This window comes from Natronorubrum thiooxidans (assembly GCF_900156475.1).
Taxonomy (GTDB): domain Archaea; phylum Halobacteriota; class Halobacteria; order Halobacteriales; family Natrialbaceae; genus Natronorubrum; species Natronorubrum thiooxidans.
The window spans coordinates 1-225,515 of record NZ_FTNR01000005.1 but is presented as its reverse complement, the minus strand read 5'-3'; the positions used below and the strand labels follow the sequence as shown (position 1 = coordinate 225,515).

The 225,515-nt window shown below is 63.0% G+C and carries 218 protein-coding genes, 2 tRNA genes and 3 pseudogenes (1 of these 223 running past the window's edge); 91 read left to right on the top strand and 132 right to left on the bottom strand.

Annotation, left to right across the window (positions count from 1 at the left end):
• Positions 1 to 511, top strand: the 3' end of a protein-coding gene (locus tag BW940_RS09220; protein ID WP_076608904.1) for an oxidoreductase. It extends 818 nt beyond the left edge of the window; only the last 511 of its 1,329 coding nucleotides appear in the window; its start codon lies off the left edge, out of view; it ends in the stop codon at positions 509 to 511.
• A gap of 195 nt (positions 512 to 706) precedes the next feature.
• Here the strand turns inward: BW940_RS09220 and BW940_RS09215 are convergent.
• Both BW940_RS09215 and BW940_RS09210 read right to left on the bottom strand, forming a co-directional pair.
• A tRNA-Gln gene (locus BW940_RS09215) sits at positions 707 to 779 on the bottom strand.
• Positions 780 to 880: 101 nt separating this feature from the next.
• Entirely contained in the window at positions 881 to 1,438 is a 558-nt protein-coding gene (locus tag BW940_RS09210; protein ID WP_235847788.1) for a homing endonuclease associated repeat-containing protein, read from the bottom strand.
• Positions 1,439 to 1,550: 112 nt separating this feature from the next.
• On the opposite strand from BW940_RS09210, the gene BW940_RS09205 reads away from it, so the two are divergent.
• Positions 1,551 to 2,141, top strand: coding sequence for an IMP cyclohydrolase (locus BW940_RS09205; RefSeq protein ID WP_076608903.1), 591 nt, complete (start codon positions 1,551 to 1,553; stop codon positions 2,139 to 2,141).
• A gap of 23 nt (positions 2,142 to 2,164) precedes the next feature.
• Here BW940_RS09205 and BW940_RS09200 read toward each other — a convergent pair.
• Together BW940_RS09200 and BW940_RS09195 are read right to left on the bottom strand one after the other, a co-directional pair.
• Positions 2,165 to 2,869, bottom strand: a pseudogene (locus BW940_RS09200) (DUF4352 domain-containing protein); the annotation flags it as partial.
• Complete coding sequence (locus tag BW940_RS09195; protein WP_076608901.1) at positions 2,860 to 3,159, bottom strand: hypothetical protein; 300 nt, start codon at positions 3,157 to 3,159, stop codon at positions 2,860 to 2,862. The pseudogene BW940_RS09200 and the gene BW940_RS09195, both read right to left, overlap by 10 nt.
• Positions 3,160 to 3,377: 218 nt before the next feature.
• Between BW940_RS09195 and BW940_RS09190 the strand changes: the two genes are divergently transcribed.
• Both BW940_RS09190 and cysE read left to right on the top strand, forming a co-directional pair.
• Positions 3,378 to 4,046, top strand: coding sequence for a metallophosphoesterase family protein (locus tag BW940_RS09190; protein WP_076608900.1), 669 nt, complete (start codon positions 3,378 to 3,380; stop codon positions 4,044 to 4,046).
• Positions 4,047 to 4,257: 211 nt separating this feature from the next.
• A complete protein-coding gene (gene cysE / locus BW940_RS09185) occupies positions 4,258 to 4,767 on the top strand; it encodes a serine O-acetyltransferase (RefSeq protein WP_076608899.1) in 510 nt (169 codons plus the stop codon).
• Between the two features lie 27 nt (positions 4,768 to 4,794).
• Here the strand turns inward: cysE and BW940_RS09180 are convergent, their stop codons facing one another.
• From BW940_RS09180 to BW940_RS22660, 5 genes are all read right to left on the bottom strand, one after another.
• A complete protein-coding gene (locus BW940_RS09180; RefSeq protein ID WP_076608898.1) occupies positions 4,795 to 5,166 on the bottom strand; it encodes a hypothetical protein in 372 nt (123 codons plus the stop codon).
• Between the two features lie 516 nt (positions 5,167 to 5,682).
• Positions 5,683 to 7,083 carry a phosphoglucomutase/phosphomannomutase family protein gene (locus BW940_RS09175; protein WP_076608897.1) on the bottom strand — a complete coding sequence of 467 codons (1,401 nt, stop codon included), beginning with the start codon at positions 7,081 to 7,083 and terminating at the stop codon, positions 5,683 to 5,685.
• A 77-nt stretch (positions 7,084 to 7,160) separates the two neighbouring features.
• A complete protein-coding gene (locus tag BW940_RS09170) occupies positions 7,161 to 8,156 on the bottom strand; it encodes a hypothetical protein (protein ID WP_076608896.1) in 996 nt (331 codons plus the stop codon).
• 175 nt (positions 8,157 to 8,331) lie between these two features.
• Positions 8,332 to 8,580 (bottom strand): GIY-YIG nuclease family protein, encoded by a 249-nt coding sequence (locus BW940_RS09165; RefSeq protein WP_076608950.1) that lies wholly within the window; start codon positions 8,578 to 8,580, stop codon positions 8,332 to 8,334.
• Between the two features lie 152 nt (positions 8,581 to 8,732).
• The gene (locus tag BW940_RS22660) at positions 8,733 to 8,882 is read right to left on the bottom strand and encodes a DUF7563 family protein (RefSeq protein WP_169331112.1); all 150 of its coding nucleotides are present in this window, start codon (positions 8,880 to 8,882) and stop codon (positions 8,733 to 8,735) included.
• A gap of 482 nt (positions 8,883 to 9,364) precedes the next feature.
• Between BW940_RS22660 and BW940_RS09160 the strand changes: the two genes are divergently transcribed.
• A complete protein-coding gene (locus BW940_RS09160; protein WP_005578700.1) occupies positions 9,365 to 9,532 on the top strand; it encodes a DUF1931 family protein in 168 nt (55 codons plus the stop codon).
• An 81-nt stretch (positions 9,533 to 9,613) separates the two neighbouring features.
• On the opposite strand, the gene fni is transcribed toward BW940_RS09160, so the two are convergent.
• Entirely contained in the window at positions 9,614 to 10,675 is a 1,062-nt protein-coding gene (gene fni / locus BW940_RS09155; protein WP_076608895.1) for a type 2 isopentenyl-diphosphate Delta-isomerase, read from the bottom strand.
• A gap of 123 nt (positions 10,676 to 10,798) precedes the next feature.
• On the opposite strand from fni, the gene BW940_RS09150 reads away from it, so the two are divergent.
• Positions 10,799 to 11,224, top strand: a complete 426-nt coding sequence (locus BW940_RS09150) for a hypothetical protein (protein ID WP_076608894.1) — start codon at positions 10,799 to 10,801, stop codon at positions 11,222 to 11,224.
• A 204-nt stretch (positions 11,225 to 11,428) separates the two neighbouring features.
• On the opposite strand, the gene rpiA is transcribed toward BW940_RS09150, so the two are convergent.
• On the bottom strand, positions 11,429 to 12,136 hold the full coding sequence (gene rpiA / locus BW940_RS09145) for a ribose-5-phosphate isomerase RpiA (RefSeq protein ID WP_076608893.1): 708 nt from the start codon (positions 12,134 to 12,136) through the stop codon (positions 11,429 to 11,431).
• Positions 12,137 to 12,298: 162 nt separating this feature from the next.
• On the opposite strand from rpiA, the gene BW940_RS09140 reads away from it, so the two are divergent.
• On the top strand, positions 12,299 to 13,063 hold the full coding sequence (locus BW940_RS09140) for an ABC transporter ATP-binding protein (RefSeq protein WP_076608892.1): 765 nt from the start codon (positions 12,299 to 12,301) through the stop codon (positions 13,061 to 13,063).
• The gene (locus BW940_RS09135; protein WP_076608891.1) at positions 13,063 to 14,388 is read left to right on the top strand and encodes an ABC transporter permease; all 1,326 of its coding nucleotides are present in this window, start codon (positions 13,063 to 13,065) and stop codon (positions 14,386 to 14,388) included. Before BW940_RS09140 ends, BW940_RS09135 begins: the two co-directional genes overlap by 1 nt.
• Positions 14,389 to 14,445: 57 nt before the next feature.
• On the opposite strand, the gene BW940_RS09130 is transcribed toward BW940_RS09135, so the two are convergent.
• Entirely contained in the window at positions 14,446 to 15,045 is a 600-nt protein-coding gene (locus BW940_RS09130; protein ID WP_076608890.1) for a DUF5518 domain-containing protein, read from the bottom strand.
• A gap of 85 nt (positions 15,046 to 15,130) precedes the next feature.
• Entirely contained in the window at positions 15,131 to 16,267 is a 1,137-nt protein-coding gene (locus tag BW940_RS09125; RefSeq protein ID WP_076608889.1) for an AI-2E family transporter, read from the bottom strand.
• An 89-nt stretch (positions 16,268 to 16,356) separates the two neighbouring features.
• Here BW940_RS09125 and BW940_RS09120 point away from each other — a divergent pair, with 89 nt between their 5' ends.
• Positions 16,357 to 17,505 (top strand): thiamine ABC transporter substrate-binding protein, encoded by a 1,149-nt coding sequence (locus BW940_RS09120; protein ID WP_076608888.1) that lies wholly within the window; start codon positions 16,357 to 16,359, stop codon positions 17,503 to 17,505.
• A gap of 158 nt (positions 17,506 to 17,663) precedes the next feature.
• The gene (locus tag BW940_RS09115; protein WP_076608887.1) at positions 17,664 to 17,972 is read left to right on the top strand and encodes a DUF7521 family protein; all 309 of its coding nucleotides are present in this window, start codon (positions 17,664 to 17,666) and stop codon (positions 17,970 to 17,972) included.
• 31 nt (positions 17,973 to 18,003) lie between these two features.
• On the opposite strand, the gene BW940_RS09110 is transcribed toward BW940_RS09115, so the two are convergent.
• Positions 18,004 to 20,385, bottom strand: a complete 2,382-nt coding sequence (locus BW940_RS09110; protein WP_076608886.1) for an ATP-dependent DNA helicase — start codon at positions 20,383 to 20,385, stop codon at positions 18,004 to 18,006.
• Between the two features lie 185 nt (positions 20,386 to 20,570).
• Between BW940_RS09110 and BW940_RS09105 the strand changes: the two genes are divergently transcribed.
• Positions 20,571 to 20,810 carry a DUF7127 family protein gene (locus BW940_RS09105; RefSeq protein ID WP_076608885.1) on the top strand — a complete coding sequence of 80 codons (240 nt, stop codon included), beginning with the start codon at positions 20,571 to 20,573 and terminating at the stop codon, positions 20,808 to 20,810.
• A 70-nt stretch (positions 20,811 to 20,880) separates the two neighbouring features.
• Entirely contained in the window at positions 20,881 to 21,474 is a 594-nt protein-coding gene (locus BW940_RS09100; RefSeq protein ID WP_076608884.1) for a DUF1684 domain-containing protein, read from the top strand.
• A gap of 100 nt (positions 21,475 to 21,574) precedes the next feature.
• On the opposite strand, the gene BW940_RS09095 is transcribed toward BW940_RS09100, so the two are convergent.
• A complete protein-coding gene (locus BW940_RS09095; RefSeq protein WP_076608883.1) occupies positions 21,575 to 22,255 on the bottom strand; it encodes a class I SAM-dependent methyltransferase in 681 nt (226 codons plus the stop codon).
• Between the two features lie 385 nt (positions 22,256 to 22,640).
• Here BW940_RS09095 and BW940_RS09090 point away from each other — a divergent pair, with 385 nt between their 5' ends.
• The 3 genes from BW940_RS09090 to BW940_RS09080 all read left to right on the top strand — a co-directional run bounded on the left by BW940_RS09090 (position 22,641) and on the right by BW940_RS09080 (position 26,362).
• Entirely contained in the window at positions 22,641 to 23,831 is a 1,191-nt protein-coding gene (locus tag BW940_RS09090) for an extracellular solute-binding protein (RefSeq protein WP_076608949.1), read from the top strand.
• A 310-nt stretch (positions 23,832 to 24,141) separates the two neighbouring features.
• Entirely contained in the window at positions 24,142 to 25,680 is a 1,539-nt protein-coding gene (locus BW940_RS09085; RefSeq protein WP_394329399.1) for an ABC transporter permease, read from the top strand.
• Positions 25,681 to 25,783: 103 nt separating this feature from the next.
• Complete coding sequence (locus tag BW940_RS09080) at positions 25,784 to 26,362, top strand: DUF7090 family protein (protein WP_076608881.1); 579 nt, start codon at positions 25,784 to 25,786, stop codon at positions 26,360 to 26,362.
• Between the two features lie 227 nt (positions 26,363 to 26,589).
• Here BW940_RS09080 and BW940_RS09075 read toward each other — a convergent pair whose 3' ends face one another.
• The 4 genes from BW940_RS09075 to BW940_RS09060 form a co-directional block, all read right to left on the bottom strand.
• On the bottom strand, positions 26,590 to 27,372 hold the full coding sequence (locus tag BW940_RS09075) for a DUF7089 family protein (protein ID WP_076608880.1): 783 nt from the start codon (positions 27,370 to 27,372) through the stop codon (positions 26,590 to 26,592).
• Between the two features lie 366 nt (positions 27,373 to 27,738).
• Positions 27,739 to 28,719, bottom strand: a complete 981-nt coding sequence (locus BW940_RS09070; protein ID WP_076608879.1) for an OapC/ArvC family zinc-ribbon domain-containing protein — start codon at positions 28,717 to 28,719, stop codon at positions 27,739 to 27,741.
• Positions 28,719 to 29,120 carry a DUF2073 domain-containing protein gene (locus tag BW940_RS09065; protein ID WP_076608878.1) on the bottom strand — a complete coding sequence of 134 codons (402 nt, stop codon included), beginning with the start codon at positions 29,118 to 29,120 and terminating at the stop codon, positions 28,719 to 28,721. The genes BW940_RS09070 and BW940_RS09065 overlap by 1 nt, the downstream gene beginning before the upstream one ends.
• A gap of 6 nt (positions 29,121 to 29,126) precedes the next feature.
• Entirely contained in the window at positions 29,127 to 29,765 is a 639-nt protein-coding gene (locus BW940_RS09060; protein ID WP_076608877.1) for an Era-like GTP-binding protein, read from the bottom strand.
• 1,051 nt (positions 29,766 to 30,816) lie between these two features.
• On the opposite strand from BW940_RS09060, the gene BW940_RS09055 reads away from it, so the two are divergent.
• Both BW940_RS09055 and BW940_RS09050 read left to right on the top strand, forming a co-directional pair.
• Positions 30,817 to 32,379, top strand: coding sequence for a Cdc6/Cdc18 family protein (locus BW940_RS09055; RefSeq protein ID WP_076608876.1), 1,563 nt, complete (start codon positions 30,817 to 30,819; stop codon positions 32,377 to 32,379).
• Positions 32,380 to 32,445: 66 nt separating this feature from the next.
• Positions 32,446 to 32,889, top strand: coding sequence for a hypothetical protein (locus tag BW940_RS09050; protein WP_076608875.1), 444 nt, complete (start codon positions 32,446 to 32,448; stop codon positions 32,887 to 32,889).
• A gap of 129 nt (positions 32,890 to 33,018) precedes the next feature.
• Here the strand turns inward: BW940_RS09050 and BW940_RS09045 are convergent, their stop codons facing one another.
• On the bottom strand, positions 33,019 to 34,035 hold the full coding sequence (locus BW940_RS09045) for a S24/S26 family peptidase (protein WP_076608874.1): 1,017 nt from the start codon (positions 34,033 to 34,035) through the stop codon (positions 33,019 to 33,021).
• Positions 34,036 to 34,185: 150 nt separating this feature from the next.
• Between BW940_RS09045 and BW940_RS09040 the strand changes: the two genes are divergently transcribed.
• Positions 34,186 to 35,754, top strand: coding sequence for a DNA-directed DNA polymerase II small subunit (locus BW940_RS09040; RefSeq protein WP_076608948.1), 1,569 nt, complete (start codon positions 34,186 to 34,188; stop codon positions 35,752 to 35,754).
• 138 nt (positions 35,755 to 35,892) lie between these two features.
• Positions 35,893 to 36,798: an amidohydrolase family protein gene (locus tag BW940_RS09035; RefSeq protein ID WP_076608873.1), complete on the top strand. Its 906-nt coding sequence runs from the start codon at positions 35,893 to 35,895 to the stop codon at positions 36,796 to 36,798.
• A gap of 24 nt (positions 36,799 to 36,822) precedes the next feature.
• Here BW940_RS09035 and BW940_RS09030 read toward each other — a convergent pair whose 3' ends face one another.
• The 15 genes from BW940_RS09030 to BW940_RS08960 all read right to left on the bottom strand — a co-directional run bounded on the left by BW940_RS09030 (position 36,823) and on the right by BW940_RS08960 (position 53,494).
• A complete protein-coding gene (locus BW940_RS09030; RefSeq protein ID WP_076608872.1) occupies positions 36,823 to 37,209 on the bottom strand; it encodes a hotdog family protein in 387 nt (128 codons plus the stop codon).
• Between the two features lies 1 nt (position 37,210).
• Positions 37,211 to 37,939 (bottom strand): ABC transporter ATP-binding protein, encoded by a 729-nt coding sequence (locus BW940_RS09025; protein ID WP_076608871.1) that lies wholly within the window; start codon positions 37,937 to 37,939, stop codon positions 37,211 to 37,213.
• Between the two features lies 1 nt (position 37,940).
• The gene (locus BW940_RS09020; RefSeq protein WP_084776743.1) at positions 37,941 to 38,699 is read right to left on the bottom strand and encodes an ABC transporter ATP-binding protein; all 759 of its coding nucleotides are present in this window, start codon (positions 38,697 to 38,699) and stop codon (positions 37,941 to 37,943) included.
• Positions 38,696 to 39,724: a branched-chain amino acid ABC transporter permease gene (locus tag BW940_RS09015; RefSeq protein WP_076608870.1), complete on the bottom strand. Its 1,029-nt coding sequence runs from the start codon at positions 39,722 to 39,724 to the stop codon at positions 38,696 to 38,698. The genes BW940_RS09020 and BW940_RS09015 overlap by 4 nt, the downstream gene beginning before the upstream one ends.
• Positions 39,721 to 40,647: a branched-chain amino acid ABC transporter permease gene (locus tag BW940_RS09010; protein WP_076608869.1), complete on the bottom strand. Its 927-nt coding sequence runs from the start codon at positions 40,645 to 40,647 to the stop codon at positions 39,721 to 39,723. Before BW940_RS09010 ends, BW940_RS09015 begins: the two co-directional genes overlap by 4 nt.
• A 13-nt stretch (positions 40,648 to 40,660) precedes the next feature.
• On the bottom strand, positions 40,661 to 42,007 hold the full coding sequence (locus BW940_RS09005; protein WP_235847786.1) for an ABC transporter substrate-binding protein: 1,347 nt from the start codon (positions 42,005 to 42,007) through the stop codon (positions 40,661 to 40,663).
• A 243-nt stretch (positions 42,008 to 42,250) separates the two neighbouring features.
• On the bottom strand, positions 42,251 to 42,718 hold the full coding sequence (locus tag BW940_RS09000; protein ID WP_076608868.1) for a MaoC family dehydratase: 468 nt from the start codon (positions 42,716 to 42,718) through the stop codon (positions 42,251 to 42,253).
• Between the two features lie 38 nt (positions 42,719 to 42,756).
• Positions 42,757 to 44,550 carry an acyl-CoA carboxylase subunit beta gene (locus BW940_RS08995; RefSeq protein WP_076608867.1) on the bottom strand — a complete coding sequence of 598 codons (1,794 nt, stop codon included), beginning with the start codon at positions 44,548 to 44,550 and terminating at the stop codon, positions 42,757 to 42,759.
• A 2-nt stretch (positions 44,551 to 44,552) separates the two neighbouring features.
• On the bottom strand, positions 44,553 to 46,340 hold the full coding sequence (locus BW940_RS08990) for an acetyl-CoA carboxylase biotin carboxylase subunit (RefSeq protein WP_076608866.1): 1,788 nt from the start codon (positions 46,338 to 46,340) through the stop codon (positions 44,553 to 44,555).
• 2 nt (positions 46,341 to 46,342) lie between these two features.
• Positions 46,343 to 47,560 carry an acyl-CoA dehydrogenase family protein gene (locus tag BW940_RS08985; protein ID WP_076608945.1) on the bottom strand — a complete coding sequence of 406 codons (1,218 nt, stop codon included), beginning with the start codon at positions 47,558 to 47,560 and terminating at the stop codon, positions 46,343 to 46,345.
• 88 nt (positions 47,561 to 47,648) lie between these two features.
• Positions 47,649 to 49,331 (bottom strand): acyl-CoA synthetase, encoded by a 1,683-nt coding sequence (locus BW940_RS08980; RefSeq protein WP_076608865.1) that lies wholly within the window; start codon positions 49,329 to 49,331, stop codon positions 47,649 to 47,651.
• 156 nt (positions 49,332 to 49,487) lie between these two features.
• Complete coding sequence (locus tag BW940_RS08975) at positions 49,488 to 50,879, bottom strand: UbiD family decarboxylase (RefSeq protein ID WP_076608864.1); 1,392 nt, start codon at positions 50,877 to 50,879, stop codon at positions 49,488 to 49,490.
• Positions 50,876 to 52,384 (bottom strand): UbiD family decarboxylase, encoded by a 1,509-nt coding sequence (locus BW940_RS08970; protein ID WP_076608863.1) that lies wholly within the window; start codon positions 52,382 to 52,384, stop codon positions 50,876 to 50,878. Before BW940_RS08970 ends, BW940_RS08975 begins: the two co-directional genes overlap by 4 nt.
• Positions 52,385 to 52,867 carry a ubiD operon protein gene (locus BW940_RS08965; RefSeq protein ID WP_076608944.1) on the bottom strand — a complete coding sequence of 161 codons (483 nt, stop codon included), beginning with the start codon at positions 52,865 to 52,867 and terminating at the stop codon, positions 52,385 to 52,387.
• Positions 52,868 to 53,056: 189 nt separating this feature from the next.
• Entirely contained in the window at positions 53,057 to 53,494 is a 438-nt protein-coding gene (locus BW940_RS08960) for a hypothetical protein (protein ID WP_076608862.1), read from the bottom strand.
• 146 nt (positions 53,495 to 53,640) lie between these two features.
• Here BW940_RS08960 and BW940_RS08955 point away from each other — a divergent pair, with 146 nt between their 5' ends.
• The 3 genes from BW940_RS08955 (at position 53,641) to BW940_RS08945 (ending at position 57,019) form a co-directional block, all read left to right on the top strand.
• A complete protein-coding gene (locus BW940_RS08955; protein WP_076608861.1) occupies positions 53,641 to 54,819 on the top strand; it encodes an aspartate kinase in 1,179 nt (392 codons plus the stop codon).
• A gap of 164 nt (positions 54,820 to 54,983) precedes the next feature.
• Positions 54,984 to 55,544, top strand: coding sequence for a hypothetical protein (locus tag BW940_RS08950; RefSeq protein ID WP_076608860.1), 561 nt, complete (start codon positions 54,984 to 54,986; stop codon positions 55,542 to 55,544).
• A gap of 128 nt (positions 55,545 to 55,672) precedes the next feature.
• Complete coding sequence (locus BW940_RS08945; RefSeq protein WP_076608859.1) at positions 55,673 to 57,019, top strand: tryptophanase; 1,347 nt, start codon at positions 55,673 to 55,675, stop codon at positions 57,017 to 57,019.
• A 31-nt stretch (positions 57,020 to 57,050) separates the two neighbouring features.
• Here the strand turns inward: BW940_RS08945 and BW940_RS08940 are convergent, their stop codons facing one another.
• The 4 genes from BW940_RS08940 to BW940_RS08925 all read right to left on the bottom strand — a co-directional run bounded on the left by BW940_RS08940 (position 57,051) and on the right by BW940_RS08925 (position 59,421).
• Positions 57,051 to 57,410, bottom strand: coding sequence for a hypothetical protein (locus BW940_RS08940; protein WP_076608858.1), 360 nt, complete (start codon positions 57,408 to 57,410; stop codon positions 57,051 to 57,053).
• A gap of 67 nt (positions 57,411 to 57,477) precedes the next feature.
• Positions 57,478 to 57,891, bottom strand: a complete 414-nt coding sequence (locus BW940_RS08935) for a GNAT family N-acetyltransferase (protein WP_076608857.1) — start codon at positions 57,889 to 57,891, stop codon at positions 57,478 to 57,480.
• A gap of 61 nt (positions 57,892 to 57,952) precedes the next feature.
• Positions 57,953 to 58,192, bottom strand: a complete 240-nt coding sequence (gene samp2 / locus BW940_RS08930) for a ubiquitin-like small modifier protein SAMP2 (protein WP_076608856.1) — start codon at positions 58,190 to 58,192, stop codon at positions 57,953 to 57,955.
• Positions 58,193 to 58,344: 152 nt separating this feature from the next.
• The gene (locus BW940_RS08925; protein ID WP_076608855.1) at positions 58,345 to 59,421 is read right to left on the bottom strand and encodes a polymer-forming cytoskeletal protein; all 1,077 of its coding nucleotides are present in this window, start codon (positions 59,419 to 59,421) and stop codon (positions 58,345 to 58,347) included.
• A gap of 186 nt (positions 59,422 to 59,607) precedes the next feature.
• Between BW940_RS08925 and BW940_RS08920 the strand changes: the two genes are divergently transcribed.
• A complete protein-coding gene (locus tag BW940_RS08920) occupies positions 59,608 to 62,697 on the top strand; it encodes a replication factor C small subunit (RefSeq protein ID WP_076608854.1) in 3,090 nt (1,029 codons plus the stop codon).
• Between the two features lie 27 nt (positions 62,698 to 62,724).
• Here BW940_RS08920 and BW940_RS08915 read toward each other — a convergent pair whose 3' ends face one another.
• Positions 62,725 to 63,966 (bottom strand): ATP-binding protein, encoded by a 1,242-nt coding sequence (locus BW940_RS08915; protein WP_076608853.1) that lies wholly within the window; start codon positions 63,964 to 63,966, stop codon positions 62,725 to 62,727.
• A gap of 214 nt (positions 63,967 to 64,180) precedes the next feature.
• Between BW940_RS08915 and alaS the strand changes: the two genes are divergently transcribed.
• On the top strand, positions 64,181 to 66,952 hold the full coding sequence (gene alaS / locus BW940_RS08910) for an alanine--tRNA ligase (RefSeq protein WP_076608852.1): 2,772 nt from the start codon (positions 64,181 to 64,183) through the stop codon (positions 66,950 to 66,952).
• Positions 66,953 to 67,012: 60 nt separating this feature from the next.
• Complete coding sequence (locus tag BW940_RS08905; RefSeq protein ID WP_076608851.1) at positions 67,013 to 67,786, top strand: alpha/beta fold hydrolase; 774 nt, start codon at positions 67,013 to 67,015, stop codon at positions 67,784 to 67,786.
• A gap of 11 nt (positions 67,787 to 67,797) precedes the next feature.
• Here BW940_RS08905 and BW940_RS08900 read toward each other — a convergent pair whose 3' ends face one another.
• Positions 67,798 to 68,955, bottom strand: coding sequence for an MFS transporter (locus BW940_RS08900; protein ID WP_076608850.1), 1,158 nt, complete (start codon positions 68,953 to 68,955; stop codon positions 67,798 to 67,800).
• A 161-nt stretch (positions 68,956 to 69,116) separates the two neighbouring features.
• Here BW940_RS08900 and BW940_RS08895 point away from each other — a divergent pair, with 161 nt between their 5' ends.
• Positions 69,117 to 70,385: a class I adenylate-forming enzyme family protein gene (locus BW940_RS08895; protein ID WP_173834874.1), complete on the top strand. Its 1,269-nt coding sequence runs from the start codon at positions 69,117 to 69,119 to the stop codon at positions 70,383 to 70,385.
• Positions 70,386 to 70,492: 107 nt separating this feature from the next.
• Complete coding sequence (locus BW940_RS08890; RefSeq protein ID WP_076608849.1) at positions 70,493 to 71,227, top strand: type 1 glutamine amidotransferase; 735 nt, start codon at positions 70,493 to 70,495, stop codon at positions 71,225 to 71,227.
• 121 nt (positions 71,228 to 71,348) lie between these two features.
• Here BW940_RS08890 and BW940_RS08885 read toward each other — a convergent pair whose 3' ends face one another.
• A complete protein-coding gene (locus tag BW940_RS08885; protein ID WP_076608848.1) occupies positions 71,349 to 73,547 on the bottom strand; it encodes a (Fe-S)-binding protein in 2,199 nt (732 codons plus the stop codon).
• Between the two features lie 182 nt (positions 73,548 to 73,729).
• Between BW940_RS08885 and BW940_RS08880 the strand changes: the two genes are divergently transcribed.
• Together BW940_RS08880 and BW940_RS08875 are read left to right on the top strand one after the other, a co-directional pair.
• Positions 73,730 to 74,326, top strand: coding sequence for a conditioned medium-induced protein 4 (locus BW940_RS08880; RefSeq protein ID WP_076608847.1), 597 nt, complete (start codon positions 73,730 to 73,732; stop codon positions 74,324 to 74,326).
• Between the two features lie 123 nt (positions 74,327 to 74,449).
• Complete coding sequence (locus tag BW940_RS08875; RefSeq protein ID WP_076608846.1) at positions 74,450 to 75,136, top strand: hypothetical protein; 687 nt, start codon at positions 74,450 to 74,452, stop codon at positions 75,134 to 75,136.
• A gap of 5 nt (positions 75,137 to 75,141) precedes the next feature.
• Here BW940_RS08875 and BW940_RS08870 read toward each other — a convergent pair whose 3' ends face one another.
• The 3 genes from BW940_RS08870 to BW940_RS08860 are packed head-to-tail and all read right to left on the bottom strand — an operon-like array spanning position 75,142 to position 76,621.
• Positions 75,142 to 75,726, bottom strand: coding sequence for an L-threonylcarbamoyladenylate synthase (locus BW940_RS08870; RefSeq protein ID WP_076608845.1), 585 nt, complete (start codon positions 75,724 to 75,726; stop codon positions 75,142 to 75,144).
• 56 nt (positions 75,727 to 75,782) lie between these two features.
• Entirely contained in the window at positions 75,783 to 76,292 is a 510-nt protein-coding gene (locus tag BW940_RS08865; RefSeq protein ID WP_076608844.1) for a redoxin domain-containing protein, read from the bottom strand.
• On the bottom strand, positions 76,292 to 76,621 hold the full coding sequence (locus BW940_RS08860) for a glutaredoxin family protein (protein ID WP_076608843.1): 330 nt from the start codon (positions 76,619 to 76,621) through the stop codon (positions 76,292 to 76,294). The genes BW940_RS08865 and BW940_RS08860 overlap by 1 nt, the downstream gene beginning before the upstream one ends.
• Positions 76,622 to 76,722: 101 nt before the next feature.
• On the opposite strand from BW940_RS08860, the gene BW940_RS08855 reads away from it, so the two are divergent.
• Positions 76,723 to 78,144 carry a hemolysin family protein gene (locus BW940_RS08855; RefSeq protein ID WP_076608842.1) on the top strand — a complete coding sequence of 474 codons (1,422 nt, stop codon included), beginning with the start codon at positions 76,723 to 76,725 and terminating at the stop codon, positions 78,142 to 78,144.
• A 6-nt stretch (positions 78,145 to 78,150) separates the two neighbouring features.
• On the opposite strand, the gene BW940_RS08850 is transcribed toward BW940_RS08855, so the two are convergent.
• The 3 genes from BW940_RS08850 to BW940_RS08840 form a co-directional block, all read right to left on the bottom strand.
• Positions 78,151 to 78,597, bottom strand: coding sequence for an acyl-CoA thioesterase (locus BW940_RS08850; protein ID WP_076608841.1), 447 nt, complete (start codon positions 78,595 to 78,597; stop codon positions 78,151 to 78,153).
• 84 nt (positions 78,598 to 78,681) lie between these two features.
• Complete coding sequence (locus BW940_RS08845) at positions 78,682 to 79,686, bottom strand: AAA family ATPase (protein ID WP_076608840.1); 1,005 nt, start codon at positions 79,684 to 79,686, stop codon at positions 78,682 to 78,684.
• Positions 79,687 to 79,826: 140 nt separating this feature from the next.
• Positions 79,827 to 80,948, bottom strand: a complete 1,122-nt coding sequence (locus tag BW940_RS08840) for a DUF7282 domain-containing protein (protein ID WP_076608942.1) — start codon at positions 80,946 to 80,948, stop codon at positions 79,827 to 79,829.
• Positions 80,949 to 81,155: 207 nt separating this feature from the next.
• On the opposite strand from BW940_RS08840, the gene BW940_RS08835 reads away from it, so the two are divergent.
• The 3 genes from BW940_RS08835 to BW940_RS08825 all read left to right on the top strand — a co-directional run bounded on the left by BW940_RS08835 (position 81,156) and on the right by BW940_RS08825 (position 83,617).
• The gene (locus tag BW940_RS08835) at positions 81,156 to 81,365 is read left to right on the top strand and encodes a YgaP family membrane protein (protein WP_076608839.1); all 210 of its coding nucleotides are present in this window, start codon (positions 81,156 to 81,158) and stop codon (positions 81,363 to 81,365) included.
• Positions 81,366 to 81,442: 77 nt separating this feature from the next.
• Positions 81,443 to 82,369 carry a ribonuclease Z gene (gene rnz, locus BW940_RS08830; protein WP_076608838.1) on the top strand — a complete coding sequence of 309 codons (927 nt, stop codon included), beginning with the start codon at positions 81,443 to 81,445 and terminating at the stop codon, positions 82,367 to 82,369.
• A gap of 135 nt (positions 82,370 to 82,504) precedes the next feature.
• A complete protein-coding gene (locus BW940_RS08825; protein WP_076608837.1) occupies positions 82,505 to 83,617 on the top strand; it encodes a pyridoxal-phosphate-dependent aminotransferase family protein in 1,113 nt (370 codons plus the stop codon).
• A 41-nt stretch (positions 83,618 to 83,658) separates the two neighbouring features.
• Here the strand turns inward: BW940_RS08825 and BW940_RS08820 are convergent, their stop codons facing one another.
• Both BW940_RS08820 and BW940_RS21480 read right to left on the bottom strand, forming a co-directional pair.
• Complete coding sequence (locus BW940_RS08820; protein ID WP_076608836.1) at positions 83,659 to 85,176, bottom strand: methyl-accepting chemotaxis protein; 1,518 nt, start codon at positions 85,174 to 85,176, stop codon at positions 83,659 to 83,661.
• Positions 85,177 to 85,516: 340 nt separating this feature from the next.
• Positions 85,517 to 85,675, bottom strand: coding sequence for a hypothetical protein (locus BW940_RS21480; protein WP_159440161.1), 159 nt, complete (start codon positions 85,673 to 85,675; stop codon positions 85,517 to 85,519).
• A gap of 187 nt (positions 85,676 to 85,862) precedes the next feature.
• Here BW940_RS21480 and BW940_RS08815 point away from each other — a divergent pair, with 187 nt between their 5' ends.
• Positions 85,863 to 87,836 (top strand): DUF460 domain-containing protein, encoded by a 1,974-nt coding sequence (locus tag BW940_RS08815; protein WP_076608835.1) that lies wholly within the window; start codon positions 85,863 to 85,865, stop codon positions 87,834 to 87,836.
• Between the two features lie 36 nt (positions 87,837 to 87,872).
• On the opposite strand, the gene BW940_RS08810 is transcribed toward BW940_RS08815, so the two are convergent.
• A complete protein-coding gene (locus tag BW940_RS08810; RefSeq protein WP_076608834.1) occupies positions 87,873 to 88,052 on the bottom strand; it encodes a DUF7470 family protein in 180 nt (59 codons plus the stop codon).
• A 123-nt stretch (positions 88,053 to 88,175) separates the two neighbouring features.
• On the opposite strand from BW940_RS08810, the gene eif1A reads away from it, so the two are divergent.
• Complete coding sequence (gene eif1A, locus BW940_RS08805; protein WP_008161630.1) at positions 88,176 to 88,466, top strand: translation initiation factor eIF-1A; 291 nt, start codon at positions 88,176 to 88,178, stop codon at positions 88,464 to 88,466.
• Between the two features lie 150 nt (positions 88,467 to 88,616).
• Here eif1A and BW940_RS08800 read toward each other — a convergent pair whose 3' ends face one another.
• The 5 genes from BW940_RS08800 to BW940_RS08780 form a co-directional block, all read right to left on the bottom strand.
• On the bottom strand, positions 88,617 to 88,988 hold the full coding sequence (locus BW940_RS08800) for a plastocyanin/azurin family copper-binding protein (protein ID WP_235847785.1): 372 nt from the start codon (positions 88,986 to 88,988) through the stop codon (positions 88,617 to 88,619).
• Positions 88,989 to 89,416: 428 nt separating this feature from the next.
• A complete protein-coding gene (locus BW940_RS21790) occupies positions 89,417 to 90,076 on the bottom strand; it encodes a plastocyanin/azurin family copper-binding protein (RefSeq protein WP_076608832.1) in 660 nt (219 codons plus the stop codon).
• A gap of 478 nt (positions 90,077 to 90,554) precedes the next feature.
• Entirely contained in the window at positions 90,555 to 91,550 is a 996-nt protein-coding gene (locus BW940_RS08790) for an acetamidase/formamidase family protein (protein WP_076608831.1), read from the bottom strand.
• A gap of 61 nt (positions 91,551 to 91,611) precedes the next feature.
• Positions 91,612 to 93,402, bottom strand: coding sequence for a glycine--tRNA ligase (glyS, locus tag BW940_RS08785; RefSeq protein ID WP_076608830.1), 1,791 nt, complete (start codon positions 93,400 to 93,402; stop codon positions 91,612 to 91,614).
• The gene (locus BW940_RS08780; protein WP_076608829.1) at positions 93,395 to 94,246 is read right to left on the bottom strand and encodes a CBS domain-containing protein; all 852 of its coding nucleotides are present in this window, start codon (positions 94,244 to 94,246) and stop codon (positions 93,395 to 93,397) included. Before BW940_RS08780 ends, glyS begins: the two co-directional genes overlap by 8 nt.
• Positions 94,247 to 94,378: 132 nt before the next feature.
• Between BW940_RS08780 and BW940_RS21785 the strand changes: the two genes are divergently transcribed.
• The 3 genes from BW940_RS21785 (at position 94,379) to BW940_RS08770 (ending at position 95,870) form a co-directional block, all read left to right on the top strand.
• Positions 94,379 to 94,537 (top strand): DUF7556 family protein, encoded by a 159-nt coding sequence (locus BW940_RS21785; RefSeq protein WP_173834873.1) that lies wholly within the window; start codon positions 94,379 to 94,381, stop codon positions 94,535 to 94,537.
• A 142-nt stretch (positions 94,538 to 94,679) separates the two neighbouring features.
• Positions 94,680 to 95,210 (top strand): hypothetical protein, encoded by a 531-nt coding sequence (locus tag BW940_RS08775; protein WP_076608828.1) that lies wholly within the window; start codon positions 94,680 to 94,682, stop codon positions 95,208 to 95,210.
• Positions 95,211 to 95,363: 153 nt separating this feature from the next.
• Positions 95,364 to 95,870: a hypothetical protein gene (locus BW940_RS08770; protein WP_076608827.1), complete on the top strand. Its 507-nt coding sequence runs from the start codon at positions 95,364 to 95,366 to the stop codon at positions 95,868 to 95,870.
• A 68-nt stretch (positions 95,871 to 95,938) separates the two neighbouring features.
• On the opposite strand, the gene BW940_RS21780 is transcribed toward BW940_RS08770, so the two are convergent.
• The 6 genes from BW940_RS21780 to BW940_RS08745 form a co-directional block, all read right to left on the bottom strand.
• On the bottom strand, positions 95,939 to 96,097 hold the full coding sequence (locus BW940_RS21780) for a hypothetical protein (protein WP_173834872.1): 159 nt from the start codon (positions 96,095 to 96,097) through the stop codon (positions 95,939 to 95,941).
• 217 nt (positions 96,098 to 96,314) lie between these two features.
• Positions 96,315 to 97,655 carry an ABC transporter ATP-binding protein gene (locus BW940_RS08765; RefSeq protein WP_076608826.1) on the bottom strand — a complete coding sequence of 447 codons (1,341 nt, stop codon included), beginning with the start codon at positions 97,653 to 97,655 and terminating at the stop codon, positions 96,315 to 96,317.
• Positions 97,642 to 98,808: an ABC transporter ATP-binding protein gene (locus tag BW940_RS08760; RefSeq protein WP_076608825.1), complete on the bottom strand. Its 1,167-nt coding sequence runs from the start codon at positions 98,806 to 98,808 to the stop codon at positions 97,642 to 97,644. The genes BW940_RS08765 and BW940_RS08760 overlap by 14 nt, the downstream gene beginning before the upstream one ends.
• A gap of 2 nt (positions 98,809 to 98,810) precedes the next feature.
• Entirely contained in the window at positions 98,811 to 99,842 is a 1,032-nt protein-coding gene (locus BW940_RS08755; RefSeq protein ID WP_076608824.1) for an ABC transporter permease, read from the bottom strand.
• Positions 99,843 to 99,844: 2 nt separating this feature from the next.
• Positions 99,845 to 100,846, bottom strand: coding sequence for an ABC transporter permease (locus tag BW940_RS08750; RefSeq protein ID WP_076608823.1), 1,002 nt, complete (start codon positions 100,844 to 100,846; stop codon positions 99,845 to 99,847).
• Positions 100,847 to 100,960: 114 nt separating this feature from the next.
• A complete protein-coding gene (locus BW940_RS08745; protein WP_143823879.1) occupies positions 100,961 to 102,544 on the bottom strand; it encodes an ABC transporter substrate-binding protein in 1,584 nt (527 codons plus the stop codon).
• Between the two features lie 266 nt (positions 102,545 to 102,810).
• Here BW940_RS08745 and BW940_RS08740 point away from each other — a divergent pair, with 266 nt between their 5' ends.
• Positions 102,811 to 103,230 carry a PPC domain-containing DNA-binding protein gene (locus BW940_RS08740; protein WP_076608821.1) on the top strand — a complete coding sequence of 140 codons (420 nt, stop codon included), beginning with the start codon at positions 102,811 to 102,813 and terminating at the stop codon, positions 103,228 to 103,230.
• A 1-nt stretch (position 103,231) separates the two neighbouring features.
• The gene (locus BW940_RS08735; protein WP_076608820.1) at positions 103,232 to 106,861 is read left to right on the top strand and encodes a DNA polymerase II large subunit; all 3,630 of its coding nucleotides are present in this window, start codon (positions 103,232 to 103,234) and stop codon (positions 106,859 to 106,861) included.
• 18 nt (positions 106,862 to 106,879) lie between these two features.
• On the opposite strand, the gene BW940_RS08730 is transcribed toward BW940_RS08735, so the two are convergent.
• On the bottom strand, positions 106,880 to 107,788 hold the full coding sequence (locus BW940_RS08730) for an alpha/beta fold hydrolase (RefSeq protein ID WP_076608819.1): 909 nt from the start codon (positions 107,786 to 107,788) through the stop codon (positions 106,880 to 106,882).
• Positions 107,789 to 108,205: 417 nt separating this feature from the next.
• On the opposite strand from BW940_RS08730, the gene BW940_RS08725 reads away from it, so the two are divergent.
• On the top strand, positions 108,206 to 109,105 hold the full coding sequence (locus BW940_RS08725; RefSeq protein WP_076608818.1) for a ketopantoate reductase family protein: 900 nt from the start codon (positions 108,206 to 108,208) through the stop codon (positions 109,103 to 109,105).
• A gap of 77 nt (positions 109,106 to 109,182) precedes the next feature.
• Here the strand turns inward: BW940_RS08725 and BW940_RS08720 are convergent, their stop codons facing one another.
• Complete coding sequence (locus tag BW940_RS08720) at positions 109,183 to 109,545, bottom strand: NifU family protein (RefSeq protein ID WP_076608817.1); 363 nt, start codon at positions 109,543 to 109,545, stop codon at positions 109,183 to 109,185.
• 86 nt (positions 109,546 to 109,631) lie between these two features.
• On the bottom strand, positions 109,632 to 109,982 hold the full coding sequence (locus BW940_RS08715) for a DUF5783 family protein (protein WP_076608816.1): 351 nt from the start codon (positions 109,980 to 109,982) through the stop codon (positions 109,632 to 109,634).
• Positions 109,983 to 110,145: 163 nt separating this feature from the next.
• Between BW940_RS08715 and BW940_RS08710 the strand changes: the two genes are divergently transcribed.
• Positions 110,146 to 110,535 (top strand): hypothetical protein, encoded by a 390-nt coding sequence (locus BW940_RS08710; protein ID WP_173834871.1) that lies wholly within the window; start codon positions 110,146 to 110,148, stop codon positions 110,533 to 110,535.
• Positions 110,536 to 110,740: 205 nt separating this feature from the next.
• Positions 110,741 to 111,496 carry a PHP-associated domain-containing protein gene (locus BW940_RS08705; RefSeq protein ID WP_076608815.1) on the top strand — a complete coding sequence of 252 codons (756 nt, stop codon included), beginning with the start codon at positions 110,741 to 110,743 and terminating at the stop codon, positions 111,494 to 111,496.
• Between the two features lie 5 nt (positions 111,497 to 111,501).
• Here BW940_RS08705 and BW940_RS08700 read toward each other — a convergent pair whose 3' ends face one another.
• The 5 genes from BW940_RS08700 to hemC form a co-directional block, all read right to left on the bottom strand.
• The gene (locus tag BW940_RS08700) at positions 111,502 to 112,998 is read right to left on the bottom strand and encodes a DHHA1 domain-containing protein (RefSeq protein ID WP_076608814.1); all 1,497 of its coding nucleotides are present in this window, start codon (positions 112,996 to 112,998) and stop codon (positions 111,502 to 111,504) included.
• A 49-nt stretch (positions 112,999 to 113,047) separates the two neighbouring features.
• Entirely contained in the window at positions 113,048 to 113,407 is a 360-nt protein-coding gene (locus BW940_RS08695) for a hypothetical protein (protein ID WP_076608813.1), read from the bottom strand.
• Between the two features lie 116 nt (positions 113,408 to 113,523).
• Positions 113,524 to 114,258, bottom strand: a complete 735-nt coding sequence (locus tag BW940_RS08690; RefSeq protein ID WP_076608812.1) for a uroporphyrinogen-III synthase — start codon at positions 114,256 to 114,258, stop codon at positions 113,524 to 113,526.
• Complete coding sequence (cobA, locus tag BW940_RS08685; RefSeq protein WP_076608811.1) at positions 114,255 to 115,091, bottom strand: uroporphyrinogen-III C-methyltransferase; 837 nt, start codon at positions 115,089 to 115,091, stop codon at positions 114,255 to 114,257. The genes BW940_RS08690 and cobA overlap by 4 nt, the downstream gene beginning before the upstream one ends.
• Positions 115,092 to 116,216 (bottom strand): hydroxymethylbilane synthase, encoded by a 1,125-nt coding sequence (gene hemC / locus BW940_RS08680; protein WP_076608810.1) that lies wholly within the window; start codon positions 116,214 to 116,216, stop codon positions 115,092 to 115,094. It abuts the gene before it with no gap.
• A gap of 136 nt (positions 116,217 to 116,352) precedes the next feature.
• Here hemC and BW940_RS08675 point away from each other — a divergent pair, with 136 nt between their 5' ends.
• The 4 genes from BW940_RS08675 to BW940_RS08660 all read left to right on the top strand — a co-directional run bounded on the left by BW940_RS08675 (position 116,353) and on the right by BW940_RS08660 (position 118,678).
• Positions 116,353 to 116,718 carry a group I truncated hemoglobin gene (locus BW940_RS08675; RefSeq protein ID WP_076608809.1) on the top strand — a complete coding sequence of 122 codons (366 nt, stop codon included), beginning with the start codon at positions 116,353 to 116,355 and terminating at the stop codon, positions 116,716 to 116,718.
• Between the two features lie 97 nt (positions 116,719 to 116,815).
• Entirely contained in the window at positions 116,816 to 117,628 is an 813-nt protein-coding gene (pheA, locus tag BW940_RS08670) for a prephenate dehydratase (RefSeq protein WP_076608808.1), read from the top strand.
• Positions 117,629 to 117,729: 101 nt separating this feature from the next.
• Positions 117,730 to 118,188, top strand: a complete 459-nt coding sequence (locus BW940_RS08665; protein WP_076608807.1) for a peroxiredoxin — start codon at positions 117,730 to 117,732, stop codon at positions 118,186 to 118,188.
• 70 nt (positions 118,189 to 118,258) lie between these two features.
• Positions 118,259 to 118,678 (top strand): Hsp20/alpha crystallin family protein, encoded by a 420-nt coding sequence (locus tag BW940_RS08660; protein WP_076608806.1) that lies wholly within the window; start codon positions 118,259 to 118,261, stop codon positions 118,676 to 118,678.
• A 65-nt stretch (positions 118,679 to 118,743) separates the two neighbouring features.
• Here the strand turns inward: BW940_RS08660 and BW940_RS08655 are convergent, their stop codons facing one another.
• Positions 118,744 to 119,166 carry a DUF7522 family protein gene (locus BW940_RS08655; RefSeq protein ID WP_076608805.1) on the bottom strand — a complete coding sequence of 141 codons (423 nt, stop codon included), beginning with the start codon at positions 119,164 to 119,166 and terminating at the stop codon, positions 118,744 to 118,746.
• 229 nt (positions 119,167 to 119,395) lie between these two features.
• On the opposite strand from BW940_RS08655, the gene leuS reads away from it, so the two are divergent.
• Entirely contained in the window at positions 119,396 to 122,029 is a 2,634-nt protein-coding gene (gene leuS, locus BW940_RS08650; protein ID WP_076608804.1) for a leucine--tRNA ligase, read from the top strand.
• Positions 122,030 to 122,122: 93 nt separating this feature from the next.
• Positions 122,123 to 122,941, top strand: a complete 819-nt coding sequence (locus tag BW940_RS08645; RefSeq protein ID WP_076608803.1) for a YqjF family protein — start codon at positions 122,123 to 122,125, stop codon at positions 122,939 to 122,941.
• A gap of 37 nt (positions 122,942 to 122,978) precedes the next feature.
• Here BW940_RS08645 and BW940_RS08640 read toward each other — a convergent pair whose 3' ends face one another.
• The 7 genes from BW940_RS08640 to rio1 form a co-directional block, all read right to left on the bottom strand.
• Positions 122,979 to 123,977, bottom strand: a complete 999-nt coding sequence (locus BW940_RS08640; RefSeq protein ID WP_076608802.1) for an ornithine cyclodeaminase family protein — start codon at positions 123,975 to 123,977, stop codon at positions 122,979 to 122,981.
• Between the two features lie 208 nt (positions 123,978 to 124,185).
• Positions 124,186 to 125,847, bottom strand: a complete 1,662-nt coding sequence (gene thsA, locus BW940_RS08635) for a thermosome subunit alpha (protein ID WP_076608940.1) — start codon at positions 125,845 to 125,847, stop codon at positions 124,186 to 124,188.
• A 216-nt stretch (positions 125,848 to 126,063) separates the two neighbouring features.
• The gene (locus BW940_RS08630) at positions 126,064 to 127,314 is read right to left on the bottom strand and encodes an MFS transporter (RefSeq protein WP_076608801.1); all 1,251 of its coding nucleotides are present in this window, start codon (positions 127,312 to 127,314) and stop codon (positions 126,064 to 126,066) included.
• 95 nt (positions 127,315 to 127,409) lie between these two features.
• A complete protein-coding gene (locus BW940_RS08625) occupies positions 127,410 to 128,837 on the bottom strand; it encodes a short-chain fatty acid transporter (RefSeq protein ID WP_076608800.1) in 1,428 nt (475 codons plus the stop codon).
• Between the two features lie 254 nt (positions 128,838 to 129,091).
• The gene (locus BW940_RS08620; RefSeq protein WP_076608799.1) at positions 129,092 to 129,649 is read right to left on the bottom strand and encodes a KH domain-containing protein; all 558 of its coding nucleotides are present in this window, start codon (positions 129,647 to 129,649) and stop codon (positions 129,092 to 129,094) included.
• Between the two features lie 98 nt (positions 129,650 to 129,747).
• Positions 129,748 to 130,251, bottom strand: coding sequence for a metallophosphoesterase (locus BW940_RS08615; protein WP_076608798.1), 504 nt, complete (start codon positions 130,249 to 130,251; stop codon positions 129,748 to 129,750).
• A gap of 81 nt (positions 130,252 to 130,332) precedes the next feature.
• Positions 130,333 to 131,202: a serine/threonine-protein kinase Rio1 gene (rio1, locus tag BW940_RS08610; protein WP_076608797.1), complete on the bottom strand. Its 870-nt coding sequence runs from the start codon at positions 131,200 to 131,202 to the stop codon at positions 130,333 to 130,335.
• A 134-nt stretch (positions 131,203 to 131,336) separates the two neighbouring features.
• Between rio1 and BW940_RS08605 the strand changes: the two are divergent.
• The 4 genes and pseudogenes from BW940_RS08605 to ligA form a co-directional block, all read left to right on the top strand.
• A pseudogene (locus BW940_RS08605) lies at positions 131,337 to 131,510 on the top strand (selenium-binding protein SBP56-related protein); the annotation flags it as partial.
• A gap of 6 nt (positions 131,511 to 131,516) precedes the next feature.
• Positions 131,517 to 131,894, top strand: a complete 378-nt coding sequence (locus tag BW940_RS08600) for a 2Fe-2S iron-sulfur cluster-binding protein (RefSeq protein ID WP_076608796.1) — start codon at positions 131,517 to 131,519, stop codon at positions 131,892 to 131,894.
• An 85-nt stretch (positions 131,895 to 131,979) separates the two neighbouring features.
• On the top strand, positions 131,980 to 132,360 hold the full coding sequence (locus tag BW940_RS08595) for a 2Fe-2S iron-sulfur cluster-binding protein (RefSeq protein ID WP_076608795.1): 381 nt from the start codon (positions 131,980 to 131,982) through the stop codon (positions 132,358 to 132,360).
• Positions 132,361 to 132,426: 66 nt separating this feature from the next.
• Positions 132,427 to 134,511 carry an NAD-dependent DNA ligase LigA gene (ligA, locus tag BW940_RS08590; RefSeq protein WP_076608794.1) on the top strand — a complete coding sequence of 695 codons (2,085 nt, stop codon included), beginning with the start codon at positions 132,427 to 132,429 and terminating at the stop codon, positions 134,509 to 134,511.
• A gap of 257 nt (positions 134,512 to 134,768) precedes the next feature.
• On the opposite strand, the gene BW940_RS08580 is transcribed toward ligA, so the two are convergent.
• The 4 genes from BW940_RS08580 to BW940_RS08565 all read right to left on the bottom strand — a co-directional run bounded on the left by BW940_RS08580 (position 134,769) and on the right by BW940_RS08565 (position 138,149).
• Positions 134,769 to 135,770, bottom strand: coding sequence for an ArsA family ATPase (locus tag BW940_RS08580; RefSeq protein WP_076608792.1), 1,002 nt, complete (start codon positions 135,768 to 135,770; stop codon positions 134,769 to 134,771).
• A 124-nt stretch (positions 135,771 to 135,894) separates the two neighbouring features.
• Positions 135,895 to 136,869 (bottom strand): ABC transporter permease, encoded by a 975-nt coding sequence (locus BW940_RS08575; RefSeq protein ID WP_076608791.1) that lies wholly within the window; start codon positions 136,867 to 136,869, stop codon positions 135,895 to 135,897.
• The gene (locus BW940_RS08570) at positions 136,866 to 137,798 is read right to left on the bottom strand and encodes an ABC transporter ATP-binding protein (protein ID WP_076608790.1); all 933 of its coding nucleotides are present in this window, start codon (positions 137,796 to 137,798) and stop codon (positions 136,866 to 136,868) included. The genes BW940_RS08575 and BW940_RS08570 overlap by 4 nt, the downstream gene beginning before the upstream one ends.
• 81 nt (positions 137,799 to 137,879) lie before the next feature.
• Positions 137,880 to 138,149 (bottom strand): hypothetical protein, encoded by a 270-nt coding sequence (locus BW940_RS08565; RefSeq protein WP_076608789.1) that lies wholly within the window; start codon positions 138,147 to 138,149, stop codon positions 137,880 to 137,882.
• A gap of 29 nt (positions 138,150 to 138,178) precedes the next feature.
• Here BW940_RS08565 and BW940_RS08560 point away from each other — a divergent pair, with 29 nt between their 5' ends.
• The 5 genes from BW940_RS08560 to BW940_RS08540 all read left to right on the top strand — a co-directional run bounded on the left by BW940_RS08560 (position 138,179) and on the right by BW940_RS08540 (position 142,150).
• A complete protein-coding gene (locus BW940_RS08560; RefSeq protein WP_235847784.1) occupies positions 138,179 to 138,877 on the top strand; it encodes a hypothetical protein in 699 nt (232 codons plus the stop codon).
• Between the two features lie 26 nt (positions 138,878 to 138,903).
• Complete coding sequence (locus BW940_RS08555) at positions 138,904 to 140,691, top strand: excinuclease ABC subunit C (RefSeq protein WP_076608788.1); 1,788 nt, start codon at positions 138,904 to 138,906, stop codon at positions 140,689 to 140,691.
• 53 nt (positions 140,692 to 140,744) lie between these two features.
• The gene (locus BW940_RS08550; RefSeq protein ID WP_076608787.1) at positions 140,745 to 141,041 is read left to right on the top strand and encodes an SUI1 family translation initiation factor; all 297 of its coding nucleotides are present in this window, start codon (positions 140,745 to 140,747) and stop codon (positions 141,039 to 141,041) included.
• Positions 141,042 to 141,119: 78 nt separating this feature from the next.
• Positions 141,120 to 141,596, top strand: a complete 477-nt coding sequence (locus tag BW940_RS08545; RefSeq protein ID WP_076608786.1) for a GNAT family N-acetyltransferase — start codon at positions 141,120 to 141,122, stop codon at positions 141,594 to 141,596.
• A gap of 71 nt (positions 141,597 to 141,667) precedes the next feature.
• Positions 141,668 to 142,150 carry a GNAT family N-acetyltransferase gene (locus tag BW940_RS08540; RefSeq protein ID WP_076608785.1) on the top strand — a complete coding sequence of 161 codons (483 nt, stop codon included), beginning with the start codon at positions 141,668 to 141,670 and terminating at the stop codon, positions 142,148 to 142,150.
• 18 nt (positions 142,151 to 142,168) lie between these two features.
• Here BW940_RS08540 and BW940_RS08535 read toward each other — a convergent pair whose 3' ends face one another.
• The 4 genes from BW940_RS08535 to BW940_RS08520 all read right to left on the bottom strand — a co-directional run bounded on the left by BW940_RS08535 (position 142,169) and on the right by BW940_RS08520 (position 146,945).
• Positions 142,169 to 143,380 (bottom strand): outer membrane protein assembly factor BamB family protein, encoded by a 1,212-nt coding sequence (locus BW940_RS08535; RefSeq protein WP_076608784.1) that lies wholly within the window; start codon positions 143,378 to 143,380, stop codon positions 142,169 to 142,171.
• 157 nt (positions 143,381 to 143,537) lie between these two features.
• Positions 143,538 to 143,957 (bottom strand): hypothetical protein, encoded by a 420-nt coding sequence (locus tag BW940_RS08530; RefSeq protein ID WP_076608783.1) that lies wholly within the window; start codon positions 143,955 to 143,957, stop codon positions 143,538 to 143,540.
• A gap of 90 nt (positions 143,958 to 144,047) precedes the next feature.
• Positions 144,048 to 146,102, bottom strand: a complete 2,055-nt coding sequence (gene uvrB / locus BW940_RS08525; RefSeq protein WP_076608782.1) for an excinuclease ABC subunit UvrB — start codon at positions 146,100 to 146,102, stop codon at positions 144,048 to 144,050.
• Positions 146,103 to 146,219: 117 nt separating this feature from the next.
• Positions 146,220 to 146,945, bottom strand: a complete 726-nt coding sequence (locus tag BW940_RS08520; protein WP_076608781.1) for a DUF4397 domain-containing protein — start codon at positions 146,943 to 146,945, stop codon at positions 146,220 to 146,222.
• Between the two features lie 328 nt (positions 146,946 to 147,273).
• Between BW940_RS08520 and BW940_RS08515 the strand changes: the two genes are divergently transcribed.
• Together BW940_RS08515 and BW940_RS08510 are read left to right on the top strand one after the other, a co-directional pair.
• On the top strand, positions 147,274 to 147,540 hold the full coding sequence (locus tag BW940_RS08515) for a DUF7553 family protein (protein ID WP_076608780.1): 267 nt from the start codon (positions 147,274 to 147,276) through the stop codon (positions 147,538 to 147,540).
• A gap of 278 nt (positions 147,541 to 147,818) precedes the next feature.
• Positions 147,819 to 148,322, top strand: a complete 504-nt coding sequence (locus BW940_RS08510; protein WP_076608779.1) for a twin-arginine translocation signal domain-containing protein — start codon at positions 147,819 to 147,821, stop codon at positions 148,320 to 148,322.
• Positions 148,323 to 148,337: 15 nt separating this feature from the next.
• Here the strand turns inward: BW940_RS08510 and BW940_RS08505 are convergent, their stop codons facing one another.
• A complete protein-coding gene (locus BW940_RS08505) occupies positions 148,338 to 149,468 on the bottom strand; it encodes an ORC1-type DNA replication protein (RefSeq protein WP_076608778.1) in 1,131 nt (376 codons plus the stop codon).
• A gap of 136 nt (positions 149,469 to 149,604) precedes the next feature.
• Between BW940_RS08505 and BW940_RS08500 the strand changes: the two genes are divergently transcribed.
• Entirely contained in the window at positions 149,605 to 149,925 is a 321-nt protein-coding gene (locus tag BW940_RS08500; RefSeq protein WP_173834870.1) for a hypothetical protein, read from the top strand.
• A gap of 125 nt (positions 149,926 to 150,050) precedes the next feature.
• Here the strand turns inward: BW940_RS08500 and BW940_RS08495 are convergent, their stop codons facing one another.
• On the bottom strand, positions 150,051 to 150,218 hold the full coding sequence (locus BW940_RS08495) for a DUF1059 domain-containing protein (RefSeq protein WP_076608777.1): 168 nt from the start codon (positions 150,216 to 150,218) through the stop codon (positions 150,051 to 150,053).
• A 66-nt stretch (positions 150,219 to 150,284) separates the two neighbouring features.
• Positions 150,285 to 152,321 (bottom strand): MutS-related protein, encoded by a 2,037-nt coding sequence (locus BW940_RS08490; protein WP_076608776.1) that lies wholly within the window; start codon positions 152,319 to 152,321, stop codon positions 150,285 to 150,287.
• A 172-nt stretch (positions 152,322 to 152,493) separates the two neighbouring features.
• Between BW940_RS08490 and BW940_RS08485 the strand changes: the two genes are divergently transcribed.
• Positions 152,494 to 152,724 (top strand): hypothetical protein, encoded by a 231-nt coding sequence (locus tag BW940_RS08485; RefSeq protein WP_076608775.1) that lies wholly within the window; start codon positions 152,494 to 152,496, stop codon positions 152,722 to 152,724.
• Positions 152,725 to 152,854: 130 nt separating this feature from the next.
• Here the strand turns inward: BW940_RS08485 and BW940_RS08480 are convergent, their stop codons facing one another.
• Positions 152,855 to 153,163, bottom strand: coding sequence for a non-histone chromosomal MC1 family protein (locus BW940_RS08480; RefSeq protein ID WP_076608774.1), 309 nt, complete (start codon positions 153,161 to 153,163; stop codon positions 152,855 to 152,857).
• A gap of 235 nt (positions 153,164 to 153,398) precedes the next feature.
• On the opposite strand from BW940_RS08480, the gene BW940_RS08475 reads away from it, so the two are divergent.
• Positions 153,399 to 153,596, top strand: a complete 198-nt coding sequence (locus BW940_RS08475; RefSeq protein ID WP_076608773.1) for a hypothetical protein — start codon at positions 153,399 to 153,401, stop codon at positions 153,594 to 153,596.
• Positions 153,597 to 153,860: 264 nt separating this feature from the next.
• Here BW940_RS08475 and pheT read toward each other — a convergent pair whose 3' ends face one another.
• Entirely contained in the window at positions 153,861 to 155,576 is a 1,716-nt protein-coding gene (gene pheT, locus BW940_RS08470; protein WP_076608772.1) for a phenylalanine--tRNA ligase subunit beta, read from the bottom strand.
• Positions 155,576 to 157,102: a phenylalanine--tRNA ligase subunit alpha gene (gene pheS, locus BW940_RS08465; RefSeq protein ID WP_076608771.1), complete on the bottom strand. Its 1,527-nt coding sequence runs from the start codon at positions 157,100 to 157,102 to the stop codon at positions 155,576 to 155,578. The genes pheT and pheS overlap by 1 nt, the downstream gene beginning before the upstream one ends.
• Positions 157,103 to 157,421: 319 nt before the next feature.
• Between pheS and BW940_RS08460 the strand changes: the two genes are divergently transcribed.
• The gene (locus tag BW940_RS08460) at positions 157,422 to 158,057 is read left to right on the top strand and encodes a class I SAM-dependent methyltransferase (protein ID WP_076608770.1); all 636 of its coding nucleotides are present in this window, start codon (positions 157,422 to 157,424) and stop codon (positions 158,055 to 158,057) included.
• Positions 158,058 to 158,063: 6 nt separating this feature from the next.
• Here the strand turns inward: BW940_RS08460 and BW940_RS08455 are convergent, their stop codons facing one another.
• On the bottom strand, positions 158,064 to 159,176 hold the full coding sequence (locus BW940_RS08455; RefSeq protein WP_076608769.1) for an RNA methyltransferase: 1,113 nt from the start codon (positions 159,174 to 159,176) through the stop codon (positions 158,064 to 158,066).
• 187 nt (positions 159,177 to 159,363) lie between these two features.
• Here BW940_RS08455 and BW940_RS08450 point away from each other — a divergent pair, with 187 nt between their 5' ends.
• Together BW940_RS08450 and BW940_RS08445 are read left to right on the top strand one after the other, a co-directional pair.
• Entirely contained in the window at positions 159,364 to 159,924 is a 561-nt protein-coding gene (locus tag BW940_RS08450) for a TATA-box-binding protein (RefSeq protein WP_008161254.1), read from the top strand.
• Positions 159,925 to 160,121: 197 nt separating this feature from the next.
• Positions 160,122 to 160,517, top strand: coding sequence for a DUF7344 domain-containing protein (locus BW940_RS08445; RefSeq protein WP_076608768.1), 396 nt, complete (start codon positions 160,122 to 160,124; stop codon positions 160,515 to 160,517).
• Positions 160,518 to 160,530: 13 nt separating this feature from the next.
• On the opposite strand, the gene hisG is transcribed toward BW940_RS08445, so the two are convergent.
• Complete coding sequence (gene hisG, locus BW940_RS08440; RefSeq protein ID WP_076608767.1) at positions 160,531 to 161,397, bottom strand: ATP phosphoribosyltransferase; 867 nt, start codon at positions 161,395 to 161,397, stop codon at positions 160,531 to 160,533.
• A gap of 224 nt (positions 161,398 to 161,621) precedes the next feature.
• Here hisG and BW940_RS08435 point away from each other — a divergent pair, with 224 nt between their 5' ends.
• Positions 161,622 to 161,840 (top strand): hypothetical protein, encoded by a 219-nt coding sequence (locus BW940_RS08435; protein ID WP_076608766.1) that lies wholly within the window; start codon positions 161,622 to 161,624, stop codon positions 161,838 to 161,840.
• A gap of 140 nt (positions 161,841 to 161,980) precedes the next feature.
• Positions 161,981 to 164,614: a heavy metal translocating P-type ATPase gene (locus BW940_RS08430; protein WP_076608765.1), complete on the top strand. Its 2,634-nt coding sequence runs from the start codon at positions 161,981 to 161,983 to the stop codon at positions 164,612 to 164,614.
• Positions 164,615 to 164,647: 33 nt separating this feature from the next.
• On the opposite strand, the gene BW940_RS08425 is transcribed toward BW940_RS08430, so the two are convergent.
• Together BW940_RS08425 and BW940_RS08420 are read right to left on the bottom strand one after the other, a co-directional pair.
• Positions 164,648 to 165,613: a stage II sporulation protein M gene (locus BW940_RS08425; RefSeq protein ID WP_076608764.1), complete on the bottom strand. Its 966-nt coding sequence runs from the start codon at positions 165,611 to 165,613 to the stop codon at positions 164,648 to 164,650.
• 145 nt (positions 165,614 to 165,758) lie between these two features.
• Entirely contained in the window at positions 165,759 to 166,172 is a 414-nt protein-coding gene (locus tag BW940_RS08420) for a DUF6069 family protein (RefSeq protein ID WP_076608763.1), read from the bottom strand.
• Positions 166,173 to 166,422: 250 nt separating this feature from the next.
• On the opposite strand from BW940_RS08420, the gene BW940_RS08415 reads away from it, so the two are divergent.
• The 3 genes from BW940_RS08415 (at position 166,423) to BW940_RS08405 (ending at position 170,438) form a co-directional block, all read left to right on the top strand.
• Positions 166,423 to 167,721, top strand: a complete 1,299-nt coding sequence (locus BW940_RS08415; RefSeq protein WP_076608762.1) for an amidohydrolase — start codon at positions 166,423 to 166,425, stop codon at positions 167,719 to 167,721.
• Between the two features lie 253 nt (positions 167,722 to 167,974).
• Complete coding sequence (locus BW940_RS21475; RefSeq protein ID WP_076608761.1) at positions 167,975 to 168,868, top strand: hypothetical protein; 894 nt, start codon at positions 167,975 to 167,977, stop codon at positions 168,866 to 168,868.
• A 280-nt stretch (positions 168,869 to 169,148) separates the two neighbouring features.
• A complete protein-coding gene (locus tag BW940_RS08405) occupies positions 169,149 to 170,438 on the top strand; it encodes an adenosylhomocysteinase (RefSeq protein WP_076608760.1) in 1,290 nt (429 codons plus the stop codon).
• A 45-nt stretch (positions 170,439 to 170,483) separates the two neighbouring features.
• Here the strand turns inward: BW940_RS08405 and BW940_RS08400 are convergent, their stop codons facing one another.
• Together BW940_RS08400 and BW940_RS08395 are read right to left on the bottom strand one after the other, a co-directional pair.
• On the bottom strand, positions 170,484 to 171,239 hold the full coding sequence (locus BW940_RS08400; RefSeq protein ID WP_076608759.1) for a PAS domain-containing protein: 756 nt from the start codon (positions 171,237 to 171,239) through the stop codon (positions 170,484 to 170,486).
• A gap of 93 nt (positions 171,240 to 171,332) precedes the next feature.
• On the bottom strand, positions 171,333 to 171,590 hold the full coding sequence (locus tag BW940_RS08395) for a HalOD1 output domain-containing protein (protein WP_076608758.1): 258 nt from the start codon (positions 171,588 to 171,590) through the stop codon (positions 171,333 to 171,335).
• Between the two features lie 389 nt (positions 171,591 to 171,979).
• Here BW940_RS08395 and BW940_RS08390 point away from each other — a divergent pair, with 389 nt between their 5' ends.
• The 3 genes from BW940_RS08390 (at position 171,980) to hjc (ending at position 178,669) form a co-directional block, all read left to right on the top strand.
• Positions 171,980 to 177,091, top strand: coding sequence for a PAS domain S-box protein (locus BW940_RS08390; RefSeq protein ID WP_076608757.1), 5,112 nt, complete (start codon positions 171,980 to 171,982; stop codon positions 177,089 to 177,091).
• Between the two features lie 101 nt (positions 177,092 to 177,192).
• Positions 177,193 to 178,005: a CPBP family intramembrane glutamic endopeptidase gene (locus tag BW940_RS08385; RefSeq protein WP_076608756.1), complete on the top strand. Its 813-nt coding sequence runs from the start codon at positions 177,193 to 177,195 to the stop codon at positions 178,003 to 178,005.
• 142 nt (positions 178,006 to 178,147) lie between these two features.
• Positions 178,148 to 178,669 carry a Holliday junction resolvase Hjc gene (hjc, locus tag BW940_RS08380; protein ID WP_076608755.1) on the top strand — a complete coding sequence of 174 codons (522 nt, stop codon included), beginning with the start codon at positions 178,148 to 178,150 and terminating at the stop codon, positions 178,667 to 178,669.
• Between the two features lie 40 nt (positions 178,670 to 178,709).
• Here hjc and BW940_RS08375 read toward each other — a convergent pair whose 3' ends face one another.
• Positions 178,710 to 178,916: a zinc ribbon domain-containing protein gene (locus tag BW940_RS08375; RefSeq protein WP_006066060.1), complete on the bottom strand. Its 207-nt coding sequence runs from the start codon at positions 178,914 to 178,916 to the stop codon at positions 178,710 to 178,712.
• 61 nt (positions 178,917 to 178,977) lie between these two features.
• On the opposite strand from BW940_RS08375, the gene BW940_RS08370 reads away from it, so the two are divergent.
• Positions 178,978 to 179,253: a hypothetical protein gene (locus BW940_RS08370; RefSeq protein WP_235847783.1), complete on the top strand. Its 276-nt coding sequence runs from the start codon at positions 178,978 to 178,980 to the stop codon at positions 179,251 to 179,253.
• Between the two features lie 44 nt (positions 179,254 to 179,297).
• On the opposite strand, the gene BW940_RS08365 is transcribed toward BW940_RS08370, so the two are convergent.
• Entirely contained in the window at positions 179,298 to 181,112 is a 1,815-nt protein-coding gene (locus BW940_RS08365; protein ID WP_076608754.1) for an acyl-CoA dehydrogenase family protein, read from the bottom strand.
• Between the two features lie 94 nt (positions 181,113 to 181,206).
• Entirely contained in the window at positions 181,207 to 181,848 is a 642-nt protein-coding gene (locus tag BW940_RS08360) for an SWIM zinc finger family protein (protein WP_076608937.1), read from the bottom strand.
• A gap of 313 nt (positions 181,849 to 182,161) precedes the next feature.
• Here BW940_RS08360 and BW940_RS08355 point away from each other — a divergent pair, with 313 nt between their 5' ends.
• Positions 182,162 to 182,425 (top strand): DUF7472 family protein, encoded by a 264-nt coding sequence (locus BW940_RS08355; protein WP_076608753.1) that lies wholly within the window; start codon positions 182,162 to 182,164, stop codon positions 182,423 to 182,425.
• A gap of 104 nt (positions 182,426 to 182,529) precedes the next feature.
• Here BW940_RS08355 and priL read toward each other — a convergent pair whose 3' ends face one another.
• Positions 182,530 to 183,612, bottom strand: coding sequence for a DNA primase regulatory subunit PriL (gene priL / locus BW940_RS08350; protein WP_076608752.1), 1,083 nt, complete (start codon positions 183,610 to 183,612; stop codon positions 182,530 to 182,532).
• Between the two features lie 95 nt (positions 183,613 to 183,707).
• Here priL and BW940_RS08345 point away from each other — a divergent pair, with 95 nt between their 5' ends.
• Positions 183,708 to 184,574: an alpha/beta fold hydrolase gene (locus BW940_RS08345; protein WP_076608751.1), complete on the top strand. Its 867-nt coding sequence runs from the start codon at positions 183,708 to 183,710 to the stop codon at positions 184,572 to 184,574.
• Positions 184,575 to 184,597: 23 nt separating this feature from the next.
• Here the strand turns inward: BW940_RS08345 and BW940_RS08340 are convergent, their stop codons facing one another.
• Together BW940_RS08340 and BW940_RS08335 are read right to left on the bottom strand one after the other, a co-directional pair.
• On the bottom strand, positions 184,598 to 184,930 hold the full coding sequence (locus BW940_RS08340) for a HalOD1 output domain-containing protein (protein WP_076608750.1): 333 nt from the start codon (positions 184,928 to 184,930) through the stop codon (positions 184,598 to 184,600).
• A gap of 191 nt (positions 184,931 to 185,121) precedes the next feature.
• Positions 185,122 to 185,865, bottom strand: a complete 744-nt coding sequence (locus BW940_RS08335; RefSeq protein ID WP_076608936.1) for a DNA polymerase sliding clamp — start codon at positions 185,863 to 185,865, stop codon at positions 185,122 to 185,124.
• A 241-nt stretch (positions 185,866 to 186,106) separates the two neighbouring features.
• On the opposite strand from BW940_RS08335, the gene BW940_RS08330 reads away from it, so the two are divergent.
• A complete protein-coding gene (locus BW940_RS08330) occupies positions 186,107 to 186,892 on the top strand; it encodes a 23S rRNA (uridine(2552)-2'-O)-methyltransferase (RefSeq protein ID WP_076608749.1) in 786 nt (261 codons plus the stop codon).
• Positions 186,893 to 187,128: 236 nt separating this feature from the next.
• Here the strand turns inward: BW940_RS08330 and BW940_RS08325 are convergent, their stop codons facing one another.
• The 3 genes from BW940_RS08325 to BW940_RS08315 all read right to left on the bottom strand — a co-directional run bounded on the left by BW940_RS08325 (position 187,129) and on the right by BW940_RS08315 (position 190,116).
• On the bottom strand, positions 187,129 to 187,398 hold the full coding sequence (locus tag BW940_RS08325; protein ID WP_076608748.1) for a hypothetical protein: 270 nt from the start codon (positions 187,396 to 187,398) through the stop codon (positions 187,129 to 187,131).
• A gap of 62 nt (positions 187,399 to 187,460) precedes the next feature.
• Positions 187,461 to 187,637, bottom strand: coding sequence for a ribbon-helix-helix domain-containing protein (locus BW940_RS08320; RefSeq protein ID WP_076608747.1), 177 nt, complete (start codon positions 187,635 to 187,637; stop codon positions 187,461 to 187,463).
• Between the two features lie 124 nt (positions 187,638 to 187,761).
• A complete protein-coding gene (locus BW940_RS08315) occupies positions 187,762 to 190,116 on the bottom strand; it encodes a twin-arginine translocase subunit TatC (protein ID WP_076608746.1) in 2,355 nt (784 codons plus the stop codon).
• A gap of 141 nt (positions 190,117 to 190,257) precedes the next feature.
• Between BW940_RS08315 and tatC the strand changes: the two genes are divergently transcribed.
• The gene (gene tatC / locus BW940_RS08310; protein WP_076608745.1) at positions 190,258 to 191,208 is read left to right on the top strand and encodes a twin-arginine translocase subunit TatC; all 951 of its coding nucleotides are present in this window, start codon (positions 190,258 to 190,260) and stop codon (positions 191,206 to 191,208) included.
• Positions 191,209 to 191,408: 200 nt separating this feature from the next.
• On the opposite strand, the gene BW940_RS21775 is transcribed toward tatC, so the two are convergent.
• Entirely contained in the window at positions 191,409 to 191,546 is a 138-nt protein-coding gene (locus tag BW940_RS21775) for a hypothetical protein (RefSeq protein ID WP_173834869.1), read from the bottom strand.
• A gap of 221 nt (positions 191,547 to 191,767) precedes the next feature.
• Entirely contained in the window at positions 191,768 to 192,124 is a 357-nt protein-coding gene (locus tag BW940_RS08305) for a hypothetical protein (RefSeq protein WP_076608744.1), read from the bottom strand.
• A 307-nt stretch (positions 192,125 to 192,431) separates the two neighbouring features.
• On the opposite strand from BW940_RS08305, the gene BW940_RS08300 reads away from it, so the two are divergent.
• Positions 192,432 to 193,001: a DUF6789 family protein gene (locus BW940_RS08300; RefSeq protein WP_076608743.1), complete on the top strand. Its 570-nt coding sequence runs from the start codon at positions 192,432 to 192,434 to the stop codon at positions 192,999 to 193,001.
• 137 nt (positions 193,002 to 193,138) lie between these two features.
• Positions 193,139 to 194,008 (top strand): ABC transporter permease, encoded by an 870-nt coding sequence (locus BW940_RS08295; RefSeq protein ID WP_076608742.1) that lies wholly within the window; start codon positions 193,139 to 193,141, stop codon positions 194,006 to 194,008.
• Positions 194,009 to 194,041: 33 nt separating this feature from the next.
• Here BW940_RS08295 and BW940_RS08290 read toward each other — a convergent pair.
• From BW940_RS08290 to BW940_RS08250, 9 genes and pseudogenes are all read right to left on the bottom strand, one after another.
• Positions 194,042 to 195,139 (bottom strand): annotated as a pseudogene (locus tag BW940_RS08290) (glutamate-cysteine ligase family protein).
• Positions 195,140 to 195,455: 316 nt separating this feature from the next.
• A complete protein-coding gene (locus BW940_RS08285; protein WP_076608741.1) occupies positions 195,456 to 196,121 on the bottom strand; it encodes a hypothetical protein in 666 nt (221 codons plus the stop codon).
• A gap of 111 nt (positions 196,122 to 196,232) precedes the next feature.
• Positions 196,233 to 197,579, bottom strand: a complete 1,347-nt coding sequence (gene hemL / locus BW940_RS08280) for a glutamate-1-semialdehyde 2,1-aminomutase (RefSeq protein ID WP_076608740.1) — start codon at positions 197,577 to 197,579, stop codon at positions 196,233 to 196,235.
• A 138-nt stretch (positions 197,580 to 197,717) separates the two neighbouring features.
• The gene (locus tag BW940_RS08275; RefSeq protein ID WP_076608739.1) at positions 197,718 to 199,370 is read right to left on the bottom strand and encodes an ammonium transporter; all 1,653 of its coding nucleotides are present in this window, start codon (positions 199,368 to 199,370) and stop codon (positions 197,718 to 197,720) included.
• Positions 199,371 to 199,834: 464 nt separating this feature from the next.
• Positions 199,835 to 200,863 carry a porphobilinogen synthase gene (hemB, locus tag BW940_RS08270; protein WP_076608738.1) on the bottom strand — a complete coding sequence of 343 codons (1,029 nt, stop codon included), beginning with the start codon at positions 200,861 to 200,863 and terminating at the stop codon, positions 199,835 to 199,837.
• Between the two features lie 58 nt (positions 200,864 to 200,921).
• The gene (locus BW940_RS08265) at positions 200,922 to 202,031 is read right to left on the bottom strand and encodes an SDR family oxidoreductase (protein ID WP_076608737.1); all 1,110 of its coding nucleotides are present in this window, start codon (positions 202,029 to 202,031) and stop codon (positions 200,922 to 200,924) included.
• The gene (locus BW940_RS08260; protein ID WP_076608736.1) at positions 202,028 to 203,638 is read right to left on the bottom strand and encodes a succinic semialdehyde dehydrogenase; all 1,611 of its coding nucleotides are present in this window, start codon (positions 203,636 to 203,638) and stop codon (positions 202,028 to 202,030) included. The genes BW940_RS08265 and BW940_RS08260 overlap by 4 nt, the downstream gene beginning before the upstream one ends.
• An 80-nt stretch (positions 203,639 to 203,718) precedes the next feature.
• The gene (locus BW940_RS08255; protein ID WP_076608735.1) at positions 203,719 to 204,735 is read right to left on the bottom strand and encodes an asparaginase; all 1,017 of its coding nucleotides are present in this window, start codon (positions 204,733 to 204,735) and stop codon (positions 203,719 to 203,721) included.
• 223 nt (positions 204,736 to 204,958) lie between these two features.
• Complete coding sequence (locus BW940_RS08250; protein WP_076608734.1) at positions 204,959 to 205,534, bottom strand: PH domain-containing protein; 576 nt, start codon at positions 205,532 to 205,534, stop codon at positions 204,959 to 204,961.
• 201 nt (positions 205,535 to 205,735) lie between these two features.
• Here BW940_RS08250 and BW940_RS08245 point away from each other — a divergent pair, with 201 nt between their 5' ends.
• Together BW940_RS08245 and BW940_RS08240 are read left to right on the top strand one after the other, a co-directional pair.
• Entirely contained in the window at positions 205,736 to 206,908 is a 1,173-nt protein-coding gene (locus BW940_RS08245; RefSeq protein ID WP_076608733.1) for an MFS transporter, read from the top strand.
• Between the two features lie 123 nt (positions 206,909 to 207,031).
• Positions 207,032 to 207,355 carry a 4Fe-4S dicluster domain-containing protein gene (locus tag BW940_RS08240; protein ID WP_076608732.1) on the top strand — a complete coding sequence of 108 codons (324 nt, stop codon included), beginning with the start codon at positions 207,032 to 207,034 and terminating at the stop codon, positions 207,353 to 207,355.
• 55 nt (positions 207,356 to 207,410) lie between these two features.
• Here BW940_RS08240 and BW940_RS21770 read toward each other — a convergent pair whose 3' ends face one another.
• Complete coding sequence (locus BW940_RS21770; RefSeq protein ID WP_173834868.1) at positions 207,411 to 207,575, bottom strand: DUF6757 family protein; 165 nt, start codon at positions 207,573 to 207,575, stop codon at positions 207,411 to 207,413.
• Positions 207,576 to 207,631: 56 nt separating this feature from the next.
• Positions 207,632 to 208,429, bottom strand: a complete 798-nt coding sequence (locus tag BW940_RS08235) for a PHP domain-containing protein (RefSeq protein ID WP_076608731.1) — start codon at positions 208,427 to 208,429, stop codon at positions 207,632 to 207,634.
• A gap of 161 nt (positions 208,430 to 208,590) precedes the next feature.
• On the opposite strand from BW940_RS08235, the gene BW940_RS08230 reads away from it, so the two are divergent.
• The gene (locus BW940_RS08230; protein ID WP_076608730.1) at positions 208,591 to 208,878 is read left to right on the top strand and encodes a DUF5789 family protein; all 288 of its coding nucleotides are present in this window, start codon (positions 208,591 to 208,593) and stop codon (positions 208,876 to 208,878) included.
• Between the two features lie 178 nt (positions 208,879 to 209,056).
• Here BW940_RS08230 and BW940_RS08225 read toward each other — a convergent pair whose 3' ends face one another.
• The 3 genes from BW940_RS08225 to BW940_RS08215 form a co-directional block, all read right to left on the bottom strand.
• Positions 209,057 to 209,380: an ASCH domain-containing protein gene (locus BW940_RS08225; RefSeq protein WP_076608729.1), complete on the bottom strand. Its 324-nt coding sequence runs from the start codon at positions 209,378 to 209,380 to the stop codon at positions 209,057 to 209,059.
• 60 nt (positions 209,381 to 209,440) lie between these two features.
• Positions 209,441 to 210,502 carry a zinc-dependent alcohol dehydrogenase family protein gene (locus BW940_RS08220; protein WP_076608728.1) on the bottom strand — a complete coding sequence of 354 codons (1,062 nt, stop codon included), beginning with the start codon at positions 210,500 to 210,502 and terminating at the stop codon, positions 209,441 to 209,443.
• A gap of 96 nt (positions 210,503 to 210,598) precedes the next feature.
• Positions 210,599 to 211,606, bottom strand: coding sequence for a DUF5784 family protein (locus BW940_RS08215; protein ID WP_076608727.1), 1,008 nt, complete (start codon positions 211,604 to 211,606; stop codon positions 210,599 to 210,601).
• 102 nt (positions 211,607 to 211,708) lie between these two features.
• Here BW940_RS08215 and BW940_RS21765 point away from each other — a divergent pair, with 102 nt between their 5' ends.
• On the top strand, positions 211,709 to 211,882 hold the full coding sequence (locus BW940_RS21765) for a DUF5786 family protein (protein ID WP_173834867.1): 174 nt from the start codon (positions 211,709 to 211,711) through the stop codon (positions 211,880 to 211,882).
• Between the two features lie 25 nt (positions 211,883 to 211,907).
• Here the strand turns inward: BW940_RS21765 and BW940_RS08210 are convergent, their stop codons facing one another.
• From BW940_RS08210 to BW940_RS08200, 3 genes are read right to left on the bottom strand one after another with little or no spacing between them, the layout of a single operon-like run.
• Positions 211,908 to 212,594: a DUF7530 family protein gene (locus BW940_RS08210; protein ID WP_076608726.1), complete on the bottom strand. Its 687-nt coding sequence runs from the start codon at positions 212,592 to 212,594 to the stop codon at positions 211,908 to 211,910.
• Entirely contained in the window at positions 212,591 to 213,535 is a 945-nt protein-coding gene (locus BW940_RS08205; protein WP_076608725.1) for an NAD(P)H-binding protein, read from the bottom strand. Before BW940_RS08205 ends, BW940_RS08210 begins: the two co-directional genes overlap by 4 nt.
• Before the next feature lie 57 nt (positions 213,536 to 213,592).
• Entirely contained in the window at positions 213,593 to 214,519 is a 927-nt protein-coding gene (locus BW940_RS08200) for a YkgJ family cysteine cluster protein (protein ID WP_076608724.1), read from the bottom strand.
• A gap of 79 nt (positions 214,520 to 214,598) precedes the next feature.
• Here BW940_RS08200 and BW940_RS08195 point away from each other — a divergent pair, with 79 nt between their 5' ends.
• Positions 214,599 to 214,844, top strand: coding sequence for a DUF7561 family protein (locus BW940_RS08195; RefSeq protein ID WP_076608723.1), 246 nt, complete (start codon positions 214,599 to 214,601; stop codon positions 214,842 to 214,844).
• 135 nt (positions 214,845 to 214,979) lie between these two features.
• On the opposite strand, the gene BW940_RS08190 is transcribed toward BW940_RS08195, so the two are convergent.
• Positions 214,980 to 215,067, bottom strand: a tRNA-Asp gene (locus BW940_RS08190).
• 159 nt (positions 215,068 to 215,226) lie between these two features.
• Here BW940_RS08190 and BW940_RS08185 point away from each other — a divergent pair.
• Complete coding sequence (locus tag BW940_RS08185) at positions 215,227 to 217,041, top strand: helicase C-terminal domain-containing protein (protein WP_076608722.1); 1,815 nt, start codon at positions 215,227 to 215,229, stop codon at positions 217,039 to 217,041.
• A gap of 258 nt (positions 217,042 to 217,299) precedes the next feature.
• On the opposite strand, the gene BW940_RS08180 is transcribed toward BW940_RS08185, so the two are convergent.
• Entirely contained in the window at positions 217,300 to 218,475 is a 1,176-nt protein-coding gene (locus tag BW940_RS08180; protein WP_076608721.1) for a class I SAM-dependent methyltransferase, read from the bottom strand.
• Positions 218,468 to 219,607, bottom strand: coding sequence for a 60S ribosomal export protein NMD3 (locus BW940_RS08175; protein WP_076608720.1), 1,140 nt, complete (start codon positions 219,605 to 219,607; stop codon positions 218,468 to 218,470). The genes BW940_RS08180 and BW940_RS08175 overlap by 8 nt, the downstream gene beginning before the upstream one ends.
• Before the next feature lie 284 nt (positions 219,608 to 219,891).
• Here BW940_RS08175 and htpX point away from each other — a divergent pair, with 284 nt between their 5' ends.
• The 4 genes from htpX (at position 219,892) to radA (ending at position 224,129) form a co-directional block, all read left to right on the top strand.
• Positions 219,892 to 220,782, top strand: coding sequence for a zinc metalloprotease HtpX (gene htpX / locus BW940_RS08170; RefSeq protein WP_076608719.1), 891 nt, complete (start codon positions 219,892 to 219,894; stop codon positions 220,780 to 220,782).
• Between the two features lie 24 nt (positions 220,783 to 220,806).
• Entirely contained in the window at positions 220,807 to 221,412 is a 606-nt protein-coding gene (gene pspAB, locus BW940_RS08165) for a PspA-associated protein PspAB (protein WP_076608718.1), read from the top strand.
• A gap of 357 nt (positions 221,413 to 221,769) precedes the next feature.
• A complete protein-coding gene (locus BW940_RS08160) occupies positions 221,770 to 222,960 on the top strand; it encodes an outer membrane protein assembly factor BamB family protein (protein ID WP_076608717.1) in 1,191 nt (396 codons plus the stop codon).
• A gap of 137 nt (positions 222,961 to 223,097) precedes the next feature.
• Positions 223,098 to 224,129 carry a DNA repair and recombination protein RadA gene (gene radA, locus BW940_RS08155; RefSeq protein WP_076608716.1) on the top strand — a complete coding sequence of 344 codons (1,032 nt, stop codon included), beginning with the start codon at positions 223,098 to 223,100 and terminating at the stop codon, positions 224,127 to 224,129.
• 27 nt (positions 224,130 to 224,156) lie between these two features.
• Here radA and BW940_RS08150 read toward each other — a convergent pair whose 3' ends face one another.
• The 3 genes from BW940_RS08150 to BW940_RS22080 all read right to left on the bottom strand — a co-directional run bounded on the left by BW940_RS08150 (position 224,157) and on the right by BW940_RS22080 (position 225,334).
• Positions 224,157 to 224,423 carry a HalOD1 output domain-containing protein gene (locus BW940_RS08150; protein ID WP_076608715.1) on the bottom strand — a complete coding sequence of 89 codons (267 nt, stop codon included), beginning with the start codon at positions 224,421 to 224,423 and terminating at the stop codon, positions 224,157 to 224,159.
• Between the two features lie 56 nt (positions 224,424 to 224,479).
• Entirely contained in the window at positions 224,480 to 224,899 is a 420-nt protein-coding gene (gene sufU, locus BW940_RS08145) for a Fe-S cluster assembly sulfur transfer protein SufU (RefSeq protein WP_076608714.1), read from the bottom strand.
• A 201-nt stretch (positions 224,900 to 225,100) separates the two neighbouring features.
• The gene (locus tag BW940_RS22080) at positions 225,101 to 225,334 is read right to left on the bottom strand and encodes a hypothetical protein (protein WP_076608713.1); all 234 of its coding nucleotides are present in this window, start codon (positions 225,332 to 225,334) and stop codon (positions 225,101 to 225,103) included.
• Positions 225,335 to 225,515: the final 181 nt, after the last annotated feature.

Below are 225,515 nucleotides of genomic sequence, written 5' to 3'. Positions count from 1 at the left end.
CCAGACGTCGGTCGTCTGGGACATGAGCATCGTTCGCGGAGCATACCCCGAACGGGCCTGGGGGAACGAAGGGTTGTACGACGAGTACGACGCGGCGTTTGGCGGCACAACACGTCGGAAACTCGTCGCCGCCGCAAACCGCGTCCAGTCGCTGCAGTACGACTTCGACCCCGCGTGGAACGAGGACTTCTGCCGGCGCGTCCGCGAGCAGGTGTCGATCCCGGTGCTCGCCGAGGGTGGGATTCGCGAGCGCAGCCGGATGGATCGACTGCTCGGAGACGGCAGCGAGGAGCCGGCCTGCGACATGGTCGGAATGGCTCGTCCGTTCTACGCTGAACCCCGCCTCGGCGCGCGACTCCTCAAGGACGCTCCCGACAACGCCCGCGTGCTCTGTGAAAGCTGTAACAACTGCACCGTCCCACAGGTGACCGGCGCACCGGGGATGTGTCGGACACCAACTGTGTTGCAGAGGCGTGGTGACCTCGAGCGCGAAGGTGTTTACGAACGGTAGCAACGATAAAAGCAAGGTGTTCTCGAGCGCGGGTTTGCTGTTAGTGACTCACTGCTTGTCGAGTATTTGATGATTGATTCTACTCGAGTGCTCAGTCTATTCTCTGTGATCCACTCGGTCGAGAGACCCCCTCGTTTCCACTGGAAAAGCGAAGACGGGGAGAGGATTATTCTCGAGTTGAAAGTTTGGAAGAAGTAGTCCATCCTGGATTCGAACCAGGGTCGAAGCCCCCAGAAGGCTTCAGGATTGGCCGCTACCCCAATGGACTGATGTGTTTTCGTCGGCTTCGTTTCCGACGACGTACCTATCTGTAGGAGGTATCCATATTAGAGTGTTACGAACTCGACTGTGATTGCGAACGAATGGCGATCAGTCGAGCGGTGGGTTGTAGTGTTCTTTTCGATGGCAGTTCGCACAGAGAACGATGCACTTCTCAATCTCAGCCTTGATTCGATCTCTGGAGTACCCAAAGGAAATCATCTTTCCGACAGCCATCTCTTTCTCGTCTTCATTCACATGGTGAAAGTCGAGACATGCAGGGTCCTGTTCTGCACATCGGGTGCAGCCACCACGCGTTCGCTGAAGTTCATTTGCCCACGCCCGATGTGCGTTCTGGCGTTGGAGCGACCGCTCAGTATTCCAGTCGGCGTGTTTGTAGTGCCATCGCTGATCCTGAGAGAGGTTCTCCCATTCCATTCCGTCCGGCAGTTCAATATTCGCAGGCTTCGACGCAGTGCGTGTTCCCGTCGACGGTTCCGTTTCGAAGCCGGCTTTCGTTTTCGCAACGTTCCAGCCACCGACAACCCGTAAGATGGTCGACGCCGATGGCGTCAGCCCCATCTCCTCGTACTGTGCTTTCGTCGGCGACTCGCCGAGTCGCTTTGCAGCCTCGAGCAACGACTCGAGACACTCCCGTTCGGACGTCACACGGCCGTTGGCCGCCTCATCGGATATAAATCCTCGCCTCGGCCAGCGGCAGAATAGCGACGATGATGCACAAATCGACACACATTTTCGTCGTGCCTGTACACATTCGCGTATGTACGTTGGACGATTTGTCGTCGTCGGCCCCGAGGTCGGCGCCTACCGCGTCTCGTCACGCTCGTTCCCGAACCGCGAGATCACCGCTCGAGAGGACGCGCTCACCGTCGGTCCTACCGACGACGCGCCGGAGACGGACAACCCCTACGTCTCCTACAACTGCCTACGCGTCGTCGACACCCCAACGGGCGAGACAGCCGCATTCGGTAACGGCTCGCACGTCGATCCGATCGCGGAGAAACTCGAGCTGGGCTACCCCGCCCGGGACGCGCTCGCCGAGAGCCTGCTGGCGCTGGATTACGAGAAGGACGACTACGACACGCCACGGATTGCGGCGACGATGAGCGACGACGGCGAGGCCATGATCGGCACGGTTCGCAAGGACGCGCTGCTCGTCGAGACCGTCGAGGAGCCGACGCTGGTCGCGACCTACGAGAAGAACGCGCCCGAATCGTTCGCCTTCGAGGCCGACAGCGCCGATGCCGCCGCAAGCGAGGCGTTCGATCTCGAGTTCGAACACGCCGTCTGTGCGGCCGGCATCGCCCGAACCGACGACGGCTTCGAGACGGCACTCGAGAACGGCGACTGATCAATTGTCACCGATCGGGACCGTTACGCCGTAGACTCCCAGACAGCGGTCGCGTACGGAGTTAACTGCAGTTCGAAGTGACGGCTCTCTGCCGAGTCCCCCTCGAACGCGAGTTCCACTCGGGAGCGTTCGCCCCGCTCGAGCGGAACGGGCTCGAACGGATCGTCGCCGTCCAGTCGCTCGACCGGTTCATCGGCAGCCACCAGCGCCAGTCTGTGGTGAATCGGGTCCTCGATCGTCGATGGACCGAGGTTCTCGACGTCCAGTGTTACCGCCGTCCGGCCGTCGTCACCACGGTCCGTTTCGATGGCAGTCACGGTCAGTTCGTATCGCGTCCGCTGATCCCGGACCTCGAGGACGTCACCGACGGCAAGACCGTCGATGCGCTTGCCAGGCTGTGTGACGGCTTCCGGAGCGAGTTCCCATTCGGCCGTCGATGAGAGTAACGCTCCCGTCAGGTCACGGGCTTCCCAGGTCGTCGTCAGTCGATCCGGCGCGTCCACGTCAGGGATATCGAACGCGAGCGTCCGGACGATCCGTTCACCGGGCTCCAGCGACGAAAGCTGGTCGTACTCATTGCCGACGCCCGTGTTCATGAGGTGCCGATAGCGCTCTCCATCCACCTCAACGGTGACGTCGCCCGGGACGTCGACCGTCTCGTCACCAGTGTTCGACACCTCAACGAGCACCGTCAGAACCAGTTCGTTGTCGGGCGTCTTTACACCGGCCGGCCGTTCGCTTCGTCGACGATCACGCTCGAAAACGACGCCTCGAACGGGGTAAACGAAATCTCCGCGTCACCAGGATCGGTGTAAAAGACGATGCCTTCGCCGAGTTCGCTCGGTCCGTCTTCGAACTCCGGTGGCGTTTCCGCCGACTCTCCGTTGGCCGAGTCGGCGTCGTCGCCCGTCGCGTCTCCGCCGGCCGGTTCGGAATCGTCGTCGTCACTCCCGAGACAGCCTGCGGTTGCAGTCACCACTGCAAGTCCCGTATACGACAGATACTGTCGCCGATTCATCAGTTACAGTTCAAATGAATATAACTTAATAATTTTTATCATGATTAGATCTGACTGGGCTGGTTCCACATGAGGGCGAACGATCCGGGCCGATCGCCACGTACGGGTCGGCGATCGGCGGGACGTGACGACAGCAGTCCGTATGATGAATCGACTGGTGACCGTGCAGGGACACGGTTCGCTAACCTACAAACCGCTCGAGCGCATTAGCCACGCCCATGCAGATCGGACTCATCTCGGACGTCCACGGGAATCGGGTCGCGCTCGAGGCCGTCCTCGAGGACATGCCCGCCGTCGACGACCTCCTCTGTGCGGGCGACGTCGTCGGCTACAATCCCTGGCCGACCGACTGCATCGAGGAACTCCGACGGCGGGACGTGCCGACGGTGATGGGCAACCACGACGCCGCGGTCGTCGAGGGCACGCCGGCTGGGTTCAATCGGATGGCTCGAGCGGGCGTCGAACACGCCAGCGAACAACTCGACGACGACCAGCTCGCGTGGCTCGAGTCGCTCCCGACGGAACGGCGCGCCTGCGACGGTCGGATCAAACTCGTTCACGGGCATCCAGACGATCCAAAGCGATACACCCGCTACACCCGGCCGTCTGAGTTCTCGCCGCGGCTGCTCGAGGACGAAGACGTGCTGGTGCTCGGCCACACCCACATCCAGGGTGTTGAACAGTACGCCGAGGGTATCGTCGTCAATCCGGGCAGCGTCGGCCAGCCGCGGGACGGCGACCCACGGGCGGGCTACGCCGTGGTCGACCTCGAGGCGATGACCGTCGATACCTATCGTGTCGAATACGATGTCGAGACAGTCCAGAACGCCGTCACGGACGCGGGGCTGCCGGACCGGATCGGCCAGCGCCTGGCCCGCGGGAAGTGAGGGCTGGCGACGAGGCGTGGAGACCGAGAAACGAATCTTTTTACACGGACTGCGCTGCTAGGTCCGTTCATGATATCCACCGGCCACACCGCGTGTACCGACAGCAAGCGACCGCGTCACGCTGTGTCCCGGTGTTGTCGCCCGCCGACTCGGCCGGCGGCACGATCCAACCAGTATCGCCTCACGATCCTCGACTCGAGCCAACAGACAGATGTTCGGACGCATTCGTGAGGACGCCCGGACGATGTGTGAGCGTGACCCCGCCGCGACGGGGTGTCTCGAGGTCGTCCTCGCCTATCCCGGCTTACACGCCGTCTGGGCCCACCTAGGCATTCACTGGCTCTGGAATCGGGGCTTTCGGCTCCTCGCACGGCTGCTCTCACACGTCGTCCGCACGCTTACGGGCGTCGAAATCCACCCCGGCGCGACGGTCGGGCGGCGAGTGACGATCGATCACGGCATGGGCGTCGTCATCGGCGAGACGGCCGAGATCGGCGACGACGTCCACATGTATCACGGCGTCACGCTTGGCGGTGACACAAACGAACCAGTTAAGCGGCATCCGACGGTCGAAAGCGGTGCCCAACTCGGGGCGAACGCGACGCTATTAGGTGATATTACGATTGGCGAAGACGCTGCCGTCGGGGCTGGCTCAGTCGTTACCCAGGACGTCGAACCAGGCGCGACGGTCGTCGGCGTCCCGGCGGAGCGCGTCAACTAACACGCAGGCGGAGTGAGACGTGCCAGATTACTGTTGATCGGTGTCGACCGTGCCATCCGTGCCCGCTGGCGAGCCTTCTGCCGGCACACCCTTGCCCGTCGTGACGCTCTCGGCGGACTGTTCGGCGTCTGACTTCGTTGCCTCCGGCTTGGGATCGGACATATAGCCGAGCTCGAGCCAGAGTTTCGCCGTACAGTCGAACGCTTCCTCGTCGAGTTCGGTCTCGTCTTCTCGCTGATCGAGATAGCCGTTACAGCGGCCGTGTGTGACGACGTTCATCAGTGTCGCCGCGGAGCCACACTCCGGACAGTCGATGTAGTAGTTGCCGTCGTCGGTTTGATGCCACGAATCGGGCTCGAGTTCCGTATACGCGGCGTCCTCGCGGGAGTGTTCGCTCATGGCTCTAGCCAACGGGTCAACGGTGGTAAAAAGGGGCCCGGAGCACGCAACCCGACGTCGACTGGAACCGACTGCCGACGGTTTCGGCCCGAAACTCGAGAACGAGTCACCAGTCGAATAAAAGTTTCAGCCCGACGATCCACACCCCACCGATGACGGCACCGCCGGCGATCGCAGCGATCGCCTGGTTCGAAAGCCCAAGCACCGAGAGAATCGGGTCTAACACGAGGATACCGGCAAAAAGACGGCCAGCGCGACAACGACGACAGCAGCAGGGATAAGCTAGCCAAGAACCACCAGGACAAACGAAAACACGAGCGAGCCGCTCTTCCAGAGCACGGCGAGGAGCACGATCACGGCTATTTGAATCGGTCCTCGTGTTGACTCGGCTGGGTCGTCATCGGATACTGTAACCCGGTCGTCAGCCACAGGCGGCTGTCAGTGTTCTAACATAGAAGCGCTTACGATTTGAAAGGTTACTCGAGCGAACGCGCTACGTCCCGCCGACGAGCCGCCTCACACTAGCGGCTCGAGCAACGTCTCGCCGGCCTCGAGCAACGCTCCGACGCGTTCCTCGTCTGCAGCTTCCGCGTAGACTCGTAACACAGGTTCGGTCCCGCTGGGGCGGATCAACAGCCACGAGCCGTCGGCGAGCTGGAGCTTGAAGCCGTCGGCGGTGTTGACGCCCTCGACGTCGGTTCCGGCGACGGTCTCGGGCATTTCGTCCTCGAGGTCCGAAAGCACCCGAGCCTTCTCGTGGTCCGGACAGGCTACGCTGAGTTTGTCCTGGATGACGGTTCCGTGTTCGTCGAGCAAGCGATCCACGCGCTCGTCGAGGGGTTCCTCAGCGTGCATCACGGCCGCGAGCACTGCCATGAGGACGCCGTCTTTTTCGCGGACGTGGCCGCGGACGGTGAAGCCGCCGGATTCCTCGCCGCCGACGAGCGCGTCGCCCTCGGCCATCGCTTGTGCGACCCATTTGAACCCGACTGGGACTTCGTGGACCGACTCGCCGTGGGCCTCGGCGATGCGGTCGATGAGGTAGGTCGTCGAGACCGTGCGGACGACCGCCCCCGAATCGGCCTCGAGCAGGTAGTCGTAGAGGGCGGCGAAAAACAGGTTCTCGTCGAGATAGCCCCGCTCGGGCGTGACGATGGCGATGCGGTCGGCGTCGCCGTCGTTTGCGATTCCAAGCGTCGGCGCGGTCCCGTCGGCGGTGACGATGTCGATCAGCGCCTCGAGATTCTCGGAGGCGGGTTCGGGTGCCCCGCCGCCGAAGGTCGGGTCTCGCTCACAGCGCAGACACTCGAGGGAGACACCCACGCGCTCGAGGATGGCGTCAGTCGTTCCGCGACCGCTGCCGTGCATGGCGTCGTAGGCGACGGTCAGTCCCGCGTCCGAGAGGTTGGCACTGCCAGTGATCCCCTCGACTAACTCGAGGGCGGCGTCAGCGTGTGGCGTCGTCAGGTCGACTTCCCGGACGGAGCCGTGTTGGGCTTCGGGGAGCGCCTCGGGTTCGGCGAGACGATCCGCGATGGCGTCTGTCACCTCGGGCAGCGCCGGCGCGCCGTCGGCGGGAATGAACTTCACGCCGTTGTACTCCGGTGGGTTGTGCGAAGCCGTGATCGCAACCCCCCCCGCCAGTTCGCGCTCGACGATAGCGTGGGCGACCAGCGGTGTCGGCCGGTCGCGGTCCGGCACGATGACGTCGAAGCCGTTGGCACACAGCGTTCGAGCCAACTCCTCGGCGAAGCCGCGCGAGGTCTCGCGCGCGTCGTAGCCGACGACGACCGTCCCCTCGAGTCCCTCGTCCTGTAGATACGTCGCGACGGCCTGGCCGACCATCCGAACCCGCGGCGTCGTAAACTCCTCGAGTGTCGCCCGCCAGCCATCGGTACCGAAGCTGATCGTCTCCATACGTGTGGGTCTCCGTCACCGACGAAAAAGGCGGCGTTGTCTACAACAGCTGACAGTACTCGCGTCGACCCCTCGTCTCAAACGTCGACGGTGTCGAGTCGCTGCTCGAAGAGCCGTTCGCCCGTCTCATCGCAGGTCACAGCAACCACGTCGTGTGCACTGCAGCAGGATTCGACGACTTCCTCACCCATGCTGACCGTGCCGCCGGTTGGACACGTCTCGAGGAACATTCGGAGGCTATTGCAGATCCGGCCGTTCGTCTCGGAGTCGTGGTCGTCCCAGGCGGGTGTCCATGTCTCGAGGACGCGACTGGCGGCGACGTCGGCGAGCAACGCGGCACGGGACGGCCAGCGCCCGGCTACGCCGGCGTCGGATCGGAGTACGTGGGCGTCGCCGCGGGTCTCGAGGTCGAACGCCTCGGGGTCGGCATCGAACCCGAACGCGTCGATGACGGCCTCGGCGTCGAGGCCCGAGTCGTCCAGCGTCTCGATCCGCTCGAACCAGGCGCGCTCGAACTCGTCGGTGAGACAGAGGTCGTCTTTGTCGGCACAGGGCTCGAGGATCTCGTGTTCGAGGAAGTACGTCTCGAGGTCGACAACCGAGTCCTCGACAGCAGAATCGGCAGCGTCCGCGGCCGTTACGTTCGTCTCGGTGTCGCCGGTCTCGTCGGTAGCATCCCTCGCTGGCGCGACCGCCGACTCATCGTCGGCACTGCGGACCGCATCCTCATCGTTGTCCGCCGATGGGGGCTGGGTCACCTCGTTCGCGGGGTCGGTCGTGCCAGCACCGAACCCGCTCGCGAGGTCAGGTTCCGGCTCCTTGCCGAACCAGCGGAGGACCTCTGGCGGGAGATATCGCTTGGTGAGCGTCGGCGTTCCGGGGACGAGATAGCCGCGCAGATAGATCAGGCCGATCGACAGCCCGACCGCGAGCAGCCCACCGAGGCGTGATCGGCGTGCAACGAGTGACCCGACTACGGCCGCGATGAGCAGGTTCAGTACCGTACACGGCCCACACCGGTTTTCGCCGGTGTACGCCGGCCGTTTGAGATCGTCGACGATGTCGATATCCATATGATACCAAGAAACGAGGTGAAAGAGTATCTGCTTTGTGGACTGGTTACTGAAACAAGACGATCACTGTCGCGTCCCACCGGGAGTACAGATGTATACGGTCTGCGGTCCCCATTTTCGGGGCGACCGCAAGCCGTCCTGCGGTCGCGCCGAGACAGTGGGACAGCAGCCCGTCTCACTCGAGGCCGACGAGTCGCTCTTTCTCGCGGCGCGTCAGTTGCTTGATTTCGTACTCGCGGGACATCGCGGTCGATTTCGATTCGAACCGCTCGGTGTATTTGAGTTCGACCGGCGTCCGTCCGCGAGTGTACTTTGCCCCGTCGCCGGCGTTGTGTTCGCGAACCCGTCGCTCGAGGTCGGACGTATACCCGGTATACAACGAGCCGTCGGCACACTCGAGCACGTAGACAACGTGTTCTGACATCGACTGGCGAACGTACGCCGTCGACGGATTTCGTCCCTCCGGTTCGACGAGAATAGGCATCAGTACGGGACCCGGTATCGCATCTCTGGAAAACGAGACGGAAACGCAACGCAATGGGGGCACGTGGTAATCGGTGGCTGTTCTTGAGTGGATCAGGCGCCGCGAGCGCGCTCTTTCGCGGCTTCTGCAATCCCTGCGTTGGCCGAGCAGCTGACACACGCGCGAATTTCTCCGTTCTGGTCGGCGAAGACACGTGCAAAGCGCTCGGAAACGTGCGCGCCGCAGTGGTCACACTTGGGCATTGGGCAGTGGTCACACCGGCTGGGGCCGGTACTACACGCTACCCGGTGAATAGGTAAATAACCTTCTCCAAACAATGTTTGGATTTTCGATCTACCAATAATATTTTCCGGAACTCACACACGTGTTTCCGAGACAGCTGATTCCAATCGCTCGCTCGACCACTATTGCCTAGCAGTCGGCGACGAATCCCGTATCGGGGACCGTCTCCGCGAACCTCACCTCGAGGAGTTCGTGCGGACACGCCTTTGGGAACGAGTATCTCGATTCCGTCGGTCCGTGTGAAAGGGCACACGACGGACAGACACCGCGCGCGAGCGGGGTTCCGCCCACAGACAGCACTCGAACGCAGATCCTCGGTTCATCAAACATATACTTTCCGGTGGTGAGTGCCGTCGAAACAGGCGGGTCAACCGCTGCAGCCCCCGTATTCCCGAGAGTAACCACAATATTTATATTGGGGAACGCGGAACGCGTATATCGTATGGCAGATCTTATCGTCAAAGCCGCCGTGAAGGAAGCGCTCGATGACAAAAACGTCGCTTCGGACTTCTACGAAGCACTCGACGAGGAAGTCGATGAGCTGCTCGAGGACGCTGCACGACGTGCAGAAGCAAACGACCGGAAGACGGTCCAGCCCCGCGACCTGTAAGGTACGCGACTCGAGTATTTTTTATTGACGCTACGGTAGACAGCCGCTGGCTCGGCTGTCGTCGAAAACGGAAGCGGGCAGCTACTGCTGTCGACCGTCGAGGTACTCTTTTGTTCGGCCGAGGACCACGTGGTCGGCTGACTGTAACTCCTCGACCGACGCCGAGCCGGTGACGAACATCGCCGTTCGGAGTTCGAGTTCGAGCGTCTCGAGTAAGTCGACAACAGCCTCGGTTCCCTGGCCGGCTGGACTGAGAAACGGCTTTGCGAGGCCGCCAGCGCGGGCTCCGAGGGCGATTGCTTTGGCGATATCTAGCCCCGACCGGACGCCGCCGCTGGCGATGACACAGTCGTGGACGGACGCAGCCTCACGCGTGCTGACCGCCGTCGGGACGCCCCAGGCGCGAAAGCACTGGCCGATCGCTTCCTGCCGGTCAGCGCCGACGGCGGCCGCCCGGTAGGACTCGATGCCGGACCACGTCGTGCCACCCTGTCCGGCGACGTCGATCGCATCGACGCTGGCGTCGGCGAGTCGCATCGCCGTCTCCCGCGAGATGCCGCTGCCCGTCTCCTTGACGACAATCGGAACAGAGAGGTCGGCAGCGACCCGCTCGATTTCGGCGAGACAGCCACGCGCGTCGACGTCGCCTTCGGGCTGGACAGCCTCCTGTAAGAAGTTCAGATGGATGGCCATCGCGTCGGCATCGATCATCTCGACGGCCCGCTCGACGTCGTCAACGTCGTACTCGAGCAACTGCGCCGCGCCGACGTTGCCATACAGGAGCGCATCGGGGGCGACATCTCTGACGACCGTGTAGGACTCGAGGAGGTCCTCGTCGTCGAGTTCGAGGCCAGCGCGCTGGCTGCCGACGCCCATGGCGACGTTCATTTGCTGGGCGGCTTGGGCGAGGTTGCGATTGATTTTCGTCGTGTTCGGGTGGCCGCCGGTCATGCTCTCGATGACGATGGGGGCCGCTAGCTCGTGGCCGAACAGCGTCGTCGACGTATCGATCTCGTCGCGATGGACCTCCGGGAGCGCCTCGTGAACGAGCTCGATATCGGCGAACCCCGTTCCCGAGGTTTCGACGTCCTCTTCTTCGATAATGCGGATATGATCGTCTTTTCTGTCGGATGTCTCGGGCATCGAATCGTCTCCACCGGAAACTAGCGTGAGGGCGTTGAAAAGGTGTTCATCGACGCCTGTCGAGCATCGCCGTCTCACCCACCACGAGTGGAGCTTTTTCACGGATGCCGATGTACAGTGGGTATGTTACGTAGACTACTGATCGCGTTCGGGATCGCCGAGATCGCGAAACCGCAACCGGTGATCGACGCCTGTGAGCGAATCGCCCTCGAGAACGCCGAGGACGCCCAAATCCGACCGTGGGCGCTATGGGGTGCCCGACTCGAGGGAGCGCTCTTCGTCTGGCTGCTCGCCCGTCGAAAGTCGGAGTGGACACCCACGTGCGTGCTGCTCGCTGCCGCCGGTGTCGTGCTCGTGTTCGTCCCACAGCCGATCATCAACCAGAGCCAGCGGCTGGTATATGCGAACCACGACGAACTGCAGTCGAAACCGTGGGTGAAACCTGCTGCCCGACTGCTCGGCGTGGTGTATCTTGTCGTCGTCGCACTCTCGAAGACGGGCACTGAGCCCGACGACAGCGCGGACGCCGCCGGCGACGGGGCCGCGTGATCCGCGCGCTGGCGATCAGCATCGGACTGCTCGAGGCCGTCTTCCCGAGGCAGCTCATCGACGCTGGCGAACGGCTCGCGTTCGACACCCCCGAGACGGGGCGGCTCCGGCCCTGGACCGTTCCGATGGCTCGCCTCGAGGGCTCCTGTTCAGCCGAGACGACGAGCTATACACAGCGCAGCGACCGTCAGAACAGTAACGCGGTCAGTACTCTCGCACGTCGACGCCGTCGGCCGTCCCGATGTAGGTCGCGTCGGCCAGCCCGACGAACAGCCCGTGTTCGACGACGCCTGGCACACTCGAGAGCTGCGTCGCGAGCGTCTCCGGCTCGTTGATCAGGCCGAACGCACAGTCGATCACGAGATTTCCGTTATCCGTGACGACCGGCCCGTCTTTGTGTTCGGCGTCGCGAAGCGTCGGCTCGCCGCCAAGGTCACGGAGTCGGTCAGCGACGACAGTGTGTGCGTCGGGGATGACCTCGACCGGGACCGCCCGCTCGAGCGTTGGTGTAAGCTTCGAGGGGTCGGCGACGATGACGAACCGGTCGGCCGCCGCATCGACCAGTTTTTCGCGCGTGTGTGCAGCACCGCCACCCTTGATGAGCGCGCCGTAGCCGCTCGCATCCGGGTCGTCAGCGACCTGATCCGCGCCGTCGATCGCGAGGTCGACGCCGTCGACCGCATCGAGTGTCGTCAACGGAATTCCGGCCTCGAGCGCCCGTCGACGGGACTGAAACGAGGTCGGAATCCCCTCTACCTCGAGGCCGTCGTCGACGGCCCGTCCGATCGCGTCGATCGCGTAGGCGGCCGTCGAGCCGGTTCCGAGGCCGACGACGAACCCGTCCTCGACCGCCTCGGCTGCGCGTTCGCCGGCACGTCGTTTCGCCGCGTTTGATCCGCCTGCCGTCTTCATGCGTTGTACGGCGCACGGGGACGGGAAAAACGTTGCAATCTCGTGGCCCGTCGAGCAGGTGAGCAAACGACGGTCTCGAGCGGGCAGTTCGGGCAGACCGTACAGCGAACTGACCGCTCGTTTGGCTCGAGGTTTTTTCCCCAGGGCTGTATACGAGTCAGTATGGCAACACCCGCATCCGAGGGGGAATCCAGCACCGGCACGGCGGTCGCCCTCGAGAACGTTCGCAAAACCTACCAGCTCGGCGAGCCCGTCCACGCTCTGGATGGCGTCAGCCTCGAGATCCCGAGAGGATCGTATACGGCGATCATGGGCCCGAGCGGTTCGGGGAAATCGACGCTAATGAACCTCGTGGGCTGTCTCGATACGCCAACCGAGGGTACCGTCGTCGTCGACGACCAGGACGTGGCCGCCCTCGACAGCCGGGAGCGAACCACGCTTCGGGGGACGACGGTAGGCTTCGTCTTCCAGACGTTCAACCTCATGCCCAGACTGACTGCCCTCGAGAACGTCGCTCTCCCGCAGTTGTTCCAGGACGTCAGTCGGACCGAACGACACGACCGGGCCCGGGAACTGCTCGAGCGGGTCGGACTCGCCGACCGCGAAGATCACCTGCCGAACGAGCTGTCGGGCGGCCAGCGCCAGCGGGTCGCCCTCGCGCGCGCATTGGTCAACGATCCGGCGATCGTGCTTGCCGACGAGCCCTCTGGAAACCTGGATACGGAGACCGAAGCCGACATCCTCGATCTGTTCGCGGAGTTTCACGACGCCGGGACGACGATGGTCGTCGTCACCCACGAACGCCACGTCGCGGAACGCGCCGACCGGATCGTCCACCTGCTCGACGGCAAGATCGAGCGAATCGAAACGCTCGACGACGCGGGTGACGGCACCCCGAGCCCCGCCGGCAGCGAGGCGAGTTCCTGATGCGGCCCGGAGAGAGTCTGCGCCTCTCGTGGCGGTCGATCCGTGGGCACAAACTGCGCTCGTCGCTGACGACGCTGGGGATCATCATCGGCATCGCGGCGGTGATCACGTTCGTCACGCTGGGCGCGAGCCTGCAGGCGGGCGTCATCGGCGACATCAGCCCCGACGACCAGCGCAACAGCTACGGCTGGGCCGCCGAACCGGGAACCGAAGGCGGCCCACTCGCCGGCGCCCAACCCGTATTCAGTCAGAACGACCTCGAGACGCTGGACGACGACGAGGACATCGAGGCGGCCTACGGCTATATGCCGCTGTCGACGCAGGCGCTCGTCTACGAGGGGGAGATCACACCCCAGAGCGATGCTCTGGTCGCAGCCGGGCCGCCCTATATCAGGGAGAACACCCTCGAGGAGGGCCGCCAGTTCGAACAGGGTGAACGCGAGGCGGTTATCAACCCGGCCGTGGCTGGGCAGTTCGAGGAGGACGTTAGCGTCGGCGACGAACTGACGATTGCCTTGCAGGGTGGCCAACAGACGACCGTCACCGTCGTCGGGATCACCGACACCTCCGAAGGATTGAGTCCGTTCGAAGGGTTCGAGCCTTCGCCACGCGTCTACGTGCCGACGGACCCGTTCTACACCGAGGATGCCGCCGGCGCGTTCCCGGGTGCGATCGGCGACGGCGGCCCCGGTGGCGATGGCAGCGGTGACGACGCGAACACCACCGACACGGCCGGGATGAGCGACGGTGCGCTCTTCCTAGCGATCGTTGTCGAAGCCGAATCGGCCGACGAAGCGGCGGTCGATCGCGCCCAGGAGAGCGCGATTGCGTATCTCGAGAGCGACGAATCAGATGCAAGTGAACTGCTGGGTGATGACCTCGAGATAACGCTTCAGACGAGCGCGGAACTCCTCCAACAGCTCCAGGACGTTCTCGACCTGTTGCAGAACTTCATCGTCGGGATTGCGGCGATCTCGCTCGTGGTGGGCTCGATCGGTATCGCGAACATTATGCTCGTCTCCGTGACCGAACGGACCCGCGAGATCGGGATCATGAAAGCCATCGGCGCACAGAACCGGGAAATTCTGGGGCTGTTCCTTGCCGAAGCGGTGATCCTCGGTGTGGTCGGCGCGATCCTCGGGACGGTACTGGGTCTCGTCGCCGGCTATCTGGGTGCGTGGTACATCGATCTACCGCTGGTCTACCCCTACGAGTACGTTGCGTTGGCAGTTGCAGTCGGGATCCTCGTCGGGATCGCCTCCGGGCTGTACCCGGCCTGGAAAGCGGCGCGGACGGACCCGATCGACGCGCTCCGATACGAGTAAGACGGTCTCCCGTCACTGGTTGCCGGCGCACCCGCAGACAGGTTGCGATCGGATACACTACCGTCGGTCCCGCTCGTTTTCGCGGTCGGATCGACTCGAGTCACCCGTCTCGAACGAATCGTCCGTCTCGAGGGAATCAGTTCCACGGTCGCGATCCGTGTCGGCCGTCCGACGATCGGATCGACTCGAGCGATCAGTACTGGCACTTGGCGGCCGCGTGGGTTCGATCGAGCCCGTCCGCGCCGGCGACGGCGAGCGGCCGATCGTCTCGAGGGTGTCGGCGTGTTGCTCGGGGTACTCCCGGGCGAGATACGCGCCGAGATAGCCGCCGAGTAGCGACAGGCCGACGGTGTAGACGAACAGGATCGAGACGAACACGAGGATGGCAAACGCCGCGACGACGAACCCCTCGACTGGGGCCGCAGCGACCCCCATCCCGAAGCCGAGGATCCCGATCCCGACGAGCGCGAGGCCGGCGAACGGCAGGAACATGATCGCACCCGCGATCGCGCCGGCGATCGAGCCTTCGCGGACGTCCGGTCCCTCGAGGAAGCCGGCGACGACGCCGCCGAGAATGGTCGAGAGCGGGATAAACGAGAGCACGACGCTGACGACGGCACCGATGATCGCGTTGACGAGCGTTCTGGCGGTCGGCATACTCGAATACACAAGCGCCACGGCGAAAAGCGACGGGGGAAACGGCGACCGGCCGCCGGTGGTGTCACAGGAATCGACAGCTCGGTCAATCGTCGGCCGCGTGCGACCCCGACTCCTCCGATGGGAGGTCCTCGGGCGTCGTCATCGTGGTCTCAGTGCCGCGGGAGCCGGGTGGCCCCTCCGGGTCGGCCTCGACGAGCTCGCTGAAGGTGGCGTCGCCGTTAACCTCGTCGGCGAGGATGTCGACGGCCTCGACGAAGACGGCGACGATCAGCGGGCCGACGACGATCCCGATCGCGCCGAGCGTAAACAGGCCGCCGGTAAAGCCGACGAAGTAGAGGCTCCCGGGCAGGCCGGCGGAGCGACGGGCGAGGCGTGGTCGGACGCCGACGTCGGGGAACCAGGCGACGAGCCCGACCCCGAGAACGCCGACGAGAATGGCCGCGGCGAGCTCGCCGACGGCAACGTGATAGATCGCGATGGGGAGGATCAGCAGGCTCGGGCCAATGATCGGCACGAACTGCAAGATCGCCGCGACGATCGCAAGGGTAAAGGCTGCCTCGTAGCCGAGCAGCCAGAACAGCGGGTAGCCGATGAGCAGTGTCGCGACCGACGTCGCAAGCTGGAGGACGTAGATCGCATACAGCGTTTCGCGAGCCCGTTTCGCGAGCGCGTAGACGACGTCGCGGTACTCGTGTGGGATCGGCGCGATCGCGGCTCGACCGGCCGCATCACCCTTGAGCAGGATCGCAAACAACAGGATAACGAAGAGTGCGAACTTGATCGCAAGCACTGGCAGCGCCGACGCGAACGAGACGGCGGCGCTGCTGAGCACGTCGAGTGCGGGTGCCTGAACTTCGGCAACGTCGACCGTATACGTCATCTCGAAGGCCGTGATCGGGACCTCTCGAGGGAGGTCCTCGATGATGGCCATCAGCTGATCGACGCGGAAGTACAGTGTGATGAGGATCGGGGAGAAGACGGCGACGGCGCTGGCAAAACCGATCAGCGTCGCGGCAGCTGCTGCGACCCACTCCGAGAGACCGCGTCTGACAAGCCAGCCCTGTACCGGCAGCAAGACGTAGGCGACCGTCAGCGCGAACAGAATCGTGCCGAGGACCTCGAGCAAGATCGCCCCGGTAACGAGGCCGAGAAGCGCGACGACACCCCCGAGTACGTATCGACGGGTTCGATCGGCGGTCGCGTTCGGCGTCGCTGTCACACCCGTGGGTCACACTGCGACGGTAAAACCTTTCTGTCCAGCAGAAGGTTGGGAACGAGTCTTACGTCTCGACGACATATACTCGATGAATGAAGCGTCGGACGGTCGTTCGGGCGATCGGAGCCACAGGCACGAGCGCAGTAGCTGGCTTCGCTGGCTGTCTCACCCGAAACGGCGATGACGAGCCACCGGACGGCCCCGAAAACGGCGACCCGGAGCCTGACGAGCCCGAGTACGATGGCACGCTCCGAATCGCCACCTACCGATCGATGGTCACGGGCCCGAACCCGGCCGGCCCGTGGCTCGAGGAGTCATTTCTGGAAGCGTATCCCGACGCCGAACTCGAGTGGATCGTCCCGACCGAGGGTGTCGAACACTACGTTCGACGCGGCGAGTACGCCGCCGAGATCGATGTCGACATCCTCCTCGGGTTCACCGTGGGCGATCTCGCACGAATCGACGACAGGGTCGGGGAGGGTGGGCTGCTCCGCGAGCTCAACCGCGATCGGATCGACGGCTCCGAGCGCATCCGCGACGAACTCGCGTTGGGTGATCCACACGGGCGTGGGCTGGCCTACGACACGGGCTACGTCAGCCTCGTCTACGACGAGGACGAACTCGAGGGACCAGAGACGTTCGACGACCTGCTCGATCCCGCGTACGCAGAGACGCTGTTGGCCCAGCATCCGGGCCACTCGATGCCGGGACAGGCGTTCTTGCTGTGGACAATCGAGGCGATGGGCGAAGCGGACGCGTTCGACTACTGGGCAGACCTCGTGGGAAACGGCGTCGAGGTACGCAACTCCTGGAGCGACACCTACTACGACGCGTATCTGGACGAACACCGGCCGCTGGTCGTCTCCTACTCGAGCGATCCCATCTTTGCCGCGGTCGACGACCGCGATTCGGCCCGCCATCAGGTCGCGTTTCCGAACGAGGAGGGGTACGCGCTTCCCGAGGGAATGGGCATCTTCGACGCGGCGACCGAACCCGATCTCGCCTACGCGTTCCTCGAGTTCGTCCTCTCGAGTGAGATCCAGTCCGAACTCGCCCGCCGGAACGTTCAGTTCCCAGCTATCGAGGACGAGAGCGTCGCCCCCCGTCCACTGTTCGAAGAGACAGCACGTCGACCACCGGAGCCGATCTCGACGAGCTATACCGAACTCCGCGGAGCGCTCGAAGCATGGCTCACGGACTGGGTGGATCGATTCGAGACGGACGACGTCGAGACTCGATAGTGTCGGTTTCGACATCGGTCAGTGTTCTCTCGAACTGGGAACAGACAGCGTCACTCAAGTGAGAGAACTGCGGAATAGCCGATAGCCAAACAGGAATTCGAGTGTCGACCAGTTGCCGTCCGAGCGGGACGCGGGCGGCGTCTCGACTCGACGAAGCCATGAACGAATACACACTCCTCATTGCAGTTGCCAACACTGCAACGCTGCTCACCGGCGGTGCCGTTGCGCTGCTCGCCTACCGGGCCTTTCGACGGACTGGCTCGACAGCCCTGCGTGCGGTCGCAGCCGGTTTCGGGTTCATCGTCATCGGATCGCTGGGTGGCGCAATCGCCCACCTCTTCGAGGGGAGCGTCGCCCTCGGCGTGACGATCCAGAGTGCGTTCACCGCCGGCGGGTTCACGATCTTGCTGTACTCGCTGTACGTCGAGACGACGGCACCGACGGTGACGGTTCGCCGCTCCGACTGATTAGCGCCCTCGCCTCGAGAGCCAGGTGCGATTACGACTCGAAGTCGAGTCGAGACCGGAACTGCTCGAGGCCCATCCCGAGCATGTCCGGACTCACCGTCTGGAACTCGCCGTCATCGGGAAGATACGGCCGCACGGAATCCCAGCTCTCGCGGGCGTACCGCTCGTCCAACAGGACGCGGACGCCGACGTCGTCCGGCGAGCGGATGACGCGACCGATCGCCTGTCGGGCCTTGCGCACTGCAGGGATCGTCAGCGCGTACGCAAAGCCGTCCCCGAACGCGTCGTCGTAGGCCCGTCGAACGGCTTTGGTCCGGGGACTCGAGGTGTTGACGATCGGGACGCCACAGACGACGGCCGCAGAGAGCCGGTCGCCGCTGTAGTCGACACCTTCGGTCAGCGTCCCCCGGAGACTCGTGACGAGCACTTTGCCCTCGCCCGCGAAGAACTCGTGTTTGAGCGACTGGGTCGTCTCGTCGTCGCTCGCCGCATCGAGCAAGACGGGTTTCTCGAGGCGGGCCTCGAGCCGCCCGGCGATCCACTCGGCCTCGGCGTAGCTCGGCATCCCAACGAGGACGTTCCCCGGGAGCCGGCCGATTTTCGTGATCGCGTCCGTGTAGGCCGTTCTGGTCTGCGTGTCCTCGTCCGGCCGGCCGCGATTGTCATACGTAAATTTCGGGACCGAAACCGCGAAGCTCTCGCGGTTTTCTTTGGGGAAGTGCAGTCCGTAGCGTCGCTCGACGACGGGTCTGTCTTCCTCGCGTGCGAGGTACTCCAGGCCCGTCACCTCCGTGAAGGCGTCCACCGGCTCCAAGGTCGCGCTCATGAGGATCCCGCCGCCAAAGGTCGCGAGGCGGTCGCCGATCGCGTCGCTCGGCACGCAGTTATGCAGGGCGAGACTCGCACTGTAGGCCCGCCGCCACGAGTCGGCGGGTTCGGTTTCGTCCCAGGTGCGCTCGAGTTCGATCTCGCGGAAGTAGTCAACGTGGTCCCGTCGGTACCACTCCCCGAGGATGCGACCCACAGCGGGCGCAGCACGGGTTCGGTCTTCTTCTTCGGCCTCGTTTAAAATCCGTTCGACGACGGCCCCGACGGATTCGGCGCGGACCCACTCGGCGTCGCTGTGGTCCGCTTTGCGCGCCCACGCGGTGAGTTCGTCTTCGGCTGGCTCAGCTGGGTCCCGAAGCGGAATTTCTGCATCGGAAAGCTCGTGGAGATTCGACCGCCACCCCCTGTGGTTCCGGTCGAGATAGGTAGTGACCCGGCGATCGAGTTCCTCCCGGAGGTCCCGAACGAACTCGAGGGTGCGATTCAGTTCCTCGAAAGTAACGTCGCTGTCGTCCAGTTCCGCGCGCACGAGGTCGGCGTCGGCCGTCTTCGAGCCGCCCTCGGCGTGTCGCCCCTCGCGTTCGAATTTGATCGGCTGGATGACCCTCGAGAGTTCGGTCTCGGCGTCACGCAGGGTCGTGTCGGCGACCCCGTCGCTGACGAGGTCGCGCACGCGTGGCTCTAACATATGAGCCTCGTCGCAGACGACGAACGTCGAGTCATCGAGCAGTGCGCCGGTAAACGAGCCGGTCGTCCGCGGGTCGAACGCGTGGTAGTAGTTCCCGAGGACGACTTCGGCGTGACCGAGGACGGCCCCCATAATCGAGTGGGGACAGCTCCCGTGGGCCACCGAGCGCGCGACGAGATCCTCGGGCGTGATCATCCCGGCCTCGGTGAAATCGTACGGGACGGCCTCGCCCGTGTCTCCATCGCTGCCTTCCTCGGGGAGATCCTCGAGGTACTGGGCGTAGAACGGGCAGTACTCGGTTTCGGCACCGACGGGGCCGCCATCTGAATAGGTCGGCATTTCCGGCGGATAGGCGGCCGTCTCGTCGGCGGTCTCGAGAAATCGCCCGGTTGGACCGGATCGGCCGCTATCAGCGAGGCCGGTCTGTTGCTGGCGCGCGCTCGCGGCGAGGCTTGCAGCGGTCGTCTCGCCGCCCTCGCCGGTGAGATCACGGGTTCGGTCCCGCAGCGTCTCACAGCGGTCGTAGACGTTGCCGTCATCGATCCCACCCGCCCCTTCGCGGTTGTACGGACAGACGTCGGCTTTCCCGACGAGCGTGAGCCCCGAAACGGGGTCCCAGTCGTCGGGGAGGTTCTCGTTGATCGTCTCGAGGTCGGCTTCGAACTGGCGCAGTTGCTGTTTGACGCTTGTGAGCACGAATACGCGCTCGTAGTCGGTGTCCGGATCGCGCACGAGATCGATCCCTGCAGTGAGCGCGATCATCGTCTTCCCGGTGCCACAGGCTCCCTCGACGACGGTGTAGCCACCGTCTCGAGCAGTGTCGATCGTGGTCTCGATACCGTCGACCTGCTCGTCGTAGGGCTGATCGTGGCCGAAAATCGAACGCCAGTCCGTCATGCTTCCCGTACTCATCGTCGGTCCCGCATAGCGTTGACGAACTGTGTTGGCCGCGCCATCGAGTATAAACCTTCGTCGGTGCCGGCTCGAACTCACGCTCGGCGGAATCGCGACAGCCGATCGTCGGTACCGACGGGAGCGTGTGTAGGGGTGTCACTTTAATTCGGTGAGCCCCTAAGACAGGTATGAAAGTCCCCAAACCCCTCCAGAACGTCGATAACGGCGGTGCAGTCGTCCGAACCCTCGAGTACGAGGACGGCAGCGTCATTGCAGTCGATTTCGGCCACGCAGGTGAGGACCTCACGGTCGACGTCGTCGGCTCGACCGCGATTATCGTCACCGACGACGAGCAGTTCGAGTTCGAACTGCCGCCGGAAGCGAGCGATATCTCGGTCCACAATGGCGTCCTGACGATCGAGGAATAGCGACAGCGCGGGCTCGAGTCCCGCTCGAGCGAAACACAACCCATTCCCCTGCTGCGCCGGTAGGTCCGGTATGAGCGATTCCACCGATACTAACGGCGACGTCGATGTCGATCGCTGGCGCGACGAACTCGAGTCGAAACGCGACGAGAAAGACGAGTTCTTTGCCGAGCATCCACAGTCACCGATCCCACCCGAGGAACGGGACGCGTTCGACGGCCTCGACTACTTCGCGCCGGATCCGACCTACCGCGTGAGCGCGACCGCAACGGTCCACGACGATCCCGAGGTCGTCCTGATGGAGACGACCGCAGGCCGAGAGATGCGCTATCTCCGGGTCGCGACTCTGGAGTTTGACTTAGAGCGCGAGGAGGAGGACCTCGAGGACGGCACCTTCGAACTCGCGGCCTACCAGCTCGAGAGCCCGAACGAGGAGCCGCTGTTCGTCCCGTTCCGCGACAAGACGACCGGCCAGCAAAGCTACGAGGGCGGTCGCTACATGGAACTGTCGCCGGATCGAGACCTCACAGATGGCGACGAGCTCGTCGTCGACTTCAACCTCGCGTACTCGCCGTTCTGTGCCTACAGCGAGACGTTCGACTGTCCGCTCCCACCGGAAGAAAACTGGCTCGAGGTGACGATTCCGGCGGGCGAACGGTTCGCATAGAGGGTGGCTTCCACTCGAGCGTGTGTCTAAAAACCCACCGACGGAACGATGACTCGAGTCGAAGTGAAGGGGTTGTAATCGACAGTGTCTCGAGTCGAAATCAGGGGGAGACGCCGACGGTCAACAGGGTTCCGAACTCGCGGTAGCGTTCGACCATCGCCTCCCGTGAGTCCCAGTCGTCGGTCGGGAACGCATCTGCATCGGGGATCGTGATTTCGCGGTCCGGCACGTGGTCCTGTTCGGCGACGTAGAGACCGGCGTCGCGGAACGCCGCGCGGTACTGGTCGCGATCCCAGCGGGTCATCTCGATCGAGATATTGTCCTGCCACTCGTGGGAGTGGACGTTCTCCTCGTAATAGTTGACTGCACAGTAGAACGTCCCACCGGGGCTGAGGATTCGAGCGATCTCCTCGAGCGTCTGATGGGGATCGGCGGCGTAGTAAAACGCCTCCATCGACCAGACGTGATCGATGGAGTCGTCGGCAAACGGCAGCGAATCGAAGTCACCGACGACGAATCCGACCTGTGAGTCGTCGGTATAGTCGGCGGCATTTCTGGCCATCTCGGGCGAGCCATCCAACCCGTAGATTCGGCCCGCATCCTTGGTGTCTCGGAGGGCACGGCCGGCGTAGCCGCTCCCACAGCCGAGATCGAGGACGGTATCACCGTCTTCGACCGGCATGCGTGCGAGCGCGTGTTTAGCGGTGTGCCAGTGGCGGTCTTCCATCCCTCGATCCCGGCCGCTTTCGGCCCACTCGTCGAACTCGTCGCGGACGCTCATGTACGGGGAATCAGTCCCGGGAGCCAAAACCGATTCGACTCGTGTTTCGATCGGTCAGGGACACGTGCGAGACCACGCTGTACTGTGGCAGGCTCGAGCATCACACTGTGGTGGTAACAGTCGCCAAGTTCGTAGTGTCCGAGCCTGTCGGCAAAGTCGACGACAGACGAACGAGTCGACGATCCATACGTTTCGACGGTTTGGATAGTTCCGATACACTCTTTAGGTTGGCCTAAAAAGAAGGGGTTGGAGAGGTTTAGGTTGGCCGAAATCCGTGGGCATCGGATTCGGACCGCGAAGACAGCAACCGCTACACCGTCTCCTCATCTCTCCTCGCGGGAACATCGGAAGGTATTTGTATTTTAGGCTGGCCTAAAACTAGATGATGAAAGAACCCAACCGCAATTCGACGCGACAGACGGCGATCGATCGACGACGGTTCCTCGCGGCCTCGGGCGTTTCTGTGGCCGGTCTTACGGGTATTGCCGGTTGTCTCGGAAACGGTGACGATGACGGCGACGATGGAAACGGTGGGAGCGGCGGCGGAGCCGTCGCCGACGCCGATCCAATCGAAACTCCGGTCGATTCGACTGCGATCAACTGGGACGATCTCGGCGATCTCGAAGGAGAGATCAACGTCTACTCCGGTCGAAAGCGCTCACAGATCGACCTCGTCTTCAAGATGCTCGAAGAGGAGTATGATGGACTCACGATCAACCGCAGCTACGACGACAACGACGCACAGGTCAACCAACTGATCCAAGAAGGTGACGCCACGCCGGCAGACGTGTTCTACTCGCAGGACCCTGGGGCCCTGGGCGCAGTTCACGACGAGGGGCTGGTCCAACAGCTTCCGAGCGACGTCGTCGACGCCGTTCCCGAGAGCTACCGCGAGCCGGACGGATTCTGGACCGGCGTGAGCGGCCGCGTGCGCTCGATCCAGTACAACAGCGAACGGTGGGATGGCGACGCCGATGACTTCCCGACCGACATCTTCGAGTATGCAACCGACCCGCAGTTCGAGGGAATCATTTCGACGCGACCCAACTCCGGGACGTTCCGTGGATTCATTCAGGCGATGGTCGAACTCGAGGGAGAAGAAACAACCCGTCAATGGATCCGCGATTTCATGGACCAGGATCCCCAGCTTTTCTCGAGCGGTGGCGACCAGGCCGCAGCCGTCAATCGAGGCGGTGACGACGATCCGATCGTGGCGCTCGGCAACAGCTACTACGCCGCACGGATCGTCAACGAGGACTCCAGCGCGCCGCTCCGGATCACGTTCACCGAGGACGACGCCGGCTGTCTGTTCAGCGTCGCCGGCGTGGCCGTCACGAACAACGTCGACGATCCCGAACTCATCGCGGAGTTCACCCGTCACCTCGTCGCTGCCGAAGGACAGGAGTTCATGATGGAAACCAATGGCGAGTACCCCGTCGTCGACGGCGTCGAGTACGTTGGTCCGCTGCCGGATCTCGACGAACTCAACCCGCCGCAGTTCAATCTTAGCAGCTTCGACATGGAACTGCAGGCGGCCCGCGAACTCCTGGAAGAAGAAGGGATGCTCCCACTCTAACGACGAACAGCCCCACAACGCCGAGAGTGTCTGTCCCCGTCGCAGGACGGTCCGCTGCGACAGCCGTCACCCACTTTTTACTGTCCCGTCGTTATGATCGAGCGCTCTCAAACATCGATCGCTTCGATAGCGACCACGCGTTGACGGATGTGAAATCAAGCGTTTCAAGAGACCTGAGCCCGGATCAAACGATAACCGAAGACTGCTCGCCCGGTAAACGGAATATGCAATGAAATCTATCAAAGACGCCGTCGACATGTCACAGCACTCCGAAAGGATCACCGAGCGGTTCGAGCGGGTCGATCCGTGGATGATCGGATTGGCCGTCGTGAGTTCGATCCTCGCGTTCCTCGTCGTCTCCCCGATGTTCTGGCTGGTTTGGCAGGCGTCGACGGTCGATCCCCTGCGTGCATACGAGCTCATCGTCTCCTCGCAAACCGCCAGGATTACGGCGAACAGCATCGGGTTGATGCTGTTCGTCACGCTGTTTTCGATCCTGCTCGGCGTTCCACTCGCCGTCCTGACGACCCGAACCGACTTACCGTACCCACGGTTCTGGACGATCGTAGCCGCGCTTCCGCTCGTCATCCCGAGCTATATCGGGGCGATCGCGTTCGTCTCCATGTTCGGATCGGGAGGAGAGATCGACTCACTGTTCGGCGTCACACTCCCGCGAGTCGACGGACTACGAGGCGCGGTGTTCATTATCACGTTGTATACGTACCCGTACGTGTTTTTGACGACGCGAGCGGCACTCCTCTCGATGGACAGTTCGATTGTCGACGCCGCACGCACGCTCAACGCCGGCTGGTTCGAGGCGTTCCGGCGCGTCACGCTTCCCCAGATCAGGCCGGGAATCGCCGCCGGAGCGTTGCTCGCGGGACTCTATGCGATATCGGATTTCGGGACGCCAGCGTTCATGCAGGCAAGCGTCTTTACCAGCACAATATACTGGGAATTCAGCGGGTTTGGCGTCGAATACGCCGCATTGCTCGCGTTACAGTTGATAGCGATTGCCGCCGTCGTCCTCGTCATCGAAGCTGGTATCGGACGTGATGAAGACGTAAGCGGCGGTACCAGCAGCGGCACAACGATACGGCTCGGGTACTGGAAGTGGCCGGCTATGGGGTTCATCTCGACGATCGGTATCGTCACGCTGGTCGTTCCGGTCGCGATCTTCACCAACTGGTTGTTCCGAAGTGAGGGCGACCCGATTCCGTCACTCGAGTTTCAGTGGGAGTTCGCGTACAATTCGGTCCGTCTCGCCCTGTTGGCTGCACTCGTTGCGTGTGCGTTTGCCCTGCCGATCGCCTACTACTCCGGCCGGACGAACTCCCTGATTTCGCGGGTACTGGAACGAGCGACCTACATCGGGTTCGCCGTTCCGGGCGTCGTCATCGGCCTCGCACTGGTGTTTCTTGGAACCAGAACATTGCCCTCGTTCTACCGACAAGGAGTCTGGTTGCTCGTGTTCGCGTACGTCGTACGCTTCCTTCCGCAGGCGGTCGGCACCATCCGGTCGTCCGTCTTGCAGGTCGACGATAAGACGATTGAAGCGGCTCGTACCCTCAATGCCGGCCGATTCGAGGTGTTTCGCCGCGTTACATTACCGTTGATCGTACCGGGCGTAATCGTCGGCGGCGTTCTGGTGTTCCTGACGACGATGAAGGAGCTACCGGTGACGCTGATGCTTGGCCCTATCGGGATGGATACGCTCGTAATCATCATCTGGGACGCCCAGGATGCCCTCGCCTACCGGTATGCGGCCATCCCTTCGCTTCTCCTTATTCTCATCTCGGGATTCTCGATGCTGGTTTTGTTACGACAGGAAAACGACAATCTGAGCTGAGAACTCGAGGAAGAAACCGAAAGACGATGAGACATCGACCGGCGTCAGCGCGGCCTTCAACATCCGCACTATTAAGTCAGTGCCGAAAGTTGTTCACGTCAGTATGGAGTACGCGCTCGAAATCGACGGCACACCGGACACGGTACCTGGTGGGACAGGCGTGCTGTTGTTGCATCCAAGCACCGGTGAAACCGACCGTATCGACACCGACTTTCTCAAAACCGACACCGACAACTTCCTCGTCGTCTCCACTCGAACCACGGCCCGCGAGGTCAGACAAAAACTCGAGTACTACGACGTCGACGAGGACTGCGCCGAGATCCTCGACACCCTGAGCATCGAACGGGGCTACTCGCGACGGACAAGCGACACCGTCCACTACGTCGCCGCCCCCGACGACGTCGACGGCATCGTCGAACATATCGACGGCTTCCTCGAGGCCCACGACGGAAAACTCCGGCTCAGCTTCGACTCCGTCACCGAACTCGCCTACTACGCGGGCGACGACCAAGCCCTCGAGGCAGTCGAACGCATTCTCGACCTCCTCGAGAAACACGACGCTGTGGGATTGTTCCACGTCTCCGAAGAGCCCCACGACGACGCACTCGTCGACGAGTTCCGCACCCTGTTCGATGGGATCATCGACCTAGACGCAGACGGCAGCATCGACGCCGAGTTCTGACCGGCATCGGAGCACGCGGTCTCGCTGACAGCGGTTTTTTCGACGAAAACTGTTCAAGCCCCAGCAGTAACGAGGTTCAGCACGGACTCGAGCCAGTCGTTGTGTCACTCTTGGACGGTACCAGGACCAGAAATCAAGCGGTTGTCGTCTCGTCGCGCCAATCGGGTGGTCGAGACGACAGTGCTCGAGTTGGGTGTGTGACGCTGGACCCAGCCGGTTTCGCAACGTTAGTTGGCGAGTGACTCGAACGTCTTCTCGGCCCACTTGATCGCGTACTCGGGACCGTGGTCGCGGTAGGCATCAGTGTCAAGCGCCGCAAACGGCGCTGGTAACTCGATCGCGTGTTTGATCGCCGCACACGCAAGCTCCGTCGCGTCTGCAAACTCCGTCTCCCCGCGGGCGACCGCCCGCGGCAGTCCCGCAACACGGTCCTCGAGTCGCGTTCCCGCGTCCTGCCACGCGGCGGCAAGTTCGGGGTGGTCGTCGTGCCAACTCGAGAAGACGGCCCGTGTCTGGAGACCGACCCAGCCGTCGTACAGCGCCGCCGCGACCTGATAGGTGCCACTCGGCCCGAGGTCGACCGCTCGGTCGAGCGCGCGATAGTCGTCCTCGAAGAAGCCGATGAACTGTTCTGGCACCCCGAGATCGAGTTCCACGAACGCCTCGGCGAGCAGGAAGTCGACGAACGCCTCGGGTGATCCCTTGACGCGTGGTTTCACCAGCACGAGTGGCGGTTCGGTCTGGCGCGTCCAGACGACACTGCCATCGCCCGGCATCCCGATCGTCAGATCCGAACTCGCGTAGCGAGCGAGCAGCGTCGGTGCGTCGTCGGGCAGCCACGCTGGCGGATAGCTCGCGGGCTCGAGTGCGTCGACGAGCAGGCCGAGATCCTCCGCTTGTGCGGGTGGCAGCGTCTCGAAATCACGCTCACAGTCGAGTACCTGCACGTCGGGCGCGTACGCATCTCGGACTGTCTCGACCGGACTCGAGAGCTCGCGGCCCTCGAACATCAGACGAGGACCATCTGGGAGACGACCAGCAGCGACAGCAGCGCCGATACAGCGATCGTCATGAGGACGACCTTGGTTGGTTTGCTCATGCGTAGACGAAGTCAGTCACGTCGCTTAAATCCATCTTTCTTGACCGAAACGCGAGCTCTCAACGAGCACCGATGCTGTGCGTGTTCGGTATTCGATAGCCGACTGGGTCATCGACACGTGCAGCCGACATTCCGATCTACAACAGCCCACGTGATCGATCACCACACCACCAGTTCAGATGGAGCCAACTGCTGCCATACATTCCGCAGAGAGGAGCTCTCGATAGAGATTACAGTCGAAACGGAAGGGTGTCACTAACGCGAGTCTCGGAAGCCGTTATTCGTCGTCGTCGGCATGCCATGAGTCCGGAACGTCGATGACGTAGCGGCCGTCTTCCTGGAGGGAGATGATGTATTCCTCGCGATTGTACAGTTCCATCAGGTTGAGTTCGTACTGCCCAGGGCTGACGATCTTGATGCTCTCGAACTGCTCGTTGAGTTCCGCTCGAAGCTCCTCGATGGATGGCTGGTCGCCCGATGGCTCGCTGACGACCCGGCCGTGGTCCGGTGGTTGTGTGCCTGCCTCGTCGCCCGGCCCATCCGCCTCCGTCGGCTCCGCACCTGCATCCGACGTGGAGTGGGGTGTTTCGGACGGCAGGTCGGCCGTCGAAACGACCTCGCTTCGGGCGTCGGCCTGGGCCGTATTTTCGCTGTCCTCGAGCGTCGAGTGCTCACCACTCGAGGGCGACGAGTCGACCGACTTGTCGGAAGTCGACGTCGTCGGAGACGCGGACTCGAACGTGGCGTGTTCTCGGTCAACGTCGCTTGACTCGTCGCCCACTGCCGTCGACCGATCCTCGGGTCGGCGAGCCGTCTCCGGCCATTCGGTGAACTCGTCCGTGTCAGTGCGCTGTTCGGGCGCGGACGATGTTTCAGGTTCGGGCCACGAACCGTCGGATTCGTCATGACTCGCGTCGGTCGCTGGAGTCCGGTTCTCGAGGGACTCTTCAGCGGACCGTGTTGGCTCAGCGGACTGCGTTGGCTCAGCGGACTGCGTTGGCTCAGCGGACTGTTTGGACTCCGACGAGACCCAGCCACGAACGGTGTCTGCGGCGCGTTTGACAGTTCCGGTGGTGTCGGCTGTGCCGGTCCCACCGGCTGGCTCGGCCGACGTCGACGCTGCTGATTCGGTCGACTCGGTCGTCTGTCCGGATGGCGCAAACTGAAACTTGTTCCCACCACAGTTTGGACAGCCCGACAGCATCTCTTTGGAGCCGTCAGGAAACGTTCGGCCGCAGTTCGTACATTCGTGGGGCATTAGTCTCGAGACACGAGCGCGCTGATCAGCGTTTCGTCCTTGTGGAGCGTTTCGATCTGGTTTGCCGGCCCGATAACCGTCAGCTTCGCCGCTGACTCGTCGCCACCCATGATGCGACCGAGCAGCGAGGAGTTCCGCGTCTCTGATTTTGGATACGTCTCGATCTCGATCCCGTTGAACTCATCGGGGCTGATCTCGGCCATCGTCACCTCGATGAGTCGGCTCTCCTCGTCGGGGGTCAGCCCCTCCTCCAAGATGACGATGTTCCCGTCATGGACGCCATCGAGGATCATTCGGATCTTCTCCATGGTCGCCATGCCGTCCATGCGTTCGCCGCTGATCAGGTCGATCTGGACACCGTCGGGAGCGTCCGGGTCATCCGTGTTGGTTGCTTTAGGCATTGACTCTCACCCGAAGTACTCCGCGATGTTCGCGTAGACTTCATCCATGTTCTCGCCTTCCTTGGCCGACAGCGGGACCGTTTTGTGCTGTGGAAAAGCGTCTTCGATCCGTTTGACGCTGGCTTCATCGAGGTCGATCTTGTTCGCGAAAATAAGCACCGGGAGATCGCGAGACTCGATGATGCCGATCAACATCGTGTTGACCTGTGTGATCGGATCCTCTGCGCTGTCGAGGACGTAGATGACGCCGTCGACGTCCTCACGAAGCCAGTGCATCGCTTCCGCGACGCCTTCGGTCGCCTCGCGAGAGCGGCGGATAGCGTCGTCTTCGTCCATCTCGTCGGTAAACTCCTCGTAGTCGACTTTCGTTGTCACACCAGGTGTATCAACGATGTCGATCGTTACCGACTTCCCGTTGCGTTCGATCTCGACGTTCTCTTTCCTGCGCGCACGTCGTGTTTCGTGTGGAATGTGACTCTCCGCACCGACCGCGTCACCAGTCCAGTCTCGAGCGATTCGATTGGCAAGCGTCGTTTTTCCGGCGTTTGGTGGACCGTAGATACCGATTCGTTTGGGTTCCTCTTCCGCAAACAGGCGGTCCGTAACCCGAGAGATACTATCTTTAAGTTCTGTGAACAGTCCCATCTGTGGGGCCCTCCAGCACCGCGGGGTGCATCTGCGCGTACTACAAACTGAACTCACTTAAGCCTACGTCAGACGTGTAGACAGTTCAATCGTTGTGAGCTGTCGACATCGACGATATTAATGATATTAAGACACACGAGTGTCGGTCACACTCACGTGTGGTACTCACGAGGTAGATATCGCCGTCTCGAGACACCCCCACCCCTTCGTTTCAACTGGAGACTGTCGAAGGGGTGGGGGCCTGATCGGTAGTATCCGCCGATGCAAGTCGTGGATCGAAGGTGAAACCGACGAGAACAGTATCGAGAAGGGAGTTAGAACGGTGAATTCGTGACTTGCAGTGGTTCTAGTAACTCGAGGCGCTGAGCTGGGTCATTCTAGTGTTTCCTAGTAACTAAAACAACCTCTTCTAGTAAAATATGTGCTTTGCTAGTGCTACGGACCGTGTTTCTGACCTACCAATATAAAACTTCTCGTTACAGAGACCCCCTCCCCCCACCCCCCACTCTCGTCAGGTTCCACCCGAAACAAAGGGGTGGGGGGTTAGGGTCGATTCCACCATTTCATGTGGTTTGACACCATTTATCCTATTATTGTCATTAGTTCACATTATCAACTCCCTCCTTCTCCGAGCTCGCTGTCTCCAAAAGTGGCCTTCACCCACGATCTCCGGAAGCGGCCTCCACCTATATGCTCGAAAGCACCCTCCACGTTCGGTCCGCGTTCTAACCGCTCACACTCAAGAGTGACCTCACCACTCCAGAGTGGACTCGAAACGGCCGTGTTTCGAAGGAGTTGTCCAAACAGTCGCCCGTTCGCACCAGCGGGCTTGTTCTGACTGTTAGCTGGCCAAACCGGTCTCATTTGAGTGGTAGTCACTGGTTGAAGGGAAGAATTTAATACCGTGCTTTTCCTCTGTTTCGTTTGCATCAACTGGACTCGATTCAGGAGTACAATAGAGTCGGTTGCCCGCCCTGGGCCATCTCCTCCCCGAGATTCCTGCGTGCGAGTCCGAAATTCCACTCGAAACGAGGGGGTATGTGTACGACGGATGTCAGACGATGATTCAGAACCGACGGGGTCGGAGCAGGCCGATATCGACGAGACACCGGGTTTCTCGAGCATCGATGAAACCGAGCTCGGCGACGAGGAGTCGAGCCAAGGGCTGTTCGACGATCTGCTCAGTGGTGAACCGATCTTCGAGAACAAGGAAGTCCTTCGCCCGTCCTATACGCCACACGAACTCCCACACCGGAGCGACCAGATCAACAAGATGGCGACGATCCTCGTCGCCGCGCTCCGTGGTGAAACGCCGTCGAACATCCTCATTTACGGCAAAACCGGGACGGGAAAGACGGCGAGCGCAAAGTTCGTCAGCAAGGAACTCGAGAGCACCTCCCAGAAATACAGCGTCCCCTGTGACGTCGAGTACATCAACTGCGAGGTGACCGATACCCAGTATCGCGTGCTTGCACAGCTCGCAAACAAGTTCATCGAGAAGAACAAAGCCCGAATCGACGACCGGATCGACGATCTCGAGGACCTGCTCGAGGCCGTGGACGCACACGAAACAGCGGCCTCCGACGCCACTGTCGACTCTGAATCAGACGCGGCTGCCGATGTCGCTGCCGAGTCCACGTCAGCACATCCCCTCGAGTCCACACCGTTTAGCGCCCGCAGTGAGGTCACCGCCCGCATCGAGAGCCTCGAGGAGGACAAAGATTCCTTCGAGGAGGTACCCATGACCGGGTGGCCAACCGACCGCGTCTACAGCGTCTTTTTCGATGCCGTCGATTACGACGAACGCGTCGTCGTCATCATGTTAGACGAGATCGACAAACTCGTCGAAAAAAGCGGCGACGACACGCTTTATAATCTCTCACGGATGAACTCCGAACTCGAGAACTCCCGAGTTTCAATCATCGGTATCTCCAACGACCTGAAGTTCACCGACTTCCTCGATCCGCGTGTCAAATCCTCGCTGGGTGAAGAAGAGATTGTGTTCCCACCCTACGACGCCAACCAGCTCCGGGACATCCTCAAACATCGCTCGGAGGTCGCATTCAAAGAGCGTGCGCTGTCTGACGACGTGATCCCGTTGTGTGCAGCCTTTGCCGCACAGGAACACGGGGACGCGCGTCGCGCGTTGGACCTGCTTCGTACTGCTGGTGAACTGGCCGAACGCTCCCAGACGGAGACGATCGTCGAGGAACACGTTCGGCAGGCTCAGGACAAGATCGAACTCGACCGGGTCGTCGAAGTCGTCCGCACGCTGCCCACCCAGAGCAAACTCGTCCTCTTTGCGATCATCCTCCTCGAGAAAAACGGCGTGCACAGCATCAACACGGGCGAGGTGTTCAATATCTACAAACGCCTCTGTGAGGAGATCGACGCCGACGTCCTGACCCAACGGCGTGTCACCGATCTCATCAGCGAACTCGACATGCTCGGGATCGTCAACGCGGTCGTCGTCTCGAAAGGACGATACGGTCGGACCAAAGAGATCAGTCTCTCGGTTCCACTCGAAGAGACGGAGGCCGTCTTGCTCTCCGATTCTCGACTGAGTAGTATCGACGACGTCCAGCCGTTCGTCCAGGCTCGATTCGAAAACTAGACCGCCCGATCCCAGCGCTGTGGGAATCGACAAGCCAGTAATACTGTGTCACGACGTTCCCCTCATATGAAACGGCGCAGCGCGATCGTCGCAACGGCGAGTCTCGTCTCGCTTGCCGGCTGTATCTTCACCGACGGCGAAGTCGAGTTCGAGCGCGGTGAGCTCGAGGTTATCGTTGACGGCGAGGCCATCGACCTCTCTGCAGACCGGTTTCAGTCCGAAAACGCCGCCAACGACTCGCTCGAATTTCATCTCCACGAGCAGGACGACTACTGGTATATGGAGGGGGCAGAACCGGTGACGTTCGCCGAGGGACTCGATCTCCTCCCGCATTTTGCATGCACACAGCAGGGAGACGACCACGTCGTCACTATCGACGGCACCGACTACGACGGTCGCGAGCCGGAGACGGAGCTTACGTTTCTCGTTAGCGGTGAGACGGTCGATCCAACCGAATACGTTGTCCAAGACGGCGACGAACTTCGCCTCGAGATCACGACTGGCGAGTGACACCACGCCTCGAGTCGAACCAAGGGGACGACTCGCGAAACAAGGGGACGACCCGTGCTGTCGTCACAACTGAATACGATCTCCACAGCAACCGATGTCGTCACGACCGAATACGAGCTTCGCAGCCGTTTAGTTCCGGTAGCGACCGACGGCAACGGCGACACCAGCGCTGGTGCCAGCGAGCCCGGTCGAACCGGCTAGCCCGGCCTGCAGGGCAGCAGAATCGGGACTCACAGCCTCTGGAACGCTCTCGAGCACCGGCGATGGGAGAATTATCCCGCCGAACAGTTCGTCGAACGTCAGCCGGACGTGGCCGAGCCACGGGACGCGGAACATCGCTTTTCCGGTGACCCACTCGGTTCTGACGACGTCGGTCCGAGCACCACCTCGATACTGGTCGTAACCGCTGTTCGCATCGCCTTTCGTGATGAACCCGTCGTGATTCGCCGGACAAGTCTGGACGTCAGCACAGGTCGCATCACCGATGATCTCCTCGTTAGCTTTGGTATCGACCCAGTTTTCGTCTTCTTCGACCCAGAAGTGGGCGCGATGGATCACCGGTGTCTCGCCTGGATCGCCGTTGGGCCGAAAGACGATGACGTCGCCAGCTTCGCCAAACTTTTCGTGTCCGTTCGCTTCGCCGTCCTCGAGCGTGACGACGCCGGTACCGGCGACGGGGTCGTCACCGGCGAATCGGTCGTCGTCGACGACGAAGATCAGATCGCCTCGCTGCATGTTCGGCTCCATGCTCCCGCTTTCGACGGCGACCAGTGGCGGCCAGATCCCGCTGACCCCGAAGAGAAGCAGGCCGATGACAGCGACGATGGCGACGCTGCTCGCGACGTCTCGAGCCAGGACGACGCTCTCGTTTTTGGAGCGCAGAAACCAGCGAACGAGGCCGTCATCGTCGATCGTGACGCCGTCGGTCTCGGTGGTCTTTGGGGGCGTTTCGGACGGCTCTCCCGGTGGTGTCCATTCGTCAGCATCGTCTGCGCCTGGCGGTGTCCACCCCTGAGCGCTGTTTCGGTCCTGTCGGTTACGATCGCGGCTGTCCTGTCGATCACGATCATGGGTGGGCCGACCGTTGGAATCCTCTCTGGAGTCATCGGCGTCGTCAGATGGACCACCGGGGCTAGGACCGCTCATCGTCACCCGTTTTGCTGGGGCTCACAATCAACCTTCTGTTCGCACCATCGAGAGTGAAACGGTCCAGTTCCGGTGTCGACTGGAGTCCTGGCTGGGCTCGCCTCGCCGTATTACGGTATCCTTTTCTTTTCGCCCACGAATGCGAGAGACGTGCCACTCGAGGCGTCAGCTCGGATCGTCAGTGAACTCACCAGCCGTGGCTACAACGCCGAACGTGAGGCTGTGACACAGCTCACGTCGGCGGACGATCCGCAGGCGGCTCTCGAACGCGTTATCGACACGCTGCCCGAGGATGCGCTGGTCGTCCGAACCGACCACGTTCAGTCGGCGCTTGTGGCGACCGATCCGGATCCGAAATCGATGGGGGGCGAACGGGATCCTGCTTCCAAACTCGACACCACAGACCCCCCTGTTTCGACTGGAGATGACACAGCAACCCCACCAGCCAGCGGTGCGGGTGCTCCAGTGGAAACGAAGGGGTCTTCGGGTGTCGAGCGGTCGGCCGACCCCGAACTGCGATCGCTCGAGATCGCCGGCGATATGACCGGCGAGAGTACGGGTACCGGCGAGTACAGCGACTTCGTTTCGGTGTTCCGGGATCGCCTCGAGCGACTCGGGTCGACACTGCGAGGGCGGGTCAACCACCGGCCGGCGACGGCGATCCAGAACATGCCCGGCGGTGGTGAGGTCGGAATGGTCGGGCTGGTCAACGACATTCGGTCGACTGCGAGCGGCCACTGGCTAGTCGAACTCGAGGACGCGACGGGAACGTTCCCGTGGCTAGTGATGAAAGACAGGGAGTACGCTGATCTTGTCGGAGAGTTGCTCTGTGACGAGGTGTTGGCGATGGAAGGAACCCTCGCCGACGATTCGGGGATCGCCTTTGTCGACTCGATGTATTTCCCCGACATTCCGCGGACGCATGAGCCATCGACGGCGGACCGCCACGTGCAGGCGGCGCTGATCAGCGATGTCCACGTCGGCAGCCAGGAGTTCATGCACGACGCCTGGAATAGGTTTACGGACTGGCTGCATACGGATCAGGCCCAACACGTCGAGTACCTGCTGCTCGCGGGCGACATGGTCGAAGGGGTCGGGATCTACCCCGATCAGGATGAGGAACTCGATATCGTCGACATCTACGAGCAGTACGAGGTGTTCAACGAGTATCTCAAACAGGTGCCCGGCGATATCGAGATCGTCATGATCCCGGGCAACCACGACGCGGTGCGCCTCGCAGAGCCCCAGCCCGGGTTCAACGAGGACCTCCGAGAGATCATGTCGGCCCACGATCCACGAATTGTGAGCAATCCCTCGACGGTGACCCTCGAGGGCGTCTCTGTGCTCATGTACCACGGCGTCAGTCTGGACGAAGTGATTGCTGAACTCCCCGAGGAGAAAGCGAGCTACGAGGAGCCACACAAGGCGATGTACCACCTGCTCAAAAAGCGCCACGTCGCCCCGCAGTTCGGTGGCCACACCCGTCTCGCACCCGAAGAACGGGATTACCTCGTCATGGACGAGGTTCCTGACATCTTCCACACCGGCCACGTCCACAAACTCGGTTTCGGCAAGTATCACAACGTACTCGCCATTAACTCCGGGTGTTGGCAGTCACAGACCGACTTCCAGAAGAGCGTCAACATCGACCCCGACGCCGGCTACGCTCCGATTGTCGACCTCGATACCCTCGACGTGACGGTCCAGAAATTCAGCTGAGTGGTTCGTTCGACCGCAAGCCGACTCTTTCATTTCGTATCCGCGTGATCGACCCTCCCTCGCCGGTTGCAGTACACCTATTTGACAGGATCCCGACTCTCTCATACACGACTCGAGTCCCGAGTCTCTCAGCGTACTATGTCACCCCCCGAGCCACAGACACCGTCCGAGGAGCCGTCGACCGCCTTTGCCCCGGCGATCGATGCCCACACGCACCTGTTTCCGGACCGACTCGCCGCCGCGATTCGTCGGTCGCTCAGCGCCGAGACCGACTGGGAGTTCTCGAGTCCGACGACGCGACCGGAAATCGAGGCCGTCCTCCGTACGGCGGGCGTCGAGGCCTACGTCGCCCTCCCATACGCGCACAAAGCGGGGATTGCTCGCGAGTTGAACGACTGGCTGCTCGAGCAAGCCACCGACTCAGACATGCTGCTCCCGTTCGCGACGGTTCATCCCGACGATGATGCCGTCGCAGCCGTCGTCCGGGATGCGTTCGAGGCGGGCGCTCGAGGTCTGAAGATCCACTGTCCCGTCCAAGAGTGTCGGCCCGCAGACCCGCGACTCGAGCCAGCGCTCGAGGTTGCGGCGGCGTACGATCGACCGATCACCTACCACGGCGGGACGGCACCGATGTTCGAGGACACCGAGTACGTCGGGGCAGACGCCTTTGCCGACCTGATCGACTCCTATCCGGACGTTCGGGTCTGCTGTGCACACATGGGTACCTACGAGGTCGATCGGTTCCTCGCGTTCGCCCGCGAGCACGAGACCGTCTATCTGGACACGACGTTCGCGATGTCGACTTCGGCCGAGGAGACGATGGGGTTCGATCCGTCGACGATCACGGACGAAACCCTCATTGACCTCTCGGATTCCATCATGTACGGTTCGGACTTCCCGAACATTCCCTACCCCTATCGTAACGAACGGGCCGGATTACTCGCTCGAGAGCTGCCGCGGGAGACGACTCGAGACCTCTTTTATCGGACGGCTGCGGACTACCTCGGACTCGACATCGAGGACGGACTCGAGTCCGCAATCTGACCGTTCGATGGCGCTGTCGCCCGCTCAGGACGTCTTCCAGATGAGGCCCTCGATATCGCCGGTGAGAACGGACTCCGCATCGTTGTTCGTACACTCGATATCGACGGTAACGGCGTAGCGGTCGTCCCGTTCGTCAACGGTGTCGAACGTCCACAGACAAGTGATCTGCTCGCCGGTGTAGACCGGCTGGCGAAACTGGAACGTCATCTCCGTTGCGAGGACCTCGAGGTCGCCGCCGATTTTCGTGGGCAGGGTCGCGGTGAGCAGGCCGTGGACCAGCAGCTGTCCGCCCTCGTCGGGTTCCGTGTGCTGATCCTGTCTGTCGCCTGAGAGCTCGGCAAACCGTTCGACCTCGTCGGTCGTGAACGTCCGTTCGAACGTGTGTGTCTCGCCTGCGGTTGGTCGACCCATGCTAGCTGCCTTCGAAGATGCGTTTGATCTCCGCATTGTCGACGATCGGTTCGTCGTCGTCGATACTGGTGACGATCTCTCCTCGTTCGATCACGTACCCGCGGTCGGCGATCTCGCCCGCATGGCGGACGTTCGACTCCGCGACGACGATCGAGATGCCGAGGTCCTTGATGCGCTCGACGCCCTCACGGAATCGTTCCCGGACAGATGGTGCAAGCCCTTCGAACGGCTCGTCGAGCAATACGATATCCGGGTCCGACGCGAGCGCCCGGCCGACTGTGACCATCTTTTGTTCCCCGCCACTGAGCTGGCCGGCGGGCCGATCGAGGAACTCCTCCATCTCTGGGAAAATGTCGAGGATCCGGTCGCGACGCTCTCGGAACTCGTCGTCGCTGACGTCATCGCTTCCCCACGTCGACATCCGGATGTTGTCCTCGACAGTGAGGGTCGTGAACAACCGTCGGTCTTCCGGCGCGAACCCGATTCCGTGTTGGATCCGCGTCCGTGAGGGCTGATCCGTGAGGTCGGTCCCACGCACACGAATCGAGCCGTTCTGAATCGCGGTCTGGCCCATCACCGTCCGGAACGTCGTCGTCTTGCCGGCTCCGTTGCGGCCGATCAGGGCAACGGACTCGCCCGGTTCGATCCGGATCGAGACCGCCTCGAGGACCCTCGCCTTGTCGATCGTCACGGTGATGTCGTCGATCTCGAGCAGTGGCTCTTGGCTCATCTCAGACACCTCCCTCGAGGATGAACTGGTTGACTTCCTCTGATTCCATCACGGCCGCCACATCGTCGTCGGCGAGCACGCGCCCTTCGTGGAGGGCGATAATCCGGTCGGAGTAGTCGCGAATGAGTTCCATGTCGTGTTCGATGAATATCAGGCCGATGTGCTGTTCGACCGCAGCCTCGGTGATCGTCTCCATGACGGCGTTTTTCTCGCGCGAGCCGACGCCGCTGGTCGGCTCGTCGAGGATCATGATCTCCGGCTCGAGTGCGAACGACATCGCCACGTCGAGGACCTTTCGGACGCCGTGTGGGAGGTGTTCGGTGTGGTCGTCCGCGTGGGCCTCGAGGTTGAACAACTCGAGGAGTCGCTCCGTCTCGCTGACGGAGGCGCTGTCCCGGTTGGTTGGCATGAACAGGCGATTGTTCTCCTGTTTTCGCGAGAGAACGCTCGCCTGCATGTTCTCGAACACCGTCATCTCGTCGTAGATCTGTGGGATCTGAAACGAGCGGACGAGTCCCCGACGGACCCGCTTGTACTTTTGCAGGCTCGAGATGTCCTCGCCGTCGAAGACGATGGTCCCATCGGTCAACGGCAACGCACCCGAGATGAGGTTCGTGAACGTGGTCTTGCCGGCCCCGTTGGGACCGATGATGCCGACGATTTCGTCGTCGTAGAACTCGACGCTGACGCCATCGACGGCGACGATACTTCCGAAATCTTTGCGAACGTTTTCGGTTTTGAGGATTGGTTCTGTACTCATTGTTCACCCCGCCGATCGGTGATCATCTCGACGAGCGTCTTTGCGCCGCCCCAGATGCCGTTTTCACGTAGCGTCAGGACGACGACGAACAGCACGAGCCCCATCGTAAAGTGCCAGTACTCGGTGTACGACAGCGCCAACTCCTGCAGCATGATGAAGCCACCGGCACCGATGACCGGGCCGAAGAAGGTTCCAATGCCACCGAGCAACGCCATGAAGACGATCTCACCCGACATCGTCCAGTCGAGATACTCCGGGGTAATGTGGCCGATCAGGACGGCGTACAGCGCGCCGCCGAGGCCGACGATCATCGCCGACAGGATCATCGAGTAGACGCGGTATCGCAACACCGGGACGCCGGTCATCTCCGCTCGCGTCTCGTTCTCACGGATCATCTTCAGCGTGAGTCCGAACGGTGATCGGAGGACGAACCAGAGCAGGACGATCGTCGCGGCCAGGGCCACCAACACGACGTGGTAGTAGAACCCGAGCAGGTAGATCTGTGCCGACAGTTCGCTCACTGGAATGCCGAAGAAATCGGGCCGGGAGACACCGATCCCGTCGGTCCCGCGAGTGAGTCCGCCGATGTCTCGAACGGCAAGGATGTACAGCAGCTGTGCCAGTGCCAGTGTCAACAGCGCGAAGTAGATCTCGTGGGTCTTGACGGACAACGCGCCAATGATGGCACCGACGATCCCGGACATGATCATCGCAAGCAGGAGCAATACCACGAGATCGTTGATCCCGGCCTGCCCCATCACGAGCACGACGGTATACATGCCGGTACCGAAAAACGCCGCGTGACCGAACGACAACAGCCCCGTGTAGCCGAGGACGATGTTGAATCCCATCGCGGCGATGGCGAAACACATGATCCACGTCAGTAGCCGCGTGTGGTAGGCGTTGAGCGTTATCCCCGGGTACAGAGCGAGCACGACGAACAGGACGATACCCGAGAGGAGCCGCCAGTCTTGCAGCGTCTCCGTCAGTTCGACGTTCCCGAACGTCGGCAAGCGGGTGCTCATTCGACCACCCCCTGATCACCGAACAGGCCCTCGGGCTTGACGATGATGACGACCACCATGAGTGCGAAGACGATCGCCAGTTCGATCGCCGGAACGTATGCGATGCCGAAGCTTCGAACCATCCCGATGATCAGCGACGCCACGATGACCCCCTTGAGGCTTCCGAGCCCGCCGATGACGATCACGGCGAACGAAAGCAACACGTACTCGAGTGTCACGGCCGGTGTGGCCACGGCAAACGGCACGAACAGGGCGCCGCCGAGGGCGGCGATCGCAATCGAGAGGCTAAAGATCAACACGCGAACCCGGGTGACGTTGATCCCGAGCATCTGGACCATCTCGTAGTCCTCGGACATCGCCTGTGAGATCTTGCCGATCTTCGTCTTGACGAACATCAAGTAGAGCCCGACGGCACAGCAGACGGCGATCAGGATGACGAACGATCGGTACATCGAGATCGAAGCCCCGAGGACGTCGACCGTCCCCAACTGTCTGGACGGGTTGGTCGCGGCGGCGACGCTGATCGGCGTCCCGCCCCAGATGTACTTGATGATGTCGTCGAGCATGAGGATGACACCGAACGTGGCCAGCAGCTGATACACCGGTTCGATATCATAGAGGGGCGCAAACACCGATTTGTCGAGCGCCGCCGCTAACACGAACACCACGAGTGGGATCACGAGGACGAGTACCACTAGCAACGCCGCTACCGACGTCGTGATATCGCCGATGTTGTTCAGCGTCCAAACGGCGACGTACGCACCCAGCCCGTAGAACGCGGCGTGGGCCATGTTCAGCAGATTGAGAATGCCGAACACGAGCGTCAGCCCGACCGAGGCGAAAAACAGCAGGGCTGCGAAATACAGCCCGTTGAACGTATGTCCCAGCACGAACGGCTGTCCCAGGAGTGTTTCTGGTATCATTATTCGTCCTCCATTATACCGGCTCGATGTCGTCGACCCACTCCATCGTTGCAACACCAGTGGGCGGGTTCACTTCCGTCGCGGAGATGAACTCGAAGTCGGATGTCAGCATGTGATCGACGGGGAAGTCGTGATCGTCCGTCGGCCGTCCGAAAACGGCAGGGGCGGCCGCCTGTGGGCCCCGCATTGTGTGTTGGCCGTGTGGCATCTCGACCGAGATATCGTTCATCGCCGCCATGAGCTGTTCACCGGTCGGCCAGTCGCCGATGATCGAGACGGCACGTTCGACACCCTCCTGGAGCGTCTTCAGGCCGGCCCAGTCGTGATAGGCACCCCAGCCCGGAAGCTGGTCGTAGCGCTCGTAGTAGTCATCGACGAACTCTTGGTGGGCCTCGTCCCCCTCGTAGCGGTAGGTGGGCTGGTAGCCGGCCCGCCCACCAAGCCAGACATTTTCTGGCATATCTCCGCCGAGTTCACGAAGCAACGGCGCGCCGGTGTCGCCGACGAGCAGCGCTTCCCCGACCTGCTCGAACAAGCCGCCGTCGACACCCTGCGAGACGAACGTCGCGGTGTCGCCGCCCCACAGACTCGAGAACAGCAGATCCGGCTCCTCGCCGGCGATCGCGCTCACGTGGGCGCTGTAGTCCGTTTCACCCAGATCGGGGTAGCGCGACTCGACGACGTCGATATCCGGTCTCACGTTCTCGAGAGCCGTCGTGAACATCTCCTGGTGGTCGTGGCCCCAGGCGTAGTCGGGGTCGATCGTAACCACCGTCTCGACGTTGTCCATCTGTTCGACCATTCGGACGGCCCCGATCGCGCCGGCGGCGTTCGAGCCGGCCGTTCGGACGACGTAGTCCATCTCCGGGTTCTCTTCGAACAGCTGGTACGTTCCCGGCATCGTCACCAGAAACGGCATCTGTTGGTCGTTTGCCGCCGGTGCGACCCCGAGCGAGTGTGCACTCGAGATGATGCTAAAGAGCATGTCGACCTCGCCCTCTTGAGCGATCGCCTGGACTTCGCTGATGAGCGAGTCCAGGCCTGCGCCCTCGTCGAGTCTGTCGACGATCTCGATCTCGCGCTCGCCGAGCAGGCCACCCTCCGCGTTGATCTGGTCGACGAGCATATCGGTCGCGTTTTTCGCTTGCTCGCCGTAGAACGCGGCCGGCCCGGATTCGAACAGCAACTGCACGATCCGGAACGGTTCGTCCGGAATCCCCTCGATACTGTCTTGCCCGAGATCCTCGTTGAGGAGCGCACAGCCCGCGGTTGCTCCGGTTCCCGCCACTGCGGCTGCCCCCTTGAGATAGGTTCGTCGCGATAGTCGTGAGTCGTTCATGCGTTCGGTTTCCCCGTCCATGTGTTGTGATTCTCGTTCATTTTTCAGCCTGTGTCTCGTTGGTACCTCCCGATCGGGTGACCGCCACCCCTCGAGTCCGCTGTTCAACCGCCCCATCCTCGCTTCCGGCACGGTGGTGGTTTCGACGCTCGAGTCGCCGGCATCTCGTTTGCTGTGGCACGCGTCTCACCTTCTCCCGTCGTCACGGCGACGGAACGCCCGGTACTGTCCGCACATTGCCGCCCGACTGACGGTGTCAGTCGATTACGCATCGTCGTGGCTCCGTTTTAGCGAGAGAACGGTCCGGTCGAACTCACAGACCAGCGGCTCCTCCGGGTCGTTGACTTTGAACACCTCGACGTGCATGGTGACGATGCCTCGTTCGCCGTCGCTGGTCTCTCGTTTCTCCGTCACCGTCGACTGTGCGCGGATCGTGTCGCCATGAACGACCGGCTCCGGATGCTCGACGTTGTCGTAGGAGAGGTTGGCGACGATGGTGCCGTCGGTCGTCTCGGGGATTGAGAGCCCGACTGCGAGCGACATCGTGTAGAGGCCGTTGACCAGTCGCTCACCGAACCCCGTCCCGGACGCAAACGCCGCGTCAAGATGGAGCGGCTGCTGGTTCATCGTCATGTCACAGAACCGTTGATTGTCGCTCTCGCTGATCGTCCGTCGGCGCTCGTGGTCGATCGTCTCGCCGACGTCGAACTCCTCGTAGTACAGTCCAGTCATGAATGTGTGATTGCTGTGGTGGCTCGTTTAGCGGGTGTTCAGAGGATCGTCCCGTGTTTCTTGTCTGGCAGGTCCTTCTCGACGGTCTCGTAGAACGCAAAGCGGGCCTCGAGTTCCTCTCGAAGCGAACTCGGCGGCACGATCTCGTCGATGACGACCTCGCTGGCCATCCGGTGGACGTTGATATCCTCGCGGTACTCCTCGCGCAGCTCCTGTTCTTTCCGTGCGCGTTCGTCCGGGTCGTCGATCGCGGCCAGCTTGTTCGCGTAGACGGCGTTGATCGCCGCTTCAGGGCCCATGATGGCGATCTCGCCGCTCGGCAGGCCGATCACGCTTTCGGGATCGTAGGCCGGCCCCGACATGGCGTAGATCCCCGCGCCGTAGGCCTTGCGGACAACGACGGACTGTTTGGGCACCGTTGCCGAGGACGTCGCGTAGATCATCTTCTTGCCTTGCTCTAAGATGCCGTCTTTCTCGACCTGCGAGCCGGCCATGAAGCCGGGCGTGTCACACAGGTACAACAGCGGGATGTCATAGGCGTCGCAGGTCCAGATGAACTCCGCGGCCTTCTCGGCAGCGTCGGGGAAGATCGCACCAGCGCGGTGGTTTGGCTGGTTGGCGACGATCCCGATCGGTCGGCCGTCGATGCGGGCAAACGACGTGATGATCTCCGGGCCGTACTCCGGGCGGACCTCGAGTGTCGAGCCGGCGTCGACGACGCGCTCGATGACGTCGTTCATATCGTAGCCACGGTTTGGCTCCTGTGGGACGACGGAATCGATCCCCTCGGGTGCCCGTGCGGGAGCCGTCCCTTCCGTCCGCGGCGGTTTCTCGTCTGCGTTGTCCGGCAGGTAGCCGATGAGTTTCGCGACGAGTTCGCGGGCATGTTCCTCGTCTTCGGCGATCAGGTCCGCACTGCCCGAATGCCTGGCGTGGACGTCCGGACCGCCGAGGTCCTGGAGGTCGATCTCCTCGCCGGTGACCATCTTGACCATCCGCGGGGAGGCGATCGCCATCGCCGAGACGTCCCGAACCATGATCGTGAAGTCGGCGAACATCGGCGTGTAGGCGGCCCCGGCGATACAGGGGCCGTAGAGCACGCAGATCTGTGGGACACGGCCCGAGAGCATCGAGTGGTTGTAGTAGTACTTCCCGATCCCCTCGCGGTTCGCGAAGAAGCCGCTTTGCTGGTCGATCCGGCCGCCCGAGGAGTCCATCAGGTACAGCACTGGTCGGCCGGTTTTCAGTGCGCGCTGTTGCATCCGGAGGAACTTCTCGACGCCTTTCTCGGCCATCGACCCCGCTTTGACGGTGAAGTCGTTGGCCATGAAATGCAGATCTCGACCCTCGAACTCGGCAGCGCCGGTGATGAGCCCGTCCGCGGGCAGTCGATCGTCCGAATCGGGGTCGCTGTCCTGGCCGCTCGGATGCCACGCGTCGAAGTTGGCGAACTTGCCGTCTTCGAACGACAGGCCGTCTTCGCCAAACCAGAGGTCGAGCCGGTCGCGGACGAACAGCTTCCCCTGGTCGGAGAGTCGCTCGCGGTACTTCTCGGGGCCGCCCTCGAGGATGTCGTCGATCTCGGCTTGCAGCGTCTCCTCTCGAGCGGTCGGGCCAAGCGGCTCTGCGTTACCGCCGTCGACGGTTGCCGTTTCGCTGGTCGCCGGTTCGGTCGTCGCGTCGCCCGCGCTCACGTCTGGCGAGACACTCGCGAGGAGGTCGTCGCCCCCTTGGGCGTACAGTTCGACGTCCTCGCCGAAATGCGAGGCGAGTGCCTTCGCGATCGCCTTTGCTTCCTGCTCGGTTGCCGTCGTGTTGATTCTCAGTTCCATCGTTACTCCAAGACGACCAGTGGGTCGCCCATATCAACTGTGTCACCGTCCGCCACGGCAACGTCCGCAACGCTGCCGGCGGCCGGTGCCACCACGTCGTTTTCCATCTTCATCGCCTCGAGGACGCAGACGACCTCGCCCTGGGCGACCTGGTCGCCCGGGCTGACGTTCACGGAGAGCACAGTGCCCTGCATCTCGGCCGTAACCGCGTCGCTCGCGGTGACTTGCCCGCTACCAGTGCTGCCGGTGCTCGAGGCCGTCGATCCAGTCGCGGAGCCGCCCGCGTCGGCCCCGCCGTTCCCGCTGGCTGCCCGCGGAACGTCTCCAGTGACGGCGACATCGAACCGCTGGCCCTCGACCTCGACGACGAGATCGTTCGTCGAGCCGCTGCCGGTCGCACCGTCGTCGTCGACGGCCGTGCTCCAGCGTTCGACGGCGGCCGCGAGGTCGTCGTCGCTGACCGTCTCGTCGAGGTAGTTCGTCGTGTGTGCACCCGTGCGGAACGTCTCGTCGTCGAGCATCAGCCGGTGGAACGGGATCGTCGTCTCGACGCCGACGTCGAAGTGGGCGAGCGCTCGTCGGGAGCGCTCGAGACAGCGCACTCGCGTCGGCGCGCGGACGATCAGCTTCGCGATCATCGAGTCGTAGTCGCCGGCGATCACGTCGCCTTTCGTGATTGCGTCGTCGATCCGGACGCCGAGGCCGCCCGGCGGGTCGTAGGTCGAAAGCGTGCCGGGCGTCGGCGCGAACCCGTTCGCGGGGTTCTCGGCGTTGATCCGGAACTCCATCGCGTGGCCCTCGATCTCGATGTCGTCTTGCGTGTAGGGAAGTTCCTCGCCGGCCGCGATACGGAGCTGTTCGCGGACGATGTCGATCCCCGTCACCTCCTCGCTGACGGTGTGTTCGACCTGAATCCGGGTGTTGACCTCCATAAAGTAGAACTCCCCATCTTCAACGAGGAACTCCACTGTGCCTGCGTTCGTGTAGTCGGCCTCGCGGACGCCCCGCCGGGCCGCGTTGCCGATCGCCTCACGAAGTCTCGAGTCGAGCGCCGGACTCGGCGCTTCTTCGATGACCTTCTGGTGGCGACGCTGGAGCGAACAGTCTCGTTCACCGAGATGCAACACTGTGCCGTGTTCGTCTGCGAGAATCTGTACCTCGACGTGTTTTGGAGCCTCGAGGAACTTCTCGACGTACACCGAGTCGTTGTCGAAGTAGGCTTCGCCTTCGCGTTTGGCGCTCTCGAAGGCGTCCTCGACCTCGTCGTCGCCGCGGACGATCTTCATGCCGCGGCCGCCACCGCCGCCTTCGGCTTTGATGGCGATCGGGTAGCCAAACTCCGCGCCCAGCTCGCGCACCTCGGCGGCCGACTCGACGGGTTCGGTCGTCCCAGGCACGACCGGGACGTCGGCGGCTTGCATGATCCGGCGAGCGTTGGTCTTCTCGCCTAAGGCCGTCATGGCGTCGCTCGAGGGACCGACCCAGCTGATTCCCTCGGCCTCCTCGACTTGGCTTGCGAACGCTGCGTTCTCCGCAAGAAAGCCGTAGCCGGGGTGGATCGCGTCGGCTCCCGCCCGGTTGGCGACCTCGATAATCGTCTCGCCGTCGAGATACGACTCGCTTGCCGGCGCGGGGCCGACGTTGTACGCTTCGTCGGCGTAGTCGACGTGGCCGGCGTCGCGGTCGGCGTCGCTGTAGACGGCGACCGTCTCAATGCCGAGTTCCTCACAGGCGCTCATGACGCGAACGGCGATTTCGCCGCGGTTCGCGACCAGTAGTTTTTCGAACATGCTCAGTAGGATTTGGGGAAGCCGAGCTGTTGGCCGATGTGGTTGTACGCCATCTGCTGGGAGACGGGTGCGAGTCGCGTGAGGTTAATCTCGCGCCACCAGCGTTCGACGTCGTACTCCGTGGCGTATCCCCAGCCGCCAAAGGCCTGCATCGAGTGTTTGACTGCCTCGATGCCGGCGTCCACGGCCGTCGCCTTCGCGACGTTGGTCTCGTAGCCACAGTCTTCGCCCTGATCATAGAGCCAGGCGGCCTTCTCGCGCATGAGCGCGGCTGTCTCCATTTTGGCGTAGGCTTCCGTGATCGGGAACGAGACGGCCTGATGGGTGCCGATCGGTGCGCCGAAAATCTCGCGGTCGTTGGCGTACTGGATCGCTGCGTTCGAGGCGAGTTTGCCGATTCCGGTGCCGGCGGCCGCAAAGCCGATTCGCTCTGGGTTGAGCATGTCGACCAGCACCCACCAGCCGTCGTCTTCCTCGCCGAGCAGGTTCTCCTCGGGCACGCGGACGTCCTCGAAGAAGACCTCACACGACTTCGAGTAGTTCATCGCGTGTTTGGAGATCGGCGAGACGTCGATGTTCGGATCGTCCATATCGACGACGAACAAGCTGATCCCGTCGGTGCCGCGGTCGACCTCCTCGCGGGGTGTCGTCCGCGTGACGAGGATCATGTTGTCGGCCCGATCTGCGAACGTGATCCACGCCTTCTTGCCGTTGAGGACGTACTCGTCGCCATCCGCGGAAGCGGTGGCTTCCGCGGGATCAGCCGAGCTTTGCTCGGCGGAGTCTTTCTCGGCTCGAGTGGCGACGTTGAGCGTGTTTGTCCCCGCCTCGGGTTCGGTGATCCCGATCGAGAAGTTACGCGCGCCGGTTGCGATGTCGGGCAGGTAGAGTTCTTTCTGCTCCTCGGTGCCGTTCTCGCGGATGCCGACGGCGGCCATCCCGGCGGTCAACACGAGATACCACGTGCCGGCCATGCCACAACCCTCGGCACAGAGCGTTTCCATGGCCAGCCCCATCTCTTGCATTCCCATGCCAGCGCCGTCGTACTCCTCGGGGACGAGGAGGCCGTGGAAGCCGGCGTCGCCGAGTTCGTTCCAAAATTCCGTGGAGAACTCGCCGTTTTCTTCCTTCTCGCGCCAGTGTTCCGGTCCATACTGCTCGGCGATCTCCGCCGCTGTCTGGCGGATCATCGACCGTTCGTGTGTGTCTTCAAAGTTCATCGGTGGATTCGTATCGTCTCGCGTCCGGGACATCCCGGGTGCTGCTATCGCGTCGTTCGATCGCTGTACTCGAGGCGCTCGGACCTTCTCAGGCCGCTTCGGCTTCCTCCTCGACCTCGTCTTGGAGCTCCGTCCGGCGGATCTTCCCGGTGACCGTCTTGGGCAGTTCCTCGCGGAACTCGATCTCGCGGGGGTACTCGTGTGCGGAGAGTTCGTCTCGCACGTGGGCTTTGACCTCCTCTTTGAGCTCCTCGGAGGTCGTCGTCCCCTCGCTCGGCACGATATAGGCTTTCACGATGTTGCCCCGTTCGCGGTGGGGTTTGGGCACGACGGCGGCCTCGGCGACAGCCTCGTGCTCGCCGAGTGAGCTTTCGACCTCGAATGGACCGATTCGGTAGCCCGACGAGAGGATGACGTCGTCAGCCCGGCCCTCGAACCAGAGGTAGCCGTCCTCGTCTTTGTGTGCGAGATCGCCCGAGAGATACCACTCGCCATCGGGGCCGTCGACGAAACAGTCGGCGGTCTTTTCGGGTTTCTGCCAGTACTCGGCGAAGAAGCAGGGGTAGTCCCCACGCTGGGCGATCTCGCCCGTCTCGCCGGGCTCGAGCACTTCGCCCGTCTCCGGATCGACGATATCGGCCTCGATCCCGGGCAGCGGCTTGCCCATCGACCCCGGCCGAACCTCCATCGTCGGGTAGTTGTTGATGATCATGTTGCCCGTCTCGGTCTGGCCGTAGGTGTCGTGGATGGTCACGCCGAGGGTCTCTTCACCCCACTCGACGACGCCCGCCGAGAGCGGTTCGCCGATCGACAAGGCGTGGCGCAGGTCGAGCGAGACGTCCTCAAGGACCTCCTCGTGTTCGCGCAGCATCCGGTAGGCCGTGGGAACCGAGAACAGGACCGTGATGGGGAACTCATCGAGCAGGTCGGCCCACGTTTCGGGATCGAACTCGCCCTCGTAGGTGAACAGGGCGGTGCCCCAGAACCAGGCCCCGAGCGTGTTGATCGGGCCGGTCAGCCACCCCAGGTCGCCCGTCGACCAGTAGCAGTCGCCCTCCTGGAGGTCGACAGCGTACTTCTGGGTGGCGGCGACGCCGGTGACCCACCGGTGTTTGTGGCGGACGCCTTTCGCCAGCCCGGTCGTCCCGCTGGTGTAGTAGAGCAGGGCGTCGTCCTCGCCGCCCGTCTGGGCTGGCTCGTACTCGCGACTCGCCGTTTCCATCTCGCTGTGGTAGCTGGCGTCCCCGCGTCGAAGGCCCGTCCCGTCGTCGCTGACGACGATGACGTGTTCGACCGACGGGGCGTCCTCGAGCGCGTCTGCAACGGTGTCCCGGTTGTCGGCCGTGGTGACGATCGCCTTCGCGTCACAGTCGTCCAACCGATAGGAGATGCCGTCGGGGCCGAACCGTTCGTTGATGCCGCCGAAGACAGCCCCGCGTTTGAGCGTCCCGATCAGCGCAACGTAGTGTTCGGGGATCCGTGGCATGTAGGAAAAGACCCGGTCGCCCTGCTCGATGCCGAGGTCCTCGAGGACGTTCGCGAACTGACTCGTCTGGTTGGCCAACTCCCAGAACGTCATCGTCGTCAGCTCGCCGTCCTCGCTCACCTGATACAGCGCGACCTTTTCTTTGTTCTCGGCGTGGCGATCACAGACTTCGTGGGCGATGTTCAGGCTGTCCGGTGCGTTCCAGTCGGCTGCGTCGTAGAGTTCGTCCCAGCTAAACTCCTCGCGAACCTGCTCGTACTCCGGAAGATTGTGGCTCGATGGCATACACCGCTTCTGGCCCCACTCTCAGTAATAACTGCATCGGATATTTTCAACATCAGTGAGCGAAATAGAAATGAACGCTTCCGTCTATTGCGGTCCGAAACCCGCCGCCTGCTTGCGTAAACAGTTTCGAAAACACCTTTCGAGTCGATCCACTCGCTACAGCACGTCGTCGAGGTCGCCGTCGAACCCGAACTCGGCCCACGAGCCCTGAATGGCTGCCCGAAGTGTGGGCGGGTACGACTCGGTAATCGAGACTCGCGGCGCAATATACGCCTCGTCCCACCGGGGATCCCACGTCGCGTCGACGTAGAGGCGAGACCCGGTGTCGTCCCGGCTGTACGTCGGCAGCCGGGCGACCGGGGCGTCGGGTTCGCTAAACAGCCAGTCTCGAGCCGGGTGGGCTTTCACCCAGATGTCGCCGAGCACTCGCCCCAGGTTCTGGGGGCTGACGTCCTCGTCGACGAGGACGACCGTATCGAAACAGTCTGAAAAGGAAAACAGGAAGTTCGACAGCTGCCACTCGAAGCCGGCGTACAGGACTTCTGTCGAGACGACACAAATCCCGAGTCGGCCCACCGCCGGGAGCAAGAGCCACTCGACGGGCGAGACGCCCCAGTAGCTGTTGACCCGATCGTAGAGCTGTGCTGCCAGCGTGAGTCCAGCGAGTTGCAGGTCGTCAGCCAGCGGGACGCCAAGTGGCGTAAACGGAACGACGGCATCGTCACGGGCGAACGCGCTGTCCACCTCGAGTGTCAGCGTCGTTCCCTCGATGAGGTGCTCCCAGAACGCCCGCTTTTCCGAGCGAGTATCGGGCTGTTTATCGGCCATGTTGGCCTCGAGGACGACCTCCGCGGAACTCGGGACGACCCCGCCGGCGGTCGGGATCACTGGCACTGTCGAGCCGACGCGTCGGTCCTCGATCGGCGTCGAGAGCCGGTCAGTGACGGTCAAGAGATGCGTCGCTGCGAGCGCTTCGGACGGAACGCCGAGCGCGATAGTCACGGTCTCACCGCGCGCGAACCGCTCGGTTATCGTGTTGGGCACGCGAGCGCGAACCGTGTTCTTGTCGATAACTGTCCCATGAATCGGCGTCCAGTACGTGCCCTCGTCGGTCCCGACCGAGAGGAGTCCGAGCGTGACGTGGGGCCAGGTCTCACCTGGCGGCGTCGGAAAGCCGAGTTCCCGCACCGTTCGACCGGTGGCGGTCGCCGCGCGTTCGACGTACGTGACGTCGCGTTCGTCGACCCGCTCGCCGAGTTCGGCAATCGTTTCGAGGACATCGACGTACTCGGGGTCTCGGTCGACGCCAAGGCCGATTCCGAGGCGAGTCCAGGGGTATCGCTCCTGGCGACTCAGTTGGTCGGTCCCGCCGTAGACCCCGCTGACGAGGTTGACGCGGTCGTCGGCCGCTGTCAACCGCACTGCTGGTCCAGCAGCCCGGAGTGCCTCGCTGGCGAGTACCTGTGGCGACGGCGAATCAGGGCGCTCGAGCGAACAGCAGTCGTCGGTCTTTCGCAGGAACTCGAGGTGGGTTCGAAACGCCGTCATTGGTCTGGCTCGATCGTGTGAGGAGGTTCGAACGCCGATTCTGGAACGCCCGCTTGTGCGAGCAGGTCGCGGGCCTGCTCGCGGGAAGCTCGGTCGCCGATCGACTGGGGCAGTCGGTCGCCGTCGGCACGGGCATCGATGTACGCCTTCGCCGTCTTGGTCTTCGACGTTCCGACGCTTGCACTCCCCTTTTCGTCGGGCGTCTGGTAGATGTTGAGCGGCACTTTCGGCATGCGCTCGACACCGAACTGATGAAAGTCCGTAGCGGGATCGGCGTGGAGAGCGATCGCCTCGATCACTGCACGGGGCGAAAGCGGGTTGACGTCGCTGTCGACGAAGACGAAGAAATCGATGTGCAGCATGCCCCAGGTCGTAAAAATGAAGTTTGCGAGTTCGTGTAGCGAGCCGGGGTACGGCCGCTCGGTCGCGATGACCCAGACCGTCCGGGAAGTAAACGGCCACGGAACGGCCAACTCGACGTCGAAGCCGGCAACCCGCAACCCCAGCGTGGCGTCCGGCCCACCTGCCGCGAGGGCGAACGTACTCGTGGAGTTCTCCCCGTAGCCGACACCGCTGCCTTCGACACAGAAGGGGATGTACGGCTGTTTGCGGTGGGTAATGGCGTCGACCTCGAGTACGGGCATCGAGCGCCGGGGACCGTTCATATAGCCGAAGTAGTCGCCGAAGGGGCCCTCGTCGAGACGTTCCTCCGGCATCACACGCCCCTCGATGACGATTTCGGCCGATGCGGGGACGGCGAGATCGTTCGTCTCGCAGTCGACGAGTTCGACCGGCGACTGCTGGAGCCCACCAGCGAACGAGACCTCGCTTCGCCCCACGGGGATCCACACCTCGGCGGTGGACTCGATGGCCGGTCCGGCACCGATCGTCAGCGCGACGGGCATCGGCTCATCGTTGCGTTCGTACTCGAAGTAGTAGCGGTTCGGCACCTGCTCGCCTGCCAAAAAGAGCAGACTCGCCTGTGAGTCGTCGTGGATCATTGCCCGGTGGCGCGACCAGCTTCCCCACTCGCTGTCGGGGTCGGGCGCGACGACCGTCGCGAGTGTCGCGTATCGGCCGCCGTCGCCCTGATGAATGTACGGCCAGGGAAACTCGAGCAAGCTCGCATCCGCTCCCGTCCGGACGACTTCCTTGCAGGGGGCCTCGACATCGGAGACGACCTGCGGTTCGACCGGCTCGGAGAGTCGATCGATCATCCCCTCGTAGTAGGCTGGGCCGGAGTCGACCGGGAGGTCGAACGCCCGACCGAACCACTCCCAGGGTCGGTGCTGGGGGCCGCGGTAGGGATCGCCGACGAGCCGCGCAGCAGTCTCACGACACCGAGATTGGACCGACTCGAAGACCGGAATCTTGTCGTCCGTCTCGTTTGCCAGCATCGTGATCGCACTCGCCTCGAGATCCCAGGACACCTCGTCAGTGATCCGCGTGATCGCGTCCGCCTCCGCGAGGACGTCGAGAAACGCCCGAAACGACTCAGCAGCCATTCAGTGGCCCTCGAGTGCCTCCTGAAGTGGGTCAGTCTCGTGTTCGCGTTTGACTTCGCCGTAGGTCTCGAGCACCGACGGATGCTCGTCGGCGAGGCCGGAATACAGCAGCTCTCGGGCCGCATCTGCTGTCGAGTCGTACTCCCCGGCGTCGACGAGACACCGAAGCAGGACGTTCAGATCGCTCGATCTCGTGTTGATGACGTTCGATCGCTCCTGTTGGTCCTCGAGCAGTTCCTCGAGCCGGTCCTCGATGTCTCTCGTTTCGTTGACGAACTCGATATACCACTGTTCGGTCGTGGTTTCGTGGGGGCCTTTGACGACCGAGAGCGGCTCCGGCTGCTCGAGCTGTGTCGAATCTTTCGATACGCGCGCTCGCGCGTGGAATATCTGTTTCGTCTCGGCGTCCCGCACCTGAAGCACCGTTTCCGTTCCATCAGCGTTCGGGAGGTGTTTTTCGGCAGTGATGTACGTATTTGACATACCCTCGAGTACGGAAATCGTTCGTAGTTGACTGTGTGTCCACGACTCGTACGTGCCGGTGTACCAACACTCGATGCGTGGACTATAATGTTTTTGCACGACGGCGACCATCGGTCGGTCTGTCGTCCCTCGTTCCCGGCGCGATCGCTGGAGCTCGCAGTCGCGCCGGCACGACGACAGGCGTCCGTATCAGGGCTCGAGTCGAAACCGGACCGTCGGCGAGCCCTCGAACCGTGGGCCACGGCCATGCCGCTCGAAGCCGAGCGATTCGGCGGCGTCCTCGATGGACTCCGTCTCCGGAGAGACCAACACCTCGACGGCCATCGATTCGCGTTCGGCAAACCGGACCGGCTCGGCGAGCAGCCGTTCACACGCCTCCTCGGTCCCGTCGAGTTGGGTCACGTGAACGGTATTCGCTCTGGCGTCGAAGCTGATGAACCCCAGCAGATCCTCGGGATCTGAGCCGTTGTACTGTGAGCCGGCGACGTCCGCGTTCGGATCGTGCGTGCCGTCCTCGGCGACGCGCACCGTCCGATCGTGGACCAGATTCCGCATCACGTCGGTCGGGGAGTCGGCGATCGACGCGAGCGCGTCTGCGTCTGCTTCGAGAGCGTCCCGTACGTTCATTGTCGTGTGGTAATGCTATGCACGAACATAAATCCCGCCCGCGGAGTGGGTATCGACGCGATGGGACACAGTTATCTGCTCGCTCTGGTAACGGTGTGGCATATGAGCGAAGTTATCGTCATGCGAGCGACAGACGAGGTGTCAGTATGCGCGTTGTAGCCAAGTTCGGCGGGACGAGTCTCGGCAGCGGGGACCGAATCAACCGCGCCGCGGATTCGATCGCTGCCGCCGTCGAGGGCGGCCACGAGATCGCCGTCGTCGCCAGCGCGATGGGGTCGACCACGGACGATCTTCTCGACGAGATCACCTTCGAGACCGGCGACGCTGACCGCGCCCAGATCGTCAGTATGGGTGAGCGAACGTCCGTCCGGATGCTCAAAGCCGCCCTGTCGGCTCGTGGTATCGACTCGATCTTCCTCGAACCCGGCAAAGACCAGTGGCCCGTCGTCACCGACGAGTTCGGCGAGGTCGACGTCGAGGAGACCCAGAAACGCGCCCTCGAGGTTGCAGACGACCTCGAGAACACGGTGCCGGTACTCACCGGCTTCCTCGCGGAAGGGCCGGACGGCTCGATTACGACGCTGGGCCGTGGTGGCTCCGACACCACGGCGGTCATGATGGGCAAGTACATGGACGCCGACGAGGTCGTCATCGTCACTGACGTTGAAGGCGTCATGACCGGCGACCCGAACGTCGTCGAAGGCGCTCGCAACGTCGGCGAGATCTCCGTCGACGAGCTGCGGAACCTCTCCTTCCGTGGGGCCGAAGTCGTTGCGCCCTCCGCGCTGTCGTATAAGGAGGGTGACCTCGACGTCCGCGTCGTCCACTACCAGCACGGCGACCTGCTGTCGGGCGGGACGAGCATCGAAGGCGAGTTCAAGAACCTCGTCGACCTGCGTGAGAAGCCCCTTGCCTGCATGACGGTTGCCGGTCGCGCGATCCGCAACCAGCCCGGCGTCTTCCATCACCTCTCGGAGTCGCTCTCGGAAAACGAAATCAACATCGACGCCGTCGCCAGCGGGATGGACACGGTCACGTTCTACATCGACGAGGATGAGGCCGAACGCGCCGAGAACATCCTCCACCGCGAGGTTATCGCCCGTGACGAACTCTCGAGTGTCACCGTCGACTCACCGATCGCCGTCATCCGCGTCACCGGCGGCGAACTCCCCAACCAGCCCGGGATCATCAGCGAGATCGTCAACCCGATCGCCGACGCCCGAATCCACCTTCAGGATATCATCACGAGCGCGACCAGCGTCGCGCTGTTCGTCGAGTGGGACGACCGCGAGGAGACCCTCGAGCTGACTCAGGACCTCTTCTAACCACCGCCCGTCGGTGGTCTCGGCTTCGGCCACCTCTCGAGCGTGCCGACCCGTCCGACAGCGCGCCGTCTGCGGATCGAAAGCGTCGCGTAGAAACTGGTATCCATTCGTGAACGTTCGGTAGCGGGGTCGTAACGAAGGGCGGGAGCGATGCACTCGAGGCCATGAGCACGGAGCCCACGGAACCATTCCCCGAGATCGACCCCGACCCTGACGCGGTTCTGGCCGCGTTCGACGTCGATTCGCCCCACGACCTCGCCGCAGCCGGCGGTGCCCACGAGCCGACCCGCGACGACCGCGTCGATGCCGACGACACGACGGCGGCCGACCTGTTCGCCGACCTGCAGGACGTTGATCCGGAGCCACAGCCAGTTGCAGCGGCCGACGGTGGCGACCCGAGTCCGGGCGATGACACCGAGGTGAATCCGACCGACGACACCGACGAATCGACTACACAGGCTGCTGCGGACCTCGAGTTCGAGTTCGTCGGCGATTCGGCTGTGACGGTTCGAGACGATGGCGACGTGATCGACGAGACGGCGGCCGACCTCCGGGCGCTCACGACCACGGCCACGGCCGCGGCGACCGACGCTGACCCGGACCGGTCGGCACAGACCGATCCCGATACCGACGCCACCGCCGACCTGAACCTCGTCGGACCCGAGCCGACGCCGACGCGGGTCGCCAACGAGCGATTCAACAGCGCCGACGTCGATGGCCGGTAGGTCTGCCGACCGCTCCGATACCGCTTTCGCCCATCGATGCCCCGATCCGTCCGAGAGCGGACGCCTCGAGACACCAGCGGACACGACCTTCCAGCTAGACTGAACACGCTCGGCGACCTCGAGCACGTATGGTCGCCTACAAATCGAAGGTCGTCGAACAGATCAACCTCCCCTCCAGAGAGCGACGCGAACAGGCGCTCGAGGACGCTGGCTACAACGTCTTCAATCTCGCCGCCGAGGCGGTCTTTATCGATCTCTTGACCGACAGCGGGACTGGGGCGATGAGCGACGCGCAGTGGGCAGCACTCGTCCGCGGCGACGAGTCGTACGCCGGCTCGCGGAGCTTCGACGACCTCGAGGCAGCCGTCGAGGAGGTAATGGGGGTTTCCAACGTCGTGCCGACCCATCAGGGCCGTGGGGCCGAAAACGTCCTTTACGGCGCAGTGGTGTCGGACGGCGACGTCGTGCTCAACAACACCCACTTCGATACGACCCGCGCCCACGTCGCCAACCAGGGTGCTGAGCCGGTCGACTGTCCGGTCGCGTCAGCCCACGACCCGACAGCCGACGAGCCGTTCAAGGGAAATTTCTCGCTCGAGGCTGCCCGGGCGGTCGTCGACGACGTCGGCGCTGAGCGCGTCCCGCTCGTGGTCCAGACGATTACGAACAACTCGGCGGCGGGCCAGCCAGTCAGCGTCGAGAACACACGCGACCTCGCAGCGTTCGCGGACGAAATCGACGCGACGTTCGTCATCGACGCCTGTCGGTTCGCCGAAAACGCCGCGTTCGTCGCCCGGCGCGAAGCTGAGTTTGCCGATGCCGAGGTCGCCGACATTGCCCTCGAGCAACTCGGCTACGCCGACGCGCTCGTGATGAGCGGTAAAAAAGACGGGCTGGTCAACGCCGGTGGGTTCGTCGCGACCGACGACGAGGCGCTCTTCGAGCGCTGCAAGCAGCGTGCGATCCTCTACGAAGGGTTCCCCACCTACGGCGGGATGGCCGGCCGTGACGTCGCCGCGATGGCTGTCGGGCTCAGGGAGGCCGTCGAAGAGGCCTACCTCACGGATCGCCTCGAGCAGGTCCGTCGTCTCGCTACGATGCTCGAGGACGCCGGCGTGCCGATCTACACTCCGGCCGGCGGTCACGCCGTCTACCTCGACGCGGGGACGACCTTCTCTCATCTCCCGCCCGAGGCGTTTCCGGGGCAGGCGATGGTCTGTGCACTCTACCGGGAGGGCGGTGTTCGTGGGGTCGAACTCGGGAGCTTCGCGTTCCCCGATACCGACCGACCGGAGCTGGTTCGGCTTGCAATTCCGCGTCGCACCTACCACACGGAGCATCTCGAGCACGTCGTCGAGACCGCTGCGGCCGTCCTCGAGGAGTCCGAATCGATCCCCGGTCTCGAGATCGTCTCCGACTCCGCTGTTCCCGAGTTACGTCACTTTACAGCCGAACTCGAGCCGCTGTCGTCCTGAGCGGCGCTCGGTCGGCACACTCCAGACCGGCCTACATCGAGAGCATCGCGCGAGCGCGCTCTCGAAGCGTTGGCTCCGGTTCGGGCTGGCTGCGTAGACGCTGCTGGGCCATGGTTCGAACCCGCTGTTTTGCCGGTTCGGAGGTCGCGATGTTGACTGCCCAGTCGGGCATCTGTTGTTCGAGCTCTGCCTGTTTCTCCGCTTTGAGCTGGCTGTACTGTCGTAACGCGAGTCCGACGCCGATGAACAGCCCGGCGTCGAGCAGTTCCCGACGGAACCGCTCTCTGTCTTTGCGGATCGCAATCGCCTTGACGAGCGAGAGGCCGCCGATCGCGAGATAGAGTTTCGAGTTCTTCGACGAATCTCCGCGGAGTAGCTGTCCGAGTGGCATGCGACGCGACGTACCACGTTCTTCCGTATAAATTTCCGCTGGAACACGCCTGCATTGCCGTTCGGGCTCACTCGAGCGTCGAGATGACGCCTCGATACCGCCGGTCGTCGATCGGCTCGATCGAAAACCCGAGCGCCTCGTAGAACGGGCGGACGCCCGCGTCGAACTGCGCTGTCAGTCGCCCCTCGCGATCTGTGGCGCGTTCGATCAGCGCGCGACCGATGCCACGGGCGCGATGGCGACGTCGGACGCCGATCGCCGAGACGTGTGCGCCGGGGTCGTCCGCGAGGGGCTCGAGGACGATCGTCCCGAGGATACGTTCGGCATCGGCGTTTCTCCCGCCGCGTCGGTCGCCGGCGACGAGGACGTTTCCTTCATCGATCCGTCCTTCGACGTTGCCCGGCTCGAGCATGGCAGCGTCGAGGATGCGCCGGACCTCGAGGCCGTCGTCGGCAGTTGCAGTGCGGACGTGGCCCTTCATTCCTCAGGGTCGTTGGCCGACGGTGGGCCACCGTTCCTCGGTTGTGGGTCGGCACATGGCGTCACTGCTCCCCGCCCTTGATCAGTCGTAACACCGTCAGGTGGTCGCTTTCGACCGGCTGATCCTCGGGAACGGGACGGCCGTCGACGAGGACGCTCACCTCGTGTGGGCTGAGGTCGATCTCGCGAAGCAGGTCCGCGTAGGTCGGCCTCGAGTCGCCGGGGGCCGTAGTCGCCGTGGGGACCGCCTCGAGATCGATCTCGTGGGTGGTCTCGCCTTTAACGTCGACGGTGACGTGCATGGTCGTCGTTGCGAGGGCACGGACTTGAGCGCGTCGCTCGCATCCGTCACCGACGACGTCGGCGCGTGTTGCAGCCGGACTGTGTCCGTCAGTGCCGGCACGATCGTGACCCTGCGTGCGGTCGCGCCCGGATACAGGGACAGCGACCCGTCTCAGTCGGTCGTCGGCCCGTCGGAGCCGACCTCGCTTCGTGGTTCGTCTCGAGCCGTCTTCCGATGGCTGTACAGCCCATAGGTGAGCGCACCAAGCCCGAGCAGGAAGATGAGCAGATTAAGCAGGCTACCGACGTATGGGAGCTGTGCAAGGGCTGCGCCGCCGACCAGCCCGACGACGAGCGCGAGCCAGCGGTTGCCGACGCCGACGACCGAGAGCAGCCACGCGGCGACGGCGTAGCGACCGTATATGATCCCGATCCAGACCATGAGGGCAAAGCCGAACGCGCCGACGAACGAGAACGGAATGCCAACCACCGTGATCGCCAGCGCGATCAGCAAGATTGGGATCCCGATAAGGACGCCGAGCCCGACCAGCCCGGATCGCACGGGTGTGCGTGCAACTCGACCCGCGACACGGTCGGAAAATCGGGGGAACAGAGCGAGCAACGCGGCCCCAAACACCAGGTTCAGGACGAGGACGTACGCCGAGAACAGCCACGAAGCGATCGGCTGGATCGTCGGCGTGAGGTCGACACCGATCGAGGAGTCCTGCTCGATCTCGCCGGCGACGGCGTCAGTGTTTCCCTCGAGGCTGCCGCCGTAGCGCAGGTCGCCCGCGATCGCGGCGTCGTCGCCGAGCGTGATCGTTTCGGCACCGATTTCGGCGCTCCCCTCGATCGTGCCGTCGATAACGGCGCTTCCGGCACCGACTGCGACGTCGCCGCCGACGGTCCCGTCCTCGGTGAGCGTGAAACTGCCGGTGGCGGCTTCGACATCGCCGTCGACCGTGCCGGCGATCGTCACGCTTCCCGCGGCGGCCTCGACGTTACCGCCGACGTCGCCATTGATCCGTACCTCCCCGGCGACCGCGTTGACGTCACCGGTGACGGTGCCTTCGACGACGACCGTCCCGCCGAACGCCTCGAGTTCGTCGACGGTCTCGTCCTCTTCGACGACGACCGTGCCACCCGTTTGGCTGTTCGACTGGGCGGCGACCGTGGCTGGGATCGTCCCGACGAGGACGAGTGCGATCACGGCGACGACCAGTGCCCGCGAGACCTGCTTCCTGTTCATACACTATCATTGGACCGCTGATGATAAAAACGTACGACAGTGGTTCCAGCGAGGAAAACGGTCCCAGGCTCGTGATCGTCACCGTCTGATTCGAATCCGTAATCGGCGATCGCTCCTCGCATACCTGTCTCGAGGCCGGCGGTGCCGTTCGGTCGTTTTATCTGCCAGCCATCCCTTTCGAGCGGTATGAGCGAGGCCGACGCCGAGGCGGCGGAGCCGACTCCCGGCAAGACCGAAGTCTGGATCGAGAAGTATCGGCCGGAACGGCTCGACGAGATCAAGGGCCACGAGAACATCGTCCCGCGACTCAAGCGCTACGTCGAGCAGGACGACCTGCCGCACCTCATGTTTGCAGGGCCGGCCGGAACCGGGAAATGCGTCACTGGAGAGACGCCCGTACTGACGAACGACGGCGTCGCTCCGATCTCGACCGTGGTCGGCGATGTCAACGGATTCGGGACACCGGACGACGACCTCGAGATTCTGACCTACAACACCGACGGTTCGTTCGAATACGCCGCCCCGTCGCACGTCTTCTCGAAGGAGGCGACCGACCTCGTCTCGGTCGAGACGCGAGACGGAAACGAGTTCACGGTCACGTCGGAACACAAACTCCTCGTGGCCGACGAATCAGGCCTCGAGTGGCGAGAAGCTGGAACCCTGTCCGGCGACGAACGTCTCGTTCGCCCGTTGGAAACGCCGCTCGCAGACGCCGGTTCGTCCACGTCGCTCGATTGGTTCGCGTCAATGGACGGCGACAGAACGTTCGTCACCGTTTCGGAATCATTCGCCGAGCGATACGATATTCCGGCCGAAGAGAACTACGTCGGACAGAAGAAAACGGTGATCGGCTGTCTTCGACGGGGATATTCGCTCGACGAAATCACCGCCGAGTACGACATCTCTCGGAAAACGGCACGGGACTACGAACGGGGAATCTCGACCGATCTCGAGAAGCCGTCGACGACCTGCTCGTTGGCCTATTTCCGATCGCTGGACGTCGCGGAGTCGGAGCTTCGGGACCACGTCGAATCCGTGCAGTATGTCACCTCGTACAACAATCGATCCAGTCCGATTACGCCGCCGTGGGACCTCACGCCGGACCTCGCACGCTTCGTCGGCCTCGCGATTAGCGAAGCCCGAATCGAGAACGGCCGCATCAAGTTTTACAACACTGACAATGCGCTCTGTAAGGCATTCGAGCGCATCGCACGGGAACTGTTCGACGTCGAGACGACCCGTGGTGTGCAACAAGACGTCCCCTACGTCGAACTGCGGACGAAGTCGCTGCATCACTTCCTCGAGTCCTGTTTCGATGTCTTTGGCGACTCGTCGGAATCAGCCATCGGTTCGACTCTCGTTCACGCTCCGGACGACGTTCGAGCAGCGTTCTTACGGGCCGTCTTCGATTCCGAAGCGTACGTCGCGGAGCAGGGAACGATCGAACTGACGCAGAAAGACGAATCACTGATTACGCTCTGTTCGTACCTGCTCGCCTCGTTCGGTGTTCCGACGAGACGGAAGCGGCTCGAGAAGACGGCAACGAACGGCTCCGGGCCGATACAGCAGTATCACGCACTGTATATTTCGGGTGTCTCAGCGCTCTCGCGATTCGAAGACGCCGTTGGATTCAGTATCGATTACAAACGCGGACGGCTCGCCGATGCGACTGGGGGGGCCGGAAATCCGAACCACGACACGATGCCCGCACAGGCTGCCATCGATGACCTGTGCCAGACGCTTGCGTTGCCAAAAGAGCCGCTGGTGACCGAAACGCTGCATCCCGACACCCCCAGCCGCGAATCCGAACTCGAGGACATCGACCGCGTTCTCGAGGCCGCGTCCGACCAGCTCGAGGCGGCACAGCAGGTTAAACGAGAGATCGAGCGGGTTCGATCCGACATCCGGTCCGTGAGTGCCGTTCCGACGGAGTGGATCGATCGCCGAGACGCGCTCGAACCGCTCGAAGCGCGAAACGAAGTCGAATCCACGACGGGAATTCGGACAGATCGGTTGCTCGAGTACGCCGACGGCCGACGGTCCCCGACCGCAAGCCGTGCGGGCGAGTTGCTCGTTACCCTCGAGTCGCGCGTCGAAACACCGGACACCGCCGCGGTACAGCAATCGCTCCGAGACGCGATCGACGCACTCGGTGTCTCGGACAACCGGATCGCCGAGGGAACGGAACTGCTCGGCAGGGACGTTCGCCAGCTCGTCGAGAACGACGATCACGATCTCGCGTCGCTGCCACGGTTCGAGACTGTCGCCGGTCGGCTCCTCGACGTGGCAGACGAGATGTGTTCGATGGCAGTCGTCGAGCAATTGGTCGACTTAGATCGACTCGCTCGCGGGACGCTCTACTTCGACCGCGTGACGGCCGTCGAGCGGGTACAAGACGAGCGACGCGTGTACGATCTCACGGTTCCCGGAACGCGAAACTACGTCGCCGGCGACGTGCCGACGGTCATGCACAATACGACCGCTGCGCAAGCCATCGCCCGCGAAGTCTACGAGGACGACTGGCGCGAGAACTTCCTCGAGTTAAACGCCTCCGACCAGCGGGGGATCGACGTCGTTCGCGACCGGATCAAGGACTTCGCGCGCTCGAGTTTCGGTGGCTACGACCACCGTATCATCTTTCTCGACGAGGCTGACGCACTGACCAGCGACGCCCAGTCCGCACTGCGCCGGACGATGGAGCAGTTCTCCAACAACACGCGCTTTATTCTCTCGTGTAACTACTCGAGTCAGATCATCGACCCGATTCAGTCACGCTGTGCGGTGTTCCGGTTTACCGAACTCTCGGCGGACGCCCTCGAGGCCCAGATTCGGGAAATCGCTGCGATCGAAGGGATCGACGTGACCGACGACGGCGTCGATGCGCTGGTCTTTGCGGGCGATGGCGACATGCGAAAGGCGATCAACGGGCTGCAGGCGGCTGCCGTCATGGGCGAGGTCGTCGACGAGGAAACCGTTTTCGCGATCACCTCGACGGCCCGTCCCGAGGAAGTCGAGGCGATGGTCGAACACGCCATCGACGGCGATTTCACCGCCGCTCGCGCCGCCTTAGAGGATCTTCTGATGGAACGCGGCCTCGCCGGCGGCGACGTTATCGACCAGCTCCACCGCTCGGCCTGGGAGTTCGACATTCCTGAACAGGCGACCGTGCGGCTGCTCGAGCGGCTTGGCGAAGTCGATTACCGGATCACAGAGGGCGCGAACGAACGCCTGCAACTCGAGGCGATGTTGGCGTCGCTGGCACTCGAAAACGAGTAGTCCCGGACCGTCGACCGGCGCGTTCTGTTATCCGATTTCGGCGTCGTCGACGCCAGAGCACACGAACACCGTGTGTTCGTCGTCGCTGGTACTGGCGACTGTCCAGCCGTGGGCGTCGGCGATACGTCTGGCCGACCCTCTTTCGACACCAGCTTCGTCTGTCACAGCCAAGGGCTCGGAGAGTGGCGGCCTCGAGAGGCCGCTGTCGCCGTCCGTGTCATTGCCGACGAAGAACCCGTCGTCGGTTGCACCGACGATAACGGCGCTGGTCGCTGCCGGCTCGTCCTCGAGGAGCGTCCGAAAGACCCCTTCAAATAGCTTTTGGAGCCGCGTTTTGTCCGCCTCGAGGATGCGATCGGTTCCGTCTGGGGTGACGAGTCGGGCGTCGTCGGTCACGATGGCGGCCCAGGCTCGTCGGGCGATGTCATGTATCGCGACAGGTTCCGTCTCGCCGACGCTCTCGTCTCGGCGTGCGATCGAGGCGAGTTCGTCGATGCGTTCTCGGAGGTGTCCCTGTGCCTCGTCGACCGCTGCGAAGTGATCCGGATGTCCGATCTCTTCGGCGGCCTCGAGATAGCCGCTGGCGACGTTCAGTGCGGTCGCGACGTCATCGTCGAGCACGTCTGCGATTGTCTCGAGTCGGGTTCGTGTGGTGGCCAACGCTCGTGTGTCTCGGGTCGCTTCCGTAACGTCGAGGGGGCTGTCGATGATCGCCTCGCGGTCGATATCGAACGTGTCGACGAAGTCGTCGGTGACCGCGCGAACGACCGCGTGACCGTCGACGCGTTCGTACCGCAGCGCTGGCTCGGGGAGGCACTCGAAGGCGGTTCGAGGTCGGGACGCGTCGGTGGCGTTCGTATCGTCTCCAGCGTCCCGACAGACCCACTCGATCTCGTCTGCGAGGTGGGCGACGGCGTTCTCGGTCCCCTGGCGGACGTAGCCGTCGACCCCGTCGGTGGCGTGGGCTGCTGTCGGCGTGTACGAGGCGTCGGTAAAGAGGACCAGCGGCGTCGACTCGCAGGCCTCGCTCACCTCGAGCAGGCTGGCCCCCGCCGTCGTCGTCGGCGTCTCGGCGAAGACGACACAGTCGACGTCCGTCACCCATGTGCCAGGCGTTCCGGCTGACGCCGTCGACAACGGATAGACCGCTCGGTCCTGATCCGACGGGACGGCCTCGAGTGCGGTTGCACCCTCGCGGGCCGTCGCATCGCTGCCAGCGAGATAGAGCACCTGTTGGGGTTGGGGTTGCGGTCGCGATGGGCCGGGCATGGTGGTGAGTGACGAACTCGTTTTGGAACGAACTCTCTACCTTGATAAAGCTACTTCGAATGGATATACTATCGACTGTCAATACGATGATTTCTCGGGCGATTCGGTTTCGATCGGCTCGCGACTCGAGCAGCTGTCCGGCGCAGACCATGCAATAGTTTCGAAATAAACGTTGCGGAACTGTTTTAGGCGCTGGCTCGCGAACACACCTGTAATGAGCGAACTGGCGGACGAATACCGCCTCGAGTACTTCGAGGAGGAAGGATTCGAGCGCAAGGAGTGTCCGAGCTGTGGTGCGCATTTCTGGACCCGCGATCACGGGCGAGAAACCTGCGGTGAGCCCCCGTGTGAAGAGTACGGCTTCATCGAGAACGCCGGCTTCGACGACGAGTACAGCCTCGAGGAGATGCGCGAGGCGTTTCTCTCGTACTTCGAGGACCACGGCCACGAACGGATCGAGCCCTACCCCGTCGCGGCGAACCGCTGGCGTGATGACGTCCTGTTGACCCAGGCGTCGATCTACGACTTCCAGCCGCTCGTGACGAGCGGGGAGACGCCGCCACCGGCGAACCCGCTGACGATCAGCCAGCCCTGTATCCGGATGCAGGACATCGACAACGTGGGCAAGACGGGTCGGCACACGATGGCCTTCGAGATGATGGCCCACCACGCGTTCAACACGCGCGAAGATGCCCCCGACGAGTACGCCTACAAGGGTGAGGTCTACTGGAAAGACGAGACCGTTGAACTCTGTGACGGCTTTTTCGACTCGTTGGGTGTCGATCTCGACGAGATTATCTACATCGAAGATCCGTGGGTCGGCGGCGGCAACGCCGGCCCCGCGATGGAGGTCATCTTCCGTGGCGTCGAACTCGCGACGCTCGTCTTCATGTCGATGGAGCAGGATCCCGACGGCGAGTACGAAATGAAAGACGGGAACCGCTACAGCCCGATGGATACCTACATCGTCGACACAGGCTACGGCCTCGAGCGCTGGACGTGGGTCTCCCAGGGCACACCGACGGTCTACGAGGCGGTCTACCCCGATATGATCGAGTTCCTCAAAGACAACGCGGAGCTCGAGCACACCGACGACGAAGAACAGCTGATCCACCGCACCGCCAAGCTGGCGGGTCACATGGACATCGACGAGGCCGAAGACATGGAGACCGCCCGTGGTGAGATTGCCGCCGAACTCGATGTGGATGCCGGCGAACTCGAGGCGCTGATGGAACCCCTCGAGGACATTTATGCGATCGCAGACCACTGTCGGACCCTTGCCTATATGCTCGGCGACGGGATCGTCCCCTCGAACGTCGGCACGGGCTATCTCACCCGGATGGTACTTCGCCGAACTAAACGGCTCTGTGACACCGTCGGCGTCGACGCGCCGCTCGACGAACTCGTCGATATGCAGGCTAAACGGCTCGACTACAAGAACCGCGACACGATCCGTGACATCGTCCGCACCGAGGTCGAGAAGTATCGCGAGACGCTCGAGCGCGGCGGTCGCCGGGTCGAAGCGATGGCCGAGGAGTACGCCGAGAAGGGCGAGCCCATTCCGGTCGAAGAGCTGATCGAACTCTACGACTCACACGGGCTCCAGCCGGATATGGTCGAAGAGATCGCCGCGGACGCGGGAGCCGCCGTCGACGTGCCCGACGACTTCTACAGCCTCGTCGCAAAGCGCCACGAGACGCCGGAGGCGGCCGACGAAGACGAAGACGAAGACGAGCGCTTCGAGGATCTCCCCGAGACGGAGAAACTGTACTACGACGACCAACAGCGAACCCAGTTCGAAGCTGTCGTCCTCGACGTCTTCGAGCGAGAGGAGAGCTACGACGTCGTCTTAGACCAGACGATGTTCTATCCTGAAGGCGGTGGCCAGCCCGCAGATCAGGGGACGCTCTCGACCGACGACACGACTGTCGAGGTCGAAGACGTCCAGATCGAAGACGGCGTGATTCTCCATCGAACGGACGAAAGCCCCGGCAAAGGCGAGTTCGTCAAGGGACAGGTTGACGGCACCCGTCGTCGCCAGCTGATGCGCCATCACACGGCGACACACATCGTCATCCACGCGGCCCGGCAGGTACTCGGCGAGCACATCCGACAGGCCGGTGCCCAGAAGGGTATCGAGAGCTCGCGGATCGACATGCGCCACTACGCTCGCATCAGCCGCGAGGACGTCAAACGGATCGAGTCGCTCGCCAACGATATCGTGATGGACAACACCGCCGTGACCCAGGAGTGGCCCGACCGCCACGATGCCGAGGCCGAACACGGCTTCGACCTCTATCAGGGCGGGATCCCGCCGGGTGAACAGATCCGGCTAATTCACGTCGACGACGACGTCCAGGCCTGCGGTGGCACGCACGTCGCCCGCACCGGCGACATCGGCGCGATCAAAGTGCTGAACACCGAGCGCGTCCAGGACGGTGTCGAGCGGATCACCTTCGCCGCTGGCGATGCTGCGATCCAGTCCACCCAGCGAAAAGAGGATGCGCTGTATGAGGCCGCGGACGTTCTCGACGTCTCGCCAGCGGACGTCCCCGAAACGGCCGAACGATTCTTCGAGGAGTGGAAGGGCCGTGGCAAGGAGATCGAAGACCTGAAAGAACAGCTCGCTGCTGCTCGAGCCGGCGGCGGTGGCGGCGGCGAAGAAGTCGACATCGGTGAGACGACGGCCGTCATTGACCGCATCGACGCCGACATGGGCGAACTACGCGCGACCGCAAACGCGCTCGTCGAGGAGGGGAAGATCGCCGTCCTCGGCAGCGGTGAGAGCGGTGCCCAGTTCGTCGTCGCCGTGCCCGACGATTCGGGTGTCAACGCCGGTGAGGTCGTCGGTGAACTCGCCAGCCGCGTTGGCGGCGGCGGCGGCGGCCCACCGGACTTCGCCCAGGGTGGCGGCCCGAACGTCGCCGATCTGGATGCGGCGCTCGAGGACGCGCCGGACGTCCTTCGGCAGGTCCAGGACGCCTGATCGGCCTCGAGTCGTCCGAAAACCGAAACCACCGTTTTTCTTCGGGCCGTCGTCGGAGCTATGCCTACCGCTACCAACGGCTCCGTCTCGCTGTACTACGATCGTGAGGGCGACGGCGATCCCGTCGTCTTCGTTTCTGACGCCGGCCTCGGCGGCTGGTCGTGGGGCTGGCAACACGCCGCCCTCGCCGGCCCTGCCGAGGTCGTCGTCTGGGATCTGCGCGGAACCGGCCACTCCGACGCGCCGCCCGGGCCCTACGCACTCGAGGCGCTCGTCGCTGACCTCGAGGCGGTGCTGGCCGACTGTGAGATCCGAAAAGCGCACCTCGTCGGCTGTGGCCTCGGTGGGGCGATCGCGCTTCGTGCCGCTCGAGACTCGAGCCGCGTCGAGACGCTGACGCTCTTTGGAACCGCCGCCAGCGGCGACGCCTACGACCTCGAGCCGTTGTTCGCGCCGCCGGCAGATCGCGAGGCGCTTCGGGAGTCGCTTGCGGCCGGGCTCCCAGCGGACTTTCTCGAGGCACAACCTGACGTGCTCGATGGCATCGTCGACTGGCGTGCCGATGGCGATGCCGACCGCGCGGGCTGGGCGGCACAAGTCGCCGCGCTCGAGGACTTCGACGCCAGCGACTGGCTGGTCGAGGTGACCCAGCCGACGCGGGTCATTCACGGCAGCGAGGACGAACTGGTCGCTTCTTCGGCCGGGCAGGATCTGGCTCGAGGACTCCCGAGAGGGGAGTACACCGAACTCGAGGGCGCGGGCCACCTCTGCTTTATCGAGCGCTCGCGGACGGTCAACGACCGACTCGCGGGGTGGCTCGCGAACGACGAGTAGTCCTCGATCGGTCAGCTCGGAAGCCGGTTCGTTCGCTCGAGGACGACGAGGACGACGACCGACGCGCCGAGGAGGGCAGCAGCACCACCGAACACCGCATTGTACGTCAGTCCGGACTCGATGAGCAGTCCGACGACCCACGAGCCGAGCGCCTGCATGAGCATCCAACTCGAGCTAAAGACGGCGTAGGCACTGCCTCGAGTCGAGTCCGGGAGCGTGTCGAGCAGGTACGTATCCGTCGCGGGAAACAGGGTGTGGATGACGAATCCGATGACGCCGGTGAGAGCGAGTAACGGAAGCAGGCCGTCGACCACCGTCAACGCGAACATGCTCGCGGAGAACGTCCCGACAATGCCGAGCAGGTACGGAACGTGCGGGAGTCGATCGGCCAGATCGCCGCCGAAGTAGAACGCGGGGACGCCGGCGGCAAAGACGATCGTGAGCATCGTCCCCGCCATTCGGTCGGAGAGCCCTTTCGATTGCATGTACAGCTCATAGAAGTTGAACAGCCCCTGCCAGACGAACGACGCCGCGCCGACGAGTACCAGCGCGGTCACGATGAGCCGCCACTCCGACAGCGCGCCGGCGACGAAATCGCGGTCGTCTGCACCCGCCGCTGGCATCTCGGTCCCTCGCGCAGCGACCCACGTGTAGACCGTCACCACCGCCGCCCCGACGGCGATCGCCCACAGCGAGAGTCGCCAGTCGACGAGCAGCGTGAGCACGACGAACGGGGCGGCGATCACCGCGGCGATCTGGTTGGCTGCGCCGTGGATCCCCATCACGTGCCCGACGCGGGAGGGGTACAGTTCGCTCAACAGCGGGTTCGCCGAGACGAAGTAGACCCCGGAGGCGATGCCCATAAAAAACGCCCCGGCCATGAGGTGTGGGATGGTCGTCGCGGTCGCAGCGAACGCGGATGAGCCGGCGAGGATCACGCCGGAGCCGAGCACGACCTGATGGCGCGGGACTTTCGTGAGCACCCAGCCGGTCGGAAGCCGCAGCGAGGCGCTCCCGATCCAGGCGAGGGTCACGATGAGGCCAGCAGTCCCCTCACCGATCGCGAACTCGCCGATGAAGACGTCCAAAAGTGGGGCGAAGATGATTCTGGCGAGGTTGACGAGGAAAACGAGTCCACAGAGAGATGCGAAGAGTCGAGCGCGGGCCACGACTGGTATTTCAAACAGGGGGTCTCAAGCGTTCCGAAACTGAACCGCTCCCGCGCCGTTTTGACGTCAACTCGAGGCGGCCGGATTCGGTACGTGTCCCGTTCCGATTGAGCAATCCGGTGGTGCTTGCGAGTGACCCCTCCCCTACTACGTAATCCCGAGTGGAAGTCAGCTTTGTGACCCTTTCGCTGGCTCGCCGGGCCGAACGATTTTCGGACCGAACGGCGGTTGTCGACAGTTCCGAAGAGCGGCTGTACGCGCCCGCGGAGACGATCCACGAGGTCCACGAGGATCGAGTCTCCTACGCCGAGCTGTCGGCGCTCGCGACCCGTGCCGCCGAACAGCTTTCGGCGCTCGGCCTCGAGGCCAGCGACGTCCTTTGTCTCGTGACACGAAACCGGGTCGTCTCGCTCGCGCTCTTCTTTGCCTGTCGTCGCCTCGGCGTGACGTTCGCGCCGATCTCTCACTGGCTGACGCCGGCGACCGTTACGCGTCCCTTTGAGGTCATCGACCCCGATCTCGTCGTCTTCGAGGCGGCCCAGCGCGACCTCGTCCGGTCGATCCCGTTCGACCGCTCGGCGACGCTCTCGGAACTCGAGGCCGCCGACTGCAACTCGGAAGCCGACGTCGCCAGTCACGACACGGTGACTCGAGACGAGGCAGACGGCCCGCAGGTGCTCTTCCACGGCGATGGCGGCCGTCCAGTCGTCGGCTACTCGGCACGAACGCTCGAGTGGAACTGCATCTCGACGGCCGTCACGTGGGGGCTGTCGGGCGATGACGTCGTGCCGCTCGTGGGGCCGCTGTCGGCCCCCGACGGATTCGTTCGTGTCGCGCTGGCGCTGTTGTACGTCGGCGGCACGCTCCTCCTCGACCGGGCGTTCGACCCCGGCGACACGCTGACCGCCATCGAGGCGGAGCGGGCGACGTTCCTCGCGGGCCGCACGACGGCGCTCACTGACCTCGCAGCCGAGTCGCGGTTTGATGACGCTGCCGGATCGCTCGAGCGCGCCGTCGTCGAGGGATCGCTCTCAGCCGACGTTCGCGACCGATACCGCGACTGCTCGATGTCGCTCGCCCGCGCTCGCGGCTGGCTCGAGTGTCCGACCGCGCTCAGTCAGTCGTTTTCGACGGCCGCCGACTCTGGGGGCGTCGGCCGCCCGGTTCTCGACTGCCGCGCACGGCTGGTCGACGACGACGGCACCGTCCTCGAGGGCGAGGCCGAGGGCCGACTCGAGCTGTCGGGCCCCGTCGTCGCCGACGGCTACGTGAATACTGCCGGCGCTGCTGACGACGAGTGGGACGAGCCCACGACCGGTCAGCGCTCGGATGAGACGGGACACGACAACTGCAGGCGGTTCGACGACGGCTGGTTTCACACCGGCGAGCGGTTCCGACGCGACGGCGACGGGCGCTACTACCCATCGTGAGTCGGTCGGTGTCGCCCTCGAGACCGGCTCCGTCGCCCCGTCCACGATCGAGGCGACGGCTGCGCGGGGCGGAAAGCCTATTCATCCGGAGTAACCACTACAACGTAATGAATCAGCTCCGGCTTGCCGTCCTGAACGCGGCCCATCAGGACCAGAACACGACGCGAAACTTCCGGCGCGAGCTCGACGCCTCGCTCGCGGAGTTCGACGCGACCGAGGGCGAGGTGCCACACGGCTTCGAGTACGATGGGGCCGTCGTCACGGGCTCTCGATCCTCTGTGTACTGGGACGAAGAATGGATTCGAGCCACGAAAGCGTGGGTCAGCGATGCGATCGATCGAGATATCCCCTTCCTCGGCGTCTGTTGGGGCCACCAGCTGCTTGCGGACGTTCTCGGCGGCACCGTCGAGGATATGGGTGCCTACGAGGTCGGGTACAGCGAGATCGAACATTTCGGCGAGTCGCAGCTGTTCGACGGCATCGACGAGTCGTTCACCGCCTTTACCAGCCACTCCGACGAAGTCTCACAGCTTCCGGCCGGCGCGGAACCGCTCGCCACGAACCAGTACTCGAATCATGGCTTCCGCAAGGACCGGGTTTTCGGCGTCCAGTTCCACCCCGAGTACGACCCGAAGACGGCCCGTGAACTCGTCCACCGAAAAGAACTCTCCGACGAGCGCCGCGACTCCGTCCTCGCCGAGATTACCCAGGACAACTACCAGCAGGCCTGTGAGGCGAAACTCGTCTTCGAAAACTTCCTCAAGTTCGTTCGCGAAGTGAACACAGCCGATGCAGCCGCCGAGTCGGACGTGCAGTCCCCGTCCGTTGGTTCGTCTGACTAGCGGGCGCTTTTTTCTGGGTCGCAGCCGTCGGCGGTTCTGTGACGTCGACGCTCGATGTGGTGCTCTCGAAACGAGGCGACAAAACGAGCGACAGCGGCGGTGAAAACCGAGTCAGACCGTATCAGTCGGCTGCGACTTCGACGTTCGCTTCCTCGGCCTTGCCGATCGCTTCGACGATGAGTTCGGCGACGTCGACGATCTCGATTTCGTCCTCGTAGCCGCCTGTTTTGCGGCCGTCCTCGTACATCGTCATGCACATCGGACAGGCGACGACGAACTTGTCGATATCGGGGCCGGCGTCGGTGTCCTCGAGTGCCTCCCGGATGCGTTCCTCGCTCGGTTTTGGTTCTTCTTCGAAGTCCATCCAGAGGCCACCGCCACCGCCACCACAGCAGAAGGCGTTGGCGCGGTTGCGTGGCATCTCATCGAGCGTACAGCCCGTCGCCTTGATCAGCTCACGCGGGGCCTCGTACTCGTCGTTGTACCGGCCGAGATGACATGGATCGTGGTAGGTGACCGTGTAGTCGAGTTCGGTGCCGGTGAGCTCGAGGTTGCCCTCGGCGACGAGTTCTTCGACCGCCTGGGTCCAGTGGTAGACGTCGATCTCGCCGTCGTCGTTCCAGAACTCCTCGTAGTCGAAGGGCATCATCGGGTCGTCGGCGAACTCCTCGAAGTCGACCTCCGGATACTCGTTTTTGAACGTGTTGTAGGAGTGGGGGTCGGTGCAGACGATCGTGTCGAACTCACAGTCCTCCCACGTTTCGACGTGGTGGCCGGCAAGTTCGACGTAGAGGAACTCCTCGCCGACGCGGCGGATGTCGTTGCCGTCGTACTTTTCATCGTCGAAGAGGATGCCGAAGCTGACGTCGGCTTCCTTGAGGATCGTCGCCAGCGAGCGGGCAACCTGCTTGTTGCGCTCGTCGTAGCTCGGGAAGTCGCCAACATACCAGAGGTAGTCGACTTCCTCCTCGCGGGCGTCGGCGACGTCGAACTCGAGGTCCTCCGTCCAGTCGCCACGGTTGCGGGGACTGTCGCCGAACGTGTTGCCGTTTTGCATGACGTTCTGGAAGACGTCCTGCATCGAACTCGAGATATCTCCCTGATCGGTCGCCTGACGGTTGAGTCGGGTAAACGACTGCAGGTGTTCGATCTCGACGGGACAGGCGTCCATACAGGCCATACAGGCCATACAGGACTCCATCGTCTCCGTGTTGATGACGCTCGTGCCGCCGTCGGCGATGATCGGCTGCTCCTCGCCGCCGGCGTCGAGTTCTTCGCGGTATTTTTTCAGGTCGAGGATGACGTCCCGTGGGTCAAGCGGTCGGTCGGAGGCCTTCGCGGGACAGACCGACGAACAGCGACCACACTTGGTACAGGCGTCCTGATCGAGCAGCTCTTTCCAGGTGAAGTCGTCGATGGACTCCGCGTTGGTCGCGTCCAGATCTGCCGGGACGTTTGGCAGTCGAGCGCCGGCCTTCTCGTCACGCGTGACGACGTTGGCGAACGAGGAGAGCATGTGGAACGGCTTGGCGTAGGGTATCCACGCGATAAAGAACAGTGCGAGCAGCGAGTGCGACCACCAGGTCAGCCAGTGGAGCGTCTCGGCGTTGAACGCGAGATGATCCATCGCCGCGTAGTTCGCACTCAGTGCTGCCTCGGTCGTCGGCAGTCCGACCGCGCCAAAGAGCAGTGCCAGCCCGTAGCCGACGAAGCTGACGACCTCGTGTTCGGGCATCCCTGTAATGTAGATCCGGAAGCCCTCGAGGAGGAAGCCACCGACGCCGAGGCCGAACAGCGTCCAGATGAAGATATCGTCCTCGCTGGAGGTGTGACGGCCCCAGAGACGGTTATTTCGAACCCAGTAGCGCCGATAGAGTGCCATGCCGATCCCGACGACGAACAACAGCCCCATCGCGTCGACCATGAACTGGTAGGCGAGATAGAAGTCGCCCTCCCAGAAGACGAAGCCGAAGAACAGTTCCGTGCCGTACTGTTCGACGGCGATGATCGTCGTCGCGATCAGCAGCGTCAGGAAGCCCCAGAGGATAAACGAGTGCATCAGACCGCCGTAGAGGTCCCTGTTGAACTGTTTCTCGTTCGAGAGGACGATCTTGGCTGCGCTGACGATTCGGTTCGGTAACGCATCGAGCCGAGCGAACGGATCGTCGTCGCCCTCGGCGTACCGACTGAACCGTCGGTAGACACCGTAGGCGAAGACGGCGAGGGTAATCGCCACGAGGAGATAGAACATCGCATACCCGATGCTTCCGATCCCCAGGTAGGTCTCTCTCCCCACCTCCGACTGTGCTATGACGTTCATGTACAATGACGGGGAGGGATGTGACTTAATTCTTGTCACACCATGAAGTTGCCAACCGCTACGCCTTCTTGCGGAAATTTCTATCTCATTTCTAGTTTATAATTGTTGTCAATGGCTATTTTTTCGGACCCCACGCTATCTGGCAACAGCCTTAAATAGCCGCCCGTCGGGAGTGTCCACCCATGAACGAAAAAACTGAGGAACTCCGCGACCTCTTCACCGACGTCACCGACGGCGAAAAAACCGTCACCGAATCGCAGGAGAACACCCGTGGCTCGCTCGAGCGCGACGAACGAACGACTACGGAGCGCCTCGAGAACGTGGTCGCCCAGATGCGCGACCGCTACGAGTTCGAGACGGCGCTGTCCGACGACGCCCTCATTACGGTTGCGAAAGCGTTCTACGACGGCGATTCCGACGCAGACATCGCCGACGACCTCGACGCCGACGTCGACGCCGCCGACGTGTTCGAGGCGCGGCTGGCGTTGCACCTCGTCGACGAGTCGGACGCCGACGAAGTCGACCTCGCGGCGATCCGCGACCGCGAGGAAGACGACGCCACGCTCGCCGCGGAGTACAACGCCAGTGAAGCCAAAATTCGACGCTACCGCCGCGTCGCCGCGGCCGAAGACGAGTCGCGAGCGGCGAACGACCGCTACCGCGACGAGTTCGACAGCATCCTCGCGGATGCAGACCTCTCCGGGCGAATGGCGACCGACGTCCGCGAGGACGGCCTCGAGGACGCGACCGAAGGAATGGAGACGAAAGTCGACTTCTAGAACGACTCAAGCGCGACGGCGTGCCCGACTCGACCGCTGACACGGAACACTGGCAGGGCATGGGTGTGACCGACGCCACCGATTCGGCGAGGCTTTTTATATGATCGGGCGGCCAGACGGCCCGTGTCTCGAGCCCCGATTCCGTTCAGCGATCTGCGGGCGGCGGCGTACTGTCCGCGGAAGTGTTACTACCAGCAGACCAACGACGATGGAGACCGCGAGCCGCCACCGGCGGTCGAAGCCATCCGTGCGCTCGCAACGCGCTACGAGGCGTTACTCGAGGCATCGACGAGTGCACTCGAATCCGAACCGATTGCCGTCGCAGCCGTCCGGTATCGCGATCGACTCGAGACGACTCGCGATCGCCTCGCAGACGGCGGCCACTGGGAGCGACTCTGTAATCCCCGAGACCGGCACGTTCTCGCAACTGGTCGCCGCTGTCGTGGCATCGTCCACAAGGTCCTCGCAGAGCCCCTCGAGCCAGTCCTGATTTCGGCTGGGAAGCCACCCGAACAGGGCGTCTGGGAGCCCCAGTCAGTCCACGCTGTCGCGGCCGCGAAAGCGATCGCCTGGGAACACCAGCAACCAGTCGAGCGTGCCTGGCTCGAGTACCCCGCCTACGGTGTCGTTCGGTCGGTCGACCTGACGACACGCCGGAGAGCACGGTATCGGCGAGCGCTGCGGACGGTCCGGGAACTCGACGGGCCACCGGCCCGAACCAGCAATCGCTCAAAGTGTGAGTCCTGTGAGTTCGCCACAGAGTGTGGGGTTCGAACGCGAACGTTGCGATCGTTGCTCGGGTTCGGGTAGGTCGGTTATCGGCGCTCAAGCCACGCTTCGATCTCGTCGGCCATCGCCCCGCGGCGGTGGATCGTCGCTGTCGAGAGATCGACGACGGTGCTTTCGGTGCCGGGCGTCTCGCCCGTGTCGAGTTCCACGGCGGCCGCGTCACGGATCGCCGGATCGAGGGCCTCGAGTTTCCGGACGCTCCCGTGCCCGCTGACGTTCGCACTCGTCGCGGTGATCGGGGTGCCGGCCCGTTCACAGAGCGCCAGCGCGAGGTCGTGATCCGGAATCCGGACGCCGACTCGGTCGCGGCCGGCCGTGAGTATCTCTGGAACGGACTCCCGGCGGCGACAGAGCACCGTCACGGGACCGGGGAGGAACCGAGCCATGAACTGGCGCTCGCGGTCGCTCGCCCGAACGTATCTCAGTGCCGAGGGAACCGACGGGACGGCAAGCGAGATCGGCTTTGATCGGTCCCGCCCTTTCGCGTCGAAGACCGCGGCGACTGCCGCAGGGTCGAGAGCGTCCGCACCGAGTCCGTAGACCGTCTCCGTGGGGTAGACGACGAGCTCACCGTCGTTGATCGCGGCTGCTGCACGCTCGAGGTCGTTCATTTGGTACAAATCGGCCGGTCATCGACAAAAGCGTATCGTGACCGCTTGAACGGAAGCTACACGAGGTCGAGACGCTCCTCGAGGGCGTCGTAGTCCGGAAACTCGGGCCACTCGGTCGCCACCCACGCGGCCTCGACGGTGCAGTCGTCGTCGATCGCAAAGAATGCCACGCGGGGCTCGGTAATCCCGGTCATCCCGTCGAGGGCGTGAGCGATGCCGTAGGCGTCGGCGACCTCGTTTCCGGGATCAGCAAAGAGTGTGAACGGCGAGTCGTTCTCGTCGAGGAACCGCGAGATGCCGTACGGCGTCGAGGCAGTGATGCCGACGACACGTTCGTCATAATCGGCCCAGCCACGCCCGGCGAGTTCGTCCCAGACGTACTTGCCGACGAACGAGCCGATCATCGGGGTGAATACGAGGATCGTCCGGCCGTCGGCAGCGAGTTCGGAGAGAGTTCGATCCTGCCAGAACTCGTCGGTGACCAGCGGGCGGGTGAAGTCCGGTGCCTCGTCTCCGACTGTCGGATGGTCAGCGGGACCGAGGTCGACGACCTCGAAATCAGGCATTACTCCGCACCTCCGGCGTCCGCGACGGCGGTCTCCTCGGCAGTGTCAGTGTCGGTTGTGTGACCGTAGGTCGCCTCGAGGTAGCCGACGATGTTTGCACTCTCGGCCATCGTGACGCCCGTCGTCTCGTCGACGATGACGGGGACAGTTCGGACACCCGCGACGCGCTTGACGACGTCTCGGCGCGAGTGAAGCGGTTCGACGAACCGCGAGGTGTACTCGAGGTCGTACGCCTCGAGCAGTCGGGTAACGCGTTCACAGTATGGACAGGCCTGCAACCGGTAGAACGTGATTGGCGCGTCGGTGTCTGCGCTGGTGGATGCTCCCATACCCGTTCGTTGGGCAAACGGGCGGGTAAGCGTGTCGTCGCCGGCGAGTTCGAGCGATAATGGTAAACTGTTAACCGATTCGGCTACAAGGCACGATATCAATGGCGTTATCTCCGCTACTCGAGGTCGTGGTTGCCGTCTACGAGGTTCCAGTCGTGGGCCTCGAGTTCGATCAGTCGACAGTGACGGTTCTCGGTGCCCTTGCAGTAGTGGTCCTTATCGGACTCTCTGGATTCTTCTCTTCCTCGGAGATCGCGATGTTTAACCTCCCAAAACACCGCCTCGAGGGAATGATCGAAGACGGTGTGACGGGGGCCGAGCTGGTGAAATCCCTCAAAGACGATCCCCATCGACTGCTCGTGACGATTCTGGTCGGCAACAACATCGTCAACATCGCGATGTCCTCGATTGCGACGGCGATCCTGTCGATTTATTTCGGCGGATTGGTCGGCGTGGTGCTGGCGACGTTCGGGATCACGGCACTCGTCTTACTGTTCGGTGAGAGCGTTCCGAAGTCCTACGCGGTCGAGAACACCGAGTCGTGGGCGATTCGGATCTCGAAACCGCTGAAGGCCACGGAGTACCTGCTCTATCCGCTCATCATTCTCTTTGATTATCTCACTCGACAGATCAACAGACTGATCGGCTCGACGGGCGCGATTGAATCTCCGTACGTCACCCGTGATGAGATCCAGGAGATGATCGAGTCTGGCGAGCGCGAGGGCGTCTTGGAAGAGGAAGAACACGAGATGCTCACACGCATCTTCCGGTTCAACAACACCATCGTCAAGGAGGTGATGACTCCCCGACTCGACATGACCGCGGTCCCCAAAGACGCAGACATCGACGAGGCGATCGAGACCTGTATCCAGAGTGGCCACGCCCGGGTGCCCGTCTACGAGGGCAGCCTCGACAACGTCCAGGGAGTCGTCCACATCCGCGACCTCGTGCGCGACCTTAACTACGGCGAAGCCGAGGCTGACGACCTCCGACTCGAGGACCTCATCCAGCCGACGCTCCACGTTCCCGAATCGAAGAACGTCGACGAACTGCTGACCGAGATGCGTGAAAACCGGATGCATATGGCGATCGTCATCGACGAGTTCGGCACGACCGAGGGGCTGGTGACCGTCGAGGACATGATCGAGGAGATCGTCGGCGAGATCTTGAAAACCGGCGAGGAAGAACCGGTCGAACAACTCGACGAGCGGACCGTCATCGTCCGCGGCGAGGTCAACATCGAGGACGTCAACGAGGCGCTTGAGATCGACCTGCCCGAGGGCCAGGAGTTCGAGACCATCGCCGGCTTCATCTTCAATCGGGCCGGCCGCCTCGTCGAGGAAGGCGAGGAGATCACCTACGACGGCGTCCGGATCACCGTCGAGACCGTCGAAAACACCCGGATCATGAAGGCACGACTGCGAAAACTCGAGGAACCACTCGAGCCAGCGGTCGACGACGAGAACGCTGAGGCTGACGTCGAGAGCGTCGAGGCCGACGAGGAGTCGGTGACTCGAGACTGACCGCGCCTATTCTACGCCGTCTTCGACCTCGAGCATCCGTGCTTGCAGCTCCTGTCCTCGTTCGGACTCGACGGTCAGGTCCGGAACCGGAACCGCGGAGCCGTCCTCGTCGATCGCGACGAACGTAAACGACGACTCGGTCGTCCGCTCGGTCTCGCCGCTTCGTGGCTCCTCACGCCAGGCCCGAAGGCCGACGTGGACGCTCGTTCGACCTGCATCGTAGACGAACGCCTCGACCAAGGCCGTGTCGCCGATCCCGATGGGACGCTCGAAGTCGAGTTCGTTCACGCGAGCGGTGACACACGTTTCCCCGGCAAAGCGCATCGCAGACATCGCGCCGACCTCGTCGAGCCACTTCATCAGGTTGCCGCCGTGGAGCGTGTCGTTGTTGTTCGCGTGGTTCGGCTGGACGCGGAATCGGTTCTGGATATGTGTCTCGAGGACAGTGGGCATATCCCCATCTTCACAGCATGGCATGAAGAAAACACCTACTCGAGTCGCAACTCCGCGAGTGAGCCGTTACCGAGCGGTCGCCTCTCAGGCGTCCCGGCCCAGTTCCGCCAACAGATGTGAGACGTGAATCCGGTCGCTCGAGCCCTCGTGCATCTCGAACTCGATATTCGCGGCCAGCCGGTGCATCCGCGCCAGTTTCTCACCCTGATAGCGCTTGCGAGCCACTTCGAGGATCGAATCGAGTACCTCCTCACCATCGAGGCCTTCGTCGACGAGCAGGTCGTCTAGGGCCTTTCTGGCGTCCGTAAACGCGCCCGCTTCGGCATCGTCGAGCATTGCTTCGATCTCGTCCTCGAGGCCGACCTCGCCGATCGTCTCGTAGGCCGCCTGCATCGTCAACTCGCCCTCGGTTTCGACGGTCGTCTGGGCGGCCAGCACCGCCTGCCGGAGGTTGCCCCCCGCATAGCCCGCGACGAACTCGAGGCCGTCGGCGTCGTATGCGACGCCCTCCCGTTCGACGATGCGCTCTAAGACGGTGACAACCTCTTCACTCGAGGGGGCAGGCAGGGAGACGGGGAAACATCGCGAGCGGATCGGTGGGATGAGTTTGGTGGGTTGGCGGGTGGCGATAATAAACTGCGTCGTCCGGTGGTGTTGTTCCATGATCCGGCGCAACGCCTGCTGGAAGTCCTCGCGAACGTCCTCGGCGTTATCGAGCAGGATCGTCTTGTACTCGCCGGAGACCGAGGCATAGCTCGCGGATTCCTTGAGGACACGGTTGATCATGTCTCGTTTGGACATCGACGAGCGACCGACGAGAAACTGGGCGAAGCGGGGATCGTTTTTGATCTCCGTTTTCGTGCGGCCGAAGAAGTCGGCGACGTTGATCTCGATCAGATCGTTGTCCGGATCGGCGTGTGCCTCACGTGCGAGTGCGCGCGCCGCCGCCGTCTTCCCGCTCCCGGGTGGACCCTGCAGGAGGAGGTTGATCGGCTCATCGACGGCTCGCTCGAGATACTCACGAGCGTCGTCCTGTGGCAACTCGGCCAGCTCGGGGGCGTGGGTGTCGGTCCACAGCGGCGCGTCCATCGCCAGTCGGTAGGGCTGGGGTGGGTAAGAATCGGTCGGTTAGTCGTCGGCCGCCGGCTCATACGGACTGCTGTCGTCACTGACCGCCGATCATCGACCCGTCTCTGGTGATCGGCGATACATCGTTACAGCAGACCGTATCACTCCTCGCCGTCGGAATCGGTGTCGTCGCCGTCGCTCTCGTCACTTACGGCCGCGAGCGTGAACGTCGTTTCGACGGGCTCGCCCTCGTGTTCGAGCACCGTTGCGCCCTCGAGGTCGGTCGGCTCGCCCTCGTAGACGACGGCGGTGAGTTCCTCTTCGTCGTCGACCGACACGTCCTCGTCGAACTCGACACTGACCTCGGCGTCAGTGCCGGCGTCGACCTCGTCGCTCGTTGCGATCATGGTTCCATCGCTGTCCTCGATTGCGACGAACCCGGCTTGGGGTGTCGCGACGTCAACCGTGACGTTCTCGTCGCTCGCATTGACGACCGCCACGCCGGGATCGGTGTGGAATTCGAGGTCGATTGGTTGGAGTGCACCGTCACCGTCAGTGTAGACGCCGAGGATCCGTTCGCCGGGCGGGGTCCCGCTCGTGTCGATTTCGAAGGTCACTTCTCTGGTTTCGCCACCCTCGAGGACCAGTGTCTGTTGCTCGAGGACGGTCCCGTCGAGACGGAACGTGACGGTCTGTTGAGCCTCGAGTTCGGTCGGGTTGGATATCTCGGCGACGACATCGATCGTCTCGTTCGTGGTCGCCGACTCGGGTGCGCTGATACGCTCGACGCGGAAGGAGTCCGAGAGCGCCCCGTCGTCTTCGGTCGTGGTTACCGTCGCGGTGTCCGTGACCGGAAAGCCGGCCTCGAGGTACGGATGGTCTTCTGCGCCGTCGCTCTCCTGGTACGCGTAGGTTTCGTCGTCAGTGGTATCCTGATGGACTGTCGCGGTCAGTCGGCCAACGAGTTCGTCACCATCGTCGTCGCGCTCGATCGTGACGTTCTCCTGCGTTCCCGATCCGAGGTAGTCGGAGACGACGAGTGGGTCCTCACTGCCGTCGGTGATGACGATGAAGCCGCCGTCCGAGAGGGTGACCTCGTCGATGACGACCGATTCGCCGTCTCCTTGCTGGTCTTCGAAGGTGATTGACGCCGTCGGATCCTCACCGACGCCGAAGATGGCGGGGGCCTGACCGACGACGATCCCCGCAGCGAGCACGACCACGATCGCGATCAGAATCGCGCCGACTCGTTTGACCGTGCCGAAGGTCACTCTCGAACTCATTGGGGTGGAATCGTCCTCGTGTAAGGGCTCGAGGGACGTAAACGCGCCGTCCATTCGCAGGGACCGGACCGACGGCAGACTGTTGACTGCCAGTCGGGCAGTGACAGTCACTGGCACGAATAGTTCCACGACGACGGATTGATTGATTTTGTGGTATTAGCCCATACAACCACAATACTCTTGGCTCCAGACGAACACTATTCAACTATGGAACATAACGTCGGCAAAACGGACCAACTCGTGCGAATCGCGCTCGGCGCGATCCTCGGCCTCGTGTCGCTGGCGATTCTGGGCGGCGTCATCTCCACGACGATGGTGTTAGCACCCATACTGGGTGTGGTCTCGCTTGTGTTGCTCGCAACCGGCCTCACCAGCACGTGCGGACTCTACTCGGCACTGGGTATCAGTACCGACTGACCGGCCTCGAAGCGACAGTCACCGCCGCCGCCGGCCATCCGAAGGGCGTTTAGTCACGGCACACCGAGCATGGAGCGATGCCATTGTGCGTGACGTTTCTCGGGACGGCTGGGGCGATTCCGACGACCAAGCGAAACCCGAGCAGTCTCTTCGTCGCTCGAGCGGGTGACGAGTTGTTGTTCGATGCCGGTGAGGGAACACAGCGCCAGATGATGCGCTTTGGGACCGGCTTCTCGATCTCACACCTGTTCATTACGCACCTCCATGGCGACCACGTGCTCGGAATCCCCGGACTCCTCCAGACGATGGCGTTTAATGACCGCGAGGACCCGCTGGCGATCCACACGCCACACGGCACACGCCGTCAAATAAAGGGCCTGGTCAATGCCCTCGGCAATCGCCCCTCGTTTCCGGTGCGGATCAACGAAGTGGGCGATGGCGACATCGCCTACCGGGCCGACGAGTACGAGGTCCGTGTCTTCGGGACCGACCACGACACCCGCTCGGTTGGCTACGCACTCGTCGAGGACGACCGCAAGGGCCGGTTCGACCGCGACCACGCCGAGGAACTCGGCGTTCCCGTGGGACCAAAGTTCTCGACACTCCATGCGGGCGAGTCTGTCGAACTCGAGGACGGGACCGTCGTCGAACCTGAACAGGTCGTCGGCGAGCCCCGCACCGGCCGCTCGATCGTCTACACTGGGGATACACGACCGACGACGGCGACGATCGAGGTCACCGACGAGCCCGACCTGTTGATCCACGACGCCACGTTCGCCGACGACCGCGCCGATCGAGCTGCGACAACCGCCCACTCGACGGCTCGACAGGCCGCCGAAATCGCCAACAGAGCCGGCGCGGAGCGACTTGCTCTGATGCATCTCTCCTCGCGGTATGCGGGCTATGCCGACGATCATCGCGAACAAGCTGAGGCGATCTTCGACGGCGAGGTGCTCGTTCCCGACGACGGCCAGACACTCGAGATTCCGTATCCAGACGATTGAGACGGTCTGCTGTCCGTCAGCCCGACATACCGGCCCATGCTATTCTGGGACACGATAACAGTCATTGCCTTCTCAGTGCGGTATCAAAAGTACCATACCACCCCACGACTCAGTAGACCGTATCAGGTGGTTTCTGTGACCGAAAAACGCGAATACAAAGCCGATTATCCCGACAAGACGCTGTATATTCCGGGTCCGACCGAAGTGCGCGAGGACGTCATCGAGGCGATGTGCGAGCCGATGTTCGGCCACCGCATGGACCAGATGACCGACCTCTATACGACCATCGTCGAGGACACGAAGGAGTTCCTCGGCACCGACAACGAGGTCGTCATCCTCACGGGTTCGGGGACGGAGTTCTGGGAGGCGTCGACGCTCAACCTCGTTGACGAGAACATCCTCGTCCCGACCTGTGGCAGCTTCAGCGAGCGCCACGCCAACGTCGCCGAGCGACTGGGCAAAAACGTCGACCGCCTCGAGTACGAGTGGGGAGAGGCCATCAAGCCCGAGGACATCCGCGCTGAACTCGAGGAGAGCGACACCGACTACGACGTGGTCGCGACCGTGATGAACGAGAGTTCGACCGGCGTCCGCAACCCAATCGAGGAGATCGGTGACGTCGTCGCCGAGTATCCGGACACCTACTTCGTCGTCGACGCCGTCTCCTCGCTTGGCGGCGACTACGTCGACATCGACGAGCACAACATCGACGTCATCTTCGCCTCCTCACAGAAAGCCTTCGCGATGCCGCCGGGACTGGCGATCTGTGTCGTTAGCGACGACGCCTACGAGCGCGAACTCGAGAAAGACTCCGCCTCGTGGTACGGCGGCTTCCAGCGGACGATCGACTACTACGAGCGGAAAGGCCAGACTCATTCCACGCCCGCCATCCCGATCATGCTCGCCTACCGCAAACAGATGAAGTACATGCTCGAGGAGGGCCACGAGGCGCGGAGCGAGCGCCACCGCGAGATGGCCGAATACGTCCGCGAGTGGGCCGACGAACACTTCGCCATGTTCCCCGAGGAGGGCTACGAGTCTCAGACCGTGGCCTGTATTGAGAACACACAGGGGATCGACGTCGCCGAAACCATCGAGACCATCAACGAGGAGTACGATATGGCCTTTTCGAACGGCTACGGCTCCCAACTCGGCGAGCAGACGTTCCGTATCGGCCACATGGGCGAACACGACCTCGAATCGATCAAAGAGCTGACCGACGCCATCGAAGACGTCGCTGACCTCTAAGTCGGCGCTCGAGCGGTGTTTGAATCCCACTGAACGACCAATTAGGTCGAGTGCGGTGCGTTCGGTGTCGTGGTCACACTGGTATCAGTCGTGAACGTCTCGAGTTCCTCGGAGAGCAGTGACGCCTGCTGGGCGAGATCGCTAACAGTCTGTGACATTTCAGAGAGCGCGCCAGTCTGCTCTTTGGCGGCTGTAGCGACGGTCTCTGCCTCAGTGGTAGTCGTCTCCGAAATCACGGTCGCCTCGTCGACCATCGCGACGACCTGCTGGGTCGAGGCAGCCTGCTGTTGGGTCGCCGCGGAGATGTCCTGAACGCCGTCGTTCGTGGTCCGGGCGTACATTGCGATTTCCTCGAGTGAGTCTGCGACGTTCTCGACCGACTCGCAGTGGTCGCCAACTGTCTCGCGAGTTTCCCGAACCCGTTCGGCCGTTCGGTCGGTCTGGCCTTTGATTTCGTCGATGAGCAGTTCGATGTCCTCGGCCGCATCTTTGGTCTCCGCGGCGAGCTCTTTGACCTCGGTTGCGACCGCACCAAACCCATCACCGCCAGCATCGGCCGATCTGGCAACCTCAATATTCGCGTTGAGCGCCAGCATGTTCGTCTGCTCTGCGACCGCCGTGATGACCTCGACTAACTCGTCGATCTGATCGATTTCGGACTGCAGCAGTTCGATTTCCTCGAGTGCCTGCTCGGATTCAGCTTCGATCTCGTTCATTCCGTCGATCGTCGACTGGGCGGCTTCGTGCCCGTCGTCGCTAGTCTGGACGGTTCGTTCTGCAATATCTGCTACCTGATTCGACGACGATGCGATCTCTTCGATCGTACTCGAGAGGCCGCCGATCTCGTGGTCGACTGACTGCAGCCGTTCGTGTTGTCGCTCTGTGCCGCTCGCGATCGCTTCAATGGATTCCGTGACTTGCTCCGACGCCGACCGAACCTCCTCGGAGTTGGCCGTCGCTTGTTCGGAGGCGACGGCAACGTCGTCCGAGAACCGTTTGAGATACTCGACGGTCGACTCGATCGTTGCGACCATCTCGTTGAATTCGGTTGCGATCTCGCTCATTGCGTCGTTTTCACATTCGGGATCCATCCGACGAGTCAGATCACCGGCCGCACACGCTTGCATCACGTCGGCGTACTCGTCGGCTTGCTCCTCGAGATGGGCATTGAGCCGATCCGTTTCTTCGCGCAGGCGAACAGCCTCGCGTCGTGCCTCCTCTGTGTCTTCTATCTTCGTCTGAAGTGACTCGCTTTTCTCCTGGAGGTCGTTGACCGTCAGTAACCCAGTGTTGACCACGAGAAACACGAACATCGCACCGAACAGGAACACGAGCCCGGTAAGGATCTGAAACAGCACCTCGTACCCAGTAACTGAGATCCAAATCGCAGCGACGTATCCAGCCAAAAAAAGCGCCATCAGTGCGAACAATCCTCGCCACCGTCGTCGATACGTGGTCTCTGTAAGTTGCTGAAGCAGCGTTCTCGTATAGAGAATCGAACTGAACATGACGACCGAGCCCGAGACGATCAGCAACGAGACGAGTACTGACACGTCCATGATTATGCCCCACCACTGTTGACCGCCCCACGCGTGGACGCTCCGTGCATCGTGATCAGCTTAGACCGCGCTGCCGTCGAACACAGTTCTCTCCCCGCCTCGAGTGCCCCTGAAAGAGCTTGTTCGGACATCAGTATGTAATACATATTATACTACTCATGCTTATTTGTATTGGAGTTTTGGACTGTCCGTGAGAAACCACGTGGGGACTGGCTATGAATTGTTCACGAGACAATGCTGAGCAGATATGCGGTAGCGGTGATGTGAGACAGGGTATGCCTCTATTTGATGATGATAATATTGAAGCCAGAGTTGACACGGCTGTATAGTACAGTTCCGTTCACTCTGTTGCTGTATTCTCGGACTCGGATTCAAACAGCCAGTATAACCCGATTGCCAGAACTGCTTCGAGCGGGCCAATAAAAATGGCGACGAGCGATGACAGGAAAAATACGAGCAGTCCCAGAGAGTCTGTTATCATGGTTTCATCGTCTGTCATTGGCAGTTGAAAATGTGATTTGATCTATCTCTTAGTTCTTTGGTGTGACCCGTTCCGATAAGCAATGAGAATCTGTAGTTTTCGAATCGACCGTTTCCGTTTCACATCCAATTGCGAATCGAGTAGCTACTGAGAGTCGGCGTGAACCCGCGTCGGATTTATACCTGACTCGCCCCTAGGGCCGCCCGTGAGTACGCGAACGAGTGCCCTCGATGCAGTCGTCTTCGGGGTCGATATTCAAAGCGGTGACGTGCGGGGCGATGCCCCGTCGTACGCCCTCGTGGTCTACGACGGCGACGACCTCACGCGAGACGTCGTGACCCACCGCAAACTCCGGCGGCTGATCGACGACGAGGAGCCGGCGATCATCGCGACGGACAACATGTACGAGCTGGCAGCCGACAAGGACCAGCTGATTCACTTTCTGGGCTCGCTGCCCGCCGAGACGATGCTCGTCCAGGTAACAGGGGCCGAACAGCCCGAACCGCTCTCTCGAGTCGCGAAACGCCACGGGATTCCCTACGGCAAAGAGCCGATGCAGGAGGCCGAGGCCGCCGCCCGGCTGGCCGCCCACAACGTCGGCCACGAGGTCTCGGCGTTTACCGATACGACCGAAGTCAAGGTCTCACGGGGCCGGTCGACTGGCAGCGGCGGCTGGAGCGAGGATCGCTATACGCGCCGCATCCACGGCTCCGTCAGGAAACGATCGCGAGAAGTCGAGTCCGAACTCGAGGCCGAAAACCTCGAGTACGACCGGGAGATCCGGGAGGCCTACGGCGGCTACGCGAACGCCGTCTTCACCGTCTCGGCCCGCCCCAGCGACATTCCGGTCTCGAGAAATCGCTCGGGTGACGTCCGCGTCGAGATCGAACGCGAGCGTCGGGATGGGATCGAGTTCCGCCCGCTTGCCAAACGCCGGGATCACGTCATCGTCGGCATCGATCCCGGCACGACGACAGCGGCAGCGATCGTCTCTCTCGAGGGAGAGGTGTTAGACGTCTGGAGTTCGCGGACCAGCGATACCGCCGACGTCATCGAGTGGATCGTCGAGCGTGGCCGCCCGATCATCGTCGCGGCGGACGTGACGCCGATGCCCGAGACGGTCGAGAAGTTCCGCCGGAGCTTCGACGCCGCGGGTTGGATACCCAAGAGCGATCTCCCGATCGACGAGAAACAACACCGTACGCGCGACGATCCCTACGACGACGACCACCAGCGCGATGCGATGGCCGCGGCGCTGTATGCCTTCGACGCCCACGAAGACCAGTTCGAGCGCATCGCCACCAAGCTCCCGCCGGGGCTCGACCGCGGCGAGGTGACGGCGCGTGTCGTCGCCGACGAGGAAAGCGTCGAGGCTGTCCTTCGGGATCTGGACGACGACGAGGAGAGCACGACGGAGTCCACCGAGCACGAACCCCGGGAACTGACGCCCGAAGAACAACGGATCAAAGACCTCGAGCGACAGGTCGAGCGGCTCCAGTCACACGTCGGAACGCTTGAAGGACGGCTCGAGGACCGCGACGAGCGCATCGAGGAACTCGAGTCGAAACTCACCCTCGCGCGTCGCGAGGAACGAACCCAAGTTCGGAAGGACCGTGAGGTGAGTCGCCTCGAACGGAAGGCGAATCGCCTCGAGCGCGAACGCGACGCGGCCCGCGAGACGGTCGACGACCTCGAGCGGAAAGTCGACCGGATGAAAGCACTCTGGAAGCTCGATCACTCGAACTTCAGCGACGTGTCGGCGGAGAAAGAGGGGCTGGTGCCGGTCAAGGTCGTCGAGAAGTTCACGAAGGGAGCGCTTCGCGAGGCCAACGAACAGTACGGCATCGCCGCTGGCGACATCGTCTTCCTGCGGGATGCAAGCGGGGCGGGCCGTTCGACGGCCGAACTGCTCGCCACGTTCGAGCCACGGGTCGTCCTGAAACAGGGCGGGCTCTCGGAGGTCGCCGACGAGATCCTCTTCGACAATGAGATTCCGGTTGGCCCGGCCGACGACGTCGCGATGCAGGAAGTCGACGAACTCGCGGTCGCCCGCGAGGACGACGTCGAGGCGGTCATCGACGACTGGCACGACCGCGCGATGGAGCGCCAGCGCGACCAGAAGGCGGCGATGGTCGACCAACTCATCAGTGAGCATCGAGCGGGCGATACCGTGAGATAGGCCCGGACTCGAGCGGTTGTGAGAGCGAACTCGCCGTTAAAACATCCCGAAGCTCTGGAGCATGCCCGAGATCAGCGCCTTGACGAGGATGCCGAGGCCGGCGAGGACGAGGGCCATGCCGGCGGCGATCAGCAGGTTTTGATAGGCGATAAGCGCAACTCCAGCGAGAACGATCAGGAGGCCGGCGATTCCCTGCGGGCCGAGGTTTTTCAGCATACGAAGGCTGGCCAGCCAAAGGAAATAAACGGCGTGGTTTTCCGGTTTCGAGGGCCGACGGTGGCTCCGGATCAGCCACTGAATCGATAAAGGATTAAACCGCTCGAATGTGAACTACAGGCCATGAGTGACGACGGCGAGGGCGGTCGGAAGAACCTCCGGATGCCTGAGGATGATGAGGTTTTCGCGACCGTCACCAACATGCTCGGAGCGAACCGCGTAAAAGTACGCTGTGCAGACGGGACAGAGCGCACTGCACGTATTCCCGGCAAGATGCAAAAGCGAATCTGGATCCGTGAAGACGACGTCGTCCTCGTCGAACCGTGGGACTGGCAAGACGAGAAGGCCGACATCACCTGGCGGTATGAAAAAAGTGAAGCCGACCAGCTCCGTCGCGAAGGCCATATCCAATAGCAACGACCTTTTGCGCTGTGTTCACCGCGTTGCATAGCGTCGCGTACGCCTTCACTCGCCGAGCACGCAACACCGTCCCAACTGGCTATCCGAGCCCGTGACCGACGGGTGTCGAGATGCCGCCGCTCAAAAACCACCTACAGAAACCGGTTATTTGATCTGAATGTCGCCGACCATCGTGGTGCTGTGGGGCTGACAGACGTAGTGATCCATCGCTGCGTTGGCCGTGAACTCGAGGAACTGGTCGTCGCCACCCTCGGAGCTCAAATCCGTCTTGAGGCCATAGCCAACGTTCCCTTCTGCGTCGCGGATCTCGAGGTTGTGCATCGCGCCGTCGCCCTCGTTCCAGCCGATCGTGTAATTTTTGCCATCTATGAGGACGAGCGTTGGGTTCGAGGTACCCATGATGCTGTCTGGCGATTCGCCTTCCCAGCCGGCCGTCTCGGCATAGAGGACGATTCGCGTTCCCGGCTTGATCGCATCGATCGGGTCCGTCGTCTCGTGGTCATCATCTGTCGACACGTCCTCGTCAGATTCAGTATCGTCCCCATCGCTCGATATTGTCTCGTCTTCTGTACTGTCTTCGTCCTCATCGTTTGGCGCTGTGCCGTCGTCGACATCACTTTCGTACAGCCTGCGAGAATCGACGCAGCGACTGTTCCACCGGCGACCTGTACCACTGTTCGACGAGTAATCCGATTCGTGTCGGTCATAGTTGTATGTTTTATCTGTCATTAATAATATTTCATGTTCTACTGTTCAAACAGCTATCTCGACATAGTATCGACTGCCAGCGGGAGATTCAGTTTGTTGCTCGATCAATCTGTGGCACCGATGCCCACCACTGGACTGTGTGATATTAGCGAAATTATGATTTGTAGGTGTTGCTTACGTCTGCGACTGATCAGTGTCGAGCGGCTGTCACCGCGAAAAACGCCTACAGAAACGCGTTATTCGACCTGCAGGTCGCCGACCATGGTCACTTCGTGGGGAGCACAGACGTACTGTGCCAGCTCGGGACTCGCCGTGAACTCGAGGAACTGTTCGTCGCCACCCTCAGAAGCCAGCTCCGTCGCGAGATCGTCGACGACGGTTCCGTCCGCGTTTCGGAGCTCGAGGTTGTGCACCATGCCGTCGCCTTCTTGCCAGCCGATCTCGTAGGTCTCGCCGTCCTTGAGCACGAGCGTCGGGTTCTCGACACCCTCGATCGGCGCTGGCTCGAGGCCTTCCCACGCGGCCGTCCCGCCGTAGAGGACGATGCGCGTTCCCGGGTCGATTGCGATCGGTCCCACCGACTCCGTCTCCTCGTGGTCGTCGTCCGATGGCATGTCATCCTCGAGGTCAGACTCGGACGCTGTCTCCTCGTCGTCGGCCGACGCGTCCGCGTCGGCGTCCGCTGCGTCGGATTCGTCGGTCGTGTCGCTCGAGGCCGTCTCGTTTTCCGTGCCGTCAGTCTCGTCAGTTGTTCCGTTCGCATCGCCACCAGCGCCGAGTGATGACTCGGAATCGACGCGGCTCCGGTCGAGACAGCCTGCGACGATCGACGCGATCGCTGCTCCGCCGGCGACCTGAAGCACCGCTCGACGCCTCACTCGATTCGTGTCATTCATATATACAATCTTGACCCTCGTTGTTATAAAAATAGGACATTATTGTCGAGGAATATTTCGGCGGCGCAGCCTCGAGCGCCGACGGAGGCGTAACCGTCGTGGCGTCGTGTGAACGCCACACTGCAGTGTTCGAACGGTCGGCACGTGGACGGTGAGCGGCCACTACACGGGCCCGTACCTGTACGGTACTGGAACCGCGGCTCAAAAAACACCTACAGAAACGCGTTATTCGACCTGCAGGTCGCCGACCATCGTGGTGCTGTGAGGTTCACAGATGTCGGTCGTCGTCTCGGAACTGGCCGTGAACTCGAGGTTGTGGTTCGCGCCGTCGCCCTCGTTCCAGCCGATGGTGTCGTTTTCGGCTTCTATGAGGACGAGCGTTGGGTTCGAGGTACCCGCGATGCTGTCTGGCGATTCGCCTTCCTAGCCGGCTGTCTCGGCAGAGAGGACGACTGTTCGACGAGTACTCCGATTCGTGTCAGTCACAGTTCGCCGTCGTCGACCGACGATTCGCCGCCGGGAAGATGCTCTCCGGAAGGTACGCGGACACGGCCCAGTTCGGCGCGTTGACCACCTCATTGAGCTTCAGGTCGACGGCCACAGCACACAGCATGTAGGCCTCGGTTCGGGTGAGGCCGCGCTCGTCGTGCAGGTGGTCGATCATGTGCCGGATAGCTATGCGAGTCGCGTCCATGAGGTCGTCCGCGATCCCCGTCGTCCCGTACATCGGTTCGTCACGACCGGTCGAAGTGAACGGCCCCGTCGTTTCGAACTGCGGGCTCTCGAGCGACAGGTCCGACCGAAGGTCGAACCGGCACGTGACGGTCATCGGGGCCTCGATGCCGGTGCCACAGACCTCGCCATCGCCCTGTGCGGCGTGGCCGTCGCCGATGCTGAACAGGGCCCCCTCAATCGCGACGGGGAGATATAGCGTCGACCCTGCCGTGAGCTGTTTGACGTCCAGATTTCCGCCGACCGACCGCGGCGGGAACGTGCTGTGTGTACCGTCCTCGGCTGGTGCAACACCGATCACGCCAGGGAACGGATCGAGAGGCACCTCGATCCCGTCGACGAATTCGCCGACGTCGTCTGCGAGGTCCCAGACGTGCAGTGCCGGCTCCGGGAACTCCTCGGCCAGGAGTCCGAGTTCCATCTCCCCCGGGAGCACCAGCGTGTACCCCCAGCCGTCGTGGTCGATCTCGAGGATATCGATCTGGAGGACGTCACCCGGCTGTGCACCCTCGATCGCGACCGGGCCGGTCAGCGGGTGGACGGGGCCGACGTCCAGCGTGGCGAGATCCGCAACCGTCGCGTCGGGGCCGAGTTGGCCGTTCGTCGCGTCTCGACACTCGAAGCGGACGACGTCGCCCGGTTCGACCGTACACGCCGGCTCGAGGCCGTTGTCCCACACGCTGTGAACCGCGCTGTCGTCGGCACGTACCCGGTGATCAACCGTGTCGTTGTCGCTCGACATTCGAACGCAGCAAACGCGCCGCCAGCATAAAACAGTCTCCCCGAAAACGGTCCTCGAGACGCTACAGTTCCTCGAACTCGAGGTCGCCTTCGCGGATCGCCGACAGCGTCTCCGCCAGCTCGTCGACGGGGAGGCGCTTCTGGTCGGTCGTGTCTCGCTCGCGGATCGTGACGGTCGTCTCGTCGGCCTCGACGGTCTCGTAGTCGACCGTCACACAGAACGGCGTGCCGACCTCGTCCTGCCGGCGGTAGCGCCGCCCGATGTTGCCCGAGTCGTCGTAGGTGACCGAGAGGCCGGCCTCGCGCAGGTCGTCGACGATCTCGCCGGCATGGGCCTCGAGTTCCGCGTCGCTTTGCAGCGGGAAGACGCCGACGAACGTCGGGGCGACTTCGGGCTCGAGTTCGAGGAACGTTCGCTCTTCGCCGTCGACCTCGTCCTCTCGGTAGGCGTGGTGGAGAACGGTGTAGACGAGCCGGTCGACACCGAAGGAGGGTTCGACGACGTGGGGGATGATGTGCTCGCCGGATTCGGTTTGCGCTTCGACCGCGAAGCCGGTCTTCTCGACGGGGATCTCGTGAGTCTCGCCCTCGAGTTCGAATTCGACCGTGTCGCCCTCGAAGGCAGTGCGGTCGCGGGCTGCAAGCGCCTCGAGTTCCTCCACGACAGCCCCTGCGTCGCCGCCGAACTCGGGACCGAGGTAGCTCATGTCGGGGTCGACGGTGGCGCGCTCGACCGTCTTCGGCTCGTCGTACTGCTTGAAGACCGTAAAGCGGTCGCCGGAGTGTTCGCTGTGTTTCGAGAGGTCATAGTCGCCGCGGTAGGCGAAGCCGGCCATCTCGATCCAGTTGCCGTCGATTTCGCTTTCGGCGTCCCAGCAGTCGCTCGCGTAGTGGGCGCGCTCGCCCGAGAGGTGCTGGCGGAAGCGGAAGCGGTCCATATCGACGCCGACGGCCTCGTACCACGGCTTGGCGACGCCGAGGAAGTAAGCGACCCACGGACTGGCGATCACGTCGTCGGCGACGGCGTCACCGATCGTCGTCTGGATCTCGTCGCCATCCTCGTCGTTCTGCTCGGTTGCCGGGTAGAGCGTGACTTCGACGTCTTCGACCGCCGAGAGGTCGGGTTCGTCCTCCTCTGGGTCGATGAAGTACTCGAGTTCGGCCTGGGTGAACTCGCGGGTACGGATGATCGAGCGTCGCGGGCTGATCTCGTTGCGGTAGGCCCGGCCGATCTGGGTGACGCCGAACGGAAGCTGGTTGCGGGCGTACTCCTTGAGCCGCGGGAACTCGACGAAGATGCCCTGTGCCGTCTCGGGCCGTAAGTAGCCCGGTTGGGAGTCTCCGGGGCCGATATTGGTCGCGAACATGAGGTTGAAGTCCTCGACGGCGACGTCAGCGAGGCCAGCACCGCACTCAGGACAGACGAGTTCGTACTCGGCGATGACCTCCTCGACTTCAGGGATCTCGAGGCTCTCGGCGTCCTCGTACATCGTGTTGTCCTCGACGAGGTGGTCTGCACGGCTGCTCGTCCCACACTCGGGACACTCGATCAGCATGTCGTCGAAGCCATCGAGATGGCCCGAGGCTTCGAAGACGGGTTCGGGCATGATCGTCGGCGCGTCGATCTCCATGTTGCCTTCGGCGAGTGCAAAGCGATCGCGCCAGGCGTCCTCGACGTTGCCTTTCAGCGCCGCTCCCTGCGGGCCGAAGGTGTAGAAGCCGCCGACACTGCCGTAGGAGCCCGACGACTGGAAAAAGTAGCCGCGGCGCTTGGCTAGCTCGACCAGTTTTTCGCTCGTGTGGTCGGTTGTCGGATCGTCTGCGTCCGTCTCCGCCTGTTGGTTCTTACTCATACAACGCCTCCAGTAGATCGATGTCGCGGACGATGCCGACGAGCTGTTCGCCCGTGAGCACCGGAATCTGTTCGATGTCGTTGCTGATCATCCGCTGTGCGGCCTCCTGAACGGTCGTCTGCGCCGAGACCGTCACCACGTCGTCGGTCATGAACTCGCTGACGGGACCGGTCGGAAGCTCGATGTCCCGCGTCGGGAGATAGCGGCTGCCGACGGCTTTGATGCCCTCCCAGGACCACTCCGAATCCTGATCCGGGAAGTTGTCGCCCGTCGACTCCTCGCCCTCGACGATACGGGCGACGTCGATGATGTCGACCTCGGTGAGAACACCGCTCATCCGCCCGTCGTCGGACAGCGCAACGGTGTAGGGCACGTTCGCGTAGAAGAGTTCTCGCTCGGCGACCGGCAGCGGTGCGCCTTCGTAGGTCGTGTTCACGTTCTCGCTCGCGTAGCCCTCGACGACGCCCTCGGTTGCCTGATCGCCCGTCGCGATGGCGTGGACCACGTCGGTCACCGTGATGATCCCCTCGAACTCGCCGTCGACGACTGGCACGCGGCGGGCACCCTCTTCGACCATCGTCCGCGCGACGTCCTCGAGCGACGTCTCGACCGTCGTCGTCGGCACATCGTTCATCAACATGACGAGCTGGTCCTCGTCGGGCTGTTCGATCAGGGCGTCTCGTGAAACCAATCCACGGTACTCCGGGCCGTTATCCGTCGGTTTGACGACTGGGACCGAAGAAAACGACTGCTCTTGGAGGTACTCGAGGACGTCCGATCGAGTGCCGGGCAGTTCGACGGTGACCACGTCCTCGCGTGGCGTCATCGCGTCGGCTACGTTCATATCCACACGGTACGGCCAAAATGAGTATAAACCCAATGTTTCGTGCGCCCACGAAAGCCACCTGCTAATTAGTCGTTTCAATGGACAGTCTACTCCGACGAATTTATATACGAGTGGGTGTCACTCTCATACATGGTGACACGATCTCACACCATGACGTCCGACACCGTCGTCGGTTCGATCGACTCGAGCGATTCGGGTTCGGAATACGTTATCGCCGACATCTCGGCCGACGGAGCCTGGCTTTCGATGCAGGCGGACGACGCGCCGACGCTGCCAGCATGGCGATAAGTGTGGGTGAGATCGGGATCGATACGGTCTGCTGTGCCTGTTCACTGGAGCGACTGTACGGTTTTTGGACATCATTTTGTTACCAGCTCTCAGGTCCACGGAGTCACACTGTTTTTGTCGGTGAGCGGTAACGTATCACTCGATGGTCGGCCCACAGCCACCACGCGACACCGGGACCAACACGGACGACGAGTTCGGCGTCGGAACGGACGACTCACGATATACGGTCGCGACGTTTCTGTCGGCGCTCGTGCCGACGGCACTCGCCCGGCGTGCCGTTACCGTCTCGCTCGAGACTGATCGAGACGTCTACGCGCGCGACGACCCCGTCGAACTCACCGTCGAGTTCGCCAACCGGCTTCCCGTTCCCGTCGCGGTTCCGACACCCAGACAGCGCCGCTGGGGGTGGACGGTCGACGGCATCCTCGAGGCCAGCGACGAACGCCGTTTCACCCGCGCTCGTCCCTCGGCGTTTCGGTTCACTGGCGGCGAGCGAAAACAGGTCTCGGTCACCTGGAACGGTCGCCTCGAGCGTGCAGGCGAGGGGACGAGACGCGAATCGATCCTGCCCGATCCTGGCGAGTACGAACTGCGGGCGTTCGTCGCGACCGGTGACGACCGGTCTCGGCCGAGCGATTCGACGACGATCCGGATCGAACGCGACGCCGACTGAGATGGACGGTCACCCGTCACTGCCAGTGCAACTGACGATGATCGCGGGTCCACCGGGACGTCGGGACAGCGGCCCGTCTGAAACGCCGTACGCTGGACCTGTCGTTTACCTGCCACCAGTAACCGTTTAACTACGTGTGTCGTGGTACCACGTATGTCGCTCGAGCAAGTGTTCACCCAGCTTCCCGATCCGGGCTCGCATGCGTTTCCCGACTACTCGCTGCCCCGCGGGGAGCCCGTATTACCGATCGCCGTCACGCGCGACGAACTCTCGACAGTCCTCGAGTTATACGAGACGTTCCAGACCGTCGATCCGACTGGCCTGGACTCGAATCCGTTTCTCGAGGCGGCGACGACGTACATGCAACAGACGTTCGGGATTCCACAGTATCGCCCGGACGAACAGCTACAAGACGATATCGCGGCGCTGCTCAACGACTTCTCGGACGACCTCGGCGGCCGACCGCTGGGTGTCGTCGACGCGACGCCGGCCCACCATCGAACGCTGTACTTCTTCCTGATCAGCTGTCGCGGCTATCACTCCGCGCCCCACATCCGGTTCACTCCGGACGAGACGGCGGTCGAGACGCTGTACGAACTCTACCAGCGCGTGACCGAGCAGGACGTCTACCTCAAACACCCGTCGTCGGTCCTCGAGTGAGGTCGACCTGGTCGGATTCGATCAACTGCAGAGAAAACGAGCGCAAGCGGTGGTCATGAATCGCTTCCTCACCCGGTGAGGAAGCCACCCGGTGAAATGCGGGTCACCGGCCGGCCGTCTTCGTCCGTCGATTGGTCATCGCCGAACTGCGGGGAGTGGGCGACTGTTCGTCGTGCCTTTGCGATTCGCTGCGTGCCTGCCGTGACGGCTGCCAGGATCTTACTCATACATGAGTAAATAGAAAGGGGGGCACATAAGTATTTTCGAAATGAAAGATCGTGTTGTTCAGACGGCGAGCATCGAAATAGGTTCGACATCGTAAACGAACGCTTCAGACGGTATCAACGCGAGATACAGTCGATTAGCGGAACCATTTTTGTGAGACTAGCGGACTATTCACAAACGTACGAAATCAGATAGCTTTCTCGAGTCGGTGCCGAGCTATCACCGGTGGCGATGACACGCCGCGAAGTGTTCGCCCGATCCGTACGCCGGCTCGAGGTCGTAGGCGGGCCGTTCACGCGCACAGATACTCTGTTCGGCGAACGGCTCGAGCAGGTGGTCGGTCGCCTCCGCCCAGCCGTCGCGCTCGTCGGCCGACTCGCCACCGCGTTCGGTGTCCGTGGCGATCGCGTCGATCGCGTCCCTGACGATTTCGCCTGCGTCCCCACGCGGGAGGTCGTCGTCGAAGAACTCCCGGCGCATCTCGGCGGCTGCTATTGGCTCGAACGTCCGCCGTTTGACCGCACGCATGAATGCCCGGGTGTGTGCCCACTCTTCCTCTGTGAGTTCGTACGCCTCGGGGGCGATCAGCTGTGGACACCGGGTCCGGAACCGACAGCCCGACGGCGGATTCTGCGGGCTTGGAACCTCGCCCTCGAGGACGCCACGAGCGCCAGACTCCCGTGGGTCGGGCACGGGAATGGACTCGAGTAATGCCTTCGTATACGGGTGCTGGGGGTTTTCGAACAGTTCCTCTTTCTCGGCGACTTCGACGATGTGGCCGAGATACATCACCGCAACGCGGTCGGAGATGTGGCGGATCACGGAGAGATCATGGGCGATGAAGAGATAGGTGAGGCCGAACTCATCTTGGAGCCGCTCCATCGTGTTCAGTACCTGCGCCTGAATCGAGACGTCGAGTGCGGAGACCGGCTCGTCACAGACGACGAAATCGGGGTCGACCGACAGCGCCCGCGCGAGGTTGATCCGCTGGCGCTGCCCGCCGGAGAAGGCGTGGGGATAGCGGTTGTAGTGGCGCGGATCGAGCCCGACCTTCTCGAGGAGTTCCTTCGCTCGCGCCTCTCGGCCCTCGTCGTCTCCCATCCCGTGGGCGCGCATCGGCTCCTCGATGATCTGGCCGACTTTCATGCGGGGGTCCAGCGACGATTGTGGGTCCTGGAAGATCATCTGGATCTCCGAGCGCTTCTGTCGGAGTTTCTCGCCGCTGAGATCCGCGAGATTCTCTCCCCGGAAGTAGATATCGCCATCTGTCGGCTCGAGCAGGCGCAGGATCGTTCGGCCGAGCGTCGACTTGCCACAGCCGGACTCACCGACTAGCCCGAGCGTCTCGCCGGGCTGGATCTCGAGGGAGACGTCGTCGACTGCCTTCACTCGCTCGCGATCGACGCTGATCGGCGGGAACGTGTCCGGATCGAACTGCAGGCCCCCGAAGAGGCCGGAGCCCTGCCCGAAGTACTTCGAGACGCCCTCGAGTTCGAGCAACGGCCCGTCCCGGTCAGCGTCGCGCGCCTCGCTCGTGCGCAAGTCGCTACTCACCGCCATCACCTCCGGGCTCGTCGCCCGCGGGATTCGCCGCGAGTTCCGACTGCGGTTCGTCGGTTCGTCGGCTTCCCTCGCCGTCCACTGCGCCCTCGAGCGGCGGACTCTCGTCGTAGCCCACGTCGAAGACGTCGTGTTTTACGCAGGCCGCCCGGTGGGGCTCGCCGTCGGCGTCGGCGACCACTTTCGGCTCGGGATGGACCCGTTTGCACACTGCCCGCGCGTCGGGACAGCGCGGGTGAAACCGACAGCCGGAGGGCGGGTTGATCGCCTCCGGCATTACGCCCTCGATCGGCTCGAGGTCCGCGACGGTTCGGTCGGGTCTGGGCATCGACTCGAGTAGGGCCTGCGTGTAGGGGTGTTTGGTGTCGTAGAACAGTTCGTCGACCGGTGCCTGTTCGACGATCTCACCGAGATACATCACGTTCACGCGGTCACAGATTTCGGCGACGACACCCAGATCGTGGGTGACCCAGATAAAACTCGTTCCGTACTTTTTCTGGAGGTCGTCGACCAGATCGAGAATCTGTCCCTCGACGGTGACGTCGAGCGCCGTCGTCGGCTCGTCGGCGATGATGAGGCTGGGTTCACAGGCCAGCGCCATCGCGATGAGCACGCGCTGGCGCATCCCGCCCGAGAATTGGTGGGGGTACTCCTCGTAGCGCTGCTCGGGATCGGGAATACCCACCTCTCGAAGCATGTCGATCGCCTCCCGGCGAGCCTCGTCCTCCGACAGTCCGCGGTTGAGTTCGATGAACTCCCGCAGTTGGCCGCCGACGGTGAACACGGGGTTGAGTGACTCCATCGGGTCCTGGAAGATGACGGCAATCTCGTTGCCCCGGATTCGGGTCCGAATCTCCTCGTTGGAGAGCATCTCGTCCCGTTTTCGCAGGTCGCCGTTGGGGCCGTCCTCGAGACCGAAGAGCGTCTCACCTTTGTAGGTAACCTCGCCGGCGACGATCTCGCCGGGACGCTCGACGAGTCGCAGTAGGCTCATCGAGGCAACTGATTTGCCAGCGCCGCTTTCGCCGACGAGGCCGACGATCTCGCCCTCGTAGACCTCGAAGGAGATGCCGTCGACGGCGCGGACGGTGCCGGCTTCCGTGAAGAACTGTGTCTTGAGATTCTCGACGCGAAGGAGTGGTTCTGAACTCATTGTTAGTCGTCAATTCGGGGGTCGAGGGCGTCCTGCAGGCCGTCGCCGAACAGGTTGAAACCCATAATGGTGATCATGATCGCCAATCCCGGCCAGATCGAGAGCCAGACGTTCGAGTGCATGTAGCCGTGGGAGATGTTGAGCATCTGGCCCCAGTCCGGAGTCGGCGGCTGTGCGCCGTAGCCGAGGAAGGAGAGTCCGGCTACGATGAGGATTGTCACGCCGATCTGCAGCGTCGCGTACACCAACACCGGCGCGAAGCTGTTGGGAACGACATGGCGCATGATGATGTTGCGATCCCTGACACCGGCCGCCCGTGCGGCTTCGATATAGTCCATCTCGCGGACGCTCAGTACCCGGCTCCGGATGATGCGGGCGAAGACGGGGATGAACGCGACCCCCACGCCGATCACGGCGTACCAGATGTTCGCCCCGCCGATGAAGACGGTGAAAACGATGATGAGGATCAGTGGCGGAATCGCGTAGACCGTCTCGACCAGCCGCATCAGCACGTCGTCGACGCGGCCGCCGTAGTAACCGGCGACGGCACCGATTACCGTCCCGCCGGCGAGGCCGATGAACGTCGAGACGAGGCCGACGAACACCGACACCTGCGTGCCGTAGACGATCCGCGTGAAGTAGTCCCGGCCAGTGTGGTCGGTTCCGAGCGGATGCTCGAGCGTGCCACCAGCCGGTAACGGATTCCACGATTGTTCGGCAAGCGGGAAGTACGGCGGCATGTGCTGTGTTCCCTCGCCCGGTGGCGGGATGTACGTGGGGTGATCGAAGATCGGCAACAGCCGCGCGAACGTGAAATCCGACAAGAGTCCGAACGTGAGCAGCGACAGGTTGCTGTCCACGACGGCGTACACCGCGATGCTCAGCACGGCTGCCACGATATACAGCCCCCATCGGGCCGTCGTATCCTGTTTGATCCGCGCGACGGTGTATCGCCAGCCGACGCGGGCTTCGACATCGTCCTCGTCGGCCACCGTGTCCGTGCCGCTCTCGAGTTGTGATTCACCAACTGCCATGATTACTCCCTCTCACCGTAGGTGACGCGCGGATCGACGTACGCATACGAGATGTCCGTGATGATGACGCCGACCACGAACAACACGCCGAGCAACATTGTGACGCCCATCACGAGCTGGTAGTCGTTTTGCTGAATCGCCTCGACGAACAGCTGTCCCATCCCGTTGATGTTGAACACCGTCTCGACCAGCACCGCGCCGCCAAGCGCCGTCGACAGGTTGAGCCCGACAATGGTGATAATCGGAAGCTGTGCGACCTGAAACGCGTGTTTACGAAGGATCGTCCGCTCTGGGACGCCGTAGGCGCGTGCGAGCTTGACGTACTCGCCTTGCAGTGACTCGATCATCTGCGTGCGCTCGACGCGCATGATCGTCGCCATCTGCAACGTCCCCAGCGCGATCATCGGCAAAAGCAAGTGCCGGATCGATTCGTAGTATAGCTCGAGGTGGCCGCTAATGCCCGGGTAGGAACTGGGCGGTCGCCACGGATAGATGAGCCCGCTCGAGGGTAACCAGCCGAGTTTGACGGCGAAGATCAGGATCAGGACGATCCCGATCCAGAACGACGGGGTGCTGACGCCGACGAGGGCGGCGATTCGCGAGGCGTGGTCAGTCGGCTCGTTCCGACGGTTGGCGGCGACGATGCCGAGCGGAATCGCCGTCGCCAGCGCGAACGCGTACGCCGACAGGACCAACAGGAGCGTCGGTCCAATTCGATCCAGTATCAGATCGGCGACCGGCCGCTGGTAGTGGATGCTCTGACCGAGGTCTCCCTCGAGCAGGCCGGCCATATAGGTCAGGTAGCGCTCGTGTAACGGTCTGTCGAGTCCGTATCGTTGTTCGATCGATCGCACCAACTCCTCGCTGTGTTCCTGCCCCTGGAGCATGAGGCTGACCGGATCGCCCGGCCCCAGGTTCGCGAGCAGGAACGTAATAACGGAGATCCCGATCAGGACGGGTATCGCCTGCAAGAGCCTGTAGATCGTGTATTTGAGTAGTTTCATTGCGCAGTTCGCGTTTGCATTTCGTCGTGCTCGTCTCGAGATGGCTCCATTGCCGGCGAGTCGGTGGAAACCACGGTCGGCCGTTTCCACCGGCGTGGCGCCACTGTCAACGGTTTACTCCATGGAGACGTTCGTATACTCCGCGACGAGAGTCGGGTTTCTCGTCACTTCCGGATGGGCCTGCAGACCCTGGACGTAGTCGCGGGCAGCCATCGTGTTGTCTTGGGTAAACGCGGGCAACACGGGCAGTTCCTCGACGATTTCTCGGATGACGGGCTCGTACAGATCGTAGCGCGCGTCCTGGTCGGCCGAGTTGCGGCCCTCGGCGATGTCGTCGTGGAAGCCGTCGCTCCCCTCGTAGTAGTGACCCTGATTGACGCCCGCCTGGCTCTCGTGAAAGAGCGGGTAGAGGTAGAAGTCGGGGTCAGGACCGCCGGTCCAGCCCAGCATGTACATCTGGTAGTCGTCCTCGTTCCCGCTCGTGTACGTATCGACCAGCGTCGCGAAGTCGAGCGTCTGCACGTCGGCCCCGTAGCCAATCTCGTCCAATCGGGTGGCGATCCGTTCGGCCAGCTGCGCGCGAATTCCCGCCGGCGTGATGATCGTCGGCTCGAAGTCGTCTGGCGCGTGTTCCTCGAGCAGCGACTGGGCCTCGTCGGGGTCGTACTCGGGCAACAGCTCCTGGTACTCGTCTTCCGGGAACCCCCAGACATCGTTGACAACCGGTGGGACCGGGCTGTACATCGGCGAGGCCACGTTTCCAGCGTTGGACTCGATGAAATCCTGCATCGAGAACGAGTGGGCGATCGCTCGCCGGACCTCCGGATTCGCCGTTGGCCCCTCGTTGCAGTTAAACGCCATATACATGAACGACGGACTCTCGGCCGAGTAGAGTTCTACCCCTTCTTCGTCCTCGAGAATGTCCCAGTCGTCGTTTGGAATCCCGGCGATGGCGTCGGTGTCGCCCGATCGAATGTCGGAGATCCGGCCCGCGTCGTCGTCGTGGGCGACGAAGCGAACCTGCTCGAGGTTCGGCTCGAGGTCGTCCCAGTAGTCGTCGTTGCGCTCGAGTTCGACGTACTCGTTGTCCTGGAAGTCGGCGAACTCGAACGGACCGGAACCGACCGGATCCCTGTTGAACGCCTCGCGGTCGTCGGTGCGGACGGATTCGGGGACCACTGTGACGCCCATCGTCGCGAGTTCAAACGGGCCGTATGGCTCGTCACCGAGGTCGACCTGAAGCTGGTAGTCGTCGATGACCTCGGTGCTCTCGATCATGTCGTACTCGGCCGCGTTTTCCGTCTCCTCTTCGACCGGCGCGGTAAACGAGTGGGCGACGTCTGCGGCGGTTACCTCGTCACCGTTGTGGAACGTGGCGCCGTCTACGAGTTCGAAAATATAGCGCGTCCCGTCGCGCTCGATGGTCGGCTCACCTGCCGCGAGTTTGGGCTGTAACTCGAGTCCGTCGTCGTACTCATAGAGCCCGTCGAAGACGAGTTGAATCACCTGAAAGCTGTAGGCGTCGTTCGAGATGACGGGGTCAAACTGTTCTTCACGCGATTGCTCTTGCGTGAAGTGGAACTGCTCGGCACCATCACCGTCACCGCCACCAATGCACCCTGCAATCGCTGCCGCGGAGACGGCAGCTCCCGACGCGAGGAGATGTCGCCTGGTAACGTTCACCATGTCTTGTGGCATACTGTAACATGTGTTCTGTCATACCTTATATAACTTTTGATACGTGTACTGTTTATATTGGTCGTATTTAGCCAACATCTTCCGATATCCGTCATCTCATACTACCTCTGCTGAATAATGCAGATTATTGTACTCAACTGAACAATGATTGCCAATAGTTATCTTCCGCAACCGCTCCGTCGGGGTATTGTGTGAAATGCTATCGACTCTCTGTTGAGCGTAACCGAACGTAGCCCTTTTTCTATCGGCGGACACAGTTGTGTCGTATGAACTATCGCGCCGTCGAGACCACGGACGAGTACGTCGCCCGCCTCGAGACGGGTGCCGACTGGCGGGCCGAGATCGAGTCGCTCGCAAACGACGTCGACGCCGACGCGGCCTGGTTTACCGCTCTCGGTGCGGTCCAGGACGCCGAAGTCTGGTTTTACGACCAGGACGACTGCGAGTACTATCCGATCGCATTCGACGAGCCACTCGAGGTCGCCAGTTGCGTGGGCAACGTCTCCCTGTTAGACGGCGACCGATTCGCACACACCCACGTCGTCCTCTCGGATGCGGACGGCACCGCCGTCGCGGGCCACCTGAACGAAGCGACGGTCTGGGCCGGCGAGGTCCACATGCGCGTCTTCGAAGCTCCCCTCGAGCGTGAGCACGACGAGACTACCGACCTCGACCTCTGGCTCTGATATGCGCGAGGAAGATGCTCGGTACTTCCAGCGCCTCGAGGACCAGTTAGACGAGGCGTTCGACGTCGCCGAGCGAGCCAAACAACGCGGCGGCGACCCGGAGCCCGAAGTCGAGATTCCGGTTGCCAAGGACATGGCCGACCGCGTCGAGAACATCCTCGGCATCGACGGCGTCGCCGAACGCGTCCGCGAACTCGAAGACCAGATGTCTCGCGAGGAGGCCGCCCTCGAGCTCGCAAAGGACTTCGCGGACGGGAGGGTCGGCGATTACGAGACGAGAGCGGGGAAGATCGAAGGCGCGGTCCGAACGGCAGTCGCGCTTCTGACCGAGGGCGTCGTCGCCGCGCCGATCGAAGGAATCGATCGGGTCGAACTCTTACAAAACGACGACGGGACCGAGTTTGTCAACGTCTACTACGCCGGTCCGATCCGTTCGGCGGGGGGGACAGCACAGGCACTCTCTGTGCTCGTGGCCGACTACACGCGTGCGCTCGTGGGTATCGAACAGTACAACGCCCGTGACGACGAGATCGAACGCTACGCCGAAGAAATCGCCCTCTACGATAAGGAAACCGGCCTCCAGTACACGCCGAAAGCGAAAGAGGCCAAGTTCATCGCCAAACACCTCCCGATCATGCTCGACGGGGAGGCAACGGGCGACGAGGAGGTGTCGGGCTTTCGTGATTTAGAGCGGGTCGACACCAACAGCGCCCGTGGCGGGATGTGTCTCGTCCTCGGGGAGGGGATCGCGCTCAAGGCCCCCAAAATCCAGCGGTACACCCGCAATCTCGACGAGGTCGACTGGCCGTGGCTGCAGGATCTGATCGACGGCAACTACACGGCTGATGAGGGCGAGGACGGTGCGGACAGCGACGAAGACGACGCACACGCAGAGTCGGACGAAAGCGACGGTGACACGACTGAGCCGGCCGACGATTCCGACGCGTCTGACGGTCCGCCGCGAGCCGAGCCATCCACGAAGTTCCTCCGGGATCTGATTGCCGGTCGGCCGGTCTTCTCTCATCCAAGCGCCGAAGGCGGCTTTCGGCTCCGGTACGGCCGTGCGCGCAACCACGGCTTTGCGACCGGCGGGGTTCATCCCGCGACGATGCATCTGGTCGATGACTTCCTCGCGACGGGGACCCAGATCAAGACCGAACGCCCCGGCAAAGCCCACGGGATCATCCCCGTCGACAGCATCGACGGCCCCACGGTCAAACTGGCAAACGGCGACGTCCGTCGGATCGACGACCCCGAGGAGGCCCTCGAGATCAGAAACGGCATCGAGAAGATTCTGGACACCGGCGAGTATCTGGTCAACTACGGCGAGTTTGTCGAGAACAACCATCCGCTTGCCCCCGCCTCCTACGTCTTCGAGTGGTGGATTCAGGATCTGGCAGACGCCGGTGCAGACACGCAGGCGCTCGAGGACGACCCCCGAATCGACCTCGAGTTCCCCGAGGCCGAGCAAGCCCTCGAGTGGGCGACGGCGTACGACGCCCCGCTCCATCCCCAGTACACCTATCTCTGGCACGATATCTCGGTCGAGACGTACTGCGCCCTCGCGGACGCCGTTGCCCATGGCCGAGTCGAAGACGACGCCGACGGGGACGGGACGCTCGTCCTCGAGTACGGCGAGTCGACCGCGGTGGCACTCGAGACGCTCATTATCGAACACCGCCAGCGCGAGGCCGAGAACCGAATTGAGATCGACGACTGGCGACCCTTCGCCCGCACGCTGGGGTGTGAGCCCCGCCAAGCGGTCACTGATGGGGCCACGCTGGAACCCGACGGGCACGAACAGGCATCGACCATCGAACTCGAGCGCACCTGGAGCGACGACGACCTCTCCGAACGGGCCCGCACGTGGGGGCACGAAGAAGACGGCGACAACGCCATCGAGGCGGTCAACGAGGTGGCTCCCTTCCAGGTTCGCGAACGCGCGCCGACACGGATCGGCAATCGGATGGGCCGTCCGGAAAAGTCAGAGCGGCGCGATCTCAGTCCGCCGGTCCACACGCTGTTTCCCATCGGCGAAGCCGGTGGTGCACAGCGCAACGTCGCCAACGCGGCCAAACACGCCGAAACGATGTCGGACACGCCCGGCGTCGTCGAGGTTCAGATCGGTCGCCAGCGCTGTCCCAACTGCGAGACGGAGACGTTCAAGAACCGCTGTCCTGAGTGTAACACCCGGACGACCCCCGACTACCGCTGTCCCGACTGCGAGCAGCGTATCGAACCCGACGAGGCCGGTCGCGTCGAGTGTGGCCACTGCGACCGCGAAGCTACCTGTGTCGAATCCCGCGAGATCGACATCCACGAGGAGTATCGTGACGCCTTGGAGTCGGTCGGCGAACGCGAGAACGCCTTCGAGATCCTCAAAGGCGTCAAGGGGCTCTCCTCGGCGACGAAGGTCCCCGAACCCATCGAAAAGGGAGTGCTTCGTGCGAAACACGACGTCAGCACGTTCAAAGACGGCACCATCCGCTACGACATGACCGACCTGCCCGTCACGTCGGTCCGCGCCAGCGAACTCGATATCGACGTCGGCCAACTCCAGGCACTGGGCTACGAGGAAGACATCCACGGTGACCCGCTGACCCACGAGGACCAGTTGGTCGAACTCAAGGTCCAGGATATCGTCCTCTCGGACGGCGCAGCCGAGTTCATGCTCCAGACCGCTGCCTTCATCGACGACTTACTCGAGCAGTACTACGGCCTCGAGCGGTTCTACGAGTTCGAAGACCGACAGGACCTCGTGGGCGAACTCGTCTTCGGGATGGCACCCCACACGAGCGCGGCAACTGTCGGTCGAGTGATTGGGTTTACGACCGCAGCCGTTGGCTACGCACATCCGTACTTTCACGCCGCCAAGCGCCGCAACTGCGATGGTGACGAGGACTGTGTTATGCTGCTTCTTGACGGGTTGCTTAACTTTAGCAAATCGTTCCTCCCTGACCAGCGCGGCGGCAAGATGGACGCCCCCCTCGTCATGTCCTCGCGAATCGACCCCTCCGAGATCGACGATGAGGCCCACAACATGGACATCGTCTCCCAGTACCCTCGCGAGTTCTATCTGGCGACTCGCGAGCAGGCCGATCCCGAATCTGTCGAGATCCAGATCGGCGAAGACACCCTCGGCACCGACGGCGAGTACACCGGCTTCGAACACACCCACGACACCACCGACATCGCGATGGGGCCCGACCTCTCGGCGTACAAGACGCTGGGTTCGATGATGGACAAGATGGACGCCCAGCTCGAGCTTTCGCGCAAACTCGAGTCAGTCGACGAGACCGACGTCGCCGAACGGGTGATCGAAGGCCACTTCCTGCCGGATCTGATCGGCAACCTCCGTGCGTTCTCACGGCAGGAAACCCGCTGTCTCGACTGCGGCGAGAAGTTCCGCCGGATGCCCCTGACCGGCGACTGCCGCGAATGCGGTGGTCGGGTTAACCTCACCGTCCACGAAGGCTCGGTGAACAAGTACATGCAGACGGCGATTCAGGTCGCCGAGGAGTACGACTGCCGCGATTACACGAAACAGCGCCTCGAGGTCTTAGAACGCTCGCTCGAGAGCGTGTTCGAGAATGACAAGAACAAGCAATCGGGGATCGAGGATTTCATGTGAAACGGATCGCAGTCCGTCTCAGTCGCTGGCTGGAGTGAAACCCGGAATCTGGCCTTTGGGGTACTGTATCTGTGGCGTGTGTCGATGATCCGGCAGCCACTCCCGGAGGCTCTCGTTGAACCGCTCGGGTCGCTCTCGTGGGGTCCAGTGGCCGCAGTCGCCGACCAGATCCAGTTCCGCGTTCGGCAGTCGGTCAGCGGCACGAATCGACCACTCGACGGGGACGAGCGGGTCGTCTCTGCCGTGGACGAGCAGTGTTGGAACAGTCAGTGACTCGAGGTCGTCGACGAAGTTCGTCGCGACGCGGCCGTTAAACGAGAGTTCGTTCCGCTGGAACTGCTTGAACGCCTGGATCGACCCCGGTTCCATCAATTTTCCTCTGACGTCCTCGACGAACGGCTCGGGGAGGTCGCTGGCGTCGGCGACGAGGCTATCGAGGACCATCCGTACGCTTTCGCTGGTGGCGCTGCAGGCGATCTTTCCGAACTCCGTGATGCCGGGGATCTGTCCGAGCACCTTCCAGGGGAGGGCGCTGGGCAGTCGGCCGCCGAGACCGTAGCTATCGACGAGCGCTAACTGCTCGACGCGATCGGGGTGTTCGAGGGCGTAGCCGAGTGCTACACCGCCACCCATCGAGATCCCGGCCAGGGTGACGCGGTCGTACGGCAGCGTCTCGAGGAAGCCCTCGAGGACGTCGACGTACGTCTCGATGGTGTGGGTGACACTGCCCGTACTGTTGCCGTACTCCGGCCAGTCGATTCCGTAGACCTGGTAGTCGTCGGCGAGGGCGTCGATGGTGTGTCGCCACGAAACGGTTGCGTCATCGATTCCAGCACCGTGACAGAGGACGACGGGCGGACCGCTGGTGCCCGCGCGTCGGTATGCGATCCGGCAGTTGCCGACGGTGGCGACACCCGTTCCGGTCATTGGTGGGACACGCCGTCGCCGTGATTGCTTGGATTTGGATGCTGACTGCTGCGACTGTCCGTGGGGGACACGGGAGAACATAGCCGTGCTGATCGTCCGACACCGCTGTCAACCGTGAAACCGTCGATAGTCGGTCGGTTTCCCGTTCGGACTGACTCGAGACAACGCGTTTCGACTGGAGCGACCCCGGGAGCGACTCCAGTGGTGCGACCTCCTTTCATATACCCTTCCTCTGAACGGGGGATGTATATTGTTTTCTATTCTCATGGGAACGATTGTCATCTTGGTTGCACTATTCACTCGACTCGAGTGTCGACAGCTATTTTATATAGCATTTGTTGATTTATTGCTGGCTGTTCGAATCAAGAACCGGGACGAAAACCGCTTTCACTGCGCTCGATACAGGAGTACGTAGCTATGGAGATCGTCATCTTCGGTGCCGGCAGCCTTGGCAGTCTCATCGGCGGCGCGCTCGCATCCGACTCCAAAAACGCAGTCACACTCGTCGCGCGTGACCCTCATGCAAGTGCCGTCTGTGCGTCTGGCCTCGAGGTCCGTGGCGAACTCGAGACAACAGTCACTCCACACGCGACGACTGACGGCCACGGACTCGAGGCCGACCTCGCTGTTGTGGCGGTCAAATCGTTCGACACCGCGGCGGCCGCCGAGACGCTCGCGACGGGGTCGTATGACACCATCCTCTCGTTGCAAAACGGGATGGGCAACGAGGAGACGCTTGCGGCCCGGCTCGAGGCACCGGTCCTGGCCGGAACGGCCTCCTACGGCGCGATTTTGCAGGCACCAGGCGTCGTCGAGTGTACCGGCATCGGCGAGATCGTCCTCGGTGCCCGAGCAGGTGGCTCCTCGGACCGTGCAGATCGGATCAGCGACCTGTTCGCGTCGGCCGGCCTCGAGACCACCGTCGCCACGGATATGCCCCGACGGCTCTGGGAAAAGCTCGCCGTCAACGCGGGGATCAATGCCATCACGGCGCTCACCGAAACCGAAAACGGCGCGGTGCTCGAGGCCGACGCGAACGACCTCGCACTGTCGGCCGCCCGCGAAACGGCTCGCGTCGCTCGTTCGTGTGCCGTGTCGCTATCGAACCGAGAGGCAGTGGTCGCGCTGGAGTCCGTTGCAACCGAGACAGCCGCGAACACCTCCTCGATGCGTCAGGATATCCACGCCGAGCGCCGCACCGAGATCGACGCCATCAACGGGTATGTGGTCGATCGGGCCGCCGAACGCCAGGTTCCGACGAACCGAATTCTCACGGCACTGGTCCGGACGTGGGAACGTGGAGTCGGCATACGCTGACTCGCTTTCGGACTCGCCGACGCAATCGAGTGGCGCTGCTGGTCGACGTGATAAACAACAGTACGGGCTCGAGAACGTTAGAACGGAGCTTCGGGGCCTTCGTCCGCTTCGCCGTCGTCGTCGACGGTTTCACCGGGGAACGATGGGCTCATTCCACCGCCCATGTCGTCGCCGCCTTCAGCGCCGGTGTGGGCGTTGACTTTCTCGATTTCGGGGATCTCTTTGACCATGCGGCTCTTGATCGCCTGAATCGTCATCGGCGAGATCCCACAGCCACTGCAGGCACCACCGAGTGCGATACTGACCTCTCCGGTCTCGCGGTCGAGATCCTGAATCGCCGCGCTGCCGCCGTGCATCTGAATCTGCGGGAAGTTTCGCCGCAGGAAGTTCGCGACGCGTTCCTCGAGGTCGTCCCCGTCGTTCTGGGTCTCGGTACTCATAGGCCACCCTTGGGTGTGCGCACCCCTAAACCTTCCGTCATCCGCAATCGCTCGCCGACAGCCATGGCGGCTTGTGTCGGCTGTCGTTACTTCAACCCGAAGATCCGCTCGAGTTCGGTTTCGATCTCCGCGACGTGGCGCTCGAGGATCTGCTCGAATCGCTCTTCCTCGACGACCACGCCTGAAAGCCGTCCGTACGGATCGTCGGGAAGCTCGATTCGGAACTCGCCGTCGTGTTCTTGCGGGCTTTGCCCGCTCGAATCGTTCCCCTCGTAGAACGGCTCACTCTCGTTTAACACCTGCTGGTCGATCGCGTGGACGAGCTCGGAGTCGTAGTTGTCGTTCATGCGGTTGAACGCGTTCTTGTACGCCTGCTGGAGTTCGGGAAAGTAGTTGGCGTACTTGTCTTCGAATTTTTCGGGATCGAACTCTGCCATACTCGAGCCGAGGGCGAGCGACGACAAAAGTCGGACGATCGGTCGTCCGTACTTTCAGCCCTATTGGTACTACCAGCTCGTTGATTCAGTATGGGCCACCTACATACGGACGATGCGTACGCAAGCGGAACCAACACTCTTGCGACGCTCCTCAGGACGCTACATGTCCCCTGACCATCCCCCAATCCCACGTGAAGAACTCCCTCCCGGATGGGGGCCTGCTGACTGCTGTGACGGGCAGTTCGCGTATCGTCATAGCCAGCCACCGCTCGAACTCGTTGCGGATCGGACCGCTGCTGACCGATCCCATCCCGGACTCGGCCTCAGCCGCTGTTGGGAACTCCGCTATCGCTACTTCCTTGCCGATCAGTCGGTCGCCGAAGCGATCGGTCGTGTCTCGACTCGTCAGGCCGCAATCAAGGGCATGCTCGAGTGTATGCACCACGTCCACGAGCGTGTCGACGAGCCGGCTGGTCCCGGGGAGATACGGGATGTGCTCGAGCAGGTTCGGCTTTCAGACGTCGTTCCTGACACCCTCTCACCGATTGAGTGAGTCGGGCACACGTGGCCGTCAACATGCTATTAGCACAGCAAACAACTGATTACCGCCGTCAGCAGTTGCAGGCCAGTATCGAAATATTCAGCTAATAAAGTGTATAATGCGATATTGAATCGTCTGTTCCCGGACGACCACTGGCGGTGCGCTTATATTTCTATCAGCAGAATGGGTACTCACAGACGCCACCCGACATGGTCCTATGACATCTCAGATCCCATTTGCTATCGACTTCCACGTCCACTCGGATGAGTCATACGACGGTCACGAACCGATCGAACTCATCCTGGAGCACGCAGCCGATATCGGCCTCGATGGAGTCGTTATCACTGACCACGATGAAATCGGCGAGTCACTTCGCGCCGCAGAACTCGCACCGGAGTACGGACTCGTGGGTATCCCCGGTGTCGAGGTCTCGACCCGACACGGCCATCTGCTGGCAATTGGTGTCGAACAACGACCGGATCCTGGTCAGCCATTCATGAAAACCGTCGGCACCGTCCGTGAACTGGACGGGGTGGCTATCGTTCCACATCCCTTTCAACGGAGCCGCCACGGCGTCCACAAACGCCATATCAAAGACGCCGACGCGATCGAGACCTACAACTCCATGGTCTTTACTGGCTACCGGAATCGCCGTGCCCGGACGTTCGCCCGCCGGCGAGCGTATCCCGAAATCGGCGCGAGCGACGCCCACTACCTCCCGAACGTCGGCAAGGCATACACCGAAATCCTCGTCAGTCCCGACACAGCGAACCCGACGAAAGCAGATATCGATGGCGACGACCTCGTCGATGCCATTCTCGAGGGTCGCACCCAGATTCGGGGTAAGCGCACGCCAATCCACAAAAGTACGGTCCAGTACGCCAAAGGAGCCGTTCGCAAGTCGACGTATCTGTTGACCTCGCGTACGCCGCTGGTGCCGACGGTTCCGGCGTCGATGGATCGCTCGAGATAACCGGCTCAGGAGAGCTGCTCGCCGACGATCGCGTCGGCGCGCTCGATAAACGTCGTTTCGTCTCCGTTCGGCACCGTCGCACCGGCAGCAACGTCGTGACCGCCGCCGTCACCACCGACGGCGCGTGCGGCCTCGCCGACGACGACGGAGAGGTCGAGTCCATTTCGAACGAGGCTGTGGGTGCCACGGGCCGAGACTTTGACGTGCTCGTCGTCTTTGTCGGCGAAGGCGATGATCGGCTTCGATCGGCTGATTCCCTGATTACCCATCGCCATCCCCGCGACGATGCCGACGATCGTCTCGCGAATGCGGTCGCCCGCGTGGAACCACTGGAGATTGTCCTCGTGGGTGACGCCTTCTTGTGTGACCAGATCGATCCCTGCCGAGAGGTTACGCCGGTGATCGCGCAGCAGCTTTCGGGCCCGCTCGAGGGCGTCCCCTCGATCGCCGAGACAGACCCCGAGGCCGACATCAGCGCGTTCGTAGCGGGCGGTCGCGTTGAGCAGCGTCGAGAACTCGCTTGTGTCCCGGAGCTCGGTGCCGACGGGTTCGTCGGGCAGGACGTAGGCGGTGCTGACGAGTCCGTCGATTTTCGTCGCCGGGACGCCACTCGAGACGGCCCGTCTGACGAGCGCGCTGGCGACAGTCTGTTTTTCGTCGTTCGTGAGCCCTGCCCACCGACGCCACTCACCGTCGCGTTTCAACTCGAGGTCGAGTTCGTCCAGAAAGCGCAACGCGCCGTTTTTGTCGTTGGAGATGCCGGGAATGTGGACGTCGGTGGCGTACTCGAGCAGTTTCGGCAGGGGACGGGTCTGTTTGCCGTAGAGTGCGAGATCCTTGCCGGTCTCGACGACGCCGGCGTCGACGCCCTCGGCGACGATCTTTGCGTTCGCGCCGTGGAGTTCGCCGCCGGAGGCCTGCATGTCGCCGACGGCACCGACGACGGCCAGTGCGGCGAGATCCCGGTTGTCCGAGCGGGCGGCGGTTGCCGTCCCGCCATCGGTTGCGACCGGCTCGTCCGACTGCTGGTCCGAAACCGCGGCAAGTGCGCGCGCGAGGACGTAACTCGCACCGGCTCCCGAGAGTTCGGACGCGCCGTTGATGCCGAACAGCAACGGGTTGAGGTGGTAGTCGGTTTCGACGCGGACCGCCTCGCCGTCCTCGTCGGCCGTCGCCGGCTGGTGGTGGTCCGCGATCACCGGGGTGAACGCGCCGTCGGCTTCGTACTCGCTGATAATATCGAGTTGGCCGCTTCCGAAGTCGGTAAAGAGGACGGTGTCGTACTCGGTCGCCGCGATATCGGCGAGTGCGTCCGCGTCGAGTTGCTTCTCGAAGACCGTCTCGAACGGAATCCGTGCCCGCTCGAGTGCCTGGACGGCGATCGCGGCGCTGGTCAGTCCGTCGGCGTCGATGTGTGAGGCCAGCAGAACGCGGTCGGCTCCAGCGAGCCGCGTTGCACAGCGGGTCGCACACTCCTCAAGTTCTGGAATCGGCCCAGCCATCGAGCTATCGTTGGGCCGGCTTCGCTCATAAACTTGCGGTCTGGTGCCGTCACACCACAAGCAGTTCCACCAGCGATCTGCGAGCGAGCAACAGGACGATGTTGTTCGCCGCGAACACGACGTAGAGGGCGACGACGCCGACCACGAATCGGACGTCGAGCGGGTCCGAGAGCACGTGGCCGATTCCGATCACGATCGCGGCGTAGCAGACGGCCGCCAGCACGACGCCCGGGAGGCCAAACAGCCCGTAGAACAGGACGGTGATCGGATTGAGTTCGGTTGCGTACGGGACCAGAAAGAACAGCGTTGCAGCAACCGTGTCGATGCCCCAGAGGACGAAAAACGCGCGTCGGAGTCCGACCGACGCCGGCGGATCGAGTTTCCGTGAGAGCGACGTTGCGACTGCCATCGGTAGTCGCTCTACAGGCTCGAGCGAGCGTGAGGACTAAGCTTGCGAGTGCTGGTTTGTGTGTAAATAACAACCGCTCTGCTACGGACTCGAGCGCGAACCGCCGTCGCGTCGCCCTATTCGCGAGTCGCCTCGAGTGTTTCGCGTGCGAGCGCGTCGAACGTGGCTTCGTCGGGGATCACGTCGACGTCGATCCCCAGCGAGTCGGCGGTGTCGGCCGTCGGCTCGCCGATGACGCCGATCGTAACGTCCTCGAGTCCGGCGAGCGTCTCCTCGCGAACACCACGGTCGGCGGCGGCCTCGAGGAAGTGGGCGACTGTCAGCGACGACGTAAAGCAGGCAGCCTCGAGGCTGCCCTCGGCGGCCAACTCGGCTGAGCCGCCGCTGTCTGCGGGGCGGACCAGTCGGTAGAGAATCGTTTCGTGGGTGTACGCACCCGCGTCGTTGAGTCCTTCGAGCAACACGGGGCTGCCGTGGTCGCTGCGGGCGACCTCGACGCGTGCGCCGTCGACGACGTCCTCGAGGGTCGCGACGAGTCCACTCGAAGTGTATTCGTCGGGAACGATATCGACGGTGTAGCCCTCCTCGCGAAGCGCGTCGGCGGTCGCGGGGCCGATGGCACAGACGGTGGCGTTGCCGGGCTCCCAGCCAGCCGCGGAGACGAGTTCCGCGCCGGTTTTGCTCGTGAGGAGCACGTAGTCGGCGTCGGTCCGTGGCGTCGCGTCGGTCGCGTCGACTGCCAGCATCGGATCGGCGACGGGAGTCGCGCCGAGTTCCTCGAGGAGGGAAACGGCGTCGGCGAGTCGGTCGTCGTCCGGGCGGAAGACAGCGACGGTGGGTGTGTCACTCATCGTGGCTCGTGGTTCATATCCTCGGTTGCGGCGTCGTAGTCGTTCCGAAGGAACTCGACGACTGATTTGCGAGTGCTGGCGACGCCGCCGATCACCGTGACCGCAGGCGGCGAGATGTCGTTCGTGTCGCGGGCGTCGACGATGGTCTCGAGGGTGCCCGTCGCGACCTGTTGGGTCGTCCACGTGCCGCGTTCGATGAGTGCGACTGGCGTTTCGGGGGCCATACCGCCCTCGATCAGTGCCGCCGTGTACTCGGGCAGCCGTGTGACGCCCATCAACACGACGATCGTGCCGCCGGCGGTGGCCAGCGCCTCCCAGTCGACGGCCGACTCCGGTTTGGTGGGGTCTTCGTGGCCGGTGACGAAGGAGACCGAGGAGGCGTGATCGCGATGGGTCACCGGAATACCGGCGACTGCGGGCGCGGCGACCGCCGACGTAATCCCGGGGACGACCTCGAAGGGGATTCCGTGGGCGGCGAGATACTCGGCTTCCTCGCCGCCGCGGCCGAAGACGAACGAGTCGCCGCCCTTGAGTCGAACGACGTTCTGTCCGTCGCGAGCGAGTGCGACCAGTCGTTCGTTGATCTCGGACTGTGGCGTCCGATTGCCGTGCGCTCGCTTGCCGACGTCTTGACGGTTCGCTTCGGGAACCATGTCGATGATCTCCGGCCCCGGAAGCTTGTCGTGGAGCACGATATCGGCGTCCTCGAGCAGGCGCTGGGCTTTGACGGTCAGTAACTCGGGGTCGCCAGGGCCGCTCCCGACGAGATAGACGGTGCCGAGTTCGGTGTGGACTGTCTCGTCTTCCACACTGGGTTCGTCCGACGCTGGCATCTACGCCCCCTCGTGTGTCTCTTCGTCGTCAGCGTCGCTCTCCGTACGGGCGTGCTCGATCAGGTCCGCTGCACCACGGTCTGCCAGATCGCGGGCGAACTCACGGGCGGCCTCGGCGTGGCGTTCGACCGGCAGATCTCGGCTCCCAGTCACCGACTGCTCACCGTTCTGGTCAAAAACGGTGACCGTCGCGTGGACGTGTTCGCCCTGGACGACCGCGTAGATGCCGACTGGCGCGATACAGCCCCCTCCCAACTCTGCGAGGATCGTTCGCTCGACCGTCGTCTCGACGCGACTGCGCGGGTGGTCGATCACGGACTGGATCTCGCGAGCCGTCTCGCCGTCGGTCGCGGTCACCGCGAGCGCGCCCTGTCCCGGTGCCGGGACGAACGTCGACGCCGGCAGCTCGTAGGCGTCGACGTAGTGGTCGAGCCCGCTTCGCTCGAGGCCGGCCTGTGCGAGCACGATCGCGTCGTACTCGGTCTCGACCTCGCGGCCGAGCGCCTGTTTTTCGAGTTCGGAAAGCCCGTCGAACCAGTCGTCAGTGGTCTGGTCGAAGTCGGGCTCGAACGCCTCGTTGCCGGTGTTCCCCTTGCGCTCTTTGTCCGCCTCTGTCCGTTTCTGGTGTTCGGCCTGCAGTGCGGGCGCGAGCAGCTTCTCGAGGCGCGTATCCACGTTCCCGCGCAGCGGCTCGACCTCGAGGTCGGGGCGCTCAGAGAGCAGTTGAGCCCGCCGTCGCAGACTCGAGGTGCCGACAGTTGCGCCCTCGGGTAACTCCTCGAGCGTCGCGCCCTCGGGCGTGATGAGCAGATCACCCGGTGGTCCCCGTGCTGGCACCCCGGCGGTCACCAGCTCTGTGGGCTGTTCGGTCGGCATATCCTTCATCGAGTGGATCGCGCCATCGACGTCGCCCTCGAGGACGCGTTCGTCGAGTTCACGGACGAACGCACCGGTTTTTCCCAGTCGGTGGATCAGTTCGTCTTTGATCTGGTCGCCCGTGGTATCGACGGTCACGAGTTCGACCTCGTACCGTCGGTCCTCCAGGGCCTCCTGCACCAGCGAGGCCTGCCGCCGGGCGAGTGTGGACCCCCGCGTCGCCAATCGCAACGTCCCGCGTGTTCTCATAGCCATGAGTCTGCGCTTGGGGTATGAAAAGCGCACGCTTGTCGGACGCGGGTCACCGGTCCGCAGAGACGAGTTTCAGCTTCGAGAACATGTTCGACGGGACGTTTATGTAAGTGACCCTGATTGATTGGTTCATATGTCGAAAACGATTTACGATCGACTCGGCGGCCAAGACGCCATTGCGGCGGTCGTCGACCGATTCTACGACCGCGTCGTCGCGGACGAACAGGTCGCTCACTACTTCGACGACGTCGACATGCACCGACAGCGGGCCCACCAGACCCAGTTTCTCAGCGCGGTCGCGGGTGGCCCCGTCGACTACACGGGTGCTGACATGGCAGCCGCACACGACGACCTCGAGATCACGAAACCCGACTTCGACGCGATCGTGGGCCATCTCGAGGCGGCCCTCGAGGCGTTCGAGGTCAACCCCGACGATCGGGACGCGGTTCTCGCCGCCGTCGGTGAGTACGAGGATGCCATCGTGACGGCGACGGCCTGATCGACCGCCGGTGGGGCGCGAAACGACGGCTCGAGTCCGCCCGCTCTGGCAAGTCGGACCCGAGGTCTTTTGATGCCGTCCCCGGTATCACAACCCAATGACTGCAGTTACGCTTGGTCCTGAAGGAACGTACTCACACCGGGCAGCCACGGCGATCGCCGACGGCGACGAGATCGACTTCCGCCAGTCGGTCACGGCAATCGTCGACGCCGTTGCCCGTGGCGAACACGACCGCGGTGTCATTCCGATCGAAAACAGCATCGAAGGCAGCGTCACGGAGAGCCTCGATGCGCTCGCGGAGTACGACGTCGCCGTCGTCCGCGAGATCGTCACGCCGATTCGACACGCCCTGCTCGCCCAGGGGCCGGAGTTCGACACGATCGCCAGCCACTCTCAGGCGCTAGCGCAGTGTCGCTCCTATCTCGACCGCGAGTATCCCGACGCCACGCTCGAGGCTGTCGCGAGCACGGCACAGGGTGTCGAGTTCGCCCGCGAAGATCCGTCCGTCGCAGGTATCGGCCACCCCGACAACGCCAGCAACGGCATCGAAGTGCTTGCTGAGGACATTCAGGACCAGGACTCGAACGCGACGCGATTCTTCGCGCTTGCACCCGCTGAAGAGCGCTCGAAAGGCGGGGGCAAATCCACGCTCGTCGTCTACCCGAACGCGAACTATCCTGGCCTGTTGCTCGAACTGCTCGAGCCCTTTGCCGACCGCGACATCAACCTGACGCGGGTCGAATCCCGTCCCAGCGGCCAGCGACTGGGCGACTACGTCTTCCACATCGACATCGAGGCCGGCCTCTACGAGGCGCGGACGAAAGAAGCGATCGAGGATCTCGAGAAGCTGGCAGAGAAGGGGTGGGTCCGTCGGCTGGGTTCGTACGACACCGAACACGTCGTCGGGTAGCGTTGAGCGATCGAGCCAGCGACTGAAGGGGAGCCAGCGACTGAAGGGGACCCATCGAGGAGACCACAAACTGTTTTTCCCCATCCCGCGGGAGTACGACCATGCCACTCACCGCAGGCGACGACGCGCCAACCGTGACCGCACCGACCCAAGACGGCGAGTCAGTGACTCTCGAGTTCGACGACCCCACGGTCGTCTACTTCTACCCGAAAGACGACACCCCCGGCTGTACGATCGAAGCCAATCAGTTCCAGCGCGAACACGAGACCTACCAGGATGCCGGCGTTGCAGTCTACGGCGTCTCGACCGACGACGTCGACTCCCACCAGTCGTTCTGTGCATCGGAAGGCCTCGAGTTCGACCTGCTGGCCGACCCCGACGCCGAGCTCGCCGCCGCCTTCGACGTCGATCTGCGGGACAGCGGTGTAACCAAGCGGACGACGTTCGTCCTCGCCGACGGCGAGGTCCAGACCGTCTACGAGAGCGTCGACCCAGACGGCCACGCGCGTGACGTGCTTCTCGATGCGATCGACGACGGACTGGTGACGCTGCCGGAGTAACGTTCTCGAGCCCTGTTTTGACCTCGAGGGGCGGGCAGAATTTATCCCACTCGAGGTCGTAGATTTGCGTATGCGAGGAAATCCGTTCGAGGAAATCGAAGAGATGCTCGACCGTGTGAGCAAGCAGGTCGAAGAGGGGATGACCAGCGGCGGGCTGCAGGTTCCTGGCTCCGTCCCGGTCAACGTCGTCGACACCGGCGAGGAGTACCTCGTTACGGCCGATCTGCCCGGTTACGAGACCGACGACATCGAGCTGACGCTCTCGGAAGGGACGTTGCATCTCGATGCTGAACGCGAGGACGACCACGCACACGAGGGTGACCGCTATCTCCGGCGTGAACGAACCCGACTCTCGGTGAGCCGCCGGATTCGACTGCCCGAACCAGTCGAGGAGGAGTCGATCACGGCGGGCCACGAGAACGGCGTGTTGACGGTTCGGCTCCCGAAAGTCGGCGGCGACTCCGAGTCGAAAGCGATCGACATCGAGTGAAAAGGGAACGACGGCGACTGTGCGGCGACCGTCCGCGGTGAACGACTATCGCCGGTCGAAACCGCCTACCGCTTCAGATGTCGTTCGATCGCGGTCGCTGCATCCCTGAACGCCGCGATATTCATACTGTCGGTCGTCAGGAGTACGCCGACGTCACCGACGAGTTTTCTGACGACGAACCCGTTGTCGTGGACTCGGATGGTAAACGAGTACGGGCCGAATTCAATGCTGCCGTCAGACCCCGAGAGCGCGCTGCGGACGGGCGCTTCCACGAACCCGACGGACTCGAGGTCCACAAGCGGTGATTTGGCGCGGCGAGCGGCCTCGTGCGATTCGTAGATGTCCTGTCTGACGTAGAGGACATCGAACTGCGTCGGGGTAAAGTAGATGACGCTGCGGAGTTCATCGCCAAGCCCCGTTCGGGCGATACTGACGAGTTCGTCGGCCAGTGCGGTCGCGATGTCGGTGGTGAATCGTTCCTGACTCATTGCACCGCATAGGTCGCCACAGTGCTCAAGCATTTCGGCTACACAGGACCTGAAACGCCGATATGTCCGGATTTGCGTGCTGTTCGAAGCACGCTCGAGCGGTGAGTGTATCGGATCGCCAGTAGGTATGCAAAGCGGTGGTTCGCCACCGGCCCGTGTTCGCGGTCTCGAGGCAGCGATAGCCGCCTCGCAGTCATTATAAGGAGCGAGTTCGCACGTCTATACAGCAATGAGTGACGCGGGATACGACCATGCAGCGGTCGAACGACGCTGGCAGGAGGCGTGGGACGACGAAGGCGCCTATCGGACGCCGGACGACGTCGACGATCCGACGTACGTGCTCGGAATGTACCCGTACCCGTCGGGTAAACTTCACATGGGCCACGTCCGAAACTACACGATCACGGACGCCTACGCCCGCTACCGACGGATGACCGGTGACGAGGTCCTCCATCCGATGGGGTGGGACGCGTTCGGCCTCCCCGCCGAAAACGCGGCTAAAGAGCGCGACACCAATCCGCGCGACTGGACGTTCGACTGCATCGACACGATGCGCGACCAGATGGAGGCGATGGGCTTTGGCTACGATTGGGATCGCGAAATCGCAACGTGCACCCCCGAGTATTATAAGTGGAACCAGTGGCTCTTCTCGCGGTTTCACGACGAGGATCTCGTCGAGCGCCGGGACGCTGAAGTCAACTGGTGTCCCGAGTGTGAGACCGTCCTCGCCGACGAACAGGTCGAAGGCGAGGCCGAACTCTGCTGGCGCTGTGACACCCCCGTCGAACAGCGCGAACTCGAGCAGTGGTTCCTGCAGATCACCGAGTACGCAGACGAGTTGCTCGAGGACATCGACGACTTGGAGGGGTGGCCGAACTCGGTGCGCCAGATGCAGCGCAACTGGATCGGTCGCCAGCACGGGACCGAACTCGAGTTCGCTATCGAAGGCCACGGCTCGGTCGAGGCCTTCACCACGCGCGTCGACACGATCTACGGCGCGACGTTCTTCGCACTCGCGCCGGATCACCCGATCAGCGAGGAACTCGCCGCGGAGGACGACGCCGTTCACGAATTCATCGAGCACGAGGCAGATCCCGAGGGCGACGAACCGAACGGCGTCGAGACGGGGCTGACCGCGACGAACCCGGTCACGGGCGAGGAGATCCCGGTCTACGTCGCCGACTTCGTCCTCTCGGACGTCGGGACGGGCGCGCTGATGGCCGTTCCCGGCCACGACGACCGCGACCACGCCTTCGCCGAGAAGATGGGCGTCGACATCGACCCCGTCATCGCACCCAGCGAGGACGAGGTGCCGGACGTCAGCGAGGAAGCGTTCACTGACGACGGCGTGCTGGTCAACTCCGGCGAGTACAGCGGCCTCGACAGCGAGACGGCCCGTGAGCGCCTGACGGAGGATATCGACAGTGCCGAGGAGGCAACCCAGTATCAGCTTCGCGACTGGGGGATCTCCCGCCAGCGCTACTGGGGGACGCCGATCCCGGTCATCCACTGCGACAACTGCGGCCCCGTGATGGTTCCCGACGAGGACCTGCCGGTCGAACTGCCCGAGTTCATCAACACGACCGGGAACCCACTCGACGCCGCTGAGGAGTGGAAACAGACGACCTGTCCGGACTGTGGCGGCGAGGCGACCCGCGAGACCGACACGATGGACACCTTCGTCGACTCCTCGTGGTACTTCCTGCGCTACGTCTCTCCCGACAGCGAGGACGTCCCGTTCGACTTAGAGCAGGCCAACGACTGGATGCCCGTCGACCAGTACGTCGGTGGCATCGAACACGCCGTCATGCACCTGCTGTACTCGCGCTTTTTCACCAAGGTCATCGCCGACCACGAAGGGCTCGAGCACCGCGAGCCGTTCACGAACCTGCTCGCACAGGGGATGGTCCAACTCGAGGGCGAGAAGATGTCCAAATCGAAGGGGAACGTCGTCTCGCCCCAGCGGATCGTCGAGGAGTACGGCGCGGACACCGCACGGCTGTTCATGATGCAGGCCGCCCAGCCCGAGCGCGATTTCGACTGGAGTGAGGAGGGTGTGCGTTCGACGTACGCCTTCCTCACGCGGCTGCAGGGGATGGTCGAGGATTATACTGCGAACGAACCCGACGGCGACGACGATGCGATCGCCAGCTACGTCGACGCGGAGATCGACGCGACGATCGCCATCGCGACCGACGAGTACGACGACTTGACGTTCAACAAGGCGCTGCGGGAAACGCAGGATCTGGTGCGGACGCTGCGCCAGTATGTGGACTCCACCGAGCCCCACGCCGACACCTACGAGCGCGGGCTGTCGGCCGTCGTTCGCCTGCTCGCCCCCGTTGCCCCGCACCTGGCTGAGGAGCTTCACGACGCACTCGGCAACGATGGTTTCGTCGTCGACGCCGAGTGGCCGACTGCTAACGTCGATTACGATTACGTCGCGAAACGCCGTCGCTTGGTCGAGAACACGCGCGAAGACGTCCGCCAGATCATCGACATCGCCGGCATCGACGACCCGCAGGCGATCGACGTCGTTATCGCCCCCGACTGGAAGTACGACGCACTCGAGATCGCCATTGAGAGCGACGCACCCAACCTGATCGGCGAACTCATGGGCGAATCCCACATCCGCGAGCAGGGCGACGCCGCCGCCAGCTACGGCCAGGACCTCCAGGCCGAACGCGAAGCGCTGTCGATGACGCTCGAGCCCGACGAGGAACACGCCGCCCTCGAGTCAGCCGCGTGGCTGATCGAACGCGAGTTCGACGCGCCGGTGTCGGTCGTTCGCGCCGACGCCGTCGACGACAGCGTCCTCAAAAACGCCGAACCCGGCCGCCCGGCGATCGAGATCGCCGACTAAGATACAACTACCATCGGTTCTGACAGGCGACTGTCTGATTTATGCTGCTGTCTATCGTGTCGTCTGATACGGCCTCGTGGCTGACTTTCGAGGATGACTGATCAGCACACCCGACAGACACGGAGACAGACACAAACACGAACGGACCCATTCCGATGGACGTTCGCCGACGGGTCGTCACCGAGGGCACCCCACGTCGTGTCGATGACGTGGCGAGATGGGCTGTTCGTCCACTGGCCCGTCGACCCCGACGCGATTCGACCGCACGTTCCTGATCAGTTGACACTCGAGACGCGGGATGGCGATGCGTGGCTAAGCATACTCCCGTTCGTGCTGACGAACGTCGGCATTCGCGGGACGCCGCCGGCTGCCCGAACGGCGGTCGCCGAACTCAACGTTCGGACGTACGTCCGCTATCGGGGCGATCCCGGCCTATTTTTCTTCAGTATCGACGTCGGGAGCCCACTGATCGCCGCCGTGGTCGGTCGAACGACGCGGTTGCCGGTCTATCACGCCCACATGCGGGTCAGTGCCGACGGCGAGGGGGTCTCGTTCTCGAGTACGCGGGGCCAGACTGCCACTGGCGTTCGCCCACGTTTTCACGTCGACCGGAACCCCGCACGCTTTTCGGCGACGTATCGCCCCGACGGCGACGGCTTTGTCCCGGAACCGGACACGCTTGCCCACTGGCTTGTCGAACGGCGTCGGTTCTACGCTGCCGAAGCGAGCGGCATTCTGACCGGCGAAATCGCCCACGACCCGTGGCCCTTGCAGCCCGCCGACGTCACGATCCACGAAAACACCATGTTCGAGGCGAACGACCTCCCGGAACCGACAGCCGATCCCGTGGTTCACTACTGTGACGAACTCCCAATGACGGGATCGATCCTGCGTCGAGTACGCGACCGCTAACTGGCCATGCGCTCCAGCCAGTTCGGCGACCGCCCGCTTAGTTCGAGTCGCCGACGCCAACGAGATCGAACGGATGCCCCTCGCCGGCCTCACGCGCCCGTTCGTAGACGACGTGTGCCGCGGCGACGTCCTGGATCGCCAGTCCGGTCGAGTCGAAGACAGTGACGCCCGTGTCGCTCGTCCGGCTTTCTTTCGAGCCGACGACGATTTCGCCGATCTCAGCGTGGATGTCGTCATCGGTCAACACGCCCTCGTGGTAGGGGACGTTGATCTCGCCGGAGTGGGTACACTGCTCGTGGTCGTCGATGACGATCCGCGCCGCTTGCAGTAACTCGTCGCTCAGTTCGTGTTTTCCTTCCGCGTCGGCACCGATCGCGTTGACGTGGGTGTGCTCGCCGACGTCCTCGAGGCCGACGATCGGATCCTCGACCGGTGTCACCGTCGAGAGCACGTCACAGTGGCCAGCCTCCGAAATCGAGCCGGCGCGGACGTCGAATTCGTCGCCAAACGCCTCGATGAATCGCTCGACGCGGTCTTCGTCCAGATCGGAGACGACGACTTCCTCGATCGGTCGGACCTCGCTGATCGCCTCGAGTTGCGTGTACGACTGGACGCCAGCACCGACGATGCCGAGTGTCGTGGCGTCCTCGACGGCCAGATAGTCGGTGGCGACGGCCGCCGCCGCGCCGGTGCGTTTCATCGTGAGCATCGTCCCGTCCATGATCGCGCGTGGGAACGCGGTCTCGGGGTCGGAGTAGATCATCGTTCCCAGCACGGTCGGCAGGTCGTACTCGGCGGGGTTGTCGGGATGAACGTTGACCCATTTCAGCCCGGCAGCGTCCCAGTCGCCGGTGTCCAGATAGGCCGGCATCGAGCGGAAGTCGCCGTTGTACTGGGGGAGATCGATGTAGGATTTTGCGGGCATCTGCGTCTCGCCGCGTTCGAAGGCCCCGAAGGCCTGTTCGACGGCGTCGATGACATCCGCGAAGGCGGCGTACTCGTCGACATCCTCGCTATCCAATAGAAGCGTGTTCATACTGGCGAATATTGCAAGCGACTACTTAGATGGATCGAATATGATCACTTTCGACAGCGAAGCCCACACGTATGTAGAACGACTACGACTGTTCTCGAGGACGTCCCGAATCTCGAACGACAGCGCAAAAATGAATTCCGGTCGCGGGTCACTTCGTTCCCCGCTCGCTTTCAGCGGTTCTCACTCACTTCGTTCGTTCCGACCGCTCTCACATCATGCCGCCCATGCCGCCGCCCATACCGCCCATGCCGCCGCCCATGCCACCGCCGCCCGGTGGCATCTCTTCGTCGTCGTCATCGTGGGAGACCGCGAGGTCGCCAGCGGCGATGACGTCGTCGATGCGAAGCAGCATCACGGCCGCCTCGGTTGCGGATTCGATCGCCTGGGTCTTCACGCGCAGGGGCTCGTAGACGCCTTCGGCGTCCATATCGATCGTGTCGCCGGTGTAGGCGTCGAGACCGGATGCGGTCTCGCCGGCGTCGTGGTCGGATCGCAGTTCGACCAGCGAGTCGATGGGGTCGAGTCCGGCGTTCTCTGCGAGGGTGCGTGGGATGACCTCGAGGGCGTCCGCGAAGGCCTCGACGGCGAGTTGCTCGCGGCCACCGACGGAGTCGGCGTAGTCACGCAGGGCAAGCGAGAGTTCGATTTCGGGTGCGCCGCCGCCGGCGACGACCTTGCCGTCCTCGAGGGTCGTACGAACAACGCCGAGGGAGTCCTCGATGGCACGGTCGACTTCGTCGATGACGTGCTCGGTGCCACCGCGGAGGATGAGGGTGACGGCCTTTGCGTCTTCGACGTCCTCGACGAAGATGCGCTGGTCGCCAGCGATCTCTTTCTGGGCGACGCTGCCGGCGAAGCCGAGGTCGTCCTCGGAGAGGTCGTCGACCGAGGAAGCGGGCGTCGCGCCGGTTGCGCGGGCGAGCTGGCCCTGGTCGCTTGCTTTGACGCGGCGGACGGCGATGATGCCTTCCTGTGCGAGGTAGTGCTGAGCCATGTCGTCGATGCCGCCGTCGACGAAGACGACGTCAGCGCCGACGTCGGCGACCTGTTCGGCCATCTCGCGCAGCTGGGCTTCTTCCTGCTCTAAGAACTGCTCGAGCTGGTCGGGGTCGGTGACGTTGACCTCGGCGTCGATCTCGGTCTCTTTGATCTCGAGGTCGCCGTCGATGATCGCGACCGAGGCGTCCTCGGCGAAGTACGGCATGCTGTCGGAGACGCGCTCCTTGTCGACGATGACGCCTTCGACGAGCTCGGAGTTCTCGATCGAGCCGCCGACGACCTTCTCGACTTTGATGTTGTCCGTGTCGACACCCTCGTCGTCAGCGACGGACTGAACTGCGTCGACGACCAGCTGGGCCAGCAGGTCGCGGGCGCTCTCTGCGCCTTTGCCGGTCATCGCGGTGGCGGCGATCTGCTGGAGAACCTCGTCGTCGTCGGCTTCGACGTCGATGGCGATCTCCTCTAAGGCCTCGGTGGCCTCTTCGGCGGCCTGTCGATACCCCTGTGCGAGCGTGGTCGCGTGAATATCCTGCTCGAGGAGGTCCTCGGCCTGGCTGAGGAGTTCACCGGAGATGACGACGGCGCTGGTGGTGCCGTCGCCGACTTCGTCCTCCTGGGTCTCGGCGACTTCGACGATCATGTCGGCTGCCGGGTGATCGATCTCCATCTCCGAGAGCAGGGTGACGCCGTCGTTCGTGACGATGACGTTGCCCGTCGAGTCGACGAGCATCTTGTCCATCCCCTTCGGACCGAGCGTGGTCCGTACGGATTCGGCAACGGCCTTGCCGGCCTGTACGTTCATCGATTGTGCGTCTTTGCCGGATGTCCGCTGACTGTCCTCCGAGAGAACGATAAGGGGCTGGTTGCCCATCTGCTGTTGTGCCATAGTCAAGCGAAGGATTGTTTGTGATTCTATATAAACCTTTCGAGAATTGTCGGGTCAAATCACTGTACGAGGGCCCACTCCGGTTGTTCCACCCGGGCGGTTCGTCTATTATTTATATCATTCTTGGTCCCTCCAACGGTGCAAATCGGCGGCGAGCAACTCGCTCGAGGCGGCGTTCCGCCGCTACCGGAGATAGTCGCCTCACGCGCCCTCGAGTCGCTTGGCGGCGACGATTGCCGCTGCGCCGACGACGGCAGCCAGTCCGGCACTGGCGAAGGCGGGGGTGTACGTTCCGAGCACGTCGTATCCAACACCGGCGAGAAACGGGGCGGTGAGTCCGGAGAGGGCAAACGCTCCCGAGATCAGTCCGAACACTGCGTTCAGGTTCTCCCGACCGAACAGATCACCGGTAAGCGGCGCGAGCAGTGCCCCGTTCCCGCCGTAGGCGAGTCCAAAGACGACCGCGAAGGCGAGGAGCGCGGTCGTCGTCTCGAGCGCTGGCAGGGCGAGCGTCGAAACCCCCATCACCGTCGAACAGCCGGCGAAGACGCGAACGCGACCGACGTAATCCGACACGTAGCCGATTCCCACCCGACCGACTGCGTTCGCGCCGCCGATGACCGCGAGCGCGGTTGCCCCGGCGGCTCGAGATAACCCGATATCGGAGGCGTAGACGACGAGATGGACGAAGACGATGTACATCGTCGTGTAGATCAACACCCAGCCGACGAAGACCAGCCCGAACGACGGCGTCCACGCGATGGCGTGGATGTCGGCGAACTGCGCTCCCAGCGATGGCTGCTCACTGCCGTCCTCTCGGCCGCCGTTCGTACTTGTCTCGAGCGCTCGAGGCTCGGCAAACTCTCCGGCTGGAACCGGCTCCGTCGTGGGCTCGTCCCTGATCAGCAGGGTCGCGACGAGCAACAGGACGGTGACGACGCCGGCAAGGACGAGAAACGACGAGCGCCAGCCAACGCGGTCGATAAGCGCGGTCGCCGCCGGCGCGACGACGAGCATGCCAGCACCGAGGCCGGCGGAGGCGACGCCGCCGGCAAACCCTGCTCGCCGGTCGAACCAGCGCGGCACCGTCGCGTACGCCACGACGTAGACGATGCTCATGCCGATTCCCGTGACGACGCCGTAGGCGAGGACGACCGTGAGCCACGTCGTCGCGACACTGGTCCAGAGCAAGCCGAGACAGAGCACGACCGTCCCGAGCGCGAGCATTCGCCGCGTGCCGAGTCGATCGACGAAGACGCCGACGAGAACCGCGCCCATGTAAAGCAACAGTGTCTGGACGCCGAAGGCGATCGTCGTTACGGCGCGCGAGCGGGCGAAGTCCGTCGCCATCCGCTCGAGAAAGACGCCAAAGGAGTAGGAGAGGCCGAAGACGACGAACGTCCCGAGAAAACACGCGCAGACGACAATCCAGCCGTAGTAGGGACGATTCATGGCGAGAGATCGATCGATATCGTGGGTCGAGTGACGTGAATCGAGTGGAACCGGCGAACGCGTCCAAATCGATGCGGGTGGTCAGTTGTGTCGCCCTAGTACGGCACGACGTAGAGCATGACCGCGAGGAACGGAATCAGCAACACCAGCATGGCGATGGCGTAGCCGAACATCTCGCGGGCTTTGATCTTGGTGATCGCGAGCAGCGGGAGCGCCCAGAACGGGTTCAACAGGTTGGTGTGGGCGTCACCGACGGCGTAGGCCATTGTCGCGTGGGCGGCCGGGATGTCGTACGATTGGGCCGCCTCGAGCACCGATGGCCCAAGGACGATCCACTCGCCGCCGCCGGAGGGAACGAACATGTTGGTCACTGCAGCGGCGAGCCAGGCGAAGATCGGGAACGTGGCTGGCGAGGAGATCGTGAGCAGCCCTTCTGCGATCATCTCTGCGAGGCCGGAAGACGCCATAATGCCCTGAATCCCGGCGAAAAACGGGAAGAGCAAGATCACGCCGGCGGCGGCGTTCGAGGCGTCGCCGAAGCGCTCCCGGTAGAGCTGTGGACGCGTGTAGATCGCGATACCGGCCATCAGGAACGCGAAGTTGACGACGTTGAGATTGAGCGCGTCGAGGCCGAGCGTCGCGAACGTGTAGCCGACCATCACGAGCCCGGCCAGCGCGATCAGCCCGCCCATGAGCCGGCTGTTGTTGATCCGCTCTGCAGGCACCTGTGGTTCGGGCTCGGTTTCGGTCGACTCCTCGGCGTCGGCTTTCAGGTCACCGCCATCGGTACTCGTCTCGAGCAGTTCGGACTCGGGGATGTATTCCGTGATTCCCCGCGACCGTTCCGGCGCCGGACTCAGCAGGTAGAGGACGACCGCAGCGAAGGCGATCGAGAGGGCCGTGAGCGTCAGCGCGTACGGATGCAAGATCGTCTCGGAGGTGGGGATGGTCCCCTCGAGCAGTCCCATCTCGATGAACTCGTTGCCCTCCGTGGCGAGCAACAGTGGCGCGGACCCGGAGAGCCCCCAGTGCCAGGTCAGTCCAAGCCCCATGTAGCCCGCCACACACAACAACGGGTAGTGGACGGCGATCCCGTTTTGATGGGCTGTCTTCCCCATCTCGCGGGCGAAGATCGCGCCGATGATCAGCCCGAGCCCCCAGTGTACCCAGGCGAGTGCCATCGACACGACGCCGACGAGGACGACCGCCTGCTTCCCGCTCGAGGGCAACTGGCTCAATCGCTGAAGGCCGGCGTTGACCCGTGGGTGGTAGGCGACAACGAACCCCGTCATCAGGATGAGCACCATCTGCATCGCGAACGTCAGAAACGCCCAGAACCCGTCGTACCAGAACTCGACTGCCTCGAATACGCCCGCATCCGTCCCGACGACGGCGGCGATGTAGACGATGTACGTGAGGATAATAGCAAACAGGAACGGGCTGGGCATCCACCGCTCGACCCAGGTAGCCATGACGTCACCCATCCGCTCGAGTGCTGATTCATCCGTGGCACTTGATGTCATATCTGCCGATCACAGTACTAGTATATAAATATTGATTATACACCTTTAGGAAATGGGGTGAATTACCAGTTCCCTCACTAGTGGATACTGAGAGATATAGCCGGTGTTCGACCGGACAGTTGCCGAGACTCGAGGGATTCGTACTGCTAGCCACTAAGCAGTGTGTTCGTTGACAGCTACGCCATCGGCCGAGAAGAGAGAGTGACGGTTCGAGTGAGGCGTCCGGTCTCAAGTCGAAGGCAGCGAGTGCTCGATCAGGACTGGCCGCCGGGGAACCGGTGGTACTCCATGCCCTTGTGTTTCATCTCGTTGTGCTTGTCTTCGAGGAACGAGTAGACGGTGCCGTGTGGAGCGCCATCCAGCAGCATCTCGGCTGCGGTGCGGACGACGTCGACCTGTTGTGGCGTGCCAATCGTCCCGAGCGTCGAGCCGTAGATGACGACGTCGGCACCCGTCAGGTCCTCCATGAGTTCACGCGTGCGACCGCCCTCGCCGATGAGGCGGCCTTTCTTGCGTTTCATGTCGTTTTTATTTCGTGCAGCGGCATCGATATCGACGAGATCGAACATCATCATCTCGTCCTCGAGCAGTCGCAGTGCCGCGTCGGGTGCGAAGCCGCGACCGATCGCACGGACGATGTCGGGGGCCTTGAGTCCGAGTACGGGATCGCCGACGGTGTCGACGGCAACGGAGCCGTTCTCCGAATCGATGTCGAGTCGAACCTCGGCTTTCGATTCGATTTCGCGCATCGTCTCGCCTCCTTCGCCGATAAGAACGCCGATGCGGTCCTGCGGAATCTTCACGTGTTGCATACAGCACGATACTTGCTGGGCGAGGTTAAGCGCTTGGACCGACGCCGCTGTGGGCCACGCGGGGTGTCCCCAGGGATCGTGTCGATGAACTCCACCAGCTACGCGTCAACGGATCGGAACCGGACCGACTCCGAGCGCGTATCCACGATCGCGACCGTTCGGTCGGCCTCGGAGCCCGGAAGGACGTGTGCGCCGGGGTTGAGAACCGTCGTCCGTCCCTCCGCCGACAGCTCTCGCTCGTGGTGGTGGCCGTAGCAGACGAAATCAAACGTCTCGCCGGCTGTAATCGCCTCGACCTCCGCTTTAGACTCGCCGTGGAGGACGGCAAACGAGAGCCCATCGAACTCGAGGCTCGCGAATCGGCCGTGGAGTTCGCTCTCGCCGTCCAGCGTGTCGAACGCCGACTGCAGATTGGCGACGTCGCCGTCGTTGTTCCCGAGCACGCCATGGAGTTCGAACTGCCTGAAGTAGTCGATCATCAACGGCGCGATGAAGTCGCCACAGTGGATAACGATCTCGACGCCTTCCGCCTCGAAAATCTCGGTTGCGCGTTCGATCGCCGCGACGTTGTCGTGGGTGTCCGCGATGATTCCAATGTGCATATCGTGGTTCGCGGTGGCAAGCCACTAAGCCGTTCGGGAGTCGTCGAGTCGAGCGCGGTATCCGTCGCGGCCCGGGCGATCTTACTCCCCCGAGGGGTCTGGCTCCGGGTCCGTAACGAACTCGAGCAACTCGTCTTCGGTCACCTCGAGTCCCTGTCTCGAGAAGAAATTCGCCACGTTCCGGCAGTCACGCTCTAAGAACTCCCGGCTGTTGGGGTGGTGAACCGTCACCGCCTGGCCGAGGTCGATGATCACGAGCTGGCCCTCGTCGAAAATGACGTTGTACTCGCTCAAGTCGCCGTGGATCAGCCCGGCCGAGTAGAGCCGACGCATGTACTCGCGCATGACCTCATAGGCAGTCTGGGGGTTCTCGATGTGGACCTCACCGAGGCGTTTCGCGCGACCCTCGGCGTTGCCGATGTACTCCATGACAAGGACGTTGCGCTCGGTCGCAAGCGGCTCTGGAACGCGGACGCCGGCCGCTTTCGCCCGCTCTAGGTTCGCCAGTTCCTTTTTGGTCCAAGCGAGGACGACGTCTTTTTTCTTGCCGCCAAGCCCCTCGAATCGGGGGTCCCCCTCCAAGTAGTCACGCATCTGCCGGAAGTTCGACGCGTTGATCCGGTAGATCTTGACGGCGACCTCGCGGCCGTCGCCCTGTGCGAGATAGACGTTGGCCTCTTTGCCCGTCGAGAGCGGGCCGCCGAAGGCCTCGACGTAGCCGTCCTGGACGAGCTTGTACAGCGCCGCCAATGTCGCATCGTCGAACACCGACTGTTCGACTTTGAACTGGTCGGCGTCTTTGATCCGCTCTTCGAACTGCTCGAACTTCCGATCGCGCTTGCGGGCGATTCGGTCGGCCTCGGTCTCTGAAACGTTGATTTCCTCCCACTCGTCGCCCGGCGTCTCGACCTCCTCGAGGTCGACCAGCCCGAATTCCGTTCCCTGTCCCATCTACCACGACGTACGGACTCGGGCGGGTAAAGTACTGGGTATCGTTCAGCCCGGATCGACTGTCGGGCGTTCGCGTGCCGTCAGGACGAAATCAGCGCTGGCGGTCGAAACGCCGGATTCGAACTCGCCTATCCGAGGAAGGCGAGCGCGGCTCCGTGATGCTGAAAGCCGACGTCGATCCGCGAAACGGCACGCTCGAGTTAGACGAGGACTTCCTCGTCGACTGGGGCGAGTGCCCGGCGGGACCGGCCCGCGCCCACGAGATCAGGTGGCCCGACGGCGACTGCACGAGCGACGTCTGGCAGTAGCTCCGAATGGCGAGCTACGACATCACCCTCGAGTGGGTCGGCGGTCCGACGCGGACGGTCGACATCAGTGAGCGCGAGACGGTGCTCGAGGCGGCACGACAAGCGGACGCGCCGTTGCCGTACGGCTGTCGAACCGGCGCGTGTGGAACCTGCGTCGGGCGGCTGCTCGCGGTCGACAGGACGGCGAGTGTCGACGTGGACGCAACCGAGGACCCGATTGACGTCGCGGACGCGTTCGCCTACCAACGCGAGCCGCGGGCGTTGAAACCCCGACACCGCGACGACGGGTACGTGCTTCTGTGTATCGCGACGCCCGAGACGGCCCGTCGGGTCGCTGTCGGCTCGCAGGTGCAGTCCGAACTGGTCGACAACCCCTGGAAGTGAGCGGCGCGCACAGCCTTTTCTCGCTGTCCGTCCTAGAATCAGGTGTGACGCTCCTGGACGAACAACTGCGAACGAGGATCGGGCGATGACAGGCCACGACGTGACCCTCGAGTGGCCAGATGGCCGACGCGATACCGTGACGGTCGAGCCTCGAGAGACGGTGCTCGAGGCGGCCCTGCGAGGGGGAGTTCGGTTGCCCTATGACTGCCGAAAGGGGACCTGCACGGCCTGTGTCGGCAGACTCCGCTCGGTCGACGAGGACGATTCCGACGCCGAAACGTCGGCGGAGAGCGCGTCGATCGACGCCGCCGCGGCGTTCGACTACCGACGCCAGCCCGAGGCCCTGACGGAACGCGAGCGAGCGGACGGCTACGTCCTGCTGTGTATCGCCATGGCGCAGGCTGACTGTCGCGTTGCGGTCGGGCCGATGGTTCGTGCCGAACTCGGCGACAGTCCGTGGGGGTGAGCGTGTCCCCCGGGTCGGCCGACTGCAATACTGTTAACGGGCCGGCAACGTAACCCTCGAGCACGAATGCCCGCTGGCGACGCGACTGTGGACGAAGACAATCCGTATCTCCGGACTCCGCCGACCGAGTTCGAGCCGCTCGAGGACCTCTCCGAGGACGAAGCCCGAGAGCAGGTCGAACGCCTCCGTGAGGCTATCCGCGAACACGACCGTCGATACTACGTCGAGAACGAGCCAATCATCGCCGACCGAACCTACGACGCGCTCTTTACGCGGCTGCAGGATCTCGAGGACGCCTTCGACCTCGCTCATCCCGACAGCCCCACCAGAAGCGTCGGCGGCGAACCGCTCGAGTCGTTCGAGACGGTTGAACACGTCGCGCCGATGCTGTCGATCGATGCCAGTGGCGAGCCCGACGACGTCCGGGAGTTCGACGACCGCGTTCGCCGCGAGATCGGGCCGGTCGACTACGTCTGCGAGCCCAAGTTCGACGGCGTCTCGATGGCGTTCGTCTACGAGGACGGTCGCCTCGAGCGCGCCGTCACTCGCGGCGACGGCCGCGAGGGCGACGACGTCACCCGAAACGCCCGCACCATCGGCTCGGTCCCGGGGCGACTCCACGGCGACCATCCCGATTTCCTCGCGGTCCGGGGCGAGGTCTACATGCCGAAAGACGCCTTTCAGGCCCACAACCGCGAGCGCATCGAACGCGGCGAGGAGCCCTTTGCGAACCCCCGAAACGCGACTGCCGGGACGATTCGGCAGCTCGATCCGAGTATCGTCGCCGATCGCCCGCTCGAGGTCTTCTTCTTCGACGTCCTCGAGGCGAGCGAGCTCGAAGACAGCCATCGTGAGGAACTCGAGCGTTTTCCCGAGTTCGGGCTGCGAGTCAACGACCGCGTCGAGGTCGTCGACTCGATCGACGACGCCATCGACTACCGCGACCGCATGCTCGAGATCCGTGACGACCTGAACTACGAGATCGACGGCACCGTCATCAAGGTCGACGACCGCGAGGCCCGCGAGGAACTGGGCCGGACCGCTCGCCACGACCGCTACGCGTACGCCTACAAGTTCCCCGCCCGCGCGGAGATCACGCCGATCGCCGACGTGGCGGTCCAGATCGGCCGGACGGGGCGAGTGACGCCCGTGGCCCTCCTCGAGCCGGTCGACGTCGGCGGCGTCACGGTCTCGCGGGCCAGCCTCCACAACCCCGAGGAGATCGCCGAAAAGAACGTCAACGTCGGCGACACCGTCCGTGTCCAGCGGGCCGGTGACGTCATCCCCTACGTCGAGGAAGTCGTCGAGAAGTCGAGTGAGGGTCATTACGAACTCCCCGAGCACTGTCCCGTCTGTGACAGCGCTATCGAACGCGACGGGCCGATGGCGTTCTGTACCGGCGGGCTGGCGTGTGACGCCCAACTTCGGCGCTCGATCGAGTACTACGCGAGCAACGACGGCCTCGATCTCGAGGGCCTCGGCGAGAAGAGCGTCCGCCAACTCGTGGCTGCGGGCTTGCTCGAGTCCGTCGCGGACCTCTACGAACTCGACGCCGAAGACCTGACCGAACTCGAGGGCTGGGGCGACACCAGCGCCGAGAACCTCCTGTTGGAGATCGAGGCCAGCCGCGAGCCCACCCTCGCTGACTTCCTTTCTGCACTGGGGATCCCCCACGTCGGCCCGACGACGGCCCGCGAACTCGCCCGTGAGTTCGCCAGGTTTGAGGCCGTCCGCGAGGCTGCCGACGCCGATCCCGAACGACTCGAGGGTGTCGACGACGTCGGCGAGACCGTCGCGGGGCAGATCCACGACTTCTTCGCCAGCGAAGCAAACGCCGCGGCCGTCGACGACCTGCTCGAGCACGTCTCGCCACAGGAATCCGACCTCGAGCGCGGCGGCGACGACCTTGAGGGACTCACCTTCGTCTTCACAGGCTCGCTCGAGGGCGTCACCAGAAGCGAGGCCCAGGACGTCGTGGAAGCCCACGGCGCGAACGCGACGAGTAGCGTCTCGGGGAACACGGACTACCTCGTCGTCGGCGAGAACCCCGGCCAGACGAAACGCGACGACGCCGAGGCGAACGACGTGCCGATCGTCGACGAGGACGAGTTTCGCGAGTTGCTCGCGGATCGCGGGATCGACCTCGAGTAACCGGTTCGAACGGAGTAGCTGGCTCGAACGGGACGTTCAGTAGCCGAGATCGAACACCGGACTGATCGCTAACCGGCCTACCATCGTGATCAAAAAGGCGAGCGGACACAGCACGAGGACTGTTTCTCGATATTGCCAGCGCATCACCGACGTCCCCACTTTCCTGTGGAAGCGGATGCGGATAGGTAACCTTCGCGATTCGAGGAAAATGCGTGAGACGAACACACGTGACCGACGCTGCGAGCGACCGTCGATCCCTACGGGGGGAGTTCGGCGGCGATCGCTCCCACTGCCTCGAGGCCCTGTACCTCGCCTTCCCGTTCGGGAAGCGTGACGACCTCGAGGCCGGGGAACGTCTCCCGGATCTCCGCGAGGCGTTTCTCGTGGCGCTCGTGACGGGACTGACAGCGCGAACAGTCGTCGTCAGGCGCTTCGAGCACCTGATTGACGACGAGGCGGTCGACCCGCACGCCGGCCTCGTGGAGCGTCTCGACGAGGCGTTCGGACTCGGCGATGGCCATTTTCTCGGGAATGAGCACCACGCGGAACTCGGTGCGCTCGGGGTCGACGAGCAACTCGCGAGCGCGCTCGAGACGAGCCTGAAACGCCTCGAGACTCTCCTCTTCGTCGTCGCTGCGGCCAGTCATCATCGACATGGGGCCGAACACCGCCGACTTGGCCGCGGTGCCGATCCGCTGGGCCTGCCCGCGCAGCGACTGGAGCGTCTCGAGTGCCGGGCCGATCGCGTCGGGCATATCGAACAGTCGGAGGGTGTGGCCCGTCGGTGCGGTGTCGAAGACGACGGTATCCCACTCGCCCGAGTCGACGTACTCGACGAGCAGATCCAGCGCCGCGAGTTCGTCGCTGCCCGCGGGCGCGCCCGAGGCGAAGATTCGCTCGACTTCCTCGTCTCCGAGTCTGATGCCAGCGCTGCGGAGGTCTCTGGCTAACGCCCGTGCCAGCTTTTCGTAGCGTTCCTGTTGCGTCTCGGGATCGATCTCGACGGCCCACAGACTGCCGGCCTCGTCGAGTTCGAGGTCGCCAGTCTCGCCCGCCTCGAGGCCGGGTTCGTCGCCAACCTCGAGTCGCTGTGGGTCGCTTCCGAGGGCGACCTCGAGCGAGTCCGACAGCGAGTGGGCGGGGTCGGTCGAGACGACGAGCGTCTTCCGGCCCGAGTTGGCGAGGCGAACACCGGTGGCCGCTGCACAGGTCGTTTTTCCGACGCCGCCCTTGCCGCCGTAAAAGATGCAGTCGGTCATTGCCTCGAGTACGACCCGCCAACACCTAAACGAACGGCCTGTTCGCAGGGAATGTTGTCGCTGTCGACCGGTAGCGGTGGCGTGGCTCGAGACCGACCGAAACTGCGAGGAGAACGGTTAATGGTTAGAGGTCGACGCGGTCGAACCGATAGAGCGCGATGGCGATCGGCACGACGATCCAGAGCAGGAGGATAATAAAGGAGAACCAGTTTTGCAGGTAGAACGGCACGTCACTCGAGAACCACACCTCCGGATAGGACGTGCCGAGTTCGCTGCTGCCGGTCGAACTGAGGACCGTAATCGCGTTCTGGAAGGCGTTGCCCGGATCGATCGTATCGATGAACAGCGCCCAGTCGGGCAGTCGGTCCATCGGTATTTGCTGTGTCGTTCCATCCGGTCCCGTGACCTCCTGCGTGTAACTGACCCCCTCGATCGTGCCGCGGTTCATCAGGATCTGGAAGACGGTCTGGATCGCGTTCCAGACGATATAGAACAGGATGAAGACGCCGAACATCGCCGCACCGGCAATCGTCGTCGACCGCGTGACCGACGACAGCGAGACGGCAATGCTCGTGTAGGCGAGGCCGTAGATGATCGCCATCACAAGCAGGCTCACGTAGTCGACGGGGTCGAAGCTTCCGAGCAGCGCCGCGACGACGATCGCTGCGAGCGCGAACCCGACGATCAGCGACACCGAGAGCACGGCCGAGCGGCCGATGAGTTTCCCAAGCAGGACGTCTTTTCGGGAATGGGGCAACGAGAGCAGGATCTTGATGCTGCCCGTCTCGCGCTCGCCGGCGATCGCTTTCCAGCCCAGTATCAGCGCGATTAGCGGAATCACGAGTCGCGTGATCTGGCTGACGAAGAGGACGAGTGCCTCCGTCGTCACGCCTTGCTGGGCGATTTCCTCGCCGAAGTACGAGATCGTCCCCGTGACCGCGACCAACAGGACAAAAAAGAAGATGCTCAGTCCCCAGAACATCCACGAGCGGACCGCGTCTTGGAAGTCCTTTTTTGCGACCGCACGGACGCTCTCGAGATTGATCGAACTCGAGGGTGAGGTCGTCTTCCCGCTCCCAGTGGCGGTGTCGGTGCTCATCGGGCTTCCACCTCCGTGCTCGTATCGGTAGTGTACGACTGGAAGACGTCCTCGAGTGACGCTTCGGTCGTCGAGAAGTCCTGCACGTCGATGCCTCGATCCTCGAGCGTCGAGAGGACGGTCGTTTTCGAGCCGTCGACCTGCACGACGAGCGTCGGCGGGTTCTGTCCTTCGACGGTGGCGCCGCCGACGTCGGGAAGCGAGCGCACTGCCTGGAGCGCGTCGTCGTTGATCCGGTCGACCGTGACCCGCAGGCTCGTCCCGCCGCCGACGGAGTCACGAAGTCCGGAAACGGTGTCGACGGCGACCATCTCGCCGTCGCGTAAGATGCCGACTCGATCACAGACCGCCTCGACCTGCTCCATAATGTGACTCGAGAAGAACACCGTCGCGCCGCGGGCGCTCTCCTCGCGGACGATCTCGCGCATCTCGCGTGCGCCGTTGGGGTCGAGGCCGGTGGAGGGTTCGTCCAGGATCAGCAGTTCAGGCTCGCCAACGAGCGCCATCGCGAGCATGAGCCGCTGGGACATCCCTTTCGAGTAGCCGCCGGCCTTTTTGTCGATGGCGTCGCGGAGGCCGACGCGCTCGAGGAGGGCTTCGGGGTCGTCGTCGGCCCCTTTCGAGTCGATGGCGAACTCGAGGTGTTGGCGGGCCGTCAGCCGGTCGTACGTTTCGACACCTTCGGGGAGGACACCGGTCCGCGAGCGGATCTCGCGGCTGTGGGCCTGGGCGTCGAGCCCAAGCACTGTTACCTGTCCGGCGGTCGGCCGAATAAAGTCGAGGATCACGTTGATCGTCGTCGACTTGCCGGCGCCGTTGGGACCAAGGAAGCCGAACACTTCGCCTTCTTCGACCTCGAAGGAGAGGTCCGAGAGGGCGAGCGTCTGGCCATAGGACTTGGTCAGCGTATCGACGCTGATAGCTGGCATGGCTGTGTGGTCACGGCGTTCACCGATAAGAGTTGTTACTTCGAAATGATAATATTCCGCTAAAAAATGAGGAACAAACGGCTATATTGGGTCGTCCGGATCGTACCGCTCGGCGGTCCGTTCGACCTCGTTCGCGTAGCGTTCTCTGGTCTCCGCGTCGGGTACTGGCTCGAGGTCGGCCTCGGGGATCTCCGTGGCTGCGGTGACCGCTGGACCGGTTCGGAGCGCCGTCGACGAGCGCTGTCGTTGCTGGTAGCGCGAGCCGTCGGGCGTCGCGTAAACGATCGTCACGAAGTCCCGGTCGCCGAACTCGCGTTCGACGAGCCAGCACTCTACCGTCGAGTCACTCATACCCGGCCGTTGTGGACCGACAGTTGAGAATGTACCGTGTCCGTGTCGCGTTCGCAGTCCGTGAGGGTCGCCGCGAGGTACTTGCGGCGCGACGACGAATCCCGCTTTCGATGAGCGGGTCCTGGAGCGAGCACGTCGACGAGTTGCTGTTCGACGGCGAGCGCGAGCGCCAGCGTATCGCCCTCGAGGCCGCGACGGTCGTCGTCACGAACCACCGGGTGCTCGTCTTTTGGGCCGGTGGCGACGGGCCGAGCTACCGTCACGCCGACCGGCCGAACGTCACTCGTGTCTCCGTCGACGTCGAGAGCGAGCCGAGACGCCTGTTCTGGATGACTGTCGCGCTCTTTCTCGGAACCGGCCTGCTGCTGGTCGCGACGACGACTGACTTCGCGGCCGCCGTCGGCGGCGTCGAGCTCGGTGGCGGCGGGCTCTCGGGGGTCGCTGCAACCCTCCTCGGAGTCGTCGAAACGCTGCTGGTCGTGTTCGACATCACCCTCATCGTGGTTGGCGTCAGCCTGTTGCTCGTCGCCGCCGTGTTCTCCGCCCGGTACGCCCGGTCGCGCTCGCGCCAGCTCGTGTTCCGAATCAGCGGCGACGACGATATCGCGGTCCCGGTCACCGACGCCGATCTCGAGGCCGGGCGGCCGGAAACGCTCGAGGCCGCGATCGGGCCCGAATCCACGTCTGACACGGCTGGTACTGCGACCGCAGCCGAGGAGTCAGGCTGAAAGTCCTCGCGGTCCTAGGGCCGCCGATGAACGCCGACGGGGTTCGCGAGCGAGCCGGGTCGTTGCCGCGTGAGCCGGGGGTCTATCAGTTTCGGGCCGACGGGACGACCCTTTACGTCGGGAAAGCCGTCGAGTTGCGCAGTCGGGTGCGTTCGTATGCCGACCCGCGGAGCGCACGGATCGGGCGCATGGTCGACCGCGCCGACGAGATCGAGATCGCCGTCACCGACACCGAGACGCAGGCGCTGTTGCTCGAGGCCAACCTGATCAAGCGCCACCAGCCCCGGTACAACGTCCGGCTCAAAGACGACAAGTCGTACCCGATGGTGCAGGTGACGAGCCACGAAGCCCCGCGGATCGAGATCACTCGCGATCCGGATACCGGAGCCCAAAGCGCCTCGAGCGGAAGCGGGCCGACCGTCTTCGGCCCCTATACGAACAAAGGGCACGTCGAGACCGTCGTGAAAGCGCTGCGGGAAACCTACGGCATCCGCGGCTGTTCGGACCACAAGTACGCGGGCCGCGATCGGCCGTGTCTGGACTACGAGATGGGGCTCTGTACCGCCCCCTGTACGCGCGAGATCGACCTCGAGAGCTACCGCGAGGACGTCACCGCAGTCGAACGGTTCTTCGAGGGCGAGACGGGAATCCTCGCCGATCCGCTGCGCCGAGAGATGGAAGCTGCTGCGCAAAAGCAGCAGTTCGAACGCGCGGCGAATCTCCGGGATCGACTCGAGACCATCGAGGCGTTCCACGGCGCGGGTGGCGAAGCGGTCCAGTCGGTCAGCGACGAACGCACCGTCGACGTCCTCGGGGTCGCCATCGAGGGCGACGACGCCACCGTTGCGCGACTGCGCGCCGAACGGGGCAAACTGGTCGACCGGGATCGGCACACGCTCGAGGCACCGGGGGCTGGCCCGGCTCGAGCAGGATCTGATTCAGATGGCGGCGTTTCAGCCGTCCTCGCCGCCTTCATCGTCCAGTACTACGCCGAGCGCGACCTGCCCGACGCTCTCCTGTTGCCCGAACGCCACGGGGATGACGAGGTCGAAGCATGGCTCGAGACCGAAGGCATCTCGGTCCGCGTTCCCGGTGCGGGACGGGAGGCAACACTCGTCGATCTCGCACTGAAAAACGCCCGTCGGAACGTTGGCGGTCGCGACGAGTGTGCCATGTTGGCCGACGCCCTCGACCTCGAGTCGGCCCGCCGGATCGAGGGGTTCGACGTAAGCCACGCACAGGGGAACGCGGCGGTCGGCAGCAACGTCACGTTCGTCGAGGGCAGCGCCGAAAAAAGCGACTACCGCCGGAAGAAGTTGACCGACGAAAACGACGACTACGCGAACATGCGCGCGTTGCTCGAGTGGCGCGCTCGCCGTGCCGTCGAGGGGCGAGACGACCGGCCCGATCCCGACCTGTTGCTGATCGACGGCGGCGAGGGCCAACTCGAGGCCGCTCGCGAGGCGCTGGCCGAGGTGGACTGGGACGTTCCCGCAATCGCGCTGGCGAAAGCCGAAGAGCGCGTTATCACGCCCGACCGCCAGTTTTCGTGGCCCAGCGACGCACCCCACCTGCATCTGCTCCAGCGGGTGCGCGATGAGTCCCACCGCTTTGCAGTCCAGTACCATCAGACGATCCGCGACGAGATCACAACCGTACTGGATGACGTCCCTGGCGTTGGCCCCGAGACCAGAACGCGGTTGTTGGGACGATTCGGCAGCGTCGAGAACATCCGCGAAGCGAGCCTCGAGGACATAGAGAGCGTCCCCGGCATTGGCGAGAAGACGGCGACGACGATCAAATCCAGACTGTAACCCGTTGGGATGGCAGGGACAGGACTATCCTCGTTGGCAGTGTACCGTCTACCATGGCAAACGACGACGAACTCGATGACTTACTCGACGAACTCGACAGTCAGGGTGATCTCGAAACATCCCAACAGGTACTGTCGATTCGGATGGAGAGTCGTCGATACGGGAAGCCGGTAACGATCATCGAAGGGTTTGATCTCAACACGGACGAAATCAAAGCAACTGCCTCGGAGCTCAAAGGATCGCTGGGAACGGGTGGGACAGTCGACGACGATCGGATCGAACTACAGGGCGACCACCGTGACCGCGTCCCCGAGTTGCTTCGCGACCACGGATTCGACGTCCAGGAGTGAGACAAACGCCCACTGAACGGTGCTGGCAGCCGATGACGTAGCCGAAGTCACTTTATGGTCCCAATCTAAATGATAAATATGGACATTCGACCGGCGAACGCCGAGGATTTCGAGGCGATCAAAGCCGTCGCCCGCACGACGTGGCACGACACCTACGACGAACTCGAGGCCGACATGATCGATCGGACGGTCGACAACTGGTACACCGGCGACTCGATGCCACTCGAGGCACCCGGGACGGTCGTCCTCGTTGTCGAACATGACGATGAAATCGTTGGTTTCACACACGCCGTCGCGCAGGGGGACAAAGCCGACATTCTCCGGATGTACGTCGATCCGGCCTATCAGGGCGAGGGAGTCGGCAGCGACCTCCACGAGCGGCTAATCGAGCAACTCGAGGCCTACGACGTCGACCGCATTCGCTCGTTCGACTTCGCGTTCAACGACGCCAGCCGACGCTTCTATGAGGGACTGGGCTTCAAACAGACCGACACCGGTGAGGTCGAAATCGACGGCGAGTACTACGACGAGGCGGTCTACACGCTCGAGTTGTAGTCCGCGCTGTTCGTTCGTCCCCAAACGAAGGAGGTGGTACCACTTTGTCACTCGGTATCGTTCCGTTTGGTATGGAAATCCGACCAGCCACGCTCGACGACTGCGAGGCGATCCGGTCTGTCGCCCGCGAGACCTGGCACGACACGTACGACGAACTCGAGGCCGAGACGATCGATGCGACAATCGACGAGTGGTACGGCGACGAGGCTCTCGAGATGGCGCTTTCAGAACCGGGAACTGCGTTCCTGATCGCGGAAAAAGCGGGTGACGTCGTCGGCTTCACCCACGGTGTCGTCACTGGGGAGGAAGGCGACGTGCTTCGCATGTCGGTCCATCCCGACCATCAGGGTGAGGGGATCGGCACGGCGCTGCATGAGCGACTTCGTGAGGACCTACAGGATTTCAATATGGCACGGATGCGTGCGATCGACCTCGCGTCGAACGACGGTGGCCAGCGATTCTACGAAGAACAGGGGTTCGAACAGACTGGCGAGGGCACAGTCGAAATCGGCGACGAGGAGCGCCGAGAGGCGGTCTACACGCTCGAGCTCTGACGGTCGCGCGGGAGGCACTTAGTCGAACGCGACGAGTCGACCCTCGTCGGTGCCGACGAAGACCGCGCCGTCAGCGACCGTCGGAGCGGTTACGCCCCCGTCCTCGAGCGAGCGAGTCCACAGTTCGTCACCAGTTTCAATATCCAGCGCGAGCAACTCCGACCCGATCCTCGTCACGTAGACTGCCTTATCGGTCACTGCTGGTGCATACACCCCAAACCGACCGACTGACGTGCCCCAGCCCAGGTCGGACTCGTCGCGACTGTGTTCGACAGCCCCGACGAAGCCCTGACTCGTGGAGTAGACGACCAGCTCCGGCGTCACAGCCGGTGATGCAAGAACCTTGCCTGTGAGTCCGATCTGTCGATGGGTGCTCTCGTCGTTGTCACCCGCAGCCGTGAGTACTGAAATCGTCGTTGCAGGTGCCAGCACACCGCTTTCAGCCACGGTTGGGGACTGCATCCGCGCCCCCTCGAACTCCCACTGTTGGGTTCCATTGGTCAGATCGAGTGCAGACACTCGCCCGTCCCACGCGTACTGTGCACCCATGTAGACGGCATCCTCGGTGACGGCGGGGTAGTCGATGGCATCGACGGCCAACGCAGTCGACCACACCTCGTCGCCGCTGGCCCCATCGATGGCGTAGGCGACCGGGTCGTCACGCGTACCCACGTAGACCGTCCCGTCGGCTGCGGTCGGTCCCCGTACCGGGCCGGCCAGTTCGGTCGTCCACGCCCGTTCGCCGTCGTCTGCATCCAACGCGACGAGCTCGCCCGTGTTCGTGCCGAGAACGACCAGTCCATCGACGATACACGGACACTGTGACCGGCCGCCCTCGAGCGACTCGGACCAGCGCTCGTCGCCCGATGCTGCGTCGAGTGCGTGGACCGTCCCGGCGTCGGTCGCAACGTAGACGGTGTCGTCGACGACCGCGACCTGGTCGTCGATCGCACCTGACAGCGTCGTTTCCCACCGCGTGGACGGCTCCGCCGTCGGTGCCATCGACGTGGTGTAGCCGTCGTTTCGCGGCGATCGCTGGAACGATGGCCAGTCGTCGGCCGGAATCTCCACGCCGGACGAACTGCTCACGTCGGTGTTTCCATCAGTTTCGTTCTCACCCTCCCCGCCGTCGTTCGTCTCGTTACCGTCTAACAGACTCACACAGCCCGCACCGGCCGTCGCTGCCGCTGCTGTACTCGCCGAGAGTAGTTGTCTCCTCGAGTATTTCATGAAACCAACAGTAAGTAGGCAGATAATAAGTATGTTGAAGACGGTTTGTTCCGAGTGCCGAAGCCGATCAACGAGTGGGACGGCGATGAGGGACGCCGAGCGGTTGTCGACACGCTCGAGTGCTGCAAACCGAATCGCGATGAATCGATGGCGGTGCTCAGCCGCGGTTGACGACGCCGACGTTGAGCGCGTCGTTCGAACACGACAGCCGCGAGAGCCGCCCGGTGAACCAAAGCGTTTCTCGACCGCCCGCTGGCACGGTCAACGTCCCACTCGAGGGCAGGGTGGCCGTCGACGAGACGTATCGCTGTTCGGAGACGCTGCCGGTGACGCTGACATCGACCTGCCCGCCGGTGCCCGAACAGTCGTGGACGGTGATCGCGCCGGTCGACCAGTCGTCAGCGGTCAGTTCGGCGTCGCTACAGCCCCGCGTTTGGATCGCACCATCGCCCTGTGCCGTGCTCGTCCCCGAAAGCGCCGTCAGTCCCGTCGCCGCCCCGACCGCGCCGAGTAGCGTGCGTCGCGCCGGTGTCGTCTCGCTTTCCTCGTCTGCGCTCTCTTGTGTGTCCATTGACATCACACAACAAGGAGTACCGGCTCGAGTCGCAAAATACCGTGTTCGGATTCGACGAATTCGTTTTCGGTCACAAGAAACGACTGTCGCGTCTCAGAACTCCTCGGTCGGCGGCGCGATCCCCTCGTCGTCGCCCTCGAGGTCGAACTCCTCGCGCACCTCTCGAATCCGATCCCGAATATCTGCCGCCAACTCGAACTCGAGGTTGCTCGCCGCCTCCTGCATCTGCGTCTCGAGGTCGGCAATGTAGCGGGCGGCCTCGTCGTCGTCGGCGACGTTCTTGCCGGAGACACTCGAGGTGTCGGTCTTGCTCCCTGGGAGGTTGGTTTCGCCCACTGCCTTCTCGATCGTCGTCGGCTCGAGGCCGTGGTCCTCGTTGTATGCCTGTTGGATCTCGCGACGGCGCTGGGTTTCTTCGATCGCGGACTCCATGGCGTTCGAGGGCTCGTCGGCGTAGAGGACGACCTCGCCGTTGACGTTTCGGGCCGCCCGCCCCATCGTCTGGACGAGCGTGGTTTCGCTGCGCAGGAACCCTTCCTGGTCGGCGTCGAGAATCGCCACGAGCGAGACTTCGGGAATGTCCAGCCCCTCCCGAAGCAGGTTGATGCCGACGAGGACATCGATCTCGCCCAAGCGAAGCGAGCGGATGATCTCGTGGCGCTCTAAGGTATCCGTCTCGTCGTGCATGTACGCGACGTCGATGCCGGCTTCCTCGAGATACTCGGTCAGGTCTTCGGCCATCCGTTTCGTCAGTGTCGTCACGAGCGTCCGTTCGTCGCGGTCGATGCGCTTGTCGATGCGATCCATGAGGTCATCGACCTGCCCGGTGGCGTCTGCGACCTCGATCTGTGGGTCGACGAGGTGGGTCGGGCGAACGATCTGTTCGACGATCTGCTCACTTTCTTCGCGCTCGTAGTCGCTCGGCGTCGCGCTGACGTACAGCGTCTGGTCGGTCTTCTCCTGGAACTCATCGAACGTGAGCGGGCGGTTGTCGTAGGCGGTGGGGAGTCGAAAGCCGTTCTCGACCAGCGAGTCCTTGCGGGACTTGTCGCCAGCGTACTGGCCCCGGATCTGGGGCAGGGTCACGTGGGATTCGTCGACGACGGTGAGGAAATCGTCCGGGAAGTAATCCAGCAGCGTGTAGGGAGCCTCACCCGACTCTCGATCCGAGAGATACAGCGAGTAGTTCTCGATGCCCGAACAGTAGCCCGTCTCGGCCATCATTTCGAGGTCGAACGTCGTCCGCTCGTCAATGCGCTGGGCGGCGATCATGTCTCCCTGGCGTTCAAAGTAGCTGATTCGCGACTCGAGGTCGTCGCGAATCTCGTCCATCGCGCGCTCGAGTTTCGTTTCGGGGATCGAGTAGTGCTCTGCGGGGTGGATCAGGACGGCTTGCTGGTCGCCCTGGGTTTTGCCCTCGAGCGGGTCGACTTTCACCATGCGATCGATCTCGTCACCCCAGAGTTCGACGCGGATGGCATACCGGCCGTACATCGGATAGATCTCGATGGTGTCGCCCCGTACGCGGAAGGTCCCCTGTGTGAAGTCGACGTCGTTGCGCTCGTAGTTCAAATCGACCAGTTGGGCAAGGAGGCCGTCGCGGCCGACTTCCTCGCCGACCTCGAGTCGTAGCGACATGTCGATGTAGTTGCGCGGGTCACCGAGGCCGTAGATCGCAGAGACGGAGGCGACGACGATGACGTCCTCGCGGGTCAGCAGCGACCGCGTCGCGGAGTGGCGCAGGCGGTCGATCTCGTCGTTGATCGAGGCGTCCTTGTCGATGTAGGTGTCGGTCTGTTCGACGTAGGCCTCGGGCTGGTAGTAATCGTAGTAGGAAACGAAGTACTCGACGGCATTGTCGGCAAAGAGATTCCGGAACTCCTCGTACAGCTGGGCCGCCAGCGTCTTGTTGTGGGCGATGACGAGCGTCGGCTTCTGGATCTCCTCGATCGTCCACGAGACGGTGTTGGTCTTTCCCGAGCCGGTCACGCCGAGCAGGGTCTGTTTGTCCATCCCCGATCGGAAGCCGTCGGCCAACTGTTCGATCGCCTCCGGCTGGTCACCGGCGGGATCGAAGGGCGCGTCGACCTCGAAGGGATGATCGACGTCGGGACGGTCCGGCTGGAGGGGGCCTCGCGTGTCGCTCATTATCGGGTTCAGGTGGTCGAGCCACTTCACCCGCTCGCATGCGGCACGCGAGACGGTCACAACGAGCGACGGTGCGAGCGCGAGCGGACGGCGGTCGGCTGGATCGGCCGGCGTCGATTACGTGTCGTCGTCGCCGAGCACGCCGTCGACCGTGATCTGAGCGGTGAACTCGCGACCCTCCGTTTCCGCCGGCGGCTCGAGGTAGCCAATCGCGTTCGCGGTGTAGGCCGTGTCCAACTCGAGGTCGACGTCGAACGCGGCGACGGTTGTCTCCGGATCGCCCGCCGGCCGAACCGACAGGGTGTAGCTGCCGGCCGGAACCGCGACGTAGTCGGTCGACTCGCCGAATTCGACGTCTTCGAACAGGGGCGCATCGTCGGCGTAGACGTCGACGGCGGGGGCGTCGGGTGACGCGTGGAAGAGTCGGACGAGCGCCGAGCCGGCGTCGACGAGCACTTCGGGACGGAACGTGCCGGCTCCGAGTTCGCCGATCGCGGCGACGGTGTAGAACGCGGAGCCGACCGTCACGTCATCGTCGAACGCGACCGTCTTCGGATCGCCAGCCGCGGTAATCGTGACTCTGTACGTTCCCGGCTCGATCTCGAGATACGGTGAGACGTCGCCGTAGCTAACGTTGGTCAGTACCTGTGCCCCGTCGACGTAGACGTCCACGTTCGGTGCATCTGGCGAGAAGTGCGCGACGCGAACCGCCGCGTTCGGCACGGTCGGTTCGTCGGCAGGGTACTCCTTGTCCGCTTTCTTTTTTGGTCGCTCGTCGTCGGCATACTCTCCGGCCGCGAAGACGGTTCCGCTTGCGGCAGCGAGTCCACCGGCAGCGCCCATCGATTTCAGGGCTGTGCGTCGTGATACTGGCATAGTGCGACCGAGACGGAGGGCGCAACCGACAAAAACGCCGCAGTTAGTCTCGAGAGTTGTACTGTCGTTTCCTGCGACCGGAGATCGTGTAAGCCGTCAGTGGCGACCGAAGGACGGTGCTACACCGTGATACGGACTCCGTTCGAGCGCTCAGAGACGGCGGTGTCGTCCCTGTTATCGACTGCGAATGGGTAGCGACAGCCTAGTCGTCTGTTCAGTCTCCATTCTCAGGCGTTGTCGGCGGGTGGCTCCTGCCCGCCCAACCGTTATTCGTCCCGTCGTTGTGGGTCCGGGTATGGCTCAGAAACTCGAGCAGGCCCGTACCGACCTCGAGCAAGCGACGAAGACGGCCGACGACGACATCCGCGACGAGATTCGCGAGACGGCCGACGCGTTCCGTGACTATACTGGCAGCGATCACGAACCCGACCACGCGATCCTCGACGACCATCTCAACACGCTCCGTCTGGCCCGCAAGCAGGCAAGCGGCGACACGAAACGGCGACTCGAGCGCGCACTCGAAGCCGCCGAGGCATACCGCACGGACCTCGAGCAGGCATAATGGTCTCGTTTGGTCTCCGATTGTGTGGAACGTGCGCCGTGACGTCGACAGTCCCACGATCGGTACGTGAACCGCTTCAATTGTTCTTTTACTAGTAGTTTCACCGTTCACGAACGAGACCATGAGATGAACGCGATCCGAGTGGCGAATCCTCTTGTGCGCTGTCCTATGGAGATGATATAACGGTTTTCGGCTGTCGGTTCTCTGGCTGTCGACTGACGGTATTCATCTGGTATATGACAACCTATATATCATCGCTATTATAATCGAGTTGGTGTATGTCAGGAAATCTTTCACGACGACGGATTCTCAAAGCGACTGCGGTCTCCGGCATTGCAGTCAGCACGGCAGGCTGTACGGGGAGTCTCCTTGGCGACTCAGCCTGTGACACCGGCGAGGACTTCGTCGTCGCACTATACGACGAGGACTTCGAAGCGGCTGCGTCCTACTATCCACACGAGTACACGGACGAAGTCGACAAGGATGAGATCGCGTCCCAGTATGAAGCGCTGTTTTCGATGGGGGAGTTCGGCGAACTCGAGGACATCTCCTGTGAATGTTCGGAGTCCGTCGACGACGAGGAGATCGACGAGGCAAACGAAGACGAGGACTTCGACGGCGAAGTCGACGATATTAAAGAACTTCGATACGAAATCACGACCACGGAAGACGGCGAGGAGACCACTGACTCGGGGTACGTGATGGGTATCGAAATCGATGGCGACTGGTATGCGGTCTTTGCTAGCGAAGCCGACTTCGACCACTGTACTGCAGACGAGTAAGTCGGGACTTCCGACTTACTCGAGGCGTTCTAACACTGCGTCCTTCTCGTAGGATAGCGAGAGCGACCGCGAGCGACCGCGGCCATCGACCTCGGTGTAGTCGGCATCGATCAGCCCGAGCTGGTCGAGTTTGTTGACGATTTCGGAGTAGCGGGTGTAGCCAAGCTCTGTCTGGTCGTGAAAGGCCTCGTAGACGTCGCCAGCCTGCTCGCCGTCGTGGTGGGCGATCACCTCGAGGAGTGCCTCCTCGGTATCGGTCAGCCCCGAGAGGCTGTGAGTGAGGTTGATGTACTTCGACGTCTCGTAGGCGTCCTCGACGTCCTCGAGTTCGATCGTGCGGCTGGCTCGCATCTCGGCGTTGAGCCCGGCCCGGCGAAGCAGGTCGATCCCGACTCGGAGATCGCCGCTCTCGGCGGTGCGTTCGGCGACGTCCTCGAGAATCGCCCGGGAGATGACGCCGTCGTGGAATCCCCGCTTTACGCGCTCTGTGAGGATGTCGACGATCTCGGGCTGGTCGTAGATCGGGAAGTAGACGTCTTCGGGCCGGAAGACGCTCTGGACCCGGGAGTCGAGTTCGTCGATGACGTCCAGTGCCGGATCCGAGGAGACGACGATGACGCCGATTTTAGCACCCGGATACTCCTCGTGGGCACGCAACAGCGAGTAGAGGGTATCGCTTGCCTCGTTCTCATAGAAGAGGTAGTTGATGTCGTCGAGTGCAACGACGAGGACGCGGTCTTCCTCGACGAGTTTCTCGGCGATCTGGCCGAACAGTTTCTTGAAGGAGATCCCCGAGGACGGCGGTTCGTAGTCGAAGGTGCCCTCGAACAGCCGCGAGAACACCGAGTACCGGGTGGCGTTGACCTGACAGTTGACCCGGATCGTCCGGACGGCACTGGTCTGGGCACCGACCTCGTCGAACAGTTTCTGAATCGCCGTCGTCTTGCCGGTTCCGGGTGGGCCACGGACGACGACGTTCAGCGGTCGCGATCCACGCACCGCCGGACGCAGCGCGTACGTCAGGCTTTGGGTCTGCCCTTCGCGGTGCTTGAACGTCTCGGGAACGTAGTCGATCTCGAAGACGTGCTCGTTTTTGAACACGGATTCGTCCCACGACAACATCCCCTCATCGGGGTCGTCTGGCATCACTTTCACCCTGCTTCCGCAGCGTCTTAATGGTTCGGTGGCCGACTCCCGGCCCTTCCGCAGTCTGGACATATTGCCGTATGGTCACTATTACCATAATTATTAATACTTGTTAATATATAATCGTGTTATAGAGATGACCGCGCCGGAGCCACCGAACGCGATTCCCGACTTCCTCCTCGAACAGTTCACCGACCTTTCACCGGAGACGTTACGCGGAATTGCCGACTACGCCCGCGGGGACACGTACATCGCACCCGATAAGGCTCCGGAGACGATCGTCGAGTCATTTGCACTCCAGGACGACGACACGCTCGAGGCCGTCGCGGAGTACGCCGACTCGCTCGCGGCCTTTCTCGAGACACGAGACGCCGAGTCGCTCACGGCGGTCACCAGCACGCAGGACACCCAGGAGCGGTGGGGCCATGATAACATTCTGAAATGGCACGGCAATTAATGCCGTCGACAGGGGCGAAACCGACTCAGACGGACTGCTGTCCGTCAGTGCCGGCGCAATTCGAATCCACGTACGATCGCTTCGGGAGACAGGGACAGCAACCCGTCTCAGATGACCGAACGCGGTCAGGCCAGTTCGATCCGTTCCATGCCACGTTCGAGGTCTGACTGATCGATCCGACCGCCGTGGGTCATCCGCACATGTGCTCGCACTAATCGTTTCACTTCGTCGGAACTACTCGAGCGAATCATGAATTGACAGTTCCCACCCGAACACGAAAACTGGTAGGGCATACCATGACCGTGGTCGAGTATGGGTGTAGCTGTTGTACTTGCACACCCTGGTACGATATGCCACGCTTAGTCGAACTTCTCGAGGAGCCGATCATAGAAGTCCGGTCCTGCCTCGCGATCAGGGACGTCCCCGCCGTTCGTCGCCGGCTCTCGTGCCTCGTCGGCTAGTTTCTCGACGATCAGCTCCGGTGTCGACCGCGCCAGGTGGTCTTTGACCGGCGAGCGGTTCACCTCGAGTGCCCCGTCGACGAGTCCGACCGCCTCGATACCGTCGACGGTGACGTCGTAGTCGGCCATCTCGCGGATCTCGCCTGCCAGGTGGGAGACGAACACGCCCGTCGCGCCGTTGTCCGAGAGCGCCTCGAGGATGCCGGCGATAATCTTCGCCGACGCACCGGGTTCGGTGATGCTCTCGAGTTCGTCAACCAGGACGAGCGAGCCCTCGCCACCCCGGGCGAGGTCGGCGAACTCCCGAACGGTGGACTCGAACGCGCCTGCATCCAGCGTCCCCTGCGTTTTGGCATGGTAGTGGACGTCGTCGAACCGCCGCAGTCGTACCCGCTCGGCGGGAACCGGCAGTCCCATGTGTGCCAGCACGACGACGCTCGCGACCAGATCGAGCGTCGACGTCTTCCCACCGCTGTTGACGCCCGAGAGGAGTGCCACGCCAGTTACCTCGTAATCAACGGGGTCGATGGCCTCGAGGGGTTCATCCAACAGCGGTGAGCGGCCGCCCTCGATCGCGAAGCCGATCGGCTCATCGCCCGTTTCAGCGGTGAATTCGGGCATCGTACACTCGAACTCCCGCCCAAATCGGGCGATCGCGAGTTCGACGTCGAGTTCGAGGGCAGCTCGGACCAGCTTGCGGGCTCCCTCGCGCTGGTCGGCGAGATCGGCGGCGAGTTCGCGTTTGAGCCGGCCTGCGCGGCGTTCTTTGGCCGCTGTGAGTTCCTCGCGCAGCCGCGAGACGACGCCCTCGTCGCGTTCGACCGGAAACGTCGGCTCGTCGCTGAACGCCCGCCGGGCGATCTCGGCCTCGCCCTGGTCGAGATCGAGTGCATCGGTCAGGTGCTCTCGGGCCGTCTCGACAGCTGCGGCGTACTCGTCTGCGAGCTCTCGCGAGAGCAACGAGTCGACGCCGGCACCGCGCTCGACCAGCGAGAGCAGATCCGAGCCTTCGATCGTGACGTCCTCCTCGCGGATCGCCTCCCGAAGGTGATCGTTGGCGACGCTTTCGGCTGTGCTCGCTGCTGCATCGAGATCGTCGACTGCCGTGGTCAGCCGGTCGAGTTCGTCGTCGCCCGCGACCGTTCCATCTTCGTCGAGCCGCGACAGGCCGTCCTCGAGCGCCTCGAGATCGCAGTCGGCCGCGAGACCAGCAGTTCGGTGAACCTCGATGGCGGCCTGCAGTCGGTCCCGGTTGCGCGCAAAGAAGGCGAGCGGTCGTTCCGGGACGACCTCGGCGGGGGCTTCGAGTGCGTCGGGTCTGACCTGTACGTCACCCTCGATCGTGACACCGGCGAACGACTCGTCGAGCGCGATTACCGTCGAGTAGCCGCGCGCGAGTTCGGCCAGTCCCTGCGTGTCCTCGACGATTTCGACCGAGAGCTCCGGGATCACGTCCCGAGCCTCGCTGTAGCGTTCGGCGTCGGTCGTCGCCAGACAGCGCTCACGGACTCGGATATCGCCCGGCTGCTCGAGCGGTTCGACACCCTCGAGTGCCGTGAGTACGGCCTCGTCGGACTCGCGCTCGAGTGCCCCGCGGGCAAACGCCTGAACGTCTTCGATCCGCGAGCGGCGCGGACTGGGATAGATCGTCTCGAGTCGCTGGGCGGCGTAGTCGGTGACCGTCCGCGATTTGAGCAACGAGAGGACGTCACGGTACACCTCTCGAGCGCGGTCGGTGGCGAGAAAGCCGCCGGGATCGTTGTGTTCCAGCCGGATTGCACCGCGCGCGATGCGAGCGGCACGACCCTGGCTGATTCCCGGTGCGGTCGCGATCGCTGCGACGTCGCCCCGCCGCAGCGCGCGTTCGGGCTCGTCGAGCGCTCGCAGCGCTCGCGCGGTCTTCTCGCCGACACCCGGAATCGACTCGAGATCCATTGCTTCGTGAGCAGCGTATCAAACCGAAGCGAGAAAAAGTTCCCGCCCGATTTCGGGTCGCTGTGGCAACAAACGACAGTGGAGCCGAAGCGACTGAGGCTGTCGATCACGCCGAGTTGTGACTTGCGCGGGACGGGGCGTTCGTTATCCGGTCGGAGCCCCAACGACAGGTATGGTACTCAAGAAACTCCTCGGGTCGACAGCGACACGGTCGCTGACCGTCGTCTCGGTGCTTTCGGAGGCGAAAACGGCGTTCTCTCGAGGGAAGCGGACTCGCGGCGTCTTGTTGCTCGGCCTCGCCGTCCTCGCCGTCCTCGCCTGGAAGTGGGCACTGCTCGGCCTGGCTGCACAGGGGGTCCTCAAACTGGTCCGTGGCGGTCGGTCGGAGTCGAACCCCGCGTAGTCGGCTTCACTCCGACGTGGTGTCTGCGGATCCGTGTTCGTCATCGCTCGACTCAAATAGAACGACTACGGCAGTGTGCGACAGCGATCACTCGAGTGACATCGACCGAAACGCGATGTTCGACCGCACGTCACTCCTCTAAGTGGTCGATTCCTTTCTTCGAGACGTTTGCTTCCGTGATTTCGTTTGGCATCCAGTCGGGCTTGTCGTCGGGTGCAGTCTGCTCCCACGCCCAGCCGTCGTAGATGTGTACTTTATCGGTGCCTTTCTCTCGAAGTCTGAGCTCGACACGCTCTGCGTCGTCCTCACTCGAGCCGGGCTCGAGTCGCCGGGCTGCTTTCAGGGCAGCCTGGCGGGGTGTGTTCCCCGAGAAGACGCTCGATTCGTCGCCGCCCGACTCGCGCAGTGCAAAGTTCCGTTTACCATCTTCGCGTACCATGGTTTTGGCCTCCGTGTCAATTCAGCACACGGCCCGACATAAAGATATCCCCAAAAATCGACCGACTGCGTCGGTATCTTTAAGTTCGTCGGCTACGCCAGTCTTCCGCACCATCGATCCAGCACTCGAGTCGCAGTGTCGTCTCGACGCCGACCCATGTGTCACATACTCACGCGTTGGGCCGTCGAAAACACTTAAGTATATCCTACGGCGAAGTTCGTCATAGAATCCCGCGATGGTACGGAAAAAGAAGCTGAGTCCAAGCGGTGCGAAAGACGATGACGGTAACTATCACAACGTCCACCTCAACCTCCACGAGGACGAACTCGCAGTCGCGGGCATGGATATCGGCGACGAGGTTTTCGTCCGGGTCCGAGACGGCAAGATCATCATCCAGAAAGCGGACAAGGACGAGGTCGAACACGAGTTCTAGAGAACGACGTTTTACACTGCGGGTGCGTCTGCGGCGCACCCTCGGCAAAAATTCGATTAAAAACATTCCTCCTTCTGTTCAGTGGCGCTACGTGCCACGCACCCCACATCAGTCGTCGGCCCGCTCGCTCCCTGACTCACGGCCTTCGGCCGTTCATCATTCCGCGGCGCGATGTGCCGCGCTTTCGTTCGCTCGCGGTACAATCGACTGAACCGCGACAGCAGACCGACTCTCAAACTCGAGAGCGGAAAACCCGACAGCCGATTACTGCAGCGCCGCCAGATCGAACTCGAACGCTGCGACGGGCACCTCGAGGTCGTACTCGATGAGCACCGTCGGATGGACCTCGCCGATCACACCGACGTCTTCGCCGTCGAGGACGACCGCGGCGGTTCGACCCGAAATGAAGGCCGGGTGGTCGGTCGGAGGCGTCTCGAGGTCGACGTCGAAGTTGCGCGCGAGCGCCTGCAGGCGCGCTTTGGCGTCTTCGTAGCCCGCGTCGTGGCTCGCGAGGACGGCCCCGACGTGACGACTCTCGCCGACGCCGGTGTTTTCGCTGTCGTCGAGCGCCGCGCGGAACCCGATCTCGGAGAGATGCTGTGGATACGAGCGGTGGGTGTTTCGCTCGAGGACCGTCATGAGCGAGGGCATGACCCAGGTCCGGAGCATGGTGTAATCCTCGCTGTAGGGCTCTTTGATCGTCACGGGCTCGCCGGCCCCATAGGCGTCCGTGCCGGGCGCAACGTCGAGACGATCGTAGTTCTCTGCCTCGTTGATCATGTGGAAGTTCAGCAGATCCTCGAAACCGAGGCCAACGAGTTGGGTGCGGACGGCTCGCTCGAGTCGCGAGCGTTCGTGACGGCCGCCGACGGTCCCAACGTCGGGGTAGGTCGGCTCGAGTTCGTTGAACCCGTAGGCGCGCCCGAGATCGTCGATGATGTCGAGCGGATGGAGGACGTCGACGCGATACGGAGGGATTGTCACCTCGTAGACGAGGTCCCCGTCCTCGCTCTCGGTTTTTTCCGCCTCGAGCCCCGATCGTTCGGCCAGATCGAGCACTTCGTCGGGATCGAGGTCGATGCCGAGAATGGTCTCGATGCGGGCGTGGGAAACGGTCTTGGTCTTTGTCGAGAGATCCGGACGGACAATCTCGTGATCTTGGTACTCAATCGTCACGTCCTCGATTGTCGCCCCACGTGCCGACAGCGCATAGCAGACGATGTTCAGCATCTTGTCGATCGTCCACTGGTCGGTGCCGGTCATCTCGACGAACAGGTCCCTCGAGTCCGTCGACACCTCGGTCCGGCGGCCGTTGATCACCGGCGGGAACGAAAAGAGGCCGAGGTCGTCGTAGATCGCAGGGTAGCGATCGTAGCCGCTGACGAGGTCGGCGTAGGTCTGGCCCGTCTGGTGGTTCTCGAGCACTTCTGCGGGCGTCATCTCTTCGTCGGAATCGAGCGGGACGAAGTGGTCGCCGTCGGGGTCGACGCCGACGTACTCGATCGAGGGTGCGCCGTCATCTGTTGCGGACCGCCCTTTCAGCATCGTCAGGTCGTGAATCCCGATCGCGCCCTTCGCGCGCTTGCGCCCCATCGTCGCGTGGAGTTTCTCCTGCAGTTGGATGAGCGAATCGAGGGCGTCCTCGTCGAGATTCACGTCGCGGATCACCGCGCCCGTGACGTACGGCCGCTCGTCGGGAACCGATTCGTCGACCTCGATCGTCCACTCCGCCGAATTCGGCGACGGGACGTGGACGCCGCGGGCGTCGCCGTACTGGTAGCGCATCGAGCGCGCGACGCCTTCGACCGAGAGCCGGTCGAGGCGGTCAGGGGCGAACTCGAGTTCGAACTCGCCGTCTTCGGTTCGGCCCTCGAACTCGAGGCCGAGTCCGAACAGGTCCGCTTTGAGGTCGTCGTCGCTCGTCTCCTCGTGGCCGGTCAACTCGCGCAGTTCGTCGGGGTCGATATCGACAGTGGGCATCAGTAAGTCACCTCCGCGTTCCGCAGGAACTCGAGGTCGGCGAGCGTGCCGTGGAGGTCGCGGATATCCTCCGCGCCGGTGGTCAGCATGGCGAGTCGCTCGAGGGCGAGCCCCCAGGCCATCACATCACAGTCGACGCCGAGTGGCTCGAGCATCTCCTGGCGGAAGATGCCCGAGTTACCGATCTCGATCAGTTCGCCCGTGGTGGGGTGGGTGCCGAACAGTTCGAACGACGGCTCCGTGTAGGGGTTGTAGTGGGGTTTGAACTGGATGTCGGTGATGCCGAACTGGGCGTAGAACTCCTCGAACGTGCCCATCAGATCGCGCACCGAGAGGTCTTCGGCCATCACCCAGCCCTCGATCTGATAGAACTCGAGCAGGTGCGTCGCGTCGAGCGTGTCGTTCCGGTAGGCCTTCTCGACGCTGAAAAAGCGCGCTGGCGGTTCGATCTCGCCGATTTCGGTTCCAGAAAGGTAGCGGGTCGACAGCGAGGTCGTGTGGCCCCGAAGCGCGAGCGCGCGGGCGAAGTCCTCGTCCCACGGCGAGTGGTAGCCTTCGCTGTCCTCGCCGACGCCCTCGCGGTGGGCGCGTTCGACGCGCTCGACGAGGTCCTCGGGCAACTCGTCGATGTGACTCGGCTGCTCTAGGGCGAACCGATCCCAGTGCGTTCGCGCGGGATGGTCCTGCGGCATGAACAGACAGTCGTTGATCCAGAAGTCCGCGTCGGCGTGGGGACCGTCCATCTCCTGAAAGCCCATCCCGACGAGGACGTCTTTGACGCGTTCGGACATCTGGCGCAGGATATGAACTTTTCCGCCTTCGACGGTTTCGGCGTCGGCTTCGACGTTATATTCGGCGAATTCGACGTCCTCCCACTCCCCGCTCGTGAGGAGTTCGGGCGTGACCTGGCCGACCGTCTCGGCGGTTTCGAGCCCTGCCATGAGCTCCGTGACGGCGGCATCCGTCAGCGTCACCTCGCGGACGGTCGACTCCGAGCGATCGAGTAAGCCCCGTCGCTCGAGTTCCTCGAGCGTCTCCGCGTCGACATCGGCGTCTTCGACCGGTGTGTCGTCCGCGTCGGCGAGTTCGGCGAGCGCGTTTGCCTCCGCATCCGCATCCGGTTCGGCGTCGGGATCGGCCGTGATCTCGCCGCTGTCGATGCTGCCGTACCCCTTGCGGGCGTAGTTCGAGAGTGCGATGTCGACCTGTGGGCCCTCGAGTCCCGAGGCCCCGATTACTCGGCCCATCTGGACCGGCTCGTCGCCGGCGCCGGCCTCGAGTGCGGCCTCGTAGAGCCGGACTTCGGGGAGTCCATCGGTGACGTATTCCTGACCTTCGTCGGTGAGTGAGACGGTTTCGTCGACGCGTTCGGTGACGGCGACCAGTTCCTCGGCCTCGAGTTCGAACACTGCCCCGGTGACGGTCTCCGGTGGCAGGTCGGTCGCCGCGGCGAGGGCGTCGACGGACGTTGCATCGTCCGCGCTTGCGGCCTCCAAGACCGCGACCTGTTGTGCTGGAAGTTGCATTCGCTTGTTCGTATGGCTGCGTGGGGGTCAGTTAGCGGTTCCGACTCGGCTCGAGTCTGGCCTCGAGCGCTGTCGACGGCGCGGTCGGTTTCGACGCGCCCGCCCGGCGTGGGCGAGCGCGGCTCCACCGGCCCGGATCACCGGGCGAAAAAGAAACCGAATCCCGACTGTGGACGGTCTGACTGGTCGTCGATACCGGCACTGACGTGGGATTCGGGTGCCATGGTTCGTGGAACTGGCGGTCGGTGCAAAAACGTTGCGGTCCGTGTGGACACGCCACTCGAACCTGTTAAGTTCGTGTCCTGTGTGTCAAGACGACATGGACTGGGACGAGTTCTACCGCAACGCCGACTACGACCGCTGTATCTACCTCCGGGGCGAGGCGATGGTCGACTACCTCGAGCGCTTTCTCGAGCGCTTCGGGCCGTTCGACCGTATCGCGTCGGTCGGCTGTGGGCCCGGCGGCGTCCTCTTTGCCCTCGCGAGTCGCTATCCCGACACCGAATTCCACGGGATCGATCTCTCCGAGCAGGTCGTCGCCGACAACCGCGAACGCGCGGCCGAACGCGGCCTCGAGAACCTCACGTTCGCCGTCGACGCGCTGCCGGATCTCGGGACCGACGAGCGCTTCGACCTGGTCTACTCCGCAGCGACGCTGTTTTTTGTCCCCGACACCGCCGAAGCTGTCGCCGACCTCTACGACCACGTCGCAGACGGCGGCTACCTCGTCATAAACTACCCCGATCCCGAGTGTCCGGCCCGGTTCGATCAGTGGCTCGAGGGCCGACGGCGCGAGGCGTTCGACCTCGTCCTCGCCGGCGAGAACGTTCTCTCGACAGCGGACATTCGTGAGTGCTGTGGGTCCGAACCACGGGATTACTGGCAGGCCGTCGACGCGACCGACGACGAGTCGTTTCTCGTTGCGGAGACGCCAATGGTCTACCTCGAAAAATAGCGCGTCTCAGACGGACCGTCGCTCGAGCACGAGCACGTATCGCGTCAGCGATCGGTGAACCCGGCGTTCGAACGCGGCCTCGAGTTCCCAGCCGGCCTTTCGGGCCTCGCTCGCCCACGAGCGGTCGGCGACGACGACTGCCCGCGGGGCGACTCGGTGTGCTTCGGCGAGGGCACCCGAGACGAGGTCCTCGAGGCGGTGGGTTTCGATCTTCGACTGGCGGCCGTAGGGTGCGTCGAAGACGACCCCGTCGACGGCGTCGTCGACCAGTGGGAGTCGGGTGCCGTCGCCGCGGCCGACGTGCCACGAGCCGCGAGCGACGCCGGTCGGGGCGGACTCGTCGGACTCGAGAAAGTGTCTGAGATTTTGGCACGCGCCTGCGGTCATTTTGGCCTGCGCGTCGGTACCGATCACGTCCGCACCGACGAGGCCGGCCTCGACGAGCACGCCGCCGGTGCCACACATGGGATCGAGGATCGTCGCCCCGGGACGAGCACCGGCGATGTTTACGACGGCGCGGGCGAGCAGCGGGTCCATGCTCCCGGGTTGGAAGAACGGTTTATCCGTCGGTGCGCGCGTTCCGAAGTCTCGGACGCTCTCAGCTGCGAGCCAGCCGAGCGTACAGACCGACACCGACTCACTGGGTGACTGTTCACCGTCGGTCGCCGCGGCCTCGAACAGGTCGCCCGTCGCTGCATCCGCCTCGAGGCTCCCGTCCGTCTCGATGACGCCCTCGGAGAACGTCGCCCGAAGCAGATGATCCGGCTCATCGAGGTCGACCGCGAACCCTCGATTCACCAGGATCTGGCCGAGTTCACGCTCCGCCTGTTCGGTGCTGACGCCGCTCGAGCCGTGGACGTCGGTTGCACGGACTGCAACGGTTCCCTCGCGGTCGATCGGGGCCGTCTCGAGGAGCGCTCGAGCACTCGCGAGATCGGCGTCGGTGCGGCCGAGCAGGGTACTTGCGCGATGCGTGTAGGCCAGTCCACGGATTCGATCGGGGTCGATGGCGGTCGCAACGGCGAGCCCGGGGGCAATTCGACGGACGTCAGCCGCCCCGCTGGCTGCTTCGCGGGCCGCAAACGCATCGTCCTCGCCGCCAAGCTCAAGTACGTACACGGCTACGTGTCACCGCGGACTGGCCATGAGCCTACCGTTTCTCTCGAACGACTCGTGAACCGGTCTGTCAACCGCTGTACATCCCGGAATCGGACTGTAACTGATACCCCCTGCCGACATATATACCGGATATATCAGGTGGCGGCACTAACCTTTATAAACCTTAAATACATCTTTTTAAGCGATTATGACCGACCCGAAGGACACCATCAACATCGAAAACGTGGTGGCGTCGACCGGCATCGGACAGGAACTCGACCTCCAGAGTGTCGCCATGGACCTCGAAGGGGCCGACTACGACCCCGAGCAGTTCCCCGGTCTCGTCTACCGTACCCAGAACCCCAAATCCGCCGCCCTGATCTTCCGATCGGGAAAGATCGTCTGTACCGGCGCGAAAAGCACCGACGACGTCCACGAGAGTCTGCGAATCGTCTTCGACAAGCTTCGTGAACTCCAGATCCAGGTCAACGAGGATCCCGAGATCGTCGTCCAGAACATCGTCACCAGCGCCGACCTCGGCCGGAACCTCAACCTGAACGCGATCGCGATCGGGCTCGGTCTCGAGAACATCGAGTACGAACCCGAACAGTTCCCCGGGTTGGTCTACCGACTCGACGATCCCGAAGTCGTCGCCCTGCTGTTTGGGTCCGGGAAACTCGTTATTACCGGCGGCAAAAAACCAAAGGACGCCGAACACGCCGTCGACAAGATCGTCTCCCGACTCGAAGACCTCGGCTTACTCGAGTAATCGCCCCTTTTCGAGCGGTCGTTTCTCGCCATCGCCAGTCGTAACGGACAGGACGGTTTATCCAGATGCTCGTTTCTTTGGTCGGGTTTGCAATCGTTTACGCCCGTTCGAACGGTTCATACTGGGCTGAATTGGGGCTGAGCGAGCCGAACGACTGCGCTCGTTTATCTGCCCTTGTTGCTGAGTTTCAGCTATCGATGACGATCCACACAGACCGACTGACGACCGCCCTGGATCGCCGTGGGCCTGACAGCGGCGAGGCGCTCGAGACGGCGCTCCAGTTCGAGGACTCCATCCCACGCGTGGCGGCCCGTCGGGTGCTCGACAACGATCGTCGCCGCGAGGTGCTTCGCTATCTGCTCACCGCGGATGAGCCACTCGAGGTCCGGACGCTGGTTGCACGGATCGCCGACGTCGAACACGACGCGGCGGCTGTGACGCCGTTGCTCGATCTCCGCCAGCGGATCCATGTCTCGCTGTGTCAGACACACCTTCCGCTGCTCGAAAACTACCGTATCCTGTCGTACGATCAGGCCTACGGGCTCGTGACCCCCGGGGCGACGCTTTCGGCGTTTGAATCGCTGCTCGAGTAATCGTCGGTCGAGGTTACTCGACTAGTCGCTCGATTTCGGTCACCAGAATGTCGCTCGCGCCGGCCTTTTTGACCTCGGTGATCGTCTCGAAGACGTCACCTTCGTTGACAACGGCGTGGACGGCCACCTTCTCGTCGCCCACCTCGCCATCCTCGCCGGCGATGTTCATCACCGTCGGCCCGCCAAGGCCGGGGATAACGTCGCGAACGGCGTCGAGTTTCGCCGTCGGCACGTTCATCATCAGGTAGCGTTTCCCCTCCGCCTGCTTGACCGACGCCAGCGCAGTCCGGACCTCCTCGACTTTCGGGTTCTCGAGGACGTCGTCGCGCCCGAACAGGCGCACGGAACTCGAGAGGACCTCGTCGACGACGGCCAGTCGGTTCATTTTGAGTGTCGTCCCTGTGCTCGTGATATCGACGATGGCATCGGCCATCTCGACGTGGGGCGTTAGCTCCGTCGCCCCAGTAACCTCGACGATGTCGGGGTCGATACCGGCGTCGGCGAAGAAGTTCGAGGTGATGTTCGGGAACTCCGTGGCGACGGTTTTGCCGGCCATGTCCGCGACAGTCTCCAACTCGCCGTCTTCCGGCGCGGCAAGAACGAGTCGACAGCGCCCGAACTCGAGGTCGAGCAACTCTTCGACGTTGTCGACGCGGGCCTCACAGACCTGATCGTAGCCGGTGATCCCGAGATCGGCCGCGCCGTCGGCGACGTACTCCGGGATGTCCGCTGCGCGGGCAAAGAGCACGGAGACGTCGGGGTCGACGGTGTCGGCGTAGAGTTTCCGGTCGGCACCGTTCTCGAGATGGAGCCCCGCCCGCTCTAAGAGGTCGATCGTCGGCTCGTGCAGGCGGCCCTTGTTGGGAACGGCGATTCGCATTGTCAGGTCGTTAGTGACGAGAGGGCAACTGTCTTTTCATTCAGCACTCCGTCGACACGTATTGTGCTACCTGTTCACGACACTCATAATACTCGGGTGTCCCGACGCTGTGGGGTCGTAACTCCCCATCGCTGTGCACTCGGCGCTGTCTCGAATCAGTTCGAGTTACAGCGAGCATGAACCATCCACATTCCTTATATTCCTGACGAGTGTAACGAACGTACATGGCAAGCATACAGTCGACAGACGCGGCGACGGCCGAAGACGAGACTGACGCGGAAACCACCGAACGCGAGGACGAGACGGCCGTGAGCGAAGCCGAACCCGACACGGAAACGGCGTCAGACGACTCGCGGACGCTCGTCACACTCCTCAAAGTGGCAGGTGTCGTCCTCGTGTTGGCTGCTGTTCTCTGGTGGCTCCGCTCGGACGACGAGGAGTGACGTTGATCAGCCGGTGACGTGAGCTGACGTTTCAACAAAACTAATTTCGCCCACTCACTTTCTATTCAAAACTCTAATTTTGAAATAATAACTGTTTACAATCCCAAATCGGCTTGAACGTGTAGTTCCTATCTCCTCCTATGAGTACGAGACGAGCGCATTTCGAGATCACTGGCATGTCCTGCTCGACGTGTTCGGGGTCCGTCGAGGATGCAGTCAGTGAACTCGAGGGTGTCGAATCGGTTAGTGCGAACTACGCGACCGACGAGGGAACGGTCGCGTACGACCCCGACGTCGTCTCGCTGTCGGCGATCTATGACGCGATCGAGGACGCGGGCTACGAGGCCGCCTCGGAAACGAGGACGATCTCCGTCATGGGGATGTCGTGTTCGACCTGTTCGCAGGCGGTCGCCGACGCGGCCACCGACCTGCCGGGAGTCGTCCGAGCGGACGTGAACTTCGCCACCGACGAAGCGACCGTCGAGTACAATCCGGCTGACGTCTCGCTGGCGGCGATCCACGACGCCATCGAGGACGCCGGCTACGAACCGGTTCGCGACGACGCCGACGACACGCAAGGGGAGAGCCAGCGCGAACGCGCCGTCGAGACGGAACTGCGCCGCCAGCGCTGGCTGGTAATCGGCGGCGGCGTGCTTACGCTGCCGTTCGTCCCGATCATGCTCGCGATGCTCGGGTTCACGCCGCCGCTTCACGAGGTCCTCGGCGTTGAGATGTGGCTGATCGAATCCCTCGAGTTCGTCCTCGCGACGATCCTGATGGCCACGCTTGGCCGGGAGTTCCTCGTTGGTGCGTACCGGGCGTTTGCCAACAACCGTCGGGCCAACATGGACACGCTGGTCGCGATGGGGACCTCGACGGGCTACGTCTACAGTACGGCCGTCCTGCTTGGAACCATCGCCGGTGCTGGCCTCTACTTCGAGGCTGTCGCCTTCATCCTCTGGTTCATTACGCTGGGCAACTGGCTCGAGGTCCGCTCGAAAGCCCGTGCGGGCAGCGCCCTGCGGGAACTGCTCGAGATGGAGGCCGACGAGGCGACCGTCGTTGAAGATGGAGAAGAGCGGCAGGTGCCGCTCGAGGACGTCACGGTCGGCGACGTACTGAAGGTCCGGCCGGGCGAGAAGATTCCGACGGACGGCGTGGTCGTCGACGGCCAGAGCGCGGTCGACGAGTCGATGCTGACCGGCGAGTCGGTGCCGGTCGAAAAAGGCGAAGGCGACGAGGTCGTCGGCTCGACGATCAACGAGAACGGCGTCCTCCTCATCGAAGCGACGAAAGTCGGCTCCGAGACGGCGATCCAGCAGATCGTCAACCGGGTCAAGGAGGCCCAGTCCCGCCAGCCCGAGATCCAGCGGCTGGTGGATACGGTCAGCGCCTACTTCGTCCCCGCAGTCATCGTCAACGCCGTCGTCTGGGCGATGCTCTGGTCGCTCTTTCCCGAACAACTGGCCGCGTTCGTCGACTGGCTGCCGCTGTGGGGCCCCGTCAGCGGCGGGCCCGAAGTCGCCGCCGTCGGCGGTGCGGGCGTTCCCGTTCTCGAGTTCTCGGTGATCGTGCTCGCCTCCGCGCTGTTGATCGCCTGTCCCTGTGCGCTGGGGCTCGCGACGCCGGCCGCGACGATGGTCGGCTCGACACTGAGCGCGACTAACGGCGTCCTGTTCAAAGGCGGTGACGTGCTCGAGCAGGTTCGCGGGATTGACACGATCGTCTTCGACAAGACGGGGACGCTGACTCACGGCGAGATGACGCTGACCGACGTCGAACTTGTTGGCGAACGGACGGCAACTGACGGTGGCGGACCCGATCCCGCGCCGGATGGCGGTGTGCTCACCGAACGCGAGGAACCCCTCGAGTCGTACGTCTTAGGCGCGGCCGCGTCGGCCGAATCCGGCTCCGAACACCCGATCGCACGGGCGATCGTCGACGGTGCCAACGAGCGCGGCGTCACGGTCGGCGAGGTCAGCGAGTTCGAGAACGTCCCCGGCCACGGCATTCGCGCCGAGACCGACCGCGGCACCGTCCTGATCGGCCGCCGAAAGCTCCTCGAGGACGAGGGGATCGACACCGACCCCGCCGAGGAGACGCTGATGCGCCTCGAGCGCGAGGGGAAGACGGCGATGCCCGTTGCAGTGGACGGAGACCTGCTGGGCGTGCTCGCGGTCGCCGACGAGGTCCGCGAGAGCGCTACGGAAACCGTCGCCGCGCTGCGCGAGCGGGGAACGACGGTCGTGATGCTCACCGGCGACAACGAGCGGACGGCCCATGCGGTCGCCAAACAGGTGGGGATCGACCCCGACAACGTGCGCGCGGAAGTGCTCCCGGAGGACAAAGCCGACCACATCGAGGACCTCCAGGCGGACGGCTCTCGTGTGATGATGGTCGGCGACGGCGTCAACGACGCCCCTGCGCTGACGACCGCACAGGTCGGCGTCGCCATCGGATCGGGCACTGACGTCGCCATCGAGAGCGCCGACGTGACGCTGATGCGTGACGACCCCGCGGACGTGCTCAAGGCCGTTCGCATCTCCGAGGCGACGATCGCGAAAGTGCGCCAGAACCTCTTCTGGGCACTCGTCTACAACGCCACACTCATCCCGATCGCGTCGCTCGGCCTCCTGAATCCCGCCCTCGCCGGGCTAGCGATGGCCTTCTCGAGCGTGAGCGTGATGACAAACAGCCTCTCCTTTGCGACGTACGACCCCCACGAAGACTACCGACTGGCGGTCCTGAAACCGCTCGAGTGGCTCCGCCGATAACGCGACAGAAGGTCGCTCGCCGCGTTCGGGCGATCAGACCGCAACCAGCGCGTCCGCGAGGAGGCCGGTCACGTAGGCCTCGACGAACGCGGCGAGAACGAGCAGCAACCACGCGAAGCCGACCAGCGCGGCCGTTTGCGCGAGATACCGTTTCGTAACCAGCGATGCCCTCGAGCCGGCGATCCGCTGGCCGATCCGGTGGACAAACCGGAATCCCACGCCGGCGGCGACGAACAGCGCCGGGAGTTCGAAGATCCCGTGGGGGACGAGCAAGGCGAAAATCACGCCGAGGCCGGTTTGGGCACCCATTGCGGCGACGATATTGCCGACGAGAACGCCGTTGAACACCATGATCAAGAGCGTCACGGCACCGAGGGTGATCGCGCCGGCGATCGCCGCCAGAAACGGTGGCGTGTTGTTCATGATGAAAAACGACGCCGAGAGCTCGAGGCCGCCCTCGCCGGGCAGGTCGTCCTCCCCGAACTCCTCCATGATCATCTCGAGGAACAGGTCGGTCAGATCGATTCCGGCCGCATAGAGCAGTACCCCGATAACGCCGCCGACGGCGAACACCCCGGCCGAGAACCAGACGTACGGTCGGTGTTCGGCCCACGCGTCGTCGAGCATCCCGAATACGGTGGGCGTCGTTCGACCAACGACTGCGATCGCCCCCAGACCGAGTCCGAGGACGGCCGCCCCGGCAGCCGCCCGCGTTGCAGCGTGGGCGGCGAGGATCGTAGCCGCGGTGACGAACGCGATCACTGCGAGCGCGGCCGTCAGGCCGGTCCAGCGGCGGATCGTCGCCGAATCGGGCGGTTCCGGCGGTTCCGCGTCGCCTCCGGTGTCCGGACCCGGCCCCGGACTCGAGGGCGTTTCCTCGGTGTCGGTGCCGGGATCGACCGTCGGATACTCCGATTGTGACTCGCCGCGGTCGTCTTCGGTGTGGTGCTCGGTGCCCGTCTCGCGCCGCCCCTCTCGGTCGGCTCCGCGTTCGTTCATCGTATTATGTAACCCCTTAGACCCACTACGGATGATCAGTTTGATTTCGATGCGCGCTGATAGATGGTAGCGGCCGCCGGTAAAATAGGTATGCGGGTCGGTCGTGACGCGGCCGTCGCTCCACGTTCCGCAATCAGCGGCAGTTTCAGCGTGTGAGCACGCCAACACAGATGACCGCCGTCGTGACGTGCATCACGCCGAGGATGGTGCCGGCTACGAGGCTCCCACCGGGTTGATCGGGGATCACTGTGAAATCGGGAATCAGCGAGAGGAGGAGAACGATCGCTGCGACGATGACGAACAGCCGATCAGGGTTGGTGGCGATTCGCGTCAGAACACCGTAAGTTACCGTTGCACCGACGACCCCGAGAGCCGTAAACAGCGTTACCGGACCGTACGTTAGCGCGTCTAATTCTGGGGCGATACCACCAGTGTTCGCCCCGAACACGATAACCCAGTTGACGGCCAATGAAAGCACAAGCGCTCCCGCTCCCGACAGTGTAAGGCCTTTTACAGAGGCTGTTTTCTCTGCTGTGGAACCCGCTGTTTCTGAAGCCATGACTGTGCGTACCATTCAGACGATGAAAAACGTTCCATAGGCGATTATTCTAACACTCCTGCGCTGGTGAATTAGAAGCGTCGACGAGAGACACGCCCTGTATTCGGCGCGGCTCTGTCGACGAGGACCTCCACTATCGCTGATTTTTCTGGCGCTCGAGCGAAAAGGGATGGCGACGGTCGATGCCGTTCAGCTCCGGTGAGCGCCGGGATCGACAGTATAAACGCCGTCCAACGAGAACCATCGGCCAATGACGACACTGGCGATCACCGGCGGGCAAGTGCTGTTGCCCGATCTGACGGTGACGCGTGCGGACGTACTGGTCGATCAGGACGGCGGCGAGATCCTCGAGTTCGGCGACGAGCTCGCTGGAGAGGCTGACGACACCCTCGACGCTGAGGGCTCACTCGTCACGCCCGGCTTTGTCAACGGCCACTGTCACGTCGCTATGACGTTGCTCCGTGGTCATGCCGACGACAAGCCCCTCGACGCGTGGCTGCAGGAGGATATCTGGCCCGTCGAGGCCGAACTGACGGCCGACTCCATCCGTGCTGGTACCGAACTCGGTGTCCTCGAGATGATTAAATCCGGGACGACGTCGTTCGCGGACATGTACTTCTTCGTGCCGACGATCGCTGATGTGGTCGCGGAGGCGGGGCTGCGTGCCCGACTCGGCCACGGCGTGATCTCCGTCGGGAAAGACGAAGAAGCGGTCCACGAGGACGCCCAGGAAGGCCTCGAGGTCGCCGCAGAGGTCGACGGCATGGCCGACGGCCGGATCACGTCCGCGTTCATGCCCCACTCGTTGACGACCGTCGATGGCCAGTACCTCTCGGAGTACGTCCCGAAGGCCCGCGACCTCGACGTCCCGGTCCACTACCACGCAAACGAGACCGAGGACGAGGTGACGCCGATCGTCGAGAACCACGGCGTGCGCCCGCTCGCCTACGCGGCCGAGAAGGGGATGCTCGAGTCCGAGGACTTCTTCGCCCACGGTGTCCACGTAGACGAAAGCGAGATCGGCCTGCTCGCGGAGGCCGGCACGAGCGTGATCCACTGTCCGGCCTCAAACATGAAACTGGCCAGTGGGATGGCCCCCGTCCAGCGGATGCTCGAGGCGGGCGTCACGGTCGGGTTGGGTACCGACGGTGCGGCCTCGAACAACGATCTCTCGATGCTGGACGAGGCCCGCGACGCGGCCATGCTCGGCAAACTCGCTGCCGACGACGCGAGCGCGGTGCCCGCCGAGGCCGTCGTGAAGATGGTAACACAGGGCAGCGCCGACGCCATCGGCCTCGACACCGGCCGCCTCGAGGTGGGTGCCCCTGCTGATTTCGCCGTGATCGACCTCGAGCAACCCCATCTGACCCCACAGCACGACCTTGTCAGCCACCTCGCCTACGCCGCCGCGGCGTCGGACGTCCGCCACACCGTCTGTGACGGACAGGTGCTCATGCGCGACCGGGAGGTCCTGACCCTCGACGAGGATGCTGTGCGAGCGCGTGCCACTGAGGAAGCCGAGGCACTGATCGCTCGCGCCGACGACTGATAGGGATTCTCGCAGCCAGCCGGTTGTCTCTATCCAGCTGTGCAGTTTCCGTGGCTCGGTCTCCGTGCCGCAAATCTCTGAATAGCTACGAGAATCCCTATGAGTCACCTTCCGTTCGAGCGTGTAAACGAAAACCGAACGCTCAGAGGCGGTTATAAACACTTAAAACGGTTTGTGATACGTTTCAGTGAGTCGAAACCCTAGCGAACTGCCGGGTGGGTTTATTCACAATCTCCTGAATGTCTCGAGTGAAATGCATAGACGAACACTGTTCGCGGTGGCACTGGCCGCCGTCATGTTGCTGTCGGTGTTCGCGCTGCCGGGTATGGCCGCGGCAAGCGCGACTGCAGAGGAACCGACCACCTCGATCACGGACGAGGATCTCGATGAAGATTCGACTGAGGAAGATTCCACGGAGGAGGACTCGACTGAGGAAGATTCCACGGAAGAAAATTCCACGGAGGAGAACTCCACTGAAGAGGACACGGGCCTCTCGATCACCGTCACGGCCGACGGTGACGAGTACCTCGCCACGGTCACGATGGACGGCGACGGCGTCGAGAACACGAGCGTGTCCGTCTCGACCGTCGACGAAAACGTCTCCTACGCGGGCAACGGAACGTACACGACGGACGACAACGGGACCGTCTCACTCGAGGCCCCGACGGGCAACGAAAGCGTCGACGTCTCGCTCGAGACGACCGTCGACGGCGAGACCGCCACGGAGACGACGACGCTCGACCCAGCCGGCGATGAGGACGCCGAACCGGAGACGTTCGGCGCGCTCGTCAGCCAGTTCGTCGAGGAGAACAAGGACGACACTGACGGCCCGTTCGGGCTCTCGGTGGCGAACTTCGTCCTCGAGCACAACCCGGGTAACGCACCCGACCACGCGGGGCCGCCGAGCCACGCCGGCCCACCGAGCGACGGTGACGAAAAGAAAGACAACCAGGGCCCGCCGGCGCACGCTGGTGGCCCACCAGGTGAGGACGACGGCGCAGACGACGCTGAAGATGCCGACGATGCTGAAGATGCAGACGACGCTGAAGACGCCGACGACGCTGAAGACGCAGACGACGAAGATAGCGACGATGACACCAGATCGGGTAACGGCGGTGGACCGCCGGAACACGCTGGTCCGAACTAACGACTGGACTCGCGAACAGCGGTCGATGGTTCGTCTCCGGAACGTCAGAGGCACGATCCCATCGCCGCTGTCCGACGGTCGACCGTCGCACTGACGCGGACGCGATCGGTCGAGACGGTCGAACTGAAGCGATTCGAAACCACTGTTTTTCGCCGCTCGAGGGCTTGAACACGGGCTGATGGATGCGAGCCGCGGTATCGCTTGCATCGTCGAGTCCGCCCTCGAGTCGCGTCGTCGCTGGTTCGGTAGCGTTTTGCCTCCGCTATCCCTCAGTCGATGTATGACCGAATCTGCGTATCCGCCGATCAGCGATCAGTTGGCGGAGCTCGAATCCGCACAGGAGGAGGGTCGTCGGAAGATGGACTGGGCCGCCCAGCATATGCCCATCCTCGAACACGTCCGCGAGGAGTTCGTCGCCGACCAGCCCTTCGCGGGCGAACGCATCGCGATGGCGATGCACGTCGAGGCGAAGACGGCAATTCTCGTCGAGACGCTCGCGGAGGGTGGCGCGGAGGTTGCCGTTACCGGCTGTAACCCGCTGTCGACCCACGACGACGTCAGCGCGGCGCTCGACACCCACGAGAACATTACCAGCTACGCCAAACGCGGCGTCGACGACGAGGAGTACTACGAGGCGATCGAGGCTGTCATCGCCCACGAGCCGACGATCACTGTCGACGATGGGATGGACCTCGTCGCGGCGATCCACGAGGACTACCCCGAACTGATCGAGGGCATCATCGGCGGGGCCGAGGAGACGACGACGGGTGTCCACCGACTGCGCGCGATGGACGACGACGGGGCGCTTGACTATCCCGTCTTCGCGGTCAACGACACGCCGATGAAGCGGCTGTTCGACAACGTCCACGGGACCGGCGAGTCCTCGCTGGCCTCGATCGCCATGACCACGAACCTCTCGTGGGCCAGCAAGAACGTCGTCGTCTCGGGCTACGGCTACTGTGGTAAAGGCGTCGCGAAGAAAGCATCCGGCCAGAACGCGAACGTCATCGTCACCGAAGTCGAGCCACGACGCGCCCTTGAGGCCCACATGGAAGGCTACGACGTGATGCCCATGTCGGAAGCGGCCGAAGTCGGCGACGTCTTCCTGACGACGACGGGCAACCGCGACGTCATCGTCGAAGAGCACTTCGAGAAGATGCAAGACGGTGTGTTGCTCGCGAACGCCGGCCACTTCGATATCGAGATCGACCTCGAGGCACTCGACGACCTCACAGTCGACCGCTACGAAGCCCGTGACGGCGTCGAAGCCTACGAACTCGAGGACGGCCGCCGACTCAACGTCATCGCAGAGGGTCGACTCGTCAACCTCGCCGCGCCGGTCTCGCTTGGCCACCCCGTCGAGGTAATGGACCAGAGCTTCGGCGTGCAGGCGGCCTGTGTGCGTGAACTAGTTGACAACGGTGACGAGTACGACGCAGGCGTCCACGACGTCCCCGACGAACTGGACAAGGAGATCGCGGAGATCAAACTCGCAGCAGAAGGCGTCGCGTTCGACTCGCTCACGGAGACCCAGCGCGAGTACATGGGGTCCTGGGACCACGGCACATAAGCGTCAACGCGATTTGATGTCACGGTTCGATTTTTTGTCTCGCCGTTAGGGCGTGTCGACCGCGAACACTAGACTCCCGTCCTCGAGGCCGCCAAGTCGAACTTTGACGGGAAAGGTCTCGCCCGATGTTCGACAGCCGATACAGCTTCCAGTCCAGCGCCAGCCGTCCGCGACGGTTGGAATCGCCGCCGTCTCGAGGCGCTCGACACTTTCGTCGGTAAACAGCGCCTGCCACGGCGTTCCGGGAAGGTCGTCCCGATCGGTGCCAAACTGCACCGCAAACGAGCGGTTCGTAAACTCGAGGTCGTCGTTGGGTGCAGCGATTGCGATCGCGTCGCTGGCGAGTTCGACGCTAGCCAGCGAACGCCGGGACAGCGCCTCGAGTCGTCGACGCTTGATGAGGGTGTGGATACGGTGGCTGAGGTGTTCGACCGGTGGGTCCGATTCCTGCTGTCTCACGTAGTCGATCCACTGGTGGGCCCGGACTGTTTCGATGACTGTTGTCGACGCGATGGACTCGTCGACGAGGAAGACGACCGGAAGGTCGGGGATCCGTTCTTTGACTCGCTCGAGGAGGTCGTCGGTTGCCATTGGGTACTCGCTGACGAGACAGTCGACCCCATCGAGACACGTCGAGCGGGGCGTACTCGACGCCGTCGTACGGACGTCGAAGTCGTCGTCATCGAGACCCGCTTCGAGTTGGTCTCTCCACTGGCGGTCGCTGACGATGGCCAGTACTGTGAGTTGATTGGCGGCCGATGCTGGCGCAGCGCGAAGCGGCGTCATCGATGGGCCAGTCATTGGAACACCTCCGCGTTCGTCAGGTGTGTTACGCCAGGATGTTGGTCGGGTCGATCGAAAACCGGTGCCCGAACTGTGGTGCGTTCTCGGCGCTTATGACCGTTCATGGACCGTCTCGTCGACGATGATGGTCCCGTCACCACGAACTTCGACCGTGTGACTGCCGTATGCGAACGTGACGTTCGCGTTTGCAGTTGTCTCCGCTTGAAAAAGCTGATCGAGTGCTTCAGGATCGATAGCATGATACAGCGGCTCGAGCTCGGTCGGGTCGGTCCCTGTTTCCGCAGCGAGCGCTTCGATAACGGAGAGACTGATCGAATCGTTGTGATAATCGAGCGTTGTTCCGGGCATTTCGTTCGTTCAGATGCGAACGATGGGCATCTGCCTATCCATTATATATGTAATCTCGCCCCAGCTCGGACACTATATGTATTGAATGGGGCTGAACTCGCACACAAATCCGAGACACACAGGATGCATAGTACACGGTTCGAATGAACGCTAGCGAGTTGAATGATGGTCGACACTGATCGGCAGTGCACACTCCATGACCCACTGTTCGGTGTCAGTGTGGACTCCGTTTCAGGTTCGATTGCTGTTGGACGTGTCGACGGATATCTCGACAGTTGATCGGTCTCTCTGATTGGATTATAATAAATACAACCAATTTAGAGATAAATCATCACTCTAAGTAGTGTATAAACCACTCATGTCATCTGTGATGGCTTCGTACTCAACCCATGGCTTTCCCGTCGTTTTGTGGGATTTCACTCGACTCCGTTACTGAGCGGCAGCCCCTGCTGTTCGTGTTCGGAATCGGTGTCGTTTCGCTGCTGGCGATTGTGGGACCGTGGCCGGAACTGCCGATCGGTTCGCCACTGCTTGTCGGGCTCGCTGTGCACGGTGGTGGCAGCCGAGAGACGGCGATCGAACGACTGACAGCCGACGTCGAAGCGTTGGCGGCCTCGATCGACGACGATCAATCGCCGACGGACGCCGAGGTCGATCGAGCGGCCCGGCTTCGAACCGACGGGGTCTCAATCGACCTCGAGCGAGACGACGAACTCGGACCGCTAGCCGAAGCCGTCGACACGGTGGTGACGGCAGTCGAGAAGCGGGAACGACGGTTCGCCGACCGTGAACAGGAGTTACAGGCAACGGCCGAACAGTGTCGTTCGGTTATCGAATCGTCTCCGGCAGCGCTCGTCGCCGTCGATCGCGACGGGACCGTCGAACAGTGGAACCCGGCAGCCGAGCGTCTCTTCGGGTGGAGCGCTGCGGAGGTCCGTGGCGAACCCCTGCCGATCATCCCCGCGGAGCGAGCCGACGAGAGCGAGCGATTCCGTGATCGACTCGAGGCCGGCAAATCGATCACCGGCGTCGAGACTGAGCGACTGACCGCGGATGGCTCACTCATCGACGTGACCCTCTCGAAAGCACCGATCCGGGAGCGTGGTGACGTCGTCGGGGCCGTCACTGTACTCACGGACATCACCGACCGAAAGGCACGCGAGCGACGACTGGAAACGACGAGTGCACGGCTCGAGGCGCTGTTCGAGTATTCGCCCGATATGATCGACGTCCTCGATCCTGACGGGACGATTGTCGACGTGAACAGGCGGTTCTGTGACGAACTGGGGTATACCGAGGACGACCTGCTCGGAACGAAGATCTGGGAGTACGACGAATCGTTCGACGCAGCCGACGTCCAGACGCTGCTCGAGGGCGTCTCAGTCGACAGCCGACGGAAGTTCGAAGGACAGTATCGACGGTGCGACGGCTCGACGTTCCCGGTCGAGATCCACCTCATTCGGATCGCCCTCGCCAACGAGGATCGCTTTCTCGTGATCAGTCGAGACATCACCGACCGCAAGGAGCGCGAGCAGACGCTTCGAGAGCGTGAACGCCAGCTAACGACGCTGATGAGCAACGTTCCCGGCATGGTCTATCGCTGTCGAAACGAGCGCGACTGTTCGTTCGAATTCGTCAGTGACGGCTGTCTCGAGCTCACCGGCTACGACCCCGACGACCTCGTCGACGGCGACGTCGACTGGTTTTCCGACGTCGTCCTCGAGGATCACGACGAACGCTGGGAGACGATTCAGGACGCCGTCGCCGAGCGGGACCTATTCTACGCGACGTTCCCGATCGAGACGGCCGACGGCGAGCGCCGCTGGGTCACCGAACGCGGCCGCGGCGTCTTCGACGACGAGGGCTCGCTCGAGGCGGTCGAAGGCGTCCTCACCGACGTCACCGACCGGGTCGAAAACGAGCGCGACCTCGAGCGCACCACCCGGCTGCTCGAGCAGTCCCAACGGGTGGCGAACATCGGGGCCTGGGAACTCGACGTTCGCAACGAGCCCTACGAGCTCCAGTGGTCCGACGAAGTCGCCCGGATCTATGGCCTCGAGCCGGACCCCAACATCGGACTGGCGGAGTCACTCGAGTTCTATCACCCGGACGATCGGGACGCGCTCCGATCGGCGGTCGACCGCGCAATCGAACGGGGAGAACCGTACGATCTCGAACTCCGGCTGCTGCCGGCCGACAGCGACGACGAGCGCTGGGTTCGGTCCATCGGCGAGCCAGTCCGGGCGGACGGCGAGGTCGTCAAACTACAGGGTTCGATACAGGATATTACCGATCGGAAGCGGCGTGAACGGGACTTGCGCGAGACGAAACGGCGACTCGAACTCGCACTCGAGGGGACGAACACGGGGATCTGGGAGCTAAATATCGAAACGAACGACCTCGACTGGAACGACACGTTACAGCAGATTGTCGGTCTCGAGCCCGGCGAGTTCGAGGGGACGTACGAGGCCTTCATCGAACGCGTGCATCCCGAAGATATTTCTCGAATCGAGGCCGCACTTGAGCAGGCGATCGAGAACGACGAACTGTATCGGGACGGGTTCCGGCTCCGACACGAGAACGGCGACTGGATCTGGGTCGGCGGCCGTGGCCGACTGGTGGTCGACGAGGACGGCACACGGCGGATGGTCGGGATCAACAACGACATTACCGAACGCAAGCGCCTCGAGAACGAACTCGAGCGCACGCTCGACCGGATCAACGACGCGTTCCACGCGGTGGATACGGAGTGGAATATTACGTACGTCAACGCACAGGCCAAGGAGTTGCTCGAGGCCGACGATCGGGAACTGATCGGCAACACCCTCTGGGAGGAGTTCCCCAGTGCCGTCGACTCGCGGTTCGAGGCGGAGTATCGCCGCGCGATGCAGACACAGGAAGCAGTCACGTTCGAGGAGTACTCGCCGGTCGTCGACGCCTGGCTCGAGGTGAGTGCCTACCCCTCCGAGAGCGGATTGTCGGTGTACTTCCGCGACATCACCGACCGCAAGGCACGCGAGCGCGAACTCGAGCGCTACGAGACGATCATTCAGGCACTCGGTGACCCCGTCTACACACTCGATGCCGAAGGCGAGTTCCAGTTCGTCAACGACGCGATCGAAACGCTCGCGGGCTACGAGCCGTCGGACCTGATCGGAGCCGATGTCTCCGATCTCCTGCCACCGGACGAGCTCGAAACGGCCAGGGAACTGGTCCGTGACCTCCTCCGTGAAGGAACGCCGTACGAGGCCTATGAAGGCGATCTCATCACCGCAAACGGAGAGACGATCGAGACGGAGACACATGTTGCACTGTTACCGATGGACAATAGCGAGTTCACCGGGACCGCGGGCGTCATCCGCGATATTACCGAGCGAAAGGAACGCGAACGCGACCTCGAGCGCTCGACGGACCTCTTAGAGCGCGTCCAGCGCATGGCGAAAGTCGGCGGCTGGGAACTCGACGTCCACACCGATCCGCCGGAAGCGACCTGGACCGAGGAGCTGTATCGCCTGTACGAGCTCCCCCATGACGTTACCCCAACCCTCGAGACGACGATCGAGTGCTACCATCCGGACGACCGGCCGTTCGTCCGCGACCGGCTCGAGACCGCAATCGCGACCGAGTCAGGCTACGAGCTCGAAGCCCGACTCGAGACCGATTCGGACGACACCACGTGGGTGCGAGCGATGGGCGAACCCATTCACGACCGCGAGGGAACCCTCCGCACGTATCGAGGCACAGTGCAGGATATCTCTGACCAGAAACGGCGGGAACTAGTGCTCGAGTCACTCCACGACACCGCCCGTGAGCTGCTCAATGCAGAGACGACGCCAGCAGTTGCCGAGCTCGCCGTCGAGACAGCCGCGGAGTTACTCGAGTCTGGAAGTGCAAGCGTCTACGTCCTCGATGCCGAGACGAACCAGTTCGAGCCGGCCGCGTCGACGGCTGACTTCGTCGACCAAGCCGGTGGCGCGCCGTCGATCAGGGCCGGTGATGGTGATTCCGTCCTCTGGAACACCTATGTCACGGGGACACAGACGGTCGTCGACGACGCCGATATCGGTGCCCGCTCGCCGCTGTTCGGCGACGACGTTCCGGGTGGGCTGGTGGTTCCGATCGGCAACCACGGCGTGTTCGTCCTGATTGCGCCGCCGTCGACCATCGACGACGAGACGCGGCAGTTCGTCGAGACGCTCGTCGCGACGACTGAGACCGCGTTCGACCGCCTCGAGAGCGAGGCAACGCTTCGGGACCGCGATGCGGAACTGGAAGCCCAGAACAGTCGCCTTCGACGCCAGGTCCAGATCACCGAGATTATCAGAGGGATCGACCGATCGCTCATCGGTGCCGACAGCCGCAGCGAGATCGAACGGACCGTTCTCGAACAGTTACTCGAGGCAGATCACGTCTCGTTCGCCTGGATCGGGGCACTCGACGCAAGCGGGACGTCACTCGAGCCACGCACCTGGGCCGGCACCGATCCGGAGTATTTGGATGCCCTGTCGCTCGAGATCGAAGCCGAGTCCGACGAACCCGCACTCCGGACGATTCGGTCGGAGACGCCGACGGTCGTCGAAAACGTCGTTGAAGGGATCAAACGTGAGCCGTGGCGACGGAGCGCACTCGATTCGGGATTCCAGTCGGTCGTCTCCGTGCCGATTGCCTTCGAAGAGTACGGCTACGGCGTCCTGACGGTCTATGCGGACGAACCGGACGCGTTCGGTGACCTCGAGCGAACGGTGTTTGCGGAACTCAGCGAGGGGATCGCCAATGCGATCACCGCGGCGAAAACCCAGGCGGCGTTACACGCCGAGACGCTCGTCGAACTCTCGCTCGACCTCGTGGCGGACGACGATATTCTGTCTCGGATCGCGGCGACGACCGGCGCTCACGTCGGCTACGAGGGGCTTGGAACCCACTCCGGATCGGAAACGGCCCTCTTTTTCGAGACCAGTGGTGTGTCGCCGGCCGACGTCCAAGCCGTTCTCGACGATCTCGTCTCCGTCACGGAGTATCGACTCATCTCCGAGTCGGATGGCACCTGTCTTTTCGAGGCGACCGTGTCGGGCGACGTCGTCGCTTCGCGGCTGGTCCGCCACGGCGGCAGTCCGCGATCGATCCACGCCACCGGCACGGCGATCGACGTCACCGTCGACGTCCCCACGACGACCGACGTCCGCGAGTTTATCGACATGCTCGAGGATCACTACGAAGCCGTCGAGTTACAGTCACGTCGCCACGTCCAGCGGACGACCCACACCAGACAGGAACTGGTAACGTCGCTGTTCGACGAACTGACCGATCGACAACTCGAGGTGCTTCGAACGGCGTACCTGGCTGGCTTCTTCGAGTGGCCACGCGAGAGCACCGGCGAGGAGATCGCCGACATGCTCGAGGTTACACAGCCGACGATCAACCGGCATCTCCGAATCGGCCAACAGCGGCTGCTCGAGCAGTTATTCGAGGCCGAATCCCTCTTACTCGCCGAGGGACTGTGACAGCCTCTTTGCCGTACCCGACGTGACTCGCCGTCGCTTGGCAGTGTTGACTCCCTTCGGCGAAAGGAACACCCAAGAAGGACGCACCCGTAACTCCCCGTATGGAAACGCCCTCCCAACATCGTGACGGTGCGCCGCTTCGATCGACGCTCGTCGCTGTCGGACTGACAATTTTCGGGCTGGTCGGGGCCAGTATCGCGACGGTTCCAGCTATTCTTGCCGATCCAGCGCTGCTCGAGGGAATGGCCGATGCCTCGATCGAAAGCCGTACGCTGTATATGATCCTGAACTTCGTCGGGATGGCGCTGGCTGGGGGGCTCTATCTCGCCGCCACCGGCCGCGGCTGGTCGTACGTTGACGTTCGTATGCCGACGAAAACGGGCTGGTGGTACGTCTTCGGCGGGATCCTCGCCAGTATCGCGTTCCTGTTTGCCGTCAATATCCTGTTGCAACTCTTTTCGATACCAGCCGCGGAGAGCAACGTCGTCGAAGTCGTCGGCCAGGACCAGACCATGATCCTGATCATGATCGTCATCGTCTTCTTTTTCAACGCGCCGGCCGAGGAGTTCCTCTTTCGGAACGTCGTCCAGAAACGCCTCTACGACGCCTTTACGCGGATGCAGTCGGTGGTGCTCGCAAGCACCATCTTCGCGCTCGTGCATTTCCCGATGTACGTGACACTCGCCGAGTCGATGCTCGCGACCGCGTCCTCGCTCGCGATTATGTTCGGCGGTGCGCTCATTTTCGGCTATCTCTACGCGAAAACCGACAACCTCCTCGTGCCGACGGCGGCCCACGCCGCGCTCAACGCCTTCCAGTTCGGTGTCCTCTATCTCGCCGTCGAGTACGACATCGAGACGGCCGAACCGGCCCCATCGGTGCTGCTCGACGCCTTCGGGGCCGTTCCGCTGTAGCCTCACTCGAGGCGTGTTCGCCGTCGAGTCACCTCTGCGATCTCATCCCACGGTATCGTCCCTTCCCAGCCCACGCGATCATCCAGCCGCTTACTACGCCGTCGTCCGTCCCTTTATTACCAGCCGCCGGCGAAAGTCTGGTATGTCTCAGGCGAAGGGTGACCGCCGCGAACGGGAACTCGTCAACGAACTCGATGCGGCCGGCTTTGCAGTGATGCGTGCCCCCGCAAGCGGCTCCGCGACGGAACGTGAACTCCCCGACGTGCTCGCCGGCGACGGTGAACGGTTCTATGCAATCGAGGCCAAATCCAGCGCCGGCGATCCGATCTACCTCACCGGCGAAGAGGTCGAGGCGCTGATCTACTTCGCGCAGAACTTCGGCGCGAAACCCCGGATCGGCGTCCGCTTCGACCGCGAAGACTGGTATTTTTTCCATCCTGCCGACCTCTACGTCACCGACGGCGGCAACTACCGAGTAAAAAAGGAAACCGCGCTCGCCGACGGAACTGACTTCGCCGAGTTCGTCGGCCGCTCGCAGAAAGTCACCCTCGAGGAGGTCAGCAATGACGGCGACGATGGTCCGGACGAAGACATCCTTCGCGTGCTCACGGCCGTCGAGCAGGGTGTCATGGAACTCGAGGAAGCCGCGACGCTGCTCGAGTGAGCGAGTCGGATTTCGTGATGTCGACTGAGTCCGCGCGGACTCAGCCGAGAAAGAGGTCGATCATGTTGTTGCTCGAGTCACCACGGTACAGTTCCGAGTAGCCGCAGTTGGCACACGAGACGACTCGGAATCGCCGGTTCTGAACGTCGAAGAGTTTCGAGAGCCCGGTGCCGGAGGTGGCGATGTCGTCGACTTCCGTCTCGGTGTGGCCGCACTTCGGACAGCCCTGATCGCTATCGGAGACCATACTCGCCGTTCGTGATCGCTCGTTGAATATGTTATTGTCGGATAACGTCGAACGTGGAATCATGGTCGCCGCGTTACTCGTATTCGTGCTCCTCCTGTCGGTGCTGGTCCCACTCGTCCTCTATCTCCTGATCAGTAACGAAATCGCGAACCCGACCCTCGTCGACCGCGAAACCGCTGAACGCGAGGCGAAAGCACAGGGCGGGCTCGGAACCCGCGGTCGGGATCGAGACGCCGACGGTCGAGCTGGCCCGAGCGCGGACACAAACGGGCGTGCCAGCGGCGACACCGAAACCAATTCCTGGGGGGTACAGTCGCCTCGAGGACAACGAGGATAGACGAGCGCCATAGGACGTGACGAGAAGCGACCGACGCCGAGTGATCACGTCTCAAGCGTCTCGGGATCGACCGGCGCATACTGCACGATCGACTCGAACGCCTCGAGCGCCAGCCGATCTCCGCTTGCGATCCCGCGGGCTGTCTGTGCCTCGAGTTCGTTCGCGACAAACCGCCGGGCGACCAGCGCCAGCCGCCCGTTGCCGGCCTCGAGGTGGGTCTGGGCCTGCTCGAGCAACAGCGCGGCGGTAAAGACGTCGAAGACGTAGTGGGCCAGCCGCTTGGCCGACAGCTGTGCGTACTCGGCGTCCTCGCCGGCCAGTGTCGCAAGCGCGCCCGCAAGATCGTGATACTCGGTTTCGACCGTCTCGACAGCCGCGGCCAGAGCCGGATGCGAAACGCTCGCGAGGCGGTCCTCGATCGTCTCGAACAGCGGTTCGTGGGCGTCTTCTCGCTCGAGTGCGCGGAGCACGTCCAGCGAGAGGATGTTTTCGGTGCCCTCCCAGATCGGCAACACCTGTGCGTCCCGGAGCAAGCGATTCGTGACGAAGTCGTCGACGTAGCCGTTGCCGCCGTGGATCTCCATGCCGTAGGAAGCCGTCTCGACGGCCAGTCGGGCAGTTCGCAGCTTTGCGATCGGAATCAGTAGTCGCATCAGTCGGTAGGCGTCGTCAGCGTCTTGCCCAGTGCGCTCGGCCCGCTCGCGTTCCGAAAACAGCCGCGCCGCCTCGAAGACGTACGCCACCGCAGCCTCGTGGTCGACGGCCATATCGACCAGATCAGCACGCATCAGCGGGTACTGGTCGATCGTTTCACCGAAGGCTTCGCGATTTGCGGCGTAGATCTTGCTCTCGAGCAACACGCGCCCGATGATGCCACAGGAGGCGGCGGCGTTCGACAGTCGCTCGAGGTTGAGCATCTCGGTCATCTGCTTGAACCCGCGTTCCTGTTCGCCGACGAGGTGGGCTTTCGCGCCGTCGAACTCGACCTCGCCCGTGGGAACGGCGATCGTGCCGAGTTTGTCCTTGAGCCGGCGATACAGCTGGTCGTTGACCGCGCCGGGCGAAAGCGGGCCGTCCTCGAGGCGGTCGCCCTTGGTGAGGGGGCCGTCCACTCCGGCCGGGTCGGCGTGGGGGACGAGAAACATCGAGAGCCCGTCAGTCCCGTCGGGGGCATCGGGGGTCCGGGCGAGGGCGAGCGTCCCTTCGGCGTCGATATTCGAACAGAACCACTTCTCGCCCGTGAGTCGCCAGCACTCGGCATCTTCGTCCCACTCGGCCCGCGTTTCGTTCGCGCCGACGTCGCTGCCGCCCTGTTTCTCGGTGAGAAACATCGCCCCCTCGATGAGATCGGCGTACTCTCGGCTCGTCAGTGCGTCGGAGTACGCCGACAGCGAGCCGTCATCAAATTTCTCGAGGACGAGCGCTGCACCTGCGGTCATCGCGACCGGGCAGTCGAAACCCGGATCCGCATAACACAACAGGTACTGCATCGCGAGGTTGTGCGACAGCGGCATCGGCTCGTCGCGACCCGGCGGAGCTTCGAACGCGTCCGCGACGATTCCCATCTCGTATGCCAGCCGCTCGTTCTCGAGTTGCTCGGCCGGGTAGCGAACCCGGTTCCACACGTCACCGTGTTTATTGTAGGGCTCGAGTTCCGGCCCGTGGTCGTCGATGTAGTCGGCGTTGTCCGCGATCGTCTGACCGACGATCGAGCCGAACTCCTCAAGTCGTGAGTGTGCCCACTCGAACTCGTCGTCAGTGTAAATGCGCTGGAGTTCGCGCCGGAGGGTCCGATCGAGGTTCCAGTAGTTGACTGCCCGTCCCTCCTCGAACTGGCCGTAGTCGATGCTCGAGTCCATAGCATGGTTATTGTTGATGATCGACAATAAAACGGGCGTGAGTCAACGATTCCTGCGTTGGTGGCCGTTGTCGTTGGGCACTGTTCGGACGGCGCTACGCGCGTTCGACGCGAACCGATCGCTTCTCGAGTCGCGTCCGCGGGAAGACGTACACCTTCAGCGATGCGGGGATAACGCCGTTCGTCGCGATGGTCGCGTGGGGATACACTACGCCGACGACGGGGACGTCCGGGTCATACGTCTCGTTCGTCGCGTACTCGGCGACGGTGCAGTCGGCCTCGCCGATCTCGACGGCATCGGCTCGCAGGGTCGAGACGCCGACGACGGTGAGTCGATCGCCGGTCTCGCGGTCGACGACCGTCTCGCCCGGTCGGATCGTGTGGGCGTCGCAGTAGTACGGCTCCGGGTCGGTCTCGTCGACGAACACCGTGGCGTCGCAGTCGTGACACGCAACGGCGATCTGCCCCGGCGGTGGCGTCCGCCCGTCGGTAATTTCGATCGCGACGCGGCGGACGTGTTTGCATCGAACCCCGCGGAAGACGTGATCCGGGCAGGTACAGCGACCACTCTCGAGATCGACGAGGTAGGTGTGGTCGCTGGCCGACTCAACTTCATAGAGGCCGTCGCCGAGCGGGCACACCGACATCGGTTCAGTGCGGGCGCGGCGCGAGCGCGCCTCGAGACGGTCGTCTGACGGTACTGGCAGTGGTGTTTTCGGTGACGCTGTTGTGTTCATGGATGCGTCGGGCGTGCCGAGCACGACTGCGACGGTGTACTGGTCGCCGTTTTCGGCGCAACCGCCGCAGTTCGCGGTTGCATCGGTACATTCGTACAGCAAACCGTGCGATCGGCTCGTGTCGGCTCGTGGCTGGTCGGCTGGCTATTCGAACACCGTAGCCACTCGAGAGTAATAATGAAGCGGCCTGCAGGTGCAAGCTGCCCGTATTATTCGGCGACGGCTTACTGACTGCTGTCCGACAGTATCAGCAGTGATTCGTTGGCACGGCCTTCGAAGCGTTTTTGATCGGGCCGACGGAATCGTTCCGATAATGGTCGAGCGCGAGCAACTCATCGAAATCGTCGTCGCCGTCTCCGCCGTCTTTCTGATGCTCGGCGCCATGATCGGCATCGGATCCGTGTATGGGGCCACCAACGGCGGGCTGTCGCCAGAAGGGGGGCAGTTACTCGTCGGAGCTATCGTCGGCTTTATTCTGCTGTTGACCGCCGTCGGCTTCGTCTTGGCGTACATGACGAACGAGCCCGACGACGGACTCGAGACGGACGATGATCCGGACACCCAGAGTGCGGTGTAAGAACACGGCGCGGCGTCTGTCCACTGTTTCGATTCCACGAGTACTGCCCCCAACTTCGTTCTCGATACCGGTTCGACCGCGAGGACTGGCCTTGCCGGTTCCAGCTAATCGCCGCTCGCTTGCTCGCTATCGCCTTCTTCGTCGCGCCAGTCGTCGACCTCGTCGGCGTCGGCGTCGTCGATCCGCTCCTCGTAGTAGGCCATCGGATGGGGAATGCGCTCACAGAGGTCGTCCTTGTTCACGCAGTCGCCGTAGGATTGCATCGTCGCACACGAGGGAGCCGAGTACTCCGTCGGTGAGGAGTCGCCCCGAATGTGGTCGGTCTGGTAGCGCGTCATCTCCTCGCCGAACGACGAGTTGACCCGGTAGAGGTCGACGATTTCGTCAGTTTCCATCCCGATACTCGCCAGGAAGGCGGTGATCGCAAATCGTGAATGGTGTGGCAGATGTTCACCCTTCTGGATCCCATCCAACAGCGCCTTCATACACGGCGGGAACAGCTCCGGGACGACAGTATCGATCTCGCGAGTCAACTCGAGGTCGGCCAGTACCTCCCGGATCTCGGCGACGTCGTCCTCGAGTGCATCCCCGATCACGTCGGGAACATCGAACGGGAGGCCGTCCTCGATACGGCTCCGTACGGCTTCTTGGAGGAGTGTCAGGAGTTCTGCCTCCGTGATCGGCACCTCGCCGTCGGCCAGCGCGCGATTGACCAGATGCCACTCGTCTTCCCAGAGATCCTCCGCCAGGGGCAGATAGGTGCCGACGTCGATCCGATAGCCGTCGGTCGTTTCTTGGACGACAGCCTGCAGATCGAACTCCGAGAGCACCGTCTCGAGATCAATTCCCGTCGACTCGACGCTTTTGAGTTCGGTCGTGTCCTCGAAATCGGCAGTAAACCGGTCGTACGCGGTCGCGGCCTCGGCGCGGGCGTACTTGCGAACGAGGATTCGCTCGTCGACCATCGACACGAGAACGCGCGCGACGGGATAAGAGAGCAGTTCGATACGGGGATCTCGGTGCGGATCACCGGTCTCACCGTCCTCGAGTGCCGCCACGACGCGCTCGCGGGCGCGGTCGACGACCGCCCGATCCTGTTCGACAACGGTGGCCAGGTTGACGGCCTCCGTCGCCACAGCGTCGCGGGCTGCCTCGAGAAACGGGTACCGGGCGTGCAGTCGCTGCATCGGTAATTCGATGTTACTGCGCCGGGTTAAAGCCGCTGATTGCGCGCCGATTCTCGAGGGTCGACTTCAAGGGGATCCGATACGTCACTCCGAGTATGTCACGGGCGATACGAGACGGCGTGTCGATTTACTACGAGTACGACGAGAGCGAAGACGGCGGCACGCCGGTCGTCTTCGTGCAGGGACTGGGCTATGGCCGCTGGATGTGGCGCTGGCAGCGTGAGGCCGTTGCCGACGCCTTCGATGTGGTCGCCCCGGACAACCGTGGGACGGGCCAGTCAGATGCCGGCCTCCCGCCGCTCGTCCCTCGATTGCCGCGCAAACTTCGCGCACTGCTCATGTTCAAGCTGACGGGCTACTCGATCGGCGGCCTCGCGGCGGACCTCGAGGCCGTCCTGCAAGACGCCGGCATCCGCGAGGCACACATCGTCGGCGCGAGCATGGGCGGGATGATCGCCCAGCGCTACGCCCTCGAGTACACCCGGACGAAGACGCTCACGCTCTGTTGTACGAGCCACGGCGGACCTGACGCCGTCCCGGTCCCCGAGGAGACCCAAGAGTTCATTTTCGACGTTCCGAAAGGGGCGAGCGAACGGGAGACGCTCCGCCACCGAATGCGACCCGCGTTCAACGACCGCTTTACGAACCGGAACCCGCATCTGATGGATCGGATCATCGAGTGGCGACTCGAGCAAGACGCCACCGAGCCGGCACGGGAGGCTCAGGCCGCGGCCGTCTTGAACTTCGACGTCAGCGACCGGCTCAGCCGACTCCGGGTGCCGACGCTGATCCTTCACGGGACCGACGATCAGGTCGTGCCGGCCGCGAACGGGCGGCTCCTGAAAGAAGCGATTCCGAACGCACGACTCGAGTGTATCGAGGGCGGTTCGCACCTGTTTTTCGTCGAGGACGCCGACCGAGTCAATGACGAGCTACTGGCGTTTCTCGAGGACCACGAGTGACCGACTGCAGTAGTTGACGGCCGCTACGCACCGTTCGAACTCGCTGTGACGGGCGCGTCGTGAATCCGGATCCGGCCGTCGGTTTGCACGCCGACGTCAAATCCTTCGTACACGAACTGTAGCTGGTGGGTACCGGCGTCGTTGATCCGTCGAGCGTGGTCGACAAGCGAATCGAGGGCGTCAGGCTCGATGGCCTCGTAGAGCGGATCGAGTTCGACCGGGCTGGCGTCGAGCAGCGTTGCGACGGCCGTGATGACGGCGTTGCTCGCTCGCTCACCAGCGTCCGGATCGAACGTCGTGACGGATCGGAGCTCACCGGCTGCTGTTGTGTCTGTAGCGTCGTCTCTGGAAGGCATACGCGGTGGTACTGTCGAGAGCCTGGTAGACTATCTCCTTTCTATGTCCTCTTTTTAAGTAACAGTCGGCTGTTGTATGGTAGCCGTCCAGGCATCGGCGAGCGCCGGCTGCCGGGAACAGCCCGGGAGACGGTGTCTCCACTCGAGTTGTGTCGTCTCCGGAAGTAAACGGTGTTTTCGTCGTAAACGGCCTACTCGCTCTGGATGCGCGGTGCGAGCATGTAGGTGACCTGTCCCTGCCCTTCGCCGAAGCCGAAGTAGATCTTGACCGGGAACTCCTCGCCGAGTGCGAGCGTGACCTCGGTCGTCGAGGGGATCGCCTTGTTCATGTCTTTGAGATAATCGAGCGAGAACAGCGAGTGTGCCGGGCCGACCTGCAGGTCAATCAGGTCCTCTTGGGTCAACTCGAGGTGGACGTCGTCGGTGTCGCCCTCCGCGTTGACGTAGAAGTACTCCTCGGTCTCGTCGACGCCGAGTGCGATGTGGTCGGAGACCATATCGGCGGCTTTGACCGAGCGGTTGACGTCTTTGCCCTCGAGGACGACCTCAGCGGGGAGGTCGAGGTCCGGAATGTCGGGTTCCTGTCGGATGGAGTCGGGGTCGATGAGCGCGAGTGTGTACTCGAGCCCGTCGATCTGGATCTGGAGTTTGCGCGTCTCTTCGTCGAGTTCGAGCTGGATAAGCTGGCCTGATTCGGCCATGCCAGCGATATCCTCGAGTCGGGAGAGGTCGACGCCGATCAGCCCGCCGTCGGCTTCGTAGGATTCGAACGCAGCCGCATCGAGCGAGAGGTCGACCATCCCGACGTTGGCCGGATCGACGGCCCGAATTTCGAGGCCGTCTTCCTCGAGGTGGATTTTGCACTCGTCGACCAGCACGCTGACCGAATCGAGCGCGCTGGTGAGCGTTTCCGCGCTCACGATGGCCTTGAACATATGAATCAGGGTACGAACGGTTGCCATAAAAAGGCACCCTTTACGACCGACAGGCTCGCGTTCGACAGCTATCGAGCCGTCTCACTCGGCTCGTTTTCAGCAGGTCTTTCCGCTTCTGGCGCATACCCCGGGTACGAATCCGGTCGAGTGCACACTCGACCCGACTGGTAACGTCGACTGCACCGAACCCGTCGGCCATGTTCCGGCCGATCCCGGCGCGAAACTGTTACCGTATACATCCATGACACGACGCGATCAGTACTACAACAAATCGAAGCAGGAAGGCTATCGGAGTCGCGCTGCCTACAAGCTCAAGCAGCTCGACGACCTCGAGAACGTCATTTCAGGGGGCGACACGGTTGTCGACCTCGGGGCCGCACCCGGCGGCTGGCTGCAGGTCGCCGCCGAGAGGGTTGGTCCACCGGGTACGGTCATCGGTGTCGACCTCCAGCGAATCAAAGACCTCGATGACGCGACTCTCGACGACCGGGTCGAAACGCTCCGTGGGGACATGACCGAAGACAAAACCCGCGAGCGCGTTATCGACGCCGCAGACGGCCCCGTCGACGCGGTCGTCTCGGACATGGCACCCAACATGTCCGGCGAGTACTCGCTGGATCAGGCTCGCTCGCTCTATCTCGCACGACAGGCGTTCGAGACTGCACTCGAGATCCTCGACACCGGCGGCAACTTCGTCGTCAAGATCTTCGAGGGACCGGACGTCGACGAGTTCCGGGCCGACGTCGAAGACGAGTTCCAGTACGTTCGAGTTACCTCCCCGAAGGCCAGCCGTGAGGAGTCCTCCGAGATTTATTTCATCGCCAAGGGCCGGCTCACCGCGCCGTTGCGACCGGGTGACGAACTCGAGGTCAAGATCATCGATGTCGGTTCCGAGGGCGACGGGATCGCGTCCGTCGACGGCTACCGGCTGTTCGTCCCCGGAACCGAAACTGGTGACGAACTGACGGTTCGAATCGAAGACGTCAAGCCGAACTTCGGCTTCGCCGAGCCAGTCGCCGACGAGTGACTGGCTGATACAGTCTGCTGGACGTCATTTCTGTCGCGACCGCGAGCTGTCCTGCGGTCGCACCGGGACATCGGTCCAGCAGACCGGATGACTGGTCCTCCCATTGGTACTGCCAGACAAAAGCAGTAAACGCCCGATCGCGTCTCACGGCTCGTCGCCGAAGGCGACGATCGTTCGCGTACGATCGGTGCGTGAATAGTTTTGTCCGGCAGTATGAGAAACGATGTCGCGACCGACTACTGCGTTTCGTCGTCGTCCTCGAGACGATACGTGAGTTCGATATCCGTGGCCGACTCCTCTGCAGTCGCGACGTAGAGCGTCTCGAGTTCGTCGAACAGGTCGTCAGAGAGGTCGGCACCCGCTTCGGATCGCTCGCGGGCGATTGCCAGTTCGTCGTAGAGGTGGCCGGTCGCTTCGTGAAGCGCGCGCTGTGTGGCTGCCGTCGTGGGAAGTTCGAGAGTCCGAGTCTCGCTGTTGTCCAATCGCTCCGCAGCCGGTGATGTCATGCTGTATGAGACGCTACTCGTAGCATATAACACCTTTCATAATTATCAACGGTAACGATATGTTAGTGTTCGTCCTCGAGACGATCGTGGCGGTCGTCGATCTCGTCTAAGATGTCGAGCGTTTTCCGAATCGAGGCACGGATCGCGTCACTGCGGTTGACGAATTTGCCGTCGTCGCCGACGTGGTCGTCTAGATCTTCGAGGAGTTCCTGTGGGATTTCGACGCTGATTTTGGGCATCAGTCTGCGTGATCGTTCGATGGGGAGTCTCTTAACAGTCCGTATACAACTCGATCGGCTGCCATCGGTTCGTCGTTCAGTTTCGCCGCAAACGAGGACACCGCCTGTGTCTCGAGCACGAGACTTATTTAGTAACGGTACCGGAGTCGGCGTCTGATTCGGGTGCGGTCTTGCCGCCGCCACCGCCGAATAGCCGCCCGCCGCCGGTAAGGGCATAGAGCACGGCAAGCCCCAGCAGGTAGGTCAGTGCGATCGGGATGGCAAACAGGAGCATCGTCAGGATGCCTTTCGGACTGGCGATCGCGGCGATGGCGAAGATACCGACGACGACGGGTCGCCAGCGCCGGAGCATCGTCCGGTAGGTGAGGATTCCGCCGACGTGAAACAGCGCCATTGTGACGACGATGTTCATCAGGAAGCCGATACCGACAGTCGTGAAGATCACCAGCCAGAAGAAGCTGCTGATCCGGTAGGAGACGACCATTCCGTTGGTGATCGCGTCGGTGACGAGATACGAAATGATCGCCGGTGCGACCCAGTAAAAGCCGAGGTAGGTGCCGAGTGCGAACCCGCCGAACAGCGAGCCTCCCCAGACGATGAACGTGCGTCGGTCACCGTAGACCAGCCCGCGCTCTTTCATCGCGGGCCAGGCGTAGTACAACACCATGGGCAAGACGGCGATGATCGCTGCCAGCACACTCACTTTCACTTCGAAGATCAGCACCTCGACCGGATGGAGCGCGATCACCAGATCCATCTGGTCGAGGAGTTCGCCAGTCGTCATCAGTGCAGGCTCGCCGGTCACATCGTTTTGTTCGGCGACCTCGACTAATACGTCGTCCGGAACACCCGAGAGGAACTGTGCGTACACCGTCCGCAAGCCGCCGCTGTAGAGCCAGAAGAACGTCCCGCCCATGACGAGCATGAACACGCCGACGATGCGGAACATCTTCGAGGTGAGGCTGTTGAGGATAAACGCGAAATCGTAGGCGTAGCCACCGATATCGTCTTCGGTGGTCTCCTCCTCGGTGAAGGGATCGAGCATTCCAGCGGCAGTACTCGAGAAGAGCCCGCCCCCCTCCTCACCACTGTCGGCGGCCTTCTGACCGCCAGCGCTTTTCCCGGTCGACCCGGCACTCGAGCCGTCCGTATCGCCGTCACGTTCCGCTTCGAGCGAATCGAACCGATCGAGGATCGCCTGTGCTTTCTCCCGGTCGTCGTCGTACATCGCCTGTCGGGAGTAGTCGAGGGCCTCCTCTTCGTCCATCGTCCGGAAGACCTGGATTGGGACGTCCTCTATATCCGCGGCGGTGAGGGTGTCGAAGTCGACATCATCGGGGTCATCCGCGGTCCGGATATCGTCCTCGCGGGGGTAGACCGGGGCCTGTAACACTTTGATCGTGTACCCGACCAGAATAATGAAGCCGACGCCGGCGGCGACGAGAAGCCCGACTGCGGCGTCACCGAGCAGGCCGTATTCGGCCGCCATGGCCTCGAGGCCGCCGGGACCGCCGGAGCCGGGTCGCAGCCACGACGGGAAGAGCGGATAGACCGATTCCTCGAGGGTGTCGAAGCCGCCCTGATTGACGAACGCGCCCGTCAGGACGGCGACAAGTGTCAGGACGCCGGTAAACTGGAGGACAGTCCGTTTGACGTGTGTGGTACCGCTGAGGTCGGTTTCGGCGGCCCCGCGACGGCGGATGTTAGTGACGACTTTCGCCAGTCCGAGACTGAAGATGTACAGCGCGACCATCGGCAGCGCCCACATCACCAGGGTAAAGGGATCCGGTGGGGAGAACAGTGCGCCGAAGATGGTGACGCCGACGATGGCGTGGCGCCACTTGTCCCGGAAGGTCTCGTAGGGGACGATCTCGGTGTATGCCAGCACGCCCATAAGCAGCGGCAGTTGGGCCGCAAGCCCGAACGAGAGAGTCAGGAGGGCGATAAACTCGGTGAACTCGGTGATACCGAAACTGGGCTTGACGCCGACGCTGACTGCGTTTTGTGCGAGGAAATCGAAGGCGTAGGGAAAAAAGATCGTGTACGCATAGACAACGCCAGCCCAGAACAGGACGAACGCGCTCAGTACGAGTCCGCCGATGTACGTCTTCGAGATCGGGACGGCGCTGTTATACCCGCGACGCTGAAGCGCATCACGCGAGAGATAGAGGAGGGCGGGAATGGCCACGAGAACCCCGGCGAACATCCCGATTTTGGCCTGTAAGAGGATCACCTCGAACGGTGTTCGAGTGATGATATCCGTCTGGTCGGCGACGTACTGTGCCATTTCAGCTTTCGCCGTCGCCTCGAGGAAGTCCCAGATCCAGATGCGCAGGGCATAGAACGAGCCGATGAAGCCGATGACGAAGACGATAAACACCTTCTGGAGATGCGTCTGTGCACTCGAGAGCAGTGTGCCGATCGTCTCCCGGCCGGTGGCGATGGCTTTGGCCGTATCTTCGCCGACGGCAGAACTCATTTACTGGTGTTGGTAACTGACATCCAGTTATCAACCTTTCGAGTGACAGTGTAATAACGGCCGATTTCGAGATTCCAAGACGCTTGGCCAGTGCTCGTAAGAAAAAGGCCTATAACCGCTGGCCTATCTATATCTCGATAGATGTCGGACGAGCCGGCCGACGGTGGAGACGCCGCAAACCCCGTCGATGAGCCTGAAACGCCCCCAGAGTCATCCGACGAGCCGCTGCCGACCGACAACGAGCACGAGACCGAATCCGATCTCCCGGTCGAAACCGACGGCGAAGGCGTCGTCGGCGACCACCACGAACACGGCGGCGATCCTGCCTACCCCGACCCAGACGACGATGTCGGCGGCATTTCGACGCCACCGGATGACGAGGAGATGCCCCTGGCCGACCACATCGAGGAGATGGTCCTTCGGCTCGCGGTCGTCTTGCTGGTCGGCTCGGCTGGGACCGCGATCGGCCTGCTGTGGGCCTCCGATGCGCTCGAGTACATCTGGCTCAACGTCTTTCCCTACACCGTCGCGGAGGTTCCGCCACCGCACGTCTATCACCCACTCGAGCTGTGGCTGACCCGGATCAAAGTCTCGGCGCTGCTGGGGATCATGGTAGCGCTGCCGATGTTCGTCTACCAGTGTTATCTGTTTATGCGACCGGGGCTGTATCCCCACGAGCGCAAGTACTACCTCGCGGCCGTCCCGACAAGCGTCGTGCTCGCGGGGATCGGCATGCTGTTTTCGTACATCCTCGTCCTGCCGGTGTTGTTCCAGTACTTCACGTTCTACGCCGAGGGCAGTGCGAACATTGCCTACGCACTCGGCGACACGTTCAACCTGATCATCACGCTGATCGGTTTCCTCGCAATCGTCTTCCAGATCCCGCTGTTCATCATGCTCGCGATCATGATGGGCGTGACGACCCGCCGCTGGCTGGCCCAGAAGCGACTCTACTTCTGGGCGGCCTTCGCGGGACTGTCGTTCATGTTCACGATGGATCCGACGATGATGGCACCCATCCTCGTCGCGCTCACCATGATTCTGCTGTTCGAGGGGACGTTGATCGTCCTGAAGTGGGTCGGACGGGAGTGACCGGTCACGCTGTCTGATCTGTGGCGGTCCACGCTGGCACTGCTGCCGTACTGGCTAAAATGAGTTACACATCCAGTACAGCTGTCGTGCGATGTGTGGTGTCGACTGACTGTGCCAACAGCGTACAGACAAGCGAACAGTCTGGGTACCGAACGTCCGATTCTGGTTGCTGACCTGTATCCGGCAGGTCGTTCGCCGAATCAGCGACCCAGCGTCTCGAACAGTTGCTTGAGACGACTCGTAAACCCGATCGTCGGCGTTCCAGGGAGATAGACCGGTACGTCGGTCTGGTCGGTCGCGTCGGTATCCGTCGGATCGGTTGATTCTGTTGTTGCCATACGAATGGCTTCGAGCCTAGTGCGTTTATATTTTCCCAGATATAATTTTGGAATTATAAACCAATAATTGTTATCGAGAAAGGTCCTCACGGTACGGCCTGTGCTGGGTCGCTATCTCTCGACTGGCGTGAACACCCCACAATCAAAGGTCCATCCCAGTCTTACCAACTGCACACGGTGTCGAATCCGTTGCAATCAGTTTTTGCTGGGACGACTGCGCATCATCGATGTTCTCGCGTTCGGTGAGAAGCGTACTCGAGGGCGTCCTCGAGTGAGCCGGGGCCGTCGTAGCTGGCTGAAAAGAGGTCCATAAACTGGGTGGCGATTCGATCACAGCGATCGAACGTGAGAACGATCCTGATGCGAAGCGTCTCAGAGAGGTCGAGACCGGGGTATGTCGTTGCGGTCAGCGCGTATCCGGGGTGGTCTTCGCCGTCGAGCGACGCCGGTGCGACCTTTAGTCGTAAGTCACCTGATTCGTGACAATACGTCCGATACTGCAGTTCCCGTTCGCTATTGGCCGGCGTGTATGTTCGACACGCTTCTCTGTTCCACGCGGGCGGTGCGTCGGCGTCCATTACTGAACTGTACCAACCCAACCCCCACGTCCGTATCGGAATGCGCAATATTCCCGGACGTTAGTCCAGAAACTACACCAATGGTGGGTTAGGCATACCGAACTCGATTGTATTTTGGTAAAATGTCGTCTTCTGACAGCCAAATCCGGACGATGTCGAAATCGCCAGGCGGTGTGTCGGTGCCGAAGCTCTTCCCGACGAGTGACTCGAGAGGACGTTGTTGTGCTCGATACCTGTCGGGCAGGGCCGTCAGCCGCGCGCCAGAGTGTTAAGTTACTGCTCGTGGGAGAGTGGTCCCGAGATCAGTATGTCCGTGTCCGATCATTTACGACGGTTGCAATCGACGAGCGAGCCACGGGAAGGACCCGACGCGGTCGAGAACCAGTCTCGTGTCGAACACGCCACGTACGCCGCTGCCCGCGGGCTCCAGGCAGGGTTCGTCGCGACGCTCATTATGACGGCGTTCCGGCTCCCGATCCTGCGGTCGCTGCCGCCGTCGGCGAACTTCTGGGCGCAGTACGTGACGGGGGGTAAGCCGTCGGACCATCCGGTTGCGGGTCTCGCCTTGCATCTTGCCTACGGGATTCAGGCAGGGGCGCTCTTTGGGGCGCTGTTTGCACTGCAGGATGCCGAACGGTCGATCGAACCCGAACAACGCGGCCTCGTCTGGGGGTCGGTCTACGGGATGGCGCTGTCGGCGTTTGGCTCACAGTTCATGCTGAAGGAACTGCTGGGTATCCGACTCGACACCGACGAACTGGCGCTGTTTCACGCCGGGCATCTCGTCTACGGTCTCTCGCTCGGTGCGTGGGTCGGCTCTCGTACCGAGGGTGTCGAGGACCCCGAGGCTGAGTACGAGTACAACGACGGGAACTGAGTTCACAACTGAACTGCATCTCTCACACTAGTACTAGTATCTTCATCGGTGCGATTATCAATCCCTGATAGGCGTATTACGCCCGCTCGAGTCAAATCATAACAACCCGTAAACCTCGGCACCGATGCCGTTTGGGTATGGAACTCGGCGTCGTCCTCGGTGTCGTTGCGATCGGTTTCGTCCACGGTGTCTTGCCGGATCATGGCTGGCCGATCGCGGCGACGTACGCACTCAATCGGCAGCACCGCTGGCTCTATGGGTTTCTCGCGGCATCGGTCCTCGGGATCGGTCACCTGATCAGCAGCGTCGTGCTCGTGCTGGCGTACTTCTGGTTCAGTGCGTTCGCCGACTTCGCCGACGGCCCGTGGCTCGGCACCGTCGCCGGAGCCCTGTTAATTTTGCTTGGCATTCACGAGTACCGTAACGGTGGCCACGGACACGGACTCGAGGGTCACGAGGACGGTAACCATGGCCACGAGCACGAGCGCACCGACCATGGTCACGACCACGAGCACGACGATCACGCTCATCACACTGACGGCGGGAGTCAGACACTCCACGGCGACCACCACACACACGAGCACGGACAGCATACGCACGACCACCACGCCCACAGTCATGCACACGACCACCACGACGATCGAGGCTTGCTCGAGCGACTCCGCAACGCCTTGCCGGGTGGCGACGGCCACCAGCACCTGACCGCAGAACACGCCGAACGCGGGCTCGTCGCTCTCGGAACGACGGCGCTCTTGCTCGGATTCGCCCACGAGGAACCAATTCAGATTCTGGCGATCTGTAGCGGTGCCGGAACGGGACTCTGTCTCGAGTTAATGCTCATCTATTCGCTTGCGGTGATCATCGCGATCATCGCCCCGACGCTGCTGTTGATCGCGGGCTACGAACGCCATCAGGCACGGATCGAGCGAGTGACGCCCCATCTACCGACGATCACGGCGGTCGTCCTGGTCGGAATGGGGCTGGCGTTTATCTTCGGGCTCATCTGATGCATGTCTCCTGGTAACACGGTCTGCTCTCGCTCAGTGTTCGGCTGACTGGCGGAGGATCTCAACGTCCTCTTCAAGTCGACTCGCATACTCTAAGCGCAAATCTCGAGCGTCGCTGGTGGGCACGTACTGACGGCCGTCGATCCGCGTGGCGATGGGATGGTAGTCGTCGACGGAAAACCCCATCCGCTCGAGATAGCTCGCGACGGCGGTTGACTCGAGTCCGTCGTGCATCGCCGCTTCGGCGAGATCACAGGCGGTGTCGAACTCGGGGATGGAGATCCCGTCGCCCGTGACGTGACCGGTGTTTCTGGGGTCGCTATCGCGTTCGATTTCGACGGTCGTGTGGTGGAGCTGTTCCATCACCGTCTCGAGTTCGTCGGCCAGGCGGAGCACCTGGCTCGGTAGCGCCGCATCAGGTGAGCGCCACTCGACGGTTGGCATCTCGTCGCGCAACCGAATCGGCGTCCAGACCACGTCATCGGTCGAGAACTGGGCCTCGACTGCGCGCTCGTCGATGCCTTCCTCGAGTGCTGCCTGTTTGAACTCATCGTAGCGGCGCTCGAGGCGGCGGTGCCACTCGCCGACGGTGTCGACGTAGTGCCAGAGCTGGCCGTGTTTGGGAAACTCCGCGTAGCTTTTCTTTCGGTAACAGTAGGCTCGAGCGCTGTTGGCGATGCGTTCGCCGTGAAAGTACGGTGAGGAGTTAACCAGTGCAAGCGCCGCGTCCAGCGCGATGAGCGTGTTGAGCTGATCAGTGACGTTTCATTTCTCGACGTGAATGTGCGTGCCGGCGCAGTACTTCGCGTAGTCGAAGTTCTCGCCGACGACCGCCTTCTGGATGCGGCCGCGTTCGTCCGGTCGGCGGTCGATCGACCCGCAGTTGATCGGCGTTCCCAGCGGGACGAGTCGTTTATCCACCGTTGCGGCTCTCGACAACACCTCGTCGAGTTGCTCGACGAACGACGATTGCAGTTCGTTGATCGTCTCACAGGGAGGCGTTTTCAGCTCGAACAGCGGTTCGACGAACTCCCGTTCGGTCCGTTCGGAGATATCTGCGAGTTCGCCCGGCGAGGTGAGTTCGCCGTCGGTATCGATCACCCAGTACTCGACTTCAATGCTCGTATTCATACTCGAGGGAAAGTGCTCAGTTGTCGCAGTGTCTCATACGGATTGCTGTCCGTCAGTTCCGGTGTACCCGCGACCCATCCTGCAGGTACACCGGGAGATCGGTACAACGGACCGCATCCGCAGTTGGTTGTGGGCCGATCGTCGTTGTTGACACCAGCCTATGGTAGTGGATAGATCGCTAGTTAGCGGCGTTTCGTTGAAATGGCGGTGCCTGCAGCCGCCTGCCTCGCCGCTTCACAGCCGAGCCGACAGCCGGAAACGACGCGATCCAGTGTCCTTCGGCGGCCGCCCTCGAGTCGCCGTCGACACACCGCGTTCAGAGTGCCTTTCGGCGTCTGGTGAGGTAGTAGCCAGCAACGATCGGCTGTAACGGCGGTACGAACAGACTCACGAACGCGACCCCGAGGTAGAATCCCGGATTCGGTCGCCAGCCGTTACCGTAGGTGCAGACGTAGGCGGCGTCTTGATGGATCGCGATCGGGAACGTTCCGAAGGCGATCGCACCGGCTAGCCCGACCGCGGTCATAAACAGCCCCGGGAGCACGAGGAGCACGGCGACACCCGCCGCGACGGCCCCGAGAAGCGTCGTCACGAGTGAGATCGCGATAACGACCCACCAGCCCGACCATCCCGGTTTCGTTCCGAACCGTCTGTGTCGACGAAAGAGATAGAACACGCCTGCGGCCGGTGCCCAGACGAGCGCGAACACGGCGTTGAGCCACGGGCTCGGTTTCCAGTGGCTGCTCGCCCCACCCTGCGCTCGAACCCGGCGAGCGTCGACAACGAGAGCGGCTGTGATCCCGATGGTCAGGAGCGTATACCCGAAGCTCCCGACGAGCAGAAGGCCACGCTCGAGGCCGGGGACACCGGGGTCGGCATCACGCAGAATGCCGATGAGGCCGACGCCGATCACTGGCGGAAACAGATACAGCAACCGCTCGATGAGCCGTGCCCAGTCGATGTCATCGACACGTGGGATCATCTCGAGACCTGGCCGTCCCCGACGGAAGGTCGACCGGTGATGTGTGTCTCGTTTGGTTCGTCCACTCCCATTACCGCGGTGCGGTCGCGTCCAGTCACAGCTCTCGACTGCTCACAGCGCGTTCTTGTACGCCTCGAGCGTTGCTTCGACGTCGGCTTCCGTGTGGCCGTAGCTGACGAACTGACACTCGAACTGGTTCTGTGAGAGGAAGACGTCCTGGGCTTTCATCTGGCCCCAGAAGACCCGCCGCCAGCGGTCAGTTTCGGCGTTTTTTACGTCGGCGGCGTTTTTCGGACAGGTGTCGTAGCGTGGACAGGTCGGGCGCTGGCGACAGCCCGCCGAACACTGCTCCTCGAGCGACTCTTTGCCCGGCCCCTCGCGAGTGAAGATCACTTTGAACATGCTCTCGGTGCCCGTAACCGTGTAGCTGGGGGCCTGGTCGGCGACGATTTCGGTGAGCCCGCTGCGAAGCTGCTCGCCGAGCCCGTTGACGTGGTTGTACACGTCGTTTTCGGCGGCGAACTGCAGGGTCTCGAGGCCGGCGGCCATCGTGACGGGATGGCCGGAGAAGGTGCCGGCCTGGAAGACGTCGCCGGCGGGGGCGAAGCCGTCGATGATCTCGGCGCGGCCGCCGATCGCGCCGACGGGGAAGCCGCCGCCGATGATCTTCCCGAACGTCGTTAGGTCAGGCGTCACGCCGAACTCGCTCTGGGCACAGCCAAGCCCGCCGACGCGGAAGCCGGTGATCACCTCGTCGAAAATCAGCAGCGAGCCGTGTTCGTTCGTAATCTCTCTCAGGAACTCGTGGTAGCCGTCTTCGGGGTAGACGATGCCGTAGTTTGCCAGAATCGGCTCGGTGAGGACCGCAGCGATGTCGTCGCCGTGTTCCTCGAAGACCTCGCGCATGGCGTCCTCGTCATTGAAGGGGACCGGAAGGGTGTGTTCGGCGAACGACTGCGGAATTCCGGCGGAGGACGGTGCAGGATTCTCGTGGGTGCCCTCGACCAGTGTCGATTCCTGTGCGCCGTGATAGCCACCCTGCATGACGACGATCTTGTTCCGGCCGGTGTACCCGCGAGCGAGTCGGACCGCCGAAACTGTCGCTTCGGTACCGGAGTTCACGAAGCGAATCTTCTCGACGCTTGGGACGTGCCGGACGACGAACTCTGCGAGGTCGACCTCGACTGCCGTCGGCGTGCCGTACATCGGCCCTTCGCTCGCCTTCTGCTGGATGGCCGCCTGAACCTGTTCCGGGAGGCTGTGGCCCAGAAGCAGCGGGCCAAGGCCCATCACCCAGTCGATATACCGGTTACCATCGGCGTCGATAACGTGGCCTGCGTCGCCTTTCTGGACGAAGAACGGATAGGGTTCGATCGCCGCCCGAACCGCCGAGTTGACGCCGCCGGGCATCACCGAGAGCGCCCGGTCGTACAGCTCGCGTGAGTTGTCGTCGTTCATACCCGGTCGATTGGCAACGGGACGGGAAAGTAGTACCGGGGTCGACTCACCGCGCCTCGAGTCAAGACGATCACAGCGATCGAACCGCGAAAAGAGGGTGAGAGACGTCAGTCGGGGAAGACGGGCGACGGCCTGATTTCAGACGGCGTCCGGTCCGGCGTTGCCGGTTCGGACCTGGTAGGCGTCCTCGACGGGGAGCACGAAGATCTTCCCATCACCCGGCTCGCCGGTGTTTGCGGCCGTTCCGATCGCTTCGACGACTTCATCAGCGGGGATATCGGCGACAACACACTCGATTTTGACCTTCTGGTGAAGGTCGACCGTGTACTCCTCGCCGCGCCACTGGCCCTTCTTTGCGGGCTGGGAGCCACGGCCGGAGACGTTGGTGACGGTCAGCGACGGCGCGCCGATCTCGGCGAGTGATTGCTTGATCGCACCGAGACGGTCGGGGCGGACGATCGCGGTGATCATTTTGATCTCACCGTCGTTCGGCTCGCCACCGTCGGCTCGGAGGACGGTGTCGTCGTCAGCGTGTCCGCCGTCGGTTGCGATGTCGGGCTGACCGAACTCGGGGTAGGTGTCGACGCCGTGTTCGGAGACGTCGAGTCCGTCGCGTTCGTGTTCGGGCGTGACTCGAGCCTGGCCGGCGGCTTTGAGCGCGTACCAGATGACGGCGGTCGCGCCGATCGTCCAGCCGGCGATAACGACGACACCGATAACCTGTGCGACGAAGGCGTTGACGACGCTATCGACGACGCCCGGTGCAGCGACGAACGGGAACAGCAACGTGCCGAGGATCCCGGCGGAGCCGTGGACGGGGAAGACCGCACAGACGTCGTCGATCTTCAGTCGCTGTTCGACGAACTCGAAGACGATCGGGAGCTGTGCACCGGCGAGGCCGCCGACGACGAAAGCGCCCCACCACGCGGTGGTGTGGGGGATCGCGGTGATACCGACGAGTCCAGCGAGCAGCCCGTTTGCGACGTACAGCGTGTCGACTTTGCCGGTCTTGAGCCAGGCGACGAGCCCGGCGGCCATCGCGCCACAGGCCATCGAGATGGTCGTGGTCGCGGCGACGCGCCCGAGTTGGTCGCCGAGGAACGCACCGTCACCGAAGATCGCTGAGGTGCCGACGTTGAAACCGTACCAGCCGAAAGCGAGGATCAGCGTCCCCAGGACCGCGAAAGTCAGCGAGTGACCGGGGATGACGTTGACGCTGCCGTCCTCGTTGTACCGATCCATGCGCGGACCGAGCACCCATGCAGCGGTGAGGCCGGCGATGCCACCCATGCCGTGAACGATCATCCCGCCCGCGAAGTCCTCGAACAGCACGCCACCGAACGAGAGGTACTCGCCGGCCCACGTGAGGCCGGTGACCACGGGGTAGATGACCGCTGCCAGCAGGAACGTGTACGTGACGTATGCGCGGAGTTTCGCACGACCAGCGACGGCGCCCGAAACGATGGTCGCCGCCGTCATGGCGAACACGGCACCGTACAGCCAGTCGATCCAGCTGGTTGCGTCTCCCGCGAACGCGGGTTCGAAGCCGGCACCGGCGACAGCGCTTTCGATGCCGACACCGATGAGGAAGAACACCGTTACGCCGACGCTCCAGGTCAGCAAGTTCTTCGTCAGCTGGTTCGCGACGTTCTTCGAGCGGACCTGCCCCGCCTCGAGCATGGCGAAGCCGGCGTGCATGAAGAAGATGAGGAACGTGACCATCAGGACCCACGTGTAGTTGATCGAGTCGATCAACATCTCCGTGTCGGCCTGCAAGAGCGTCGGATCCATTACGCGGTCACCTCTGCCGTTCGCGTTTCGGTATCGATGCGTTGTAGACGTATGTCCATGTCTGAATCGTTCGAGTTCATGGTTGTCTTCTGAATCACGTTTGATGTGGATGGAGCAGCCACATATAAGGATTAGCGTTGATAATCGTCTAATAATCCTGCCGTAATAGGAACAAGCGGACAAATCTAGAGGTGATTTAATTTGTATAAGGGTATCTGATCTTGCGCATTTTTCGATCGATGGTTATATATTTTCACTTTGTAAACCCGGTGATGCGAGAATTTTCACGGAATCGTGGTCGATAGAGACCTGTTCCGCCGCTCAGTCGCGCCTTTCACTCGCGCGCGGCAGATATTGTCACTAATTCCACGAGCGAGGTCATCGAGTGGACGTTCGTCCGAATGCTACGTTATCGACTGAGACAATCGATGGAAACGAGTCGGCCAGTTGCGTGCCCTCGCGTGCTATCGACCTGCAGCCAGGTCTTCTGCGACGGCTTCCGCGAAATACGTCAGAATCAGATCCGCACCGGCGCGTTTGATCGACAGCAGCGACTCGTGTGCGACGGCCTCGAGATCCAACCATCCCTTCTCAGCGGCGGCGTGGAGCATGGCGTACTCGCCGGAGACGTTGTAGGCGGCGATCGGGTGATCGAACTCCCGGCGCAGCTCGCTCACGATATCCAGATACGGCAGGGCGGGTTTGACCATCAGGACGTCTGCGCCCTGCTCGGCGTCGAGTCGAACCTCACGCATCGCTTCGCGTGCGTTGGCGGGATCCATCTGGTAATGTCGCCGGTCCCCGAACGATGGCGCACCGTCGGCGGCGTCCCGGAACGGCCCGTAGAAGGCGCTCTCGTACTTCGCGGCGTAGCTCATGATCGGGACGTGTTCGTACCCCTCGCGATCGAGTCCCTCGCGAATAGCCGCGACCATTCCGTCCATCATTCCACTCGGCGCGATCATGTCCGCGCCAGCCTCCGCGTGGGAGACGGCGATCCGCTCGAGGCTCTCGAGCGTCGCGTCGTTGTCGACCGTCATCGTCGGGTCGTGGACACAGCCCTCGCTGTGGTCGTGGCCCGCTTCGCCACGGAGTTCGTCCTCGAGCGTCCCACAGTGGCCGTGGTCGGTGTACTCACAGAGACAGGCGTCGGTGATGACGTACGCATCGGTTTCGGCCGTGATCCGCCGGGTTGCCTCCTGAACGACACCGTCTTCGGCCCATGCACGCGTGCCCTGTGCGTCTTTCGCGATAGGAATGCCAAACACCATCACGGCTTCGACCCCCGTCTCGAGGACCTCCTCCACGCGGGCGACGCTTTCGTCGATCGGCACCCGTTCGTGGCCGGGCATCGACGCGATCGGAATTCGCTCGTCGGTCGTCGCGTCGATAAACACCGGGGCGATGAGATCCGCGGGATCGAGGCTCGTCTCGCTGACGAGCCCGCGAACCCCGTCCTGTCGAAGCCGCCGGGGACGGTGTGTGAGGTTCATACTGGCGTTACTAACGGCGCGGGCAAAAGCGGTGCGTTCGCGCGTCGCGGCTCGGGGATCAGGCCATCGCTTCGTCGCTTCTGTCCGGGTTGTCGCGGACGAACGCGACGAGAGCGTCGACGTAGGACTCGAACGGCGGACACTCAAGTTCCGTCCCGGCGAGCGCTCGCTGGGTGTTCGGACAGGCGTACCGCGTCGGATGGTCGAGGTAGTCGAGCGTCGCCGGCTCGGCGGGCCAGCCACGCGCCTCGAGTGTGCTCAGCAGTCGTTTCGTGAGCGGTTTCGATCCGGGAATCGAGACGACGCGATGGCCCATCGCAGCGCCCATCTCCTCGATGACGTTCGGGACCGACAGCGGGGCCGGGTCACAGAGCTGATACACCTCGCCGACAGTGTCCTCGCGGCCGCTCAGATGTGCGATGGCGTCGATGACGAAGTCCTGTGGGACGACGTTGAGTTCGCTGTCGGCACCGCCGGGCAGCGTCGTTATGATCGAACAGGCCGCTGGCTGGGCGAGCAGCAGCCGGAGCAGGTAGTACGGGCCATCGTACTTGTCGGCCTCACCGGTCTCGCTGTCGCCGACGACGATCGCGGGACGGTAGATCGTCGCCGGCAGCCCATCGGCCATCCGTTCCTGGACGGCGACCTCGGCCTCGTATTTTGTCCGCTCGTAGTGGTTGTTGAACGTCTGGCCCTCCTCGAGGTGGTCCTCGGTGAAGACGCCGTCGTAGCGTCCGCTGACGTAACACGTGCTGACGTACTGGAACCGGTCGACCTCGAGGGTCTCGGCGATATCGAGGACGTGTTTGGTCCCGCGAACGTTGACCGTCTCGGCGGGTTCAGAGTCGACGGCGAGGTCGTAGATCGCTGCGAGATGATAGAGCTCCGTGACGGACTCGAGTGCTTCGAGCGCACTATCGGCGAGTCCGATTCCGGGTTCGGTAATATCCCCCTCGTAGAGCCGGAGTCGATCGCTATCGGAGCCGGCGAGTTCGCTCGCCCGCCGCTCGGCGAGCGCGCGGTATTTCGGCTGGACCAGACAGGCGATCGGGCCGTCGCCGCGCTCGAGCAAGCGCTCGACCAGCGCCGACCCCAGAAAGCCGGGAAAGCCGGTGAGCAGGACCTGCGATGGCTCCCGAGCACCGCCGCTGGCGGTGTGTTCGCTCATCGGAGCCGCCCCACGAGACTCGAGACGGACGGCAGCCGGCGCTGCAGTCGCGTCAGGCCGACCATGCCACGAGCGTACCACGATGCCGGAATACCGGGCGGTGCGTCGAGCGGTCCAATCCGGGAGGTGGCGATCGTTTTCGACTCGAGGTAGCGTTCGATCCCGGCGCGGCCGTGACGGCGACCGAGCCCGGAGTCACCGATTCCGCCCATCGGCGCGTCGACGGCTGCCCAGCCGGAGACGTAGCCGTCGTTGACACAGACGGTGCCACAGTCGATTCGGCGAGCGACGTCGACGCCGCGGTCGCGGTCGCCGGTCCAGACGCTCGCGTTGAGCCCATAGTCGGAGTCGTTGGCTCGCTCGACGGCGGTCTCGGTGTCGGGAACCGACTCGACGGAAACGACGGGACCGAACGTCTCCTCGCAGGCGACTGCGGCGCCGGACTCGACGTCTGTCAGGATCGTCGGCTCGTAACAGAACGGGCCGACGTCGGGGCGGTGTCTCCCACCCGTCAGCACCGACGCGCCCGACTCGAGGGCGTCGTCGACATGGGTCTCGACACGCTCGAGTTGGTCGCCGTCGATCAACGAGCCGACGTCGGCGTCGAAATCGAAGCCAGTGCCGAGCGTGAGCCGGCGCGTCTCGCCGACGAATGCGTCGAGAAAGGCGTCGAAAACCGACTCGTCGACGTAGAGCTGTTCGGCGGCGAGACAGAGCTGGCCGGCGTTCGTAAAGCAGGCCTGAACTGCGCCGCGGGCGGCCTGTTCGACGTCGGCATCCTCGAGGACGACGAGCGGGTTCTTCCCACCGAGTTCGAGCGAGCAGTCGATCAGGTTCCGACCGGCCTGTTCGGCGACGGTGCGGCCCGTTTCGGTGCTTCCGGTAAAGGCCACGTAGTCGACGCGATCGATTAGCGCCGGGCCGACGACTGGCCCCTGACCGGTGACGATTTCGAAGACGCCGTCGGGGAGCCCGGCACGCTCGAGCAGCTCTGCGAGCGCGAGGGCGGTAAACGGCGTCTTCTCGTCGGGTTTGAGCACGACGCTGTTGCCAGCGACGAGGGCTGGAATCGCGTCAGTCAGCGAGAGCGTCAGCGGATAGTTCCACGGCGAGACGACGCCGACGACGCCGACTGGATCGCGAGTGACACGGGCGGTCGTCGCAGGTGCCAGCGCACCTCGTCGGCGTTTCTCAGCGAGCACGCTCGGCCCCGTGTCGGCGTAGTACGAGCAGGTCAGCGGGACGTCGAGCACCTCCTCGACGGCGTCTTGGCGGGATTTGCCCGTCTCGAGTTGGAGCAGATCGAGCAGTTCGCCACGGTGCTCGAGGACGAGGTCACCGAAGCGCTCGAGGACGTCGCCGCGCTCCTCGACCGGGGTTTCGGCCCACGAAAGCTGGGCGTCGCGTGCACGCGAGACGGCACGTTCGACGTCGGTGTCGGTACAGGCCGGAATCGAGCCGATCGCCGCGTCCGTCGCCGGGGCGCGAACGGTGATCGTCCCGGTACTCTCGGCTTCGACCCGTGCCGACAGCGTCTCGAGTCTGGTCAGCGAGAGCCGTGTCTCCTCGAGCAGGGCTCGTGTCTGTATGTCTGTTTGGGGAGCCATGATGAGTGTCCTGTTGAATACATGTGTGTATTCGCTGATGTGTCTTCCCCTCGGTGAGAAATCGGCCGCCAGCGACCGCCTCAGACGACCGAATCGATCCCCGCGAACGCCGCCTGTATCCGGTCGTGGGCGTTCGCGCCATCGGTCGTCGAGAGAGCAAGCGCGGCCCGGAGCCGTGCTTTCCATGCCGGGAGGTCGCCACCCGAAATCGCCCCGGCCTCGAGTAACGTCTGCCCGCCACCGGGGCCGCCGTACAGCCCGGCCGTCGTCCCGGCGTGACAGCGCGAGGTGAGCACGACCGGCACGCCCGCGTCGATGGCGTCCTCGAGCGTTTCACCGAGCGCGCCGGTCGTGTTCCCGAGCCCCGTTCCGGCGACGACGATGGCATCGACGCCGTCCTCGAGTGCGCGGTCGATCTGCCAGCCGTCGACGCCCATCGCGTTCGTGACGAGGTCGACCCGTACCTCGGGGTCGATCCGTGCACCCGGAATCGGCCTCGAGTACCGTCCCGGCTCACGGAGCGTTCGCAGCCCGTTTGGCGTGTGTTCGGCGATCGGCCCGCTGCCGGGTGAGACGAACGTCTCGAGTTTGCTCGTGTGGGATTTGACGACCCAGCGCGCGCTGTGGACGCTGTCGTTGAACGCCAGATAGCTGCCGCCCGCTGTTCGGAATCGCTCGTCGGCTGCAGTGCGGACGGCCAGCAACAGGTTCGTCGGGCCGTCGGTTCCCAACTTGTCGAACGGCCGCTGGGCACCGGTGAAGACGACCGGAAGCTCGGTCTCGAGAGCGAGGTCGACGTAGTACGCTGACTCAGCCATGGTGTCGGTGCCGTGCGTGACGACGACGCCGGCTGCGCCCTCGCGTGCGGCGCGTTCGGCCGCATCGACGATCTGCCCGGCGGTTTCGAAATCCACCTGAAAGCCGGAGACCTGACAGACGTCGTCGACGTCGATCGAGGCGTAGTCGGTGAGCTCCGGCACCGCTTCGACGAGGTCGTCGCCGGTGACTGCGGGTGTCTTCCCCGTGTCGCCGTCGGCCTCGCTCGAGGTGCTTGCGATCGTTCCACCAGTGCTGACGATCCGGATCTCGGGCTGCATACGGTAGCCGTGAACGCGACGGGACAAGTGTCTATCCGCTCTGACAACGATGCTCGGTGAAAACGTGTTCTGGCTTTTGCGGCCGGTTGCTGGGGTATCGATGTGGGCTCGCGTCATACTGCCGGATAGAACTATTCAACGCTCGATCGCGCTGCTGGGGCCGTCCTCAAGGTGACGGCCGCGAATTCGCGACCGACGTGTCACTGACTGCTGTCCGACAGTATCAGTACCGCCCGTCCTTTCGATTGGACTGGCGCTTTCGGATCACGGCGGCGATCTCTTCGTAGTTCGGAACCCCGCCCAGTCTGAGCCCTTTGAACCGGCCAAAGCCGGTCGGAAGCACGGCGTGTGAGACCGTGATGTGGCCGTGTCCCAGCAGTCGCTCGACGGCGGAGGCACCGGTCTGCATTCCACGGACGTCTTCCATCCACGTTTCGTTCGTCGATTTCGACGAGTGGCCCGTCACGACCACGATTCTGCGATCCGTGACCACGTAGGTGACTTTGCTTCGCTGGTACCAGACGTAAGCAGCGATAAGGCCGGCCCCGATTACGCCGACGAGTAATTCTTCGAACGCGATCGATCCGAGCAAGACGAGTCCGGCAACCATCAGGTGGTAGCTCCACGCAGACCACGCCGGCCGTTCGTCGATGAGTATCTCCTCACCCTCGAGCAGCGGGATCGATGCCGTCTCCTGCGATGACGGTGGTTGGCGTCGGTCCTGCGGGTGTAACTCCGTTTCATCACTCGAACTCTCTCTATCATCCGTCGACCGATCACGTGTCGTCTGTTTGCTCATTCTATGTGACTAGCAGAAACCACGTTTATATAAGTATACTGAATAGTACAGCGATCCAACACACGTTCTCCCCAGCACGCCGTCTATACGCCCGCTCGAGCGACATCAAATCAATACGCTCATTGACGCCCAGCAACTGACGACCGAACTGGTGGCCCGAACTAACTGGCAGATGACGTCGGCGATGGTTCGACTCGAGCGATGAACTGGCGATATCGCGACACCGTTCTCGTACTGTCTACGCTTGCGTTCTTCGCGACGATGGCCGGCCGGCTGGCGATTAGCCCCGTCGTGCCGCTGATCCTCGAGGAGTTTACCGTCTCGAACTCGGTGATCGGGATCGCACTGACGGGGATGTGGATGGCCTACTTCGCCGCGCAGTTTCCGAGTGGCGTTCTGGCAGATCGGTTCGGCGAGCGGTCAGTTATTCTCATTTCCGTCGGCGGCACTGCGGTTGCGAGTGCGTTTCTCGCGCTTGCGCCACTGTTTGGGCTGTTCGTGATCGGTACGATCCTGCTCGGGGGTGTCGCTGGCCTGCACTACAGCGTCGCGACGACGCTGCTGACCCGGACCTACGACGAGATCGGGACGGCAATCGGTGTCCACAACAGCGGCGGCCCCGCTGCGGGCCTGCTCGTCCCGCCGGCCGCCGCGTGGATCGGGGTTCGGTACGGCTGGCGGCCCGCCGTCGCCCTCGGGACCGCGGTAGCGATCCCAGTGTTCGTCCTCTTTGCCTGGCGCGTCCGGCCGACAGAGCCACGCCGGCCCGAACAGCCGATGTCAGAGCGGTTCGAACGTGGGCCGCTGGTCGAACTGCTCTCGCGGCCACAGATCGCGTTCCCGATCTGTCTCGCGATCGCGGGGGCGTTCGTCTGGCAGGCGACGGCGTCGTTCCTGCCAACGTTCCTCGTCGAACACCGCGGGCAGTCGACTGAACTCGCTGGGACGGTCTTTGCGGGGTATTTCGTGATCCAGGCCACCACGCAGGTCGGCGTGGGTGCCGTCTCGGACCGGTACGGCCGTGATTTCGCGACGGCGGGCTGTATGGTCCTCGCCGCGGCCGGGTTTGTCCTCCTGATCGCCGTCCCCGGGACCCGCTCGATCCTGGCGGCGGTTGTGCTCGTTGGAACCGGTCTCGGCTGGGGGGCAGCGTTGTTGCCCCGGTTCATGGACGTCCTCTCCGAGGCCGAACGCGGGGCCGGCTTCGGCCTCATCAGGAGCGTCTACGGCTTCATCGGTGCGCTCGGCTCCGTCATCACCGGTCTGCTTGCCGATCTCTTCGGCTGGGGTGTCGCCTTCGGCGTCCTCGCCGCGTTGCTCGCGGTCGTCTTCGTTGCCCTTCTCATCAACTGGGCGCTCTCGCTTGGCTACTGATCACGGCCGGGACAGCGACGCTCGTCCCACCAGCCACGTGTTTCCCACCATTGTACGGCGATCTCTCGAGAATCGATGCGTACACACTTTTACGTGCGCGTCACCTGCGTATGACTGTTAGCAATGGCCATAGATCCACAGTTTAACGAGAACCGGGAGAAAGTAGGCGAAGAAAACGGCCTTTCCGTCTGGGGGCCGGTCGACGAACCCGAGCAACTCGGGATTCGTGGCACACACGTCGCGGTCGATTACGACCTCTGTATCGCCGACGGTGCCTGTCTCGAGGACTGCCCCGTCGACGTCTTCGAATGGGTCGACACGCCGGACCATCCCGAAAGCGAAAAGAAAGCCGAGCCGACCCACGAAGCCCAGTGTATCGATTGTATGCTCTGTGTCGACGTCTGTCCGGTCGATGCGATCGACGTCGACGCCAGCCGCACGGATTGAGACGCTCAGGTGGATATCGGAGCCGGCATGACACGCACGGACGCCGCGTGCCGGGTTATTCTGCGCGATCGACGTCGACTTGCTCTTTCAACGTCTCGAGCCCGTCGGCTTCGGCGAGTTCCTGTAACCGCTCGCGGAAGTGTTCCTCACAGAGACCGACTTTGAGACCTTCCGATTCCGCGGCGAAGGCGGCCTCCCGGTCACAGTAGTGGCAATTCATAAACGGTCGTTGGGACCACGTTGCATTGAACCCTCCGCTATCGGCCAAGATTCACATTATCGTTCCGATCGTTCTTCGATTCGTAACTGTTCGTACTCGTCCCGTGACAGCCCAGTGATTCCGAGTTCGTCGTCGTGGGCGTCGGACCCACCAGTCACGAGCAGGTCGTAGCGGTCGATCGCTCGGTCGACGACGCTGTGATCGCCCCCGTCTCGACCGTAGGCGTAGTGACGTTCGACGGCTGCGAGGGACGGCTCGGCCGTCAGTGCAAGCGCCTCGTTTGGGTCTGGATATCGCAGTGGATGGGCAAGCGAGACGAGCCGACAGGACGCAGTGAGCGCTCCCAGCCCGTACTCGAACGACGGCACCTCCCGTGGCACGTAACAGGGGTCGCCGTTGCCGATGAGCTGGTCGAACGCATCCCCGTAGTCGTATGCCGTCTCGGGATGGGCGTCGATCGCTCTGGCGACGTGTGGCCGACCGAATCCGTCCTCGACGGTGACACCGAGGTCGATTCCGAGCTGACCTTCGACGCAGTCGACGATCGCCTGCCCCCGTTCGACCCGATTGAGCTGAATCTCCTCGACAATTCCCTCGAGTGCCGGCGTCGCGTTGACGCCGTAACCCAGCAGGTCGACCCGCTGTCCGGCCGGCGTCGATACCCGGAGTTCGATCCCATTGATAAGCGTCACGCCGTCGCGTTCGATCACCGGCGCGTCGAACGGCTGTATCCGGTCGTGGTCCGTCACTGCGACGACGTCCACGCCAGCACGGCGAGCAGCGTCCGGGACGGCCTCGAGTTCGAGGCTCCCGTCCGACCGCGTCGTGTGGACGTGTAAGTCGGCATAGGGCATCTCACTCGAGTCGATGGGTGGCGCCTGTAAAGTCGTTTCTCCGCGCAGTCCTCTCCGTTCCGGAGTCTCTAGGGTAATTCTAGGAATATTAGGTATAGAGCACTCATAGAGGTTCTATATGGACAATGTTTATAATCATTGTTCACCGAAGAACAGGTGTAATGCTTCCCAACGGCTCCGGCGAATTCGCCGCCGACCGCAACTACCCCGTCACGACCGAGGAACTGATCGAAGAGTACGGCGATCGAACCCTCGAACTCCAGAACGGCTCCGAGACGGTCGGCGACGTACTCGCTCGCCTCGAGTCCGAAACCTTCGAAACACCGGAAGACGTCCGGCTTGCGCTCTCCTGTGCCGTCAGCAACAAGGCGATCGGCCGCGTCGGCTACAGCGACCGCGATCCGACACCGCTGGGGAGTCCGTACGCACCCGACCCCGTGTCGTTCTAAAGCCGACCTGTTTTGCCGGCGGTCTCGTTCAGTCTACCAGCCATTTTACGCCGATCTACGGGCCGATAGCCGCGGATCGGTTTTCGGTGCGCTCGCTGATCGAGGAGTGATGATAATCGCCGCTATCGCCACTCGAGTCCCGACCGACCGACGGCCCCGTCTCGACGTGTCTCTCGAGTCAGTCGGGTCGCTCGGTTGCGGGCTCGAACCGGTGCAAGAACGCGGTCGTCTCGTCGTCCCACTCGGTATCGTGGGTGCGTTCGATTCGTTGTTTATACGCCTCGAGATCAGGAGAGCCTTCGGCACGCGCGTCCTCGTCGGTGAGGTCGCCGAGGCGCTGTTCGGTCACGGCGACGAGTTCGAACGTCGTCCCCTCGATGTCGAAGGTGTCACCCGTCGTCGCGTGCTTGTCGCCACGGTGAATCTGGGTCACCTCGCCCTCGAGGACAGCCGTTCGGAGTCGTTCGGCCGGTAATAGATCGCTCGCATCAATTGCTACCATAGCGGTATCGTTAGTCCACTCGTTAATAAGACCACGGGGAAGCGAGATCGCGGTGTTCGCTCAGAACTCGTCGATGACTGGAATGCCAACCGTCTCGTAGTCGGTCATTGATTCGAGTTTGTCACTGACATCCTCGAGGCCGATCGTCTCGGAGACGACTTTTTCGGGCTCGAGTTTCCCCGTCGAGACCATCCGGAAGATCTCGTCGTAGCGTGTCGGTGGCATGCCGAGCGAGCCGATGAACTCGATTTCTTGCATCACCATTGCGTCGGTCGGCAGGGTGACCATTCCCTGTTCGTCCTGTGTCGTCAGCCCGACCTGGATGTGCTGGCCGTGTGCATCGAGGCTGAAGACGGAGTTCTGGCACGTGGTCGCGATACCTAACGCGTCCATGGAGACGTTTGCGCCGCCGTTCGTGATCGACTTGATCTCGCCGGGCACGTCGTCGACGTCCGCGGCGTTGACGGTCTCGACAGCGCCGAGGTCTTTCGCCAACTCGAGTTTGTCGTCCGTGAGGTCGACTGCGACGACGTTCGCGCCGAGTGCGTCGGCGATGTGGACCGCCGAGAGGCCAACCCCGCCACAGCCGTGAACCGAGAGCCAGTCACCAGCGCTGACGTCGGCGCGGTGGGCCAGCGCGTGAAACGACGTCATGAACCGACAGCCCAGGCCGGCCATATCGACCGATGAAACGCCGTCGGGGAGGTGGACGAGGTTGTGGTCGGCGACGGGGACGTGTACCTGCTCGGCGAACGCGCCCTGGGCCTGCTCGATGAAGCCAAGCGGCATCACGTTCTCACAGATATTCGAGTGCCCTCGCTGACACCGCGGGCAGGCACCGTCGCCGAGATTGAACGGGATCGCAACGTGGTCGCCTTCGTCGACGCCTTCGACCTCGTCACCGACGGCGACGACGTGTCCAGCGGGCTCGTGACCCAGGATCTGGCCCGGTTGGGTCTCGAGATCGAGCCACTCCCAGTCGCCCTGCCAGCCGTGCCAGTCGCTCCGGCAGACACCACAGGCTTCGACCTCGACGACCGCACCATCGGGTGCTGGATCGGGTGCGTCGACGTCTTTGATCGATAGCGGTTCGCCATGTTCCTCGAGGACTGCTGCACGCATACCAGGAGTATTGTCACCATATAACATATAGATATGCGAAGCGGAACTCTCGTGGGGAGCGTTACGTATCAGTCGGGTACCCGAAACGCCGCCGGCTCAATCCAACAGTTCGATCGCGTCCGCAAGCTCGAGCGGCACCGATCCTTTCCGATAGCCTTCGACCCGGCCGTCCGGGCGGGCGCGGTAGACGACGGCAGGTCGGTGGCGCACATCGGGTTGTTCCCCACGCACGGCGTTCCAGGTGTCGTCACGGAAACTCGAGCAGTCGACGAAGAGGACGGCACCGCCGCCGTGTTCGGCGAGTTGGCCGTTGACCTTCGTCTCTGCGGTGTCGCGGACGGCGGCAACGGGGCCAGCCGCTACACGGTTGGCCGGCGGCTGTGGCCGAGTGACCTCGACTAAGACGTTGGTGTCGTCGTCTTTGGCGCGGAAATCCAGCGAATGGCCGGTTGTGACCTCGATCTCCGGAACCACGTCGTAGCCGGCGTCGGTGAGGATCTTGGCGGCGATGAATTCGCCCATCGCGGCGCTCATGCGGACGCGGTCGACGTGGTCGCTGGTCCCCAGTTTGCCGGACATGACGTGTCGGTACTCGTCTAAAACGCCGGTTTTGAAGAACTCCTCGAAAAAGCGGGTCGTCTCGCGTCGGCCGGCGTCAGGGAAGCCGGCGGCGTGTTCGCGAAAGAACGCCCGTGTCGACTCGCGGCCGTCTTTGGACATGAAGACGGGGAGAAAATACCACGAAATGTGTGGGTAGTCCGCGAGCCACGGGTCTTCGTCGTGGAGCGTTGCAAGCAGTTCGCGCTTGCTCCAGCGGGCGACGTGATGAGGAACCGACTGCCATCCAAACTTATCAGTTCGCCATAACGACGAGGGGGTTTCGGTGTTGCCCATCCAGTAGGCTTCCTCGTCAGTTCGCGCAAAGAGAGCGATGTCGCCGTTTTGCATCTCGAAGCGGTGTGTCTCCCAGTTCGCGCCGATATCGAACCGCGGCGTCACTGCGCGGGCGCCGATGTTCGAACGGAGCGGCTGGAGAATTTCCTGTCGAACTCGCTGTTCGCTCCAAGACGTGGGCGAATAACGAAAGCGAAGCGGCCGTGCCACAGCGGGACTACGCTGTGGGGAGCCATACGTGTTACGTCCATATCGCGGTATGAGGGACCGTTACATTGATATACGTCACCGTGTAACATGAATATACTCGCTATGTCAATGGGTGCCTATGACGAAGACGAACACGAGCGCCGCGAGCGGCAAGCCTCGAGGGTCGACGCCGATTTCGACGACGAGCGGACGATCTATCACGGGGAAGTCGAGTATGACTCCGGCGACTCGGCCGAAGAGTTGCTAGACCAGTTCGAGCAGATCAAGTCGACGTAGCGTCGATTGACCGCAGCTTTGTTTTCTACTGGAGCCGCCTCGAGAGCGTCGTGACTGTGAGGACGGCAACGACGTGACCACCAAGGACGACGAGCAAGAGCGGGTAGCCAATGACGAACGGAATCAACAGGAGCTGTACTACGGCGAACACGAGATTAATCGTGTCAGCCCGACGGTACCGTCGTGTTACCGCCGGCTCGAACTCGTAGACGAGCGCCCGCCAGAGCCCGACGAGACTCGCCCACCAGCAGGTTCCGATCCGATAGACGACGTCCCAGAGAACGAGCAGCGCCAACCAGATCGCAACTGCCGGCGGATCGGCCCCGAACAGCGAAGTCACGAGCGACGGCTCGCTCGTGCCCGGATCGACCACGAACAGGTAGGTGACGAGCGTGACGAACGCGAGCACGCCGAGGACGACGTCGATACTCGAGCCAAAGAGCAGCCGTCGGTACGCCGCTGGCGTCGGGAGCTCTCGAACGCTTTTGCTGAATCGGATCATCAGCCAGCTGCCGATCGCCGCGACGACGACGGCGGCCGTTCCGGGGATCACGGCAGCTTGCAGGTCGTAGACGGCTGCAACGACGAGGATCGCGGCTTCGAACCCGAGAAACTGGAGCGCGACTGCCGTCCGAGCCGAGACGTCGACACCGGGCACTGTCCCGACGAGGCTTTCGTACACCCACGTCTCGCCGTACTCCGGCGACGTCATTCGGCGTCTTGCCCCGGCTGTGTCGGTGTCTCGAGATGCGCGCCGCTCTCGGGGTCGATGCCGAGTGCCCGTCGAACGGCGACGTCGAACGGCGTCGGCTCGACGTCGACGAGCCGCGCCAGTCGATCATCGGTAACGACGACAGGGTTGCGAACGCCGCCGATCAACGGATAGGCGAGTTCTTTGGGCACGTCGGTGACGAGCCCGACCCAGTACGCCGAGAGTCGCGGGCTCAGGATCGGCACGGGAACGATCAGCGGTCGTCGGCCAGTCGCGATTTCGGCCGTCTCGGTCAGCATCTCTCGGTAGGTGAGCACGTCCGCGCCGCCGATCTCGTAGGTTTCGCCGGCCGTTTCCGGGCGCTCGAGGACGGCCAGACAGTAGGCGACGATGTCGTCGATCGCGATGGGCTGACAAGGCGTCTTGATCCACTGCGGGGTTATCATCACCGGCAGCCGCGTCGCGAGCTGGCGAATCATTCGAAAGCTCGCGCTGCCGTCGCCGACGATGATCGCCGCTCTGAGCACGGTTACGTCGGCGGCTCCCGCTGTGAGTATCGACTCGACTTCCCGGCGGGAGGCGAGATGACTCGAGAGCTCGTCGGCGTCGCTGCCGAGCCCGCTGAGATAGACGATTCGTTCGACTCCGGCGGCGTTAGCTGCCAGCGAGAAGTTTCGTGCAGCCCGTCGATCCCGCGCGGCGAAATCTCCGCTCGCGTCCATCGCATGAATCAGGTAGTAGGCAACGTCGACACTCTCGAGGCTCGCTTCGAACCCGCCCGGCTCGAGGACGTCGCCTTCGACGACCGTGACGTCGCCAGGTGGGTCGTAGGCGTCGGCGTCTCTGACGAGGACGGTCACGTCGTGGGCCGTCTCCGCGAGTAACGCGGTGACGAGCCGTCGACCGACGAAGCCGGTCGCCCCCGTCACGAGTACGTTCATAGCCTTCATTCGGCCGGGACGGTCTTAACAGTCGCTCAAGATGACGGAACCGATCGCTCACTCGAGGGCGTCCCAGCCCGGCGTTTCGGGTGCACCGCGGTCGTCTTCGACGCGTTTGGCGATGGCTGGCGACGGCACCTCCTCGCCTGTGTCCCGTCGACGCTGCCACTCGCGGATCGCCGGCTCGACCCACGACGTGTCGGGTTCTTGCGCTTGCTCGAGCGCGCGGTCAAGCGCCTGTTCGTAGTGGTGATCGGACGTGACGAGCGTGCCGGGACTCGAGGCCGCGGCGACGGCGAGACACTCCGCACGGTCGTCGGCTGTCAGGTCCTCGGTCGCAGCGCGGTCGACGATTCCCTCGAGTGCGTCCGGTCGGGGATGGGCGAACAGTTTCGCACCGAGGGCCTGCGAACCCAGCAGGAGGCCGTCGAGATCGCCGTCGACGTCGTCAGCGAGGAGGCGGTCGCCGCCGCCAGCCGCCTCGACGCGTTCGCACTCCGTCTCCTGCTCGAGCGCGAGAGTGTGTCTCGGATACGCGCCACACTCCTCGGGGAAGTGCTCGCCGCCGTGGATGCGACACTGCAGCGTCGTGGGATCGAGAAAGACGCAGGCTGGAATCCACGTCGGCTCCTCGCGACCGAAGGGCGCGACCGGCTTCGGCGGTTTCCGCAGGCCAATAAAAAAGACCGGGCGACCCGCGATGGCGGCGACCGAGTGACCATCGATCTCGACGCCTTCAGACGCCGCTCGAGCGTGCCAGAACCGCAGTGTCAGCGCAGCCGCCATCCCAGCCTCGAGAAACGATCGAACCTCGTCGCGGGTCAACGGGACGAAGTTGGTGTCGTCGTCAAGCGGCGCTCGAGTCGCGTTCGCGGCGTTTTTCGACGTCTCCCGGCGCGTGTGTGTTCTGCGTTCGCTCTCGGCCTCGAGCACCGACCGCCAATCGAGACAACAGCCCGCACAGCCCTCGCAGTTCACCTCCATGTGCAGCGCTACCACGACACTGTATATATACTGTCGGTGCTGGGGAACGACTTTCAGCGCTCGGCACCTAGTGGTAAGTATGGCAAACGGCTCCTGTGACGGCTGTGGCCGGCCCGTCACGGTCACCGGTGGCATCGCCAACCTCTGGACGTTCGGGGAGGAGAGTGAGGGATCCGCGATGACGCTGGAACTTGCCGACGGGACGAGTCATCTGCTGTGTTATCCCTGTATCGAGGCGTTGCCCGACGAGGGGGAGCCGACCGCTACAGATATCGAGCGTCTCGAGCAGGTCGACGAGGAGACGTCGCGACTCGACGTCCTGTGATACGATCTGCTGTACGTCATTTCCGGCCCGACCGCAGGACGGCTCGCGGTCGCGCCGGTAAATCGTTACAGCAGACCGTATGAGCGAACACAGCAATCTCAACGACTCGTTGATGCTGATGACGCGCCGAAAAAGCGGAAGGGGTGGGATTTGAACGCCACGAGGCATGATGCCGCCGCGGGTCAGGTGACACCGCGGTGCTCTACCGCTGAGCGACCCTTCCGTATCTCACTCGAGGGCGGATTCCGTGTTTGTAATCGTCCGACTACCCGCGGGTAGCCGGTGCCTATGGCCGGTTTCGGTCGTCGGCCAGCCGGCGTGACAGTTCACTCCGAGCAACGGTCCGTAGCCTTTAGGATGCGGCCACGCCGTGGATCGAACGGTGAATCCCGAGCGGATCTTCGATGAGTTTCCCGCGCCGAGCTATCGCGGGACCCAGGAACAAGCCCTCCGTGACATTCGTGACGCCTTCGCGGCCGGCAACGACGTCGTGCTCGTGCGCGCGCCGACGGGCAGCGGCAAGTCACTGCTCGCCCGCGCCGTCGCCGGCTGTGCCCGTCGTGTCGACGAGGCCGACCCCAGCGACGCGACCGGGGCCTACTACACGACCCCGCAGGTCTCACAGCTCGACGACGTCGCGGCCGACGATCTCCTCGCGGATCTGAACGTTATCCGCGGGAAGTCGAACTACACCTGCATCCTGCCCGACGAACGCGAGACGCCGGTCAATCAGGCTCCCTGCGTTCGCGAGCGCGGCTACGACTGTTCGGTCAAGCACCGTTGTCCATACTTTTCCGATCGAGCGATCGCCTCGAACAGAGAGATCGCAGCGATGACGCTCGCCTACTTCATGCAGACCGCGGGCAGCGAGGTGTTTCGCAAGCGCGACGTCGTCGTCGTCGACGAGGCCCACGGCCTCGCCGAGTGGGCCGAAATGTACGCGACGATCCAGCTCGGGCCGCGCACGGTGCCGTTCTGGGACGACCTCCGCGTTCCCGAGGTCGACGGCCTCGAGCGCGCCGTCCAGTACGCCGAAAACGTCGCCCAGATCTGTACGCGCCGGAAAGACGACCTCCTCGCTCAGGACGCCCTCTCGGCGACCGAGGTCCGCACACGCGATCGACTCCAGGAACTCATCGGCGAACTCGAGTGGTTCGTCTCGGATTATCGCGACCCACAGAGTCCAACGACGTGGCTGGTCGACCAGTCCGAGCCCTCGAGCGCGCGTGCACAGCGCCGCGACGAGGACGACGACCCCGCGGGCGGGCCGCTGACGATCAAGCCGATGAGCCCCGAGAAATATCTGCAGCACACGGTCTGGGACCGTGGCAACAAGTTCGCGTTGCTGTCGGCGACGATCCTCAACAAGGCGGCGTTCTGCCGGCAGGTCGGGCTCGATCCTGCCACCGTCGCGCTGGTCGACGTCGAACACACCTTCCCCGTCGAGAACCGGCCGCTGTACGACGTCACGCAGGGGAAGATGACCTACGACCAGCGATCCGAGACGACGCCGAAGATCGCCCGCACGATCGTCCGGCTCATGCAACACCACCCCGACGAAAAGGGGCTGATCCACGCCCACTCCTACAGCATTCAGGAACGACTCGCCGAGTTACTCGCCGACTTCGGCGTCGGCGACCGCGTTCGGACACACGACCGCGACGGCCGCGACGCCGCCCTCGAGGAGTGGAAAGCCAGCGACGAGCCCGACGTCTTTCTCTCGGTGAAGATGGAGGAAGCCCTCGATCTCAAAGGCGACCTCTGTCGCTGGCAGGTGCTCTGTAAGGCCCCGTTTCTCAACACGGGCGATTCTCGAGTCGCCCACAGACTCGAGGACGGCCAGTGGGCGTGGTACTACCGGACGACGTTGCGCACGATCATTCAAGCCTGCGGCCGCGTCGTCCGCGCGCCCGACGATTACGGGGCGACGTATCTCGCCGACTTGAGTCTGCTGGATTGCTTCGAACGCGCGCGAACGGACATGCCCGACTGGTTTGCGGTGCAGGTCGATCGGATGAGTCAGCCGGATCTGCCGGCGTTCGACCCGTCCGCGGCGCTTACGGGCGACAGTGGTGGGACTCGAGGGAGCAGCGGTGGTGAGCGTCCCGACCGCTCGAGACGAACACGCTCTCGTCGGTCGGGACGGTCGTCTTCGTCCTCGAGTCCGCTGGCCGATGTCTGGGATACGGACGGCTAACCGTGCCAGTGCGATTCTCGAGGGAAAACGAGTCTAGACGCGGCGATGAGACGTCACTCCCGATGTGCGATGGGGGTTTCGACGGGCAACAACCGGCTTAGAACGCCGCGAGTGCGCCCCAGGCGACCATCGAGGAGATCATCAGGAACGCGAACGTCAGGGCGATAAACTGGTTTTTGTCCATACGTGATATAACTCACTCCTCCAGCATGAAAGTCACGACGCTCGGCCGCCGAGCAACGACCCGAAGCGCCGACGCTACTCGAATCGAACGTCGACGACGACGTGTGCGACGCCGGCGCTGTGACTCTTGACCTGGCGTTTCTCGAGTATCTCGAGGTCCCTGTCGGCCGCCTCAGCCGCCGCTTCGAGGCGCGCGATCGGGCGCTCCCAGAGCCGCGGCTCCGGCGTTGCCTCGTGGTAGTGGACGATACCGCCGGGGACGAGCGCCTCGAGAGCACTCGGGAGGAACTCGTGGGCCTCGTCAGTTCGGGTTCCGTGAGCCGATCCGTTCGCGTCGCCAGCTTCGTCCGACTCGTCCGCGCTGCCGTAGTAGCCCATCACGATTCGATCAGCCTCAATCTCGCCCGCGAGATCCCGGCAGTCAGCCAGATAGGCATCGACTCGGTCTGCAACGTCGTTGAGAACGGCGTTCTCGAGCAGGTACCGAAAGGCAGTCGGGTTGAGTTCGGTCGCCGTTACTTGCGCGCCAGCCCGTGCCATCGGGAGGGTGAAATAGCCGATGCCGGCGAACATGTCGAAGACGTGCTCGTCTGGCGCAACGTGTTCGCCCATCCGGGCGCGTTCGGCCTGATTACCCGGCGAGAACATGACTTTCGATGGGTCGAGTCCGTATCGCGTCCCGTGTTCCGTGTGGATCGTCTCGGTATCTCGCACGCCAGCAAGCAGACGCGTGCGTGGCTCACGATAGGTGCCAGCGTCGCCGTCGTTTGCGATCCCTTCGTCTGCCAGCACACTGTCGGCTTCGCCGTGGAGTTCGAGCAGTGCCTCGGCCAGTGCCGTCTCGTCGTGACAGTCCTCGGGCACCGTCACGAGGATCACCGAGCCGATAACGGCCCACGAACCCGGAACCGACTCGAGCGCGTCATCGTTCCACCCCCGGTCGGCCAGCAGGGCCTCGAGGTCCGGGTTCCGGGGCTCGGGCTCAAGTTGGCGAACCACCTCGAGGACGCGCGTGTCGGTCGGGGACTCCGTGACGGGAAGCGCGACCCGCTCCGGACCGTCCTCGCTGACTCGCCTCGCGTCATCGTAGACACCCTCGGCGCGAAGCGACTCGATGGCTGTTTCGGCGCGGGGCTTTGCGACGATCGCTGCGAGCGGTGCGTCGGTCTCCGCACCCGCTTGCTCGAGGGCGTCGTCGACGGCGACCGGATCGTCAATCGACGATTCCAGGTCGTGTTCGTCGTCACTCATCGGTCTCGTCCGGCAGCACGTGCAGGCCGGCACGGCTCTTCAAAACGGGTACCGTTTCGGCCTCGGGATCGAAGTAGTCCGGTCGCGCGATGGTTTTTGCCCGATAGCTTTCAGGATCGAGCACCTGCACCGCGTTGTCGTCCTCGACGGTGACGACCGTGGCCTCGACAGCGTCGTCGGCCTCGCCGAGTTTTCGCGCGTCGGGCGAGTCGCCCTCCTCGTAGCTCGCCTCGTAGCGCTCGCCGGTCGTCAGCCGAACACCTTTGAGGTTGCCTCGAGCGCTGCGAACGAGTACCGGTCCCTCGTCGTCGTCCGCGAGGTCGATGACGTCACCCGGCGGGTACGGCGGCAGGCGAACGGCAAACGTCACCCGGTAGACCTCGTTACCGTCGGAGTCTTCGGTGACGAGCGTTTCGGCGTCGGTGACGGTGCCGCCGAACTCCTCGACCATCTTGTTCGAGATCTTCTTGCCGATCTTGTTGGTCGAGACCTTGATGTTCAGGCCGTCGTCGACCTCACCGACCTCGGTGACGAAGGCGTTGCGGTCGCCCGTCGCCTCCATGTCCGCGACGATCTGATTGGCGATCTCCTTCGCTCGTTCGGTCTCCTCGCTCGTCGGGGTGCGGTCCTCGGCGCGGATCTGGACGATACTCGCGTAGTAGTCGCCGGAGATCCGCCCACAGCGGGTACAGGTCTGGCGAGCCATCTTGACCGGCACCATCACCTGCTCTTCGACCGGCGTTCCCCGGACGACACCCGTAAAGTAACAGTGCATCCGGATCGTGTTCGGATCGATCTGTTCGGGTTCGACCTGCCAGGCGACGTCTTCGACGTCGACATGGACGCTCAGGGCTTCGCTGACCTCCTCGATGGCGATATCGGTGTAATCTTCCGCACCGACGTCGACCCATCGGTTGCCGCGATAGACGGCCCCACACGTTGCACAGACGCGAACGTCGATCCGATCCGGGGCATCCACGAAGTCGAAATCCTCGAAGTAACACGCATCACAGAGGTCGACCTCTGCACCGGGCCGAAGGGGATCCGCCGCAGACTCGTCGGTCGCGTCGCTCGCTGACCGCTCGGGTACTGTGTCCCCACACCGAGGACAGAACGCACGCGATTCACTCATTGTCACCAGTTAGTGGCTCAACGAGTTAAACGGCGTGTTCCACTCGTCGGAGCCCATCCGAGTGTGACCACTACCCCCCCATCCAGACCACGCCTGCACGTCGCTCGAGTAGTCAATACGTCGTTATTTCCTCCAGAACGGTCGTGTCAGACGGAGCCATGTCTCGTGGTCTCCATGCGAAACGAAGGGGTTGAACACAGGCTCCCAGAAATGAAGAAATGCGATCATGTTTTGCGGACGTTGTGTCGGTGATACTTATTCCTCCAGAGCCCCTCAGTTGAGATATGAACTGGCAGGCAGACTGGGGGCTTCGGTTTCGGATGTTCCTGACGATGTTTCTGTTGTTTGCGCTGTACATCGTCTTCGCGGGTGTGATGACTGCATACATTGCGGGCGGTGCGAACCTGCTCGTCTTCGCGATGCTGTTCGGCGGGATGTCGCTGGTCCAGTACTACTTCAGTGACACGCTTACCCTCCGGAGCATGGGCGCAAAGACAGTCTCGGCCGACGAGTACCCGCAACTCCACGGCTCCGTTGAACGGCTCTCTCAGCAGGCCGACCTCCCGAAACCGAAAGTCGCGGTGATGGACTCGAACGTGCCCAACGCCTTCGCGACCGGACGCAACCAGAAGAACGCGGCCGTCGCGGTGACGACTGGGCTCATGCGAACGCTCGATCAGGACGAACTCGACGGCGTCATCGCCCACGAACTCGCCCACGTCAAGAACAGGGATATGATGGTGATGACGTTCGCCTCGCTGCTCGCGACCATCGCGTTCATGATCGTCCGCTGGGGCGCGTTCTTCGGCGGCGGTCAGAGTCGCGGGGGCAAAGGGGGCGGCGGCATCATGGTCGCCATCCTCGTCTCCCTGATCGTCTGGATCATCAGCTATCTCCTGATTCGGGCGCTCTCGCGCTATCGCGAGTATTCGGCCGACCGCGGGGCGGCGGCGATCACGGGCAACCCCTCCGCGCTGGCGTCGGCACTCATGAAGATTTCCGGCCAGATGGACAAGGTCCCCAAGGAGGACATGCGCGAGGAGGCCGAGATGAACGCCTTCTTCATCATCCCGATCAAGTCCGGCATCGTCGGCCGACTGTTCAGTACGCATCCCCCGACGGAGAAGCGCATCGAACAGCTTCGGGGCCTCGAGCGCGAGATGCAATCATTCTAAGGGATCGCCGCCCTCACTCAGCGTATGGGACTGCTCGACGGACTCCGTTCCGTCCTCGGCTTGCGCGCCGAAACGGACGCCAGACGCGATGCCGATCCAGACGACCTCTTCGGGATGAGTACCGCCTACCTCACGATGGAGGCCGATCTTGGCTACGACTCGGCGGACGTGGGCGCGCTCTGTTTCTCCGGCGTCGACTCGAGGAGTTTTCAAGATGCCGTCGACGAGGTCGAAGCCATCCTCGAGGCGGGCCGCGAGGAAACTGGCACCGAGTTCTCCGTGACCAGCGACGACCACGGCTATCACTGGGTCATCCTCGAGGACGACAACCCCGAGGATCTCATTACGAGCATGCACTTCGCCGCGGATACGTTCATCGAGCACGGCTACGGCTCGCGGCTGCTTGCGGCCGTCTTCGCCTACGAAGACCGCGACGGGCCGGCCTACTGGATCTACTCCTTCCGTCGCGGGGCATACTACCCCTTCGCGCCCCGCCCCGGCCGCGAACGTGACTCGAGTGCGGAGTTCACACTCGAGTCGACGCTCGATGGCGAACTCGAGATCGAACGCGACAAGGAGTACTGGTACCCGCTGTGGCCCAGTTCGGGCGGCACTCATCCCTGGGAGTGACCCGGCAGCACAGGTGCTCGGTCCGTGGCGACGGCCGATACCAAATCCTGTTGGCATCACTGGTATCACTCACACACCCATAGACGGATGTACGGCAGGAATCTCCCCAACGCCACATCATCACCAACTGCGCCATACACCAGTTGTTGCCCCCTTTTCCTGCCGTCCCGTTCGGTTTCAACCAGCCACTGTGCTGTGCGTACAGCCGGACCCGTCCAGTGACGCGTTTTTGGCACCTCCGACGGAATGCGGAACGCTCGGCGGCCGATCACACCGGCGACCGTAGCCGCCAAACGAGTCTCCCGTTTACGCTCGGTGCCGTATCCATTATACCGCTCCGTTCGGTACCCCTAGCCAGTGACAGACTGGAACCAGTTCAGAGGCGATCCCCAGCATTCGGGGCTCCGGCGTGATCTCGAGGGACCCCAGCGGATCGCAGAGTGCTGGACAGCCGACCTCGTCGGATCGGCCGGCCCACCGGTGCTCGATCGGGATACCGTCTTCGTCGGGACGAGCCACGGGAACTGCTACGCACTCGAGTGCGACACCGGCCGCCGACGCTGGGTGTTCGAGACGACGGCTGCGACCGACACCGCACCGGTCGTTACCCACGATCACCTGTTTCTCGCCACGGGCAAGGGCGTCGTCTACGCCCTCGAGCCCGCGACCGGCGAGAAACGCTGGCGGACCGAACTCCCAGGCACGCTCGAGTCCGCGCTTGCGCTGTCGGATGGACTGCTCTACGCCAGCCACACGGCCGGGCTCTCGGCGCTCGAGGCAGACAGCGGCGAGATCATCTGGACACACGAGACCGACACACCCGTCGTCGGCGCGCCGGCCGTCGATGGCGAGCGAAACCGGCGACGGGGCTGGGGCGAGCGCCCGGACCCCGATCAGGAGATCGACCTGCTGTCGCTCGATGATGCCCGAATGGAAGAGGACGGCGAGCGAGCACACGACGGAAACCAGGTCTACGTCGGCACTACCGACGGGACGATTTTGGCTCTCGAGGCGACGACCGGCGAGCAGTGCTGGGACGCGCCGACCAGCGGAGCGATCGTCGACGGGCCGACGATCGTCGACGACCGGGTGTACGTCGCCGACGACGAGGGGACGCTGATTGCCTTCCACACCAGCAGCGGGCAGTCGTGGTTTACCTACGAGATCCAGACGTCGTTTACGTCGTCCCCGACCGTCCTCGAGGCGACCGATTCGACGTTCGTCGGAGCCTCAGATGGCTATCTCCACGTCACCGATACGACCTTCGGCCGGCGGAAACTGCGGGGCTGGCTATTCTCGAAGAAGGGCGTCGCCCTCGACGGCCCGGTCACCTCGAGTCCCGTGCTCGTCGGCGATATCCTCTGTGTCGGCGATTCGACTGGCTCGCTGTACGGGATCGACGTCACTGATGACTGTGACCTGTCCTGGCACTACGGTCTCGAGGGCGCGGTGACGGACACGCCGGCGATCGGCGACGGACGACTGTACGTCGGCACCGGCGAGCAACTCGTCTGCCTCGAGTGGGAGCCGGGCGACGGTAACCCCTGATTCGATTCGGTCCCCACTTTCGCCATCCCGAATAAATTCATGGACTCGTCTCTCGGACAGCCCGACGCAGTCCTCCAGTTTCACTTTCACTCTCCTGTTAACGAGGGTTTATACGGGGTCCGGAACAACGAGTGAATATGGCAGACGCAGACCTCGAGACCCTCCCCGGTGTTGGACCCGCAACCGCAGACAAGCTTCACGACGCAGGCTTCGACTCGTTCCAGAGTCTCGCCGTTGCGTCACCCTCAGAGCTCTCGAACACGGCCGACGTCGGCGAGTCGACGGCCGCGGACATCGTTCGGGCCGCCCGTGACGCCGCCGACATCGGTGGCTTCGAGACTGGCTCGACCGTCCTCGAGCGACGAAACGAGATCGGGAAGCTGAGCTGGCATATCGACGAAGTCGACGACCTGCTCGGCGGAGGGATCGAGACCCAGTCGATCACTGAAGTCTACGGTGAGTTCGGCTCCGGCAAATCGCAGGTCACCCACCAGATGGCCGTCAACGTCCAGCTTCCCAAGGAAGTCGGTGGCCTGCACGGCTGTGCGATTTTCGTCGACAGTGAGGACACCTTCCGGCCGGAACGGATCGACGACATGGTCCGTGGCCTCGACGATGAGGCCATCAACGCGACGCTCGAGGACCGTGAGATCGAAGGCTCGGCGGCCGACGAGGACGCCGTAGACGAACTCATCGAGGACATCCTCGACAAAATCCACGTCGCAAAGGCGTTCAACTCCAACCACCAGATGCTGCTGGCTGAGAAAGCGAAGGAACTGGCTGGCGAACACGAAGACTCGGAGTATCCCGTCCGCCTGTTGGCGGTCGACTCGCTGACCGCTCACTTCCGTGCGGAGTACGTCGGTCGTGGCGAACTCGCGGACCGACAGCAGAAACTCAACAAACACCTCCACGATATCGACAAGGTCGGCAACCTCTACAACTGCGCCGTCATCGTCACGAATCAGGTCGCTTCCAACCCCGACTCCTACTTCGGCGACCCAACCCAGCCGATCGGTGGGAACATCCTCGGTCACAAGTCGACGTTCCGGATCTATCTGCGCAAGTCCAAAGGCAACAAACGGATCGTCCGCCTGGTCGACGCACCTAACCTCGCCGACGGCGAGGCCGTCATGCGCGTCGAAGACGGCGGCCTGAAGCCGGAGTAACGACCGCCCGTTTTTGGTTTTCGTTCGCTACTCGAGCGAGACAGTGATCGAATCGCCGTACTCGACGAGAACCTCGTAGCCACAGTAGCTGAACGTGACGTGGCCGACTCGACTCCGAGCTGAATCACGTTTCGACGGTGCGAACACCGCCTCGAGCGCGTCGGGATTGATAACGTCCCATAGCGGCGGAACCTCGAGAACATCGATGTCTTCTGCATCGGCGACCATCGCGACGATTGTCTCGGTGACCGAGTCGCAGTGCTCGTCCCGCCCCGACGAACCGGTGCTGTTCATCGAACGGCGTACGTCGCCAGATAGCAAAAACCTGTCTCCGAACGCCTGGTCGTCGGTCAGTCCTCGGTCGTCGTCTTCTCGACGTCGAGTTCGCCCTGATAGATCTCCGCACCGTCTTGGGCGACTTTCTCGGCCAGGACGGCACACTTGACTCGCATCGGCGAGATATCGACACCGAGCATGTCGATCACGTCGTCACGATCCATCTCACGTAACTCCTCGACCGTTTTGCCACGGAGTTCGTTCGAGAGCAGACTCGCGGACGCCTGGCTGATCGCACAGCCGTCGCCCGAAAACGCAACCTGCTCGATCGTCTCCTCGTCGTCGGCGAGTTTGACGTCCATGCGAATCTCGTCGCCACACATCGGGTTTTCGCCGATGTGGGTGAAGGTGGGATCCTCGAGTTGCCCGTAGTTCCGCGGGTTCTTGTAGTGGTCGAGGATCTGCTGTCTGTACATATCCGAGCCCAGTCCCATTGGTATTCCAGAATAGCACTGAGAGTTGTAAAAGGGTTCCGGGGCTGGCGCTGTCCCGTTACCGCGAATGGTTACGTCGGTTCGCAGAACGAAACGATGAGACGTTCTCTGTGCCCTTGATGCAGTTAGCTACGGACACACAGCACGGTACTACATGAGAGCACGTCATATGACTGGTTGGACGGGTAATGGCCGATACTGCTACCGTGGCCGGTGATCGACCGGCGGATTGAGATAGCAGGCATCGACGATGGCGAACACACCGATGGGTGCTGCAATGGCCATTGCCTGCACGATCGATATGCTCAGTACGCTCGCCGCAACCAGTGCAACCGCAAACGCAACCGGGACGATCGCGAGGAGGAGATCGTACCGGGTTGTCGCGGCGAGAACGTCGACCAGTGTGTCAAACGGATCCCGCTTGGGACGACTAATTGGTTTCTCGTACTTGACGTCCTCCTGCGCCTAAAGTCGCAGGAATCCCGCGGTACTGCACCGCTGCGTTGGGAATTTCAGGTTTGCAACCCTACCAGACACCAATCCAGTGAGAATCTGAATGGTGCCCGCGGTCTTGCGGGTGGGGTCAACTGGGAGCGCCAAACCCCCGGTACTCCTA

Excerpts from the sequence above, each read along its gene's own strand:
- BW940_RS09205 (WP_076608903.1), top strand. The coding sequence starts at position 1,551 with ATGTACGTTGGACGATTTGTCGTCGTCGGCCCCGAGGTCGGCGCCTAC.
- BW940_RS09195 (WP_076608901.1), bottom strand. The coding sequence starts at position 3,159 with ATGAATCGGCGACAGTATCTGTCGTATACGGGACTTGCAGTGGTGACT.
- BW940_RS09190 (WP_076608900.1), top strand. The coding sequence starts at position 3,378 with ATGCAGATCGGACTCATCTCGGACGTCCACGGGAATCGGGTCGCGCTC.
- cysE (WP_076608899.1), top strand. The coding sequence starts at position 4,258 with ATGTTCGGACGCATTCGTGAGGACGCCCGGACGATGTGTGAGCGTGAC.
- BW940_RS09180 (WP_076608898.1), bottom strand. The coding sequence starts at position 5,166 with ATGAGCGAACACTCCCGCGAGGACGCCGCGTATACGGAACTCGAGCCC.
- BW940_RS09175 (WP_076608897.1), bottom strand. The coding sequence starts at position 7,083 with ATGGAGACGATCAGCTTCGGTACCGATGGCTGGCGGGCGACACTCGAG.
- BW940_RS09170 (WP_076608896.1), bottom strand. The coding sequence starts at position 8,156 with ATGGATATCGACATCGTCGACGATCTCAAACGGCCGGCGTACACCGGC.
- BW940_RS09165 (WP_076608950.1), bottom strand. The coding sequence starts at position 8,580 with ATGTCAGAACACGTTGTCTACGTGCTCGAGTGTGCCGACGGCTCGTTG.
- BW940_RS22660 (WP_169331112.1), bottom strand. The coding sequence starts at position 8,882 with ATGCCCAAGTGTGACCACTGCGGCGCGCACGTTTCCGAGCGCTTTGCA.
- BW940_RS09160 (WP_005578700.1), top strand. The coding sequence starts at position 9,365 with ATGGCAGATCTTATCGTCAAAGCCGCCGTGAAGGAAGCGCTCGATGAC.
- fni (WP_076608895.1), bottom strand. The coding sequence starts at position 10,675 with ATGCCCGAGACATCCGACAGAAAAGACGATCATATCCGCATTATCGAA.
- BW940_RS09150 (WP_076608894.1), top strand. The coding sequence starts at position 10,799 with ATGTTACGTAGACTACTGATCGCGTTCGGGATCGCCGAGATCGCGAAA.
- rpiA (WP_076608893.1), bottom strand. The coding sequence starts at position 12,136 with ATGAAGACGGCAGGCGGATCAAACGCGGCGAAACGACGTGCCGGCGAA.
- BW940_RS09140 (WP_076608892.1), top strand. The coding sequence starts at position 12,299 with ATGGCAACACCCGCATCCGAGGGGGAATCCAGCACCGGCACGGCGGTC.
- BW940_RS09135 (WP_076608891.1), top strand. The coding sequence starts at position 13,063 with ATGCGGCCCGGAGAGAGTCTGCGCCTCTCGTGGCGGTCGATCCGTGGG.
- BW940_RS09130 (WP_076608890.1), bottom strand. The coding sequence starts at position 15,045 with ATGCCGACCGCCAGAACGCTCGTCAACGCGATCATCGGTGCCGTCGTC.
- BW940_RS09120 (WP_076608888.1), top strand. The coding sequence starts at position 16,357 with ATGAAGCGTCGGACGGTCGTTCGGGCGATCGGAGCCACAGGCACGAGC.
- BW940_RS09115 (WP_076608887.1), top strand. The coding sequence starts at position 17,664 with ATGAACGAATACACACTCCTCATTGCAGTTGCCAACACTGCAACGCTG.
- BW940_RS09110 (WP_076608886.1), bottom strand. The coding sequence starts at position 20,385 with ATGACGGACTGGCGTTCGATTTTCGGCCACGATCAGCCCTACGACGAG.
- BW940_RS09105 (WP_076608885.1), top strand. The coding sequence starts at position 20,571 with ATGAAAGTCCCCAAACCCCTCCAGAACGTCGATAACGGCGGTGCAGTC.
- BW940_RS09100 (WP_076608884.1), top strand. The coding sequence starts at position 20,881 with ATGAGCGATTCCACCGATACTAACGGCGACGTCGATGTCGATCGCTGG.
- BW940_RS09095 (WP_076608883.1), bottom strand. The coding sequence starts at position 22,255 with ATGAGCGTCCGCGACGAGTTCGACGAGTGGGCCGAAAGCGGCCGGGAT.
- BW940_RS09090 (WP_076608949.1), top strand. The coding sequence starts at position 22,641 with ATGAAAGAACCCAACCGCAATTCGACGCGACAGACGGCGATCGATCGA.
- BW940_RS09085 (WP_394329399.1), top strand. The coding sequence starts at position 24,142 with ATGATCGGATTGGCCGTCGTGAGTTCGATCCTCGCGTTCCTCGTCGTC.
- BW940_RS09080 (WP_076608881.1), top strand. The coding sequence starts at position 25,784 with ATGGAGTACGCGCTCGAAATCGACGGCACACCGGACACGGTACCTGGT.
- BW940_RS09075 (WP_076608880.1), bottom strand. The coding sequence starts at position 27,372 with ATGTTCGAGGGCCGCGAGCTCTCGAGTCCGGTCGAGACAGTCCGAGAT.
- BW940_RS09070 (WP_076608879.1), bottom strand. The coding sequence starts at position 28,719 with ATGCCCCACGAATGTACGAACTGCGGCCGAACGTTTCCTGACGGCTCC.
- BW940_RS09065 (WP_076608878.1), bottom strand. The coding sequence starts at position 29,120 with ATGCCTAAAGCAACCAACACGGATGACCCGGACGCTCCCGACGGTGTC.
- BW940_RS09060 (WP_076608877.1), bottom strand. The coding sequence starts at position 29,765 with ATGGGACTGTTCACAGAACTTAAAGATAGTATCTCTCGGGTTACGGAC.
- BW940_RS09055 (WP_076608876.1), top strand. The coding sequence starts at position 30,817 with ATGTCAGACGATGATTCAGAACCGACGGGGTCGGAGCAGGCCGATATC.
- BW940_RS09050 (WP_076608875.1), top strand. The coding sequence starts at position 32,446 with ATGAAACGGCGCAGCGCGATCGTCGCAACGGCGAGTCTCGTCTCGCTT.
- BW940_RS09045 (WP_076608874.1), bottom strand. The coding sequence starts at position 34,035 with ATGAGCGGTCCTAGCCCCGGTGGTCCATCTGACGACGCCGATGACTCC.
- BW940_RS09035 (WP_076608873.1), top strand. The coding sequence starts at position 35,893 with ATGTCACCCCCCGAGCCACAGACACCGTCCGAGGAGCCGTCGACCGCC.
- BW940_RS09030 (WP_076608872.1), bottom strand. The coding sequence starts at position 37,209 with ATGGGTCGACCAACCGCAGGCGAGACACACACGTTCGAACGGACGTTC.
- BW940_RS09025 (WP_076608871.1), bottom strand. The coding sequence starts at position 37,939 with ATGAGCCAAGAGCCACTGCTCGAGATCGACGACATCACCGTGACGATC.
- BW940_RS09020 (WP_084776743.1), bottom strand. The coding sequence starts at position 38,699 with ATGAGTACAGAACCAATCCTCAAAACCGAAAACGTTCGCAAAGATTTC.
- BW940_RS09015 (WP_076608870.1), bottom strand. The coding sequence starts at position 39,724 with ATGAGCACCCGCTTGCCGACGTTCGGGAACGTCGAACTGACGGAGACG.
- BW940_RS09010 (WP_076608869.1), bottom strand. The coding sequence starts at position 40,647 with ATGATACCAGAAACACTCCTGGGACAGCCGTTCGTGCTGGGACATACG.
- BW940_RS09005 (WP_235847786.1), bottom strand. The coding sequence starts at position 42,007 with ATGGACGGGGAAACCGAACGCATGAACGACTCACGACTATCGCGACGA.
- BW940_RS09000 (WP_076608868.1), bottom strand. The coding sequence starts at position 42,718 with ATGACTGGACTGTACTACGAGGAGTTCGACGTCGGCGAGACGATCGAC.
- BW940_RS08995 (WP_076608867.1), bottom strand. The coding sequence starts at position 44,550 with ATGGAACTGAGAATCAACACGACGGCAACCGAGCAGGAAGCAAAGGCG.
- BW940_RS08990 (WP_076608866.1), bottom strand. The coding sequence starts at position 46,340 with ATGTTCGAAAAACTACTGGTCGCGAACCGCGGCGAAATCGCCGTTCGC.
- BW940_RS08985 (WP_076608945.1), bottom strand. The coding sequence starts at position 47,560 with ATGAACTTTGAAGACACACACGAACGGTCGATGATCCGCCAGACAGCG.
- BW940_RS08980 (WP_076608865.1), bottom strand. The coding sequence starts at position 49,331 with ATGCCATCGAGCCACAATCTTCCGGAGTACGAGCAGGTTCGCGAGGAG.
- BW940_RS08975 (WP_076608864.1), bottom strand. The coding sequence starts at position 50,879 with ATGACGGCGTTTCGAACCCACCTCGAGTTCCTGCGAAAGACCGACGAC.
- BW940_RS08970 (WP_076608863.1), bottom strand. The coding sequence starts at position 52,384 with ATGGCTGCTGAGTCGTTTCGGGCGTTTCTCGACGTCCTCGCGGAGGCG.
- BW940_RS08965 (WP_076608944.1), bottom strand. The coding sequence starts at position 52,867 with ATGTCAAATACGTACATCACTGCCGAAAAACACCTCCCGAACGCTGAT.
- BW940_RS08960 (WP_076608862.1), bottom strand. The coding sequence starts at position 53,494 with ATGAACGTACGGGACGCTCTCGAAGCAGACGCAGACGCGCTCGCGTCG.
- BW940_RS08955 (WP_076608861.1), top strand. The coding sequence starts at position 53,641 with ATGCGCGTTGTAGCCAAGTTCGGCGGGACGAGTCTCGGCAGCGGGGAC.
- BW940_RS08950 (WP_076608860.1), top strand. The coding sequence starts at position 54,984 with ATGAGCACGGAGCCCACGGAACCATTCCCCGAGATCGACCCCGACCCT.
- BW940_RS08945 (WP_076608859.1), top strand. The coding sequence starts at position 55,673 with ATGGTCGCCTACAAATCGAAGGTCGTCGAACAGATCAACCTCCCCTCC.
- BW940_RS08940 (WP_076608858.1), bottom strand. The coding sequence starts at position 57,410 with ATGCCACTCGGACAGCTACTCCGCGGAGATTCGTCGAAGAACTCGAAA.
- BW940_RS08935 (WP_076608857.1), bottom strand. The coding sequence starts at position 57,891 with ATGAAGGGCCACGTCCGCACTGCAACTGCCGACGACGGCCTCGAGGTC.
- samp2 (WP_076608856.1), bottom strand. The coding sequence starts at position 58,192 with ATGCACGTCACCGTCGACGTTAAAGGCGAGACCACCCACGAGATCGAT.
- BW940_RS08925 (WP_076608855.1), bottom strand. The coding sequence starts at position 59,421 with ATGAACAGGAAGCAGGTCTCGCGGGCACTGGTCGTCGCCGTGATCGCA.
- BW940_RS08920 (WP_076608854.1), top strand. The coding sequence starts at position 59,608 with ATGAGCGAGGCCGACGCCGAGGCGGCGGAGCCGACTCCCGGCAAGACC.
- BW940_RS08915 (WP_076608853.1), bottom strand. The coding sequence starts at position 63,966 with ATGCCCGGCCCATCGCGACCGCAACCCCAACCCCAACAGGTGCTCTAT.
- alaS (WP_076608852.1), top strand. The coding sequence starts at position 64,181 with ATGAGCGAACTGGCGGACGAATACCGCCTCGAGTACTTCGAGGAGGAA.
- BW940_RS08905 (WP_076608851.1), top strand. The coding sequence starts at position 67,013 with ATGCCTACCGCTACCAACGGCTCCGTCTCGCTGTACTACGATCGTGAG.
- BW940_RS08890 (WP_076608849.1), top strand. The coding sequence starts at position 70,493 with ATGAATCAGCTCCGGCTTGCCGTCCTGAACGCGGCCCATCAGGACCAG.
- BW940_RS08885 (WP_076608848.1), bottom strand. The coding sequence starts at position 73,547 with ATGAACGTCATAGCACAGTCGGAGGTGGGGAGAGAGACCTACCTGGGG.
- BW940_RS08880 (WP_076608847.1), top strand. The coding sequence starts at position 73,730 with ATGAACGAAAAAACTGAGGAACTCCGCGACCTCTTCACCGACGTCACC.
- BW940_RS08870 (WP_076608845.1), bottom strand. The coding sequence starts at position 75,726 with ATGAACGACCTCGAGCGTGCAGCAGCCGCGATCAACGACGGTGAGCTC.
- BW940_RS08865 (WP_076608844.1), bottom strand. The coding sequence starts at position 76,292 with ATGCCTGATTTCGAGGTCGTCGACCTCGGTCCCGCTGACCATCCGACA.
- BW940_RS08860 (WP_076608843.1), bottom strand. The coding sequence starts at position 76,621 with ATGGGAGCATCCACCAGCGCAGACACCGACGCGCCAATCACGTTCTAC.
- BW940_RS08855 (WP_076608842.1), top strand. The coding sequence starts at position 76,723 with ATGGCGTTATCTCCGCTACTCGAGGTCGTGGTTGCCGTCTACGAGGTT.
- BW940_RS08850 (WP_076608841.1), bottom strand. The coding sequence starts at position 78,597 with ATGCCCACTGTCCTCGAGACACATATCCAGAACCGATTCCGCGTCCAG.
- BW940_RS08845 (WP_076608840.1), bottom strand. The coding sequence starts at position 79,686 with ATGGACGCGCCGCTGTGGACCGACACCCACGCCCCCGAGCTGGCCGAG.
- BW940_RS08840 (WP_076608942.1), bottom strand. The coding sequence starts at position 80,948 with ATGAGTTCGAGAGTGACCTTCGGCACGGTCAAACGAGTCGGCGCGATT.
- BW940_RS08835 (WP_076608839.1), top strand. The coding sequence starts at position 81,156 with ATGGAACATAACGTCGGCAAAACGGACCAACTCGTGCGAATCGCGCTC.
- rnz (WP_076608838.1), top strand. The coding sequence starts at position 81,443 with ATGCCATTGTGCGTGACGTTTCTCGGGACGGCTGGGGCGATTCCGACG.
- BW940_RS08820 (WP_076608836.1), bottom strand. The coding sequence starts at position 85,176 with ATGGACGTGTCAGTACTCGTCTCGTTGCTGATCGTCTCGGGCTCGGTC.
- BW940_RS21480 (WP_159440161.1), bottom strand. The coding sequence starts at position 85,675 with ATGACAGACGATGAAACCATGATAACAGACTCTCTGGGACTGCTCGTA.
- BW940_RS08810 (WP_076608834.1), bottom strand. The coding sequence starts at position 88,052 with ATGCTGAAAAACCTCGGCCCGCAGGGAATCGCCGGCCTCCTGATCGTT.
- eif1A (WP_008161630.1), top strand. The coding sequence starts at position 88,176 with ATGAGTGACGACGGCGAGGGCGGTCGGAAGAACCTCCGGATGCCTGAG.
- BW940_RS21790 (WP_076608832.1), bottom strand. The coding sequence starts at position 90,076 with ATGAATGACACGAATCGAGTGAGGCGTCGAGCGGTGCTTCAGGTCGCC.
- BW940_RS08790 (WP_076608831.1), bottom strand. The coding sequence starts at position 91,550 with ATGTCGAGCGACAACGACACGGTTGATCACCGGGTACGTGCCGACGAC.
- glyS (WP_076608830.1), bottom strand. The coding sequence starts at position 93,402 with ATGAGTAAGAACCAACAGGCGGAGACGGACGCAGACGATCCGACAACC.
- BW940_RS08780 (WP_076608829.1), bottom strand. The coding sequence starts at position 94,246 with ATGAACGTAGCCGACGCGATGACGCCACGCGAGGACGTGGTCACCGTC.
- BW940_RS21785 (WP_173834873.1), top strand. The coding sequence starts at position 94,379 with ATGGTGACACGATCTCACACCATGACGTCCGACACCGTCGTCGGTTCG.
- BW940_RS08775 (WP_076608828.1), top strand. The coding sequence starts at position 94,680 with ATGGTCGGCCCACAGCCACCACGCGACACCGGGACCAACACGGACGAC.
- BW940_RS08770 (WP_076608827.1), top strand. The coding sequence starts at position 95,364 with ATGTCGCTCGAGCAAGTGTTCACCCAGCTTCCCGATCCGGGCTCGCAT.
- BW940_RS21780 (WP_173834872.1), bottom strand. The coding sequence starts at position 96,097 with ATGAGTAAGATCCTGGCAGCCGTCACGGCAGGCACGCAGCGAATCGCA.
- BW940_RS08765 (WP_076608826.1), bottom strand. The coding sequence starts at position 97,655 with ATGGCGGTGAGTAGCGACTTGCGCACGAGCGAGGCGCGCGACGCTGAC.
- BW940_RS08760 (WP_076608825.1), bottom strand. The coding sequence starts at position 98,808 with ATGAGTTCAGAACCACTCCTTCGCGTCGAGAATCTCAAGACACAGTTC.
- BW940_RS08755 (WP_076608824.1), bottom strand. The coding sequence starts at position 99,842 with ATGGCAGTTGGTGAATCACAACTCGAGAGCGGCACGGACACGGTGGCC.
- BW940_RS08750 (WP_076608823.1), bottom strand. The coding sequence starts at position 100,846 with ATGAAACTACTCAAATACACGATCTACAGGCTCTTGCAGGCGATACCC.
- BW940_RS08745 (WP_143823879.1), bottom strand. The coding sequence starts at position 102,544 with ATGCCACAAGACATGGTGAACGTTACCAGGCGACATCTCCTCGCGTCG.
- BW940_RS08740 (WP_076608821.1), top strand. The coding sequence starts at position 102,811 with ATGAACTATCGCGCCGTCGAGACCACGGACGAGTACGTCGCCCGCCTC.
- BW940_RS08735 (WP_076608820.1), top strand. The coding sequence starts at position 103,232 with ATGCGCGAGGAAGATGCTCGGTACTTCCAGCGCCTCGAGGACCAGTTA.
- BW940_RS08730 (WP_076608819.1), bottom strand. The coding sequence starts at position 107,788 with ATGACCGGAACGGGTGTCGCCACCGTCGGCAACTGCCGGATCGCATAC.
- BW940_RS08725 (WP_076608818.1), top strand. The coding sequence starts at position 108,206 with ATGGAGATCGTCATCTTCGGTGCCGGCAGCCTTGGCAGTCTCATCGGC.
- BW940_RS08720 (WP_076608817.1), bottom strand. The coding sequence starts at position 109,545 with ATGAGTACCGAGACCCAGAACGACGGGGACGACCTCGAGGAACGCGTC.
- BW940_RS08715 (WP_076608816.1), bottom strand. The coding sequence starts at position 109,982 with ATGGCAGAGTTCGATCCCGAAAAATTCGAAGACAAGTACGCCAACTAC.
- BW940_RS08710 (WP_173834871.1), top strand. The coding sequence starts at position 110,146 with ATGTCCCCTGACCATCCCCCAATCCCACGTGAAGAACTCCCTCCCGGA.
- BW940_RS08705 (WP_076608815.1), top strand. The coding sequence starts at position 110,741 with ATGACATCTCAGATCCCATTTGCTATCGACTTCCACGTCCACTCGGAT.
- BW940_RS08700 (WP_076608814.1), bottom strand. The coding sequence starts at position 112,998 with ATGGCTGGGCCGATTCCAGAACTTGAGGAGTGTGCGACCCGCTGTGCA.
- BW940_RS08695 (WP_076608813.1), bottom strand. The coding sequence starts at position 113,407 with ATGGCAGTCGCAACGTCGCTCTCACGGAAACTCGATCCGCCGGCGTCG.
- BW940_RS08690 (WP_076608812.1), bottom strand. The coding sequence starts at position 114,258 with ATGAGTGACACACCCACCGTCGCTGTCTTCCGCCCGGACGACGACCGA.
- cobA (WP_076608811.1), bottom strand. The coding sequence starts at position 115,091 with ATGCCAGCGTCGGACGAACCCAGTGTGGAAGACGAGACAGTCCACACC.
- hemC (WP_076608810.1), bottom strand. The coding sequence starts at position 116,216 with ATGAGAACACGCGGGACGTTGCGATTGGCGACGCGGGGGTCCACACTC.
- BW940_RS08675 (WP_076608809.1), top strand. The coding sequence starts at position 116,353 with ATGTCGAAAACGATTTACGATCGACTCGGCGGCCAAGACGCCATTGCG.
- pheA (WP_076608808.1), top strand. The coding sequence starts at position 116,816 with ATGACTGCAGTTACGCTTGGTCCTGAAGGAACGTACTCACACCGGGCA.
- BW940_RS08665 (WP_076608807.1), top strand. The coding sequence starts at position 117,730 with ATGCCACTCACCGCAGGCGACGACGCGCCAACCGTGACCGCACCGACC.
- BW940_RS08660 (WP_076608806.1), top strand. The coding sequence starts at position 118,259 with ATGCGAGGAAATCCGTTCGAGGAAATCGAAGAGATGCTCGACCGTGTG.
- BW940_RS08655 (WP_076608805.1), bottom strand. The coding sequence starts at position 119,166 with ATGAGTCAGGAACGATTCACCACCGACATCGCGACCGCACTGGCCGAC.
- leuS (WP_076608804.1), top strand. The coding sequence starts at position 119,396 with ATGAGTGACGCGGGATACGACCATGCAGCGGTCGAACGACGCTGGCAG.
- BW940_RS08645 (WP_076608803.1), top strand. The coding sequence starts at position 122,123 with ATGACTGATCAGCACACCCGACAGACACGGAGACAGACACAAACACGA.
- BW940_RS08640 (WP_076608802.1), bottom strand. The coding sequence starts at position 123,977 with ATGAACACGCTTCTATTGGATAGCGAGGATGTCGACGAGTACGCCGCC.
- thsA (WP_076608940.1), bottom strand. The coding sequence starts at position 125,847 with ATGGGCAACCAGCCCCTTATCGTTCTCTCGGAGGACAGTCAGCGGACA.
- BW940_RS08630 (WP_076608801.1), bottom strand. The coding sequence starts at position 127,314 with ATGAATCGTCCCTACTACGGCTGGATTGTCGTCTGCGCGTGTTTTCTC.
- BW940_RS08625 (WP_076608800.1), bottom strand. The coding sequence starts at position 128,837 with ATGACATCAAGTGCCACGGATGAATCAGCACTCGAGCGGATGGGTGAC.
- BW940_RS08620 (WP_076608799.1), bottom strand. The coding sequence starts at position 129,649 with ATGCAACACGTGAAGATTCCGCAGGACCGCATCGGCGTTCTTATCGGC.
- BW940_RS08615 (WP_076608798.1), bottom strand. The coding sequence starts at position 130,251 with ATGCACATTGGAATCATCGCGGACACCCACGACAACGTCGCGGCGATC.
- rio1 (WP_076608797.1), bottom strand. The coding sequence starts at position 131,202 with ATGGGACAGGGAACGGAATTCGGGCTGGTCGACCTCGAGGAGGTCGAG.
- BW940_RS08600 (WP_076608796.1), top strand. The coding sequence starts at position 131,517 with ATGGCGAGCTACGACATCACCCTCGAGTGGGTCGGCGGTCCGACGCGG.
- BW940_RS08595 (WP_076608795.1), top strand. The coding sequence starts at position 131,980 with ATGACAGGCCACGACGTGACCCTCGAGTGGCCAGATGGCCGACGCGAT.
- ligA (WP_076608794.1), top strand. The coding sequence starts at position 132,427 with ATGCCCGCTGGCGACGCGACTGTGGACGAAGACAATCCGTATCTCCGG.
- BW940_RS08580 (WP_076608792.1), bottom strand. The coding sequence starts at position 135,770 with ATGACCGACTGCATCTTTTACGGCGGCAAGGGCGGCGTCGGAAAAACG.
- BW940_RS08575 (WP_076608791.1), bottom strand. The coding sequence starts at position 136,869 with ATGAGCACCGACACCGCCACTGGGAGCGGGAAGACGACCTCACCCTCG.
- BW940_RS08570 (WP_076608790.1), bottom strand. The coding sequence starts at position 137,798 with ATGCCAGCTATCAGCGTCGATACGCTGACCAAGTCCTATGGCCAGACG.
- BW940_RS08565 (WP_076608789.1), bottom strand. The coding sequence starts at position 138,149 with ATGAGTGACTCGACGGTAGAGTGCTGGCTCGTCGAACGCGAGTTCGGC.
- BW940_RS08560 (WP_235847784.1), top strand. The coding sequence starts at position 138,179 with ATGTACCGTGTCCGTGTCGCGTTCGCAGTCCGTGAGGGTCGCCGCGAG.
- BW940_RS08555 (WP_076608788.1), top strand. The coding sequence starts at position 138,904 with ATGAACGCCGACGGGGTTCGCGAGCGAGCCGGGTCGTTGCCGCGTGAG.
- BW940_RS08550 (WP_076608787.1), top strand. The coding sequence starts at position 140,745 with ATGGCAAACGACGACGAACTCGATGACTTACTCGACGAACTCGACAGT.
- BW940_RS08545 (WP_076608786.1), top strand. The coding sequence starts at position 141,120 with ATGGACATTCGACCGGCGAACGCCGAGGATTTCGAGGCGATCAAAGCC.
- BW940_RS08540 (WP_076608785.1), top strand. The coding sequence starts at position 141,668 with ATGGAAATCCGACCAGCCACGCTCGACGACTGCGAGGCGATCCGGTCT.
- BW940_RS08535 (WP_076608784.1), bottom strand. The coding sequence starts at position 143,380 with ATGAAATACTCGAGGAGACAACTACTCTCGGCGAGTACAGCAGCGGCA.
- BW940_RS08530 (WP_076608783.1), bottom strand. The coding sequence starts at position 143,957 with ATGTCAATGGACACACAAGAGAGCGCAGACGAGGAAAGCGAGACGACA.
- uvrB (WP_076608782.1), bottom strand. The coding sequence starts at position 146,102 with ATGAGCGACACGCGAGGCCCCCTCCAGCCGGACCGTCCCGACGTCGAT.
- BW940_RS08520 (WP_076608781.1), bottom strand. The coding sequence starts at position 146,945 with ATGGGCGCTGCCGGTGGACTCGCTGCCGCAAGCGGAACCGTCTTCGCG.
- BW940_RS08515 (WP_076608780.1), top strand. The coding sequence starts at position 147,274 with ATGGCTCAGAAACTCGAGCAGGCCCGTACCGACCTCGAGCAAGCGACG.
- BW940_RS08510 (WP_076608779.1), top strand. The coding sequence starts at position 147,819 with ATGTCAGGAAATCTTTCACGACGACGGATTCTCAAAGCGACTGCGGTC.
- BW940_RS08505 (WP_076608778.1), bottom strand. The coding sequence starts at position 149,468 with ATGCCAGACGACCCCGATGAGGGGATGTTGTCGTGGGACGAATCCGTG.
- BW940_RS08500 (WP_173834870.1), top strand. The coding sequence starts at position 149,605 with ATGACCGCGCCGGAGCCACCGAACGCGATTCCCGACTTCCTCCTCGAA.
- BW940_RS08495 (WP_076608777.1), bottom strand. The coding sequence starts at position 150,218 with ATGCCCTACCAGTTTTCGTGTTCGGGTGGGAACTGTCAATTCATGATT.
- BW940_RS08490 (WP_076608776.1), bottom strand. The coding sequence starts at position 152,321 with ATGGATCTCGAGTCGATTCCGGGTGTCGGCGAGAAGACCGCGCGAGCG.
- BW940_RS08485 (WP_076608775.1), top strand. The coding sequence starts at position 152,494 with ATGGTACTCAAGAAACTCCTCGGGTCGACAGCGACACGGTCGCTGACC.
- BW940_RS08480 (WP_076608774.1), bottom strand. The coding sequence starts at position 153,163 with ATGGTACGCGAAGATGGTAAACGGAACTTTGCACTGCGCGAGTCGGGC.
- BW940_RS08475 (WP_076608773.1), top strand. The coding sequence starts at position 153,399 with ATGGTACGGAAAAAGAAGCTGAGTCCAAGCGGTGCGAAAGACGATGAC.
- pheT (WP_076608772.1), bottom strand. The coding sequence starts at position 155,576 with ATGCCCACTGTCGATATCGACCCCGACGAACTGCGCGAGTTGACCGGC.
- pheS (WP_076608771.1), bottom strand. The coding sequence starts at position 157,102 with ATGCAACTTCCAGCACAACAGGTCGCGGTCTTGGAGGCCGCAAGCGCG.
- BW940_RS08460 (WP_076608770.1), top strand. The coding sequence starts at position 157,422 with ATGGACTGGGACGAGTTCTACCGCAACGCCGACTACGACCGCTGTATC.
- BW940_RS08450 (WP_008161254.1), top strand. The coding sequence starts at position 159,364 with ATGACCGACCCGAAGGACACCATCAACATCGAAAACGTGGTGGCGTCG.
- BW940_RS08445 (WP_076608768.1), top strand. The coding sequence starts at position 160,122 with ATGACGATCCACACAGACCGACTGACGACCGCCCTGGATCGCCGTGGG.
- hisG (WP_076608767.1), bottom strand. The coding sequence starts at position 161,397 with ATGCGAATCGCCGTTCCCAACAAGGGCCGCCTGCACGAGCCGACGATC.
- BW940_RS08435 (WP_076608766.1), top strand. The coding sequence starts at position 161,622 with ATGGCAAGCATACAGTCGACAGACGCGGCGACGGCCGAAGACGAGACT.
- BW940_RS08430 (WP_076608765.1), top strand. The coding sequence starts at position 161,981 with ATGAGTACGAGACGAGCGCATTTCGAGATCACTGGCATGTCCTGCTCG.
- BW940_RS08425 (WP_076608764.1), bottom strand. The coding sequence starts at position 165,613 with ATGAACGAACGCGGAGCCGACCGAGAGGGGCGGCGCGAGACGGGCACC.
- BW940_RS08420 (WP_076608763.1), bottom strand. The coding sequence starts at position 166,172 with ATGGCTTCAGAAACAGCGGGTTCCACAGCAGAGAAAACAGCCTCTGTA.
- BW940_RS08415 (WP_076608762.1), top strand. The coding sequence starts at position 166,423 with ATGACGACACTGGCGATCACCGGCGGGCAAGTGCTGTTGCCCGATCTG.
- BW940_RS21475 (WP_076608761.1), top strand. The coding sequence starts at position 167,975 with ATGCATAGACGAACACTGTTCGCGGTGGCACTGGCCGCCGTCATGTTG.
- BW940_RS08405 (WP_076608760.1), top strand. The coding sequence starts at position 169,149 with ATGACCGAATCTGCGTATCCGCCGATCAGCGATCAGTTGGCGGAGCTC.
- BW940_RS08400 (WP_076608759.1), bottom strand. The coding sequence starts at position 171,239 with ATGACTGGCCCATCGATGACGCCGCTTCGCGCTGCGCCAGCATCGGCC.
- BW940_RS08395 (WP_076608758.1), bottom strand. The coding sequence starts at position 171,590 with ATGCCCGGAACAACGCTCGATTATCACAACGATTCGATCAGTCTCTCC.
- BW940_RS08390 (WP_076608757.1), top strand. The coding sequence starts at position 171,980 with ATGGCTTTCCCGTCGTTTTGTGGGATTTCACTCGACTCCGTTACTGAG.
- BW940_RS08385 (WP_076608756.1), top strand. The coding sequence starts at position 177,193 with ATGGAAACGCCCTCCCAACATCGTGACGGTGCGCCGCTTCGATCGACG.
- hjc (WP_076608755.1), top strand. The coding sequence starts at position 178,148 with ATGTCTCAGGCGAAGGGTGACCGCCGCGAACGGGAACTCGTCAACGAA.
- BW940_RS08375 (WP_006066060.1), bottom strand. The coding sequence starts at position 178,916 with ATGGTCTCCGATAGCGATCAGGGCTGTCCGAAGTGCGGCCACACCGAG.
- BW940_RS08370 (WP_235847783.1), top strand. The coding sequence starts at position 178,978 with ATGGTCGCCGCGTTACTCGTATTCGTGCTCCTCCTGTCGGTGCTGGTC.
- BW940_RS08365 (WP_076608754.1), bottom strand. The coding sequence starts at position 181,112 with ATGGACTCGAGCATCGACTACGGCCAGTTCGAGGAGGGACGGGCAGTC.
- BW940_RS08360 (WP_076608937.1), bottom strand. The coding sequence starts at position 181,848 with ATGAACACAACAGCGTCACCGAAAACACCACTGCCAGTACCGTCAGAC.
- BW940_RS08355 (WP_076608753.1), top strand. The coding sequence starts at position 182,162 with ATGGTCGAGCGCGAGCAACTCATCGAAATCGTCGTCGCCGTCTCCGCC.
- priL (WP_076608752.1), bottom strand. The coding sequence starts at position 183,612 with ATGCAGCGACTGCACGCCCGGTACCCGTTTCTCGAGGCAGCCCGCGAC.
- BW940_RS08345 (WP_076608751.1), top strand. The coding sequence starts at position 183,708 with ATGTCACGGGCGATACGAGACGGCGTGTCGATTTACTACGAGTACGAC.
- BW940_RS08340 (WP_076608750.1), bottom strand. The coding sequence starts at position 184,930 with ATGCCTTCCAGAGACGACGCTACAGACACAACAGCAGCCGGTGAGCTC.
- BW940_RS08335 (WP_076608936.1), bottom strand. The coding sequence starts at position 185,865 with ATGTTCAAGGCCATCGTGAGCGCGGAAACGCTCACCAGCGCGCTCGAT.
- BW940_RS08330 (WP_076608749.1), top strand. The coding sequence starts at position 186,107 with ATGACACGACGCGATCAGTACTACAACAAATCGAAGCAGGAAGGCTAT.
- BW940_RS08325 (WP_076608748.1), bottom strand. The coding sequence starts at position 187,398 with ATGACATCACCGGCTGCGGAGCGATTGGACAACAGCGAGACTCGGACT.
- BW940_RS08320 (WP_076608747.1), bottom strand. The coding sequence starts at position 187,637 with ATGCCCAAAATCAGCGTCGAAATCCCACAGGAACTCCTCGAAGATCTA.
- BW940_RS08315 (WP_076608746.1), bottom strand. The coding sequence starts at position 190,116 with ATGAGTTCTGCCGTCGGCGAAGATACGGCCAAAGCCATCGCCACCGGC.
- tatC (WP_076608745.1), top strand. The coding sequence starts at position 190,258 with ATGTCGGACGAGCCGGCCGACGGTGGAGACGCCGCAAACCCCGTCGAT.
- BW940_RS21775 (WP_173834869.1), bottom strand. The coding sequence starts at position 191,546 with ATGGCAACAACAGAATCAACCGATCCGACGGATACCGACGCGACCGAC.
- BW940_RS08305 (WP_076608744.1), bottom strand. The coding sequence starts at position 192,124 with ATGGACGCCGACGCACCGCCCGCGTGGAACAGAGAAGCGTGTCGAACA.
- BW940_RS08300 (WP_076608743.1), top strand. The coding sequence starts at position 192,432 with ATGTCCGTGTCCGATCATTTACGACGGTTGCAATCGACGAGCGAGCCA.
- BW940_RS08295 (WP_076608742.1), top strand. The coding sequence starts at position 193,139 with ATGGAACTCGGCGTCGTCCTCGGTGTCGTTGCGATCGGTTTCGTCCAC.
- BW940_RS08285 (WP_076608741.1), bottom strand. The coding sequence starts at position 196,121 with ATGATCCCACGTGTCGATGACATCGACTGGGCACGGCTCATCGAGCGG.
- hemL (WP_076608740.1), bottom strand. The coding sequence starts at position 197,579 with ATGAACGACGACAACTCACGCGAGCTGTACGACCGGGCGCTCTCGGTG.
- BW940_RS08275 (WP_076608739.1), bottom strand. The coding sequence starts at position 199,370 with ATGGATCCGACGCTCTTGCAGGCCGACACGGAGATGTTGATCGACTCG.
- hemB (WP_076608738.1), bottom strand. The coding sequence starts at position 200,863 with ATGAACCTCACACACCGTCCCCGGCGGCTTCGACAGGACGGGGTTCGC.
- BW940_RS08265 (WP_076608737.1), bottom strand. The coding sequence starts at position 202,031 with ATGAGCGAACACACCGCCAGCGGCGGTGCTCGGGAGCCATCGCAGGTC.
- BW940_RS08260 (WP_076608736.1), bottom strand. The coding sequence starts at position 203,638 with ATGGCTCCCCAAACAGACATACAGACACGAGCCCTGCTCGAGGAGACA.
- BW940_RS08255 (WP_076608735.1), bottom strand. The coding sequence starts at position 204,735 with ATGCAGCCCGAGATCCGGATCGTCAGCACTGGTGGAACGATCGCAAGC.
- BW940_RS08250 (WP_076608734.1), bottom strand. The coding sequence starts at position 205,534 with ATGAGCAAACAGACGACACGTGATCGGTCGACGGATGATAGAGAGAGT.
- BW940_RS08245 (WP_076608733.1), top strand. The coding sequence starts at position 205,736 with ATGAACTGGCGATATCGCGACACCGTTCTCGTACTGTCTACGCTTGCG.
- BW940_RS08240 (WP_076608732.1), top strand. The coding sequence starts at position 207,032 with ATGGCCATAGATCCACAGTTTAACGAGAACCGGGAGAAAGTAGGCGAA.
- BW940_RS21770 (WP_173834868.1), bottom strand. The coding sequence starts at position 207,575 with ATGAATTGCCACTACTGTGACCGGGAGGCCGCCTTCGCCGCGGAATCG.
- BW940_RS08235 (WP_076608731.1), bottom strand. The coding sequence starts at position 208,429 with ATGCCCTATGCCGACTTACACGTCCACACGACGCGGTCGGACGGGAGC.
- BW940_RS08230 (WP_076608730.1), top strand. The coding sequence starts at position 208,591 with ATGCTTCCCAACGGCTCCGGCGAATTCGCCGCCGACCGCAACTACCCC.
- BW940_RS08225 (WP_076608729.1), bottom strand. The coding sequence starts at position 209,380 with ATGGTAGCAATTGATGCGAGCGATCTATTACCGGCCGAACGACTCCGA.
- BW940_RS08220 (WP_076608728.1), bottom strand. The coding sequence starts at position 210,502 with ATGCGTGCAGCAGTCCTCGAGGAACATGGCGAACCGCTATCGATCAAA.
- BW940_RS21765 (WP_173834867.1), top strand. The coding sequence starts at position 211,709 with ATGTCAATGGGTGCCTATGACGAAGACGAACACGAGCGCCGCGAGCGG.
- BW940_RS08210 (WP_076608726.1), bottom strand. The coding sequence starts at position 212,594 with ATGACGTCGCCGGAGTACGGCGAGACGTGGGTGTACGAAAGCCTCGTC.
- BW940_RS08205 (WP_076608725.1), bottom strand. The coding sequence starts at position 213,535 with ATGAACGTACTCGTGACGGGGGCGACCGGCTTCGTCGGTCGACGGCTC.
- BW940_RS08200 (WP_076608724.1), bottom strand. The coding sequence starts at position 214,519 with ATGGAGGTGAACTGCGAGGGCTGTGCGGGCTGTTGTCTCGATTGGCGG.
- BW940_RS08195 (WP_076608723.1), top strand. The coding sequence starts at position 214,599 with ATGGCAAACGGCTCCTGTGACGGCTGTGGCCGGCCCGTCACGGTCACC.
- BW940_RS08180 (WP_076608721.1), bottom strand. The coding sequence starts at position 218,475 with ATGAGTGACGACGAACACGACCTGGAATCGTCGATTGACGATCCGGTC.
- BW940_RS08175 (WP_076608720.1), bottom strand. The coding sequence starts at position 219,607 with ATGAGTGAATCGCGTGCGTTCTGTCCTCGGTGTGGGGACACAGTACCC.
- htpX (WP_076608719.1), top strand. The coding sequence starts at position 219,892 with ATGAACTGGCAGGCAGACTGGGGGCTTCGGTTTCGGATGTTCCTGACG.
- pspAB (WP_076608718.1), top strand. The coding sequence starts at position 220,807 with ATGGGACTGCTCGACGGACTCCGTTCCGTCCTCGGCTTGCGCGCCGAA.
- radA (WP_076608716.1), top strand. The coding sequence starts at position 223,098 with ATGGCAGACGCAGACCTCGAGACCCTCCCCGGTGTTGGACCCGCAACC.
- BW940_RS08150 (WP_076608715.1), bottom strand. The coding sequence starts at position 224,423 with ATGAACAGCACCGGTTCGTCGGGGCGGGACGAGCACTGCGACTCGGTC.
- sufU (WP_076608714.1), bottom strand. The coding sequence starts at position 224,899 with ATGGGACTGGGCTCGGATATGTACAGACAGCAGATCCTCGACCACTAC.